224 protein-coding genes, 3 tRNA genes, 6 pseudogenes and 1 riboswitch (2 of these 234 cut by a window edge) are annotated in these 224,511 nt (G+C 69.1%); of the genes and pseudogenes, 130 read left to right on the top strand and 103 right to left on the bottom strand.

The genetic code is table 11. The features are described 5' to 3' along the window. On the top strand, positions 1-940 hold the 3' end of the coding sequence (locus NQK81_RS12435; RefSeq protein WP_257488291.1) for a ComEC/Rec2 family competence protein. It extends 1,466 nt beyond the left edge of the window; only the last 940 of its 2,406 coding nucleotides appear in the window; its start codon lies beyond the left edge, outside the window; its stop codon occupies positions 938-940. Between the two features lie 17 nt (positions 941-957). Here the strand turns inward: NQK81_RS12435 and thrC are convergent, their stop codons facing one another. After that, a complete protein-coding gene (gene thrC, locus NQK81_RS12430) occupies positions 958-2,223 on the bottom strand; it encodes a threonine synthase (protein WP_005158594.1) in 1,266 nt (421 codons plus the stop codon). 13 nt (positions 2,224-2,236) lie between these two features. Then, a riboswitch (SAM riboswitch) is annotated at positions 2,237-2,369 on the bottom strand. Positions 2,370-2,504: 135 nt separating this feature from the next. Between thrC and holA the strand changes: the two genes are divergently transcribed. Continuing rightward, positions 2,505-3,488, top strand: coding sequence for a DNA polymerase III subunit delta (gene holA / locus NQK81_RS12425; protein ID WP_126729571.1), 984 nt, complete (start codon positions 2,505-2,507; stop codon positions 3,486-3,488). Positions 3,489-3,540: 52 nt separating this feature from the next. On the opposite strand, the gene rpsT is transcribed toward holA, so the two are convergent. Continuing rightward, on the bottom strand, positions 3,541-3,801 hold the full coding sequence (gene rpsT, locus NQK81_RS12420; RefSeq protein WP_007034798.1) for a 30S ribosomal protein S20: 261 nt from the start codon (positions 3,799-3,801) through the stop codon (positions 3,541-3,543). Positions 3,802-4,132: 331 nt separating this feature from the next. On the opposite strand from rpsT, the gene NQK81_RS12415 reads away from it, so the two are divergent. Together NQK81_RS12415 and NQK81_RS12410 are read left to right on the top strand one after the other, a co-directional pair. Beyond that, the gene (locus tag NQK81_RS12415; protein ID WP_257488290.1) at positions 4,133-5,038 is read left to right on the top strand and encodes an EamA family transporter; all 906 of its coding nucleotides are present in this window, start codon (positions 4,133-4,135) and stop codon (positions 5,036-5,038) included. A 23-nt stretch (positions 5,039-5,061) separates the two neighbouring features. Next, positions 5,062-5,436 carry a VOC family protein gene (locus tag NQK81_RS12410; protein ID WP_007034800.1) on the top strand — a complete coding sequence of 125 codons (375 nt, stop codon included), beginning with the start codon at positions 5,062-5,064 and terminating at the stop codon, positions 5,434-5,436. Here NQK81_RS12410 and NQK81_RS12405 read toward each other — a convergent pair. Then, positions 5,433-6,020, bottom strand: a complete 588-nt coding sequence (locus NQK81_RS12405) for a class I SAM-dependent methyltransferase (protein ID WP_257488289.1) — start codon at positions 6,018-6,020, stop codon at positions 5,433-5,435. The two genes, NQK81_RS12410 and NQK81_RS12405, sit on opposite strands and share 4 nt — an antisense overlap. 113 nt (positions 6,021-6,133) lie before the next feature. Here NQK81_RS12405 and lepA point away from each other — a divergent pair, with 113 nt between their 5' ends. After that, positions 6,134-7,975 carry a translation elongation factor 4 gene (lepA, locus tag NQK81_RS12400; protein WP_126729564.1) on the top strand — a complete coding sequence of 614 codons (1,842 nt, stop codon included), beginning with the start codon at positions 6,134-6,136 and terminating at the stop codon, positions 7,973-7,975. A gap of 52 nt (positions 7,976-8,027) precedes the next feature. On the opposite strand, the gene NQK81_RS12395 is transcribed toward lepA, so the two are convergent. Then, complete coding sequence (locus NQK81_RS12395; RefSeq protein ID WP_126729562.1) at positions 8,028-8,474, bottom strand: pyridoxamine 5'-phosphate oxidase family protein; 447 nt, start codon at positions 8,472-8,474, stop codon at positions 8,028-8,030. Between the two features lie 56 nt (positions 8,475-8,530). Then, entirely contained in the window at positions 8,531-10,294 is a 1,764-nt protein-coding gene (locus NQK81_RS12390; RefSeq protein WP_257488288.1) for a beta-N-acetylhexosaminidase, read from the bottom strand. Positions 10,295-10,446: 152 nt separating this feature from the next. Between NQK81_RS12390 and NQK81_RS12385 the strand changes: the two genes are divergently transcribed. Beyond that, a complete protein-coding gene (locus NQK81_RS12385) occupies positions 10,447-11,496 on the top strand; it encodes a nitronate monooxygenase (protein ID WP_257488287.1) in 1,050 nt (349 codons plus the stop codon). Here NQK81_RS12385 and NQK81_RS12380 read toward each other — a convergent pair. From NQK81_RS12380 to NQK81_RS12370, 3 genes are all read right to left on the bottom strand, one after another. Further along, positions 11,471-12,946, bottom strand: coding sequence for an amino acid permease (locus tag NQK81_RS12380; RefSeq protein WP_257488286.1), 1,476 nt, complete (start codon positions 12,944-12,946; stop codon positions 11,471-11,473). The two genes, NQK81_RS12385 and NQK81_RS12380, sit on opposite strands and share 26 nt — an antisense overlap. Before the next feature lie 79 nt (positions 12,947-13,025). Beyond that, positions 13,026-14,069, bottom strand: a complete 1,044-nt coding sequence (locus tag NQK81_RS12375; RefSeq protein ID WP_257488285.1) for an alpha/beta hydrolase — start codon at positions 14,067-14,069, stop codon at positions 13,026-13,028. Between the two features lie 171 nt (positions 14,070-14,240). Then, the gene (locus NQK81_RS12370; protein WP_257488284.1) at positions 14,241-15,218 is read right to left on the bottom strand and encodes a zinc-binding dehydrogenase; all 978 of its coding nucleotides are present in this window, start codon (positions 15,216-15,218) and stop codon (positions 14,241-14,243) included. A gap of 59 nt (positions 15,219-15,277) precedes the next feature. Between NQK81_RS12370 and NQK81_RS12365 the strand changes: the two genes are divergently transcribed. From NQK81_RS12365 to NQK81_RS12355, 3 genes are read left to right on the top strand one after another with little or no spacing between them, the layout of a single operon-like run. Then, positions 15,278-15,481 carry a hypothetical protein gene (locus NQK81_RS12365; protein WP_126729554.1) on the top strand — a complete coding sequence of 68 codons (204 nt, stop codon included), beginning with the start codon at positions 15,278-15,280 and terminating at the stop codon, positions 15,479-15,481. Positions 15,482-15,492: 11 nt separating this feature from the next. After that, complete coding sequence (locus tag NQK81_RS12360) at positions 15,493-15,972, top strand: guanyl-specific ribonuclease (protein WP_257488283.1); 480 nt, start codon at positions 15,493-15,495, stop codon at positions 15,970-15,972. Next, on the top strand, positions 15,969-16,325 hold the full coding sequence (locus tag NQK81_RS12355) for a barstar family protein (protein WP_257488282.1): 357 nt from the start codon (positions 15,969-15,971) through the stop codon (positions 16,323-16,325). Before NQK81_RS12360 ends, NQK81_RS12355 begins: the two co-directional genes overlap by 4 nt. On the opposite strand, the gene NQK81_RS12350 is transcribed toward NQK81_RS12355, so the two are convergent. From NQK81_RS12350 to NQK81_RS12310, 10 genes are all read right to left on the bottom strand, one after another. Further along, entirely contained in the window at positions 16,322-17,095 is a 774-nt protein-coding gene (locus tag NQK81_RS12350) for an enoyl-CoA hydratase-related protein (RefSeq protein ID WP_257488281.1), read from the bottom strand. The genes NQK81_RS12355 and NQK81_RS12350 overlap by 4 nt on opposite strands. 77 nt (positions 17,096-17,172) lie before the next feature. Continuing rightward, positions 17,173-17,796 (bottom strand): cyclase, encoded by a 624-nt coding sequence (locus tag NQK81_RS12345; RefSeq protein WP_126729547.1) that lies wholly within the window; start codon positions 17,794-17,796, stop codon positions 17,173-17,175. 194 nt (positions 17,797-17,990) lie between these two features. After that, positions 17,991-18,728 (bottom strand): sirohydrochlorin chelatase, encoded by a 738-nt coding sequence (locus NQK81_RS12340; RefSeq protein WP_257488280.1) that lies wholly within the window; start codon positions 18,726-18,728, stop codon positions 17,991-17,993. Continuing rightward, positions 18,725-19,987 carry a sulfate adenylyltransferase subunit 1 gene (locus NQK81_RS12335; RefSeq protein ID WP_126729544.1) on the bottom strand — a complete coding sequence of 421 codons (1,263 nt, stop codon included), beginning with the start codon at positions 19,985-19,987 and terminating at the stop codon, positions 18,725-18,727. Before NQK81_RS12335 ends, NQK81_RS12340 begins: the two co-directional genes overlap by 4 nt. After that, the gene (gene cysD, locus NQK81_RS12330; RefSeq protein ID WP_034316337.1) at positions 19,987-20,907 is read right to left on the bottom strand and encodes a sulfate adenylyltransferase subunit CysD; all 921 of its coding nucleotides are present in this window, start codon (positions 20,905-20,907) and stop codon (positions 19,987-19,989) included. Before cysD ends, NQK81_RS12335 begins: the two co-directional genes overlap by 1 nt. Before the next feature lie 11 nt (positions 20,908-20,918). Next, positions 20,919-21,614 carry a phosphoadenylyl-sulfate reductase gene (locus NQK81_RS12325; protein WP_126729542.1) on the bottom strand — a complete coding sequence of 232 codons (696 nt, stop codon included), beginning with the start codon at positions 21,612-21,614 and terminating at the stop codon, positions 20,919-20,921. Continuing rightward, the gene (locus tag NQK81_RS12320; RefSeq protein WP_034316341.1) at positions 21,611-21,763 is read right to left on the bottom strand and encodes an eL43 family ribosomal protein; all 153 of its coding nucleotides are present in this window, start codon (positions 21,761-21,763) and stop codon (positions 21,611-21,613) included. Before NQK81_RS12320 ends, NQK81_RS12325 begins: the two co-directional genes overlap by 4 nt. Next, positions 21,760-23,454, bottom strand: a complete 1,695-nt coding sequence (locus NQK81_RS12315) for a nitrite/sulfite reductase (RefSeq protein WP_257488279.1) — start codon at positions 23,452-23,454, stop codon at positions 21,760-21,762. The genes NQK81_RS12320 and NQK81_RS12315 overlap by 4 nt, the downstream gene beginning before the upstream one ends. A 36-nt stretch (positions 23,455-23,490) precedes the next feature. Then, complete coding sequence (locus NQK81_RS45395; RefSeq protein ID WP_360907593.1) at positions 23,491-23,577, bottom strand: putative leader peptide; 87 nt, start codon at positions 23,575-23,577, stop codon at positions 23,491-23,493. A 153-nt stretch (positions 23,578-23,730) separates the two neighbouring features. Continuing rightward, complete coding sequence (locus NQK81_RS12310; protein WP_257488278.1) at positions 23,731-24,303, bottom strand: TetR/AcrR family transcriptional regulator; 573 nt, start codon at positions 24,301-24,303, stop codon at positions 23,731-23,733. 83 nt (positions 24,304-24,386) lie between these two features. Here NQK81_RS12310 and NQK81_RS12305 point away from each other — a divergent pair, with 83 nt between their 5' ends. The 3 genes from NQK81_RS12305 (at position 24,387) to hemW (ending at position 26,519) form a co-directional block, all read left to right on the top strand. Next, positions 24,387-24,800: a VOC family protein gene (locus NQK81_RS12305; RefSeq protein ID WP_257488277.1), complete on the top strand. Its 414-nt coding sequence runs from the start codon at positions 24,387-24,389 to the stop codon at positions 24,798-24,800. Positions 24,801-24,885: 85 nt separating this feature from the next. Continuing rightward, positions 24,886-25,242 (top strand): hypothetical protein, encoded by a 357-nt coding sequence (locus NQK81_RS12300; RefSeq protein ID WP_192745812.1) that lies wholly within the window; start codon positions 24,886-24,888, stop codon positions 25,240-25,242. Positions 25,243-25,304: 62 nt separating this feature from the next. Beyond that, entirely contained in the window at positions 25,305-26,519 is a 1,215-nt protein-coding gene (gene hemW, locus NQK81_RS12295) for a radical SAM family heme chaperone HemW (RefSeq protein WP_257488276.1), read from the top strand. Positions 26,520-26,683: 164 nt separating this feature from the next. Here hemW and NQK81_RS12290 read toward each other — a convergent pair whose 3' ends face one another. The 6 genes and pseudogenes from NQK81_RS12290 to NQK81_RS45380 form a co-directional block, all read right to left on the bottom strand. Next, positions 26,684-27,394 carry a hypothetical protein gene (locus tag NQK81_RS12290; protein ID WP_257488275.1) on the bottom strand — a complete coding sequence of 237 codons (711 nt, stop codon included), beginning with the start codon at positions 27,392-27,394 and terminating at the stop codon, positions 26,684-26,686. After that, the gene (locus NQK81_RS12285; RefSeq protein WP_257488274.1) at positions 27,391-29,193 is read right to left on the bottom strand and encodes a carbamoyltransferase family protein; all 1,803 of its coding nucleotides are present in this window, start codon (positions 29,191-29,193) and stop codon (positions 27,391-27,393) included. The genes NQK81_RS12290 and NQK81_RS12285 overlap by 4 nt, the downstream gene beginning before the upstream one ends. A gap of 20 nt (positions 29,194-29,213) precedes the next feature. Continuing rightward, positions 29,214-30,491, bottom strand: coding sequence for a hypothetical protein (locus tag NQK81_RS12280; RefSeq protein WP_257488273.1), 1,278 nt, complete (start codon positions 30,489-30,491; stop codon positions 29,214-29,216). After that, positions 30,488-30,880, bottom strand: a complete 393-nt coding sequence (locus tag NQK81_RS45390; protein WP_371878898.1) for a hypothetical protein — start codon at positions 30,878-30,880, stop codon at positions 30,488-30,490. The genes NQK81_RS12280 and NQK81_RS45390 overlap by 4 nt, the downstream gene beginning before the upstream one ends. Continuing rightward, positions 30,854-31,336, bottom strand: a pseudogene (locus tag NQK81_RS45385) (ATP-grasp domain-containing protein); the annotation flags it as partial. The pseudogene NQK81_RS45385 and the gene NQK81_RS45390, both read right to left, overlap by 27 nt. A gap of 435 nt (positions 31,337-31,771) precedes the next feature. Next, positions 31,772-32,722, bottom strand: a pseudogene (locus NQK81_RS45380) (glycosyltransferase family 2 protein); the annotation flags it as partial. Positions 32,723-33,042: 320 nt separating this feature from the next. Between NQK81_RS45380 and NQK81_RS12265 the strand changes: the two are divergent. Genes NQK81_RS12265 through NQK81_RS12250 form a run of 4 tightly spaced genes read left to right on the top strand, consistent with a single transcriptional unit; the run spans position 33,043 to position 36,924 of the window. Next, entirely contained in the window at positions 33,043-33,768 is a 726-nt protein-coding gene (locus tag NQK81_RS12265) for a hypothetical protein (protein WP_257489745.1), read from the top strand. Between the two features lie 11 nt (positions 33,769-33,779). Next, a complete protein-coding gene (locus NQK81_RS12260) occupies positions 33,780-34,868 on the top strand; it encodes a hypothetical protein (RefSeq protein WP_257488272.1) in 1,089 nt (362 codons plus the stop codon). Beyond that, positions 34,865-35,908 (top strand): GNAT family N-acetyltransferase, encoded by a 1,044-nt coding sequence (locus NQK81_RS12255; RefSeq protein WP_257488271.1) that lies wholly within the window; start codon positions 34,865-34,867, stop codon positions 35,906-35,908. The genes NQK81_RS12260 and NQK81_RS12255 overlap by 4 nt, the downstream gene beginning before the upstream one ends. Next, entirely contained in the window at positions 35,902-36,924 is a 1,023-nt protein-coding gene (locus tag NQK81_RS12250; RefSeq protein ID WP_257488270.1) for a GNAT family N-acetyltransferase, read from the top strand. Before NQK81_RS12255 ends, NQK81_RS12250 begins: the two co-directional genes overlap by 7 nt. Positions 36,925-37,058: 134 nt before the next feature. On the opposite strand, the gene NQK81_RS12245 is transcribed toward NQK81_RS12250, so the two are convergent. Continuing rightward, complete coding sequence (locus NQK81_RS12245) at positions 37,059-37,733, bottom strand: TetR/AcrR family transcriptional regulator (RefSeq protein WP_257488269.1); 675 nt, start codon at positions 37,731-37,733, stop codon at positions 37,059-37,061. 109 nt (positions 37,734-37,842) lie between these two features. Between NQK81_RS12245 and NQK81_RS12240 the strand changes: the two genes are divergently transcribed. Genes NQK81_RS12240 through NQK81_RS12220 form a run of 5 tightly spaced genes read left to right on the top strand, consistent with a single transcriptional unit; the run spans position 37,843 to position 41,909 of the window. Then, the gene (locus tag NQK81_RS12240) at positions 37,843-38,241 is read left to right on the top strand and encodes an SgcJ/EcaC family oxidoreductase (RefSeq protein ID WP_257488268.1); all 399 of its coding nucleotides are present in this window, start codon (positions 37,843-37,845) and stop codon (positions 38,239-38,241) included. Next, positions 38,238-38,594, top strand: a complete 357-nt coding sequence (locus tag NQK81_RS12235) for a hypothetical protein (RefSeq protein WP_257488267.1) — start codon at positions 38,238-38,240, stop codon at positions 38,592-38,594. The genes NQK81_RS12240 and NQK81_RS12235 overlap by 4 nt, the downstream gene beginning before the upstream one ends. A 29-nt stretch (positions 38,595-38,623) precedes the next feature. Next, on the top strand, positions 38,624-39,424 hold the full coding sequence (locus tag NQK81_RS12230; protein WP_257488266.1) for a siderophore-interacting protein: 801 nt from the start codon (positions 38,624-38,626) through the stop codon (positions 39,422-39,424). A 10-nt stretch (positions 39,425-39,434) separates the two neighbouring features. Next, complete coding sequence (locus NQK81_RS12225; RefSeq protein ID WP_257488265.1) at positions 39,435-40,670, top strand: serine hydrolase domain-containing protein; 1,236 nt, start codon at positions 39,435-39,437, stop codon at positions 40,668-40,670. Positions 40,671-40,679: 9 nt separating this feature from the next. Continuing rightward, a complete protein-coding gene (locus NQK81_RS12220) occupies positions 40,680-41,909 on the top strand; it encodes a styrene monooxygenase/indole monooxygenase family protein (protein ID WP_257488264.1) in 1,230 nt (409 codons plus the stop codon). Here NQK81_RS12220 and NQK81_RS12215 read toward each other — a convergent pair. Further along, positions 41,885-43,348: an alpha/beta hydrolase gene (locus tag NQK81_RS12215; RefSeq protein ID WP_257488263.1), complete on the bottom strand. Its 1,464-nt coding sequence runs from the start codon at positions 43,346-43,348 to the stop codon at positions 41,885-41,887. The genes NQK81_RS12220 and NQK81_RS12215 overlap by 25 nt on opposite strands. Positions 43,349-43,522: 174 nt before the next feature. Here NQK81_RS12215 and NQK81_RS12210 point away from each other — a divergent pair, with 174 nt between their 5' ends. Continuing rightward, complete coding sequence (locus NQK81_RS12210) at positions 43,523-45,013, top strand: FAD-dependent monooxygenase (RefSeq protein WP_257488262.1); 1,491 nt, start codon at positions 43,523-43,525, stop codon at positions 45,011-45,013. Between the two features lie 61 nt (positions 45,014-45,074). On the opposite strand, the gene NQK81_RS12205 is transcribed toward NQK81_RS12210, so the two are convergent. From NQK81_RS12205 to NQK81_RS12190, 4 genes are read right to left on the bottom strand one after another with little or no spacing between them, the layout of a single operon-like run. Further along, positions 45,075-46,064, bottom strand: coding sequence for a TIGR03842 family LLM class F420-dependent oxidoreductase (locus tag NQK81_RS12205; RefSeq protein ID WP_257488261.1), 990 nt, complete (start codon positions 46,062-46,064; stop codon positions 45,075-45,077). A gap of 10 nt (positions 46,065-46,074) precedes the next feature. Then, the gene (hydA, locus tag NQK81_RS12200) at positions 46,075-47,460 is read right to left on the bottom strand and encodes a dihydropyrimidinase (RefSeq protein ID WP_257488260.1); all 1,386 of its coding nucleotides are present in this window, start codon (positions 47,458-47,460) and stop codon (positions 46,075-46,077) included. Then, the gene (locus tag NQK81_RS12195) at positions 47,460-48,302 is read right to left on the bottom strand and encodes a nitrilase-related carbon-nitrogen hydrolase (RefSeq protein WP_073846488.1); all 843 of its coding nucleotides are present in this window, start codon (positions 48,300-48,302) and stop codon (positions 47,460-47,462) included. Before NQK81_RS12195 ends, hydA begins: the two co-directional genes overlap by 1 nt. Beyond that, positions 48,253-49,824, bottom strand: coding sequence for an NCS1 family nucleobase:cation symporter-1 (locus tag NQK81_RS12190; protein WP_257488259.1), 1,572 nt, complete (start codon positions 49,822-49,824; stop codon positions 48,253-48,255). The genes NQK81_RS12195 and NQK81_RS12190 overlap by 50 nt, the downstream gene beginning before the upstream one ends. 241 nt (positions 49,825-50,065) lie before the next feature. Between NQK81_RS12190 and NQK81_RS12185 the strand changes: the two genes are divergently transcribed. The 3 genes from NQK81_RS12185 to NQK81_RS12175 all read left to right on the top strand — a co-directional run bounded on the left by NQK81_RS12185 (position 50,066) and on the right by NQK81_RS12175 (position 53,407). Continuing rightward, positions 50,066-50,749 carry a response regulator transcription factor gene (locus NQK81_RS12185; protein WP_185926950.1) on the top strand — a complete coding sequence of 228 codons (684 nt, stop codon included), beginning with the start codon at positions 50,066-50,068 and terminating at the stop codon, positions 50,747-50,749. Further along, a complete protein-coding gene (locus tag NQK81_RS12180) occupies positions 50,746-51,783 on the top strand; it encodes a HAMP domain-containing sensor histidine kinase (protein ID WP_257488258.1) in 1,038 nt (345 codons plus the stop codon). The genes NQK81_RS12185 and NQK81_RS12180 overlap by 4 nt, the downstream gene beginning before the upstream one ends. A 70-nt stretch (positions 51,784-51,853) precedes the next feature. Beyond that, a complete protein-coding gene (locus tag NQK81_RS12175) occupies positions 51,854-53,407 on the top strand; it encodes a DUF4153 domain-containing protein (protein ID WP_257488257.1) in 1,554 nt (517 codons plus the stop codon). Positions 53,408-53,581: 174 nt separating this feature from the next. Here the strand turns inward: NQK81_RS12175 and NQK81_RS12170 are convergent, their stop codons facing one another. Then, a complete protein-coding gene (locus NQK81_RS12170; RefSeq protein ID WP_126729507.1) occupies positions 53,582-53,947 on the bottom strand; it encodes an SSI family serine proteinase inhibitor in 366 nt (121 codons plus the stop codon). Positions 53,948-54,006: 59 nt separating this feature from the next. Further along, entirely contained in the window at positions 54,007-55,629 is a 1,623-nt protein-coding gene (locus tag NQK81_RS12165) for a PucR family transcriptional regulator (protein WP_257488256.1), read from the bottom strand. A 144-nt stretch (positions 55,630-55,773) separates the two neighbouring features. On the opposite strand from NQK81_RS12165, the gene NQK81_RS12160 reads away from it, so the two are divergent. Then, positions 55,774-57,270, top strand: coding sequence for a CoA-acylating methylmalonate-semialdehyde dehydrogenase (locus NQK81_RS12160; RefSeq protein WP_126729505.1), 1,497 nt, complete (start codon positions 55,774-55,776; stop codon positions 57,268-57,270). Positions 57,271-57,566: 296 nt separating this feature from the next. Here NQK81_RS12160 and NQK81_RS12155 read toward each other — a convergent pair whose 3' ends face one another. Beyond that, entirely contained in the window at positions 57,567-58,757 is a 1,191-nt protein-coding gene (locus NQK81_RS12155; RefSeq protein WP_257488255.1) for a lipase family protein, read from the bottom strand. Between the two features lie 244 nt (positions 58,758-59,001). On the opposite strand from NQK81_RS12155, the gene NQK81_RS12150 reads away from it, so the two are divergent. From NQK81_RS12150 to NQK81_RS12090, 13 genes are all read left to right on the top strand, one after another. After that, positions 59,002-59,610: a DUF1707 SHOCT-like domain-containing protein gene (locus tag NQK81_RS12150; protein ID WP_257488254.1), complete on the top strand. Its 609-nt coding sequence runs from the start codon at positions 59,002-59,004 to the stop codon at positions 59,608-59,610. Positions 59,611-59,691: 81 nt separating this feature from the next. Beyond that, positions 59,692-60,717 carry a heat-inducible transcriptional repressor HrcA gene (gene hrcA / locus NQK81_RS12145; RefSeq protein WP_126729501.1) on the top strand — a complete coding sequence of 342 codons (1,026 nt, stop codon included), beginning with the start codon at positions 59,692-59,694 and terminating at the stop codon, positions 60,715-60,717. Between the two features lie 42 nt (positions 60,718-60,759). Then, complete coding sequence (gene dnaJ, locus NQK81_RS12140) at positions 60,760-61,923, top strand: molecular chaperone DnaJ (protein WP_125676153.1); 1,164 nt, start codon at positions 60,760-60,762, stop codon at positions 61,921-61,923. Between the two features lie 3 nt (positions 61,924-61,926). Then, positions 61,927-62,679: a 16S rRNA (uracil(1498)-N(3))-methyltransferase gene (locus NQK81_RS12135; RefSeq protein WP_257488253.1), complete on the top strand. Its 753-nt coding sequence runs from the start codon at positions 61,927-61,929 to the stop codon at positions 62,677-62,679. Between the two features lie 512 nt (positions 62,680-63,191). After that, positions 63,192-63,542, top strand: coding sequence for a histidine triad nucleotide-binding protein (locus NQK81_RS12130; protein WP_257488252.1), 351 nt, complete (start codon positions 63,192-63,194; stop codon positions 63,540-63,542). 114 nt (positions 63,543-63,656) lie between these two features. Beyond that, positions 63,657-64,757, top strand: a complete 1,101-nt coding sequence (locus NQK81_RS12125) for a PhoH family protein (protein ID WP_126729495.1) — start codon at positions 63,657-63,659, stop codon at positions 64,755-64,757. Then, positions 64,754-65,308, top strand: a complete 555-nt coding sequence (gene ybeY / locus NQK81_RS12120) for an rRNA maturation RNase YbeY (RefSeq protein ID WP_257488251.1) — start codon at positions 64,754-64,756, stop codon at positions 65,306-65,308. Before NQK81_RS12125 ends, ybeY begins: the two co-directional genes overlap by 4 nt. A gap of 11 nt (positions 65,309-65,319) precedes the next feature. Further along, positions 65,320-66,672 carry a hemolysin family protein gene (locus tag NQK81_RS12115; RefSeq protein WP_257488250.1) on the top strand — a complete coding sequence of 451 codons (1,353 nt, stop codon included), beginning with the start codon at positions 65,320-65,322 and terminating at the stop codon, positions 66,670-66,672. Then, positions 66,665-66,991, top strand: a complete 327-nt coding sequence (locus NQK81_RS12110) for a cytidine deaminase-like protein (RefSeq protein WP_192745782.1) — start codon at positions 66,665-66,667, stop codon at positions 66,989-66,991. Before NQK81_RS12115 ends, NQK81_RS12110 begins: the two co-directional genes overlap by 8 nt. Further along, positions 66,991-67,890: a GTPase Era gene (gene era, locus NQK81_RS12105; protein WP_016332464.1), complete on the top strand. Its 900-nt coding sequence runs from the start codon at positions 66,991-66,993 to the stop codon at positions 67,888-67,890. Before NQK81_RS12110 ends, era begins: the two co-directional genes overlap by 1 nt. Before the next feature lie 156 nt (positions 67,891-68,046). Next, positions 68,047-68,388: a CD225/dispanin family protein gene (locus tag NQK81_RS12100; RefSeq protein WP_126729489.1), complete on the top strand. Its 342-nt coding sequence runs from the start codon at positions 68,047-68,049 to the stop codon at positions 68,386-68,388. 25 nt (positions 68,389-68,413) lie between these two features. Then, on the top strand, positions 68,414-68,764 hold the full coding sequence (locus NQK81_RS12095) for a CD225/dispanin family protein (protein WP_126729487.1): 351 nt from the start codon (positions 68,414-68,416) through the stop codon (positions 68,762-68,764). Then, complete coding sequence (locus NQK81_RS12090) at positions 68,761-69,213, top strand: DUF2752 domain-containing protein (protein WP_126729486.1); 453 nt, start codon at positions 68,761-68,763, stop codon at positions 69,211-69,213. Before NQK81_RS12095 ends, NQK81_RS12090 begins: the two co-directional genes overlap by 4 nt. A gap of 204 nt (positions 69,214-69,417) precedes the next feature. On the opposite strand, the gene NQK81_RS12085 is transcribed toward NQK81_RS12090, so the two are convergent. Continuing rightward, complete coding sequence (locus tag NQK81_RS12085) at positions 69,418-69,867, bottom strand: hypothetical protein (protein ID WP_257488249.1); 450 nt, start codon at positions 69,865-69,867, stop codon at positions 69,418-69,420. A gap of 48 nt (positions 69,868-69,915) precedes the next feature. Here NQK81_RS12085 and NQK81_RS12080 point away from each other — a divergent pair, with 48 nt between their 5' ends. Genes NQK81_RS12080 through NQK81_RS12045 form a run of 8 tightly spaced genes read left to right on the top strand, consistent with a single transcriptional unit; the run spans position 69,916 to position 75,539 of the window. Continuing rightward, on the top strand, positions 69,916-70,665 hold the full coding sequence (locus NQK81_RS12080) for an RDD family protein (protein ID WP_257488248.1): 750 nt from the start codon (positions 69,916-69,918) through the stop codon (positions 70,663-70,665). 54 nt (positions 70,666-70,719) lie between these two features. Beyond that, complete coding sequence (locus NQK81_RS12075; RefSeq protein WP_185926925.1) at positions 70,720-71,190, top strand: CD225/dispanin family protein; 471 nt, start codon at positions 70,720-70,722, stop codon at positions 71,188-71,190. Positions 71,191-71,228: 38 nt separating this feature from the next. Then, positions 71,229-71,663, top strand: a complete 435-nt coding sequence (locus NQK81_RS12070) for a CD225/dispanin family protein (RefSeq protein ID WP_257488247.1) — start codon at positions 71,229-71,231, stop codon at positions 71,661-71,663. Between the two features lie 55 nt (positions 71,664-71,718). Continuing rightward, on the top strand, positions 71,719-72,480 hold the full coding sequence (gene recO / locus NQK81_RS12065; RefSeq protein WP_125676128.1) for a DNA repair protein RecO: 762 nt from the start codon (positions 71,719-71,721) through the stop codon (positions 72,478-72,480). A 39-nt stretch (positions 72,481-72,519) separates the two neighbouring features. Next, positions 72,520-73,341, top strand: a complete 822-nt coding sequence (locus NQK81_RS12060; protein ID WP_037342848.1) for an isoprenyl transferase — start codon at positions 72,520-72,522, stop codon at positions 73,339-73,341. Then, positions 73,338-73,760: a hypothetical protein gene (locus NQK81_RS12055; protein ID WP_005158775.1), complete on the top strand. Its 423-nt coding sequence runs from the start codon at positions 73,338-73,340 to the stop codon at positions 73,758-73,760. The genes NQK81_RS12060 and NQK81_RS12055 overlap by 4 nt, the downstream gene beginning before the upstream one ends. 37 nt (positions 73,761-73,797) lie before the next feature. Beyond that, positions 73,798-74,814, top strand: coding sequence for a permease (locus NQK81_RS12050; RefSeq protein ID WP_257488246.1), 1,017 nt, complete (start codon positions 73,798-73,800; stop codon positions 74,812-74,814). After that, complete coding sequence (locus NQK81_RS12045) at positions 74,811-75,539, top strand: TIGR03943 family putative permease subunit (protein WP_257488245.1); 729 nt, start codon at positions 74,811-74,813, stop codon at positions 75,537-75,539. The genes NQK81_RS12050 and NQK81_RS12045 overlap by 4 nt, the downstream gene beginning before the upstream one ends. Positions 75,540-75,730: 191 nt before the next feature. Here NQK81_RS12045 and NQK81_RS12040 read toward each other — a convergent pair whose 3' ends face one another. Together NQK81_RS12040 and NQK81_RS12035 are read right to left on the bottom strand one after the other, a co-directional pair. Beyond that, positions 75,731-76,144 carry a Fur family transcriptional regulator gene (locus tag NQK81_RS12040; protein ID WP_034316411.1) on the bottom strand — a complete coding sequence of 138 codons (414 nt, stop codon included), beginning with the start codon at positions 76,142-76,144 and terminating at the stop codon, positions 75,731-75,733. 2 nt (positions 76,145-76,146) lie between these two features. After that, the gene (locus NQK81_RS12035; RefSeq protein ID WP_126729475.1) at positions 76,147-76,530 is read right to left on the bottom strand and encodes an ArsR/SmtB family transcription factor; all 384 of its coding nucleotides are present in this window, start codon (positions 76,528-76,530) and stop codon (positions 76,147-76,149) included. 262 nt (positions 76,531-76,792) lie between these two features. Here NQK81_RS12035 and NQK81_RS12030 point away from each other — a divergent pair, with 262 nt between their 5' ends. The 12 genes from NQK81_RS12030 to NQK81_RS11975 all read left to right on the top strand — a co-directional run bounded on the left by NQK81_RS12030 (position 76,793) and on the right by NQK81_RS11975 (position 89,781). Further along, complete coding sequence (locus tag NQK81_RS12030) at positions 76,793-77,863, top strand: hypothetical protein (protein WP_257488244.1); 1,071 nt, start codon at positions 76,793-76,795, stop codon at positions 77,861-77,863. A gap of 6 nt (positions 77,864-77,869) precedes the next feature. Then, entirely contained in the window at positions 77,870-78,502 is a 633-nt protein-coding gene (locus tag NQK81_RS12025) for a class F sortase (RefSeq protein ID WP_257488243.1), read from the top strand. Between the two features lie 116 nt (positions 78,503-78,618). Continuing rightward, positions 78,619-79,281: a class F sortase gene (locus tag NQK81_RS12020; RefSeq protein ID WP_257488242.1), complete on the top strand. Its 663-nt coding sequence runs from the start codon at positions 78,619-78,621 to the stop codon at positions 79,279-79,281. Between the two features lie 91 nt (positions 79,282-79,372). Beyond that, entirely contained in the window at positions 79,373-80,761 is a 1,389-nt protein-coding gene (locus tag NQK81_RS12015) for a glycine--tRNA ligase (protein WP_034316415.1), read from the top strand. 406 nt (positions 80,762-81,167) lie between these two features. Then, positions 81,168-82,085: an ABC transporter ATP-binding protein gene (locus tag NQK81_RS12010; RefSeq protein WP_257488241.1), complete on the top strand. Its 918-nt coding sequence runs from the start codon at positions 81,168-81,170 to the stop codon at positions 82,083-82,085. Beyond that, positions 82,082-82,810: an ABC transporter permease gene (locus NQK81_RS12005; protein WP_257488240.1), complete on the top strand. Its 729-nt coding sequence runs from the start codon at positions 82,082-82,084 to the stop codon at positions 82,808-82,810. The genes NQK81_RS12010 and NQK81_RS12005 overlap by 4 nt, the downstream gene beginning before the upstream one ends. 15 nt (positions 82,811-82,825) lie before the next feature. Further along, positions 82,826-84,022 (top strand): sensor histidine kinase, encoded by a 1,197-nt coding sequence (locus tag NQK81_RS12000; protein WP_257488239.1) that lies wholly within the window; start codon positions 82,826-82,828, stop codon positions 84,020-84,022. Continuing rightward, entirely contained in the window at positions 84,019-84,624 is a 606-nt protein-coding gene (locus NQK81_RS11995; RefSeq protein ID WP_257488238.1) for a response regulator transcription factor, read from the top strand. The genes NQK81_RS12000 and NQK81_RS11995 overlap by 4 nt, the downstream gene beginning before the upstream one ends. Before the next feature lie 32 nt (positions 84,625-84,656). Then, entirely contained in the window at positions 84,657-85,310 is a 654-nt protein-coding gene (locus NQK81_RS11990; protein ID WP_257488237.1) for a YdcF family protein, read from the top strand. Positions 85,311-85,349: 39 nt separating this feature from the next. Further along, entirely contained in the window at positions 85,350-86,618 is a 1,269-nt protein-coding gene (locus NQK81_RS11985; RefSeq protein ID WP_306856036.1) for a deoxyguanosinetriphosphate triphosphohydrolase, read from the top strand. Positions 86,619-86,895: 277 nt separating this feature from the next. Then, positions 86,896-87,972 carry a serpin family protein gene (locus NQK81_RS11980; RefSeq protein WP_257488236.1) on the top strand — a complete coding sequence of 359 codons (1,077 nt, stop codon included), beginning with the start codon at positions 86,896-86,898 and terminating at the stop codon, positions 87,970-87,972. A 9-nt stretch (positions 87,973-87,981) separates the two neighbouring features. Further along, positions 87,982-89,781 carry a glycosyl transferase gene (locus NQK81_RS11975; protein WP_126729458.1) on the top strand — a complete coding sequence of 600 codons (1,800 nt, stop codon included), beginning with the start codon at positions 87,982-87,984 and terminating at the stop codon, positions 89,779-89,781. On the opposite strand, the gene NQK81_RS11970 is transcribed toward NQK81_RS11975, so the two are convergent. Further along, positions 89,771-91,006, bottom strand: coding sequence for an aldehyde dehydrogenase family protein (locus tag NQK81_RS11970; protein WP_257488235.1), 1,236 nt, complete (start codon positions 91,004-91,006; stop codon positions 89,771-89,773). The two genes, NQK81_RS11975 and NQK81_RS11970, sit on opposite strands and share 11 nt — an antisense overlap. Positions 91,007-91,201: 195 nt before the next feature. On the opposite strand from NQK81_RS11970, the gene NQK81_RS11965 reads away from it, so the two are divergent. Beyond that, positions 91,202-91,768 carry a carboxymuconolactone decarboxylase family protein gene (locus NQK81_RS11965; protein WP_016332491.1) on the top strand — a complete coding sequence of 189 codons (567 nt, stop codon included), beginning with the start codon at positions 91,202-91,204 and terminating at the stop codon, positions 91,766-91,768. Positions 91,769-91,827: 59 nt separating this feature from the next. On the opposite strand, the gene NQK81_RS11960 is transcribed toward NQK81_RS11965, so the two are convergent. Then, positions 91,828-92,766: a sigma-70 family RNA polymerase sigma factor gene (locus tag NQK81_RS11960; RefSeq protein ID WP_257488234.1), complete on the bottom strand. Its 939-nt coding sequence runs from the start codon at positions 92,764-92,766 to the stop codon at positions 91,828-91,830. A 51-nt stretch (positions 92,767-92,817) separates the two neighbouring features. Between NQK81_RS11960 and dnaG the strand changes: the two genes are divergently transcribed. From dnaG to NQK81_RS11945, 3 genes are read left to right on the top strand one after another with little or no spacing between them, the layout of a single operon-like run. Continuing rightward, positions 92,818-94,719: a DNA primase gene (gene dnaG / locus NQK81_RS11955; protein ID WP_503827234.1), complete on the top strand. Its 1,902-nt coding sequence runs from the start codon at positions 92,818-92,820 to the stop codon at positions 94,717-94,719. A gap of 2 nt (positions 94,720-94,721) precedes the next feature. Beyond that, the gene (locus tag NQK81_RS11950) at positions 94,722-95,222 is read left to right on the top strand and encodes a hypothetical protein (protein WP_126729451.1); all 501 of its coding nucleotides are present in this window, start codon (positions 94,722-94,724) and stop codon (positions 95,220-95,222) included. 38 nt (positions 95,223-95,260) lie between these two features. Then, on the top strand, positions 95,261-96,025 hold the full coding sequence (locus NQK81_RS11945; protein WP_257488232.1) for a trans-aconitate 2-methyltransferase: 765 nt from the start codon (positions 95,261-95,263) through the stop codon (positions 96,023-96,025). A 79-nt stretch (positions 96,026-96,104) separates the two neighbouring features. On the opposite strand, the gene NQK81_RS11940 is transcribed toward NQK81_RS11945, so the two are convergent. Further along, the gene (locus NQK81_RS11940) at positions 96,105-96,284 is read right to left on the bottom strand and encodes a hypothetical protein (protein ID WP_007031230.1); all 180 of its coding nucleotides are present in this window, start codon (positions 96,282-96,284) and stop codon (positions 96,105-96,107) included. Positions 96,285-96,447: 163 nt separating this feature from the next. On the opposite strand from NQK81_RS11940, the gene NQK81_RS11935 reads away from it, so the two are divergent. Together NQK81_RS11935 and NQK81_RS11930 are read left to right on the top strand one after the other, a co-directional pair. Then, positions 96,448-96,520, top strand: a tRNA-Asn gene (locus NQK81_RS11935). Between the two features lie 67 nt (positions 96,521-96,587). Further along, positions 96,588-97,580 carry a VOC family protein gene (locus tag NQK81_RS11930; RefSeq protein WP_257488231.1) on the top strand — a complete coding sequence of 331 codons (993 nt, stop codon included), beginning with the start codon at positions 96,588-96,590 and terminating at the stop codon, positions 97,578-97,580. Positions 97,581-97,611: 31 nt separating this feature from the next. Here the strand turns inward: NQK81_RS11930 and NQK81_RS11925 are convergent, their stop codons facing one another. Together NQK81_RS11925 and NQK81_RS11920 are read right to left on the bottom strand one after the other, a co-directional pair. Further along, positions 97,612-98,049, bottom strand: a complete 438-nt coding sequence (locus tag NQK81_RS11925) for a hypothetical protein (protein WP_257488230.1) — start codon at positions 98,047-98,049, stop codon at positions 97,612-97,614. 45 nt (positions 98,050-98,094) lie between these two features. Further along, positions 98,095-98,415: a hypothetical protein gene (locus NQK81_RS11920; RefSeq protein ID WP_257488229.1), complete on the bottom strand. Its 321-nt coding sequence runs from the start codon at positions 98,413-98,415 to the stop codon at positions 98,095-98,097. A 195-nt stretch (positions 98,416-98,610) separates the two neighbouring features. Here NQK81_RS11920 and NQK81_RS11915 point away from each other — a divergent pair, with 195 nt between their 5' ends. The 5 genes from NQK81_RS11915 (at position 98,611) to NQK81_RS11895 (ending at position 102,680) form a co-directional block, all read left to right on the top strand. Further along, on the top strand, positions 98,611-99,702 hold the full coding sequence (locus tag NQK81_RS11915) for a sensor histidine kinase (RefSeq protein WP_257488228.1): 1,092 nt from the start codon (positions 98,611-98,613) through the stop codon (positions 99,700-99,702). Continuing rightward, on the top strand, positions 99,699-100,805 hold the full coding sequence (locus NQK81_RS11910) for a hypothetical protein (RefSeq protein WP_257488227.1): 1,107 nt from the start codon (positions 99,699-99,701) through the stop codon (positions 100,803-100,805). The genes NQK81_RS11915 and NQK81_RS11910 overlap by 4 nt, the downstream gene beginning before the upstream one ends. Beyond that, the gene (locus tag NQK81_RS11905; RefSeq protein WP_126729442.1) at positions 100,784-101,458 is read left to right on the top strand and encodes a response regulator; all 675 of its coding nucleotides are present in this window, start codon (positions 100,784-100,786) and stop codon (positions 101,456-101,458) included. Before NQK81_RS11910 ends, NQK81_RS11905 begins: the two co-directional genes overlap by 22 nt. A gap of 131 nt (positions 101,459-101,589) precedes the next feature. After that, the gene (locus NQK81_RS11900; protein WP_257488226.1) at positions 101,590-102,276 is read left to right on the top strand and encodes a flagellar basal body-associated FliL family protein; all 687 of its coding nucleotides are present in this window, start codon (positions 101,590-101,592) and stop codon (positions 102,274-102,276) included. 86 nt (positions 102,277-102,362) lie between these two features. Next, a complete protein-coding gene (locus NQK81_RS11895; RefSeq protein ID WP_257488225.1) occupies positions 102,363-102,680 on the top strand; it encodes a hypothetical protein in 318 nt (105 codons plus the stop codon). Positions 102,681-102,687: 7 nt separating this feature from the next. Here the strand turns inward: NQK81_RS11895 and NQK81_RS11890 are convergent, their stop codons facing one another. The 4 genes and pseudogenes from NQK81_RS11890 to NQK81_RS45375 form a co-directional block, all read right to left on the bottom strand. Continuing rightward, a complete protein-coding gene (locus tag NQK81_RS11890) occupies positions 102,688-103,566 on the bottom strand; it encodes a phosphotransferase (protein WP_257488224.1) in 879 nt (292 codons plus the stop codon). Between the two features lie 25 nt (positions 103,567-103,591). Next, positions 103,592-103,858, bottom strand: a complete 267-nt coding sequence (locus tag NQK81_RS11885; protein WP_257488223.1) for a hypothetical protein — start codon at positions 103,856-103,858, stop codon at positions 103,592-103,594. 174 nt (positions 103,859-104,032) lie between these two features. Further along, positions 104,033-104,482, bottom strand: a complete 450-nt coding sequence (locus tag NQK81_RS11880) for an IclR family transcriptional regulator (protein WP_257488222.1) — start codon at positions 104,480-104,482, stop codon at positions 104,033-104,035. Between the two features lie 33 nt (positions 104,483-104,515). Further along, positions 104,516-104,632: pseudogene (locus NQK81_RS45375) on the bottom strand (hypothetical protein); the annotation flags it as partial. 151 nt (positions 104,633-104,783) lie between these two features. Here NQK81_RS45375 and NQK81_RS11875 point away from each other — a divergent pair. Both NQK81_RS11875 and NQK81_RS11870 read left to right on the top strand, forming a co-directional pair. Beyond that, on the top strand, positions 104,784-105,659 hold the full coding sequence (locus tag NQK81_RS11875; RefSeq protein WP_257488221.1) for an FG-GAP repeat domain-containing protein: 876 nt from the start codon (positions 104,784-104,786) through the stop codon (positions 105,657-105,659). A 186-nt stretch (positions 105,660-105,845) separates the two neighbouring features. Further along, positions 105,846-107,162 (top strand): outer membrane protein assembly factor BamB family protein, encoded by a 1,317-nt coding sequence (locus tag NQK81_RS11870; RefSeq protein WP_257488220.1) that lies wholly within the window; start codon positions 105,846-105,848, stop codon positions 107,160-107,162. On the opposite strand, the gene NQK81_RS11865 is transcribed toward NQK81_RS11870, so the two are convergent. After that, positions 107,152-109,848 carry an AAA family ATPase gene (locus NQK81_RS11865; protein WP_257488219.1) on the bottom strand — a complete coding sequence of 899 codons (2,697 nt, stop codon included), beginning with the start codon at positions 109,846-109,848 and terminating at the stop codon, positions 107,152-107,154. The genes NQK81_RS11870 and NQK81_RS11865 overlap by 11 nt on opposite strands. 76 nt (positions 109,849-109,924) lie before the next feature. Between NQK81_RS11865 and NQK81_RS11860 the strand changes: the two genes are divergently transcribed. The 4 genes from NQK81_RS11860 (at position 109,925) to NQK81_RS11835 (ending at position 115,136) form a co-directional block, all read left to right on the top strand. Continuing rightward, positions 109,925-111,289, top strand: a complete 1,365-nt coding sequence (locus tag NQK81_RS11860) for an MFS transporter (protein WP_257488218.1) — start codon at positions 109,925-109,927, stop codon at positions 111,287-111,289. A 26-nt stretch (positions 111,290-111,315) separates the two neighbouring features. Then, on the top strand, positions 111,316-112,155 hold the full coding sequence (locus NQK81_RS11855) for an SDR family oxidoreductase (protein ID WP_257488217.1): 840 nt from the start codon (positions 111,316-111,318) through the stop codon (positions 112,153-112,155). Positions 112,156-112,339: 184 nt separating this feature from the next. Further along, entirely contained in the window at positions 112,340-113,593 is a 1,254-nt protein-coding gene (locus NQK81_RS11850; protein WP_257488216.1) for an HNH endonuclease signature motif containing protein, read from the top strand. A gap of 595 nt (positions 113,594-114,188) precedes the next feature. After that, entirely contained in the window at positions 114,189-115,136 is a 948-nt protein-coding gene (locus NQK81_RS11835) for a cold-shock protein (RefSeq protein WP_443092894.1), read from the top strand. Between the two features lie 40 nt (positions 115,137-115,176). On the opposite strand, the pseudogene NQK81_RS11830 reads toward NQK81_RS11835, so the two are convergent. The 3 genes and pseudogenes from NQK81_RS11830 to NQK81_RS11820 all read right to left on the bottom strand — a co-directional run. Continuing rightward, positions 115,177-115,380 (bottom strand): annotated as a pseudogene (locus NQK81_RS11830) (transposase); the annotation flags it as partial. Positions 115,381-115,421: 41 nt separating this feature from the next. Next, entirely contained in the window at positions 115,422-117,809 is a 2,388-nt protein-coding gene (locus NQK81_RS11825; protein ID WP_257488215.1) for an ATP-binding protein, read from the bottom strand. A gap of 32 nt (positions 117,810-117,841) precedes the next feature. Then, positions 117,842-118,813 carry a helix-turn-helix transcriptional regulator gene (locus NQK81_RS11820; RefSeq protein ID WP_257488214.1) on the bottom strand — a complete coding sequence of 324 codons (972 nt, stop codon included), beginning with the start codon at positions 118,811-118,813 and terminating at the stop codon, positions 117,842-117,844. A gap of 77 nt (positions 118,814-118,890) precedes the next feature. Between NQK81_RS11820 and NQK81_RS11815 the strand changes: the two genes are divergently transcribed. After that, positions 118,891-119,229 (top strand): YybH family protein, encoded by a 339-nt coding sequence (locus tag NQK81_RS11815; protein ID WP_257489742.1) that lies wholly within the window; start codon positions 118,891-118,893, stop codon positions 119,227-119,229. A 54-nt stretch (positions 119,230-119,283) separates the two neighbouring features. On the opposite strand, the gene NQK81_RS11810 is transcribed toward NQK81_RS11815, so the two are convergent. The 4 genes from NQK81_RS11810 to NQK81_RS11795 form a co-directional block, all read right to left on the bottom strand. After that, positions 119,284-120,018: a hypothetical protein gene (locus NQK81_RS11810; protein WP_257488213.1), complete on the bottom strand. Its 735-nt coding sequence runs from the start codon at positions 120,016-120,018 to the stop codon at positions 119,284-119,286. 296 nt (positions 120,019-120,314) lie between these two features. Continuing rightward, a complete protein-coding gene (locus NQK81_RS11805; RefSeq protein WP_257488212.1) occupies positions 120,315-121,736 on the bottom strand; it encodes an amino acid permease in 1,422 nt (473 codons plus the stop codon). Between the two features lie 63 nt (positions 121,737-121,799). After that, positions 121,800-122,429, bottom strand: a complete 630-nt coding sequence (locus tag NQK81_RS11800; protein ID WP_257488211.1) for a DUF2238 domain-containing protein — start codon at positions 122,427-122,429, stop codon at positions 121,800-121,802. Between the two features lie 34 nt (positions 122,430-122,463). After that, positions 122,464-123,243, bottom strand: a complete 780-nt coding sequence (locus tag NQK81_RS11795) for an isocitrate lyase/PEP mutase family protein (protein ID WP_257488210.1) — start codon at positions 123,241-123,243, stop codon at positions 122,464-122,466. A gap of 97 nt (positions 123,244-123,340) precedes the next feature. Between NQK81_RS11795 and NQK81_RS11790 the strand changes: the two genes are divergently transcribed. After that, complete coding sequence (locus NQK81_RS11790) at positions 123,341-123,655, top strand: effector-associated constant component EACC1 (protein ID WP_257488209.1); 315 nt, start codon at positions 123,341-123,343, stop codon at positions 123,653-123,655. A 3-nt stretch (positions 123,656-123,658) separates the two neighbouring features. Here NQK81_RS11790 and NQK81_RS11785 read toward each other — a convergent pair whose 3' ends face one another. Further along, positions 123,659-124,903 carry a PucR family transcriptional regulator gene (locus NQK81_RS11785; RefSeq protein ID WP_257488208.1) on the bottom strand — a complete coding sequence of 415 codons (1,245 nt, stop codon included), beginning with the start codon at positions 124,901-124,903 and terminating at the stop codon, positions 123,659-123,661. An 89-nt stretch (positions 124,904-124,992) separates the two neighbouring features. On the opposite strand from NQK81_RS11785, the gene NQK81_RS11780 reads away from it, so the two are divergent. Genes NQK81_RS11780 through NQK81_RS11770 form a run of 3 tightly spaced genes read left to right on the top strand, consistent with a single transcriptional unit; the run spans position 124,993 to position 128,227 of the window. Beyond that, positions 124,993-126,486 carry a flavin-containing monooxygenase gene (locus NQK81_RS11780; RefSeq protein WP_257488207.1) on the top strand — a complete coding sequence of 498 codons (1,494 nt, stop codon included), beginning with the start codon at positions 124,993-124,995 and terminating at the stop codon, positions 126,484-126,486. Continuing rightward, entirely contained in the window at positions 126,483-127,382 is a 900-nt protein-coding gene (locus NQK81_RS11775; protein WP_257488206.1) for an alpha/beta fold hydrolase, read from the top strand. The genes NQK81_RS11780 and NQK81_RS11775 overlap by 4 nt, the downstream gene beginning before the upstream one ends. After that, the gene (locus tag NQK81_RS11770) at positions 127,379-128,227 is read left to right on the top strand and encodes an SDR family NAD(P)-dependent oxidoreductase (protein WP_257488205.1); all 849 of its coding nucleotides are present in this window, start codon (positions 127,379-127,381) and stop codon (positions 128,225-128,227) included. Before NQK81_RS11775 ends, NQK81_RS11770 begins: the two co-directional genes overlap by 4 nt. Positions 128,228-128,343: 116 nt before the next feature. On the opposite strand, the gene NQK81_RS11765 is transcribed toward NQK81_RS11770, so the two are convergent. The 3 genes from NQK81_RS11765 to NQK81_RS11755 all read right to left on the bottom strand — a co-directional run bounded on the left by NQK81_RS11765 (position 128,344) and on the right by NQK81_RS11755 (position 131,649). Beyond that, positions 128,344-128,988, bottom strand: coding sequence for a TetR/AcrR family transcriptional regulator (locus tag NQK81_RS11765; RefSeq protein ID WP_257488204.1), 645 nt, complete (start codon positions 128,986-128,988; stop codon positions 128,344-128,346). A gap of 87 nt (positions 128,989-129,075) precedes the next feature. Then, on the bottom strand, positions 129,076-130,386 hold the full coding sequence (locus NQK81_RS11760; RefSeq protein ID WP_257488203.1) for a lipase family protein: 1,311 nt from the start codon (positions 130,384-130,386) through the stop codon (positions 129,076-129,078). 87 nt (positions 130,387-130,473) lie between these two features. Next, positions 130,474-131,649, bottom strand: coding sequence for an MFS transporter (locus tag NQK81_RS11755; protein ID WP_257488202.1), 1,176 nt, complete (start codon positions 131,647-131,649; stop codon positions 130,474-130,476). 54 nt (positions 131,650-131,703) lie between these two features. On the opposite strand from NQK81_RS11755, the gene NQK81_RS11750 reads away from it, so the two are divergent. Continuing rightward, complete coding sequence (locus NQK81_RS11750; RefSeq protein WP_257488201.1) at positions 131,704-132,447, top strand: helix-turn-helix transcriptional regulator; 744 nt, start codon at positions 131,704-131,706, stop codon at positions 132,445-132,447. 53 nt (positions 132,448-132,500) lie between these two features. Here NQK81_RS11750 and NQK81_RS11745 read toward each other — a convergent pair whose 3' ends face one another. Then, on the bottom strand, positions 132,501-133,658 hold the full coding sequence (locus NQK81_RS11745) for a thioester domain-containing protein (protein WP_257488200.1): 1,158 nt from the start codon (positions 133,656-133,658) through the stop codon (positions 132,501-132,503). 810 nt (positions 133,659-134,468) lie between these two features. Here NQK81_RS11745 and NQK81_RS11740 point away from each other — a divergent pair. Beyond that, positions 134,469-136,559: a tetratricopeptide repeat protein gene (locus NQK81_RS11740; RefSeq protein ID WP_257488199.1), complete on the top strand. Its 2,091-nt coding sequence runs from the start codon at positions 134,469-134,471 to the stop codon at positions 136,557-136,559. Between the two features lie 299 nt (positions 136,560-136,858). Here the strand turns inward: NQK81_RS11740 and NQK81_RS11735 are convergent, their stop codons facing one another. Together NQK81_RS11735 and NQK81_RS11730 are read right to left on the bottom strand one after the other, a co-directional pair. Continuing rightward, on the bottom strand, positions 136,859-138,076 hold the full coding sequence (locus tag NQK81_RS11735; protein WP_257488198.1) for a CDP-glycerol glycerophosphotransferase family protein: 1,218 nt from the start codon (positions 138,074-138,076) through the stop codon (positions 136,859-136,861). Positions 138,077-138,427: 351 nt separating this feature from the next. After that, entirely contained in the window at positions 138,428-138,670 is a 243-nt protein-coding gene (locus tag NQK81_RS11730) for a hypothetical protein (RefSeq protein WP_257488197.1), read from the bottom strand. Here NQK81_RS11730 and NQK81_RS45370 point away from each other — a divergent pair. Next, a pseudogene (locus NQK81_RS45370) lies at positions 138,629-138,982 on the top strand (BTAD domain-containing putative transcriptional regulator); the annotation flags it as partial. The gene NQK81_RS11730 and the pseudogene NQK81_RS45370 sit on opposite strands and share 42 nt — an antisense overlap. Positions 138,983-139,036: 54 nt before the next feature. After that, entirely contained in the window at positions 139,037-141,319 is a 2,283-nt protein-coding gene (locus NQK81_RS11725; protein WP_257488196.1) for a tetratricopeptide repeat protein, read from the top strand. 612 nt (positions 141,320-141,931) lie between these two features. On the opposite strand, the gene NQK81_RS11720 is transcribed toward NQK81_RS11725, so the two are convergent. Next, on the bottom strand, positions 141,932-142,267 hold the full coding sequence (locus NQK81_RS11720) for a helix-turn-helix domain-containing protein (protein WP_257488195.1): 336 nt from the start codon (positions 142,265-142,267) through the stop codon (positions 141,932-141,934). 335 nt (positions 142,268-142,602) lie between these two features. On the opposite strand from NQK81_RS11720, the gene NQK81_RS11715 reads away from it, so the two are divergent. Together NQK81_RS11715 and NQK81_RS11710 are read left to right on the top strand one after the other, a co-directional pair. Then, positions 142,603-143,787 (top strand): PQQ-dependent sugar dehydrogenase, encoded by a 1,185-nt coding sequence (locus NQK81_RS11715; protein WP_257488194.1) that lies wholly within the window; start codon positions 142,603-142,605, stop codon positions 143,785-143,787. A gap of 118 nt (positions 143,788-143,905) precedes the next feature. Continuing rightward, positions 143,906-145,174 (top strand): SON protein, encoded by a 1,269-nt coding sequence (locus NQK81_RS11710; protein ID WP_257488193.1) that lies wholly within the window; start codon positions 143,906-143,908, stop codon positions 145,172-145,174. Positions 145,175-145,248: 74 nt separating this feature from the next. Here the strand turns inward: NQK81_RS11710 and argG are convergent, their stop codons facing one another. Beyond that, positions 145,249-146,697, bottom strand: a complete 1,449-nt coding sequence (gene argG / locus NQK81_RS11705) for an argininosuccinate synthase (RefSeq protein WP_126729391.1) — start codon at positions 146,695-146,697, stop codon at positions 145,249-145,251. Positions 146,698-147,009: 312 nt separating this feature from the next. Between argG and NQK81_RS11700 the strand changes: the two genes are divergently transcribed. Both NQK81_RS11700 and NQK81_RS11695 read left to right on the top strand, forming a co-directional pair. Next, entirely contained in the window at positions 147,010-148,566 is a 1,557-nt protein-coding gene (locus tag NQK81_RS11700; protein WP_257488192.1) for a molybdopterin-dependent oxidoreductase, read from the top strand. Between the two features lie 88 nt (positions 148,567-148,654). Next, on the top strand, positions 148,655-149,332 hold the full coding sequence (locus tag NQK81_RS11695) for a fasciclin domain-containing protein (protein WP_072028175.1): 678 nt from the start codon (positions 148,655-148,657) through the stop codon (positions 149,330-149,332). A gap of 59 nt (positions 149,333-149,391) precedes the next feature. Here the strand turns inward: NQK81_RS11695 and NQK81_RS11690 are convergent, their stop codons facing one another. The 6 genes from NQK81_RS11690 to NQK81_RS11665 all read right to left on the bottom strand — a co-directional run bounded on the left by NQK81_RS11690 (position 149,392) and on the right by NQK81_RS11665 (position 153,731). Continuing rightward, positions 149,392-149,697, bottom strand: a complete 306-nt coding sequence (locus NQK81_RS11690) for a hypothetical protein (RefSeq protein ID WP_126729389.1) — start codon at positions 149,695-149,697, stop codon at positions 149,392-149,394. After that, entirely contained in the window at positions 149,694-150,095 is a 402-nt protein-coding gene (locus NQK81_RS11685) for an Asp23/Gls24 family envelope stress response protein (RefSeq protein ID WP_126729388.1), read from the bottom strand. Before NQK81_RS11685 ends, NQK81_RS11690 begins: the two co-directional genes overlap by 4 nt. Next, entirely contained in the window at positions 150,085-150,651 is a 567-nt protein-coding gene (locus NQK81_RS11680) for an Asp23/Gls24 family envelope stress response protein (protein ID WP_257488191.1), read from the bottom strand. Before NQK81_RS11680 ends, NQK81_RS11685 begins: the two co-directional genes overlap by 11 nt. Next, positions 150,642-151,223, bottom strand: a complete 582-nt coding sequence (locus NQK81_RS11675; RefSeq protein WP_257488190.1) for an RNA polymerase sigma factor — start codon at positions 151,221-151,223, stop codon at positions 150,642-150,644. The genes NQK81_RS11680 and NQK81_RS11675 overlap by 10 nt, the downstream gene beginning before the upstream one ends. 140 nt (positions 151,224-151,363) lie before the next feature. Next, on the bottom strand, positions 151,364-152,527 hold the full coding sequence (locus NQK81_RS11670; protein WP_257488189.1) for an FAD-dependent monooxygenase: 1,164 nt from the start codon (positions 152,525-152,527) through the stop codon (positions 151,364-151,366). A 58-nt stretch (positions 152,528-152,585) separates the two neighbouring features. Next, a complete protein-coding gene (locus NQK81_RS11665; RefSeq protein WP_257488188.1) occupies positions 152,586-153,731 on the bottom strand; it encodes a CaiB/BaiF CoA transferase family protein in 1,146 nt (381 codons plus the stop codon). Positions 153,732-153,868: 137 nt separating this feature from the next. On the opposite strand from NQK81_RS11665, the gene NQK81_RS11660 reads away from it, so the two are divergent. Further along, positions 153,869-154,687, top strand: a complete 819-nt coding sequence (locus NQK81_RS11660; RefSeq protein ID WP_257488187.1) for an NAD(P)H-binding protein — start codon at positions 153,869-153,871, stop codon at positions 154,685-154,687. 10 nt (positions 154,688-154,697) lie between these two features. Here NQK81_RS11660 and NQK81_RS11655 read toward each other — a convergent pair whose 3' ends face one another. Next, a complete protein-coding gene (locus tag NQK81_RS11655; RefSeq protein ID WP_257488186.1) occupies positions 154,698-155,213 on the bottom strand; it encodes a DUF5994 family protein in 516 nt (171 codons plus the stop codon). A 74-nt stretch (positions 155,214-155,287) separates the two neighbouring features. On the opposite strand from NQK81_RS11655, the gene NQK81_RS11650 reads away from it, so the two are divergent. The 7 genes from NQK81_RS11650 to NQK81_RS11620 all read left to right on the top strand — a co-directional run bounded on the left by NQK81_RS11650 (position 155,288) and on the right by NQK81_RS11620 (position 160,813). Further along, the gene (locus NQK81_RS11650) at positions 155,288-156,436 is read left to right on the top strand and encodes a N(5)-(carboxyethyl)ornithine synthase (protein ID WP_257488185.1); all 1,149 of its coding nucleotides are present in this window, start codon (positions 155,288-155,290) and stop codon (positions 156,434-156,436) included. A 73-nt stretch (positions 156,437-156,509) separates the two neighbouring features. After that, positions 156,510-156,770 carry a hypothetical protein gene (locus tag NQK81_RS11645; protein ID WP_257488184.1) on the top strand — a complete coding sequence of 87 codons (261 nt, stop codon included), beginning with the start codon at positions 156,510-156,512 and terminating at the stop codon, positions 156,768-156,770. Positions 156,771-156,779: 9 nt separating this feature from the next. After that, entirely contained in the window at positions 156,780-158,171 is a 1,392-nt protein-coding gene (locus tag NQK81_RS11640) for a sensor histidine kinase (protein ID WP_257488183.1), read from the top strand. After that, complete coding sequence (locus NQK81_RS11635) at positions 158,168-158,830, top strand: response regulator transcription factor (RefSeq protein WP_257488182.1); 663 nt, start codon at positions 158,168-158,170, stop codon at positions 158,828-158,830. Before NQK81_RS11640 ends, NQK81_RS11635 begins: the two co-directional genes overlap by 4 nt. 60 nt (positions 158,831-158,890) lie before the next feature. Beyond that, entirely contained in the window at positions 158,891-159,475 is a 585-nt protein-coding gene (locus NQK81_RS11630) for a DUF4956 domain-containing protein (protein WP_257488181.1), read from the top strand. A gap of 29 nt (positions 159,476-159,504) precedes the next feature. Continuing rightward, positions 159,505-160,236: a polyphosphate polymerase domain-containing protein gene (locus NQK81_RS11625; protein ID WP_257488180.1), complete on the top strand. Its 732-nt coding sequence runs from the start codon at positions 159,505-159,507 to the stop codon at positions 160,234-160,236. Positions 160,237-160,291: 55 nt separating this feature from the next. Next, on the top strand, positions 160,292-160,813 hold the full coding sequence (locus tag NQK81_RS11620) for a hypothetical protein (RefSeq protein ID WP_257488179.1): 522 nt from the start codon (positions 160,292-160,294) through the stop codon (positions 160,811-160,813). A gap of 25 nt (positions 160,814-160,838) precedes the next feature. On the opposite strand, the gene NQK81_RS11615 is transcribed toward NQK81_RS11620, so the two are convergent. Beyond that, the gene (locus NQK81_RS11615) at positions 160,839-160,988 is read right to left on the bottom strand and encodes a hypothetical protein (RefSeq protein WP_257488178.1); all 150 of its coding nucleotides are present in this window, start codon (positions 160,986-160,988) and stop codon (positions 160,839-160,841) included. Positions 160,989-161,210: 222 nt separating this feature from the next. On the opposite strand from NQK81_RS11615, the gene NQK81_RS11610 reads away from it, so the two are divergent. The 4 genes and pseudogenes from NQK81_RS11610 to NQK81_RS45365 form a co-directional block, all read left to right on the top strand. After that, a tRNA-Ile gene (locus tag NQK81_RS11610) sits at positions 161,211-161,287 on the top strand. Positions 161,288-162,178: 891 nt separating this feature from the next. Next, a complete protein-coding gene (locus NQK81_RS11605; protein ID WP_257488177.1) occupies positions 162,179-162,646 on the top strand; it encodes a hypothetical protein in 468 nt (155 codons plus the stop codon). A 339-nt stretch (positions 162,647-162,985) separates the two neighbouring features. Further along, complete coding sequence (locus NQK81_RS11600; protein WP_257488176.1) at positions 162,986-163,588, top strand: SMI1/KNR4 family protein; 603 nt, start codon at positions 162,986-162,988, stop codon at positions 163,586-163,588. Positions 163,589-163,637: 49 nt separating this feature from the next. Continuing rightward, positions 163,638-163,982, top strand: a pseudogene (locus NQK81_RS45365) (SMI1/KNR4 family protein); the annotation flags it as partial. A 211-nt stretch (positions 163,983-164,193) separates the two neighbouring features. On the opposite strand, the gene NQK81_RS11595 reads toward NQK81_RS45365, so the two are convergent. The 4 genes from NQK81_RS11595 to NQK81_RS11580 are packed head-to-tail and all read right to left on the bottom strand — an operon-like array spanning position 164,194 to position 168,489. Beyond that, on the bottom strand, positions 164,194-165,555 hold the full coding sequence (locus tag NQK81_RS11595; RefSeq protein ID WP_257488175.1) for a flavin monoamine oxidase family protein: 1,362 nt from the start codon (positions 165,553-165,555) through the stop codon (positions 164,194-164,196). Beyond that, positions 165,552-166,595, bottom strand: coding sequence for an alpha/beta hydrolase (locus NQK81_RS11590; protein WP_257488174.1), 1,044 nt, complete (start codon positions 166,593-166,595; stop codon positions 165,552-165,554). The genes NQK81_RS11595 and NQK81_RS11590 overlap by 4 nt, the downstream gene beginning before the upstream one ends. Next, the gene (locus NQK81_RS11585; protein ID WP_257488173.1) at positions 166,592-168,112 is read right to left on the bottom strand and encodes a flavin-containing monooxygenase; all 1,521 of its coding nucleotides are present in this window, start codon (positions 168,110-168,112) and stop codon (positions 166,592-166,594) included. Before NQK81_RS11585 ends, NQK81_RS11590 begins: the two co-directional genes overlap by 4 nt. Further along, positions 168,109-168,489, bottom strand: coding sequence for a hotdog domain-containing protein (locus tag NQK81_RS11580; protein ID WP_192744892.1), 381 nt, complete (start codon positions 168,487-168,489; stop codon positions 168,109-168,111). The genes NQK81_RS11585 and NQK81_RS11580 overlap by 4 nt, the downstream gene beginning before the upstream one ends. Before the next feature lie 201 nt (positions 168,490-168,690). On the opposite strand from NQK81_RS11580, the gene NQK81_RS11575 reads away from it, so the two are divergent. Genes NQK81_RS11575 through NQK81_RS11550 form a run of 6 tightly spaced genes read left to right on the top strand, consistent with a single transcriptional unit; the run spans position 168,691 to position 176,332 of the window. Next, on the top strand, positions 168,691-169,350 hold the full coding sequence (locus NQK81_RS11575) for a hypothetical protein (RefSeq protein ID WP_257488172.1): 660 nt from the start codon (positions 168,691-168,693) through the stop codon (positions 169,348-169,350). Further along, positions 169,343-170,680, top strand: a complete 1,338-nt coding sequence (locus tag NQK81_RS11570) for a glutamine synthetase family protein (RefSeq protein ID WP_257488171.1) — start codon at positions 169,343-169,345, stop codon at positions 170,678-170,680. The genes NQK81_RS11575 and NQK81_RS11570 overlap by 8 nt, the downstream gene beginning before the upstream one ends. After that, entirely contained in the window at positions 170,677-171,438 is a 762-nt protein-coding gene (locus NQK81_RS11565; RefSeq protein WP_257488170.1) for a gamma-glutamyl-gamma-aminobutyrate hydrolase family protein, read from the top strand. Before NQK81_RS11570 ends, NQK81_RS11565 begins: the two co-directional genes overlap by 4 nt. Beyond that, entirely contained in the window at positions 171,435-173,762 is a 2,328-nt protein-coding gene (locus tag NQK81_RS11560) for an AMP-binding protein (protein ID WP_257488169.1), read from the top strand. The genes NQK81_RS11565 and NQK81_RS11560 overlap by 4 nt, the downstream gene beginning before the upstream one ends. Continuing rightward, positions 173,759-174,856, top strand: a complete 1,098-nt coding sequence (locus NQK81_RS11555) for a Zn-dependent alcohol dehydrogenase (protein ID WP_257488168.1) — start codon at positions 173,759-173,761, stop codon at positions 174,854-174,856. Before NQK81_RS11560 ends, NQK81_RS11555 begins: the two co-directional genes overlap by 4 nt. A 21-nt stretch (positions 174,857-174,877) precedes the next feature. Next, entirely contained in the window at positions 174,878-176,332 is a 1,455-nt protein-coding gene (locus NQK81_RS11550; protein ID WP_257488167.1) for an aldehyde dehydrogenase family protein, read from the top strand. Positions 176,333-176,334: 2 nt separating this feature from the next. On the opposite strand, the gene NQK81_RS11545 is transcribed toward NQK81_RS11550, so the two are convergent. Beyond that, positions 176,335-176,943, bottom strand: coding sequence for a TetR/AcrR family transcriptional regulator (locus NQK81_RS11545; protein ID WP_257488166.1), 609 nt, complete (start codon positions 176,941-176,943; stop codon positions 176,335-176,337). Between the two features lie 194 nt (positions 176,944-177,137). On the opposite strand from NQK81_RS11545, the gene NQK81_RS11540 reads away from it, so the two are divergent. Next, entirely contained in the window at positions 177,138-177,833 is a 696-nt protein-coding gene (locus NQK81_RS11540) for a transporter (protein ID WP_257488165.1), read from the top strand. Positions 177,834-177,885: 52 nt separating this feature from the next. After that, the gene (locus tag NQK81_RS11535; protein WP_257488164.1) at positions 177,886-179,199 is read left to right on the top strand and encodes an NAD(P)/FAD-dependent oxidoreductase; all 1,314 of its coding nucleotides are present in this window, start codon (positions 177,886-177,888) and stop codon (positions 179,197-179,199) included. A gap of 217 nt (positions 179,200-179,416) precedes the next feature. On the opposite strand, the gene NQK81_RS11530 is transcribed toward NQK81_RS11535, so the two are convergent. From NQK81_RS11530 to NQK81_RS11510, 5 genes are read right to left on the bottom strand one after another with little or no spacing between them, the layout of a single operon-like run. Next, a complete protein-coding gene (locus NQK81_RS11530) occupies positions 179,417-180,814 on the bottom strand; it encodes a tryptophanase (protein ID WP_257488163.1) in 1,398 nt (465 codons plus the stop codon). Further along, positions 180,807-181,976, bottom strand: a complete 1,170-nt coding sequence (locus NQK81_RS11525) for a cation:proton antiporter (protein ID WP_257488162.1) — start codon at positions 181,974-181,976, stop codon at positions 180,807-180,809. Before NQK81_RS11525 ends, NQK81_RS11530 begins: the two co-directional genes overlap by 8 nt. Then, the gene (locus tag NQK81_RS11520) at positions 181,969-183,333 is read right to left on the bottom strand and encodes a tryptophan 7-halogenase (protein WP_257488161.1); all 1,365 of its coding nucleotides are present in this window, start codon (positions 183,331-183,333) and stop codon (positions 181,969-181,971) included. Before NQK81_RS11520 ends, NQK81_RS11525 begins: the two co-directional genes overlap by 8 nt. Continuing rightward, positions 183,333-185,084: an amino acid adenylation domain-containing protein gene (locus NQK81_RS11515; RefSeq protein ID WP_257488160.1), complete on the bottom strand. Its 1,752-nt coding sequence runs from the start codon at positions 185,082-185,084 to the stop codon at positions 183,333-183,335. Before NQK81_RS11515 ends, NQK81_RS11520 begins: the two co-directional genes overlap by 1 nt. Continuing rightward, positions 185,077-185,838, bottom strand: coding sequence for a thioesterase II family protein (locus tag NQK81_RS11510; protein WP_257488159.1), 762 nt, complete (start codon positions 185,836-185,838; stop codon positions 185,077-185,079). Before NQK81_RS11510 ends, NQK81_RS11515 begins: the two co-directional genes overlap by 8 nt. A gap of 597 nt (positions 185,839-186,435) precedes the next feature. On the opposite strand from NQK81_RS11510, the gene NQK81_RS11505 reads away from it, so the two are divergent. The 3 genes from NQK81_RS11505 to NQK81_RS11495 all read left to right on the top strand — a co-directional run bounded on the left by NQK81_RS11505 (position 186,436) and on the right by NQK81_RS11495 (position 188,503). Next, on the top strand, positions 186,436-186,807 hold the full coding sequence (locus tag NQK81_RS11505; RefSeq protein WP_257488158.1) for a hypothetical protein: 372 nt from the start codon (positions 186,436-186,438) through the stop codon (positions 186,805-186,807). Between the two features lie 246 nt (positions 186,808-187,053). After that, positions 187,054-187,626, top strand: coding sequence for an RNA polymerase sigma factor (locus NQK81_RS11500; protein ID WP_257488157.1), 573 nt, complete (start codon positions 187,054-187,056; stop codon positions 187,624-187,626). Further along, entirely contained in the window at positions 187,619-188,503 is an 885-nt protein-coding gene (locus NQK81_RS11495) for a CU044_5270 family protein (RefSeq protein ID WP_257488156.1), read from the top strand. The genes NQK81_RS11500 and NQK81_RS11495 overlap by 8 nt, the downstream gene beginning before the upstream one ends. 120 nt (positions 188,504-188,623) lie before the next feature. Here the strand turns inward: NQK81_RS11495 and NQK81_RS11490 are convergent, their stop codons facing one another. Next, positions 188,624-189,028: a hypothetical protein gene (locus tag NQK81_RS11490; protein ID WP_257488155.1), complete on the bottom strand. Its 405-nt coding sequence runs from the start codon at positions 189,026-189,028 to the stop codon at positions 188,624-188,626. A gap of 143 nt (positions 189,029-189,171) precedes the next feature. Beyond that, entirely contained in the window at positions 189,172-189,603 is a 432-nt protein-coding gene (locus tag NQK81_RS11485; RefSeq protein ID WP_257488154.1) for a DUF6892 domain-containing protein, read from the bottom strand. A gap of 745 nt (positions 189,604-190,348) precedes the next feature. Between NQK81_RS11485 and NQK81_RS11480 the strand changes: the two genes are divergently transcribed. Then, the gene (locus NQK81_RS11480) at positions 190,349-190,840 is read left to right on the top strand and encodes a hypothetical protein (protein ID WP_257488153.1); all 492 of its coding nucleotides are present in this window, start codon (positions 190,349-190,351) and stop codon (positions 190,838-190,840) included. Positions 190,841-190,892: 52 nt separating this feature from the next. Here NQK81_RS11480 and NQK81_RS11475 read toward each other — a convergent pair whose 3' ends face one another. The 3 genes from NQK81_RS11475 to NQK81_RS11465 form a co-directional block, all read right to left on the bottom strand. Further along, positions 190,893-191,033: a winged helix-turn-helix domain-containing protein gene (locus NQK81_RS11475; RefSeq protein ID WP_371878896.1), complete on the bottom strand. Its 141-nt coding sequence runs from the start codon at positions 191,031-191,033 to the stop codon at positions 190,893-190,895. 180 nt (positions 191,034-191,213) lie between these two features. Beyond that, positions 191,214-192,131, bottom strand: a complete 918-nt coding sequence (locus NQK81_RS11470) for a peptidylprolyl isomerase (protein WP_257488152.1) — start codon at positions 192,129-192,131, stop codon at positions 191,214-191,216. A gap of 115 nt (positions 192,132-192,246) precedes the next feature. After that, complete coding sequence (locus tag NQK81_RS11465; RefSeq protein WP_257488151.1) at positions 192,247-192,789, bottom strand: GNAT family N-acetyltransferase; 543 nt, start codon at positions 192,787-192,789, stop codon at positions 192,247-192,249. A 260-nt stretch (positions 192,790-193,049) separates the two neighbouring features. On the opposite strand from NQK81_RS11465, the gene NQK81_RS11460 reads away from it, so the two are divergent. Further along, a complete protein-coding gene (locus tag NQK81_RS11460) occupies positions 193,050-193,181 on the top strand; it encodes a hypothetical protein (RefSeq protein ID WP_257488150.1) in 132 nt (43 codons plus the stop codon). 161 nt (positions 193,182-193,342) lie between these two features. Beyond that, entirely contained in the window at positions 193,343-194,047 is a 705-nt protein-coding gene (locus tag NQK81_RS11455; protein ID WP_257488149.1) for a DUF3558 family protein, read from the top strand. Between the two features lie 140 nt (positions 194,048-194,187). Here NQK81_RS11455 and NQK81_RS11450 read toward each other — a convergent pair whose 3' ends face one another. Continuing rightward, the gene (locus tag NQK81_RS11450) at positions 194,188-195,807 is read right to left on the bottom strand and encodes a TROVE domain-containing protein (RefSeq protein WP_257488148.1); all 1,620 of its coding nucleotides are present in this window, start codon (positions 195,805-195,807) and stop codon (positions 194,188-194,190) included. A gap of 260 nt (positions 195,808-196,067) precedes the next feature. Beyond that, positions 196,068-196,130, bottom strand: a tRNA-OTHER gene (locus NQK81_RS11445). Positions 196,131-196,285: 155 nt separating this feature from the next. On the opposite strand from NQK81_RS11445, the gene NQK81_RS11440 reads away from it, so the two are divergent. Further along, positions 196,286-196,855, top strand: a complete 570-nt coding sequence (locus NQK81_RS11440) for a hypothetical protein (protein ID WP_257488147.1) — start codon at positions 196,286-196,288, stop codon at positions 196,853-196,855. 7 nt (positions 196,856-196,862) lie between these two features. Here NQK81_RS11440 and NQK81_RS11435 read toward each other — a convergent pair whose 3' ends face one another. Beyond that, the gene (locus NQK81_RS11435) at positions 196,863-197,255 is read right to left on the bottom strand and encodes a MerR family transcriptional regulator (RefSeq protein WP_257488146.1); all 393 of its coding nucleotides are present in this window, start codon (positions 197,253-197,255) and stop codon (positions 196,863-196,865) included. A 58-nt stretch (positions 197,256-197,313) separates the two neighbouring features. On the opposite strand from NQK81_RS11435, the gene NQK81_RS11430 reads away from it, so the two are divergent. Next, a complete protein-coding gene (locus tag NQK81_RS11430; protein WP_257488145.1) occupies positions 197,314-198,687 on the top strand; it encodes an MFS transporter in 1,374 nt (457 codons plus the stop codon). 3 nt (positions 198,688-198,690) lie between these two features. Here NQK81_RS11430 and shbA read toward each other — a convergent pair whose 3' ends face one another. Next, positions 198,691-199,866 (bottom strand): RNA polymerase sigma factor ShbA, encoded by a 1,176-nt coding sequence (gene shbA, locus NQK81_RS45360; protein ID WP_371878895.1) that lies wholly within the window; start codon positions 199,864-199,866, stop codon positions 198,691-198,693. Positions 199,867-200,045: 179 nt separating this feature from the next. Between shbA and NQK81_RS11415 the strand changes: the two genes are divergently transcribed. Next, positions 200,046-200,297, top strand: coding sequence for a WhiB family transcriptional regulator (locus NQK81_RS11415; protein ID WP_126729318.1), 252 nt, complete (start codon positions 200,046-200,048; stop codon positions 200,295-200,297). 97 nt (positions 200,298-200,394) lie between these two features. Here the strand turns inward: NQK81_RS11415 and NQK81_RS11410 are convergent, their stop codons facing one another. Beyond that, positions 200,395-201,909, bottom strand: coding sequence for an MDR family MFS transporter (locus tag NQK81_RS11410; RefSeq protein WP_126729961.1), 1,515 nt, complete (start codon positions 201,907-201,909; stop codon positions 200,395-200,397). An 87-nt stretch (positions 201,910-201,996) separates the two neighbouring features. Further along, on the bottom strand, positions 201,997-202,623 hold the full coding sequence (locus NQK81_RS11405; protein ID WP_257488143.1) for a TetR/AcrR family transcriptional regulator: 627 nt from the start codon (positions 202,621-202,623) through the stop codon (positions 201,997-201,999). Positions 202,624-202,723: 100 nt separating this feature from the next. On the opposite strand from NQK81_RS11405, the gene dprE2 reads away from it, so the two are divergent. The 3 genes from dprE2 to NQK81_RS11390 all read left to right on the top strand — a co-directional run bounded on the left by dprE2 (position 202,724) and on the right by NQK81_RS11390 (position 206,343). After that, the gene (gene dprE2, locus NQK81_RS11400; protein WP_126729314.1) at positions 202,724-203,467 is read left to right on the top strand and encodes a decaprenylphospho-beta-D-erythro-pentofuranosid-2-ulose 2-reductase; all 744 of its coding nucleotides are present in this window, start codon (positions 202,724-202,726) and stop codon (positions 203,465-203,467) included. A gap of 174 nt (positions 203,468-203,641) precedes the next feature. Beyond that, the gene (locus NQK81_RS11395; protein WP_257488142.1) at positions 203,642-204,841 is read left to right on the top strand and encodes an LCP family protein; all 1,200 of its coding nucleotides are present in this window, start codon (positions 203,642-203,644) and stop codon (positions 204,839-204,841) included. Between the two features lie 122 nt (positions 204,842-204,963). Then, positions 204,964-206,343, top strand: a complete 1,380-nt coding sequence (locus tag NQK81_RS11390) for a neutral zinc metallopeptidase (RefSeq protein WP_257488141.1) — start codon at positions 204,964-204,966, stop codon at positions 206,341-206,343. 3 nt (positions 206,344-206,346) lie between these two features. Here the strand turns inward: NQK81_RS11390 and NQK81_RS11385 are convergent, their stop codons facing one another. The 10 genes from NQK81_RS11385 to NQK81_RS11340 all read right to left on the bottom strand — a co-directional run bounded on the left by NQK81_RS11385 (position 206,347) and on the right by NQK81_RS11340 (position 214,946). Beyond that, positions 206,347-207,516, bottom strand: a complete 1,170-nt coding sequence (locus tag NQK81_RS11385; protein ID WP_257488140.1) for an acyl-CoA dehydrogenase family protein — start codon at positions 207,514-207,516, stop codon at positions 206,347-206,349. Between the two features lies 1 nt (position 207,517). After that, positions 207,518-208,444: a 3-hydroxyacyl-CoA dehydrogenase NAD-binding domain-containing protein gene (locus NQK81_RS11380; RefSeq protein WP_257488139.1), complete on the bottom strand. Its 927-nt coding sequence runs from the start codon at positions 208,442-208,444 to the stop codon at positions 207,518-207,520. After that, positions 208,441-209,187, bottom strand: a complete 747-nt coding sequence (locus tag NQK81_RS11375; RefSeq protein WP_257489740.1) for an acetoacetate decarboxylase — start codon at positions 209,185-209,187, stop codon at positions 208,441-208,443. Before NQK81_RS11375 ends, NQK81_RS11380 begins: the two co-directional genes overlap by 4 nt. A gap of 1 nt (position 209,188) precedes the next feature. Next, on the bottom strand, positions 209,189-209,953 hold the full coding sequence (locus NQK81_RS11370) for a crotonase/enoyl-CoA hydratase family protein (protein ID WP_257488138.1): 765 nt from the start codon (positions 209,951-209,953) through the stop codon (positions 209,189-209,191). Positions 209,954-209,963: 10 nt separating this feature from the next. Then, positions 209,964-211,121: a CaiB/BaiF CoA transferase family protein gene (locus NQK81_RS11365; RefSeq protein ID WP_257488137.1), complete on the bottom strand. Its 1,158-nt coding sequence runs from the start codon at positions 211,119-211,121 to the stop codon at positions 209,964-209,966. A 334-nt stretch (positions 211,122-211,455) separates the two neighbouring features. Continuing rightward, positions 211,456-212,364, bottom strand: a complete 909-nt coding sequence (locus NQK81_RS11360; protein WP_257488136.1) for a LysR family transcriptional regulator — start codon at positions 212,362-212,364, stop codon at positions 211,456-211,458. Between the two features lie 4 nt (positions 212,365-212,368). Continuing rightward, positions 212,369-213,718 (bottom strand): HAMP domain-containing sensor histidine kinase, encoded by a 1,350-nt coding sequence (locus tag NQK81_RS11355; protein WP_257488135.1) that lies wholly within the window; start codon positions 213,716-213,718, stop codon positions 212,369-212,371. Further along, on the bottom strand, positions 213,715-214,404 hold the full coding sequence (locus NQK81_RS11350; protein ID WP_126729298.1) for a response regulator: 690 nt from the start codon (positions 214,402-214,404) through the stop codon (positions 213,715-213,717). The genes NQK81_RS11355 and NQK81_RS11350 overlap by 4 nt, the downstream gene beginning before the upstream one ends. 12 nt (positions 214,405-214,416) lie before the next feature. Continuing rightward, complete coding sequence (locus NQK81_RS11345; RefSeq protein WP_257488134.1) at positions 214,417-214,581, bottom strand: hypothetical protein; 165 nt, start codon at positions 214,579-214,581, stop codon at positions 214,417-214,419. After that, entirely contained in the window at positions 214,578-214,946 is a 369-nt protein-coding gene (locus NQK81_RS11340) for a hypothetical protein (RefSeq protein WP_126729296.1), read from the bottom strand. Before NQK81_RS11340 ends, NQK81_RS11345 begins: the two co-directional genes overlap by 4 nt. A 73-nt stretch (positions 214,947-215,019) precedes the next feature. On the opposite strand from NQK81_RS11340, the gene NQK81_RS11335 reads away from it, so the two are divergent. Genes NQK81_RS11335 through NQK81_RS11320 form a run of 4 tightly spaced genes read left to right on the top strand, consistent with a single transcriptional unit; the run spans position 215,020 to position 218,309 of the window. Beyond that, complete coding sequence (locus NQK81_RS11335) at positions 215,020-216,810, top strand: CocE/NonD family hydrolase (RefSeq protein ID WP_257488133.1); 1,791 nt, start codon at positions 215,020-215,022, stop codon at positions 216,808-216,810. A 30-nt stretch (positions 216,811-216,840) separates the two neighbouring features. Then, positions 216,841-217,278: an SRPBCC family protein gene (locus NQK81_RS11330; protein WP_257488132.1), complete on the top strand. Its 438-nt coding sequence runs from the start codon at positions 216,841-216,843 to the stop codon at positions 217,276-217,278. A gap of 51 nt (positions 217,279-217,329) precedes the next feature. Beyond that, positions 217,330-217,911, top strand: coding sequence for a TetR/AcrR family transcriptional regulator (locus tag NQK81_RS11325; protein WP_126729949.1), 582 nt, complete (start codon positions 217,330-217,332; stop codon positions 217,909-217,911). A gap of 35 nt (positions 217,912-217,946) precedes the next feature. Then, on the top strand, positions 217,947-218,309 hold the full coding sequence (locus NQK81_RS11320; protein ID WP_126729291.1) for a winged helix-turn-helix transcriptional regulator: 363 nt from the start codon (positions 217,947-217,949) through the stop codon (positions 218,307-218,309). On the opposite strand, the gene NQK81_RS11315 is transcribed toward NQK81_RS11320, so the two are convergent. Further along, positions 218,294-218,911 (bottom strand): TetR/AcrR family transcriptional regulator, encoded by a 618-nt coding sequence (locus tag NQK81_RS11315; protein WP_192745675.1) that lies wholly within the window; start codon positions 218,909-218,911, stop codon positions 218,294-218,296. The two genes, NQK81_RS11320 and NQK81_RS11315, sit on opposite strands and share 16 nt — an antisense overlap. A 55-nt stretch (positions 218,912-218,966) precedes the next feature. Here NQK81_RS11315 and NQK81_RS11310 point away from each other — a divergent pair, with 55 nt between their 5' ends. The 5 genes from NQK81_RS11310 to NQK81_RS11290 all read left to right on the top strand — a co-directional run bounded on the left by NQK81_RS11310 (position 218,967) and on the right by NQK81_RS11290 (position 223,812). Beyond that, on the top strand, positions 218,967-219,509 hold the full coding sequence (locus NQK81_RS11310; protein WP_257488130.1) for a PH domain-containing protein: 543 nt from the start codon (positions 218,967-218,969) through the stop codon (positions 219,507-219,509). Further along, the gene (locus NQK81_RS11305; protein ID WP_257488129.1) at positions 219,506-221,011 is read left to right on the top strand and encodes a PH domain-containing protein; all 1,506 of its coding nucleotides are present in this window, start codon (positions 219,506-219,508) and stop codon (positions 221,009-221,011) included. The genes NQK81_RS11310 and NQK81_RS11305 overlap by 4 nt, the downstream gene beginning before the upstream one ends. A gap of 300 nt (positions 221,012-221,311) precedes the next feature. Beyond that, entirely contained in the window at positions 221,312-222,073 is a 762-nt protein-coding gene (locus tag NQK81_RS11300) for an isocitrate lyase/PEP mutase family protein (RefSeq protein ID WP_257488128.1), read from the top strand. 10 nt (positions 222,074-222,083) lie between these two features. Continuing rightward, the gene (locus NQK81_RS11295; RefSeq protein WP_257488127.1) at positions 222,084-223,103 is read left to right on the top strand and encodes an aminotransferase class V-fold PLP-dependent enzyme; all 1,020 of its coding nucleotides are present in this window, start codon (positions 222,084-222,086) and stop codon (positions 223,101-223,103) included. Positions 223,104-223,191: 88 nt separating this feature from the next. Then, the gene (locus tag NQK81_RS11290; RefSeq protein ID WP_192745670.1) at positions 223,192-223,812 is read left to right on the top strand and encodes a hypothetical protein; all 621 of its coding nucleotides are present in this window, start codon (positions 223,192-223,194) and stop codon (positions 223,810-223,812) included. An 81-nt stretch (positions 223,813-223,893) separates the two neighbouring features. On the opposite strand, the gene NQK81_RS11285 is transcribed toward NQK81_RS11290, so the two are convergent. Then, positions 223,894-224,511: the 3' portion of a ferritin-like domain-containing protein gene (locus NQK81_RS11285; protein WP_257488126.1), read on the bottom strand. It continues 312 nt past the right edge of the window; the window shows 618 of its 930 coding nt (coding positions 313-930); its start codon lies beyond the right edge, outside the window; it ends in the stop codon at positions 223,894-223,896.

Below are 224,511 nucleotides of genomic sequence, written 5' to 3'. Positions count from 1 at the left end.
GTTACTGGCGGCCGGATTGCTCGTCGTCCTGCTCGTCGCCATCCGGCTGCGGCACGCCAGGATCCTCCTGGCGGTCGCGTTGGCCGTCGGACTGCTCGTCTTCGTGCCGGTGCGAGTGCTTGCTCCGGCATGGCCGCCGGCGTCGTGGAGTGCCGTCGCCTGCGACGTCGGGCAGGGTGATGCCGTCGCCCTCGCCACAGGTGAGCAAGGGCGGGCGGTCCTGGTCGACACCGGGCCGGAGCCGGGGCCGGTCGACGAATGCCTGAGCAGGCTCGGCGTCGACCGGGTGCCGTTGATCGTGCTGAGTCATCTGCACGCCGACCACATCGGCGGTCTCGAATCCGTCTTCGAGGGCAGGTCGGTCGGGGCGGTCGCCGTCGGCCCCGGCCGGGCTCCCGCCTGGGCGTGGCAGCAGGTCGCGGACGAGACCGCGCGCCGCGGGATTCCCTTGCTGGAGCTGGAGATCGGGCAACGGCTGGACTGGCCGGGGCTGTCACTGGACGTACTGGGGCCGCGGTACGTCACCAGTCGATCGGTCCGCGAACAGGACGGCACGGTGATCAACAACGGCTCGGTCGTCCTGCGCGCCGGGACCCCGGCGGGCCGGGTGCTGCTGACGGGCGACATCGAGCTCGCGGCGCAGACCGACCTGATGGCCGAGGGCGCCGAACTGGGTGCCGAGATCCTGAAGGTCCCGCACCACGGAAGCCGTTACACGGCACCGGATTTCCTCAACGCCGTCGCGCCGCGGGCGGCGTTGGTGAGCGTCGGCGCCGGAAACACCTACGGACATCCGAACAAGTCCACTTTGGACAATCTGGTGGCCATCGGCGCGTCGGTCGCCAGGACGGACACGGACGGCGACACCGCTGTCGTCGCCGACGCGCGAGGCCTCGCCCTGGTGCGCCGGGGCGAGCCCCGCGGCCCGCCTCGTTCTTGAGGCGGGCCGTCGGGAACTCAGATGCCCAGAGCCTCGCGGACCGCGTCGGCCGAGGCGCTGACGGTGGCCTTCGGGCCGATCTTGTCCTCGACGGCGTCGAGGGTCTTGAGCCCGTCACCGGTGATCAGCAGGACGATCTCCTCGTCCGGGTTGAGCTTGCCGGTTTCGATGAGCTTCTTGGCCGTCGCGACGGTGACGCCGCCGGCGGTCTCGGTGAAGATGCCTTCGGTGCGGGCGAGCAGCCGGATGCCCTCGACGACCTCTTCGTCGGTGACGTCTTCGATCGCACCGCCGGTGCGGTTGACCACGTCGAGGACGTAGGGGCCGTCGGCCGGGTTCCCGATCGCCAGCGACCGGGCGATCGTGTCCGGCTTGACCGGCTGGACGACGTCGTGCCCGGCACGGAAGGCCGCCGAGACGGGGGAGCAGCCGGTGGCCTGCGCGCCGAACACCTTGTACGGCGTCTCGTCGACGAGGCCGAGCTGTCCGAACTCGCGGAAACCCTTGTCCACCTTGGTGAGCTGGGAACCGGAGGCGATCGGCACCACGATCTGGGAGGGAAGCCGCCAGCCGAGCTGTTCGGCGACCTCGAAGGCCAGCGTCTTGGAGCCTTCCGAGTAGTAGGGCCGGACGTTCACGTTGACGAACGCCCAGCTCTCCTGCTCGGCGGCGAGCTGGGTGGCGAGCCGGTTCACGTCGTCGTAGTTGCCGTCGACCGCGATCAGGTCACCGTCGTACACGGCGGTGGTGAGGATCTTGGCGCGTTCCAGGGTCTTCGGGATCAGCACGACCGACCGCCAGCCGGCGCGGGCCGCCGCGGCGGCGACGGCGTTGGCCAGGTTGCCGGTCGAGGGACAGGCGAGCACGTCGAACCCGAACTCGCGCGCGGCCGCCAGAGCAACGGCGACCACGCGGTCCTTGAACGAGTGAGTGGGGTTGCCGGTGTCGTCCTTGACCCAGACCTTCTTGACGCCCAAGGCTTTCGCGAGCCTGTCGGCCTGGATGAGCCGGGTGGCGCCGGGTTCGGTGTTGGGGATCTCTTCGACGTTCGAGGGAACGGGAAGGAGTTTCTTGTAGCGCCAGATGTTCTTCGGTCCGGCTTCGATGTCCTCGCGGCGCACGCGGCCGAAGTCGTAGGCGACTTCGAGCGGCGAGAAGTCCTCGGCGGAAACGAATTCGGGGGCGAGCGGCTGCCGGTGTCCCTCTTCCTTCGACACCAGTTCGACGGCCGGTCCGAGATCCGGGGTCTTGGTGGTGGAGGTCGTGCCGAGGGTTGCGGTCATCGCGAGGTTCCTTTCCTCATCTGCCCCGCCATGGCGGGCCGGAATTGGCACCGTGTTCGTCAGCTATCCCGCGATCGCGGAATGACAGGCTGACGCCGGTTGCCGGGGCTTCATCGGGCCGTTCCCTCTGCCCCTCTGGATGAGCGGTATTCGATTGTCGGCACGCGTGTGATCGCGTCGCCTCGCCAACACCGTACGACATGAGGCTCAGGTGGGGCCACCGTGCCCGCAACACATCACCGGACAAAGCACACGAGAGGAGGAGTGGCAGGATCGTCACCGTGACGACGCAAGCTTCCGCCCCATCGCCGCTGGTCCTGGTTCTCGGTGAGGAAGAGCTGCTGATCGAACGCGCGGTCCGCAGCGCTTCGGACGCGGCCAAAGCGGCCGATCCGACGGCGGATCTCACCCGGATCCGGGTGTCGGACCTCACAGTCCCGGCACTCGCGGAGATGGTCAGCCCCTCTCTATTCGCCGAAGGGAGGGTGATCGTCCTCGAATCCGCGCACGACATCTCGCAGGAGCTCGCCGACGGGGTGATGGCCTACGTCAAGGCCCCCGCCGACGGCATCGTGCTCGTCGTCGTGCACAGCGGAGGTGGCCGGAGCAAGGCCGCGAAGGGGCTCCCCACCGCCTTGAAGAAGGCCGGTGCGGAGGTCGTCGAGTGCCCGAAACTGACCAAGCCCGCCGAGCGGGAATCCTTTGTCCGCAACGAGGTCCGCCGGGTCGGCGGGAAGATCGACGGTGCGGCCGTGCTCGCGTTGATCGACGCGGTCGGTTCGGATCTGCGTGAACTGTCGTCGGCCGCGACCCAGCTGGTCGCGGACGCCGGCGGAGCGGTCGACGAGCAGGCGGTCCGGCGCTATCACCGGGGTCGCGCGGACGTGAACGGGTTCGCCGTGGCGGAGAAGGCCGTCGCCGGGGACAAGGCGGCGGCGCTGGAGTCGCTGCGCTGGGCGATGCAGCTGGGCGTGCCGCACGTGCTGGTCGCGGACGCCCTCGCCGACGCCGTCCGGACGATCGCGCGGGTGTCCGGTGCCGGTCGCGGCAACCCGAACCAGATGGCGGGTGAGCTGGGCATGCCGCCGTGGAAGGTGCGCAAGGCGCAGGGACAGGCCCGCGGCTGGGGCCAGGACGGGCTCGCCACCGCGATGCGGGTGGTCGCCCGGCTCAACGCCGAGGTCAAGGGAGTCGCGGCCAACCCGGAGTACGCGCTGGAGCGTGCCGTCCTGGAGGTCGTCGACGCCCACGGTACAAGCCGCTGAACACGGCGAAGGGCCCCGGCGACTCGCGTCGCCGGGGCCCTTCGAAAGCCGATCAGAGAGAGTTCGCGCGCTTCGCCAGCGCGGACTTCTTGTTGGCGGCCTGGTTGGCGTGGAGAACGCCCTTGGTCACGGCCTTGTCCAGCTTCTTGGCCGCGTCCTTCTGCAGTTCCAGGGCCTTGGCCTTGTCGCCGGCGTCGGCGGCCTCACGGAACTTGCGGATCGCGGTCTTCACCGAGGACCGGATCGCCTGGTTGCGCTGACGCGCCTTCTCGTTGGTGGTGATGCGCTTGATCTGCGACTTGATGTTGGCCACGGGGGCGCTCCTCTTGAATCTCTCGGTGGTTTCACCGTCGCGCTGTGACCGGCCCTGCGTACTCGTGAGAGCGCGCGGGTTTCCTCCATGACGGAATGCCACACGACGGTGAAAGGCAAGCTTAACAGCCGTCCAGGGGTGGCTCGCGGCCACCTCGGGACGAGGGCTTGAGGTACGGTGCGGAGCGTAGTGCCTAGGGTTCCGCCGCCTGCCCGCTCGGGAAACACACAATCAGGGCAGACGGGACAGGTCCGAGCGGCACCATCGGCGGGGCCGGAAGCGCCGCCGTTCATCTGACGGGACAAAAGCCTGGAGGACCGGTGTTTTCCGCATGCGCGGAAAACGTGAAAGGTCCGTCGTGAACGCCACCGCCCTGTCCTTCGTCGTCATCGCCGCCGTCATCCACGCGGGCTGGAATCTCGCGGCCAAGCGGATCCGTCGTGGTGGAGCCCGGTTCGTCTGGGCTTACTACAGCCTGTCGGCTGTCCTGCTCGTCCCCGTCATGGTCGTCTCGCTGGCCGTGGAGCCGCAACGTCCACAGTGGACCTGGTTGTTCGCCGCGGTGGTCACCGCGGTGTTCCACGTCACCTACGGGGTCGTCCTCCAGCGGGGCTACGCCGTCGGCGACCTCTCCGTCGTCTATCCCGTCGCCCGCGGTACCGGACCGCTGATCTCGGTGCTCGCGGCCGTCGTCCTGCTCGGCGAGCGACCGGGGGTGCTCGGCCTGGTGGGCGCGTTCCTCGTGGTCGCCGGGGTGCTGGTGATCGGGACCGGGCGGGCGCCGGCGCATGCCGACGCCGCCGATCGTGTCGCCCGCCGCAAAGGCCTGATCTACGGACTGCTGACCGGTCTCACGATCGCCGCTTACACCCTGTGGGACGCGCATTCGGTCACGGGTCTCGGGGTCCCGCCGATCGTTTACTTCGGAACCGGCGCGATCGTGCAGAGCGTCCTCATGACGCCGTACGCGCTGAAGGACCGCGAAGAGGTCTCGTGGCTCTGGCGCGAACACAAGCGTGAGGTGCTCGTCGTCGGCGTGTTGTCGCCGGTCGCCTACCTGCTGGTGCTTTACGCCCTCCAGATCGCTCCGGTGAGCCTCGTCGCACCGGCGAGGGAGCTGAGCATCGTCCTGGGTGGCCTTGCCGCCTGGCTGGTCCTGGGGGAGGCGAACGCCGTCCGCAGGCTGGCCGGGTCGGTGGTGGTGCTGGCGGGGATCACCGCGATTGCGATGGCCTGAACCCATCCGGTAGGGATTGAGCCATGGACGTGCTGAGCAGCAGGGTGCTGATCCACCCGAAGGACCTCGACGTGTCGACGGCGTTCTATCGGGACACCCTGGGCCTGGCCATCGACAAGGAGTTCCCCGGCGGGACGGTGTTCTTCGCCGGGAACGGGTCGATCGAGATCGTCGGTACCGGGAAGACCGGTCCGACCCCTGACGTCGCCTTGTGGCTCCAGGTCCGGGACCTGCCGGCGGCGCTCGAGGAACTCGCGGAGAAGGGATTGGAGCCTGTCCGCGGGGCGCGACGTGAACCCTGGGGGCTGGACGAAGCGTGGATCGCCGACCCGGACGGCACCAGGATCGTGCTGGTCGAGGTGCCGCGTGAGCACCCGTTGCGCACTGACCCGCGTTAGTTCAGCGGCTTGATCGCGCGCAGCTGAGCGGCGAGCGAGGCACCGAGGCCCGGCGGTTCCCAGGTCCAGGTCTGCAGGTCGGTGAAGCCGGCGGCGGCCACTTCGTCGGCCAGCTCGTGGCGGGAGACCGGCAGCCACTTCTCGTGCGACGACAGCAGCAGCCGCCCGCCGGGCCGCAACACACGGAACAGTTCGGCGAATCCGGCCGCCCGGTCCTCCCACAATTGCACGTTGTTGACGCTCAGGACCACGTCGACGCTTTCGTCCGGCTGGCCGGTCGAGGCCGCGGTGCCGGGCCGCAGCTCCACCTCGTCGCCGCAGCGACGGCGCGAGAGGGCGAGCATCTCCGGGGAGGGATCGACACCGATCGCGCGGCCCGCGCGTCCGGCCGTGGCCTCGAGACCGACGCCCGGGCCCGGGCCTACGACCAGGGCGGTTTCGCCGGACTCGATCGACGCCAGCTCGACGATGCGAAGCTCAGTGGCGGCGTTGCCGTGGGCCATCGCCCGGCCACCGAACCGGCCGAGCAGTCCCCGGGGACGGCCGAACGTTCGGTCGAGTATCTGGGACAGTGAAGTGCTCATACTTCGAGGGCACCACAGCTCACCACGGGCCGCATCGGGGATGACCCCCACTCGCACCCGGAGCGGCATGGGAGCATAGAGGTGGCACACCCCGACCTTCGCGAGGAAACCCGTTGACGACGTTCGCCGACACGACCTTCACGCCCCCGGAGCTCATCCGGAACTTCTGCATCATCGCGCACATCGACCACGGCAAGTCGACCCTGGCCGACCGGATGCTGCAGCTCACCGGCGTGGTCGAGGAGCGGGCCATGCGCGCTCAGTACCTCGACCGCATGGACATCGAACGGGAACGCGGGATCACCATCAAGGCGCAGAACGTGCGCCTGCCCTGGAAGGTCGACGGCCAGGATCATGTCCTGCACCTGATCGACACTCCCGGCCACGTGGACTTCACCTACGAGGTTTCCCGGGCACTGGAGGCCTGCGAAGGGGCGATTCTGCTGGTCGACGCGGCTCAGGGGATCGAGGCGCAGACGCTGGCGAACCTCTACCTGGCGCTCGAGAAGAACCTGCACATCATCCCGGTGCTGAACAAGATCGACCTGCCGTCGGCCGATCCGGACAAGTACGCGGCCGAGCTGGCGCACATCATCGGCTGCGAGCCCTCGGACGTGCTCCGCGTGTCGGCGAAGACCGGTATGGGCGTGACCGAACTGCTCGACGAGTGCGTGAAGCAGGTCCCGCCGCCGGTCGGCGACGCGGACGCGCCCGCCCGGGCGATGATCTTCGACTCGGTCTACGACACCTACCGGGGTGTCGTGACCTACATCAGGGTCGTCGACGGGAAGATCACGCCGCGCGAGCGGATCAAGATGATGTCGACCGGTGCCACCCACGAACTCCTCGAGGTCGGGATCATCTCTCCGGAGCCCAAGGCCAGCAAGGGGCTCGGGGTCGGCGAGGTGGGCTACCTCATCACCGGGGTGAAGGACGTCCGTCAGTCGAAGGTCGGTGACACCGTCACCTCCGAGCGCAAGGGTGCCGAGGAGCCGCTCGCTGGCTACCGCGAGCCGAAGCCGATGGTCTACTCGGGTCTGTACCCGGTCGACGGGTCGGACTACCCCGAACTGCGTGAAGCACTGGACAAGCTCCAGCTCAACGACGCCGCGCTCGCCTATGAGCCGGAAACCTCAGTGGCGCTCGGGTTCGGATTCCGCTGTGGCTTCCTCGGCCTGCTGCACCTGGAGATCACCCGGGACCGGCTCGAGCGCGAATTCGGCCTCGACCTGATTTCGACCGCGCCGAACGTCATCTACAACGTCGTGCTCGAGGACAAGAGCGAGGTCGTGGTGACGAACCCCTCGGACTGGCCGTCCGGGATGAAGATCTCCGAGGTCCACGAGCCGGTCTCCAAGGTGAGCATCCTGGCGCCGTCGGAGTTCGTCGGCACGATCATGGAGCTGTGCCAGGCCAAGCGCGGCACGCTGCTGGGGATGGACTACCTCTCCGAGGACCGCGTCGAGCTGCGCTACAACATCCCGCTCGCGGAGATCATCTTCGACTTCTTCGACACGCTGAAGTCGCGTACGCGTGGTTACGCGTCCCTCGACTACGAAGAGGGCGGCGACCAGGTCGCCGATCTGGTCAAGGTCGACATCCTGCTCCAGGGCGAGACCGTCGACGCGTTCTCGGCGATCGTGCACAAGGACGCCGCTTACGGTTACGGCAACCGGATGGCGACGCGGCTGCGTGAGCTGATCCCGCGGCAGCAGTTCGAGGTCCCGATCCAGGCGGCCGTCGGGTCGCGGATCATCGCCCGCGAGACCATCCGCGCGATCCGCAAGGACGTGCTCGCGAAGTGTTACGGCGGTGACATCTCGCGTAAGCGCAAACTGCTGGAAAAGCAGAAGGAAGGCAAGAAGCGGATGAAGACCGTCGGCCGGGTCGAGGTCCCGCAGGAGGCCTTCGTCGCCGCACTGTCCACTGAGGACGCCGGTAGCAAGAAGAAGTAGGCCACACTCGCGAAAGGGCCGCCCGGAGCACGATCCGGGCGGCCCTTTCGCGTCAGCGATTCCCGCTGATGCGGTTCGCCGTGACGAAGACGGCGACCCTGCGTTCGGCGGCCATCACACGGTCGTACTCGTCCCAGTCGTCGTGGGTCCCCGTCGCCGCCATGAAGACCTCACGCAGCAACCGGGGAAGGCCGGCCGGGTCGAAGTCCGGGTCCGGGTCGTCCGGCCCGATGAGGTGCGTGCTTCCCTGGACCGCCGCCCATTCCCAGCCGCGCCTGAAGGTGACCGTGGCGTGGCCCGCCCGGCGGAACAGGTCGAGTTTCTTCACCCCGCCCATCGCCACGAAGGCGACCCCTGGTGCCTTGGTGACCGGGTCTTCGAAGACGCCGGCGTTGACCACCGAAGAGTGGACGGTGCCGTCGGCGCGGACCGTCGAGACGGTCGCGAGTCCGTTTTCGCGCAAGGAAAGTGTGCGGACGAGTTCGAGGTCTGCGGCCATGTGACCACCGTAGCCCGCTCGGCCCGGTGAAGGGGCCGAGCGGACTACTGGACGGGTCAGCAGGTGCCGTTGTCCCGCCAGACACCCCATTGGCCGGTCGTCCCGGGCTCTTCGCCTTGCGTCCACCACTGCGCTGTCCACTTGTGGCCGTTGTGGGAGACGCTCGCTCCGCCGGTGTAGACCGAAGCACGGTCCCACGCGGGGAGCGAGCAGGTGCCCGGGTTACCGGATCCGGTTTCCCAGGGCACCTGGCCCGACTTGTAGTAGTCGAGGCCCTGGGCCTGCCACCGCGGGGCTTGGGCGCCGAGGCGTACCCGGAAGGTGTTCCAATCGTGGGTCGACCACGGCGACCAGCCGAGCTCGGCGTGCGCGGGGAGCCGGGGGAACGCGAGGTAGTCGATGTTCGCCGGGGTGACCACGGTTTCGGTCCACAGCGGGGATTCGACGCCGCGGACGGCGGATTCGGGAACGCCGGAGAGGTAGGCGCCCGGGTTCCAGTTGTAGGCGTCCTGGACCTCGATGTAGCCGGCCCAAGAGAGCCCGATCGGGGTACTGGAGTTGTACTTCATGTCCAGGTAGGCCTTGTTGGCAGGCGACAGGATCACCTTGCTGCCGCGGGCGACGGCGTTCGAGACCTCCGTGCTGGACGTCGTCGTGCCCCAGAACTGCGGGGTCGCCGTGGCGGGCAGGGTGGCCTTGCCGATCTCGTGCCAGCCGACGACCTGCTTGCCCGCGGCGGCCACCATCGGCAGCACCCGGTTCATGAACGTGCGGTAGTCCGCGTCGCTGGTGGCCTGAGCCTCGTCGCCGCCGAGGTGGAAGTACGGGCCGGGCGTCAGCGCGGCGACCTCGCGGATGACGTCGTTGACGAAGGTGTAGGTGATCTCCTTCGAGATGCAGAGCGAGCTGTAGCCGACGGCGGTGTCGGTGCGCAGCGGGGGAGCGGTGTTGTTGCAGTTCAGCTCGGCGTACGAGGCCAGGGCGGCGTTGGTGTGCCCGGGCATGTCGATCTCCGGGATGACCGTGATGAATCGCGAGGCCGCGTAGTTCACGATCTCCGTGTACTGCGCCTTGGTGTAGTAGCCGCCGGCGCCTCCGCCGACCTGGGTGCTGCCGCCGTAGGTGGTCAGTCGCGGCCAGCTGTCGATCTGGATGCGCCAGCCCTGGTCGTCGGCGAGGTGCAGGTGCAGGTTGTTGATCTTGTACTGCGCCAGCTGGTCGATGTACCGCTTGACGGTGGCGACCGGATGGAAATGCCGGGCGACGTCGAGCATCGCGCCTCGGTAGCCGAATCGCGGATAGTCCAGGATGTCGGCACCCGGGATCGTCCAGGGCCCCTGCTGGGCAGTGGAGCTTTCGATCTTGCCCGGCAGCAGCTGCCGCAGTGTCTGAACGCCGCCGAAGAGACCTTGCGCGGTCGTCGCGCGCAGGACGACCGATGCGGATGTCGAGTTGAGCTGATAGCCCTGGTCGCCGACACGGGAGTCGGCTCCGGACAGCAGGAGTGAGATCCCGTCGGCCGGGGTGCCCGGTGGCGCGTCGGAGACGGGCAGTGGGAAGCCGGTGGACGCGCGGAAGATCCCGGCGAGGTAGTCACCGACGGCCTTGGCCTGTGCCGAACCGGCCTGGGTGTAGATCTTGGTGTTCGCGGTCAGGGTGTGGTCGGAACCGGTGACCGCGCGGACCGAGACCGGGACCGGGACGATCGCCTGCAGTGGCGGGGTGGCCGCGTCGGCGACGGGGGCGGCTGCGGTGGTGACGCCGGCGAGCAGCGCCACCCCGACGAAGGCGCGGCCCAGCCGCGCTTTCAAAGTCTTCACCGGGTGCCTCCAGGGGACAGGGGCGTGACGCGCGTCACGCGCTGTTCGATGGTCGCACTTCCGGCGTTAAAGGTCTAGACCACCATGGCCGAACCTTGGAGTGACTCGAACGTCACATTCCGTGTCACGGCGAGAGGGCTATCGTCGGAAACGTGTTCGAAGATCTGCGTTTTCCCGTGATCGCGGCCCCGATGGCCGGTGGGCCGACCACTCCCGAGCTCGTGGCCGCGGTGACCGCGGCGGGCGGGTTCGGCTTCCTGGCCGGGGGCTATCTGAGTGCCGACGCCCTCTCGGACCGGATCGCGAAGACGGCCGGGCTGACCGGTGAGCCGTTCGGCGTGAACCTCTTCGTCCCGGGCGGCGCCGCCGAGGCGGACCTCGGCGCGCATGTCGAGCGCTGGCGCGCGGAGGCCGAACGCCATGGTGTCGAGCCCGGCGAGCCGCGCTGGGACGACGACGCCTATGCCGCGAAGCTCGAGGTCGTCCTCGAGCGGAAGGTGCCGGTCGTTTCGTTCACCTTCGGCACCCCTTCGCCCGAGGACGTCGAACGCCTGCACGCCAACGGGAGCAAGGTGGCCGTCACCGTCACCAGCCCGGCGGAGACCGATCAGGCCGTGGCTGTCGGCGCGGACGCCCTCGTGGTCCAGGGATTCGAGGCCGGAGCGCATCGAGGACTCTTCGCTGACGAGCCCGGAGCCGAAGGCGGGGGCGCGCAGTACGGCGTCCTCAGCCTGCTCCGCCTGGTTTCGGCGCGGACGAATCTGCCGCTCGTCGCGACGGGTGGGCTGGTGCACGGCGCCGATATCGCGGCGGTGCTGGCGGCGGGGGCCGTCGCGGCACAGCTGGGCACCGCTTTCCTGCGGGCGGACGAGGCGGGGACGCAGCCCGCGCACCGGCAGGCGCTCGCGGACGGAGGAAGGCCGACGGCGTTCACCAGGGCTTTCAGCGGGCGTCCCGCCCGGTCGCTGGTCAACCGTGTGGTCGCGGACTTCTCGGCCACGGCGCCGTCGGCGTATCCGGAGGTCAACAACCTGACCAAACCGATCCGCGCGGCGGCGGGCAAGGCGGGTGACCCCGAGATCATGTCCCTCTACGCGGGGCAGACCTACGAGCTCGCGGGCTCCGGCCCGGCGGCGTCGATCGTCGAACGCCTCCAGGCCGAAGCCCGCGATGCGGCTACGCGTTTGAGTCGTCTCCGCTGACCTGCTTCGCGTCGCCGTTGTTCGCGTTCATCGCGGAGTGACGGCGGCTGTAGGCGAAGTAGATGATCAGGCCGACGCCGAACCAGGCCGCGAACCGCAGCCAGGTCTCCGGGTTCAGGAACGTGATCAGCCAGATCGAGAAGACGACGCCGATGATCGGCACGATCGGCATACCCGGCGTCTTGAACGTGCGGGGCAGGTCGGGCCGCTTGTAGCGCAGGACGATCACCGCGATGCAGACGACGACGAACGCGAGCAGGATGCCGATGTTCGTCAGTTCCGCGGCCTCGCCGATGGGCAGCAGCCCGGCGATGACCGCCGACGCGATACCGAGCACCCAGGTCATCCGGCTCGGCACCTTGCGGACCGGGTGGGTCTTGCTGAACCACTTGGGCAGCAGACCGTCGCGGCTCATCGAGTAGCCGACCCGGCTCGCGCCCATGAGGAAGGTGAACAGCACCGTGGTGATACCGATGATCGCGCCGACGGCGATGATCAGGCCGAGCCACTTCATGCCGAGCCCGGCGAAGGCGCTGGAGAAGGCGGCCTCGCTGTCGATGTCCTTGTAGTTGACCATCCCGGTCAGGACCAGGCAGGCCAGCACGTAGAGCACCATCGAGATGGCGAGCGAGTAGATGATCGCCTTCGGCATGTGCTTCTGGGAGTCGGTCGACTCCTCGGCCGCGGTGGACATGGCGTCGTAACCGAAGACCGCGAAGAACACCGTCGCCGCGCCGGTGAACGCGCCGCTGAGGCCGAACGGGAAGAAGTTCGAGTAGTTGTCGGTGTTGATGTGGAAGACACCGACGACGATGACCAGCAGGACCAGGCCGACCTTCAGGTAGACCAGCAGCGTTTCGAACCGGGCCGCGTTCTTCATGCCCTGGTTGAGGATGAAGGCGATCAGCAGGCACAGCAGCACGGCGAACAGGTTGATCTTGTAGGACCCCGGCGCGACATCGCCCGTTTCGGTGCCCGGAGCGCCCAGCATCCAGGTCGGGAGCTCGATGTTGAGATAGCCCAGCAGTTCGTTGAAGTAGCCGGAGATGCCGATCGCGACCACCGCCACGATCGCGGTGTACTCCAGCAGCAGGTCCCAGCCGATGAACCAGCCGACGATCTCGCCCAGCACGGTGTAGCCGTAGGTGTAGGCGGACCCGGCGCGGGGGATCAGCCCGGCGAACTCGGCGTAGGAGAACGCGGCGGCGGCGCTGGCGATACCCGCGATGAGGAACGAGATGAGCACGGCGGGCCCGGCCGTCTTGTTCGCGACCGCGCCGGCCAGGGAGAAGATCCCCGCGCCGATGATGCCCCCGACGCCGATCGCGGTCAGCTGCCGCAGGCCGAGCGTGCGTTGGAGCCCTCCGCCCCCACTGAGTTCTTGGATCTGATCGATCGGTTTACGGCGGAAAATCCCGGATCCCGAGCCCAGGCTGCGCGGTGCGGACATCGTCGTCTCCCAACAGGTTGTGCCCTTCGGACTGGGTCACAGTCCGAAGGGCACCGTAGCGGGAGTCGGGACTTCGCACCTATCCGGCGACGGTGTCCTCGCTCACTTCGGCGGCCACGCGAGCGGCGATCTTCGACGGCCTGGACGCGCCGGCGGAGAAGTAGGTCAGCAGCTCGGAGATCTCGACGGGGTCGTCCAGCTGCGGGCAATGGCCCCAGTCCTCGCGCACCATCAGCCTGCTGTGCGGGACCAGCGCGTGCAGCTGACGCCCGGAGGCGGCGCTGACCAGCTTGTCCTTGCCACAGACGACCACCAGGAGCGGGATGCGGACTTCCTCGAGCCGGTACGCGTTCGCCAGCTCTTCGACGAGCTGCCTCGCCTGTTCGAGCCTGGTGGTGGTGGACCGGTAGTCCGGGAACAGCGACGTGAAGCGGCGGACCTGGGCGGCGTCCGCGACGGAGGAGTCGGCGTACAGCAGCCGGGGCACGACCTGCTCGGCGACGGCGCGCACGAGGAAACCGGGGATCGGCAGCGGCAGGGCCGAGTACATCCGGAGCGGCAGCGGATACCGGGCCACGGTGCGGATGAGCCAGCTGTCCACGAAACCGGGCGCGGCGATCGACACCACACCCGCGACCGGCAGCCGGTGGTTCTCTGCGGCCCGGAGGCTCATGGTGCCGCCGAGCGAGTTGCCGGCGAGCACCACCGTGCCGAGTACGGCCTGCTCCTTGACCACAGCCGCGGTGAACGCGTCCAGCTGCGGGAGCATCGGGCCCGGCCGCAGTGGCTGCGCGTCACCGAATCCGGGCAGATCGACCGCGACCGCCGGAACACCGGCGGCCGCGAGCAGCTCCAGAACCGGGCGCCAGGTGTCGGCGCTGTCGCAATAGCCGTGCAGCAGCACCAGCCTCGGCGCCGTCGGTTTGACCTGTCCGCGTGTGGGGGCCCGCTTGCCGAGCATCCGCCGGGGCGCGCGGTCGGTGGATTCCACCGGCTGCGGCCCGACTTCGAGCACTCTGGTGCGGACACCGGCGTAGCGCCGGAACGAGACGCGGATCGGGTCGGCGTCGGTGCTGGTCCGGCCCCCGGGGTCCGCCGGTTCGGGCCGCTGCGATGCGGTCATTCTTCAAGGCTAACCGCGAGAGGTCGGATTTTGGTCGAACTTTGGTCGTGAAAAGCTCCCTGAGTCATAACGTTCTTGACACTTGACAAGACCGCGAAATGACTGTTTGACCTGCGCGGAACGCGCGGACGTGCGCCTGTGTGCGCGCTTCATCGCGCCAAGGGGGAGAGCTCACCCCTCCGATGAATGTGTGAAGACCACCTTGCCTGAGGTTTCCCCGTCGAGCATGTTCTTAAACCCGGTTTCGGCTTCGGCGAACGGCAGCTCGGCGCCGATCTGCGGACGGACCCCGGTGAGCTCGAGGTAGGCGAGGAGGTCGTTCAGTTCGTCCCTGGTCCCCATGGTCGAACCCGCGATACGCAGTTGCAGAAAGAACACGCGCTGCAACTCCGCGTGAGCGTCCGGGCCGCTGGTCGAGCCCGAGACGACGATGATCCCGCCCGGTTTGAGCGACTTCACCGAGTGCGACCAGGTCGCCTTGCCGACGGTTTCGAAGACGGCGTCGACCCGCTCCGGCAGCCGAGCGCCGGACTCAAAGGTCTGATGTGCACCCAGACTTTCGGCCAGCGCACGCTTTTCCTCGCTGCGTCCGGTCACCCAGACCCGGAACCCGGCCGCGCGCCCGAGCTGGACGAGGGCGGTCGACACGCCGCCGGAGGCGCCCTGCACGAGCATCGTCTGTCCCGGCCGCAGCCCGGACTTCACGAACAGCATCCGGTACGCGGTCAGCCACGCCGTGCCCATGGTCGCGGCTTCGGCGAAGGTCAGGCTCGACGGCTTCGGCACGACGTTGCGCGCGGGGACCACGACCTGCTCGGCGAAGGTGCCTTGGTACTTCTCGGTGAGCAGGGTGCGCTTCGGGTCGAGCGTGTCGTCGCCCTGCCAGCCAGGGGCGTTGATCACCGAGTGGACGACGACCTCGGTGCCGTCGTCGAGGGTGCCCGCGCCGTCGCAGCCCAGGATCATCGGGAACTGCTCGGGTTTGATGCCGACGCCGCGCAACGTCCACAGGTCGTGCATGTTGAGGCTGGCGGCCTTGACGTTGACCCGCACCCAGCCTTCGGGCACGTCGGGCTCGGGTCGCTCGCCGATCACGAGCGAGTCCAGCGGCTTTTCGGCGTTGGGTTCGGAAGCGTAAACGGCGAACATGTCAGCAACCTACATGGCCTGACCGGTGGTGGCAGCGGGCGCGAGCGTAGGCTCACAGCGTGTTCAACGGGCTTGCAGACTGGTGGGACGGCGTCGAGCTGTGGCTCGCGCAGGCCCCGTTCCCCGTCCAGTTCGTGCTGGTCATGGCGGTCGTGGTGCCGCTGTGCCTGGTCGCGGCCTTGGTGCTCGACACGGTGTTCGGCAAGCTCGCCCGGTTCTTCGGCACGGCCCGCGATGCGAACGACTCCGACCGGCCGTCCTAAGCTGGCACACCATGTTCAACCGTAGGCGGATCACCGCCGCCCTGATCGGCCTGATCGTGCTGGTGCTCGCAGGCTGGTTCGTCAAGGACGGCATCAGCGGTGACGACACGAAGAGCGCTCCGGCGAGTTCGTCCGCTTCGGCCGCGCCGTCGGGCGACGCCGCGGCGAGCGGCGCGAAGGGCAAGGTCGCGGGCGCGGAGTCCGGGCTCCCGGTCAAACCGCTCACCGGACTTCCCCCGCAGGCGTCCGACACCTGGAAGCTCATCCAGGCGGGCGGGCCGTACCCGTATCCGCGCAACGACGACGTCACCTTCCAGAACCGGGAGAAGGTCCTGCCGGCCAAGAGTTCGGGCTACTACCGGGAATACACGGTCAAGACGCCGGGCAGCCCCGATCGCGGGGCGAGGCGGCTGGTGACCGGTGGCGGCAAGGAGCTGTACTACACCGAGGACCACTACAAGTCCTTCGTCGTCGTGGATCCCAGCCGATGAGCGCGGGCAAGGAAGCCGCGGACAAGGCGTTCGCCCGCGGCGCGTATCCGCATCTGATCGACGGCACGCGGACGGTCGACAAGGACACGACGCTCGACGCGATCGCGGAGGCGCTGTCGTTCCCCGATTACTTCGGGAAGAACCTCGACGCGCTCTACGACTGCCTCACCGACCTGTCGTGGCTCCCGGCCGGCGAGCACGTGCTGATCTGGTCCGGTTCCTCGGGCCTCAGGGAGCGCGATCCCAAGGCGTACCTGGCCGTCCGCAGCGTGCTGTCCGACGCGCAGCGGGCGCTGGGGCCCTCCGGTGACCGGAAGGACTCCCGGCGCCTCACTGTCGTCTTGCCGGATTAGGCCTCTGGGACCCAGTTCGGCTTGCGCTTCTGCGCGAACGCCGTGATGCCCTCTTGGCCTTCTTCGCTCGCGAAGAATCCGGCGGACAGCTTGTTCATGGCCTCGAAGCCTTCGGACGGCGTCGCCGGGCGAGGCTTGCTGAGCAGTTCCTTCGTCGCCGCGAGCGCCTTCGGCCCGCCGAGGGCGAGCGCCTTGACATAGCGGGCGACCTCGCCGTCGAGTTCGTCGGCGGTGACGGCGGAGTTCAGCAGGCCGATCTCGACGGCGCGCTTCGCGTCGAAGGTGTCACCGGTCAGGAAGAGCTCGTGCGCGGCGCGGGCGTTGAGCCGCGGCAGCACGGTGAGCGAGATGACGGCGGGGACGACGCCGATCCGCACCTCGGAGAAGGCGAAGGTCGCTTCGTGGACGGCCACGGCGATGTCGGTCGCGGCCACCATGCCGATCCCGCCCGCCCGCGCGGGGCCCGCCAGCTTCGCCACGACCGGTTTGGGGCTGGTCCACAGCTGCTCGAGGATCTTCGGGAACTCGTTGACGCCCTGGGCGCCCGCACCGGCGCCGCGGGCCTCCTTGAGATCCATGCCCGCGCAGAACACCGGACCGGTGTGGGTGAGCACGATGACCCGTACCGCGTAGTCCGCCTTCGCCTTGTCCAGCGATTCGCTCAGTTCACGCCGCAGCTGGGCGGAGAGCGCGTTGCGGTTGTGCGGGGAGTCCAGGGTGATCGTGGCGGTGCCGCCCACCACGTCGTAGTGCACCAGTTCGTCAGCCATGCCCCACCTTCGCACGGGCGAAGTCGGGCCGGGCAGTGGCCTGCGCCACCATCGGATGACGGTGGCGCAGGCACGGGTCAGCCGATCGTCGTCGTGGTGAAGGTCGGGCTCGGGTTCGGGAAACAGGCGGTCGGGGCGGAGACGTCGAAACCGGCGCTGACCACGGCGGTGAACGTCAGGCCCGGGTCGCTGTAGCTGGTCCCGCCCAGTTTCGTCTCGATGGTGCCGGACGAGCCCGCGGTCAGATGCGCGGTCACGGTCGGCAGTTCGAACGTCGAGCCACCCGCGATCGGGCCGGGGAAGCTCAGCGTCGCGACGCTGCCGGAGACGGTGATCTTCGGCGGGGTCGAGCCGATGCCGGAGCCGCCGGCGAGGTCGGCGCCCACCCAGGTCGAGTTCGCCGGGATCGGGATCTTCAGGGCGAAGTCCTTGATGTTCTTGACCTGGTAGCCGCTGACCTCGGCCGGGACGGTGTTCGGCGCCGGGTCGATGACGACGTCGAGGGCGGCGCCGGGAGCGACCGTGGCCGGAGCGGTGACGTCGGCGTCCTGGTTCAGCTTGAGGTACTTGTTGCCGACGAGCGGCGGCTTCGCCTCGCAGTCGAAGACGACGGTGGTCGCCGCGGAAGCCGGTGCGGCGAGCCCGGCGAACGGGACGAGCACGGCCGAGGCGCAGACCAGGGCACGGATGGCAGCCTTCATGTTCCACCTACCTGGGGGTTCGATGGGGAGAGAGGGAGCTGCGCAGCGTTTAGAGAGTTACCGGCAAGTTAAGTAACTCGTCAAGAAATCTCCGTTCCCATACGCGGGGCGTCACGGAAATGGGAACGGAACCCACCGAAGATCGGTATCAAGGGTCCGAACGGGACGAAACGTTCTACTGAGCCGATGAACGATCAGGCGGCGAGCCGGGCGGCGGCGTCGTCGTAGCGGTCCAGGACGAGCCCGGCGATCCGCGGATCCGGGCCCAGCGGCCCGGCGACGATCACCGACGGGTCGGCTTCGCGGGCCAGGCGCGCGATCCGGTCCGGCAGGAGCCCCGGAGCGAGGAACCAGCCCGCCACCGCGAGCCGCTGCGCGCCGTTGAGCCGCAGCCGCGCGATGGCGGCAGGCACGTCCGGCTGCGCGGCGCTGGCGAAGGCCGGCGTGGCGAGCAATCCGCGACGCAGCTGCCAGCGGGTGGTGATCCCGGCGACCGCGTCGTTCGCCGCGACGTTCGACGAACCGACACCGGCCAGCAGGACGCCCAGGCCGGGGTCGTCCAGGTCCGCTCCCGCTTCGGCGAGCCGGTCCAGCGCGACCGTCTCGATGAGCGGGTCGATGCCCAGCACCCCGGAAACCCGCACGTCGAGGCCCGGGCAGTCCGCGGTCGCCTCGGCGACGAGCGCGGGCAGGTCGACCCGGGCGTGGTAGGCCACACCCAGCAGCAGGGGCACCACGACGACCTCGCGATGTCCCTCGGCGTACAAACCGCGCAGGGCGTCGGTGAGCAACGGCTCCGAGAGATCCAAAAAGGACTCACGGATGTCGAGTTCCGGCGCCAGCCCACGGGTGGCGCCGAGCAGGGCGCGGATGGTCGCGGCGGACCGCGGATCGCGGCTGCCGTGGGCGACGGCGAGGAGCGGTGGGGTCATGCGAACCTTTCGCCGACGAGTCCGGCCGCCAGTGTATCGCCGTCCTTCGGGTCGATGACCAGGAAAGCGCCCGTCCGCGGGCTGACGCCGTAGTCGTCGACGCCGATCTCCTCGGCCAGCCGGAGCGTGACCCGGCCGATGTCGTTGAGCTCCAACGTGCCCGGATCGTCCACACTGGACAACGTCTGCTCGTCGAACCGCGCGTGGAGTTCGCCGACGAGAGCCTGCACCGTCCGCGTCCCGTGCTTCACCAGCACCCGCGCGCCCGGTTTGAGCGCCTTGGCCGAGAGCCAGCACAGGGTCGCGGTGATCTCGTCGGTCACCGTCGGCTGCCGGTCCGCGGCGGCGATCAGGTCGCCCCGCGAGATGTCGACGTCGTCGGTGAGCAACAGCGTCACCGAAGTGCCGGCGCCGGCTTCGGCGAGCGGCCCGTCGGCGGTGTCGATGGCTTCCACCCGGCTGCGGATCCCTTGCGGCAGCACGACGATCTCGTCGCCCGGCCGGACGGTGCCCGCCGCGATCTGCCCCGCGTAGCCGCGGTAGTCGGGGTGGTCGGCCGTGCGCGGCCGGATCACGTACTGCACCGGGAACCGGAACGCCGAATCGTGCGGATCCGGCGCCACGGGCACCGTTTCCAGGTGCTCCAGCAGCGTCGGGCCGGAATACCAGGGAGTCTTGTCCGACTTCTCCGCCACGTTGTCGCCCACCAGCGCCGAAACCGGCACCGCGAGCACGGAACCTCGCTCGTAACCCAGCGACGCGGCGTGCTCGGCGAACTCCTCGGCGATCACGGTGAACGTCGCTTCGTCGTAGCCGACGAGGTCGATCTTGTTCACCGCCAGCACCAGGTTCGGGACGCCCAGCAGCGCGAGCACCGCGGCGTGACGGCGGGTCTGCTCGATGACGCCCTTGCGCGCGTCGACCAGCAGCACGGCCAGCTGCGCGGTGGACGCCCCGGTGACCGTGTTCCGCGTGTACTGCACGTGGCCAGGTGTGTCCGCGAGCACGAAACTCCGCTTCGGAGTCGCGAAGTACCGGTACGCCACGTCGATCGTGATGCCCTGCTCGCGTTCCGAGCGCAGGCCGTCCACGAGCAGGGAGAGGTCCGGAGTGGACAGTCCTTTGTCGACACTGGCGCGGGTGACCGCGTCCAGCTGGTCGGCGAGGACGGATTTGGTGTCGTACAGGAGCCGCCCGACCAGGGTCGACTTCCCGTCGTCCACACTGCCCGCGGTCGCGAGCCTGAGGAGGCTGGACATCAGAAGTACCCTTCCCGCTTGCGGTCTTCCATCGCCGCCTCCGACATCCGGTCGTCGGCGCGGGTGGCGCCGCGTTCGGTGAGCCGGGAGGCCGAGACCTCGGCGATGACCTCGTCCACCGTGGCGGCGGTCGATTCGATGGCGCCCGTGCACGAACCGTCGCCGACGGTCCGGTAGCGCACGGTCAGTTCCTTGACGACCTCGTCCGGCCGCGGGCCGCCCCACGGGCCTTCGGCCAGCCACATGCCGTCGCGCTGGTATACCTCGCGCCGGTGCGCGTAGTAGATCGACGGCAGCTCCACCTTCTCCCGCGCGATGTAGTTCCAGACGTCGGCCTCGGTCCAGTTGGACAGCGGGAAGACGCGGACCTGCTCGCCGGGGCGGTGCCTGCCGTTGTAGAGGTTCCACAGCTCGGGACGCTGCCGTCGCGGTTCCCACTGGCCGAAAGCGTTGCGCAGACTGAAGATCCGCTCCTTGGCGCGAGCGCGCTCCTCGTCGCGGCGTCCGCCGCCGAAGACCGCGTCGAACTTGTTTTCGGCGATCGTGTCGAGCAGCGGCGTGGTCTGCAGCGGGTTGCGCATGCCGTCGGCGCGCTCTTCGAGCCTGCCGTCGTCGATCCAATCCTGGACCTTCGCCACGACCAGCCGCAGCCCGTGCTGCTCGACGACGCGGTCGCGGAAGTCGATGACCTCGTCGAAGTTGTGCCCGGTGTCCACGTGCAGCAACGGGAACGGCACCGGAGCGGGCCAGAACGCCTTGATCGCCAGGTGCAGCAGGAGCGTCGAGTCCTTGCCACCGGAGAACAGGATCACCGGCCGGTCGAACTCGCCCGCCACCTCGCGGAAGATGTGGATGGCCTCGGATTCCAAGGCCGCCAGGTTGTCCTGTGCCGCGGCGGCGACTGGTTCGAGCGTGGTCATGTCGTCCCTTCTCACCCGTGCAAACCGCACTCGGTCTTGCCCTGCCCGGCCCACCGGCCGCTGCGCGGGTCCTGGCCCGGAGCGACCTTTGCCGTGCACGGCGCGCAGCCGATCGACAGATAACCGATGGACACCAACGGGTTCTCGAGGATCCCGTGCTCGTCGATGTAGGCCCGGAACTCGTCGTCGGACCACGGCGCGATCGGGTTGATCTTCACCAGCCCGTTGCGGTCGTCCCAGGTGACGATGGGGGTGTTCGCGCGGGTCGGCGCGTCGACGCGGCGGACGCCGGTCACCCACGCCGAGTACTTCGCGAGCGTGTTACGCAGCGGCACGACCTTGCGCAGGTGACAGCACTGGTTCGGGTCGCGTTCGTGCAGCTTCGGGCCGTACTCGGCGTCCTGTTCGGCGACGCTCTGTTCGGCCTCGGCGTTGACGATCCGCACCCCGGGGTACACCGCCTGCACCGCGTCACGGGTGCCGATGGTCTCCGGGAAGTGGTAGCCCGTCTGCAGGAACAGCACGTCGACGTCGGGTTTGACCTGGGTGGCCAGATCGATGAGGACGGCGTCCTGCATGTTCGACGCGACGATGAAGTCGTCGCCGAAGGTCTCCGCGGTCCAGCGCAGGGCTTCGGTCGCGGTCGCTTCCGCGAGCTCCTTCGAGGCCCGTTCGGCGAGGGTCTTGTAGTCGGCAGTGGCGGTCATCCTTGCGACACCTCCGGAAAGGAAAGTCCGAGGAACTTCACGGTGAAGACCCGGCGGCAGCCCGAGCACAGCCACGAGCCGCCCTCTTCCGGCCGCAGGTCTTCATCGCCACAGAAAGGGCAGTAGTACGGGGTCGCGCGCTCCGTCATTGCAAGACGCCCTCGTCGGCCCGCAGGACCCACTGGGCGAACCGCTCGCCGGGTTCGCGGCCGGCGACGTACGCCCGCACGACCCGCTCGACGTACGCGGTCAGCTCGGACGCGGTCACCTTGTGCCCGCGCAGTTTCCGGCCGAACCCGGCGTCCAGGCCGAGCCCGCCGCCGAGGTGCACCTGGAAGCCCTCGACCTGCTTGCCGTCCTCGTCGGTGACGATCTGGCCCTTGAGTCCGATGTCGGCGGTCTGGACGCGGGCGCAGGAGTTGGGGCAGCCGTTGAGGTGCACGGTCACCGGGTTCTCGATCTCGGCCTGGATGTCGGCGAGACGCTTTTCCAGTTCGGTGACCAGTTCGATCGCGCGGGCCTTGGTCTCGACGATGGCGAGTTTGCAGAACTCCAGGCCGGTGCAGGCCATGATTCCGCGGCGCCACGGCGAAGGCTCGGTCTCCAAGCCGAGTTCGGACAGCTCGCTCTTCAGCCCGTTCACCTCGGCCTCGGGGACGTCGAGGACCACGAGCTTCTGGTGCGGGGTCAGGCGGACGCGGTTCGACCCGGCCCGCTCGGCGGCCTTGGCGACCGCCAGCAGGGTGGACCCGGAGACCCGGCCCGCGACCGGCGCGGCACCGACGTAGAACTTCCCGTCGATCTGCGGGTGCACGCCGACGTGGTCGATCTGGCCGGCGGGCACCTCGGGCGCCGGGCCGTCGGTCAGCTTGCGCTTGAGGTACTCGTCTTCCAGCACCTGGCGGAACTTCGCGGCGCCCCAGTCCTTGACCAGGAACTTGATCCGGGCGCGGGCGCGGAGCCGCCGGTAGCCGTAGTCGCGGAAGACGCTGATCACGCCTTCCCACACGTCGGGGACCTCGTCGAGGGAGACCCAGGCGCCCAGCCGCTGCCCGATCATCGGGTTGGTGGACAGGCCGCCGCCGACCCAGACGTCGAAGCCGGGGCCGTGTTCGGGGTGGTTCACACCGACGAAGGCGACGTCGTTGATCTCGTGCGCGACGTCCTGCTGCCCGGAGACCGCGGTCTTGAACTTGCGCGGCAGGTTCGAGTAGCGCGGGTCGCCGATGTAGCGGCGTTTGATCTCGTCGATCGCGGGGGTGCCGTCGATGATCTCGTCGGCGGCGATACCCGCGACGGGGGAGCCGAGGATGACGCGCGGGCTGTCGCCGCACGCCTCCAGCGTGGTCATCCCGGCCTTTTCGAGCTTGGCCCAGATCGTCGGGACGTCCTCGATCTGGATCCAGTGGTACTGGATGTTCTGACGGTCGGTGATGTCGGCGGTGTCGCGCGCGTGGGTCTGCGAGATCTCGGCGAGCACGGCCAGCTGGCCGGTGGTCAGCGCGCCGCCGTCGATCCGCACCCGCAGCATGAAGTAGCGGTCGTCGAGCTCTTCGGGTTCCAGCGTCGCGGTGCGGCCGCCGTCGATCCCCGGCTTGCGCTGGGTGTAGAGACCGAACCAGCGGAACCGGCCGCGGAGGTCGCCAGGGTCGATCGAGTCGAAGCCGCCGCGGGCGTAGATGTTCTCGATCCGCGCACGGACGTTGAGCGGGTTGTCGTCCTTTTTGGACCGCTCGTTGGGGTTCAGGGGTTCGCGATACCCCAGCGCCCACTGTCCCTCGCCCCGTTTCTGTTTCACCCGGGGCGTGCGGGCAGGGGTCTCGCGCGTGGGCGACGACATGGGAGTCCTCCGGCAGATCGTGGTGGTGGCGGGGAGTCAGCGGTTCGTCGCACAGAGCGCGCTCGCCACACGACGGAGGTCCACGTGGCGGCGTGCCACGAGGGTGATTCCGGCGCGGGTCATTGATTCAGCGTGCCACGCGCCCACTATGTGGTCCAGGCCGGTCCGAATACTGGGAACACCGTCCGGATTCGGCTGTTTTGGCTGGTCAAAGGCATGACTGGAAGGTCAAGTCCGGGTTCGCCGCCGGGCATTGTGACGCAGAACGCGCGCTCCTCACGACGGCAGGACGCGGTCCACGATGATCCGGATGACCTCTTCGTCGGTGACGTCCGCGAGCACCTCCGGCAGGGTGAGCCGCTCGACGGTGAGCCCGGTCAGCGCGAGGTACATCAGCAGTACTTCGGCGCGCCCGCCCGGCATCCCCGCCGCGATGTGCCAGTCGACGCTCATGTCGATGCCCTCGCGGATGGTCTTGGTCAGCGCGGCCGAGAGGTCCGGGCGGCGGGTCGCTTCGAGCCGGAGTTCGAGCAGGGCGAGGTAGGGCTCGCGGTGGGCGGTCAGGCGCCCCATGAGCTCGCCGAGCAGGACGCCGACCCGGTCGTGGGACGGCGATTCCGCCTGCGGGTTCGCCATCACCTCGGCCGGGGCCGACAGCCGTTCCTGCACGCGGACACCCACCTCGCCGAGCAGCTGGTCCCGGTTGCGGAAGTAGTTCGACGTCGTTCCCGGTGGGACGTCCGCTTCGACGTCCACGGCGCGGTAGGTGAGCCCGCGGGCGCCCTCACGGGCGAGGACGGTGATCGCGGCGTCGGTGAGCGCGGTTCGGCGCTCCGGGTTCTGTCGCATCGGAACATTCTCCTTGCCTCGGTCAAACCACTATGCCTATAGTACTACGCATCAAGTGGTTAAGGACTGGGAGGAAACACCAGATGCAACTCAGCGGTTTCGGTGCCTGTGTGCTCGTCGACGACATCGCCGAGACCACCGCCTGGTGGAAGCGGCACATGCAGCTGACGGTGACGATCGAGCTCGACTGGTTCTCCAGCCTCAACGTCGGCGTGCCCGGCTATGAGATGAGCTTCGCCAAGCGTGGTCACAAGGCCACGCCGGAGCCGTGGCGGGCGCAGGAAGCGGCCGGTTCCATGGTCGGCTTCATGGTCGACGACGCGGTGGCCGAGTACGAGCGGCTGCGCGAAGAGGGGGTCAAGATCGTCACCGAACTCGTGGACGAGGAGTTCGGCCAGCGGCACTTCTACATCGAGGACCTGAACGGCTTCCTGATCGACATCATCGAGGTGATCCCGCCGTCGCCGGAATGGCTGGCCGCGAACGGGTTGGCCTAGTACCGCTTCGGGTGAGTGAGGCCGCGCGGGGCCGCCGACGGCGCTAGCTTCGATCTCCGATCCACAGAGGACGGAGGAGTTGCGCATGCGCCGATGGGTGGTCGCCGCGATGGTGCTGGCGTCCCTGCTGATCCCGGGTACCGCTTCCGGGGCGCAGCAGGGGTGCAGGCTGATCTCGCCCGACGAGGGGGCTGTGCTGCACAAGGGCGACTCGTACCGGTTCGAGGCGGTCGGCTGTTCGCCGGGTGTCCGGGGGCATGTGGCCCATACGGTGCTGGTCGAGGTCGCGATGAGCCGCGACGCCGTCACGGACCGCTACGGCGACTGGTCGGTCGACCACGTGGTCAACGACTACTCGCTGAGCATGGAGACCCTCGTCTGGGTGCGGTTCGAGGACGGCACCCGCTCCACGTCGGTCAAGGTGCGCATCGCCGACCGATGACGTTCCGTGAAGGCCTCTTTCCCCGGGGAAGGAGGCCTTCACGGCGTGGGGGACACTGGGGTGTGCCCGCGTTGCTGCCCGAAACCACCACGCCCGTCGAGTCCGCGCTCCCCGAGAGCGCGCTGGAAGGGCTCGGCACGCGACCGTTCGGTGTCTACGTGCACGTCCCCTTCTGCGCGACCCGCTGCGGCTACTGCGACTTCAACACCTACACCGCCGGCGAACTGGACAGCGGTTCGTCGCCGCAGTCCTGGCTCGAAGGCCTCAAGCGCGAGTTCGACCTCGCCGCGCGTGTGCTGGGGAAGCCGCCCGCGGTCGACACCGTCTTCGTCGGCGGCGGCACCCCGTCCCTGCTCGGCGCGGACGGGCTCCGAAGCGTTCTCGACGCCGTTCGTGACACCTTCGGTCTCGCGCCGGACGCCGAGGTGACGACCGAGTCCAACCCGGAGTCCACCTCGCCCGAGTTCTTCGCGGGTATCCGCGACGCCGGATTCAACCGGATCTCGCTCGGGATGCAGTCGGCCGCGCAGCACGTGCTGAAGATCCTCGACCGCGTGCACACTCCGGGCCGTCCGGTCGCGGCCGCCGAAGAAGCCCGCGCCGCGGGGTTCGAACACGTCAACCTCGACGTCATCTACGGCACGCCGGGGGAGCGGACCGAAGACCTCCAGGCTTCGCTGGACGCGGTGCTCGCCGCGGGTGTCGACCACGTCTCGGCGTACGCGCTGATCGTCGAAGAGGGCACCGCGCTCGCCCGCCGCATCCGCCGCGGCGAACTGCCCGCGCCGGACGACGACGTGCTGGCCGCCGACTACGAGATGATCGACCGCGTCCTCGCCTCGGCGGGGCTGCGCTGGTACGAGGTGTCCAACTGGGCGACCTCGGAGGAAGCCCGCTGCCGGCACAACATCGGCTACTGGCGCGGCGGCGACTGGTGGGGCGCCGGTCCTGGTGCGCACAGCCACGTCGGCGGCGTCCGGTGGTGGAACGTGAAGCACCCTGCTCGCTACGCCGCGTCCCTCGCCGCCGGAGAGTCACCGGCCGCGGGCCGTGAACTGCTGACCGACGAGGACCGGCATCTGGAACGCGTGATGCTGGAACTCCGGCTGTCCGAAGGGCTTCCGCTCGACGCGCTCGACGACGACGGCCGGGCCGAAGCCCGCGCCGCCGCCGCCGAAGGACTGCTGGATCAGTCCGCTTTGGACGGTCAGGGCCGGGCGGTGCTGACCGACCGGGGGCGGTTGCTGGCCGACGGCCTGGTGCGCCGGCTCACGTGAACGGAGGTGTTGCGAAAGCCACTTTCGCAACTTCCTCGGCCGACATGGCGGCCCGGGTGGACGAAGGCGTCGCGAAAGCCACTTTCGAGACATCCAACGTCCCGAAAGTGGCTTTCGCGACATGCGCCGGCATAACGGGGCCGACGGGCCAAGCCACGACCGACCTATGCCTCGCGCGAGGTCGAAGCGAATCCCAGTGCCCGGTCGACCCACCGGCCCACCGGCAGCGCGACCACGACCGCCGCCAGCACCAGGTGCACCAGCATGAACATCACCGCGACCGGAACGCTCGGCGGCCCGCCGAGGAACACGATCATATGTGAAGCCCACTTCAGCTCGGTCGGCTTCGTCCCGGCCGCCCAGACGTCGTTGAGCGCCCAGAACGTCAGGTCGTTCGCGCCCGAGATCACCACGAGGATCGCCGCGACCCCGGTCTTGAGCACGTTCGCCGTCCGGCCGCCGCCCAGCCGGTACGCCATCAGCCCGAACAGGACGATGAACGTCACGATGAACAGTTCGAACTGATACACCGGCTGGAAGGCGTTCTCGTCGGTGGCGGCGTTCCTGGCGAACGCCTGGATCCGCATGATCAGCTCGGTGTCCAAATAGGACATGTAGACGAACACCGCGAGCACGATCAGCGCCGGACCCCATTTGCTTCGCGGGAAGAGCGCCACCGTGGCGACCGCGAACACGAACGGGCACAGCTTGAACGCCCAGTCGACGACGTTGTCCAGCGTCTGGTCCGGCGGCAGGATCACCATGATCAGCAGCGTGGTCACCACGGCCGGGACGGCGGGCACCAGCCACAACCATTTCCGCCGCCGGTAGAGCGCGGGAACCCAGCCGTCGGTCTCGGGCAGTGTCGCGGTCACAGGTCGTCCTTCTCTGCCCAGAACGGCCCGAGGGCGAGGGCGTCGACGTCGGTCTTCAGGTAGCAGGCCACCGCGTCGGCCGGGCTGGCGACGATCGGTTCGTTGTTGTCGTTGAACGAGGTGTTGACCACCATCGGCACGCCGGTGATCTTCTCGAACTCGCTGATCATCCGGTAGTACAGCGGGTTGTCGGATTCGGTCACCGTCTGCACGCGGGCGGTGCCGTCGACGTGCGTGATGGCCGGGACCTCGTCGCGTTTGTCCGGCAGGACGTCGAACACCAGCAGCATGACCGGCGACGGGTAGTCGCTGACGAACCAGTCGCCCGCGCGTTCCGCCAGGCACGACGGCGCGAACGGCCGGAAGGCCTCGCGGTGCTTGACCTTCTCGTTCATCCGCGTCTTCGAGTCGGGGTCGCGCGGGTCGGCCACCAGGGAGCGGTTGCCGAGCGCGCGCGGCCCGCATTCCATCCGGCCCTGCACCCAGCCGATGATCTTGCCTTCGGAGATCTTCTTCGCGGTGTGCGCGGCGATGTCGTCGACCTTGGTGTAGCGGACCCCGGCGTCCTGCAGCGCCAGTTCCATCTCCGCCTCGGTGTAGTCGGGGCCGGTGTAGGTGTAGCCGTCGCGGGGACGCGGCTTGCCGTACCTGCCGACCGACACCTCCAGCGCCGAGCCGAGCGCGCAGCCGTCGTCGGCGGCGGCGGGCTGGGCGAAGAAGTCCTCGAACGGGGTCTCCAGCAGGATCCGCCCGTTCATCACGCTGTTCAGCGCGACACCGCCGGCGACGCACAGCCGCCGCGATCCGGTTTCCCGCTGCAGCCAGCGCGCGATGTGCAGCCCGGCTTCCTCCAGGGTGACCTGCAACGCGTAGGCGACGTCGCAGTAGTGCTGCGGCACCGGGTTCTCCGCGGTGACCCTGGTCTTGGGCCGTGCCGGGCCGAACAGGTCGGTGAACTTCTTCGACATCACGTGCTTGCCGGTGCGGTGGTGGCCGAAGAAGCTCAGGTCGAGCTCGTAACCGCCGTCGTCGTCGAGGTGGATCAGCTGCTTGAACGCGTCGACGTAGGTGTCGTTGCCCAGCGGCGCCAGGCCCATGATCTTGCCTTCGTCACGGGTGGGGTAGAAGCCCAGATAGCCGGTGACGCCGGCGTACATCGCGCCCAGCGAGTGCGGGAACTTGATCCGCCGGATGTCGATGATCCGGTTTCCCTTGCCGTGGCCCAGATAGGTCGCGGTGCCGTCGCTGCCGATCCCGTCGAAGGTGAGCACCGCCGACTCTTCCCACGGCGAGATGAAGTACCCGCTGGCGGCGTGCGCCTTGTGGTGGTCGACCAGATGCGTCTTGAACTTCGTCGGGCCGGTCCAGCCCACGGCCTCCTTCACGTCGCGTTCGAGGGTGAAGGACCGCTTGATGTGGGCGAGAACCGCGCCGCCGACGTGGTAGTCGTCGACGCCTTTGCCGCCACCGGTCTTGAACGTCTCGACCATTCCCGCCGAGGAGCCGCCCTCGTCGCCGTTCTGGTTTCGGAAGACCTCCAGCGTCCCCGGGAAGTACTTCGCGAACACCTTCGCCGCGTGGATGCCTTCGCGCCAGCGCTGCCAGTAATAGGCGACGTGGTCGACGTCGGCGAGGGTGATCCCGCCGCGCTCCAGGCAGAACTTGATCGCCTCCGCGGGGAAGTCCCCGTCGTGCTTCTTCCGGGTGAAGCGTTCTTCTTCGGCGAACGCGATGATCTCACCGTCGCGCACGAGCGCGGCCGCCGAGTCGTGGACCCTGCTGATTCCCAGTACGTACATTTCCTTCTCCAGTGCGACGTTCAGAGTTCGGGGTGGTGGCGGCGCAGCAGCCGCCGGAGGACGATCGCCCGCGCGCCGATCGCGAAGACGAGTGCGGCGAACCCGCCGACCGGCCCCATCGCCGGGACGAGCGCGACGGCGGCCAGTGGGGTGGCGACCAGACCGGCGATCGACGCCGACGCGGTGAGCGTGAGGACCTTGCTGTTGGTGTTCTCGATCAAGAAGCCCGCGTAGAGCTGGATGGCGAACAACACCGTCTCGACCAGGACGAAGACACCCAGGACCACGTACGCGCCGACGGTGTCTTCAGCGGTCAGCACCGCGCGGGCCGCCGGGACCACGAGGGCGATGCCCACGAGGAGGAGAAACGCGAGCGAGCCCCGCTCGACCAGCTTCAGCAGGTCGACCGCGCGGGCCCTCCCCGCCGCCGCACCGCTTCCTCGCAGTCGCGCGGAAATCGACGGCTGGTGCACCCGGAGCTGGTAGAACAGCAGCGAGCAGAACGCGCTGCTCGCCAGCAGGGCGACGTAGAACGGTCCACTGTCGACGGTCCGGCCCGCCAGCGCCAGCACCCCGAACACCGTCGACGTCGCGAGGACGTCCAGCACCTCGGTCATCCCGAGCAGCACGGTGGTCCGGCCGAACGCGGGCAGGAGCCGATGTCCCGCGATCCTCTGGACGCGCAGCCACTTCCTCGGCAGCAGTGCCGCGGAGAAGCCGAGGATGAGCAGGATCCCGCCGAGCAGCAGACCGAGGTGCGTCAACGGCGGCCAGCGGACGAACCAGGTGCCCACCGTCACGGCGCCGACCACCAGGGCGCCCGCGGTGAACGCCAGAGCATCCAAAGTGGACCTGCCGGTGAAGCGGTGCAGGCCGGAGACCGTCATCAGCAGGCCGCCGGAGATCGACCAGCCCGCGGACGTCAGGTACAGCGCGGCGTCCGAGTCCGGCGCGACGATCAGCGCGACCGCCATCGCCGCCAGGACCACCAGTACCGGGACGACGGCGACGCGAACGGCCAGCGCCGCGACCGCGTCCCGCGTCATCCGCAGCCTTGGCAGGCATTTCAACGCCGACTTCTCCGCCGCGGACGGCACGAAGTTGAGCCAGGTCATTAGCCCGAGCGCGGTGGCGAACCGGCCGTAGTCGTGCGCGCCCCACGCGGTGATCAGCACCAGGCCCATCGCCTGGATGGCCAGCCGGAAGACACCGCGCCCGGCGAGGAGCCGAAGCACCATCGACGGCTTCGGCGCCGCGATCGACGCGGTGCCGGCACCGGTGAGCGAGGTTCCGGTCAAGGGAGCGGTACCGCCATCCCCTGCTCGTCGAGCAGGAACTTCAGCGTGCCGCGCAACTCGTCCTCCGCCGCGAGCACTTCGGGCACGGTCGGCGCTGAAAGCACCGCGTAGCCCATCTTGTAGCCGGCCTGCTCGTACGGTTTGACGTAGGAGTCCTGTTCCGCGAACAGTTCCAGGTTGTGCACCGCGGGCATCGCGCGGACCTCGTCGGCGCCTTCGATGCGCACGATCCTGCCCCCGCGGTCGGAGGCGAGGATGTGGATGAGCGTCGGTCGCGGGTCGCGCGGCGAGAGCACGACCTCGTCGCCGGTCGCGGCGGCGATCCCCGCGGCGATCAGGTCGACGCCGGTGCTGTGCTCGATCGCCTCGGCGAGGCCGTTCCCGCCCATCCGGGCGCCCATCTCGATCAGGTAGAACTTCCCGTCACGGCCCAATACCGCGTCGAGCGTGAGCGGCCCGGTGCGGTAGCCGAGTTCGGCGCACAACGCGGCCAGCATCACCGGCAGCGCGCGGTCCACCACCGGCGGCAGCCCGGCGGGCAGCAGATGGGACGCCGTCACGAAGAACGGCGGCGGGGTCAGCGTCCGGCGGGTGACCGCGTGGAACACGATCCGGCCGTCGACCACGAGCGCTTCGATCGTGTAGTGCGAGCCGTCGAGGTGTTCCTCCACGACGAGCTTGCCCGACGGTGAGAACGCGAGAGAGTCGGCGAAAGCGGTGGTCAGGCCGCCGGGGCTGGCGCACGAGACGACACCGCGGCTCCCGGAGGAGTCGACCGGTTTCACCAGCGTGGGAAACCGCAGCTGCTGCGCGGCGAGCGCGAGATCCGGTCCCGGCTTCCCGCCGACACTGCGGTAGGTCGGCAGGCGCAGCCGGTCACAGAGTTCCCGGAAGACCGACTTGTCGACCGAAGCGGCGACGGCGGCCTCGGGCAGCGGGTCCGGCAGACCCCAGTGCCGGGTGAGCCAGGCGAGCGTGGGCAGCCCGACGTCACTGGCGGGGCAGAGCACCCCGGCGATGTCGTCCCGTCCCTCGAGTGCCGCCGCGATCTGCTCCGGCGCGCGGACGCTGACCTGGACGAACTCGTCGGCCAGCGCCACGGCGGGCGCGCTCGCGCGGACGTCCACGCAGATCGTGCGGAAACCGAGTTCCCGCGCCCGGTGGTACGTGCTGACCGAACCGTCGGCACCGCCCAGGATCACCAGGCTCCGCGCGGCCGCCGTGTCTTCGGTTTTCTTCACTCCCGCTTGCCTTTCCCCAGGATGGATCTCGGCCATGGCCGAGGCGTAGAGCCGGTCGTCCTCGTCGACCGGGAAGTTGGCTTCCCTGATGTAGAACTGCCGTGGCCGCGGCTGTCCCGCGCCGACCACGACCAGGTAGCGGACGGTCAGCGCGAGCACCGCGAGCAGCACGGAGAACAGGACGAACGTCAGCGCCGAAGCGGCGGTCAAGCCGAGCAGCCCGGTGGCGGCGGCGATCCCGGCGAGTACCGAGATCCCGGCGGTCAGCATCGCCGTGCTCGAAGCCACCGTCGTCAGCCGCCGGGTGAAGCCGACGAACAGCTCGATGGCGTGCGAGGAAAGGAAACCGAAGCCCACCTTGGACTCGCCGCGTTCACGGGCCCGGTGAGCCACCTGGACCGTGGTGTAGCGGCTGGTCAGCCTCGGCACGGTGGCGAGGAAGTACGGGGTACCCAGCCGGAGATCGACGATCTTGCGCGCGAGTTCCGTGCGCACCAGGCGGAACGCCGTCGCGCCGGGCGGGATCTCGATGCGCAGCACACGACGGCCGAGGAAATGGAAGGCGGCGGTTCCCCACCGTCTTGGTAAGGGATCTTGCCTATTGGTGCGGACACCGAAAACGGCGTCGTGGCCCTCTTCGGCCGCGTTGATCAATTTCCCCGCTTCGGAGGCCGGGAACTGCTGGTCGGCGTCGATGTGCAGTAGCCACGGTTTTCCCGCGTACCGATAACCGGCGGAAAAAGCCGCCTCGAAGCCGAAGTTCCTGGTGAAGGACACGTACCGCACCCGGGGGTCGGTGTGCGCGAGCGCCCGGATGACGTCCAGTGTCCCGTCGGTGCTCCCATCGTCCACATAGAGCAGTTCGAGTGGGAGATTTCCCAACTCGGCGACGATCTCCCGGTAGGAGGGCTCGACGTTGTCGACTTCGTTGAAGCACGGGACGACCACGGTGAGTCCACTCCGCGTGGGTCCGGGTATCGACCAGCTCATCTGGCGAATCCCCGCGGTGTGTGCGCTATCGTGTTCGTGGCGTCACTCGTCGTGATTTCACGGTTCATGAGTCCCCTTGCCCCAGGTGCCGGCAGGTCGTGCCGGTTCGAAAGTTCCCGTGTTATAGGCAGACTTGCTTTGTTCCCGCCAGCACATACCGAAAGTTCGTCCTTTCAGCTCAGTCGAAAAGATGGGAAGTCGGGCGAAAACCGGATGAACCTGGCGCGGGGTATTCCCAAACCGGCATCGATGACGCAAGCTTGCGCGCCATGTGGACAGTGGGGGTGAGTGCCGCCTGGCGTGCCGCCTACCGGCGGTCCGTGCGGTCGGCCTTCGCGACGGTGCCGTTCTACCGGGAGCGCTGGGCACTCGACGGCAGAACGGATCCCGTGCTGGTGCCCGGGCGCACCGGGACGGACGGCGGCGCGGCGCCGCTGGCCGAGGCGGTGCACAAGATCGTCGACCTGGTACCGCTCGCCGGTGGCACACAACGGATCGACCCGAGCCGAGGCCTGGGGCCCGTGCTGCGTAAGGCACGTTCGGTGACGGGGGACGCACTGGTCGTCGTGCTCGGTGGGGACGAGGTGCGGGCGCCGGTGGACCTGCCGCGGGGAGTTCGTTGCTGCGTGGTGGATCCCGACGTACCGGCGCCGAGTGTCCTGGCGGAACTGTCGGCCGAGCTCCGCCGTGGTCGCCGCGTGCTCGCGATCGGTGACGACAAGCAGCTCGCCGTGTTCGCGGCGGCACTGCCCGAGGACCGTGCGTACCGGGTCGAATCCGTACCGCGACGAGAACTGGACACAATGGACTCCGGACCGTACGGGGTGCTCCACGATCCGGCCCTGGGCTACCTGGGCGCGATCGAGGCATGCGGCCGGTGGCACCTGGACTGGCCTCGCGTCTACGCGCGCCCGACGACGGGCGGTCTCGCCTTCACGCTGCTGCGTCAGGATTCCCCGCGGTTCGTGGACGTGCTCCCGGCGGGTGGTGTCCGTGGTGAGATCTCGCCTTGCCCGCGACACGGGACACCGGTCGTGCACACGTGACGGGAACGAAGATGGCGGCACGGAGCACCACGTTCGACGTCGAGGTGCTCGATCCGAGAAGCGCGGCCGAACCCGAAGGCTGGAGTGGTTTCCTGCGGCGGGCGCGGTTGTGGCCGGTGTGGGAGTACGACGTCCTGCGCCGGGAAGCCTGGATGGCGAAGAACCCCGCGGTGCTCGCGGTGCTCCGCCGGAACGGGACGATCGTCGGCGCGTTCACCGTGATGGTGTGCCGGAGCTGGCGGGCGGGCGACTTCGCGCCGCTGTCCGTACTGGGTGGCAGGTTCCGCCCGCGCTGGGCGGAGGCCTACCTCTGGCAGCTCAGCGGGTATCCCGCCGGGGTGCTAGACGAACGGCTGGACGACACAGAGCGGCGGGAAGTGGTGCGCCGGTTCGAGCGGGCACTGTGCGCCCACCTCGGCCCGGGGCTGCTGGGCTTGATCTATCGCGCCATGAACCCGGAACTCCTCCCGGCGCTGGACGGCCGCGGCCGGATGTCCCGCGAGATCGATCCGGCCGCCGTCCTGACCAACGAGTACTCCACTGTGGACGAATGGGAACGGTCGCTCGACGACGAGATCCGGAAGACGCTGTACGACCTGCGTGAGCACGGGGACCTGCGCACCGAGGCGGCGACGGCCCGCCGGGACCTGGACTGCCACGAACTCGCCGTGCTGCTGAACGCCCACCGGTCCCGGCAGGACGACCGCGCCTGGGCCGGCGGCCAGCGCTCGCGGTTCGGCGGGCTGCACATGGACACCCGGAGCCCGATCGCACCGTCCTATCTGGACGCGCTCGTCCGCCGTCCGGACGTCGTCACCCGCACCTACCGCGACGGATCCGGGCGGCTGCTGGGATTCGGCACGGTGTTCGACGCCGAGGACGGCTGCGCGCTGCACCAGTGGGCCGCGCTGCCGAGCGCGGGCGGCGGACGGAAAGGGCTCTATGTCGACTTCTACGCCAGGGCGGTGGAGCACATGATCGCGCATCGGCGCCCCGAACTGACCGCCGGCCGGGCGATGCTGGAGAACAAGACCGCGCTCGGCTTCGGCACCAGGCCCCTGGTGTCGGTCGCCGTGCCGAGACCGGTGCTGGGCCGATGACCTGGGAAGTGCGGGTGCTCGACCCGCGAACCGATCCGGAACCCGATGGCTGGCCGGGATTCCTCGCCGCGCAGCAGGCCCCGGTTCCGTGGGACTACCAGCTGCTGCGGGTGGAGTCGCGTTTTTCCCGCAGCCCGAACGTGCTCACCGTGATCACCGACGGGGGCGAGATCGTCGCCGCGGTACTGGCGATGCTGTGCGCCCCGGTCTCGCCGGACCGCCCCGGTGCCGTGCGCGGCGTGGCGCGACTCGGGCCGCGCTGGGTCGAGGTGCAGCACGCGTGGCTTTCCGGATACCCGCCGTGGCTGTTCGTCGACGGTGTCGAAGCCGCCGACCGGCGGGAGATCATGCGCCGGTTCGAGCGGGCTGTGTGCCGCTTCACCGGGCCTGGTTGTCTGGGCGTCCTTTACCGGACCGTCGAGCCGGAAGCCCTCGACATGCTGACAGGACGGGGCAGGCCAGTACGCGACACTATGCCGACGTCGGTACTGGAGAACAGGTTCGTCGATGTCGACGGGTGGCTGGCGTCCCTGCGCCGGAGCAGGCGGCTGAGCCTGCGCGGCCAGTCGAAGAAGATCGCCGCCGACCCGGACGTGATCGTCCGCACCGAGGCGGGCCGCACCGACCTCGACGCGCTGGAGCTGGCCACCATGCTGCGGGAGCACCGGGAACGGATGGGGCCGGTGAAATTCGACCGGCGCGGCCCGGTCACCGCCGAATATCTCGGCGAGCTCGTGCGCAGGCCGGACGTGATCACCTCGACGTATCACGACGGCGAGGGCAGGCTGCTCGCGTTCACCAACGTGCTCGACCATCCCGTCGCGCCGCTGCATCAGCATTGGGCGGCGCTGGCCCCGGAAGAGGGACGGCCGAAGCACCTCTACTTCGAGGCCGTCGTCCGGAATGTGCGCTACATGATCGAAGGCAACCGGAAGTCGCTGTCGATGGGCCGGGGGCTGACCGACCTCAAGGCGACGCTCGGTTTCCAGCCGGTCCCGCTGCTCGGGGTCATCGTGCCGAGACCGGTGACGCGATGGTGATCGAAGTCCTGGACCCGCGCCGCGATCCGGAGCCCGCGTACTGGAAAGCGTTGCGGACCAAGGCGGGACTGCGCGCGGACTGGAGCTGGGAGGTGCTCACCACCCAGGCGTGGGCGGCGCGTACCGAGCAACCGGTCACGGTCCTGCTCGAAGGCGGGGAACCGCGGGGCGTGGTCAGCTCCGCCTGGGTCACCGGACTCACTCGGCGGCATCGGTTCGCCCGCCCCGCCGGACGCGGACGGTTCGGCGGTCTCGACGTCCGCTCGCCCGGGTCGGGAGCGATGCCGGGCTGGTGGTTCGACGGCGCGGGCGAGGATGGCGGTGTCGGCATGCTGCTGGACTCGTTCGTCCCGGCCATGCGCGCGGAACTCGGTTTCGGCCTGCGCGCACTGCTGGTGCGGCAGGTCGGCGAGTCCGGAGTGGACAGTGTCCGCGGCCGATTGAAGATGGTGCGCCGGACCGAGGACGTCGCCGTCCTCGACGTCACGCCGTTCTCGAGCCGGGACGACTGGATGCACTCGCTGGCCAGGAAACGCAAGCAGAACCTGCGCAAGATCTTCCGGACCTTCGACGCCGACCCGTCGGTCGACGTGCGTGTGCGTCCCGGTGCCGAGGTCGATCCGGTCGAGATCGCGGAACTGTTGCGGCACAACGAGACCAAGCACCACGACGTGCCGATCGTGCCGCTTCCGGCGTTCGTGGGCTACGTGAGCGCGCTGCTGCGGCAACCGGATGTGCACGTCATCGAGTACCGCGAGACGGCCACGGGCCGCGCGGTCGCCGTCGCGACCCTTCTCGACCACCCGGCTTTGCCGATCGCCCGGCACTGGGCGGCGCTGCCGCCAGAACTCGGCGGGCGGCCCAATCTGTACTTCCACTTCTACGGTGAAACGGTGCGGTGGGCGGTGGAAAGCGGGCGGCCGCGGGTGGTGTTCGGGAAGAAGATGTCGGAGATGAAGGCTTCGCTGGGGGCGCAGCTGGTGCCGCAGTACGCGGCCGCGGTGGCGCTGCTCTGAGCTCGGCCGGACGCCACGTGTGTCTGGACGGACGACGCGCTCGCCCCGGCCATGCGTCCCGAGAGGTTGCGAAAGCCACTTTCGCAACCTTCAACGTTGCGAAAGTGGCTTTCGCAACACGTCGCCAAGTCGGATCACGAGGCGGCGGAGGCCAACCCGCGCAAGAAGAGATCGATGGCGAACTCGAAGCGTTCCTGCGCGGTCTCCGCGGTGAAGTACTCACCTGAAGCCAGCAGGTTCGGGAAGGCGCCGGGCGGGAACGACGTCATGTACTCGACCATCCGCTTGCCGCGTTCCTCCTGTTCGGCCAGATCGATGTCGCCGTGCTGCCAGCCCGCGCCTTCGTACGCGAAAGCCTTGGCGTAGAGCCATAACGCGTCCGCGGCGAACAGGGCACGCTTGAGGTCGAGGCCGCCCGCGCGCAGCACCGCGAGCATCGCTTCGGCCTGTTGCAAGGCGTTCGCGCCGACCGGCACGGGGATGGCCCACGCGATCTTGGCGATCCCCGGGACCGACGTCAGCGCGCGCACGTTGTCGCGCAGCAGCTCTTTCGCCTGCTCGACCCAGCGTTCCGGATCCGGCTCCGGGAACGGGCCGAAGGCGAGGACGTGGTCGACCATCAGCTCGTGGAGCTCTTCCTTGTTCGCCACGTGGGCGTAGAGCGACGCCGGACCGGTCTCCAGCGCCTGGGCCACGCGCCGCATGCTCACCGCCTCCAGTCCCTCGGCGGCGAGGAGGTCCAGTGCCGTCTTCACCACGAGCTCCTGGGACAGCACGGGTTTCTCGGCGCGACGCCGGGGCCTGCTCACTTCGTTCGCCTCCTGGTCCGGGGGTTCGCCGGGAACTCTACTTGACGCGAACATCGTTCGTCTGTAGAACGGTGTTCGTCAAACGAACAGCGTTCGTCCAGGAGGAATCATGACCGATCGACAGACCGAAGTCCTCGCCGTGCTGGGCAGACTCGCCGACGCGTGGAACGACGGCGACGCGGCCGCGTACGCGTCGCTCTTCACCGAAGACGCCGACTACGTGACCTTCTTCGGGATGAACATGCCCGGGCGGGCGATGATCGAAAGCGCGCACCGGTCGCTGTTCGAGGGGCCGCTCAAGGGATCGAAACTCAGGGCGGGCGGCGAGGTGAAGGTGCGGTTCGTCCGGCCGGACGTCGCGATCGTCGTGTCCGGTGGTGGGTCGTCGCTGTCGGACGGCAAGCCGGAGCCGGGCCGCGAGTCGACGCTGACGTACGTCCTCGTGGAGGAGTCCGATGGCTGGCGCGTCGCGTCGTTCCAGAACACCCGGGTGAGCGATCCTTCGTGAAGCTCCTGGTCGAGGTGTCCGGCGTGGTCCCCGCGCCGGCAGCGGAAGTCTTCACCCGGCTTGCGGAGACGCTGCGGGCCCAGCCGTACAACCCCGGTTTCGAGCTGGACGCCGAGCGTCGTTTCCTCGCCCAGCAGGGTGGCTGGTGGTATCGCGGCGAGTACACCGTCGAGGAGGATCCGGCCGGTGCCCGGGTGACCCACCGGGTGTACAACGTCGCCACCTGGAGCCGGTGGGCGGTACCCCTGGCGAACCGGTTCTTCGCCGGATTCGCCGAAAGTGTCGGCGAGAGCTTTGATCGGATGATGGGAGACCTCGCCCGGCCCGACGGCGAAAGGCGTACGCTTGGTTAGGTTCACCTAACCAAGGAAAGGAAGTGTGCATGGCCGAGGCGCGGAGAGCGGTGTCGGGGATCCGGCTGCGGGTGCTGCGCACCGAGCGGATCACCCCGCACATGGTCCGGATCGTCGCCGGGGGCGAAGAGATCTCTTCGTTCCGGCCCAACGAATTCACCGACGCCTACGTCAAGGTGCACTTCCGGGTGCCGGGTGTCACCTATCCCGAACCGTTCGACCTGGCCCGCGTCCGCGAAGAGCTGCCGCGCGAGCAGTGGCCGCGGATGCGCTCGTACACCGTCCGGGCCTTCGACGCGAACCTCGGCGAGCTGGTGCTCGACTTCGTCCACCACGGTGACGAGGGCGTCGCCGGGCCGTGGGCCGCCGCCGCGAAGCCCGGCGACGAGCTGCTCGTCTCCGGTCCTGGCGGGGCGTACGCGCCGGGTGAGGAGGCCGACTGGCATCTGCTCGCCGGTGACGAGAGCGCTCTGCCCGCCATCGCCGCGTCACTGGAAGCGATGCCGGCGGGTGTTACCGTGCACGCGTTCATCCTGGTGGAGGACGCGGCCGAAGAGCAGTCGCTGACCACCAAGGGCGACGCGCGGATCACCTGGCTGCACCGGAGCCGGGGCGACGACCTCGCGGCCGCCGTCCGCGCGCTCGACTGGCGCGAAGGTGTCGTGCAGGCGTTCGTCCACGGCGAGGCCGGCTTCGTCCGGGACCTCCGGCGCCATCTGCTGGACGACCGGGGTATGCGGCGCGACCTGCTGTCGATCTCCGGATACTGGCGGATCGGGAAGACCGACGAGGCGTGGCGACTGGAGAAACAGGCCGAGCGGAACGCGTAGCCTCGGGCGCATGATCGAGCTGAAGGTGGACGTCGACCCGGCCGAGGTGGGTTTCGACGCGGAGCGGCTGCGCCGGATCGACAAGCACTTCGACGGGTATCTGGAGCGAAAGCGGCTCCCCGGGTATCTGGCCGTGGTGGCCAGGAACGGGAAGGTCGCGCATCTCGCGTCGAACGGGTTGCGCGACATCGAGGCCGGGCTGCCGGTGGAGACCGACACGATCTGGCGTGTCTACTCGATGACCAAGCCGGTCACCTCGGTCGCCGCGATGATGCTCGTCGAAGACGGCCTCATCGACCTCAAGGATCCGATCTCCCGCTGGCTGCCGGAGTTCGCGGAACCGCGGGTCTTCGCCGGGGGCTCGTCGCTGAAGCAGGCGACCGTGCCCGCGGCCGAACCGATCCGCCTCTGGCATCTGCTCACCCACACCGCGGGGCTCACCTACGGGTTCCACCGCACGCATCCGGTCGACGCGGTCTACCGCGAGGCGGGGTTCGACTTCGGCACCGCGCCGGGGCTCGATCTGGCGGGCGTGTCCGAGGCGATCGCGCGGCTGCCGCTGCTGTTCGAGCCGGGTACGGAATGGAACTATTCGGTCGCGACGGACATCCTCGGCAGGCTCGTCGAGGTCGTTTCCGGTCAGTCGCTCGACGTCTTCTTCGCCGAGCGGATCTTCACCCCACTCGGCATGCACGAGACGGGATTCCAGGCCGCCGCCGGCGATCTCGACCGGCTGGCCGCGCTCTACGTGCCCCATCCCGCCACCAAGGAGCCGTTCCGTCACGACGAGCTCGGTGCGCTCGGCCGTGTGAAGCCCTCGTGCTTCTCCGGCGGCGGCGGGCTGGTCTCCACGGCCGGTGACTTCCACCGTTTCGCCCAGATGCTGGTACGCGGCGGCGAACTCGACGGCGTCCGGCTGCTCGGACCGCGCACGGTGCGGCTCATGGCGACCAACCACCTGCCCGGCGGCGTGGACCTGGAGACCTGCGGGCGGACCGGGTTCTCCGAGGCGCCCTACGACGGTTTCGGCTTCGGGCTGGGCTTTTCCGTGCTCGACGATCCGGTGAAGGCCAAGACCCTCGCCAGCGCAGGGGAGTTCGCGTGGGGTGGCGCGGCGAGCACCGCGTTCTGGGTCGACCCGGACGAGGACGTCACGGTCCTGTTCTTCACCCAGTTGCTGCCCTCTTCCACCTACCCGATCCGCGTCGAATTGAGGAACCTGGTGTACCAAGCCTTGCTCGACTGAGGGGGAGCCATGCGCCGGATCGTGGTGGTCGGGGCCGGTCAAGCCGGACTGGTCCTGGCCTTGGGCCTGCAGCGGCACGGATACGCCGTCACCGTGGTCACCGACCGCGACGCCGAAACGATCAGGGACGGCAGGCTCATCTCGAACCAGTGCGTGTTCCATCCCGCGCTGACCAGGGAACGCGCGCTGGGCATCAACTTCTGGGACGGGCGGGCACCCGAGATCCTCGGCGCGTCGTTCGGGCTCGCCGGCGATTCCCCGGAGCCCGCGGTCTCGTGGCAGGCCCGGTTCGACCAGCCCGCGCAGTCGGTCGATCAGCGGGTCAAGGTGTCCGCCTGGCTGACCGCCTTCGCCGACCGGGGCGGCGAGGTGCGGATCGGCAAGGTGACTCCGGCCGGGTTGGAGGAGTACGCCCGAGAGTTCGAACTAGTGCTCGTCGCGGCCGGGCGCGGCCCGCAGTTCGACGTCCTCTTCCCGCGTGACGACGCGCGTTCCCCGTATCGTGAGCCGCAGCGGACCATCGGGATCCTGTATCTCGTCTCCGGCAGGGAAGAACCGCTTCCGGTTTATCCGGGCCTGACGTTCGGACTCTCCCAGGCCGGTGAGCTGTTCGGGCTGCCGATCCAGTCCGTGCGCGGACCCGTCTTCGGCCTCGGGTTCTTCGGCGTACCCGGCGGCCCGATGGACGTCTGGGACGGCGTCACCGGCGTCGACGAGCACTTCGAGATCGCGATGACGTTGCTGCGCAAGCAGTTCCCGTGGGTCGAGGAGTCACTCGCCGGCGCCATCCCCAGCGGCCCGCTGGACGTCTTGCGCGGCCGGGTCCTGCCGATCGTCCGCGACCCGGTCGGGACGCTGCCGTCGGGGGCGAAGGTCCTGGCGATGGGCGACGCCGCGGTGACGAACGACCCGATCGCCGGACAGGGCGCGAACATGGCGGCGCACGCGGCCGCGGTCTACGAACGGCGCGTCCTCGACCACGGCGACCGTCCGTTCGACGAAGCGTTCCTGCGTGGCACCTTCGCCGAATACTGGGAAAAGGCGCAGCACGCGACCCGGCTGAGCAACGATCTGCTCGGACCGCCGCCGGATCACGTGCTGGCCACCTTGGAAGCCGCGCAGACGGCGCCCGAGGTGGCACGCCGGTTCGCGAACATCTTCGCCGACCCCGTCGACTACGCCGGTTGGCTCACCGACGCGGACACCGCGCGCGCCTACCTGGCGTCGAACGGCGCGTGATCCGGGGCGCACACGGTGCCGCGCGCCGGAAGGCGTCCGTGGGACAGATAGGCGTCGACAGCCGCGTCGATGCAGGCACTGCGGTTCAACGCGCCGTGCCCCCAGGCGTCCAGCGTCAGCAGCCGCGCGTTGCCGAGGATGCGTTCGGCCCGCGTCGCCCCGGCGTACGGCGTTTCGGGATCGCCCTTGCCGTTGGCCAGCAACAGGATCGGCGCGGTCGGCCGGTTCCACGGTCCCGTGTATCGCGCCGGATCGGAGGCGGGCCAGAAGGCGCACGGCAGGGAGAGATACGCGTCGTAGGAACCGAAACCGCGGCCTTCCCGGTCGGCCGCGCGGGCGGCACGGGGCCAGGCGGCCGGATCACGCGGGTTCGTGGTGTCGGCGCAGATCGTCCCGCCGCCACCCATCGCGGAATCGAAAGGCGTCGCGATGGCCTTCCTCGCGACCGGATTCGCCACGGACTGAAGGAATTGCGCAAGCGCGGGCGAATTGGCCTCGTCGGTCAGCGCGTGGTGGGTACGCCGGATGACCTCCTGATAGGTGACCGGCCCAGGCGTGGCTTGCAGCCGGTCGAGGAGCGCGTCGTACTTGGCCCGTAAGTCCGTCCCCGGCTCGCGGAACGCGCACCGGGTGTCGGCCGCGCACGCGTCGAGGAACGCTTGCAGTGCGCGGTCCGCGTCCCGGAAGCCGCCGAGCCTGATGCTGAACGGGACGTTCGCGTCCTCCGGGCGGTGCCCGGTGGACCAGGCGATCGGATCGTTGACCGCGTCCAGCGCCAAGGCGCCGACGCGATGGGGGAAGAGGTTGGCGTACACCTCGCCGACATAGGTGCCGTAGGAAAGCCCGTAATAGCGCAGGCGGCGTTCGCCGACGGCTTCGCGCATCCTGTCGAGGTCCCTGGCGACGTTCGCGGTGGACAGGTGGCCGAGCAGCGGCCCGGCGTTGCGGCCGCAGGAAGCGGTGACCTCGCGGGCGTCGGCGAGATGCCGGGTCTCCTGCTCCGCGGTGATCGGGAAGTTGCCCAGGATCCGTTTGAGCGGCTCGGTTTCGGCGTCGCTGGTGAAACAGCGGACCGGCGTGCTGGCGCCGACGCCGCGCGGGTCGAAGCCGACGATGTCGAACTGCCGGTGCAGGGACGGGGTCTGGAACCTGCTGAAGCGGCCGTTGTTCCCGGGGCCGCCGGGGTTGGTGAACAGGGTGCCGCGTTTGTGCTTCTGGTCCGTCGCGGGGAGGCGGCCGAGCGCGATGGTGATCCGAGGTCCGCCGGGGTCCTGATAGGACAGCGGGACCTCGATCTCGGCGCAGTCGTAGCCCGGTGGCGAGCCGGACGGGCAGGGACCCCAGAGGAGACCCTTCGGCGCGGCCGAAACCGCGGGCGTGAGCGTGACGGCGGCGAGTGCGGTGAGAGTGAGCGCAGCAGCGATGCGGATTCTTGTCACCGGCCCAGCGTCCCGCCTCGCGGACGGGCGATCCCTGGTGCTCGTACCCGGAAAGATGGTGGGGCGTGCCCCTCCATGTTCAACATATAGCGCACCGGGGGGCTTGCGGCAAGACCCCGGTGGTGCCGCAGAATCCTCGGCCGTAGCCAGAACAGGCCGAACAGGAGTGAAGATTTGACGGACGTCGACGTGATCATCGTGGGTGCCGGGCCGACCGGTCTGATGCTGGCCGCCGAGCTGCGGCTGGCCGGTGCGCGCCCGCTGATCCTGGAACGGCGGCCGGAACAGGGGAAGACTCCGAAGGCCCATGGCCTCAGCGGGCAGATCCTGGACCTGCTGCACTATCGCGGCCTGCTGGAGCGGGTGCGGGGGCTCGTCACCGACCCCGTCCCGCCGCATCGTTTCCCGTTCGGTGGGGTGCATGTGGACCTCACCCGGTTCGAGGAGCCGCCGCTGAAGGCGCTCTCGGTCCGTCAGCAGTCGCTGGAGCGGCTGCTGGAGGAGCACGCCATCGAGCTCGGCGCGGAAGTGCGTCGCGGGCACGAAGTCGTCGGGCTGCGCCAGGACGACGAGTCGGTGACCGCCGAGGTGCGCGGTCCCGAGGGGACGTACGAGGTCACCGCCCCGTACCTGGTGGGTTGCGACGGTGGACGCAGCCCCGTGCGGTCGATGGCCGGGATCGGTTTCCCCGGCACGACCTATCCCGAGGTCAACCGGATCGGGCAGGTCAAGATCCCCGACGGGCTGACCGTCCACGACAACGGCGACATCGAGACGCCGGAACTCGGCCTGATCAAGGCGGGCTTCACCCGCACCGACACCGGTGTGTTCGCGCTCGGCTCGCTGACGCCGGGGATCCTGTTCATCCAGACCACGGAGGACGACCCCGGCGAGATCGACGACGACGTGCCGATGACGCTGACCGAACTCGGGGACAGCATCCGCCGCGTGCTCGGCGGCGACGTCCCGCTGGGCGACCCGGTCCGGCTCTCGCGCTACCAGTTCTCCGCCCGCCAGGCGGAGCGCTACCGCGAAGGCCGGATCCTGCTGGCGGGCGACGCGGCCCACCTGCTGCCGTCCACCGGCACGGCGATCAACGTCGGCATGTCCGACTCGGTCAACCTGGCGTGGAAACTGGCCGCCGAGATCCAGGGACGGGCGCCGGAAGGGCTGCTGGACACCTATCACGCGGAACGGCACGCCGCCGGTGCGCGGGCGCTCCTGCAGTCCCGGGCGCAGGTCGCGTTGCGGCGCGGGCACGACGAAGCCGCCGAAGCGCTCCGCGCGGTCTTCCAGGAACTGCTGGACGACGAACAGGCCGCGCGGCGGCTGGCTTCGCACGTCGCCGGGACCGACACGCGCTACCCGATGCCGGGCGCCGGGCACGTGCTCGCCGGCACGTTCGTCCCGGATCTCGCGCTGGAGACCGACGAGGGCGCGACCAGCGTCGCCGAGTTGCTGCGTCCGGCGCGTCCGGTCCTGCTGGATCTCGCCGGGCGACCGGAACTCCGCGAACTCGCACAGGGGCGCGTGGACGTCCACATCGCGAAGGCCGAGGACCGGCCCGCCGACGCCCTCCTGATCCGCCCGGACGGCTACGTCGCCTGGGCCGGGGACGACGCCGACGGCCTGCGGGAGTCCCTCGCCGCCTGGTTCGGCGCCTGACCCCCACGCATTTCGTCCTCTGAATGCGGTAGAACGCATTCAGAGGACGAAATGCGGGTCGTCAGCGGTTGATGACCTCCGAGCCGTAGCGCTTCAGGGTTTCTTCGCGCTGGTCGTGCATGAGGTACAGCGAGAACTGGTCGACCCCGAGTGAAGCCAGCTCCTCCAGGCGTTCCACATGCGCCGAAGACGGTCCGAGCAGGCAGAACCGGTCCACGATCTCGTCCGGGACGAAATCGGTCGACGGATTGCCCGCCCGCCCGTGGTGCGAGTAGTCGTAGCCCTGCCGCTCGCGGATGTAGTCGGTCAGTTCGTGCGGCACCGGACCGGAATCGCCGTACCGCGCCACGAGATCCGCGACGTGGTTGCCGACCATCCCGCCGAACCAGCGCAACTGTTCCCGCTGATGCGCCAGATCGTCGCCGACGTACGCCGGGGCCGCGAGACAGATCGTGATCCCGGCCGGATCCCGCCCCGCCGCGCGCGCGGCCTCGCGGACCGAGCCGATGGTCCACCGGGCGATCGCGGGATCCGCGCACTGCAGGATGAAGCCATCGGCGTGCTCGCCGACCGTCTTCAGTGCCTTCGGCCCGTATCCCGCCATCCACATCTCGAGCCTGCCGTTGCGGATCCACGGGATCTGCACCGGCTTGTCCCGCAACAGGACTTCACGCCCTTCGGCCAGTTCCTTCACCACGTGCATGCAGTCGCGCACGGTGGCCAAAGTGGACGGTGGCATGCCGACCACGCGGTGCGCGGAGTCGCCGCGGCCGATCCCGCAGACCGTCCGGTTGCCGTACATGTCGTTCAGCGTGGCGAAGGTCGACGCCATCACCGACCAGTCCCGGGTGGCCGGGCTGGTCACCATCGGCCCCACGATCATCGAGGCCGTCGCCGCCAGGATCTGCGAGTAGATGACGAACGGCTCCTGCCACAGCACGCACGAGTCGAACGTCCAGCCGTAGCGGAAACCCTGGTCCTCGGCGGCCTTCATCAGCCGCACCAGGTCGCGTGCGGGCGGATCGGTCTGGAGAACAATTCCGAAGTCCACGGCCACCGCCTCAGTTCAGGTACTGGTTCAGATCGCGCGAGAGGAATTTCCCGTGCGTCGTACTGCCCGAGAAGCCGGACGGCGACACCACCACACGGCCGCGGGAAAGCACCGTTTCGACCTTTCCGGTGATCTCCATGCCCTCGTAGGCCGAGTAGTCGACGTTCATGTGGTGCGTCTCGACCGACAAGGTCTGCTTCGCCGCCGGGTCGTAGACGACGATGTCCGCGTCCGAACCCGCCGCGATGACCCCCTTGCGCGGGTACAGCCCGAACATCCGCGCCGGCGTGGTCGAGCAGGTCTCGACCCAGCGGCCGAGGGTGAGCTCGCCCGCCACGACACCCTGGTGCAGGAGGTCCATCCGGTGCTCGACGCCGGGGATCCCGTTCGGGATCGCGCGGAAGTCGCCTCGGCCGAGTTCCTTTTGGTCCTTGAAACAGAACGGACAGTGATCCGTCGACACCACCGAGAGGTCGTTGGTGCGCAGACCTCGCCACAGATCCGCCTGATGCGACTTCTCCCGCAGCGGGGGAGAGGCGACGTACTTCGAACCCTCGAAATCCGGTTTGGCCAAGTCCTCGATGGACAGATACAGATACTGAGGACACGTCTCCGCGAAGACGTTCTGCCCGTTGTCACGCGCTTCCGCGACAGCGGCCAGCGCCTGTGACGCCGAGAGGTGCACGATGTACAGCGGCGCCCCGGTCACCTTGGCCAGCTGGATCGCGCGCGAGGTCGCCTCGCCCTCCAGCTCCGGCGGCCGGGTGAGCCCGTGCTGCACCGGGTCGATCTTCCCGGCCGCGAACGCCTGCGCGGCCAGCTGGTCGATCGCGATGCCGTTCTCCGCGTGCATCATGATCGTCGCGCCGATCTCGCGCGCCTTCTGCATGGCCAGCAGGATCTCGCCGTCCGTGGAGTAGAACACCCCCGGATACGCCATGAACATCTTGAAGCTGCCGACCCCGCCGTCGACGCAGGCCTGCATCTCCTTCAACGACGAGTCGTTGACGTCGGAGACGATCATGTGGAAGCCGTAGTCGATGGCGCAGTTCCCGTCGGCCTTCTCGTGCCATTTGTCCATAGTGGACAGCAGGGAGGTGCCCTTGGCCTGGACGGCGAAGTCGATGATCGTGGTCGTGCCGCCCCACGCCGCCGCCGTCGTCCCGGTGCCGAAGGTGTCGACGGAATGCGTCCCGCCGAACGGCATCTCCATATGGGTGTGCGCGTCGATCCCGCCGGGCAGGACGTACTTCCCGGTGGCGTCGATGACCGAGTCGGCGGGCCCGAGCGTGCCGGGCGCGCCGACGGCCGAGATCGTCTCGCCGTCGACGAGGACGTCCGCCGCCGAAGCGCCCATCGTGGACAGCACCTGCCCGCCGCTGATGAGGGTGGTCATCACGCCTCCGCGAGGGGTCCGTAGCTGTCGGGACGCCGGTCCCGGTAGAAGGCCCACAGGTCCCGGACCTCGGCGAGCTTGCCCATGTCGAGGTCGCGGACGACGATCTCCTCCTCGGTGTCGGACGCGGCTTCGCCGACGAGCTGGCCGCGCGGGTCCGCGAAATACGACTGACCGTAGAAGTCGTTGTCGCCCAAGGGTTCCACGCCGACGCGGTTGATCGTGCCGACGTAGTACTCGTTCGCGACGGCGGCCGCCGGCTGCTCCAGCCGCCACAGGTACTCCGAAAGTCCCCGGCTGGTCGCCGACGGGTTGAACACGATCTTCGCGCCCGCCAGGCCCAGCGCGCGCCAGCCTTCCGGGAAATGCCGCTCGTAACAGATGTAGACGCCGATCCGGCCGACGGCGGTGTCGAACACCGGGTAGCCCATGTTCCCGGGCCGGAAGTAGAACTTCTCCCAGAAGCCCTTCACCTGCGGGATGTGGTTCTTGCGGTGCTTGCCGAGGTACGTGCCGTCGGCGTCGATCACCGCGGCGGTGTTGTAGTACACGCCGGGCTGCTCGACCTCGTACATCGGGACGACCAGCACGACGCCGTGGCGTTCGGCGACCTCCTGCATGAGCTTCGTCGTCGGCCCGTCGGGGATGCCTTCGGTGTAGGAGTAGTAGTCGGTGTCCTGCACCTGGCAGAAATACGGGCCGTAGAACAACTCCTGCAGGCAGACGACCTGCGCGCCCTGCGAAGCGGCCTTGCCGATGGCATCGACCGCGTTCGCGATCATGGACTCCTTGTCACCCGTCCACCGCTGCTGGATCAATCCGGCTCGGACCACGTCGCTCACTTGCATCCTCCTCTGTTTCGGTGGTGCGCTTGCGTTCGGGCAGGGACAGCAGCAGGTAGACGACGAAAGCGCCCACCAGGCCGACGACCCAGTTGTAGTCGTAGAGCGGTTTCAACAGCGGGATCAGCCCGTCGGCGGGGAACGGCCCGCCGTACGCGCCGCCGACCGCGAGGACGGCGCCGACCAGCGTCGCGACCAGCGCCCGCCAGTTCCAGCCGCCGTTGAACCAGTAGATGCCGCGTTCGGTGTAGAGATCCCGCAGGTTGAGGCGCGTGCGGTTGATCACCCAGTAGCCGGCGACGAGCACCCCGGCGACGGCGCCGAGCAGGCCACCGTAGAAGCCGAGCCACGCGAAGATGTAGATGTTCGGATCGGAGTAGAGCCGCCACGGCTGGATGAGGATGCCGATGATGCCGGTGATCAGCCCGCCGACGGCGAAGGTGATCTTCTTCGGGAACGCGTTGGAGAAGTCGTAGGACGGGCTGACCACGTTCGCCGCGAGGTTCGCGGACACGGTCGCCAGCACCAGCGCGATCAGGGCGACCACCACGACGATCGGGGAGTCGAACCGGTCGGCCAGTTTCGCCGGGTCCCAGATCTGCTCGCCGTAGAGGACGCTGCCGCCGGAGGTGGTCAGGATGGCGACGATCGCGATGAACGTCATCGTGGTCGGGAGGCCGAGGATCTGGCCGCGGACCTGTTTGCCCTGGCTGCCGCCGAACCGGGTGAAGTCCGGCATGTTCAGCGAAAGCGTCGACCAGAACGCGATCATCGCCATCAGCGCCGGGGCGAACACCTTCCAGAAGTCCGGCCCCCAGCCGAGTTTGCCGGGTTCGGCCAGGATCGGCCCGAGCCCGCCCGCCTTGATCAGCACGTAGCCCAGCAGGATCAGGAAGCCGACCGAGACCAGCGGCGCCGTCCAGTTCTCGAACTTCCGGACCGCCTCCATCCCGCGCCAGATGATGAGCATCTGGATCACCCAGAACACCCCGAACGACAGCCACAGCGTCCAGTGCTGGCCGAGCACGACGGTGGAGTTCTTCCAGCCGGATCCGGCCAGCCGCCCGACGATGATGTAGATCGCCTCGCCGCCGACCCAGGTCTGGATGCCGAACCAGCCGCACGCGATGAACGCCCGCAGCAGCGCCGCCAGGTTCGCGCCGCGCATCCCGAAGAAGGCGCGGGCGAACACCGGGAAGGGGATGCCGTACTTCGTCCCGGCGTGGCTGTTGAGCAGCATCGGGATCAGCACGATCAGGTTGCCGATGGTGATCGTGAGCAGTGCCTGTACCCAGTTCATCCCGAGCGCGATCAATGACGCGGCGAGCGCGTAGGACGGGATGTTGTGCGCCATGCCCATCCATAGCGCGAAGTAGGTGTAGGTGGTCCAGGTCCGCTTTTCGACCGGGACCGGGGCGAGTTCTTCGTTGTAGAAGCGGCTGTCCTTCAAGGACTCGACCTCGCCGAGTTCCACCCGGCCATCAGGATGCACGTGCTGCGTACCGCGTGCCGTCGGCTCCATTGCGGAATCGTGCTCGCCCGCGCCGCGCGGGTGGGACTGGCAGACTGTTCACTGTTGATGGCGTCGGAGCGCAGACTGTCGATTGCGTTCGCGGGCTCCTGGTGCATGACCTGCGTCACACACACGGACGTAGTAATCCGGCAAACCGGCCGAAACATCTCCACAGGATCTCCACAGCTCACCCGGATGGTCTCCACGGCCGGTGCTTACAGTCATCCCCATGGAACTGGGAGGACGCCGGGTGCTGGTCGTCGAGGACGACGTGACCATCGCGGAGAGCATCGCCGCGCGGCTGCGGGCCGAGGGATTCACCGTGGACCTGGCGCACGACGGCCCGTCCGGCGTCGAGACCGACGCCGAACGCGAGCCGGACCTGGTGGTGCTCGACGTGATGCTGCCGGGCTTCGACGGGCTCGAGGTCTGCCGCCGGATCCAGGCCCGCCGCCCGGTCCCGGTGCTGATGCTGACCGCCCGGTCGGACGAGACGGACATGCTGATCGGCCTCGGCGTCGGCGCGGACGACTACCTCACCAAACCGTTCTCCATGCGGGTGCTCTCGGCGCGGGTGCACGCGCTGCTGCGCCGGGTCGAACGATCGGCCAGGACCGACGTGAGCGACGCCGGCACGAAGATCGTCCTCGGCGACCTCGAAATCGACGTCGAGCAGCGGCGGGTCACGCGCGCGGGCAACCAGGCCCAGCTGACGCCGATCGAGTTCGACCTCCTCGTCCACTTCGCGAAGCGCCCGAGGGCGGTGCAGCCGAGGGAACGCCTGCTGAGCGAGGTCTGGGACTGGGATGTCGCCGGCACCGGCTCGGGCACCCGCGCGGTCGACAGCCACATCAAGGCGCTGCGCCGCAAACTGGGCGCGGACCTCATCCGCACCGTGCACGGCGTCGGCTACGCACTGGAGGTGGGATCGTGAAGCTCCGCCCGCTGCTCGGCCGCGTCGTCGACGCGCTCCCGAGACCACTCGACCCGGTCCGCTCCATCAAGCTCAAGCTCGCGATCCTGCTGGTGTCCTCGGGCGGTATCGCGTTCGCCTTCTTCAACTGGCAGATCGGCTGGCTGCCGCCGCGGACCACGATCGCCGCGATGGTGCTCGCCGTGGTGACCTCGCAGATCCTGGCGCACGGGATGACCAGGCCGCTGCGCGAGATGACCGCCGCCGCCCGTGCGATGGCCAAGGGCGACTACACCCGGCGGGTCCGGGCGACCGCCCGCGACGAGGTCGGGGAGCTGTCGCACGCCTTCAACCAGATGGCCGCCGACCTGGACGCCTCGGATCAGCGGCGCCGCGAGCTGATCGCGAACGTCTCCCACGAACTCCGCACGCCGATCACCGCGCTGAACGGGGTGCTGGAGAACCTCGTCGACGGCGTCGCCGAACCCGATCCGGCGACGTTGAAGACCGCGCTGCAGCAGACCGAGCGACTCGGCAGGCTGGTCTCGGAACTGCTCGATCTCTCGCGGATCGACGCGGGCGCGTTCCCCTTGCAGCTGGAGGAGTTCGATCTCGAACTGCTGCTGGAGGAGGTTGCCGCCGAAGCCGGGGTGACCGCCGCCGCGACCGGTCGCGGCGTGCGCTTCTCCGTCGACGTCCAGCCGCCCGGCGCGACGGCGGTCGCCGACCGCGGCCGGCTTTACCAGGTCGTGGTCAACCTGCTCGACAACGCCGTCCGGCACGGGCCTGCCGGGGGCGAGGTCCGGGTGCGGGCGGAGGCCCGCGAGGCCGACGTCGTCATCGAGGTCGAAGACGAAGGCCCCGGGATCCCGCCGGGGGAGCGGGACAGCGTGTTCGAGCGGTTCACCCGCGGCGAGCGGGCGGGCGGCGGGGGCACCGGGCTCGGTCTCGCGATCGCGCGGTGGGTGGTCGACCTCCACGACGGCAGCATCGCGGTCGTCACGCCCGAGCACCGGCCGGGCTGTGTCATCCGCGTCGTGATCCCCCTTCCGTAGTTCCTTGCCGCGCGTTTCGAGCGGCTCCGCACACGCCGCGAAATGTGCTTTCGCAAACTGGAGGAGTGAAATGAGCGAAGACCAGGAAGACCGGCAGGCGCACGCGTCGCCGCCCTCGGCGACCGCCACGTTGCCGCCCGCGCCGCCGATCCCGGTGCTGATGCGGCCCCGCGTACCGCCGAAATCGGCGATCGTCCCGTTGCCCGGCTCCGTCCTGCCCGCGGCGGCCGCGGCCGGGCTGATCGCCGCCGTCGCCATGCCGGACGAGCCAGGAGCCGGCTGGTTCGTGGCCGGGCTCGCCTTCGCGGTGGCCGTCTATTTCGCCGACAAGCGCGCCCGCGGCGACGCCGAACCGCATTTCCGCCTGGTCAACGCGGTCTGGGCGGCGGCCGCGCTCGGCTTGCTCGCCGTCGGCATGTTCCGTGCGTCGGTGTGGCTGAACGTGTTGTGCGTGCTGGCCGCCCTCGTCGCCGGATCCCTCGCCGTGGTCGGGAAACGTACCGTGAACACGATCGTCTACGACGTCTTCGCGGTGCCGATCGAAGCGCTGCTTTCGATCCCGTGGATCGGGCGCGGGCTCGCGAAGCTCGGCAATAAACAGGAAGGCCGTGCGCGGCCGAGGTTCTTGGTGCCGGTGCTGGCCAGCGCCTTGCTGCTGCTGGTGTTCGTGCCGCTGCTGCGCGGCGCGGACGCCGCGTTCGCGAACGTCGTCGACGCGGTGATCCCCGAACTGAACCCGGGGACCTTCGTGCGCTGGGGATTCCTGTTCGTGATCGCCGCGATCGCCGTCACCGGGGCGTGCTACCTGCTGGCGGCGCCTCCGCTGCCCGCCGCCGACGACGCGCCGCGTAAACGGCTCAAGCACCGGCTCGAATGGACGTTGCCGCTCGGTGTGCTGGTGGCGCTGTTCACGAGCTTCGTCGTGGTCCGCCTGGTCGTGTTGTTCGGCGGCACCGAATACGTCCTGGCCACGAGCGGGCTGACCGCGGCCGAGTACGCCAGGAGCGGGTTCTGGCAGCTCTCCGCCAGCACCGTGCTGACACTGCTGCTGGTCGCCGCCGCGCTGCGGTGGGCGCCGAAGTCGTCGGCGGCCGACCGCGCCTGGCAGCGCGGGCTGCTCGGCGCGTTGAGCGTGCTCAGCCTGGTGCTGGTCGCTTCGGCGTTGAGTCGCATGTGGACATACCAGCAGGCGTACGGGTTCACCGTGCTGCGGCTGCTGGTCGAGGTCTGCGAACTCTGGATCGGCCTGATCTTCGTGCTGGTGCTGGTATCCCTGATCCCGCTGCGGTCGGCCTGGCTGCCGCGCGCGGCCATCGGGGCCGCCGTCGCGGCGCTGCTCGGACTGGCCGCGCTCGATCCGGAGCGGTTCATCGCCGACCGCAACATCGACCGGCTCGCGCACGGCAAGACGCTCGACACCCGTTACCTGTCCCGGTTTTCCGCCGACGTCGTGCCCTCGGCGGACCGGCTCCCGGAGCCGTTGCGGTCCTGTGTGCTCAGGCGGGTCGTGCGGGGAATTCCGGAAGATGATTGGCGCGATTGGAACCTGAGCCGGTCCCTCGCGCGTCAGACCCCTGTCGCCGCGGAGGACGGGGCCAGGTGCCGGTACCCGGCCCGTCCTTGAGTCGTGACACCACGGCCTTGATCGCCCTCGTGGGGGTGAGGGCGATCAAGGCCGCGGTGAACGGTGCCGCCGGGCCACCGAGGGGGAGGCCCGGCGCGGCTGTGTTGCGAAAGCCACTTTCGCAACCTTCAACGTTGCGAAAGTGGCTTTCGCAACTCCCGCCGGGGCTTCCGGTCAGAAGGTGAAGACGCCGGCCGACTCCGCGTCGGCGACGCAGCGGTTGGCGTACGAGGTCCGGTAGGTGACCGGTTCACCCCGCCATTTGCCGACCGCGGAGACGTCCACCGGGGCGTACTCGAGGGTGCAGGCCCGCGGTTCCGGGCGGAGCCTGTCGAACTCTCCATCCACTTCGGACAGTTTGGCGCAGGCGTTCCCGCGCCCGGGGTGGGAGCCCCCGGTGGGCCCGCAGGTGAGCGAGACGGTGCCGACCCGGCCCCTGGTGTCGTGGCTGGTCAGCTGGAACGTGGATTCGGCGGGGGGCGCCGGGGCCATACAGGCCAGCGCGAGCACGCAGGCGCCGATCGGTTCGAAGAAAGCCATATCAACCCTATCGGCTGACGTGACCCGGTCACTGTGTTCCACGCTCGGGTGAGATTTGCTCACTCGGACGTGTGGTCGTCGGCTTTTCGAATGTCGTGCGCGAGCAAAGCGACATAAAGCGAGAGCATCGACTCCGGATCTTCGAGCCGCACCCCGAGTACCTGCTCGATCCTGGCCAGCTGCTGGTAGTAGGCGGTGCGGGAGGTGTGCGCGGCGGCGGCCGCCGCGGACTTGTTGCCGCCGTGCTCGCAGTAATGCCTCAACGCCTGGACGAGTCTGCTGCCCTGCGCGGCGTCCCGGCTCAGCAGCGGGCCGAGCTCCCGCGCGGCGAACGCGGTGATCCGTTCGTCGCCCGCGAGCAGGTGCAGCAGCCCGCGCAACCGGACGTCGTCGAGCCGGTGGACCACCCGTTCGACGTTCTCGGCGAGCGCCGCGGCGGCCACCTGCGCGGCTTCGACGAGCGTCCGGCGCGCGTCGGCGGGCCCGCCGCCCGTGGTCCCGACCGCGACCACGGCGGGCGCGCCGGCGCGGGCCTCGTGGACGTCGTTCGCCAGCCGCTTCAGTACCGCGTCGACCCCGGCCTCGGGCGAGAGCGCGATCAGCGCGCGCACCTGGGTGTCGTCGGTGGCCACCAGCGCGGACACCTTGGCGTGCCGGGCGGCGAGCACGGTCGCCTCGGCGAGTTCCCGCAGCAGCACCGGAGTGGACTGCGCGGTCTTGGCGGTCACGGTGATCCGGGGCCGCACGGAGACCCCGACGAGCAGCCGTCCCGTCAGCGGGACACCCAGCGCGGAGGCCCGCGCGGTCAGTTCGGCGGGCGGTACCGGATTCGCCAGCAGTTCGGTCAGGATCGCGCGGTGCGCCTGGCGTTCGAGGGAGTCGGTGTCCTTGGCGACCAGGCGGTGCACCGCGAGCGCGGACGCCGCGCGTTCGGCGACCACGACGTGCCGGTGCGGCGGCGGCTCCCCGCAGACGACGACCAGCCGCCCCCAGTCGTGCCCGCGCGCGCCGACCACGGTGATCAGCCAGCCCGCGCCCGGGTGGTAGCCGGTCCGCTCGCCGACCTGCACCGGCCGTGACCGGGACGGCCAGCCCGGCAGCAGTTCGCCGGGGTCGGTTCCCGCCGTGTCGTAGGCGAGGACCTCGTGCGACAGCGTCTCCAGCACGACCGGATGTTCGGTGAGCCGGGCGACCTCGCGCAGGATGTCCCCAGGCTCGGCGCCGGCGACTGTCAGCGCGGTGAAGGTCTCGTGGACCCGTTCCGCGGCGCGGAGTTCGTCGACCTGGGCGTCGACGATCAGCCCGTTCACCGCCTCGGTGACCGACACGAACCGCGTCTCGCGCGAAAGGGTGATCAGCGGGACACCGTGCCGGTCCGCGGCGTCGACCAGCTCGGGCGGCAGCTTCTCGCTCCAGTGGCGGACCAGTTCGACCACGACCCCGGCGACCCCGACACCCGCCAGATCCGCGACGTACCGGGCGAGCGCGGCGCCGTCGTCGGGCAGCGCGACCCCGGTGGTGAGCACGAGTTCCCCGCCACGCAGCAACGGGGCGATGTCCGCGACCTCGGCGACGTGCGCCCAGCGGACCGGCGCGTCCAGCCCCGCCGCCCCCGCCACCACATGGGGCCTGCCCTGACGCAGCACCGGCAGCGCGAGCACCTCGGCGACGGTCGGGTACATCGGCCTCCCACCCGGTTCGGCAACGCTGGAGACAGACTGTACGGCCGGGACCGGGAGTCCGTACACGTTGCCGATGGCGTCGGTGTGGCGCGCGCGCCCAGACTCGACCGGGAGCAGGCATCGGCGATCAGGAGGGCGGAACCCGTGACCGACCGCATCACCCATTGGATAGACGGCAAACCGTGCGAAGGCGTGAGCGAACGATCCGGGGACGTGTTCGATCCGGCCACCGGCCGGGTGCGGGCGAAGGTCGCCTTCGCGGCGCAGGACGACGTCGACGCCGCCGTCGCGGCCGCGTCCCGGGCGCTGCCGGGCTGGCGCGGGACGTCGCTGGCCGGGCGGACGCGGGTGCTGTTCGCCTTCCGTGAGCTGCTTTCGGCGCGGCGGCACGAGCTGGCGAAGATCGTCACCAGCGAACACGGCAAGGTCGAATCCGACGCGGCGGGCGAAGTCGCGCGCGCGATCGAGAACGTCGAGTACGCCTGCGGTGCCGCGCAACTGCTCAAGGGCGGGTTCAGCGAGAACGCCTCCACCGGGGTCGACGTCTACTCGATCTCGCAGCCGCTGGGCGTGGTCGGCGTGATCTCGCCGTTCAACTTCCCGGCGATGGTCCCGCTGTGGTTCGTCCCGAACGCGCTCGCCTGCGGCAACACCGTCGTGCTCAAGCCGAGCGAGAAGGATCCGTCCGCGGCCGTGTTCATCGCGGAACTGTTCGCCGAGGCCGGCCTGCCCGACGGCGTCCTCAACGTCCTGCACGGCGACAAGGTGGCCGTCGACGGGTTGCTGGAACACCGCGACGTCAAGGCGATCTCGTTCGTCGGCTCGACGCCGATCGCGAAGTACGTCTACGAAACCGGGACCAGGCACGGGAAACGCGTGCAGGCGCTCGGCGGAGCGAAGAACCACATGGTCGTCCTCCCGGACGCGGACCTCGACCTCGCCGCCGACGCGGCCGTCTCGGCGGGCTTCGGCTCGGCGGGGGAGCGGTGCATGGCGGTGTCGGTCGTGGTCGCGGTCGACCCGGTCGGCGACGAACTGGTCGCGAAGATCGCCGAGCGGATCAAGCGGCTCCGCGTCGGCGATGGCATGCGGCCGACCTCGGAGATGGGCCCGCTCGTCACCGCCGCCCACCACGAACGCGTCGAGTCCTACGTCGGGGCGGGGGTCGACGCGGGCGCCCGGCTCGTCGTCGACGGCCGCGGCGTCGAGGTGGACGGCGAGGACGGCGGGTTCTGGCTCGGCCCGACGCTGTTCGACCACGTCACGCCGGAGATGTCGATCTACACCGACGAGATCTTCGGGCCGGTGCTGGCGGTCGCGCGGGCCGAGGGGTACGACGCGGCGCTGGAGCTGATCAACGGCAACCCCTACGGCAACGGCACCGCGATCTTCACCAACGACGGCCGGGCCGCGCGGCGGTTCCAGAACGAGGTCGAGGTCGGGATGGTCGGCGTGAACGTGCCGATCCCGGTACCGGTCGGCTACTACTCGTTCGGCGGCTGGAAGGACTCGCTGTTCGGGGACAGCCACGCCTACGGGCCGGAAGGGTTCCATTTCTTCACGCGGACGAAGGTCGTCACCTCGCGGTGGCCGGACCCGTCGCAGGGCGGGGTGAACCTCGGGTTCCCGCGCAACAGCTGACGCTCGGGACCGCCGGGTGCGGGGGCTTGGCCGGGGGTTGCGAAAGCCACTTTCGCAACCTTCAACGTTGCGAAAGTGGCTTTCGCAACGTCGGCCGTGGCCAGGCCTGGTGATCATGTCGCGAAAGCCACTTTCGAGACGTCTGACGTCCCGAAAGTGGCTTTCGCGACACCGGCTCCAGCCCCCAGTCTCCCGCAGACCCACAGGCCGGGCCCGGGATCAACGGCGGCCGGAAGCCAGATAGGTACCCAAGACACCCTCGGCTGGAACCGTCCTCGCCACTCACGAGGGTGTGATCAGAACCGGCCGCAGTTGCCGCTACCGGCCTGTCCGTTGAACGCGCTCTTCAGCCACTCGGTGGCATCGGTGGACGCGGTCGTCATGCCCAGCGCGTGGGACAGGAACGGCGTGAAGGTCGTCAAGTCCTTCCACTGGACGTTGGCGCCCTTGCCGCACCAGTCCTTCGCCATCTGCTTGCCGACGGCGGCCGGGATGACGTCGTCCAGCGGGCTGTGTTCGACCATGACCGGCATGGCGGGTTTGATCGTGCCGATCCGGTTCTCCGCCACGATCGCGTCGAACGGCGGCTGGGAAAGGTAGGCGGAGACCGGCTTGCCCTCCTTCGTCAGCGAGCTGGTCTGCTTGTACATGAACTGGAGGACCGCGTTCAGGGTGCAGGTCTGCCGGGCGTTGAGGAACAGCTCGGCCCCGGCCGGGTTGGCCAGGTCCATCAACCTGGCCTCGGGGTAGGCCTGGTTGATGCCGATCAGCGCGTAGCCGAGGAACCCGGCGTACATCCCGCCGTCGAGCGACTTCGACAGCACCGCCTTGTCCGCGGGCGGCGCGCCGGAGTAGACGCCCTTGATGTCCAGTTCGGGCGCGTAGGTGGCGGCCAGTTCGGCGGCGGCCGCGGCGGCACTGCCGCCCTCGGAGTAGCCGGCGATACCGACCGGGCCGCCGGCGGGCAGCCCCGTTCCCGGCAGCCGCTGCGCGGCGCGGACGACGTCGAGCACGGTGTGCGCCTCGGACAGCCGGACGACGTACGGATGGTCGCCGCTGCCCTCCACCCACGGTCCGATGTAGTCGGTCTGCGCCACGGCGAACCCGGCGCCCAGCAACGCGTTGACGAATCCGCCCTGGAAACCGGAGATCAGGTCCGAGGAGCCCTCGCCCGCGAGGGTTTTCGAGGGAGCGCAGTCCGGACCCATGCCGAAGGTGAAGGGCGCGTAGGCCACGATCGGCCGTTCGCCGGGACCGGTCCACGGCTTGTCCGGCACCAGAACGGTGCCGCTCACCGCGACTTGCTTGTTCTTGTTGTCCCGGGACAGATATTGAATCCGGGTCGCCTTCGCGCCGTTGTAGTTCGAGGGCTGCGACTTGACCACGTCACCGTTTTCGCCGGCGGGAAGTGGTGAAGAGGAGGTGTACACCGAATTCGTGTCCGCGCCCGCGACCGTCGTTCCCGCGGCGACCAAGGTCGCGGTCATGACGGCGATGAAAGCATGGCGAAGGAAGGAAGTCATCACTGCGCTCCACGCTGGGTCGGAATGTGCTGCCGGTGGAAGAACGCCTAGATGGAAGCGGTTCCGTTCCCGCGCGGTCAATCGCGGAAAATGGTTTTGTCATGGCAGGCAGGACGGCGGAACCGAATTCACTCATGGCGGTCATGGCTTTCCAGCAGATCGCCGGGAATCGCCGGAGCGAGCGCCGATTCCGGTTAGCATCGCCGTCATGTCGGAACCGAAGCGGTCGGCGATGCGGGTGGCCGATTCCGATCGCGAAAACGTCGCGCGGCTGCTGTGTGAGGCGATGGGCGCGGGACGGATCACCGCCGGTGAACTGGAAACGAGACTGGACGCCGTCTACGCGGCCAGGACTTTCGCGGAATTCGAACCCGTCGTCGCGGATCTGGCCCCCGGCGGCACGCTCGGCCTGTCCCACGCCGGCGACGAGGAGCAAGGCGGACGGCGGTCGTTCGCTGTCATGTCGGGCACCACGCGGAGGTTCGCCGGACCACTGCCGTCGAACCACGTCACCCGCGCGTTCTGGGGCAGCGTGCGCCTCGATCTGCGGCGGGCCCGGATCGACGGCGGATCCTGCACGATCAGGGCGGTGGCGGTCATGGGCGGCGTCAAGATCGTCGTTCCGGAGGACTTCGCCCTCGACGTCCGGGGCCTCGGCCTGATGGGCGGGTTCGGCACCGGCCGCAGGACGGGGCGACGGCGGTCGGCGACGGGCGCGCCGGTGCTTCGCGTCACGGGTTTCGCCTGGTGGGGGTCGGTGAAGGTGATCCGAAGGCCTGTGGAGTCGCCGCGGCGTTCCCCTCGGAGGCGCGGCTGACGGCCCTGGAGACGTCCGGTGACGCCCCGGGCACTTCGCCTTCCGTAAACTCGTTGTGAGGACGAGCCGAGGGAGGTGCGGGTGGCCAACGCCGAAGAACGCCGATTCGAAGTGCTGCGCGCGATCGTCGCCGATTACGTCTCCAACCAGGAGCCCGTCGGGTCCAAGGCGATCGTCGACAGACACAACCTCGGGGTGTCCAGCGCCACGGTGCGCAACGACATGGCGGCGCTCGAAGAAGAGGGCTACATCACACAGCCCCACACCAGCGCGGGCCGGATCCCCACCGACAAGGGATACCGCCTGTTCGTCGACCGGATCGCCGAGGTCAAACCGCTCAGCGCGGCCGAACGCCGGGCCATCACGGCCTTCCTCGACAGCGGCACCGACGTCGACGACGTCCTGCGCCGCTCCGTCCGGCTGCTCGCGCAGCTGACCAGGCAGGTCGCGGTCATCCAGTACCCGATGATGACCAACTCCACCGTCCGCCACCTCGAAGTGGTGCCGCTCACCCCCGCGCGGCTGATGCTCGTGCTGATCACCGATTCCGGCCGCGTCGACCAGCGCACCGTCGACCTCGGGGACGTCATCACCGAGGAGAACGTCGCCAGGCTGCGCACGGTGCTCAACGGGGCACTGGCTGGCCGTCGGCTCGCCGACGCCGCGGCGTCGGTCGCCGAACTGCCCGAGAAGTCGCCGGGCGAGCTGCGCGACAGCCTCACCCGCGTCTGTACCGTGCTGGTGGAATCGCTGGTCGAACACCCCGAAGAGCGGCTGGTGCTCGGCGGCACGGCCAACCTCACCCGCAACGTCTCGGACTTCCCCGGATCGCTGCGGCAGGTGCTGGAGGCGCTCGAGGAGCAGGTCATCGTGCTCAAGCTGCTGGCGGCCGCGCGCAACCCCGGTGCGATCAGCGTGCGCATCGGTGAGGAAAATGAGGACGAGCAGATGCGCAGCACCTCGGTGGTGTCCATCGGCTACGGGATGGACGACATGCTGCTGGGCGGCATGGGCGTCGTCGGGCCGACCAGGATGGACTACCCGAACACCATCGCCGCGGTGCGCGCGGTGGCGAACTACGTGGGGCAGATCCTCTCCGGCCGCTGAACGCGGCGTTGAGGTCGAAGTCAGAAGGAGAAGGCGGAGACGGTGGCGAGGGACTATTACGGCATTCTCGGGGTTGCGAAGAACGCGACGGATCAGGAGATCAAGCGCGCGTACCGCAAACTGGCCCGTGAACTGCACCCCGACGTCAACCCGTCGGAAGACGCTCAGCACCGCTTCGGCGAGGTGACCACCGCGTACGAGGTGCTGTCCGACCCGCAGAAGCGCAAGGTCGTCGACCTCGGCGGCGACCCGATGGACGGCGGCGCCCGCGGTGGCGGCGGAGACCCGTTCTCCGGCTTCGGCGGCCTCGGCGACATCATGGACGCCTTCTTCGGCGCCGCCGGAGGTGGCGGCGGCCGCGGCCGTGGCCCGCGCAGCCGCGTGCAGCCCGGCTCCGACGCGCTCATCCGCCTCGGCCTCACCCTCGAGGAATGCGCCACCGGTGTCGACCGCGAGATCACCGTCGACACCGCCATCGTCTGCGACCTGTGCCGCGGTGCCGGCGCGGCCGAAGGCACCGGCACCAAGACCTGCGACACCTGCGGCGGCGCGGGCGAGGTCCAGTCCGTGCAGCGGTCCTTCCTCGGCCAGGTCGTCACGGCCCGTCCCTGCCCGGTCTGCCGCGGCTTCGGCGAGGTCATCCCCGACCCCTGCCGCCAGTGCGGCGGCGACGGCCGGGTCCGCGCGCGCCGCAACGTCACCGCCAAGATCCCGCCGGGCGTCGGCGACGGTATGCGCATCCGCCTCTCCGGCCAGGGCGAGGTCGGCCCCGGCGGCGGCCCCGCGGGCGACCTGTACGTCGAGATCGACGAGGCCCCGCACGAGGTGTTCGTCCGGCAGGGCAACGACCTGCACTGCAACTTCCGCATCCCGATGACCACCGCCGCGCTCGGCGCCACGGTGCCCATCGAGACGCTCATCGACGGCGATTACGAGCTGGACATCGAGCCGGGCACCCAGCCCGCCACCGAACTCGTGCTCACCGCCAAGGGCATGCCGCGGCTGCGGTCCTCCGGCCGCGTCGACGGCCGCGGCGACCTGCACGTCCACATCGACGTCGTCGTGCCGACCAAACTCGACGACGCCCAGCGCGACCTCCTCGTCGAACTCGCCCAGCAGCGCGGCGAGGATGTGCCTTCGCTCGCCTCGAACGGCTCCAAGCCCGGCGGGCTGTTCTCCAAGCTGCGCACCAAGAACCACCGGTAGCCCGTGCCCGAGACGACACTGCCGGTCTTCCTCACCGCCGCGCTGCCCGGCTCCGGGCGCACCACGCTCGACGGTGAGGAAGCCCGGCACGCCGCCACCGTCCGGCGCCTGCGCGTCGGGGAACGTCTCGTGCTTTCGGACGGCGAAGGCGGCATGGCGCGCTGCGTCGTCGAAGCCGTCCAGGCGGGCCGCGACGCGGCGCTCACCCTCGCCATCGAGGAACACTGGACCGAGGAACCGCCCGCACTGCGCGTCATCGTCGCCCAGGCGCTTGCGAAGGGTGACCGCGGCGAACTCGCCGTCGAGCTCGCCACCGAAGCCGGCGCCGACGCCATCGTCCCCTGGCGTGCCGCGCGCAGCGTCGCCCGCTGGGAAGAAGGAACCCGCGGCGACAAAGCCCTCACCCGCTGGCGCACCACCGCCCGCGCCGCCGCCAAACAGGCCCGCCGCGCCCACGTCCCCGAAGTCGCCGAAGCCGTCACCACCCGGGAACTCGCCGAACTCGCCCAGACCGTTTCCCGCGCACTCGTCCTCGAATCCGGCATCACCACCCGCCTCACCGAGATCGAACTCCCGGCACAAGGCGACATCCTCCTCGTCGTCGGCCCCGAAGGCGGCATCACCGACGAAGAACTGAGCACCCTCACCGACGCCGGCGCGACCGCCATTCGGTTGGGCCCCACCGTTTTGCGCACCTCCACCGCCGCCGCCGTGGCACTCGGGGCGCTAGGGGTTCTCACAGAACGCTGGAAGTGAAAAAACACCCCACCAATTTGCGGCGAGTTATGGCGCGATCACGCAAACAGCCGTTACTCTCGTTAACTGACGCGCAACACACGGTTTCGGCGCGCCACTGGGGATGAAGCCCGGTCGCGCGCGTGAATCCCCGCCGGGCACCTCCCCCCTCGGTCCGGCGGAGCCGCGGCGGCGGTGGGCCGACCCCCAGGGCCCACCGCGCCGCGGCATCTTCATTTCAGGCCCTCGTTCCTTGCCGCACCCCGGAATCCGCGCCGTGGGTGTTGGTCCGGGGGTGAGCCCCCTGGCCCCCACGGCGCGATCGGCGGGGGTCGGCGGTCGGCGGTCGGCGCAGTAGAGCAAAGCGTGCGTGGTCTTCGGTACCGGCGTCGGGCCCGGCTCCTTCCCGGGTCGTGAGTGGCGTTTCGGGTTCTAACCCGAAACGCCACTCACGACCACTCGGACCGAGGCGGCACTTTCGCGTGTGGCGAAGCGTGTCGGGTGCGGCGCGGGGGTGGGGATAGGGTGGGGGGATGAGTGACGCGGAGACGTTGTTCGAGCGGATCATCGCGGGTGAGATCCCGTCCGAGAAGGTGTACGAGGACGAGACGACGTATGCGTTCCGGGACATAGCGCCGCAGGCCCGGGTGCATGTGCTCGTGGTGCCGAAGAAGCGGTACCGCAATCTGGCCGAGCTGGCCGCGGGTGACCCGCAACTCCTCGCCGACGTGGCCTCGACGGCCCGGAAGGTCGCGGAGATCGAGGGCATCGCCGAGTCCGGGTACCGGGTGGTGTTCAACACCGACGGTGACGCCGGGCAGACCGTGTTCCACGTGCACGCGCACGTGCTCGGCGGCGAGCAGCTGGGGCATTTCGGCCGCTGAGGCGCGCGCCCTCCGGAAACCGGACTGCGTGCCGACACCCGCAACCAGTAACATCGAACTTGTCACTGTCGTTGAAAATCGCAGCGTAAGCGCAGGAAGTAGGCCCGAGGCCACGTGGCCGGAACCGTACCGGGTGAAGCCGCCCGACCCGACGTTCCCGCGGACGTCATCCCGACGAAGACCGACGAGGCCGCGATCACCGAGGCGGCCCAGTCCCGATTCCCCATCCCCGACGCCGCCGCGCTCAGCCTGCTCGGCTCCAGGGACGAAAACCTCCGCGTCGCCGAGGAACTCCTCGCCGCCGACGTCCACGTCCGGGGCAACGAGGTCACCCTGACCGGCGCCCCCGCCGACGTCGCCTTCGCGGAGCGTGTCTTCGCCGAACTCGTGACGCTCGCCGGCCGCGGCCAGCAGGTCGACCCGGCCACCGTCCGCCGCACCGTCGGCATGCTCTCCACCGGTGACCACGAGTCACCGGCCGAAGTGCTGAGCATGAACATCATCTCCCGGCGCGGCAAGACGATCCGGCCCAAGACGCTCAACCAGAAGCGCTACGTCGACGCCATCGACAAGCACACGATCGTCTTCGGCATCGGCCCCGCCGGTACCGGCAAGACGTATCTCGCCATGGCGAAAGCCGTCCAGGCGCTGCAGGCCAAGCAGGTCACGCGCATCGTGCTGACCCGCCCGGCGGTCGAAGCCGGTGAGCGCCTCGGCTACCTGCCGGGCACGCTCAACGAGAAGATCGACCCGTACCTGCGCCCGCTCTACGACGCGCTGCACGACATGGTCGAGCCCGAGTCGATCCCGCGGCTGATGCAGGCGGGCACCATCGAGATCGCGCCGCTGGCGTACATGCGCGGCCGCACCCTCAACGACGCCTTCATCATCCTCGACGAGGCGCAGAACACCACGCCGGAACAGATGAAGATGTTCCTCACCCGGCTCGGGTTCGGCGCCAAGATCGTCGTCACCGGCGACGTCACGCAGGTCGACCTCCCCAACGGCCAGAAGAGCGGCCTGCGGGTGGTCCGCGACATCCTCGAAGGTGTCGAGGACCTGCACTTCGCCCAGCTCACCAGCCAGGACGTGGTGCGGCACAAGCTCGTCGGCGACATCGTCGACGCGTACGAGAAGTGGCAGGCGCTGCAGGACAGCCAGGACCAGGGCAACCGGGGCCAGGGCAGCGGTTGGAAAGGGCAACGCCGTTCATGAGCATCGAGATCGCCAACGAATCGGGCGTGAACGTCGACGAGACCTCCATCGTGTCGGCCGCCCGGTTCGCGCTCGACAAGATGGAGGTCAGCCCGCTCGCCGAGCTGTCCATCCTGCTCGTCACCATCGAGGTGATGGAGGACCTGCACGAGCGGTGGATGGACCTGCCCGGTCCCACCGACGTGATGGCCTTCCCGATGGACGAGCTCGACTCGTCACGCCGCCCCGACGCGCCGGACGCCTCGCCCGCGCTGCTCGGTGACATCGTGCTGTGCCCGGCGTTCGCGAAGGACCAGGCCAAGACGGCGGGCCATTCGCTGATGGACGAGCTGCATCTGCTCACCACGCACGGCGTGCTGCACCTGCTCGGCTACGACCACGCCGAACCGGCCGAGGAACGCGAGATGTTCGGCCTGCAGAAGCGGATCCTCGGCGAGTTCCAGGCGGCCGTGGCCGCGCTCAACAAGCGTGACGCACAGCGCTCCGCGGACGACAGGCTCCTCGGCACCGCCGGCCTCGACGCCGTGCCCGCCGACGAACCCCCGGCCTAGGCGGCGCCGGAATGGGTAGTCCCGCGGCTCTGCTGATCATCGCCATCGCGCTGATCCTGCTCGCCGGGGTGTTCGCGGCCGCCGACGCGGCGGTCAGCACGGTCTCCAAGGCCCGCGCCGACGGTCTCGTCCGGCTCGGCAGGCCCGGCGCGCGCCAGCTTTCCCTGGTCATCGCCGAGCGCCGCCGCCACATCAACCTGATCCTGTTGCTGCGGATGACCTGCGAGCTGACCGCCACCGTGCTGGTCACCGTCGACGTCCTCGGCTGGGTCGAGCCGCTGTGGCTCGCCGTCGTCGTCGCCGCGGGTGTGATGGTCGTGGTCAGCTACGTGATCATCGGGGTCGGTCCGCGCACCCTCGGCCGCCAGCACCCGTACCGGATCGGCCTGGTCGTCGCGGGTCCCGTCCGCGTCCTCGGGTCGATCCTCGGCCCGCTCAGCAGGCTGCTGATCGTCCTCGGTAACGCCATCACCCCGGGCCGCGGTTTCCGAGAAGGCCCGTTCACCTCCGAAGTCGAACTGCGGGAGCTGGTCGACCTCGCCCAGGAGCGCGGCGTCGTCGAGGAATCCGAACGCGAGATGATCCACTCGGTGTTCGAGCTCGGCGACACCGTCGCCCGCGAGGTCATGGTGCCGCGCACGGAGATCGTCTGGATCGAGCACGACAAGACCGTGCGCCAGGCGCTAGCGCTGGCCCTGCGGACCGGGTTCACCCGGCTGCCGGTGATCGGCGACTCCGTCGACGACGTGGTGGGCGTGGTCAACATCAAGGACCTCATGCCCGCGTACATGGCCGAGGGCGGCTCGCAGCGCCAGGTCCAGGAGCTGATGAACCCGGCGAGCTTCGTGCCGGACTCCAAGCGGCTCGACGACCTTCTGAAGGAGATGCAGGTCTCCCACAACCACATGGCGATCGCCGTCGACGAGTACGGCGGCACCGCCGGCCTGCTCACCATCGAGGACATCCTCGAAGAGATCGTCGGCGAGATCACCGACGAATCCGACACCGACGAACGCCCCGAGGTCGAAGAACTCGAAAACGGCGCGGTCCGCGTGTCGTCCCGGCTTTCGATCGACGACCTGGGCGAACTGTTCGGGATCGACCTCGAAGACCACGACGTGGAGACCGTGGGCGGGCTGCTCGCCGAGCGACTGGGTAGGGTCCCGCTGCCGGGGGCCGAAGCCGAGGTCGCCGGACTTCGGCTGTTCGCCGAAGGCGGTAAGGACCGGCGCGGGCGGATGCGGATCACCACGGTGGTCGTCCACCCCGCCGACGCGGACGCGGTGACCGACCCTGCCCAGGGCAGGCGCCGGACCCGGGTCCCGCAGCCCGATGAACGTGACAGGAGTGTCGAACATGCCTGAGCTGGACGCCGAGGACCAGAAGCTGGTGACCCTGGCCAGGTCCGCGCGAGCCCGCACCCAGGCCGCCGAAGGCGCCGCGCTCCGGGACACCGACGGCCGCACCTACGCGGCGAGCACGGTCGACCAGCCGTCGTTCAAGCTGACCGCGTTGCAGGCCGCCGTCGCCGCCGCCGTTTCGAGTGGAGCCGAAGGAATCGAGGCCGCCGTCGTGGTCAGCGGTGACGCGCTCCTGAACGGCGCTTCGCTCCAGGCGGTGCGGGACATCGCCGAAGACGCCCCGGTCTATCTCGCGGATCCCAGTGGCAAGGTGCTGAGCTGATGGCCGAGCCGCATCGTTCCGGTTTCGCCTGTTTCGTCGGACGGCCCAACGCCGGCAAGTCGACGCTGACCAACGCGCTCGTCGGCAGCAAGGTGGCGATCACCTCCAGCAAACCGCAGACCACCCGCCACGCCATCCGCGGCATCGTCCACCGCGACGACGCCCAGCTGGTGATCATCGACACACCGGGGCTGCACCGCCCGCGGACCCTGCTCGGCGAGCGGCTCAACGACATCGTCCACTCGACATGGTCCGAAGTGGACGTTGTCGGGCTTTGCGTTCCCGCCAACGAAAAAGTCGGTCCCGGTGACCGGTTCATCGCCGCCGAACTCAAGAAGATCGCCAAGCGCACCCCGGTGATCGGCGTCGTCACCAAAACGGATCTCGTGAAACCCGAGCAGGTCGCCGAGCAGCTGCTCGCCCTGCAGGAGGTCATGGAGTTCGCCGAGCTGATCCCGGTGTCCGCTGTGGACGGTTTCCAGGTCGGCGCGCTCTCGGACCTGCTGGTGCGGCACCTTCCCGAGGGGCCGCAGCTGTACCCGGGCGGCGAACTCACCGACGAACCCGAGCAGACCCTGGTCGCCGAGCTGATCCGCGAGGCGGCGCTGGAGGGTGTGCGCGACGAGCTCCCGCATTCGATCGCGGTCACCGTCGAGGAAATGCTGCCCCACGAGGGCAGGGACGACATGATCGACGTACACGCGTTCCTCTATGTGGAACGACCGAGCCAGAAGGGCATCATCCTCGGGCACAAGGGTGAGCGCCTCAAGGACGTCGGCGCCCGCGCCCGGCAGCAGATCGAGGGGCTCCTCGGCTCGAAGGTCTACCTCGACCTGCACATCAAGGTCGCCAAAGAGTGGCAGCGCGACCCCCGTCAGTTGCGACGGCTGGGCTTCTGACTGAACGGAATGTCTCGATTCGGTCGCGGAGACCGGTTGATGATGTGGAACCGGACGGGTGACCTTAGAGTCTCAACCCTTGACTCCGGTGATCGCTGATCGGGCGGCGCGCCCGGGTCGTAGTTCTGCATATCATTCGTGAAGGGAAAGCGGTAAATGACCGACAACCAGGGCCTGCCCAACTACTCCGGCGACCCTCAGGGCGGTGGAGGCTTCAACAACCCCGGCCCGCCGCCCAACAACAACCTGGTGTGGGCGATCCTCACCACGATCCTGTGCTGCCTGCCCTTCGGTATCGTCGCCATCGTCAAGGCGAACCAGGTGAACACCCTCTGGGCGCAGGGGCAGCCCGCCGCGGCGCAGGAAGCGGCCGACGCGGCCAAGAAGTGGTCGATCATCGCGGCCATCGTCGGTGCCGTGATCGCCGTTCTGTACGTCATCCTCGTCGTCGTGCTCGGTGTCTTCGCGACCTCGGTCGACGTGAACACCTACCGCTGATCGAGGCGATCGAGGGGGAGACCTCATGACCGACCAATACCCGAACTACCCGCCCCCGGGCGGGCCACCGCCGCAGCAGCCGTACTACGGCGGCGTGCCGAACTACGGCCCGCCGCCGGACAACAACCTGGTGTGGGCCATTCTCTGCACGGTGTTGTGCTGCTTGCCGCTGGGTATCGTGGCGATCGTGAAGTCGAGCCAGGTGCAGACGTTGTGGTCGCAGGGCTTCCACGCCGAAGCCCAGAAGGCCGCCGACGACGCGAAGAAGTGGGCCATGTGGGGAGCGATCTCCACCGGCGTGCTCTTCCTGCTGTACATCATCTTCATCGTGGTGATGGTCATCATCGGCGCGTCGGCGGGAAGCTTCACGCCGTGACGTCGTCCGTCTACACGGGATTCCCGGCGCGCGGGTTCAAGGCGAAGGCCCGCGCGCTGGGGCCACCCCTGGCCATCGCGGCCGGCGCGGGGCTCGGCTGCGTCGTCCTCTGGCTGGGTGATCCCACCACTCCGGGCGGGCCGCTTCCGGTCTGTCCCACCAAGACCCTGCTGGGCATCGCCTGTCCGGGCTGTGGCGGCATGCGCATGGTCTACAGCGCGCTGCACGGGGACATCCCCGCCGCGCTGCACTACAACGCGGTGTCCTTTGTGGTCCTTCTGCTGCTGGTCTGGAGCACCGTCGCCTGGGCGGTCGGAAGACTTCGGGGCCGCGCGGTGAACAGCTGGCTGCACTGGCGCTGGACGCCGCTCGCGTTCGGTGTCGTGTTCGTCGTCTGGTTCGTCATCCGTAACCTGCCTTTCGCCCCGTTCACCTCGCTCTACGTGTGAGTGCCGGGCCGAGGCCCGGATCGTCGGTGGTACCGAGTACGCTCCCGCGCACCGGTCTGCTCGGTGTGTACCCATGCCGTACATTCAGCCCGGGTCGCCGCAACCAGCGAGGGGATTTCGATGACCACTCCCTACGGCCAGCAGCCGCCGGGACAGCAGCCGCCGCCCGGATCCGGGCCCCCGCCGGGGGACGGGCAGCCGCAGTCACCGCAGGCGCAGCAGCCGTTCGGACAGCCGTCGGGAGAGCAGCACTCGCCGTTCGGGCAGCAGGCGCCGGGCGAGCAGGCTTCGCCTTTCGGGCAGCAGCCGCCGCACCAGGGTGGCCAGTCTTCGCCGTTTGGGCAGCAGGCTCCGGGCGAGCAGTCTTCGCCCTTCGGGCAGCAGCAGAGTGACCAGGCTTCGCCGTTTGGGCAGCAGCCGCAGCAGAGTGGCCAGTCTTCGCCGTTCGGTCAGCAGGCGCCGGGCGAGCAGCCTTCGCCCTTCGGGCAACAGCAGCAGTCCCCGTTCGGCCAGCAGCCGAACCAGCCGTTCGGCGCGCAGCCGCAGTCGCCGTTCGGCCAGCAGCCGGGCCAGCCGTCCCCGTTCGGTCAGCAGGGCCAGCCCTCGCCGTTCGGCCAGGCCGCCCAGTTCGGCCCGCAGACCGACTACGCCCACTGGGGCCTGCGCGCGGCCGGGTCGCTGATCGACTTCGCGCCGATCTTCGTGCTCCCGATCATCGGCGCCATAATCGCCACGAACGCGAACTCGCTCATCGGCGGCATCATCTCCGCTGTCGGCTACCTCGCAGGCTTCGCTTGGACCGTCTACAACCGGTGGATCAGGATGGGCACCACCGGCCAGTCGCTCGGCAAGAAGATCCTGAAGATCAAGCTCGTCCGCGAGAGCGATGGGCAGCCGATCGGCCCGTTGATGGCCTTCGTCCGGGACCTGTGCCACAACCTCGACGGCTGGGTCTGCGGTCTCGGCTACCTCTGGCCGCTGTGGGACGAGAAGAACCAGACGTTCGCCGACAAGATCCTCAGCACCGTCGTCGTGCCGGGCGAGGCCGACGGCGCGCCCGCGTCGGCGCCGTTCGGCCAGTCGCCGGGATTCCCCGCGCCGCCGCAGCCGGCTTCGTCGTCGTTCCCCGCGCCGCCCTCGCCGTTCGGCCAGCAACCGCAGCAGCAACAGCCGGTCGGCGCGCCCCAGCAGCCACAGGCGTTCGGGCAGCAGCCGTCCCAGCCGTTCGGGCAGCAGCCGTCGGGAACCGCGGCGCCGTCCGCGGAGTCCGAGCCTGGACCGGCCCTGGGCGAGGCCGAGCCGACGCAGGTCCTCCGCCCGGGACAGCAACCTCAGCAGGCGCCGTCCGGGTTCGACGAAGCCGAGCCGACGCAGAAGATCACCCCGGAGCAGCTGAGGCAGCAGTTGCCCGGAGCGGATGGGCCGAACGGGCCCGGAATACCGCAGAAGTAAGGAACGACCGGCGGGATCTACCCGTCGGGAAGCACGACACAAGTGGGGAACCCGATGACGAACCCGTACGGCCAGCAGCCCGGCCCCGGCCAGCAGCCCTATGGCCAGCAGCCTCAGCCCGGATACGGACCCCCGTCCGGCGCCACGCCCGCGCCGTACGGCCAGCCTTCCGGCCCGAACCCGATGCCGTACGGCCAGCCGGCGCCGTATGGCCAGCCCGCGCCGTACGGTCAGCCCGCGCCCTACGGCGCCCCGGGCGGGATGCCCGGTGGCGGCGGTGACATCAACTCGATCCCGGACTACAAGGGCTGGGCGATCGGGTGCATCTTCCTCTGCTGGATCATCGCGATCTTCGCGATCATGAAGTCCAACGAGGTCAACACCTACAAGATGCAGGGCAACTACGCCGCCGCCATGGACGCGTCGAAGTCGACGAAGACCATGTGCATGATCGCCTCGATCATCGGCGGGGTCGGCTGCCTGTTCTCCATTCTCTGGATCGTCCTGGTCGCCGCGAGCATCTAGCCCGACCCGAAGCCGAAAGAACAACGAGGACCACTTTCATGACCAACCCCTACGGCCAGCAGCAGCCCTATGGACAGCAGCAGCCTGGCTATGGGCCGCCTTCCGGTGGCATGCCCGCTCCCTACGGGCAGCCCGCTCCGTACGGCCAGCCCGCTCCTTACGGCGCTCCGGGCGGTATGCCCGGCGGTGACATCAACGCCATCAAGGACTACAAGGGCTGGGCGATCGGCTGCATCTTCCTCTTCTGGATCATCGCGATCTTCGCGATCATGAAGTCCAACGAGGTCAACACCTACAAGATGCAGGGCAACTACGCCGCCGCCATGGACGCGTCGAAGTCGACGAAGACGCTCTGCCTGATCGCCACCATCATCGGTGGCGTCGGCTGCCTGCTTTCGATCGTGTGGATCATCTTCGCCGTCGTCCTGGCGACGAGCGCGTCGACCTACAGCTGCTACGGCAGCTACTGCTGATTTCGTTTCCGGGGCGCACCACCCCGATGTCGGTCCCAGGTGGGACGATGTCGGGGTGGTGAACCTCTATCGCGACACCGGAGTGGTGTTGCGGACGCACAAGCTGGGTGAGGCCGACCGGATCGTCACCCTGCTCACGCGGCGGCACGGCAAGGTCCGTGCGGTCGCGAAAGGCGTGCGTCGGACGTCATCGCGCTTCGGGGCGCGGCTGGAGCCGTTCGGCCACGTCGACGTCCAGTTCTACACCGGCCGCTCGCTCGACGTGATCACCCAGGTCGAGACGGTCGACGCCTTCGCGCTGCCGCTGGTGGCCGACTACCAGCGCTACACCGCCGCGAGCGCCATCGCCGAGACGGCGGACCGGTTGTCCGCCGAAGAGGGCGAGCCGGTGCTCAAGCTCTACATGCTCGTCGTCGGCGCCCTTCGCGCGCTCGCGGGCGGGGAGCGGGACAGTTCCCTCATCCTCGACGCCTTCTTCCTGCGCGCCATGGCCTACGCCGGCTGGGCGCCCGCGATCACCGAATGCGCCCGCTGCGGCCTGCCCGGGCCGCACAAGGCGTTCAGCGTGTCCGCCGGCGGCTCGATGTGCCCGGATTGCCGGGTCCCCGGCTGCGTCCACCCCTCCCCGGAGGTGCTGACGCTGCTCGCGGCGCTCCTGCACGGCGAGTGGCCGGTGGCCGAGGCTTCGCAGCCGGTGCCGCGGCGGGACGCGTCCGGCCTGGTCGCGGCCCATCTGCAGTGGCATCTGGAGCGCCAGTTGCGGTCGCTGCCGCTGGTGGAGAGGCGTGCGCGGGAGACCAGCACGCAGGCGCAGTAGGGTCGCAGGCACAGGTTCGCTCGATCAGGAGGCTCGAAGGTGCTGCGCAGGGGACGCGAGAACAAGGCGTCACAATTCGAACTTCGCGCGCCGGAGCCGCATCCGTCCGGTGCCCGGCCGCCGGAGATCCCCAAGGAACTCCTCCCGAAGCATGTGGCGCTGGTGATGGACGGCAACGGCCGCTGGGCCAACCAGCGGGGACTGCCGCGGATCGAAGGCCACAAACGCGGTGAAGCGGTGATGATCGACGTCGCCAGCGGTGCCGTGGAGCTGGGCGTCAAATGGCTGTCGGTGTACGCGTTCTCCACCGAGAACTGGAAGCGGAGCCCGGAGGAGGTCCGCTTCCTGATGGGCTTCAACCGCGACACCATCCGCCGCCAGGTCGACTACCTCGGTTCGATCGGCGTCCGCATCCGCTGGGCGGGCCGCCGTCCCAAGCTGTGGGCGAGCGTCATCAAGGAACTGCAGGTCGCCGAGGAGAAGACCAAGCACAACACGGCGCTGAACATGACCATGTGCGTCAACTACGGCGGCCGCGCCGAGCTGGGCGACGCCATGCGCCGGATCGCGCAGGACGTCGCCGACGGCAAGCTGAACCCGGACAAGGTCACCGAGAAGACCATCGGTAAGTACCTGTACCAGCCCGACATGCCGGACGTGGACCTGTTCCTGCGGCCGTCGGGGGAGCAGCGCACGTCGAACTTCCTGCTCTGGCAGTCGGCCTACGCCGAGATGGTCTACCAGGACACGCTCTTCCCGGACTTCGACCGCACCCACCTGTGGCGGGCCTGCCTCGAGTTCGCGAAACGGGACCGCCGCTTCGGCGGGGCCGTCGACAAGGCTTCGGAAGGAACCTCATGACCACCGAGGCGGCGGACACGGCGGCCCTGCTCACCTCCGCGCGGGAAGCCCTCGAGCGCTATCTCGAAGTCCACGTCGACGACGACGGCGCGCTGACCTTCTCGCACGCGGACGTCCCGTGCGTCATCCAGGCGACCCGGCTGGCCGAAGGGCTGACCGTGCTGAGCCTGACCTGCGTCGTCGCCTGGGATCTGCCGGACGACCCGGCGATCGCGGCCTCGGCGGCGGAACGCGCCGGACAGGGCCTGTTCGGGACGCTCGGTGTCGTGCGTTCGGAGAAGGGCATCGACATCACGCTGAGGTACGCGTTCCCGGCCGAGGGCATGGATCCCTCGCCGCTCGGAACGCTGCTCATGCTGGTCGTGTCGACGGCGTCGCAGCTGCGTTCGGACCTCCTGGGGACCGCTCCCGGGGAGTGACCGCCGGAACGCTGGGTCACCTGGCATCATCGCGCGCATGGAAACCATTTCCAGAAGCGCCCCGGAGCGGAAGCCGGCCCGGCGGTTCAAGATCACCTCGATCGAGGTGCTCTGCGCGATCCTGCTGATCGCGATCCTCGGGCAGAGCTGGCTCCAGCAGGTGTTCGACGTGCCCGCGCTGCGGACCGGCTCGACGGTGTTCGTCGCGGTCTGCGTGCAGGCGCTGCCGTTCCTGGTGCTCGGGGTGCTGATCAGCGGCGCGATCGCGGCGTTCGTGCCCGCGCGGGTGCTGGAGAAGGTGCTTCCCCGCCGGGCCGGTGCGGCGGTCGGTGTCGCGGGGCTGGCCGGGGTCGCCCTGCCGGGTTGTGAATGCGCGTCGGTGCCGGTCGCGCGGCGGCTGATCGGGCAGGGTGTCGCGCCCGCGGCCGCGCTGACGTTCCTGCTGGCCGCGCCCGCGGTCAACCCGGTGGTGCTGGTCGCGACCGCGGTGGCGTTCCCGGGGAACCCGGAGATGGTGTTCGCCCGGTTCGCCGGTTCGCTCGCCACGGCGATGGTGATGGGCTGGCTGTGGGCGAAGTGGGGCAAGCTCGACTGGATCGCGGAGCGCGCCTTGCGGCGTCTCCCCGAGGTCCAGCACGGCTCGCGCTGGAAGACCTTCGCCGAGACCGCGCGGGCGGACCTGGTCGAGGCGGGCGGGTTCCTGGTGCTCGGCGCGATGATCGCCGCCGCGATGAACGTCCTGGTACCCGCGAAGTGGTTCGGGGTGCTGGGGGAGCAGATCGTGCTCGGCGTGCTGGTGATGGCCGTACTCGCCGTCGTGCTGGCGCTGTGCAGTGAGGCGGACGCCTTCGTCGCCGCGTCGCTGACCGCGATGCCGCTGCTGCCGAAGCTGGTGTTCCTGGTGGTCGGGCCCGCGATCGACGTGAAGCTGTTCGCGCTGCAGACCGGTACCTTCGGCAAGTCGTTCGCGCTGCGGTTCGCGCCCGTGACGTTCGTGGTCGCGCTGTCCTGCGCGGTGGTCTCGGGTGTGCTGATCCTCGGAGGTGGCGCGTGAAACGCGAGACCCAGAACATCCTGCTGATCCTGCTCGGCGGGGCGCTGCTCAAGATCACGATCAACGGCGACTACCTGCGCTACGTCAAACCCGCGCAGCAGCCGTGGATCATCGCCGGCGGCGCGGTGATGGTCGCGCTGGGCGCGGTCGCGATCGTCCGTGACCTGCTGGCCGCCCGCGCGACCGCCGCCGCCGTGTCCGGGGACGTCCACGCGCACGAGCACAACACCCGGTCGGCCTGGTTGCTGATGGTGCCGGTGCTGGCCGTGTTCCTGGTCGCGCCGCCCGCGCTGGGCGCCGATTCGGTGACCCGCACGGAGGCCAGGGCGCCGCAAAGCGCTTCGGCGAGCAACGCGGCCGCCTTCCCGCCGCTGCCCGCCGGGGACGTGGTCCCGTTGGAGGTCAACGAATTCGTCAGCCGGGCGGGCTGGGATTCCAGTGGCTCGCTGAACGGGCGGACGGTGCGGCTGTCCGGGTTCGTGGTGCACAACGAGGGCAACACGATGCTGGCCAGGATGGTGATCGGCTGCTGTGCCGCCGACGCGTACCCGATCACCGTGCGGATGCTGGGCGAGGGCGCGTCGGGGTTCGGGGACGACACCTGGCTGGAGGTCACCGGGACGGTCGTGCCGGGAACCGCGGTGCGGGAGAACAGCTACATGCCGGACTTGACGCTCACGTCGGTGCGGCAGGTGCCGGCACCGAAGGACCCATACGAGTACTGACGCCCGGACCGGGTCGGTACTCGGGGTCCTGCTGGGCGATGTGCCCCGCCGGGGCTGCGAAAGCCACTTGCGAAACCGTCGGCCGCGGCGCCGCCCTGGCGATCATGTCGCGAAAGCCACTTTCGAGACGTCTGGTGTCCCGAAAGTGGCTTTCGCGACACCACCTCAAGAACCAGGCCCGGTGACGCCCGTCAGTGGTTCGAGCAGGTCCCGACGATCTCCACGGTGTGACTGATGTCGGAGAACCCGTGTTCCGAGGCGATCTTCTCGGCCCACCGCTCCACGGCCGGGCCCTCGACCTCGACGGTGCTGCCGCAGATCCGGCACACCAGGTGATGGTGGTGGTGCGACGAGCAGCGCCGGTAGATGGCCTCGCCGGTGTCGGTGCGCAGGACGTCGATCTCGCCGGCCTCCGAGAGCGACTGCAGCGTCCGGTACACCGTGGTGAGCCCGATACCGTCGCCGCGTTTGCGCAGCTCGTCGTGCAGTTCCTGGGCGGAACGGAAGTCGTCGATCTCCTTGAGCAGCTCCACCACGGCGGCCCGCTGTTTCGTCGACCGGCGTCCCGGCACCGGCGCGGAACTGTTGGCCGTCGTCGGACTCATGCTCACTTCCCCTCCTGAACGTGGGCTACGGCGTCCACCACGATATGCGCAAGGTGATCGTCGACCAGCCGGTACACCACCTCACGGCCGCGTCGCTCACCCTGTACGACCCCCGCGGTCTTCAGTACCCGCAGGTGCTGGCTGATCAGCGGCTGCGCGACATCGAGCGTGTCCACCAGTTCGTGGACGCACCGGTCCGCGTTACGCAGCTGCAGCACGATGGCGATGCGCACGGGGGCGGCGAGGGCCCGGAGCAGGTCACCCGCGTCCGCGAGCACGGCGGGCGAGGCCGACACGGCGGGTTCGGCGGGGGGACGGGCGGACGAATGCGGTCCGGGGTCCTCCGCGAGGCCCGCGGCGGCCGAATCCGGGGTCACCGTAGCCATCGCGGCCTCCAAGTCCATCATGATTTCCGAAGTCATTGCCAGTAACAGTCCAGTCCATCTTAGTGTTCCCGTCCCCGCTGGTCTGTTCGCCGACCGGGCGACCACTTGGCGGCGACGTTACTGCTCCATTCGGGTGACTTCGCGAAGAAATGACCATTCCGCTTCGCATGTCGTCGCCAACGGTGCAAGGTTGTCGCGGAGCGTTTCGTCGCTTCACACTGACGACCGCGCTCAGAGTGCCCGGAGAAGGCAGTGGGGAGACATGACTCGTTTCGTGACGAAGCTGGCCGCCGCGACGGCGGCCGTCGCTTTGGCCTCGGTTCCGGGGCTCGCCTCGGCGCAGACGACGAAGGCCGTCGATGAGAAGACCGGCCCCGTGTCGTTCGCGAACGTGGCGTCGGTGCGGATCGGGAACCCGGGATCGCTGATCACCGAGACCCAGCGTTCGCCGTTGACGCCCGGCCAGTCGAAACTCTCCCCGGACCGCACTGTCGTCCCGCGTGACGCCGGCGAGCAGGGCACCCTCGGTGACAAATGGGCCATCAACCTGGGCCGCTACGGCGCGCAGAGCCCGTTCCCGGCCGGGATCGCCAGCCGTGATCACAACGTGGTCGCCGCGCTGCAGCAGACCACGGTCCCGACGGCGGTCGCGGAAAGCAACTACGCCCTGATCGACAACGGGCGCGGCGGCGCGAAGCCGCTCGACAACACCGTGCTGGTGCTCGAAGGCGCGAAGAGCTCGGTCGACTGTGCCGCGCCGGGCAAGGCGACGTCGTCGACGAGCGTGGGCAAGATCTGGGTACGGGACCAGAACGGCGACCTCAAGCCGTCCGGTGCTTCGGGTGTCGACGTCAAGGGGCTCAAGCTCGGCCCGCCGTCGATGATCAAGAACGAGAGCCTCAGCAAGGACAAGACCACCTCCGACCTGACCGTCACGCGCGTGACCGCCTTCGACCAGCTCATCCGCCAGGACGGCTGGCGCGCCGGCGACGTGACCGCAGTCGCGGGCTGGAAGGTGGACATCGTCACGCACGTGCGCGACGAGACGGGCAAGGATCTGCGTGAGGCCCGCACGACGGTCGTGCTCGGTGGCGTGAGCTGCGCGATCCCGAGGAACTTCGTGGCGAAGCCCGCCGGCGGTACGGGACCGGGCGCGGCGCCCGAGCAGCCCGCGGTGCCGGGGACGGTGCCCGCGGGCGGTATCCCGCCGCAGGCCGACGACTCGACGCGGACCGTGGTCGGGCTCGGGCTGCTGGGCGGCGGCATCCTCGTCGGCGCCGCGGCCATGCTGATGCTTCGCCGTCGCAAGCCCGTGCCGGTGCGGGAGAAGTAGCGGCCCGTGCGGCCCTGGCTGGCGGGACTGTCCGCCGTGGTCACCGCGATCGCGATCTCGGCGGGCGTGGTCGTGCTGACCTGGATCCCGCCGGAATCGCCGGCGGTCTCGTTCGCCGAACCCGCGGTCATGCCGGGTGAGGACGGCGCTCCCTTGGCGCTGCCCGCCGACAGTTCGAAACGGGGGCAGCGCCCCGGCACGATCCGCCTGCCCGAAGGCGGGTCGGCGAGACTCGTCCGCTCCGAGGTCACCGCTCAGGGTGTCCTCCCGATCCCGCGCGGTCTCGGCGACGCGGCGTGGTGGGGTGTGCGGCTCGGCGCGGAAGCGGGTACGTCGCTGATCTCCGGGCACGTCAACTGGGGTGGCGTCAAAGGGCCGTTCGACGAGCTGTGGCGGATGCGCGAGGGCCAGGAGGTGGCCGTCAGCGACGCGGCGGGCGGTATCTGGGTCTATCGCGTGCGCGAGGTCGTCACCGTGCACAAGGACGACCTGCCCGCGCAGGCGGCGAAGCTGTTCGCGCAGAGCGGGCCGCACCGGCTGGTGCTGGTCACCTGCGGCGGCGACTACCTCGGGGGTACGGACGGCTACCGGGACAACCGGGTCGTCGTCGCGACTCCCGTTTCCGGGCCGCCCGCCTGATTCCCGCATTCAGAGGACGAAATGCGGGAAGTCGGTGCAACCACTCGCGGCTCGCGTCGCGTGTCTAGCCACACCGGCCGCTCCGGCGGCTTGACGCGAGCAAGGAGTAATACCCGATGGTGGGACAGATCGACGACGGCACGGCGAGCGAGGAGCGGCCGAAAAAGCGCTCCAGCCTGGGGTTGATCCTCATCGGCGCCGCGATCTTCGTGGTGGCGGCCGTGGTCGCGGTGCTGGTGTTCACCGGAAAGAGTGATTCTGTCGTCGCGGCCGCCCCCGGTCAGGCGGACACGTCGGCGGGGCAGCAGGCGCAGGCCCCGGCCGACACGGGACAGGCGCCCGGCACGGTCAGGCTCCCCGGTGGCGGCACGGCGAAACTGATCCGCAAGGAACTGACCGCGGACGGGACCCTCCCCATCCCCGAGGGTCTCGACGAAGCCACTTGGTGGGGCGCGAAACTGGGCGCCGACCAGGGCGCTTCCCTGCTTTCCGGGCATGTGAACTGGAAGGGGAAGAAGGGCCCGTTCGACGAACTGTGGCGGCTCAAGACCGGCCAGCAGGTCGACGTCGTCGACACCGACGGCGGCAAGTGGGTCTACAAGATCGGCGAGGTCGTCACCGTGCACAAGACGAAGCTCGCCGAACAGTCGGAAAAGCTGTTCGGACCGGACGGGCCGCATCGGCTGGTGCTGGTCACCTGTGGTGGCGAGTACGTCGGCGGGACCGACGGTTACGAGGACAACCGCATCGTCACCGCCTCGTTGGTCAGCAGGCCCTGAGCGGTCCGACCTCGCCGGAGGTCGTGCGGGGACGGGCGGTTAGTCTTGTCCTTCTAGTCCATACCCGTCCCCGCATGCTTCGGAGCGTGGAGTGCCCGCCAACACCATTGAGACCGTCGTCAGCCTGTGCAAGCGTCGAGGCTTCGTTTTCCCGTGTGGAGAGATCTACGGCGGTACCAAGTCGGCGTGGGACTACGGGCCCCTCGGTGTCGAACTCAAGGACAACATCAAGCGCCAGTGGTGGAAGACCGTCGTGCAGAGCCGCGACGACGTCGTCGGCCTCGACTCCTCGGTCATCCTGCCGCGCCAGGTGTGGGTCGCGTCGGGTCACCTCGACGTCTTCACCGACCCGCTGATCGAATGTCTGTCCTGCCACAAGCGTTTCCGCGCCGACCAGCTGGCCGAGGACTTCTCCGCCCGCTCGGGCAAGGAGGTGTCCGAGGACGACCTGTCCGAGGTGCCGTGCCCGAACTGCGGCACCCGCGGGCAGTACACCGCGCCGCGTGACTTCAACATGATGCTCAAGACCTACCTCGGCCCGGTCGAGTCCGAGGAAGGCGTGCACTACCTCCGCCCGGAGACCGCGCAGGGCATCTTCATCAACTTCCTCAACGTGCAGACCGCCGCGCGCAAGAAGCCGCCGTTCGGCATCGGCCAGATCGGCAAGTCGTTCCGGAACGAGATCACGCCGGGCAACTTCATCTTCCGCACGCGCGAGTTCGAGCAGATGGAGATGGAGTTCTTCGTCGAGCCGGGCGAGGACGAGACCTGGCACCAGTACTGGATCGACGCGCGCACCGAGTGGTACAAGGACCTCGGGATCAAGGCGGACAACCTCCGTCTTTACGAGCACCCGAAGGAAAAGCTCTCCCACTACTCGAAGCGCACCGTCGACATCGAGTACCGCTTCGCGTTCAACGCGGGCCAGGAATGGGGCGAGCTCGAAGGCATCGCGAACCGCACCGACTTCGACCTCACCACGCACTCGAACCACTCCGGCGTCGACCTGTCGTTCTTCGACCAGGCCACGAAGCAGCGGTTCCGCCCGTTCGTCATCGAGCCCGCGGCCGGTGTCGGCCGGTCGATGATGGCGTTCCTCGTCGACGCCTACCACGAGGAAGAGGTGCCGAACGCCAAGGGCAGCACCGACACCCGCGCGGTGCTCAAGCTGGACTACCGGCTCGCGCCGTTCAAGGTCGCCGTGCTCCCGTTGTCGCGCAACGCCGACCTCACGCCGAAGGCGCGCGACGTCGCCGCGGCGCTGCGCAAGCACTGGAACGTCGACTTCGACGACGCGGGCGCGATCGGCCGCCGCTACCGGCGCCAGGACGAGATCGGGACGCCGTACTGCGTCACCGTCGACTTCGATTCGCTCAACGACCACGCGGTGACCGTGCGGGAGCGCGACACCATGGCGCAGGAGCGGGTCGCGATCGACAAGCTGGAGTCCTACCTGGCGGGGCGTCTGATCGGCGCCTGAGTTCCGGCTGGGAAGTACGTGAAGGCCCCCTTCATTGCGTTAGGCGCAGTGAAGGGGGACTTCACGTACTTGCCTTCGCGTGTCTGGATGGACGGCACGCGTGCTTAGGCGGACGACACGCGTGATTGGACGGACGACACGCTCGCGACCGGGCTCCGGCGCGTGTCGTCCGTCTGGACACGTGTGCCGTCCGTCCAATCACGCGTGTCGTCCCTTCGATCACGCCGAACCGCTTGCCCAGGCTTCGCCGGCGTTGCGAAAGCCACTTTCGCAACGTTGAAGGTTGCGAAAGTGGTTTTCGCAACGTCGCCCCACCGGCGCCGACCCCCCACCCCTGACAACTGTCACCCTCAGGTCGTGACGCGTGGCCCAAGGCCGGGGCACGCCCGAGCGACAAGCTTCAAACATGCGAGAACAAGACATCACCGCGGGGGCGGCGGTCCGGCTTTCCGGGCTGCGTAAGCACTATGGGGACGTCCACGCCGTCGACGGCGTGGACCTGACGATCGCGCCGGGCGAGGTGGTCGCCCTCCTCGGCCCCAACGGCGCGGGCAAATCCACCACGGTCGACATGATCCTGGGACTCTCGAAACCCGATGCCGGCACCGTGACCGTCTTCGGGCGGGAGCCGGGTGACGCGGTCGGCGACGGGATGATCGGCGCGATGCTGCAGGGCGGCGCGCTCGTCGAGGATCTCACGGTCGCGGAGACCGTCGGCATGGTCGCGGCGCTGCACCGCGAGCCGATGCCCGTGCGCGAGGCGTTGCGCCGTGCCGGGATCGAGGACATCGCGAACCGGCGCTCCACCAAGCTTTCCGGTGGGCAGAAGCAGCGCGTGCGGTTCGCCGTCGCGCTGGTGAGCGACCCCGATCTGCTGATTCTCGACGAGCCGACCGCCGCGATGGACGTCGGTACGCGCCGCGAGTTCTGGAAGTCCATGTACGAGTACACGAACTCAGGTCGCACGGTCCTGTTCGCGACCCACTATCTCGAAGAGGCCGAAGAGTTCGCCGACCGTGTCGTGCTGATGCGGTCGGGCCGGATCGTCGCGGACGGTTCGGTCGCGCAGGTCCGTGCGCTGGCCGGGGGACGCACGATCCGCGCGGTGGTGCCCGCGGCGGCGGAGCCGGTGATCGCGGCGCTGCCCGCGGTCACCGGTCACGAACTCCGCGCCGGCCGCGTGGCGATCTCCAGTTCCGATTCCGACGCGACGCTGCGGGCGTTGCTGAGCCAGGTGCCCGAAGCGCACGACATCGAGATCAGCGCCGTCGGCCTCGAAGGCGCGTTCCTGTCCCTGACCACCAGCGAGGAAGCCGTCCGATGAACCCGACCTACCTCAAGACCGAGATCGTCCGTACCTTCCGTTCGACCAGGTTCGTGCTCTTCGCGGTCGCCTTCCCGGTGCTGATGTTCCTGTTGCAGGCCAACGTCTTCGCCGCGGGCGAAGTGAACATCGCGGGCGTGATCATGGTCAACATGATGGCCTTCGGGGCCTTCTCCGCCGCGATGACGAGCGGCGCGAAACTCGCCATCGAGCGGTCCACCGGTTGGCAGCGCCAGCTGCGGCTGACGCCGTTGACCGGCGCCGGTTACCTCGGCGGCAAGGCGCTCTCGGCGATGCTCGTCGCCCTGCCGGCGCTGCTCGTCGTCCCGCTGGTCGGTGTCCTCTTCCAAGGTGTCCACCTCGACGCCGTCGGCTGGCTGCGGCTCGTGGCGGGTATCTGGCTCGGCGCGATCCCGCTGGTGCTGCTCGGTCTGCTGCTCGGCCAGTTCGGCACGCCGGAGTCGATGCAGCCGCTGAACATGATCGTCATGATGGGCATGGGGTTCCTCGGCGGCCTGTGGATCCCGATCGACGGGATGCCGTCGTGGATGGCCGACGTCGCCAAGGTGACGCCCACGTATTGGCTGATCCAGCTGGTCCGCCCGGTCGTCACCGACCATCTCACGGTGAGTCTCCCGGCCGCGCTCGGTGTGCTGGCGGCGTGGACCGCGGTCCTCGGGACGCTCGTGATCAGGCGTTACCGTAAGGACAGTGCGCGGGTCTGAGAAATGGGTGAACCGGTGAGTGACTACCCGGGCAGGGTCGAGACGGGCTTGAACAGCCGGGAGAACTGGTGGGCGGATATGCCGCCGCGAACCGGCCGGGGACCTCGGCCGAGGCGGTGGGTGTTCTTCGGCCTCGCCTTCATCGTGCCCGGCTTCGCCCCCGCCGTGGTCGATCTGGCCACCGACGGTGCGACCGCGAAAGAGCTGGTGATCGCCGTTCTCCTGCTCTTCTACGGCTCCTGCTACGTGCTGTTCCCGCTCAGCCTGCGGCCTTCCCGGCGGAAGACGACCTACGTCTTCTCGGTGCTGATGCTGCTCATCGGTCTCGCCCTCGTGTTCCTGCACGACAACAACCCGTACGTCCTGATCTACGCGACGGCGGTGCTGGCCTTCACGCTGCCGCCGGCGTGGGCGGTGATCCTGGACGGCGGCGCCCTGCTGCTGGTGCTGGCCGTCCACCTGGTCCTCGGGAAGGACGACTTCGGCGATCTCATCGCGGTCACCTCGATCACGGCGGCGATGTTCTTCATGGCGAACCTGGTCCGCGCGGTGCGGAAACTGGAGGCGGCGAACCAGGAGATCGCGACGCTCGCGGTGGCGGGCGAACGCGAACGCCTGGCGCGGGATCTGCACGACATCCTCGGCCACAGCCTCACCACCATCACGGTCAAGGCCGGGCTCGCCCGCCGGATCCTGGAGAGCGGCAAGGACGACCCCCGCGCGCTACAGGAGATCCGCGAGGTCGAGGGCCTGACCCGCAGCGCGCTCTCGGACATCCGGGCCACGGTGTCGGAGTATCGCGAGGTGTCGCTGTCGGCGGAGGTCGCCGGGGCGCGGGCGGCGTTGCGGGCGGCCGAGATCGACGCGGATCTGCCGCACGCGGTGGACAACGTCGATCCCGCCCTGCAGCGCACTTTCGGTTACGTGCTGCGGGAAGCGGTCACCAACGTGATCCGGCATTCCGGGGCGAAACGGGTGAAAGTCCGCTTCGGCAAGACCTGGCTGGAAGTCGAGGACGACGGTGAAGGCGGCGACGCGACGGCGGGCAACGGCCTGCGCGGGCTCACCGAACGGTTGGACGCGGTCGGCGGGACCTTGACCGCCACCACGCCACCTGGGGGAGGATGGCTCGTCCGGGCGGAGGTACCCGAGTCCGCCTTCCGGAGCGGCGCGCCCGCGCCACTCTCCGATCCCACGGGAGGCTGCGCGTGATCCGGGTCCTGCTCGCCGACGACCAGGCGATGGTGCGCGGGGCGCTGGCCACCGTGCTCGGCCTCGAAGCCGACATCGAGGTGGTCGCCCAGGTCGGCTCGGGAGACGAAGTGCTCCAGCGGGCGAAGGAGACGGCCCCGGACGTCGCGCTGCTCGACGTCCAGATGCCCGGCAAGGACGGTCTCGAAGCCGCCGCCGAGCTGCACGGCGCGCTTCCGCTGTGCCGGATCATCATCTGCACCACCTTCGGCAGGCCCGGGTATCTCTCGCGGGCGATGGCCGCGGGCGCCGCGGGGTTCGTGGTCAAGGACGCTCCGCCGGAGCAGCTCGTGGACGCCGTCCGGCGGGTCCACGGCGGGCTCCGGGTGGTCGATCCCGCGCTCGCCGCGGAATCGCTCGCCACCGGCGCGAGCCCGCTCACCGGACGCGAACACGACGTCCTCAGTGCCGCCAAGGACGGCCGCACGGTGGCCGACATCGCCCGTGCCCTGCACCTTTCCGAAGGCACCGTGCGCAACCATCTTTCGGCCGCGATGGGCAAGACCGGGGCGAGGACCCGGGCCGAGGCGGTGCGGCTCGCGGAAGAGCACGGCTGGCTCTGAGATCGACTCCCCGCTCTGCGAGAATCACCCACGTGAGTACCGCCGAACGGACGAAACCGACTCGCGCGAACTGGGTTCGCCGGATAGTGGCGGGATTCCTGCTGGTCGTCGTCGCGGTGATCGGCGGAACGGCGTTCCGGGTCTGGCAGGTCGCGCGTGAGGACGTGCGCGACCGGGCCGACGTCATCGTGGTGCTCGGCGCGGCCCAGTACAACGGCAGGCCGTCGGAGATCTTCCAGGCCCGGCTGGCGAAGGCGAAGACGCTGTACGACCAGGGCGTGGCGAAGGTGATCGTCACCGCGGGCGGCAAGAAGGCGGACGACAACTACACCGAGGCGCACGCGGGCGCGCAGTGGCTGCGCAAACGCGGCGTGCCCACGGCGGCGACGCTGCCGGTCGGCGAGGGCAGCGACACGCTGCGGAGCCTCCGCGCGGTCGCCGAGCAGGTGCAGAAACGGGGCTGGAAGACCGCTGTGCTGGTCAGCGACCCGTGGCACTCCTTCCGCGCACGGGTGATGGCCGACGACCTCGGGCTCGAGACCTGGACGTCGCCCACCCATCGCGGCCCGATCGTGCAGACCCGCGAGACGCAGGCGCGCTACATCGTCCGCGAGACCGGCGCGCTGCTGTACTACCGCCTCACGAAGTCGCCGGCGGACAGTCTGTTCGGTACCGGCGAGGTCTGACGCCCGATAAGTGTCGGTGAGCACGTTTAGTCTGGTCGGGTGGACACCTACACCGAGGCCGACAGGGCGCGCCTGCTGCCCGAGCGGCCCAAGGGCGCGGCGTTGGAAGGCGCCGCGGACGGGCGGAGCGCCTTCGCCCGTGATCGTGCCCGAGTGCTGCACTCGGCCGCTCTGCGCCGGCTGGCGGGCAAGACCCAGGTGGTCGGCCCGGGGGAAGGGGCCGAGGTCAGCGGTGTGCCCCGCACGCGGCTGACGCATTCGCTGGAGGTCGCGCAGATCGGCAGGGGTATCGCGGACGAGCTGGGCGCGGATCCGGATCTGGTGGACACGGCGGGCCTCGCGCACGACATCGGGCATCCGCCGTTCGGGCACAACGGCGAGCGCGCGCTGAACGAGGTCGCCCAGCCGTGCGGTGGTTTCGAGGGCAACGCGCAGACGTTGCGGATCCTGACCAGGCTGGAGCCCAAGGTCCTGCTCGAAGGCGGGCTCGTCGGCGGGCTGAACCTCACCCGCGCCTGTCTCGACGCCTCGATGAAGTACCCGTGGCAACGTGAAGAAGGCAATGCGAAGTACGGCGTCTACGCCGACGACGCCGAGGTGTTCGGGTGGGTCCGGGAAGGGGCGCCGGAGCGCCGCACCTGCCTCGAAGCGCAGATCATGGACTGGTCCGACGACGTCGCCTATTCCGTGCACGACGTCGAAGACGGAGTACTGGCCGGGCGGATCTCGTTGCGGGTGCTGGCCGACCCGGAGGAACGCGCGGCGGTGGCCGAGGCGGCGCGGCGGTTTTCGCACCGGTCGCAGTCCACTTTGGAGGGTGCGGCGAAGGAACTGCTCGACCTGCCGGTGGTCGCCGAGCTCAGCGAACCGGGGCTCGACGGGTCGCTCAAGGCGCAGGTCGCGTTGAAACGGCTGACGAGCGAGCTGGTCGGCCGGTTCGCGACGGCGGTCGTCGGCGCGACACGGCAGGTGTACGGCGAAGGACCGTTGAGCCGCTACGCCGCGCGGCTGGTCATCCCGGAGCAGGTCGCGGCCGAGGTCGCGTTGCTCAAGGCGCTCGCGCTGCGGTACGTGATGAGCGACAAGCGGCGTCTCGCGATGCAGGACGGCCAGCGTCAGATGCTCGCCGAGCTGGTCGTCGCGCTGTGCCGCCGCGCGCCCGATTCACTGGACGGCCTGTTCCTGCCCGCGTGGGAGGCCGCCTCGGACGACGCGGCCCGGCTGCGCGTGGTCGTCGACCAGGTGGCGTCGCTCACGGACGCGCAGGCGTACGCGTGGCACGCCTGGCATACGGGCCGCCACGGCTGAGAAGGCCGAGCCGCCCGCTCACCCTGCCCCGGCCGACGTTGCGAAAGCCACTTTCGCAACCTTCAACGTTGCGAAAGTGGCTTTCGCAACGTCGGCGGGGGCGGGGAGGAGTCGGTGACCGGCCCCGGGACCGCCGAACAGGTCGCGAAAGCCACTTTCGCGACGTCTGGTGTCCCGAAAGTGGCTTTCGTGACATGCCGGCTCGGCGCCGCCCCTCGGACAAGGCGGAACTTTCGGACAGGAGACGGGCGGCCCCGTCCACGGTACGGTCTGCGGCATGGGCGCTGTCGAAAGCCACCTCCGGTTTGGTCTGGACCTCTATCGGGTGCTGGCGAGCCGCGCGGAGAACGCGTGCTTCTCGCCGTACTCGATCGCGAGCGCGCTCGGCCTGGTGACCCAGGCCGCCAAGGGCAAGACCAGAGAAGAGCTGATCGCGCTGCTCGGCGACCCGGACGAGCTGGCCGACCTGCTGGGCAAGGCCTCGTCGCTGCTCGACGACGGTCCCGAACTCGCGGTCGCGAACACGCTCTGGGCCTGGGACGGGCTCCCGCTCGAAGACTCCTTCCGCGAGGAGCTCGCCACCTGGCCGGGCGGGAAGGTCGAAAGCGCCCCGTTCGGCGACGATCCGGAGGCCGCCCGGCGGCTGATCAACGCCGACGTCGCCGAGGCCACCCGCGAACTGATCCCCGAACTGCTGAAGCCGGGGACCGTCGCACGGGACACCGTCGCCGCGATCGTCAACGCCCTGTATCTCAAAACCGCCTGGACCAACCCGTTCTCGAGTGACAACACCGCGCCCGCGGACTTCCACGCGCCGTCCGGCACCCGTACGGTGCCGACGATGTGGCTCGAAAAGCAGCTCGACCACACCCACGAGGACGGCTGGCAGGTCGTCCGCCTCGGTGCCGAGGGCGGGGTGGAGGCGATCGTCCTGCTGCCGGACGGCGATCTCGACGACGCCGAGCTGGACGCGGGCAAGCTGGCGCGGCTGCTGGAGAACACGCGGTCCAAGACCATCGCCCTGTCGCTGCCGAAACTCGACCTCGACGTCGACAGCCCGCTGACGGCGAAACTCCAGGAACTCGGTGTGCGGACGATGTTCACCGCCGACGCCGACCTCACCGGGCTCGCCGACGACGACCGGCTCGAAGTGTCCGAGGTCGTCCACCAGTCCGTGCTCCGCATCGACGAACAAGGCCTCGAAGGCGCCGCCGCCACGGCGGTGCTGATGCGGCTGACGTCGCTCATCGTCGACGAACCGCTCGAAGTCGCCGTCGATCGCCCCTTCCTTCTGCTCGTCAGGCATGCCTCGACGGGTGTGATCTACTTTCTCGCCCGCGTAGTCGAGCCGTGAGGACGGTCCGTGAGTCTTTTCCAGGCTGAGGCGGAGGTGGAGGCCGAGAAGACTCCCACGAGACCCCGCCGGTTCGCCGCCGCCGACGCCGCCATCATGGGCGGCTTCCTGCTGTTCGCCTTCCTGCTCTACAACGGGCTCTGGCTCGACCTCGAGGAGGGCTATCTCTGGAACAGCGCGTCGGACCAGAACCTGTGGGAGTGGTTCTTCTCCGTCACCGCGGACAACGTGCTGCACCTGAGGAATCCGCTCAGCACGCATTTCCAGAACCATCCGCTCGGCGTGAACCTGATGGCCAACACGGCCATGCTCGGCATCGGCATCCCGCTCTCGCCGGTCACGCTCACCTTCGGCCCGACGGTCACCTGGGCCATCGCGCTCACCGGCGGTCTCGCCGGCACCGCGGCCGCCTGGTACTGGGTGTTCTCGCGGCATCTGGTCACCCACCGGGTCGGCGCGGCCATCGGCGGCGCCTTCGTCGGCTTCGCCCCGCCGATGATCTCGCACGGCAACGCGCATCCGAACTTCGTCGCGTGGTTCGTCCTGCCGTTCATCGCGCTGCTGGTCTTCAAGATCGCCCGCGGCGAACGCCCCGTCCGCAACGGGATCTTCCTCGGCCTGCTGGCGGCGTACCAGATCTTCCTCGGCGAGGAACCGCTGCTGATCTTCGCGATGGCGTTCGCGATCTTCGCCATCGCCTACTTCGCGACGAACCACCGCGAGTTCCCGCCGATGGCGAAACCACTGGGGATCGGCGTCGGCATTGGGGTCCTCGTGGCCCTCGTGCTGTGCGCTTTCCCGCTGTGGTGGCAGTTCTTCGGCCCGCAGAGCTATCAGGCGATCGAGCACGGCCCGGTCGGGAACGACACGGCCGCGTTCACCCGGTTCGCGACGCAGTCGGTCGCCGGGCAGCCGCAGGCCGCCGCGGACGTGTCGATGAACCGCACCGAGGAGAACGCCTTCTTCGGCTGGCCGTTGATCGTGCTGATGGTCGTCATCACCGTCTGGCTGTGGCGCGAGGTCTTCGCGCGGGCGCTGGCGATCTCCATGTTCGTGATGGCTTGGCTCTCGCTCGGCGTGCAGATCATCGTGGTGCACGAGGAAACCGGCATCCCGGGACCGTGGAAGCTCTTCTCGGAGCTGCCGCTGTTCGAGTCGCTGCTGGAATCGCGGCTCGCGATGGGCTGCATCCCGCTGATCGGCGCGCTGCTGGCGTTGGCCACCGAGCGCGTCTACGCGGTCGCGTCGAAACTCCCCGAAGTGCCGGGGGAACGGCGATTCCCGTTGCGGCTGCTGTGGATCGGCGTCGTCATCGCGGTCCTGCTGCCGATCGCGCCGACCCAGCTGATCGTGAAGGAACGGCCGCCGACACCGCGGTTCCTCGCCGACGGCACCTGGCGGAGCTACGTCGCGCCCGGCGGGACCGTGGTACCCGTGCCGTTGCCGAGTTCCGGCGAATCCGAACCGCTGCACTGGCAGATCGACGCCGGACTCGGCTATTCGATGCCGGAGGGGTACTTCGTCGGGCCGAGCGGCCCGGACGACAAACGCGGCCGCTACGGCGCCGTCCAGCGGCCGACCTCGGTCATCTTCGACCAGATCAAGCAGACCGGCGTACCGGCGACGATCACCGAATCGCAGCGGGTGCAGGCACTGGAGGATCTGCGGTACTGGAACGCCGACGTGCTCGTGCTGATCCCGCGCGAACACCAGGACGCCTTCCGGACCACTGTGGACCTGCTGCTGCGGAAACCCGCCGAGTTCGTCGACGGCGTCTGGGTGTGGGACGTCCGGACGATCACCCCCTGAGGCCGGCGCGGCTCGCGGACCACCGCGAGCCCACCGGCATCGCGAGGTGCGCGTTGACCCGGACCGTCCCGCTGCCGAGCCGAGCCGCGACCTCGGCGGCGTACTCCTCGTCCGTGCCCCACACCGAACCGCACAGGCCGGGCGCCGTGGCGTTCGCCAGCCCGACCGCTTCGTCCACTGTGGAGCATCGGACGACCGGCAGCACCGGGCCGAACTGTTCCTCGGTCACGACTCGCATCCCGTCGTGCGCCTCGGCGAGGATCGCCGGGGCGAAGAAGTACCCGGGTCCGTCGAGCGGCCCGCCGGTCACGATCCGCGCGCCGTCCGCGCGTGCCTCGTCGGTGAGTCGGGTGACGCGGTCGTACCGCGGCCGGTTGTTCACCGGACCGAGTTGTGTCCCGGGGGCGCGTCCGTCGCCGACCACCACTCGCGCCGCCACGGCCGCGAGCGCCTCGACGACGCCGTCGTAGGCGGGCCCGACGGCGTAGACCCGCTCGACCGCCACGCCGATCTGACCGCAGTTTGCGAACGCGCTCCAGAACAGCCGTTCCGCGATCGCGGCCGGATCCGTGCCGGGGAGGACGATCGCGGGATCGTTGCCGCCCAGTTCCAGTGTCAGCCGCCGCCATTCCGGCGCGGCCGCCATCCGTTTCCCGGTGTCGGCCGAGCCGGTGAAGTCGACCTGCCGGATCCCGGGATGGGCGAGCAGCCGCTCGCCGAGGGGGTCCCGTCCGGTGAGCACGGTCAGCACGCCCGGCGGCAGCACCTGCGCCAGCATCCGGCCGAGGTGCAGCGTGGTGAGCGGGGTGCGCGGCGACGGCTTGAGCACCACCGTGTTCCCGGCGGCGAACGCCGGCGCGAGTTTCGCGACGGCCGACTGCACGGGGAAGTTCCACGGCGTGATCGCGGCGACCGGTCCGCCGCCGTCGGCCCGCGGCTCCGGCCGCAGCCCGGCGAAGTACCGGAACCGCGACGCCGCCTCGGCGAACTCGGCTTCGGCCTCGTGAAGCGGTTTCCCCTGCTCTTCGGAGAGCACGGGGGCCAGCACGGGCGCGGCCTCCTCGACGACGACCGCGCACGACGTCAGCGCCGCGTGCCGGTCCGAGACGTGCCAAGCGGGCCATGCCCCGGCGGCGGCGCGGACCGCTTTGTCGACCTCGGCGGGCCCGCAGTCGGGGACGGCCGTGATCCGTTGTCCGGTGGCGGGGTCCTCGACGGCGAGCATCGTTCCTCCTGGGGGAGGGGAAAGGGCCGACTCGCCAGCCTACCGTCGATGATCGACTGGGGGTTCCGGCGAAAAGGCGAAATCGAGGCCCCGACCGGCCGCGTGGCGCGCGTCACCGGCGTCACCGGCGTCACTGTCACGTCCGTACGGGCCGTCTCGTCCATTCGGTGACCGCAACCGCACGAGGAGGACACCATGCCGCGTATTCCCGCCGTGAAGACCGCCGAGGCCGGCTTCCTGCTGAAGCTGTTCTACAAGTTCGCCGGCAAGCGCTTCGGCGCCGTGCCCGAGCCGATGGCCGTCTACGCGCACCACCCGGCGCTGCTCCGGGCGAACGGCATGCACGAAATGATGGCGGAGAAGGCCAGCAAGACGCTGCCGTCGAACGTGCGCGAGCTGGCCGTGTACCGCGTCGCGACCCAGCTCGGCTGCTCGTGGTGCATCGACTTCGGGACCATGCTGCAACTGCACGAGGGCCTCGACATCGAACGGCTGAAGAACATCGACGACTACGCGAAGTCGCCCGCCTTCACCCACCAGGAACGGCTCGCGCTCGCGTACGCCGACGCGATGACCGCGAGCCCGGTGACCGCCACCGACGAGCAGGTCGCCGAGCTGGAACGCGAGTTCGGCCGCAAGGGCGTCATCGAGCTGACCTACCAGATCGGCCTGGAGAACATGCGTGCCCGGATGAACAGCGCGCTCGACATCACCGCGCAGGGCTTCACCTCGGGCGACGCCTGCAAGATCCCGCTTCCCTGAAAGACTCCCGCGTTTAGTCCTCTGAATGCGCCCGGGCGCATTCAGAGGACTAAACGCGGTCAGGGGCCGACGCGGGTCCGCGCGGTGGTGAGCTTGTCCGGATTCGCCATGTCGTAGATCGCGACGATCTTCCCGTCGCGGATGACGAACGCGTCGACGTGCTCGTCGAGCGCCCGGTATCCCTCGGAGGCGGCCTGCGGCGGGATGTAGAGCCCGAGATCGCCGTTGACCAGCGCGGGCCTCGCCTGCTCCATCCCGGCCGGGTCGTACATCCGCATGAGGCCCTGGAACAGCCGGGTGACCTTGTCGAACCCGGCGACCGTGCGCACCGCCGTGCGCGCCTTGCCGCCGCCGTCGCCGACCAGGACGACGTCGGGATGCAGCACCTCGGCCACCGCCTGGATGTCGCCGGTGAGCATCGCGGTCATGAACTTCTCGATGATCTGCTGCTGCTCGGCGAGCGCCGTCCGGGGCGGCGGATCGGCGTCGGCGACCGCGCGGCGACCGCGGGAACCGTGCTGGCGCGCGGTTTCCGGCGTGCAGCCCAGGATCTCGGCGATCTCCCCGAACGGCACAGAGAACGCGTCGTGCAGGACGAACGCGACGCGTTGCTCCGGCGTCAGCCGGTCGAGGACCACCATCGCCGCCATGCGCATGCCGTCGTCGCGGACGGCGACGGTCAGCGGATCCTCCGACGACGGCGTCCCCAGCGGGCCGAGGACCGGTTCGGGCAGCCATTCGCCGACGTACCGCTCGCGGCGCACCACCGCGGACCGCAGCCGGTCGAGGCAGATGCGGCTGACGACGGTGGTCAGCCAGCCCTTCTGGTCTTCGATGGCCGAGCGGCGCTGGTCGTCCAGGCCGCTCAGGCGCAGCCACGACTCTTGGACCGCGTCCTCGGCGTCGGACAGCGTGCCGGTCAGCCGGTAGGCGACCGAGACCAGATGGGGGCGCAACGCGGCGAAGTTCCCGGCGAGTTCGTCCAGGGCGGTGCTCATTCCCCGAGTGTGCCGCACAGTGCTCCGGACGCGGGAACTAGAGTGATGAGCGTGGCAGGACGGATTCGGGAAAGCGACATCGCGGAGGTGCGCGAGCGTAACCGGATCGACGAGGTCATCGGTGACTACGTGGCCCTCCGCAACGCCGGCGGCGGCAGCCTGAAAGGGCTTTGCCCGTTCCACAACGAGAAGACCCCGTCGTTCAATGTGCGCCCCACCCACGGCACCTTCCACTGCTTCGGCTGCGGCGAAGGCGGTGACGTGATCAAGTTCATCCAGAAGATGGACCTGATCTCGTTCGTGGAAGCCGTCGAGCGCCTCGCGGATCGCGTGGGGTTCCGGCTGACCTACGAAGGCGGTGGCGGAAGCGTCCAGCGTGATCGCGGCACCCGCGCCCGGCTGATCGAGGCGCACCGCGCGGCGCAGGAGTTCTACGCCGAGCAGCTGCTCACCCCGGACGCGCGGGCGGCGCGGGACTTCCTGTCCGAACGGGGTTTCGACGCGGCCGCCGCGCAGACGTTCGGCTGCGGCTACGCGCCGGCGGGCTGGGACAAGCTCACGAAGCATCTGCTCAACCGCGGGTTCGAGGTCAAGGAACTGCTCACGGCCGGGCTGGCCAAGGAGGGGCAGCGCGGGCCGATGGACCGGTTCAACCGGCGGCTGCTCTGGCCCATCCGCGACGTCGGCAACGAGGTGGTCGGGTTCGGCGCGCGGCGCCTGTACGACGACGACCGCGTCTCGGCGAAGTACCTGAACACGGCGGAATCGCCGATCTACAGGAAGTCGCAGGTGATGTTCGGCCTCGACCTGGCCAAACGCGAGATCGCGAAACGGCACCAGGTCGTCGTCGTCGAGGGCTACACCGACGTGATGGCGATGCACGCCGCGGGCGTCCCGACGGCCGTCGCGTCCTCGGGCACCGCGTTCGGCGAGGACCACATGAAGGTCCTCCGGCGGCTGATGATGGACGACGACGCCTTCCGCGGCGAAGTGATCTTCACCTTCGACGGTGACGAAGCGGGCCAGAAGGCGGCGCTGAAGGCGTTCGAGGGTGACCAGACCTTCGCGGGGCAGACCTACATCGCGGTCGCCCCCGACGGCATGGACCCGTGCGAACTCCGGCTCGCCAAGGGCGACGCCGCGGTGCGCGACCTGGTCGCGCGGCGGATCCCGCTGTTCGAGTTCGCGATCAAGAGCATGCTCAAGGCGTTCGACCTCGACTCCGTCGACGGTCAGGTGGCGGCGCTGCAGAAGACCGTCCCGATGGTCGCGGGGATCAGGGACCGCGCCAGCCGCGACGGTTACGCGTCGAAACTCGCGTGGTGGGTCGGCTGGCAGGACGCGGCGCAGGTGGTGAACCGGGTGCGCGGCAGCGCGGGGGCGGCGGCGAAACGTTCCGCCACCATCGAGGTCCGGCGGCCCGCTCCTTCCTCGGCGGCGGCCGCGGCCGAGGAGGACCTGCCCCGGCCCGCGCCCGGCGACCCGCGGTTCATCGCGCAGCGTGAGGCGCTCAAGGCGGCGCTGCAGCAGCCGATGCTCGCCGGGGCCGAGTACGACGCGCTCCCCGAGGACGCTTTCACCCATCCGGTTTACGTCGCCATCCACAAGGCGCTGCTGTCCGCCGGGGGAGCGGGTTCCGGGCTGACCGGGCCCGCCCTGCTCGACGCCGCCGCCCCGCACTGTCCGCAGGGGACGGTGCGGCGCGTGCTCAGTGAGCTTTCGGTGGAACCGTTGCGCGCCAAGGGCGAGGTCGATTCGCGCTACATCTCCGCGCAGCTCGCGGCGGTGCAGGAGAGCCTCGTCGGCCGCCAGATCAACGAGATCAAGTCGAAGCTCCAGCGGCTTTCCCCGGTCGAGGCGCCGGACGACTACCGCGCCCTGTTCGGCGACCTCGTCGCGCTCGAGCAGTACCGGAAGGCGCTGAAGGAACAGGCCATCGGCGGATTGGACTGAGCATGGGCTGGCTGCGTCACCTGCTGGGTGACCGTGTCCCGGCGGATTTCGACGGCACGCTGGACGACGGCGAGCACGTCGTCGGGAGCGCGGCGGTCGAGGGCGGCGGATATCTGCTGGTCACCGCGCTGGGGCTGTGGATCCCGGGGCCGCGCCGGGTCGGCTGGCATCTGGTCGGCAAGGCCGCGTGGTCCGACGGGGTACTGACGCTGACCGAGTCCGAGGAGACCGGGACGGCGGGGAACGCCGTCCTGCTGGCCGACAAGACCCCGGTCCGGTTCCGGCTGCCCAAACCCGGCAAGGTCCCGATCCTGGTGCGGCAGCGGGTCGACGGCTCGGTCCGGGCACGGCACCGCAAGGACCTCGAAACCGGCGGAGCGTGGTTCGTCGAGCGCAAGGTCCCCGGTCAGGACGGCACGGTGCTGCAGGTGCGGCCCGATCCGGGCACCGACGCCGACGTCGTCAAGGCGATCGCCGAAGAAGCGGCAAGGAAGCTGGCCTAGCCTAGCAGTACACTCGTACTGTATCGCTGGGAGGCGCCATGTGGGATCCGGTCAAGTACCTCGACTACGCCGACCTGCGGGCCAGGCCGTTCCACGACCTCATGGCACGGATACCGGCCGACAATCCCCGCCGCGTCGCCGACCTCGGCTGCGGTCCTGGAAACCTGACCGCCGGTCTGGCGGAACGCTGGCCCGGCGCGGTCATCGAGGCGAGCGACAGCTCACCCGAAATGGTCGAAGCGGCTCGCTCACGGGGCGTCGACGCACGAGTGCTCGACGTCAACGACTGGGTGCCCGAGCCGGACACCGACGTGGTCATCTCGAACGCCGTGCTCCAGTGGGTCCCGGAGCACCGTCGCCTGCTCCGCCGCTGGGTGGATCTCTTGCCGTCCGGGGCGACGCTCGCGTTCCAGGTCCCCGGCAACTTCGATGCGCCGTCGCACGCCCTGGTCCGCGCCCTCGCGCGCACCGAGGAATGGGCTCCGCGCCTCGCCGACGTCGTCCTGCGGGAGAACGAGGCCGTCGACAGCCCGCTCGGCTACGGGAACCTGCTGGCCGACGCGGGATGCGCCGTCGACGCCTGGGAGACGACGTACCTGCAGCGGCTGACCGGGGAGGACGCCGTACTCGAATGGATCACCGGCACCTCGCTGCGGCCGGTCAAGGAGGCGCTGCCGGGGGAGGACTGGGACCACTTCCGCGCCCAGATCGCCCGGAAGCTGGACGAGGCCTACCCGCCGCGTCCCGACGGGACCACCTGGTTCGAGTTCCGGCGCGTCTTCGTGGTCGCCGTCGTGGGCTGAAGGGGCCATTCCCCTCGTCAGATGTAGTGAAAGGGCCCTTCGCCGCGTCGCATGCGGCGAAGGGCCCTTTCGGCTCAGGTCAGCGCTGAGGCCGCCCGAACCGCTCACCGACCTTGGCGCGAGCGACCCCGGCGGCGCCCTGCACCATGGGGTGGTCAGCGATCTTGCGGTAGGTCCGCACGATCTGCTCGTACCGCCCCCGGCCGGCCTTCGCGCCCAGCACGTAGCCCGCGGCCGCGCCCAGCAGGAACATCTTCATCCGAGTCCACGCCTCCGTTCGATCTTGCTCCAGCTGTCATTGTCCCTCAAAACGCGAGCTTGACGAGGTGCTCCCCAAAGTGGGGGGTGGGTGCGCGCCCGCCGGAGGGCATGGGCTAAAGTTCCCTCATCGGTCGGAGCGATCCGGCCGGTACGGAGCACAATCCCCTGTAGCTCAACTGGCAGAGCATTCGGCTGTTAACCGGAGGGTTCTTGGTTCGAGTCCAAGCGGGGGAGCTTAAGCCCAGGCCTGGTGGCCTGGGCTTCTTCGTGTCCGCGGTGACCATCTCTTAGAGTTGCCGCCATGGCCCACGAAATCACGCGGCTCCACCATGTGGGTCACGTCGTCCAGGACATGCCTGCCGCGCTCGACCTCTACCGGCGGCTGGGCTTCAGCGTGCCGGCGCCCAGTTACCCCGCGATGGCACCGCGGGAAGGGGGCGAGCCCGAGCCGTTCGGCGCGGCCAACACGCATGCCGACTTCCCGTGCGATTTCCTCGAACTGGCCACCGTCGTCGATCCCGGTGGCCATGTCCCGGCAGACGCGCGGCTCGTTCCGCTGCAAGCCCCGCCCGAGGTGCTGCCGACACTGGTGGAGCGGATCAACGCCACCAGTGCGAATCTGGCGGATTGCCTGGAACGCTTCGAAGGCCTGCACATCCTGATGTTCTCGTCGTCCGACATCGATGTCTCCGCAGCACGGCTGACCACCGCCGGGGTGCGGCATGGCGGCGTGAACACGGTGCGACGCCCGGCAGGCACCGAGGTCGAGACCGTCCGCTACCTGGAGATCGACGGAGTCCGGCCGGGTGTGGAGGCGGAAGGCAGGATCGGCGTCGTCGCGGACCTGGACCCGCGAATCCAGGCCACCCGGCTGGCCGATCACCCCAACGGTGCTGTCGGCCTCGTCGACGCCACGCTCTGCACCGCCGACGCCGATCTGGACGCCGTCCAGGAACGATATGAGCGCTATCTCGGCCGGGTACCGCGAAAAGAAGGGGTCTCCCGGGTCTTCGACCTTGACGGGGCCACGCTCACCGTCGTGCCCGCCTCCGGGCTGAGCGTGCTGCTACCCGGCGAGCACGCCCCAGCGTTACCCGCCCTCGTCGCGTGCACGGTCGCCGTCCAAGACCTGGCCGCGACGAAGCACTTGTTGCGGGAGAACGAGATTCCGCTGCTCCGGACGCCATCGGACGATGTCTTCGTCCCGGCCACCGCCGCACTCGGTGCCGCCATCGCCTTCCGTCAAGCAGTCGAACCTCGCCACCAGGACGGTCGTCAACAGGGCATCGTCTAAACGCGGAGCAGGGGGTGAACGTTCGTGGCGGTCAGTGCCCTGTCACGGGCAAGAGGGCGAGCGACTGGATGCGAGACCTCGCGAAGTCGCTGCCACAGCTGGGACATCCGTTGACAAGCCGGTGCGCGGACAATTGGCTACCGAAGTGCGGGATGCCGCCGTCAGGGTAGACGCCGTGGAACCGTGCCGCGCAGCACTGGCAGGTCAGGTCGTGCACCTCCGCGAGGACGACGCCCTCCAGTTGGTTCTCGGCCGGTACCAAGCCTGTGGGCCACACCGCCGCCAAAGGAATGCGGGTCGGCGATCGGTGGTAGCTGAGCAAGGCCGGACGGAAGCGGCCGTCCAAGCGGGCGAGGACGGCGGCCGTGGGGCGCAGCACCGCTGGAATGGTGTCGCCGTCGGCGAACACCTCGAGCGTGCCCCAGGCCAGGGCGAACCTCCATCGCGCTCCTGGCACGTCGTCCGGCACAGTGCCATTCTCGCATCTGCTCTCAGCGGCCGGACGGGATCGCGATCAGATCCGCGTCATGGTGGAGGTGTAGCCGCCCCCGTCGGGGTAAACCCAATCTCCGGTGAGAGAAGTGCCCTCGGCGTCGAACGTGCCCTGGAAGTAGGCGGGGCTGCCTTTCGCGCCGGCCCGGATGGTCAGGGTGTCGCCGGTGAGTTCGTAGGTGTAGTCGAGGGTGTTCCCGGTCGAGTCGTAGAACCGGGAGACCACGTCCTTGCCCGGCGGCTCGCCGAAGGGGCGCAGGTCGCCGATGACCTCCATACCGGTGATCGACTCGCCGGACTCGGTGAGATCGACGCGCTGCAGCAGGAAGAATCCGCCTGGCATCCATTCGTACCGCACGGTGCCTTCGGCCCTGCCCGGGGCCGGATGGAGATCGCCGATCCGTGGCGCGGTGGCGGCGGAAATTCACCGAGGAGGAGTCAAAGGCCCGGTCCCCCGGAATCGGCACTACCCGACGTCAGCGGCCGGTATCGTCACCCACGCGAGGTATGCCGGGTTCGACGGTTGGCGAGGTAGCGGGTGGCGGGGGAGGCCAGGCGGCTGCTGACCGGCTTCGGACGCCGGTACGCCGTCGCCGTGCGGGTCACGACCTTGCCGCCCATCGCGGCGATCGGCCTGCTCCGAAGCTCACCCGACGAGTTCGCGGCCACGGCCGTGGTGGTCGCCGTCGCCGTGGTCTGGACCTGCGCGCAGGGATGGTGGCCGCGGCGGGTCCCGGTCGCCGTGGACGTGGCGGTGCTGCTGGGCTTGTGTCTCACCGTCTTCTGGACCGACGCCGAGGCGGACGGCAACACGGGCTGGCTCCGGCTTCTGGTCGTCTTCGCGTGTGTGACCTGGCAATGGCACACCCCGCCACTGACCGGCGGCCCCGCGGCGCTGATCGCCGGTGGCGGGATGCTCGTCGTCTTCGACGCCGCCGGGCTCCACCTGACCGCGTCGCAGCTCTGGGTGCCGGCGATGGCGGCGATGTCCAGGGTGGCCTGGGTGCTCGTCACCCGCGCCGCCGAACGTGCCGATCGCACGGCGGCCGAGGCCGAGCAGGTGCGCAGGGAGGCCGCCGTGGCGGCAGCCGTCCGTGCCGACGAACGGGAGCTCGTGAACTCGCTGCACGACACTGCGGCCACCACTCTGCTGATGGTCGGCCTCGGGCAGGTGCCCCCGGACGCCGATTGGCTGGCCCCGCAGGCACGCCGGGACCTGGCCCGGTTGCGGTCCCTCGACGATGGGCGAACCTCGCCGGAGGCCGACCTCGTCGAGTTGCTCCGCGCGGACCTCGACAACGGCCACCTGACCGTCGAGCTCGACGTACCGCCGCGGCTTTCGCTGCCGTCCGAGGTGGCGGGTGCGATCGCCGGAGCCGTCCGGGAGGCGCTCAACAACGTGCGCCGCCATGCCGGGACGGACCGGGCAGGAGTCCGGTTGAGCGGCGACGCGCAGGCGCTCTCGGTCGAGATTTCCGACGAGGGCAAGGGATTCGCCGCTGACCAGGGGACGGCGCGACGCGGGCTGCGGGAATCCGTGCACGGCCGGATGAACCGGGTCGGTGGCACGGCGACGATCACCTCCGCCGAAGGGGCCGGCACGGTGGTCCGGTTGAAGTGGCCGGTATGAACGGCGGCGAAGCGACCCACGACCAGCTGAGGCGCGGGCTGCGGATCGCCGTGCTGCTCGTCGCGATCCTGACCGTCGACGTGCTCGGGACGAGCAATCTGGTGCGGGGCCTGAAATCCCACGACCTTCCCGCCGCTCAGTTCGCCGCGCTGGCCGCGCTGAACGCGGTGCTGGCCGTGGAAGTGGTGCTGGTCGTACGGCGGCGGCCGTGGGGCGCGGCGCGGTGGCCCGCCGTCGCCCTCGTGCTGTCCGCGTCCGCGCTGGCGTACCTGACGTTGCCGGACGGCAAGACGGCGACCACGGTGGACTGGTTGTTCGGCGCGGCCAACTGGGCGGGCATCGTCGTCCTGCTCGACCGTCCTTTGCGGACGATGCTGGCCTTCCTGCTGGCGCACGGGTCGCTCGCCTTGGCGAACCTGCTGCTGTTCCACGACGTGAGCCGGGGCGTGCTGGCCCGGTTCGTGACCGGCTCGGTGACGGTGATCGGCCTTCCGCTGTGCGTCGCCGTGGTCGCGGCCGTGCTGGGCCGCATCGGCGCGCGGGCGGCCGAGGCCACCCGGGAGCTGGAACGATTGCGCACCGCGGAGGCCGTCGCGGCCGGCGCGCACAATCGCCGCAAGCAGCGGCTCACCGAGCTCGCCGACACGGCCGTCCCGTTGCTGACGGGGCTCGCGGACGGTTCGCTCGCCCCATCGGATCCCTTGGTACAGCGAGAATGCGCGATCGAAGCGGCCCGGATGCGGCGGCTGTTCGCCGAAACCGACGCGGTGGAGAACCCGCTGCTGCACGAGCTGCGGCATTGCGCGGACATCGCCGACCGCAAAGGCGTCGAGGTCGATCTGGACGTTCGCGGCCAGTGGCCCGTGCCACCCGTGGCCGTCCGGCGCGACCTCACCGACGCCGCGCTCACCGCGCTGGCGACGGCCGGATCCTGGGCGCGGGTCACCGTGGTCGGCAGCCCCGGGCTGGTGTCGGTCAACGTGGTCGCGGACTGCGCCGAACCGATCGCGTCGACGCCGGGCACACCGGACGTACGGATCGAGATCTTCGACGGAGACGGAACAGTCTGGATGGAGGCCCAATGGCAGCCGGCGGAGAACTGATCACGGCGGTGATCGTGGACGATCACGCCGCGATCGCGGCGGGTGTGCGGTACTGGTGTGAGCAGGCCGATCCGCCGATCGGTCTCATCGACGCCGGAGACCGCCTCGGCGACGTGTGGGCCGGCCCCGGCGCGGACGCCGACGTGGTGATCTTCGATCTCGAACTGGTGCCGGGCAAACCGGACTTCGGCGAACTCCGCCGCCTGGTCGAGAGCGGCCGCCGCGTGGTCGTGTACTCCCAGCACGCGGACAACGCCACCGCGATCAAGTGCATCGATCTCGGAGCGCTCGCGTACCTGACCAAACGGGAGGGACCGGGACATCTCGTACCCGCGATCAGGGCCGTCGCCGCCGGGCAGCCGTACACAGCGCCGTCGCTGTCCGGTGCGCTCGCCGCGGACGACTCCCCGGGCAGGCCACGTTTGTCCCCACGGGAGATCGAGGTGCTGCGGGCATGGTTCGCCGCCTCCTCCAAAGAACTCGTCGCCGCGAAACTCCACATCACCGTCAAGACCGTCGACACGCATATCGCCCGGGTGCGCGTGAAGTACTCGAACGTCGGACGCGAAGCCCGCACCAAGAGCCAGCTCGTCACCCGGGCACTCGACGACGGCGTCATCACGCTAGCCGAGCTCAACGAGGCTTCGATGTAGGGCGTTCACCGGACATCCCGGGGGTCGGGATCGGTCTAGCGTCACCGGAGCAGGGGGCGTCGCGGGCATTCGGCGTCGAGGGGACCGGATGCCCGCGGCACCGCGCCGAGGAAGACGCCCGAGGGAGTTCGATGAGCCAGCCCGGTCCGCCAGGGGCCTATCCCGTGCCGCCACCGGGGTGGCAGTACCACCGGCAGCCGCCTCGCAAGAAGAAGACCGGGCTGCTGATCGTGCTGCTGGCACTGGGCACGGTCATGGTGCTGGGGCTGGCTTTCGGCGGGTACTGGATCTTCCTCAGGGAGGGCGACTCCGACGCGCCACCGCCCGTGGACGTTTCACAGGACGTGGCGAAGGCGCCGATCGGTTGTGCCGTCTTCGACAAGAGCGAGGTGGCCCGCTACATCCCCGGCCGGACGGATTTCGAGGCGGGATCGGCCAATTCGTCCTCGGACTCCTTGGAACAGGGGCAGTGCGCCTGGAACAACACCGACACCTTCATCAAGGACAAGGTCCGGGCGGCGCACGTGATCGTCACCAGCTACGTCTACCGCGCCACACGCACGAAGTCCGGGGTGGACGCCGCGAAGGAACACCTGAAACGCCGGGTCCGGAACGGGGTCTCGGTGAACGTGAAGGACGCCGACGAGGCTTTGCTCGTCGAGCACGGGAAACGCGGCCACTCGGTGGCGGTGACCGCCCGGTACCGCAACATCGTGTACCACGTCGACTACACCAACCAGACCGACGGAGCGCCCGTCAAGGACGGGGTGACCGCGCTGGCCACCGCCGCCATCGGCAAGGTGGCGCCGAAGCACTGAGCTCGTGTGGTGCGTTCGACCGGCAGTGCGCGGACGCGTCCGCGGATATCTTGTGGCCGATACCCCGGCACATCCTGAGGAGCACCATGACGACCACCCGGCGCGCTTTCGCGGTTCTTGCCACCGCGGGCCTGGTCATCTCGGTCCTCGGCGCGGGCTCCGCCTCCGCCGCGACCAAGGGCAAGATCATCATCTACAACACCTGCGGCAGCGCGGTCTCCACCACGATCCACCGCACCGACGGCTCGATGATCGCGGGCACCGGCGCGGCCCCGGCGGGCAGCTACTTCGGCTACCCGGTCTACCCCGGCACCTACCAGGTCCGCGTGCCCGCCGGTAACCGGAACGTGCGGGTCCTCGACCTCGGAAGCAAGGCGCACGCGGTCGTCGTCAAGGCCTGCTGATCTCCTTTCAGGCGTTCGCGCGGTGCAGGCGTTCGGTCACCTGCGCGCGGACGGCGTCATGCGAACCCGGGGGAGTGCCGTGCAGCGTTTCCCAGCGGACGTCGTGGGCCGCCGGCCACAGGCTCGCCGCCCACGCGACCTCCTGCTCCTCCGTGGTGAACCGGCGGCCCCGGATGTCCTGATAGGTGGCCAAGAACGCCTCGGAGCTTTCGATCGGCGGCAGCAAGGCGGGCCCGGTCTTGGGAAAGACCGCGCTCGCCGCTCCCGCCAGTGCCGCCTCCGGCTGCCACGCGAGGCTGTCCCAGTCGTGCACGGCCCAGATGTGGCCGTCCCGCCAGCGGAGGTTCTGCGCTTCGAAGTCGGCGTGACCGAGTACGCGGGGCAGGTCCGCGGCGAGCAGTCGTTCGCGGAGCCGCCCGGCCGTCTCGACGACGTACGCGGGCACGGCGTGCTGATCCCGCCGGTCGAGGTCCTCGATGGACGGCCACAACCCGGGATCCGTGTGGTCCCAGCGGATCCAGCGGGGATTCGGCAGTGGCGGCGAGACGGCCACGCCGGCCAGCCCGTCCATCAGCCGCGCGAACACCGCCGCGTAGCGGGCGGCGACGTCCGGTGAGTCACCGCGCAGCAATTCACCGCCGGGCCTGGATTCCTCGGCGTGCACGGCCAGCGCCCCCACGCCCGTCGCGGGTGTGATCGGCCGGGCGCACGGGAACCCCCGGTCGGCCAGCAGGGCCTGCGCGGCGACACACGACGCGGCGCGGCCGTCGTCTTCCCGCGCCTTCACCACGACGTCGCGCCCGGTGGCCAGCAGCAGCCCGAACACCGCCGATATCGACCGCGCCTCGAACAGCACGGCGACCGGCTCGGCTCCCAGGTGTTCCACGCACCACCCGGACAGCCAGTCCGGCCTACGGGCGACATTCACGGTCGTACTCGTCGAAGGCCTCCGCCGCGTCGCCGTCCAAGATCATCGACAGCGCATAGGAAATGGTCCAGATCCACTCCTCGAGGCGCGCCGCGTCCTCGTCGCCGATCAGGCCGTTCCCGCGGAGCATGCCGTCGGGCGCGACGCCCCAGGCCCGCGCGAAGTGACAGATTCCGACCACGGCGGAAACGACTTCACGCGGCACCGAGTCGGCCTGCAGCTGTTCGGTGAGGGCCCGCAACGCGGCCATCACCTCATGGTAGTTCTCTTCGCGTAAGCCACTGAAGGGTCGCAAAGACCCGAGAAACCCCTTCTGCCACCGCGGATCGTCCACATCCGCGTGCGCGCCGGAGTGGAACAGGAGGGCTTCGCGGGCTTCGGCCGGAGTCACGAGAGGACCGTAGCGCGAGATCTCGCACGTCGCTCAGCCCGCCAGCGCCGCGCCGAGGGTGCGGGCTGCGCGGGCGACGGTGTCGGTCATCGTGACGGGGGTCCGGGGCACCGTGAGCACGGTCGCGATCGAACCGATCGTCCGGCCGGTCGGCAGCCGGACGGACGCTTCGACGGCGACGAGCTCGTGTTCGGCCTGCCAGGTGGGGCAGAACCGGCCGGTGCGCTGGGGCACGGTCGATCCTGGCCGGAGCAGGACGCCGTCTTCGGGCCGGGTGAGGCTGGCGGCGGCGATCAGGATGCGGCCGTCGCAGGGGACGGCGAGTACCGAACTGGCCCGGGTGGCCGCGGCCAGGCGCCGGAGTTCGCCGCGCGCGAGTTCCAGCAGGCGCGGATACGGTTGCCACGATTGGCCGAGCCGGAATGCCTGCGCACCGACGCGATAGCGGTTTTCGCTGCGCTGGACAACCTCCAGTGCGGTCAATTGCTCGAGCAATCGATATGCCGTCGATTTCGGTATCGAACAGGAATTGGCCAGCTGGGTCAATCCTGCTTCACCTTGATGTCGTACCAAGGCATCCAATAGGGTGAAGGCGCCTTCGAGGACGCTTCTGGGTCTTCTCTTGGTCTCCATTGAAATCCCCTCGCGCGGTCCGTTGGACGGAATCCTTGCTGACAAGGTCACGCCGCCGGTGTCAGGCTGGAACTGCCCCGGTCCGTATCTTCGGTCAAAAAGCGCGGGCTGGGAAGAGTGCGTCCACCGAACGGAAAGAGGTTCCGGCAAAATGCGAAGATCCATTCGGCTGGGTACGGCGTTGGCGGGTCTGCTCGCGGGCCTGCTGGCGATACCGGCGGCCGCGAGCGCGGACGACATCGGTATCGCCGCCTCGCCGCCGTCTCAGAAGACAGCCGCGGATTTCGACGGCGACGGCTTCGCCGACAAGGCGGTTTGGCGTCCTGGCAACGGTTTCTGGTACGTGATCCGCAGTAGCAACGGCAGTGTCGTGACCCAGCAGTGGGGTGTCTCCGGCGACGTGCCGGTGGCCGCGGACTACGACGGCGATCGTCGGGCCGACTTCGCCGTGTGGCGGCCGAGCAACGGTATTTGGTACATCATCCAGAGCAGCACCGGCGCGGTGGTGACCCAGCAGTGGGGCGTGTCCGGCGACGTTCCGCTGACCGGCGATTTCAACGGTGACGGCCGTTCCGATTTCGCGGTGTGGCGGCCGAGTAATGGCACGTGGTACGTGCTCGGTATCGCCACGGTGCAATGGGGTGTCGCCGGTGACGTTCCGGTCGCCGGAGATTTCAACGCCGACGGGCGCGCCGACTTCACGGTTTGGCGGCCGAGCGACGGCGTCTGGTACGTGCGGGGAATCGCGACCCAGCAATGGGGCGTCTCGGGCGATATTCCGGTCGCCGGTGATTTCAATGCCGACGGGCGTGCCGATTTCGCCGTCTGGCGTCCGGGCAACGGAGTCTGGTACGTGCTCGGGATCGCGACCCAGCAATGGGGTGTGGCCGGTGACGTGCCCATGGCGGGCAATTTCGGCGGCGATCCGCGAGCGGACTTCGTGGTGTGGCGGCCGTCGAACGGGACCTGGTACGGCCTCGGCCTGTTCACTACCCAGTGGGGGACGGCAGGCGACATCCCGGTCTGAGTCGTGAACGGGAACCTCCGTCTTCCGCGTGCGGAGGACGGAGGTGTCCGGATGTGGATCAACGTCAGCCCCTTGACCAGCCAGTAGTGACACTTTAGGTGAAAGTGCCACACAGTGGGTGCGAGTTCGGCTAACGTCCTGCCGTGGCTCCGACCGGAGCGGAGAACGAGCAGGGAAGGTGCGCAAATGCGGCGATTTCTGGTCTTCGTGGCCTGCCTGGGGGCCGCGCTCACGGCGTCGGGCTGCGGAACCGACGACCCGGCCCCGGCCCCGGTGCCGAGCGGCTCGGCGGCCGCCGGGCAGCCACCCACGTCCGCGACACCGGAGGCGAAGACCGCCGACCCGCCCCGGTCGTTCGACAAGAGCGCGCCCGTCGGGCTCCCAGCGGGCGCGGTCCGGTCCAACGCGGCGGGCCACGTCACCTCGCTGTTCATGACGCTGCGCGATCGCACCGGCTACATCGTCACCCCCACCGCGTTGAACGTGGTGGATGTGCTGACGGGACAACAGAAATGGACCGTCCCGTTCGAGCGCACGCCCGGTGACCCGTACAACCAGAGCGGGCCGTTCGTCAACACCACGGGGCCGCGTCCGCCCGCGGTCGGCGACAAGCTCGTCGTCGCCGCGGTCCCGGTCGTCATCCCGGAAAAGGGCACCACGCCCGGCTACGTCGCGCTGTCGGTGATCGCGGCGGATCGGGAGAAGGGCACCAAGGTCTGGCAGTCCGAGACCAAGGTCTCCGACGACCAGTACGCCGACGCTAGCAACGCCGTCACCGAGGTCGTCGCCGTCACGGACAAGGCCGTCATCGCCCGCTACGGCCGCTCGGACGACCACGTCACGGTCGCGCTCGACCCTGCGAGCGGGAAAACCCTGTGGGAGCGCAAGGATTACGAGGCCGGCAGCGTGCACGGCGACGTCGTCGTCGGCGCCGACTTCAACGTCGCCGAGAACTCCTCGATGGTCCAGGCGACCGCGCTCGACCTGGCCACCGGCGGGCAGAAATGGACCGGCGCCGCGCGATCGTCCGCGGTCGTCCTGGTCCGCGCGGATCCGGCCCTGGTCGTGCTCACCAGGACCGACTACGGCAGCGGTGATTCGTCGCTCCTGTTCCTCGACCCGGCCACCGGCGCGGAAAAGAGCAAGGTCGACGGCGAGGACCAGTTCGGCCCCAGCTCGTACGGAACCTGCCGCCACGACGAACGATCGGTGCTCGTCTGCGACGCGGGCGGCGTGCTCACCGGCTACGACGCCGCCACCGCGGCCCCGCTCTGGACCCTGCCGGACAAGGCGGCCAACCGGGTGGCTCCCAGCGTCACGTTCGCCTGGCACGGCGCCGTCTACGGCAAGACCGGCGGCGGTCAGCCGATCGTGCTGGACGCCAGGACGGGCAAGGATCTGGCCACCGACGACGTCGGGCTCGTCCCGGCGCTCGTGAGCGAGTACGCCGGCATCGCCGCGGGCGAAAACGGTGAGTCGCTGGCGTATCCGGTCAAGAGCTGAACTCCGCGTCGCGGAGATCGGGCATGTCCCTCAGCTGCCTGCGCGAGGTGATGCCGAGCTTGCGGAAGATGTTGCGGAGGTGGGCGTCCACCGTGCGGGGGCTGAGGAACAGGCGGGTGGCCACTTCTTTCGACGTGGCGCCCGCCGCGACCTGCCGCGCGATATGCGTCTCCTGCATGGTCAGGTGGTCGTAGGAATGCCCGGAGCGGCTGCGGGCGACCTCCCCGGTCGCCCGCAGTTCGTCGGCGGCCCGCCGGGTGAACGCCTCCAGCCCGATCTCCGACAGCTGTTCGTGCGCGGTGCGCAGGTGTTCACGCGCTTCACGACGCCGTCCCTCGCGGCGGAGCCACTCGCCGTAACGCAGCCGCGCCCGCGCGAGGTGCACCGAGAGCGGGCCGTCCGCCAGGTACCGGAGCGCTTCCAGATGGTCGGGTTCCGCGTCGCTGACCATGGCCCGCGCGCTCGCCGTGATCCCGAGGGCGAAGGCGGTGCCCGCGGGTTCCGTGCGGGCGGTCAAGGAGTCCAGCGCCGACTGGGCGACGGACTCCTTCCCGCAGCGCACCGCGGCTTCCACGAGTTCGGGCAGGGCGATGCCGGTGAGAAAGAGTTCGCCGCTCGCCACGGCCCTGGTCGCCGCGTCCAGCGCGGCCGGATACTCGGCGAGGCCGTTGTACAGCACGGCCGTCGCCCAATACGCGTTCGCGGTCAGCTGCCCGCTGCCGCGGGTCGTCGCTTCGGCGAAGAGATCCAGCACTTCCCGGCGGCGTCCGCGCATCGCCGCCAGATGCACGCGCGGGTAGAGCTGCGGCGGATCGCCGGCGGCGTCCGCGATCGCCTCCTCTTCGGCGATCGCGGCCATCGCCCGCCCGAAGTTCCCGGTGAGCACCGCGTGCAGCGCCACCTGGGACAGGCCGAGCCGGATGGTCATCGGCGATCCGGTGTCCCGTCCGGTCCGCACCAGCCAGTCGACGATCGTCGCGTGCAGGTCGATGTCCCACAGTTCGCCCGCGAGCACGGTGGCCAGTGCCGGTGTCCTGGTCCACCTGGCGTCGTCGCCGGTGAGAACCCGGCGAAGCGCCGGCACTCCGGCGTGGTGACCTTCAGTGGTCAACAGCACGAGCGCGTCGAGGAGGTCCGGCGGTCCCGACGCCGGAGGCGCCGAGCGGGCCGCTTCGAGAACCCGGTCCAGCACTCCCGCGGCCCGTCCGACCACGAGTCCCATTTCCAGCGCAGCGACGAAGAACTCGCGTGACCGCACCGGATCGACGGCGGAGAGCCGCTCCGCCGCCCGCAGGATGAGTTCCGGCCCGCGGACTGCGCCCTCCGCGCCTTGGACGAAGGCGATCCGCCCGCGCAGCAGATCGACCGAGGCGTGCTGGGGGACGTCCAAGGTCGCGGTGTCGACGCTGGCCAGCAGATCCGCCGCCGCGTCCGTCGCGCCCGCCTCCAGTGTGGTCCGCGCGGCCGCGAGGGTGCGCGCGGTTTGCTTGGCCGGGTCGAGGGAAAGCGCCGCCGCACGTTCGAGGAACGCGGCCGCGGCCGCCACCCCTCCGCGGGCCTGCGCCCGCGACGCCGACAATTCCAGCTCCGCCGCGACCTGTTCGTCCGGCCCGGTGGTGGCCTGGGCCCGATGCCAGGCCCGCCGGTCTCCGGCGGTCTCCGGATCGGTGACTTCGGCCAGCACTCGATGGGCGGCCTGGCGCTGCTCCGGTTCGGCCGCGCGATACGCCGCGGAGCGTGCCAGGGGATGGCAGAAGCGCGCCCGCGTGTCGAACCGGATCAGCCCGGACGCCTCGGCCGCGGCGCTCGCGGCGGGCACGTCGATGTCCAGCCACCGCGCCGCCGCCCACAGCAGACCGGGATCGCCGGTGGGATCGGCGCTCGCGAGGGTCAGCAGCCGTCGCGCGTCCACCGGCAGTTCCGCCATCCTGTCCCGGAAACTGCGCTCGATCCGGCCCGCGATCGGCGACGGCGCCGGCGGCGCGAAACCGCCCGCCTTCGGCAGCTCGATGAGCGCGAGCGGGTTGCCGCGGGCCTCGGCGAGCAGGCGATCGCGCACGCGCTCGTCCAGCGTCACGGTCTTTTCTTCGGCCAGCAAGGCACGCGCGTGCGTATCGCTCAGGCCGCCGACCGTCAGTCCCGGCAACTCGTCCAGCCCGCGCACCGGATCCTGGTCACGGGCGGCGAACACCATCGCGATCGGCTCGGCCGCGATCCGCCTCGCCAGGAACGTCAACGCCCTCGCCGACGCCGTGTCCAGCCAGTGCGCGTCGTCGACCACGCACAGCATCGGGCGCGTCCCCGCGGCGGTCGCCAGCAGTTCGAGCGCGGCGAGACCGACGCGGAACGGGTCCGGCGCGCCGTCGGCCAGCCCGAAGGCGACGAGAAGGGATTCGCGGTAGGGAGCCGACAACGTGTCGAGATGCGCCAGCACCGGAACACACAGCTGATGCAGTGCCGCGAACGGCAGCTCACCCTCGAATTCCGACCCGGACGCGCGGATGACCTGAAACTCCTCCGCCGTCGCTCGTTCGACGTGGTCCAGGAGCGCGCTCTTGCCGATACCCGGCTCGCCGCGGAGCACGAGCACCCCGCCCTCGCCCCGGCCCGCCGCGTGGACCAGGGCGAGCAGGCGATCGATCTCGTCTCGTCTGCCGACGAGCGGACGAGGGGACGTCGTGGGCATGGTCCGAACCCTAGCGAGGCGAAGTAGGCGATTGTCACCGACGCGAGCGGACCGGTGCCCGCGCGATCGTGGCGGCATGACAGTACGAGCGACGAAACGGATCTCGCGCGGGGTGGCGATGCTCGGCCTCGCGAGCGCCATGTTCCTGGTCATCCTCGACGCCGCGATGGTGAACCTCGCCGGGTCCACGATCCGGCAGGGCCTGGCGCTCACCGCCGCCGAACTCACGGTGGTCGTGGACAGCTACCTGGTGACGTTCGCCGGCCTGCTGCTGCTCGGCGGCCGTCTCGCCGACGTGCTCGAGGCCAGGAAGGTGTTCCTCACCGGAATGGCCGTCTACCTCGCGGCGTCCGCCTTCTGCGCGCTCGCCACCACCGGCGGGCTGCTGATCGCCGGGCGGATCGGGCAGGGGATCGGGGCGGCGGTCCTGATGCCCGCCGCGCTCTCGCTCGTACTCGGCCTCTACTCGTCGCCCGCGGAGCGCACCCGCGCGATGGGGATCTGGGGCGCGGTCGCCGGAGCGGGCAGTCTCGTCGGCGTCTTCCTCGGCGGCACGCTGACCGAACTGCTCGGCTGGCAGTCGGTGTTCGTGACCCCGGTGCCGTTCGGTGCCGTCGGGGCGATCGTCGTGTGGCGCGCCGTGCCGCCGGTGCCCGGCAGGCCTGGCCGGTTCGACGCGCTGGGCGCGGTCACGATCACCGTCGGGATCTCCGGGCTCGCGCTGGGCATGGTCTCCGCCTCCGACGCCGGGTGGACCGCGCCCGGCACGATCGCCGGTCTCGTGGCCGGGCTCGTTTCCCTGGTGGCGTTCGTGTTCGTCGAACGGCGTTCTGCGCGTCCGCTGGTGCCGCTGGGCGTGTTCCGCCGGAAGCCGGTGGTCACCGCGAACGTGGTGATGGTGCTGATCGGCGGAACCCTGACCAGCCTGTTCTTCTTCCTGCCCCAATATCAGCAGGACGTACTCGGGATGAGCCCGCTGGCGACCGGCATGGCCCAGCTCCCGCTCGCCGTCATGATCATCGTGGGCAGCGTTCTCGCGCCCATGCTGGCGAAACGGATCGGGCTCGCCCGGGCGCTGCCGGCCGCCCTCGTCGTACTGCTCGCGGGATTCCTTTGGCTGGCAGGGGATCCCACGACCAGCGGCTTCTCGATCAGCCTGCTGGGCGCTTTCCTGCTGATCGGCGCCGGGCTCGGGCTGGGTGCCGTCAACGCCACCGCGATGGCGGTACGCGACAGCGCGGACGGTGAATCGGGCCTGCTCAGTGGACTGGTGAACGCCGCGCAGCAACTGGGCGGCGCGGTCGGGCTCGCCGCGCTCGCCGGAATCGCCATCGGCGCCGCGGGGACGCACGGCGACATCTCGTTCACGACCGCGTTCCTCGGTGAAGCCGTGCTCGTCGTCATCGCCCTCGCGGTGTCGCTCTTCTCCACCCGTCGTTGACCTCTGTCGAGAAAGGACATTCCACAATGGACACCATCCTGGTGACCGGCGCGACCGGAACCATCGGATCCGCCCTGATTCCCTCCCTGTTGACCCGCGGGGTCGCCGTCCGCGCGATGACCCGGGACCCCGGGCGGACCATCCCCGGCGCCGAAACCGTCGTCGCCGACCTGCGTGATCCCGACGCGGTCGGCGCGGCGCTGAAAGGCGTCGACGCGGTCTTCCTCAACAGCCCTTCCGCACCCGACGCCGCCTCGCTCCAGACCCGGTTCGCCGACCTCGCCCGGGACGCCGGGGTGAACCGGCTCGTGCTGCTCTCGCAGTACGCGGCGCGCGCCGACTCGCCGGTGCGGTTCCTGCGCTGGCACGCCGAAGTCGAGGCGCACGTCCGAGCACTCGGGATCGAGTACACCGTGCTGCGTCCCAACCTGTATTTGCAGGCGCTGCTCGCCTTCTCCGGCACCATCGAACAGGGTTTCCTCGCCGCCCCCATTGGCGACGCCGCTGTCAGCGCCATCGACACCAGGGACATCGCGGACGCCGCCGCGGCCGTGCTGACCGGAACGGGGCACGCCGGCCGGACCTACACGCTGACCGGACCGCGTGCGGTGACCCACGCCCAGATCGCCCACGCGCTTTCGGAAGCCATGGGGCGGACCGTCGCGTTCCACGACACCTCCGCCGATCAGTTCGCCGCGGCACTGGCCGGTTTGCTCCCGCCGTGGCAGATCGACGGCCTCATCGAGGACTACGCGCACTACGCCAGGGGAGAAGCCGCCGAAGTGCACACGGCCGTCGCCGAGCTGACCGGGAAACCCGCACGCGACGTCACCGAATTCGCCCGCGACCACTTTTCCGTGCAGTGATCTATCACTGCATTCGGTTCACGCTCAAGGGTGGGCCTCTCCGCAATTAGTCGACTAATTGCGGAGGGGTTGCTCAGGGTGAATCGGCGCTGGTGGCCGGTTCACCCTTCGGTGTTGTTTGCATGTTTCGCTTGTTGCTTAAAATTACGAACATCTGTTCGATTTTGCCGGGTATTATGGAGGTGTGTCCGAGACCTTCCTTCCCGAGTTGCCGCAGGAGTTGTGGCGTGCCGGCAAGCTGGAGCTTGCCCATGGTGTGCAGCAGTCGTTGCAGGTGATTCGGATGGCTACCGCGGGTTTGGGGCGGTTTCTGGCGGAGGTCGAGTCTCGGGGCGCCAAGGATTTGTTCGGGCATGGGACTACGGCGAGTTGGTTCGCGGAGATGGCGGGGTTGTCGCGGGCCGAGGCGGGTGCGGTGGTGAAGCGGGCGGTCGCTTTGAATCCGACGCGGAACCTGGATGGCACCGAAGCCCCGGCCGTGGCGCCCGAGACGGCGGCGTTCGCTGCCAAGGGGTTGGTCGGGGATGAGCGGATCGATCAGATTCTGGAGATCTTGAAGAGACTCCCCGCCGACACCTCCGCCGAAGATAAGGCGGTCGCGGAGAAGATCCTCGCCGAGTTGGCCCCGACCGCCGGCCCGCAGCAGCTCGCCAAGGCCGAAGCGAACCTCCTGGGCTGGCTGGATCCCGACGGCAACGAACCCCAAGACCCCGAACCCAAAGAACCACGCCGGGAAATCACCCTGGAACGCCGCAAAGACGGGTTCTGGAAACTCACCGGCCTGCTGGACGACGAGACCGGTGCCCGCACCGCCGCCGCGCTGGAGGCCTACGCCCAACCACGGCCAGTCGACGAGTTCGGTCAGGCGGATCTGCGGATGAAGTGCGAACGCCTGGGAGACGCCTGGGCCGACCTCCTCGACCTCGCGATCGCGTGCCCGGACCAGCCCGGAACCAGCGGCTACCGCACCCTCGTGAACGTCACCATCGGACTCGAGGAACTGAAGTCCGGTCTCGGAACCGCGTGCCTGGACTTCGTCGGCACGATGACCGCGAGGGAAGCCCGGCTGGCGGCCTGCGACTGTCTGATGCTGCCGGTCGTGATGAGCGCTGCTGGAGAACCCCTCGATGTGGGACGGCTACGACGGTTCGTCACGCCCGGTCAGAGACGGGCGCTGAACATCCGTGACGGTGGCTGCGCGTTCCCGGGCTGTCATCGGAAACCGAAGAACTGTCACGCCCATCATATTGAGCACTGGGCAGACGGCGGACCGACGGATCTTCGGAATCTGGTGCTGCTGTGCGGTTTTCATCACCGGTTGATTCATCACGGTGACTGGGAAGTCCGGATGGCGGCCGATGGGTTACCGGAGTTCATCCCACCCCAATACCGGGATCCGCTCCGACAACCCCGCCGCAACACCCTGCATCACCGCTGAACACCGAGGAGCCCGCCAGCCGCACCGGCGACGGGCCCTTCGGCATGCCTTCAGCGGGGAGCGCCTCGGTCGTCGATGAAGGATTCGGGACGTTGAGGGTCCCGAACCCTTCATCAACGACCGAGGCAGGCATCGTGGATCCGATGCCTGCCCACAGTCTCAACCAGCGTCTCGCCCCGGCCGGAAACACCGTCCAACCCCGAGGCAAGCGGCTTGCGGGAGCGAAAGACGCAACCGGCAGAAATCACCGGCCCGTTCTGCCGGGAGCCTGCCTGGACCCGGACGTCGCCCCGGCTCAGGTTCGTGCCAGTTGTCCAGCGGCGACGTGGCCTCGGACACAGCCAACGCGCTACGAACCGGAACCACCCCGGGCGAACCTGTCCTGGACAACGAGCCCCAGGCTGAAGGCGTCGGCCGCCGGACCCGCGCCTGGACCATCGCCCTGAGATCTGGTCTCAAAACTCGGCGTGTCGCTAGGTGGACCAACGGCCCGCCCCTGGCTTCGCACCGCCCGACTGTGGGCCCGGCCCGACGGCCCGGAGGCCTGTCAGAGAGACTGGGGGCCAGTGCCCGCCCTCTCGATCTGGAGCCTTTTATGCCGCAAGGGACCGTCCGTTGGTTCGACGCCGAACGGGGTTTCGGCTTCCTCGCGCCCGAGGACGGCTCGCCGGACGTGTTCGTGCACGCCTCCGAGATCGTCGGGGACGGCGGCGCGAAAGTGCTCCGCGAGGGTCAGGCCGTCGTGTTCGAGGTCGGCGAGAACGACCGCGGGCCCCAGGCGCTGCGCGTTCGCGTCACCGCCGATGCGTCCACCGGCAGCGCCGTGGGCCTGCTCGGCACCGTCAATTGGTACGAGCCGAGCAAGGGGTACGGCTTCGCGTCGCCGGACGGCGGCGGCGCCGACGTCTTCGTGCACAGCTCCGCCATCGTGACCGGCGGCGTGGTCACCGAGGGGCAGCGGGTGGCCTTCCTGATCGTCGAAGGCGAGCGCGGCCCGCAGGCCGGGCACGTGATCCCGCTGGGAGCAGGGGCCGGCTCACCCCCTGCGGCTGGTATCGCGGACGGTGCCGACGGCACGGTGGCCTGGTACGACGAGGACAAAGGCTTCGGCTTCATCAACCCCGACTCCGGCGCCGGGGACGTCTTCGTTCACGCCCGGGCCCTGGCCGAGGGGCTGACGTGGCTCGCGGAGGGCGACCGCGTCGCCTACGAGGTGGCTAGTGGAGACAAGGGCCCGCAGGCCCGCGACGTGCACCTGGTCCGGGGCGCCGAGCCCCAGACGGCGCCGCAGCGGCCGGCACCTGCCGAGGCCGCGGGGCCGGCGGCGCGGGACGTGCCCGTACGAGGCGGCGAGGGCGTCGTCGCGCGCTACGACGACGACCGCGGCTTCGGCTTCATCACCCCGGACGCGGGCGGCGACGATCTCTTCGCCCACGCGTCCGTGATCATGGGGTCGGAGCCGCTGCAGAAGGGTGACCGGGTCCGGTACACGGTGCGTCAGAGCGACCGGGGCCCGCAGGCCGACCGCATCGAACGCCTCTGAAGAGGCGGCCCCGCCGATGGTGCCGTCAGCAACGCGGCTGCCCGGACCCGCATCCGAGCTGCTCGGGTAGGTCTCGCCGGCGGCAGCCGGTGTCGAGCACGAACAAGATCCCCTCCAGCGCGGCACGGTCATCGATCCGGGGCCGCCCACCCGGACCGCGCGGCGCTGGCCGGGACGGGATCAGGGGTTCGATCAGCTCCCAGAGCCGGTCTTCGACCCGTCGATGCTGCGTCGTCTTCGCCACGACTGCCCACGATCGACACACCTTGAGTTTTGAGACCAGGTCTAAGAACCGGAACCGTACGTCGGCCGCTCCGCATCGGAACGACCGAGCCGGTCACGGAGACCCCAAGCACGCTCCCGGTCCGCGCGCGCCGACGCCGGGTCGCCCATCTCCTCGGACAGTGCCGCCCGCTCGCCGAGCGTGTCGATCCGCGCCTGCGTCAGCCCGATACGTTCGTAGAGTTCCTCGGCCACGGACAACCGGCGGCGCGCGTTCGCGTGGTCGCCCTGGCGCCACAGGAACCGTCCGGTCTCCTGCAGCGCGCGGGCCTGGCCCATGGCCGCACCGTGACGACGGAACAGGCCGAGTGCCGTCTCGCACTGGGTGAGAGCACGGTCGGCCGAGTCGAGCGCGGCCAGATTCCGGGCCGAACGCAGCAGCACGTACGCGTAGTTGGTGTCGTCCACCGGAGTCCGCGGGCCGCCGTGGTCCGGCGCGAAGTAGCGGACGCAGGCGTCGAACTCTTCGGCGGCCTCTGCGTACCGGCCCTCCCGGTACCGGTGCGAGGCCCGCATCGTCCGCGCCACATGGACGCCGAGCGGATAGTCCGCCTCCGCGAACAGGCGCACTGCTTCGTCGAAGAGCTCGGGCGACGTTTCGCGGCCACGGGCGCTCGTCAGGTACACCCGTGCCCAGCCCTGTTCGCGCCGGTCGCCCGCCTTCTCCGCGGCGTCCCAGGCCAGCTCGGCCATCCGGACGGCCTCGTCCGCCTGATCGCACAGCGAAGCCTGCACCCAGGACAGATAGTTCCGGTGGACCGCCTCGTCCCGGTCGCTGCCGAGCGCGATGGCGGCGTTCACGGCGAGTTCGAACACGTCGTACCAGGTGCTCGCGGTCCCGCCGATCTCCGAATACCAATGCATGGACTCGGCCAGGTCGAGCACCGTCCGGTGGTCACCGCGCGCGGCGACGCTCTTGACCGCGGCGTGCCAGTTCCTCAGCTCGACTTCGAGCCACCTGCCCGCCCCGCAGTGGTCGCCGAACGACGGCGTCGCGACCGGGAGCGGGCTGACGCCGTCGCTCGGGTGGAAGTAGCGGCCCGCCGCCGTCGCGGTGCTCACCAGCCAGCAGGCCAGCCGGTTTTCCGCCGCTTCGACGACGTCAGGGGTTTCCTCGCGGGCCAGCCGTTCGGTCGCGAAGACCCGGAGGAGGTCGTGGAACTGGTACCGCCCGTTCTCCTGCGACGTCTGCAGCAGACTCGCGTCGGTCAGTTCCTCCAGGTAGACGGCGGCGTCTTCCTCGTCGGCCGCTTCGATGAGCGTCCTCGCGGCGCCCGCCGAGAAGTCCGCCGCCGGGACGAGCGACAGCCGCCGGAAAACGACGGCGGCGTTCGGGCTGAGCTGCCGGTACGACAGTTCGAAGACGCTGCGCACGTCGAGATCGCCGGCGGTCAGTGTGGTCAGGCGACGGCCGCGGTCCCGGAGCTGATCCACCAGCCGCGACAACGGCCAGGTCGGGCGGCTCGCCAGCCGGTTGCCCGCGATCCGCAGCGCCAGCGGCAGCCGCCCGCACAGTTCGACCAGTTCGAGCGCCTCCCGCCGCTCCCGCTCGACCCTGTCCGCCCCGACGATGGTCGACAGCAACGCGACCGCGTCGCCCTCGCCGAACACGTCGAGGGCGAGCCTGCTCGCGCCTTCCAGCCCCACCAGCATCTGGCGGCCGGTGATCAGGGTGAGACACCGCGGCCCGCCGACCAGCAGCGGGCGCACCTGGGCTTCGTCGGCCGCGTCGTCCAGGACGATCAGGGTGGCCCGGTCCTGCAGGAGGGACCGGCACAGGCTCACCCGGTCCTCCTGATCTGCCGGGATGCGGACGGCTTCGAGACCCAGCGAGCGCAGGATCAGGTGCAGCACGTCCGCCGGGTTCGCCGGCTCGGCCGACATCCCGCGCAGCTTCAGGAAAAGCCTGCCGTCGGGGAACTCCTCGACGAGGTTGTGCGCCACGCGGACCGCGAGGGTGGTCTTGCCGGTCCCGGGAGGTCCGCTCAGGATCGCGACCCGCCCAGACCTGCGGCGCCCGGCGACCGGATCCGCGGAAAGGGCGCGCAACGCGTCGAGATCGCTTTCGCGGCCGGTGAGGTCGTCGACGTCCGCCGGCAGGATGCCGATCAGGTGCGCGCCGTGGCTTTCGGGCGCGGGGGCGCGGCCCTGGCGCGCGGCCTTCTGCAGACCGGTCAGCTCGTCGTCGGACAACGACAGCGGCGCGGCGAGTGCTTCGATCGTCCGGCGTTGCGGGCTCTTGGCGATCCCGCGTTCCATGTCGCTGATGGCGCGGACGCTCACCCCGGACCCCTCGGCGAGTTCCTCCTGCGTGAGGCCGGCCCGGACGCGGTATTCCTTCAGCAGCACCTTGAAAGTCTTGGCTGCCCTTGCCAGGGCGGCGTTCGTCATGGCCGGATTATCCCGCCCCGCCGCGTTCGGCTTCACCCTTCGCCATAGCGGCCGCTGATCGCGACGGCCCGATCCCGCAGGGAAGCGCGCAACCAAGGCGGGCCGACGGCCTCGGCGTCCGTGGCGAGTTGCCACAACGCCCATTCGGCGTGCCGCGCGTCCTGGAAGGTCACCTCCATGCGCAGTCGTCCGTCCTCGGCCGTTTCCTCCGTGAGCACGGCCAGCGCGGTGCCCACCAGTTCGCCCCGCCGCGCCGGATCCACCAGCACCGACACGGCGACCTGGTCGCCGCCGCTCCGGAACCGCGTGCCGCGTTCCTGCCAGGTCCGGTCCAGGTCCACCCGGTCCGGGCGTTGGGCGGGTTCGGGGAGTTCCTCGGCGGCCCGCAGCCGGGACAGCCGGTAGGTCCGGTCCTCGCCGGACCTCGTGGCCAGCAGATAGCCCCGGTCCCGGACGGTGACCAGGCCGATCGGATCCACCGTGCGCCACTGCGGTGCCCGGCCCTCGGCCGCGTAGTGGATGCGCAGCTTGTGTCCCGCGAAGACCGCGCGCCGGACCTCGGAGACGACGGCGTCCGGCACCTCTTCGGCGGCCACCCGGCGCGAAAGCAGGTCGGTCTCCGGGTCGATGAGCAGGCGCCGGGCCGCGCCCGCCGCGGTGTCCCGCTGGCCTTCCGGTAGCGCGTCGACCACCTTGAGCATGGCCGACGCGAGCGCCGAGCCGAGACCGAAAGCCTGCGCTCCGCGCCGTGAACCGGCGATCAGCAACGCGAGCGCCTCGTCATGGTTCAGCCCGGTGAGTTCGGTCCGGAAACCCGGCAGCAACCCGAAACCGCCGTGCCTGCCGCGTTCGGCGTACACCGGGACACCCGCCGCCGACAGCGCCTCGATGTCGCGCAACACGGTGCGGGTGGAGACCTCCAGCTCGCGCGCGAGCGTGGTCGCGGACAGGCGGCCGCGGTGCCGCAACAGCAGCACCAGTGAGACCAGCCGGTCGGCGCGCATGGCCGGAACTCTAGCGGAATACACGACACAGGATGTCGTGATTCGCTGCGAGGCTCATTCCCATGACAAGCAGGACTGTGGCCACCGAGCCGAACGATCTGGGCAGATTCTTCATCGAGCGAGGCAACGCGGGCGATGTCGACGGACTGGTGGCGTTGTACGAACCGGACGCCGTGCTGGCGTTCCCGCCGGGCAACATCGCGAAAGGGCACGCGGAGATCCGCAAGGTCTACGAGGAGTTCGCCGCGGCCGCGCCGGAACTCCTGCCGGGCAGGCAGCATCCGGCGCTGGTGGGCGACGACCTCGCGCTCACGGCGTCCACGCTGACCACCGGTGAGGCGACCATCGAGGTCGCCCGCCGTCAGCCGGACGGATCCTGGCTCTGGGTGCTGGACCAGCCGGTCTTCGTGCCGTGACGGGACAGCTCGCCGTCGGCGGACCCGGGTCCGCCGACGGCGAGCCGCGCGGCGTCAGAGCGTGCAGTTCCTGGCCGAACCGGTGTTCACCTTGGCGCCGGTGAACTCCTCGATGATCGCGACGTTCTCCGGCGCGTAGTTCTTGGCGACGATCTTGGCCACGTCCGCGCTGCCGAGTTTGGCGGCGTGGGGCGCGGATTGATCCAGCCAGTAGGCGGTCCGGAGGAATTCGACGAGCACGAATTCACGCAATTCCGGCTGTGCCTTGATCTTGGCCCAGTAATCGGGATGCTTGGTCTTGGCGACACGCAGGTACAGCTGAAGGTAACGCATGTTCGTGGCCGCGATGTCGCGCGAATTGCTCGCGCCGACACCCTGGATGTACTCGGCGACGACGCTCGCCGCGGGCAATCCCATGAGCCCGGCGTTGAGTTCCGCGATGACCCCCTGCATCCGATACGAACCCTGTTGCTGGTCCCGCAGGTAGATGTCGTCCATCGAACGTGTGAGATCGTCCGTGATCAGCGGCAGGATCTCGCGGCGGGGGAATCCGCCGTGGATCGGGACCTTCATCGCCTTGCGGGAAGCGTCGATCCACGCCGAGACGTACACGTCCCACGACGTTCTCGAAGGATCCAGGTCCCACATGTGGGTCTCTTCGTGGATCGCCACCATCAGGGACTCGGCGAGCGCGTTGAAGCTGGTCTTGTTCACGAACTGGCTGAAGTACTTGTCCTTGGCCTGGGCGATCGCGAGGGCTTCGCCGCTGGGCCAGCGCCGCTTGTACACGGCTTGGATCGTCTGCAACCACTTCGTGGATTGAAAACCGGCCTTTATGTCACTGACATCGGCTTTCGGTTGTACGGGTTCCTCATAACAGAAGGGAGCCGCCGCCGTCTCTTGCGCGGTAGCGGAGACGGGGAATGCGGTGAGGGACAGGGCGAGGCACGCGGTCAGCACGGTAATGCCATATCGGCGCATGGGGACCTCGGTTCACGGTAGGGGTTTTCCGTGGGGGCGGACGGAAGTGTCCCCTACCGATCACCGTCACTTCAATGATCCGGCTCGTACTAGGGCTGGACAGGCTAGGAATTATGGCGGCGAACGGGCGAATCCGTGGCCAGCCGGGATCGGCGCATGCTGTAACCGAAGTAGATGCCCAGGCCGAGCGCCATCCAGCCGGCGAAGACGATCCAGGTCTCGCCGTCGAGGCTGAGCATCATGTAGCCGCAGCACAGCACCCCGAGGATCGGCGTGACGGGGGAGAAGGGCACCCGGAACGAGCGCGGTGCCTCCGGTTGCCGCTTTCGCAGCAGCAGGACGGCGATGTTCACCAGCCCGAAGGCGAACAGCGTGCCGATGCTGGTGGCGTCGGCCAGCTTCCCGAGCGGGACGAACGCGGCCAGCGTCGCGACGAAGCCCGAGACCACCAGGGTGTTGATCCGGGGCGTTCCCGTTTTGGGGTCCACTTTGGACAGCGAGGCGGGGACCAGCCCGTCGCGGGACATCGAGAACAGGATGCGCGTCTGTCCGTAGAGGACGGTCAGCACGACGCTGGAGATGGCCACGATCGCGCCGACGGCCAGCAATCCGGCCCACAGCGGGTTGTCGGACACGGCACCGAGCACGTGCGCGAGCGCGGCCTCCTGGCCGTCGAAGTCCTGCCACGGCAGGGCGCCGACCGCGGCCACGGCGACAAGGCAGTACAGCACGGTGACGATGGCGAGCGAGAGCAGGATGGCCCTCGGCAGGTCCCGCTGAGGGTTCTTGGCCTCCTCGCCCGCGGTGGAGGCCGCGTCGAAACCGATGTAGGAGAAGAAGAGTTTCGCGGCACCGGCGCTCAGCCCGGCCAGTCCGAGTGGGAAGAACGGGGCGAAGTTCGCCGCCCGCACCGCCGAGAACGCGATCGCGCAGAACAGCACCAGCGTGCCGACCTTGATCACGACCATGATCGCGTTGGCCCGCGCGCTCTCCTTCGCGCCGGACAGCAACAGGAACATGGCGAGCAGCACGACGACGATGGCCGGGACGTTGACGATCCCGCCCGAGCCCGGCGGCTGGCTGAGCGCGTCGGGGATGGCGAACCCGAACGCCAGCCGCAGCAGTTCGTTGAGGTACTGCCCCCAGCCGACGGCCACCGACGCCACCGAGACGCCGTATTCGAGCACCAGGCACCAGCCGCAGACCCAGGCGACCAGCTCACCGAGCGTCGCGTAGGCGTAGGAGTAGGACGAACCGGACACCGGGATCATGCCGGCGAGCTCGGCGTAGGACAGCGCCGAGAACAGCGCGGTGACACCGGCGAGCACGAACGACAGCACGACCGCGGGGCCCGCCACGGGGACCGCTTCGCCGAGCACGACGAAGATCCCGCTGCCCAGCGTCGCGCCGATGCTGAGCATCGTCAGCTGCCCGAGGCCGAGTGATCGCTTCAGCGTGCCGTGATCACTGTCGGCGATCAGATCGGCGACCGGTTTCCGCCGCACCGCCGCGGCTCGCAGAGTCATGCCGAGGACCGTATCTGCCGCGTTGAACACGCAGGACAGGAGATCGTTGCTTGGTTACCTGCATTACAGGCTGTTCGCCGGAATCCCCCGGAGTTGCCGATCGTGCGTCCTGCGCCAGATCAGCAGGGAGAGCACCGCGCCGCACAGGCAGAGGAACATGTCCCACTGCGTGTCCCAGACGTCTCCCTGGGTGCCGAGGAAATCGTCCGCGCCCGCGCCGGCGATCATCGCGCTGAGCCATTCCACGAACTCGAAACCGGCGGCGATCGTCACGCAGACGCAGACGGTCAGGAACGCGACCCAGGCACCGGGGCGCAGCGGGGTCCGGCGCAGCAGCACCTCGCGCACGGCGATCGCCGGGACGAAACCCTGGACCACGTGGGCGAACCGGTCGTAGTTGTTCCGCTGGGTGCCCATCAGCTCCTGCACCCATTCCCCGGCAGGGGTCTCCGCGTAGGTGTACTGCCCGCCGTAACACAGGACGATCGCGTGCAGCACCAGCAGCCAGCACAGCAAGCGGGTCAGGGGAAAACGTTTGCGCAGGGCCACCACCAGCGGCAGCCCGATCAGCACCCAGACCACTTCCAGCAGCCAGGTTCCGGGCGACCTGGCGAGGACACCGGTCACCACGAGCACGGCGACCACGAAGCCGGCCAGCAGGATGCCTTCCGTCCGGCCGACTCCGCGCACCATGCGTGGGACCCTACTGTGACGGGCCCCGGCTCGCTCAGTTCAGCTTGCGCATGTCGGCGGGCAGGCCGCCGCCGGCGTAGACGTCCTCGGCGAGCTTCGCCAGCGCGGTCAGCGCGACGTTCTGGCTGAACGGCCCGTAGGACACCCGGGACACACCGAGCTTCTGCGCGGTGGCCAGCGGGATCGAGCCCGGGACGCCGATCAGGTTCACCTTGCGCTCGCCCAGCGCCTCGACCAGCTTGGCGACCTGGGTCTCGTCGAGTTTGCCGGGCACGAAGACGTTCGACGCGCCGGCGTCCAGGTACGCGCGGCCGCGGGTGATGGCGTCGGCCAGCACCTCCTCGGGGTCACGGTCGCCCGCCCGGAGGAAGGCGTCGGTGCGGGCGTTGAGCACGAAGTCGATACCGGCGGACTGGGCGGCGGCGACCGCTGCCTCGACGGCCTTGACGGACTCGTCCAGCGGTTTCATCTGGTCTTCGAGGTTGCAGCCGACCGCGCCGGCCTCGATCGCGCGGGCGACCGTGCCGCCCGGGTCGCCGTAACCGGCCTCCAGGTCCGCGGTGACCGGCAGATCGCCCGCCACCCGGACGATCAGGGCGACCTCGGCGATCATCTCGTCGCGGGGGATCACCTCGCCGTCGGGATAGCCGCGGGCGGCGGCGATACCGTGGCTCGGAGTGGCGAGCGCCTGCGTACCAGGGGTTTCGGCGACGACCTTCGCGGTGATCGCGTCCCACACGTTGACGACGAGCAGCAGTTCGGGGGCGGCGTGCAATTCCTGCAGCCGCGTGGCCTTCTCGGCGATGGAAACCATGCCGTCAATCTAGAGGTTTTCGCCCGGCGAAGCCGATTCCTGTTACGCGCCGGGCCGGGGTGGCGACTGGTAGGGACAGCACTTCGAGGGAGGTCCCATGGAGCTGACGATCAACGCCGCCGGCGACGAACAAGCGCTGACCGAGTTCTACAGCTGGCTCCGCGACGACGCCGACGTGACGCGGTCCGCGACCATCAGCCTCGCGGGTTCGCGGAGCACGGAGGAGCTGGGCGTCTTCGAGGTCATCTGCATGTCCATCGGCTCACTGACCGGGCTGGCGAATCTGGGCATCGCCTGGAGCAACTTCCTCCGCTCCCGCGAGGAGACGCCCCCGTTCACCATCACGGTCGAGGGTGAGCTGACCGCCGAACAACGCGCCATGCTCCGGAACCTGGACCTGCCGCTTTCGTGACCGTCACGCGCCGCTTCCCAGCCACCGCAGCGTTTCCAGCGCGACGGCCACGTCGACCGCGTTCTCCGCCAGCGGCCGGGGGAGCAGTTCGCCGGCCCGCGACAGCCGCCGGACGACGGTGTTCCGATGGGTGTAGAGCCGTTCCGCGGTCCGTGTCGTGTTGCCGAGTTCGTGCACGTAGGCCCGCACGGTCTCCCGGGTCTCGGCGTCGGCGTGCCGGAGTTCGCCGAGTGTGTCGGCGATGAATTCGCCCGCCTGCGCCGGATCGCCGGTGAGCAGCGCGAGCAGCTGGATGTCCTGGTACCGCGCGATCTGCTGCGGCGAGGTGAGCCGGGCGAGCATCCGCTGGGTGGCGGCGGCGTCCAGATGGCTGCGGCGGAACCCGTCGATCCCGCTGCCGGGCCGCCCCAGCGCGACCCGGACGTCGGGATGCGGCGCGAGGTCTTCGGCGAGCCTTTCCGCGCGCGGCTGGGTCCGGCCGGGCAGCCAGACCCACAGGGCGGCGGCGCTGGCGACGACGGTCAGCCGGTGCGAAGCGCCACTCGCCCGCATGAGCGTCTCCGCGGCGGTTTCGAGCTGCTGGGACGACGGGGTCACCGAGCCGCTCCAGACGATCGCGGCCGTATGCGGCCCGGCGAGCGGGTAGCCGAGCTGGGCTTCGGCGCGCGAACGGCTGATGGGCGCGCCTTCCAGCAGCAGGGTGACCGTGGCCCGCCGTTCGGCGTGGGCGCCGCGGGTCAGTTCCGTGCGTTCGGCGGCCATCCGTTCGGACACGGCGGCGACGGTGTCCTCGATGAACGTGGTGATCGACAACGACGAGACGTCCAGCAGCTCGCGGAGCAGGACCGGGTCCGAAGTGAGGTCGAAACAGATCTCGATCCACCGGCGCCAGGCCACCCCCTGGGCCCGCCGGTAGGCGTCGAGGCCGCCGGAGTCGAAGCCGCGGCGCACCATGTCGCGAGCGCCGTCCAGCACTTCCTGGTTCAGGTTGGCGGCGACCCGTTCACCGGGGCGCTGCACGTTGGCGGCCGCCCAGTGCAGCAGATTCGCCAGATTGGCGCGTTTGGTGCCCTCGGTGAGCACGGGGTCCTCGGCGACCGCGCGCATACTGTCCCCGCCGAGCGAGGCCTCGTGCAGCTCCTCGATCCATTCGGCGCGGGGATGCAGCACGATCTCCGCGCCCCGCCGGAAGAGCTCACGCGCCTCAGGCGACAGCGTCGGCCACGGCGATGCGGCACTTTGCACCATCCATACATCATGATGGTGCAGATAGCGCTAGCGCAATTCCCCGCCCGACCCGCATCGTGGAGGGAACCGAGACGAGGCTGGAGTACCGCATGACGACGAGCACCCCCGTCGAGCACCTCGACGTGGTCATCATCGGTGCCGGGATTTCCGGGATCGGGGCCGCGCGCTACCTGAAGACCGAGAACCCGGGCAAGACGTTCGCCATCCTGGAGGCGCGCGGCACGTCCGGCGGCACCTGGGACCTGTTCCGCTACCCGGGCATCCGGTCGGACTCCGATCTCCACACCTTCGGCTACGAGTTCAAACCGTGGCGGGACAAGCAGTCCATCGCCGACGCGCCCCGGATCCTGTCGTACCTGCGCGAGACGGTCGCCGAGAACGGCCTCGAACCCAGCATCCGGTACCACCAGAAGCTGCTCTCGGCCGCCTGGTCGAGCGACGAGGCCCGCTGGCTGCTCGAGATCGAGCGGACCGACACCGGCGAGCGCACCAGCCTCAGCGCGGGCTGGCTGTTCAACGCCGGCGGCTACTACCGCTACGACGAGGGCTTCACCCCGCATTTCGAGGGCAGGGACCGGTTCACCGGCACGATCGTGCATCCGCAGCACTGGCCCGAGGACCTCGACTACGCGGGCAAACGGGTCGTCGTGATCGGCAGCGGCGCCACCGCGGTCACCCTGATCCCCGCCATGGCGGGCACCGCGGCGCACGTGACGATGCTGCAGCGCACCCCGACCTACGTCATGCCGGTGCCGCGCGAGGACAAGATCGCCAACGGCCTGCGCAAGATCCTCGGCGAGGAGCGGGCCTACGCGCTCACCCGCCGCAAGAACATCCGCAAGGGACTGGCGGTCTGGCAGTTCTGCCAGAAGTTCCCGAAGACCGCCCGCGGCCTCATCCGTTACGTCAACAAGAAGCAGCTTCCCAAGGGCTATCCGGTCGACGAGCACTTCAACCCGCCGTACGACCCGTGGGACCAGCGGCTGTGCGCCGTACCCGGCGGCGATCTGTTCGCCGCCATCCGCAAGGGCAAGGCCGACGTCGTCACCGACAAGATCGCGACCTTCACCGAGAAGGGGATCCTGCTCGAATCCGGGCGTGAGCTGGAGGCGGACATCATCGTCACCGCCACCGGATTGAACCTCCAGGTGTTCGGCGGGGCGAAGCTCAGCGTCGACGGGAAACCGGTGATCCTGCCGGAAACCGTCGCGTACAAGGGAATGATGCTTTCGGACGTGCCGAACGCCGCGTTCGCGATCGGTTACACGAACTCGTCGTGGACGCTCAAGATCGGCCTGCTGTGCGAGCACTTCTGCCGTCTGCTGGCGCATATGGACGTCCACGGCTACGACGTCTGCCGTCCCGTCCTCGCCGATCCGGACATGCCGACGAAACCGTTCCTGGACTTCGCCGCCGGATACGTCCAGCGCGCGCTCGACCAGCTCCCGCGCCAGGGTGACCGCATGCCGTGGCTGACGTCGATGAGTTACCACTCCGACATCAAGTTGCTGCGCGCGGACGACATCACCGATCCGGAGCTGCACTTCTCCCGCGTCGAGGTGCGGGAAGCGGTGAACTCGTGACCGACGGCTTCGCCGACCTGCCCGGCGGCCCCCGGATCTGTTACCGCGAGGACGGCCCGTCCGACGGGGTGCCGCTCGTGCTGATCGCCGGGCTCGGCCTGGATCTCACTTCGTGGCCGCGGCCGATGATCGAGGGGTTCACCGGCCGCGGTTTCCGCGTCATCCGGTTCGACAACCGGGACGCGGGCTGCTCGGACCGGATCAAGGCGCCGAATCCCGGCAAGCTCCGGCAACTGCTGGCCCGGCCGCTGCCGGACGCCTACGACCTTGGCGACATGGCGGCGGACACCGTCGGCCTGCTGGACCACCTCGGCGTCGGGAAGGCGCATCTGGTCGGCATGTCGATGGGCGGCATGATCGCGCAGACCGTCGCCGCCCGGAACCCCGGCCGGGTCCTGTCGCTGACGTCGATCTTCTCCACGACCGGGCACCGCCGGGTCGGGCAGCCGGCGCGGTCGACGCTGCTGCGCATGGCGCGGCGGCCCGCGCGGACCGTCGAGGAATCGGTGGCCGGGCATCTGGCGATGATGGGGCACCTCGGCTCGGCCACGTTCCCGCTGGACAAGGACGTCGAAACGGCCTGGGCCGAGGAACTGTGGGAACGGGCCGGAGGGCGCCGCGCCCGCAGCGGTATCGCCCGTCAGATCGGCGCGATCCAGGCCAGCGGCGACCGCACCGCCGAACTCGCCCGCATCACCTGCCCGACGGTCGTGGTCCACGGCGACACCGACCGCATGGTCCACCACAGCGGCGGGCGGGCGACCGCCAAGGCCATCAGGGGCGCCCGCTACGTCGAAATCCCCGGAATGGGCCACCACATCGCCCCGGATCTGGTCGAGCGGCTCGTCGAGCTGACCGCCGAACTGGCCCTCGACCCGGCAGGAGAAACCCGATGAGCGGTGTTCGCGGCAAGGTCGCCGTCGTCACCGGTGCCGGTTCCGGCATCGGCCGTCAGCTGGCCCTCGAACTCGCGCGGCGCGGAGCCCGGCTCGCGGTGTCCGATGTGGACGAAACCGGGCTGGCAGAAACCGTCGCCCAGGTCAAGGCCCTGGGCGCGGAAGTGCAGGGCGCCGCGCTCGACGTCAGCGACCGGGCGGCCGTGCTGGAGTACGCGACCGCCGTCGCCGCGCAGTTCGGTGTGGTGCACCAGATCTACAACAACGCCGGGGTCGCGGGCGGCGGGCAGACCGTGCTCGACGCCGAATGGGAGCTGTACGACCGCACGCTGGCGGTCAACCTCTTCGGCGTCATCAACGGCACCAAGGCCTTCCTGCCGCATCTGATCGATTCCGGCGACGGCCAGGTCGTGAACATCTCCAGCCTCAACGGTTTCATGGCCCAGCCGACGCTCAGCGCCTACTGCGCCAGCAAGTTCGGCGTCCGCGGGTTCACCGAGGCGCTGCGCACCGAGATGATCGCGGGCGGGCATCCGGTGCGGGTGACCGTCGTCCATCCCGGCGGGGTCAAGACCGGTATCGCCTCGGCGGCGTTGAAGGAAGCCGAGGCGCGCGGTATCGAGCCCACCGCCGAACAGCGGGAACGCGTCCGGGTGTACAACGAAAAGCTGCTGAAGATGCCGGCCGATCAGGCCGCGCGCATCATCCTCGACGGGGTCGAGGCGGGGAAACCGCGCGTGCTCGTCGGGAACGACGCGAAACTGGTCGATCGGCTCGTCCGGCTGCTCCCGCGGCGGTATCCGAAGCTGATCGTCGACTTCGAGCGGCGGCGTCTCGCCCGCTAGGCGTGGTCCCGCTCGAAGCCGGCTCCCCGGTGCACATGTCGCGAAAGCCACTTTCGGGACATCAGACGTCCCGAAAGTGGCTTTCGCGACGCACCCACCCTCCCTATGAAGCACGCCTAGGCGTCGACGCTCCGGTGCCCGAACAAGCCGAGCAACCACGTGTAGCGGACGGCTTCGCGTGCCTGGCCGTACGCGTCCTCGGTGCCGATCCAGATGGCCTGGGTGATCAGTTCGATGGTGGCGGCGACGACCGTGCGCGCGGTGAACGGCGGCGGTGACGGCAGCGCTGGGTCGGTGGCCCGAAGCCATTCCGCCGTCCGATCGAAGACGGCTTCACCGGCGCGCAAGGTGTTCTCCCGCGCTTCGAGCCCCGCGTCGCCGAGAGCGTAGATCTCCAGCAACGCGGCGCGGACGGCCGTCGGGCGCCGGTGCACGTAGTCGACGAGGAAGTCGCAGCAGGCGGCGACGGCGTCCAGCGGGGTCGCGGCCTCGGCGCCCACGGCGACGCCCTGGGTGATGAACTCGGTGGTGATCTCGCGATAGGCGGCGAGGAAGGCGTCCTGTTTGCCGGTGAACTGTTCGTAGAACGAGGTCCGGGACACGCCCGCCGTCGCGGTGATGTGGCCGACGGTCGTGGCGACGTAGCCGCGTTCGCCGGTGTTCTCCAGTACCGCGTCGATCAGCCGGGCGCGCTGGGTTTCGGCGACCTCGTCGCGGCTGAGGTTGTGCGGCCCCTTCGGCAGCTTGCGGTGCTCGGTCACGTGCGGCACCGTACCGGCTTGGAGATCCGTGAAGGCCTCCTTCCCTACTGTCAGGGTAGGGAAGGAGGCCTTCACGGACCTGTGCGGTCAGCCGACCGGCACCTCCGGGGCAAGGGAGTTGCCGGGCGCGATCTTCCCGCAGCTGGTCGGGGCCGTCTTGCCCGCGAACCGGTCGTTGAGCCAGCCGATGGCCAGCGGCGCCCAGGCGACGGCCGCCCCGACGTGGCTCAGCGTGTTGTACTGGTCGTACTTGATCGACTTGTTGCCGGTGTCGCAGTACTGCCGCGCGAGCGAGCGCACGTCACCGGCGACCATCACCCCGTCGCCGGTCCCGATCCCCGGCGGATTGCCGAAAGTGCCTTCCAGGACACCGTTGTTGCCCTGCGCGATGTAGCCGGGCACGGTCGGCGTCGGCGCGGAACCGAGGTTGATCTTGTTCACGGCCTCGACGTACGGCAGCACCTTGTTCGGGTTGACGTACTCGGGCTTGACGAATTTCTCCCACGTCAGCCCGGGATACCGGCCGAGCGCGTCGACGATCGACGCCTTTTCCATGTCCTTGAGCACCTGAAGGCCGTAAGAATTCGCGTACGGCTTGAGATCGATGCCGAAGGAACGCGAGACGCCGATGAGCGCCATCGGAATGACGCCGGTCCACGCGACGCTGCCGTTGACGTACTTGAGATTGTGCGACGGCTTGACGAGCACTCCGCCTTCGGTGAAACCGACGAGGTTCTTGTTGACCTCGGGTGCGTAATCCGGTGCGAGCGCTGCGGCCCAGCCCGTCGCGATGGCGCCGCCGGAATAGCCGATGAGCCCGAACCGGGTCTTGTCGTTCATCCCCGTTGCGGGAGACCGCGTCGCGGCGCGGATGGAATCCAGGGTGTTCGTCCCGTATTCGGGCCCGGCGGCGAAGTTCGCCTTCTGGCCCTCGGTGTCGGGAATGACGACGTTGTAGCCCAGCAACAGGGCGGGCGCGATGAACAGCGTCTCCGCGTTGGCGATCAGGCCGCCGAGCGAGACGTCACCGGCGATCGCCCTGGACGGGCCGTGCTCGGGGTTGAGCGAATCGTAGAACGATTGGTACGAAACGGCTTTCGTGCTGTCGCCGGTGAGGCTCCGCAGCACCGAAGTGACGTTGGCGGACGGCTTCCCCCGCGCGTCGGTGGACCGGTACAGCAACTGGGTCACCTTGAGCGGCGTGGAAATGCCGATGACGTGGTAATTGAGCGTCCGGGTCTTCAACACGGTCCCGGGGCTGTACGACGACAGCGGTTCGCTGCCGTCGTAGCTGTAGAACGGATCGGTCGCGGGGGCGGCGGAGGCGGCGGGCGCGGCGGCGAAACCGACGATGAGGGCGATCGCGACGGCCAGCAGACGAGCGGGCTTTCGGGTCATGACTCCCCTTTGAATCATGAAGTGGATCACGTTTGGATGCCCGGAACCTACCAGCCGGTAACCGATGGTGTACAGAGGCGTACATCATTAATCGCGCGATTTCGACGATTCTTTTACTCGCGTTGGGACGGAGCACGGCTCGGAAAGGGTGCGGGTTGTGATCCAGCACAAAAACGGCAGCGCGATCAACGGCACCAAGGCCGTCCGCAAGGAAGTGTGGTCGGCGACCGTTCCGATGACCGGGCTCGCGAGACCGCCGATGCTGACCGTCAGCCCGAGGGTGACGCCACTGGCGGTGCCGACGCGCGTGGGGAGGTAGTCCTGTGCGAGCGTGATCTGCAGGGAGAACGGGATGTACAGGCCCACCGCGGCCAGCAGGACGAACGGGAAGAAGGCCGGGCCCGGCACGAAAACGACGCCCGTGACCGCGACGACGGTGGCCAGATAGGACCGGCGCACCACGATGACGCGGTCCCGGCGCCCGGCCAGCCTGCTGCCGAGCAAAGTGCCGGCGGCGCCGCCGAGGTAGAGCAGGAACAGCGCGGCGCTGCCCGTCGCCGTGCCGCCTCCGGCCCGTTGCTGCGCGTAGAGCGAGACGAAGGTGCTCAGGCCGACGAACACGATCGAGCGGAAGACGACGGCCGCCGACAGCTTCGTGAACGACCTCCAGTCGTCGACCCCTGTCGCCTCCGCCGGCGAGCCGCCGGTGCGGCTGGTCCTGGCGAGGGCACGCAGCACGGGCAGGCACAGCACGGAACCGGCCAGTGCCGGTACGACGAGCAACGACGACATCCGCAGTCCGCCGAGTCCCATGACGGCGGCGACGAGTACGGGAGCGGCCGCGAAACCGATGTTCCCGCCGAGGGAGAACCAGCCCATGGCCGTATGGCTGCCACCGCCGGCGATCCTCGCGACCCGTGCGGCCTCGGGGTGGTAGGCGGCCACCCCGATTCCCGACACGGCGACGAAAGCCAGCGTCAGCGGGTAGGAGCCGGCCAGTCCGCCGAGGGCGATGCCGAGCCCGCCGAGGAGCGTGGCGGACGGCAGTAACCACGGCATCGCCCATCGGTCGGTCAGCGCACCGAACAACGGCTGCGCCACCGACGACAGCAACGAAGCGGCGAGCACGATGCCGGACACCGCCGCGTAACCGTAGGCGCGTTCGGCCGCGAAGAACGGCACCAGCGCGGCGACCGAACCTTGGTACACGTCCACACACGCGTGCCCGGCCGACAGCAGGGCGATCGCTTTGTTCTTCGGCACGTCGCCATGCTCGTCGCGGATCGCGGTGTCGCGCTTCCGATAAAATGACAAACGATGACGGAAATCCGCCACATGCCCGCGGCACCGACCCAGGTCCGCTCCCTGGCCTCCGGCACGACGATCGAGGCGCACTGCCACGACGATCACCAGGTCGCCTACGCCGCTCGCGGCGTACTGGCCATCACCACCGACAGGGGTTCCTGGGTCGCGCCCGCCACGAGGGCCATCTGGGTGCCCGCCGGGACCGTGCACGCCCATCAGGCGCACGGCGACCTCGAACTCCGTCTCGTCGGCCTGCCCGCCACCGTGAACCCGTTGCGGCTGAACGAACCGAGCGTGCTCGCCGTCGGACCGCTCCTGCGCGAACTCATCCGCGCGTACACCGATCCGCCGCACGACGACTCACCTGAACGACGGCGGCTGCGCGCGGTACTGCTCGATCAGCTTCGCGCCTCGCCGCAGCAACCCCTGCACCTGCCGACGCCTTCCGACCCGCGGCTACGCGCACTATGCGAGATCCTCAGCGCGGATCCGGCCGACGGCCGGACGTTGGCGGCTCTCGGCGCGCGGGTCGGGGCGAGCGACCGCACCCTCGCGCGGCTCTTCAAAGCCGACCTCGGCATGACCTTCCCACAGTGGCGCACGCAGCTGCGGCTCCATCGCGCTTTGGTCCTCTTGGCCGAGGACACCCCGGTGACCGCGGTGGCGCATGCCTGCGGCTGGTCGTCCACCAGCGCGTTCATCGACGTCTTCCGCCGCGCCTTCGGGCATACGCCGGGCCGGTACTACGACCGCTGAACGCGAAAACGGGGCCGGTCCACAAAGGACCGGCCCCGTTCTTCGTTCGGTTCTTACGCCTCGCTACGGCGACGGCGCACCAGCAGCACCATCAGCACACCCGCGCCGAGGAGCGCGCCGCCGATGATCAGCGGCATGGTCGCGGAAGCACCGGTGTTGGCCAGCTCGTCGCCGCCACCCGATTCGGCGCCACCGGGGGTGGTGGGGGCCGGGGTCTCGGTGACGGGCGCGCCGCCCTGCTTCCAGCTCGCGGTCGCGTTCGCGGCGACCGAGGTCTTCTCGGACTGCGCGACGATCAGCGACTGGGCGGGCACCTTGTCGTAGTTCTCGCCCACGAAGAGGCGGCCGGTGTCGAGGTGGCCGCTGACCTTCAGCGAGAAGGTGCCGGAGCCGTCCTTGGCGTCCTTGGGGACGTCGACGTAGACCTTGGTGCCGTCCTTGATGTCGGCGGCCTTGATCGCCTTGCCGTCGGCGTCGGTGACCTTGACGCCCTCGGGCAGCTTGCTCGTCAGCTCGGTGATGTCACCGCTGGTGGCGATGCTGAACGGGCCGATCCGGGTGCCGGTGGCGCCCGAGGCCTTGGCCGGGCCGATGTCGAGGGTCGGCTTCGGCTGCTGGCCGATGCCGACGTTGTCCTTGCCCACGAGGTAGTCGTAGACCGCCAGCACGTCGGCGGAGTCTTCCGCGGCACCGCCCGAAATCGGGTTGGCGCGCTTCAGGTCCTTGCCGTCACTGAAGTGCCAGACCGCGGCCTGCGTCGCGGTGATGGCCTCCTTGACGGAGAGGCCGCCGTTGAGCTTGACGTCGCTCTTGCCGAGCGTGCCCTCGAGCGCCTTGACCGACGCCGCCGGGTAGCCGTGGTGCAGCACCCAGTTGAGCTTCGAGCTGTTCTTGTTGAACGGCGACTTGGTGTCCGGGTACTTGTTCCACGGACGCTCGATCATGTCCTGATCGGTGCGCATGCCGACCTCGACCTGCACGCAGTACATCTTGAGCTTGCTGCCGTCCGACAGCTTCAGCGTGAACAGCACCGTGTCGGCGGGCTTGCCGTTCTCGAAGTTGACGCCGAACCCGCCGTTGCCCTCTTGCTGGACGACCCGGCCCCGCGCCGCGCCGTCGTCGGCGAGGGCGGCCGGAGCGGCCATCGTCAGCGCGACGGCCGCGGAGGCCACCGCGATCCCGCCGCGAACCAGAACTGACCTGCCGTGCATGTGTCTCCCATCCGGATACGGACCACGAATGCCAGTGCCGTGTGCGACCACAGGCCCCGACCGCAACGGCTCGCCCGAGTGGGGGATGAATCATCCCATCGAGCGAGAGCGGAGCATACAGAGGTCATACACACGGCTACTCAGGGGTATGGCTCATGTCCGAATTGTCGACTGAGAAGGGTGAACGACAAGAAAACGATCTTGGGCGAGTGGGTGTCTGCCGCGGGTGGGCTCCGCGGTCGCGGCTCGACGCCCCGTCTCGGGTCCGACGCGTGGGCGATCGGCGGGGAATTGCGCGAACGGAAATCGCCTCGAATGGCATGGCGTGAATCGTCGGACCGATTCCGGTACCATTTTGCTTTACTTGTGGATCATTTTAGTCCTGGCCGCTCCTTTGCTTGCGCGTAAGCGTGGAAGTGGTCTCCGGAGGATGGAGTGTCGGATATCACAGTATGTGGCGATGGGCCTCGAAGCTCCTGCGTTCAGGTGTATCACGGGTTCGTGCCGGGTCGTCGCCTTGGTTCTTTCGGGTAGATGTACCGGCCTTGCCGGGAGCGATCCTGCTCGGCGAGGTAGACAGGGAGGTTCGGGGATTTGGCAAGAGTTCCCGGGCGGACGTGGCAGTGCGGCACGACGAGATCCGTGCCCGGTTATTGCGCGGATAAAAGAATATGGCCGTGTGGGGAGACACGAGCATGCGATCTTTGACGCGTGAACCACGACTTTTTTCGTCGTGGGTTTCTGTTCTCGAAGGTGGAAAATCGCGCCTGCGCAATTCATGCTCGAATTGCCGCCGGTCGAGGTGCGGTCATGAGAGATGACGGTGCTTCGGTGACCGTCGCGCGGCCGCCCTCCGGTACGCCGGTTCCCCGGCAGTTGCCGCCTGTCCCCGCCCATTTCACCAGTAGGACCGCTGAACTCGAAGCGCTCGACTCCGCGGCGGCGGGCCGGGAGGACGACTCGGTCGACCGGTCGCCGGCGGTGACGGTGGTGGTCGGGCCAGGCGGGGTGGGCAAGACCGCACTCGCGGTCACCTGGGCCGTCCGGAACGCCGGGCGCTTCCCGTCGGGGCAGCTGTATGCGGATCTGCGGGGGTTCTCCCCGGAGACGGCCGTGCCGCCCGAAGACGCGCTCGGAGCGTTCTTGCGTGCACTCGGGGTTCCTCCGGAGCGGGTGCCGGTCGAACTGGCCGAACAAGCGGCGTTGTTCCGGACCACCACCGCGGGGATGCGACTGCTGCTGGTGGTGGACAACGCGATCTCGGCCGCTCAGGTGCGGCCGCTGATCCCGGCTTCGTCGGGCTGTGTCGTGGTGGTCACCAGCAGGCTGAGGCTGGACGGTCTGCACGCGGAGGGGGCTCGGTTCGTCGACATGGCGCCCCTGCCGGAGGCGCACGCCGTCGAGCTGCTGACGCGCTCGGTGGGGAAGTCGAGGGTCGCCGGCGAACTTCCGGCCGTGACGACACTGGCTGCCCTGTGCGGTCGCTTGCCGATCGCGCTCCGCGTGGCCGGCGCGCGGTTGGCGTCGCGGCCGAAATGGCCGGTGGCCAGGATGGTGGCGGAGCTCCGTGATGAACGGATGCGGCTGACGAAGCTGTCGCCGGTCGGTGAAGCATCGTTGACGGCTACGTTCGATTCGTCGTATTCGGCGTTGTCGCCCCACGCGGCCAGGCTCTACCGGCTGGTCAGCGAGCACCCGGGGCTGACGGTCGAAGTGGGAGCGGCGGCCGCGGCGGCACGGATTTCGGAGAACGAAGCCGTGGACGGCCTTCAAGAACTGGCGGACGCCAGCCTTCTCGAGGAGGTCGGCGAGGACGGCTACCGTTTCCACGATCTGGTGCGGTTGCACGCACGGGCGTTACCCGACGACGAACGGCTCGAAGTCGTGCCGCGTATCGCGGACTGGTACCTGCACCGGATGACGCGGGCGAACATGGTGGTCATCCCGATGCGCTGGAGGATCAGTACCGTGCACACCCGGTACGAGGATTCACCGGCGTTGTTCGCCACTGGGGCCGAAGCCCTTGCCTGGCTGGACGAACGCCTCGCGGACATCGTCGAGCTGGTCGACGAGACCTCGGCTCTGCGGCACGACGAACTCACGTGGCAACTTTGCGAAGCCCTGTGGGAGCTCTTTCTCTACCGCAAGCACTATCAGCTTTGGATCAGGACGCATGAAGTCGGCATCGCCGCGGCGCACCGGTGCGCGGACGCGGTCGCCGAGGCTCGGTTGCGTTGCCAACTCGGTCGTGCCTATCTGGATCTGGGCCGGTTCGAAGCCGCTGAGCTCGAATGCTCACGGGCCGTGGAACTGGCAAGGGGAGCCGGGAGCCGGCACAACGAGTCCGTGGCCTTGGACCAGCTGGGCGTGGCGGCGCAAGGTCGCGGCGACTTCGAGCGAGCGGTCGGGTTTTTCGGCGAAAGTCTCGTGATCGAAGGGGAACTCGGGATCGACCGCGGCGTCGCCCAGCGGCACCGGCGGATCGGCGAGGCCTTGTTGCAGGCAGGCAGGCTCGCCGACGCCGCCCGGCAGCTGCGCCTCGCTCAAAAGATGTTCGGCGAAATCGGCGATGGTAAGGCCGAGGCCTTGACCACCCTGTCGCTCGCGCGGATCGACGCGCGGGCCGGCGAGATCACCGCGGCGAAACGCGAACTCGAACGCGCCGCCGCGGTGCTCGACGAGTCAGGTTCGGCCGTCTATCAGTCCGATGTGCTGGTGGCGTTCGCCGAGGTCGCTGAGCTCGAGGGTGATCTCGGCGCCGCTCGTGGCCATCTGATCAAGGCGCTGGACCTGTGCGGCCCGATCGGCGGGCTGCGGGTCGAACGGGCCCGTGCTCGGTTGGACGCCTTGGACACCCGGCGCGATCAGCCGCAGCAGGCCGAGCCGGCGTCCGGCGAGTGACCACAGATAGGCCCCCGCGCCCGCCAGTTCGGCGGACTCGCACGGGATGACGACCATGTCTCCCGTGCGGTCGCCGACAAGGCACCGCCCGGCGGAACACGCGACGGCGACGATCGTGAGACCAGGCAGCCGGTCGAAGTCGCTCGCGATCAAGCGACGGGCGTCCGCGGGCAGGTGCGGCCCTGAATGGACGAGCACGTCGGCGAGGGAGGTCCGGGTTCCGTCGTTCGCGCCGGACAGAAGGAACGAGGTTCCTGCGGCGTCGATACGACGGCTCCCGGCCGTGGCGCGCAACCGCGCTACGAAGGCCAGCACGGGAGCACCTCCGCCATCGGGACCGGCGAGGCCGGGACCGCTCGGGTGGGTTCGGGCAAACCGAGAAGCCGGTACATCTCGGTGCGCAGGATCGCGCCGGCGCGGCCCGGCCGCGACGACATCAGGCTTCGGACGCGCTCGGCTATGCCGGCGGACTCCGCTTCGCGCAGCAGGGGGAGAAGAGTGCTGCCGGGTATCCAGCGGGGCGCGTGTTCTGCGACGACCGCGCTGGGCGTGCCCGGCAGCAGCGGCTCGGTGCCGTCCACGGCCAAGAGCACCGGTTTGCCGATGGCCGCCGCGTAACCGGTCACGGAGCCGTAGTCGCCGATGACGTGATCGGCGGCGATCAAGGCGGCCCGCCAGCTCCCGTCGGGACGCAAAAGCTCGAGCCCGGACCGCAGACTGTCGGCCAGCCAGCTGCGAACCTGCCAAAGGCTGTGGTGCGACCAGATCTGCGGGTGAAGGACCCCGAGCACCCGGAAGTGTTCGGGAGGAAGCTCCCTGAGCACCCGTTCGAACAGATCGTGGTGACGTCCGAATGCCGACCGGTCGGACCAGGTCGAGGTGACGACCACCAGGCGCCGGTCATCGGCCACGCCGATACCTCTCCGGTAGTGATCGCGGAAAGGAAGGCTGGCGACGAGCCGATCCAGCGCGATGTCACCCGCGACCACAGCGGCGGGGATCGCGCCGGGGCAGGTCTCGGCGAGGATGTCCATCTCGCGGTCGTGGACGAGCACGATCGAGTCGGCGCGCACCCGTCCTTCCCGCATCAGCTGGCTCGCATCGAGCCCGACCTGGGGCCTCCAGCCGGGCCCGGCGTCCGGGGGCCGCCACGGCCGGTACTGGCCGAATCCGCCGCCGTGCGGGACGAGCAATACCGGCCCCGCGACCTCGTCGATGCCGCGCTGGCTGGCGGCGAGCACGAGGTCGTATTCACCGCGCTTGGCCTGCGCCCAGGGCAGGACTATTCCCCCTTGGTCCTCCACGAAGTCGTGAGTGGCGCGCCAGGATTCCCACTCCGGGACGGTGAAGGTCGACTGGACACGGTGGTCGGCCTCGAAGAGCGGGAGCAGGTCGAGGAGCCGGTTTCCGGCTACGATGTGCGGGATCATCACCAGCACGGATTTGACCCCTTTACGTGTCGCCCAGTGCTGGTCGGAGCCATTCACCGGGCTGTGGACCCACGATAACTCGGTCATGAAATTCCCCTCGCTCGAACTCCGGTATCCGCAGTCAGCATGGGAGTGATGGTGGAGAAATCGGCTTCGGCAGGTTGTCAGTTCATTGACAGATGATCAACGGTGATCGCCGAAGTTTGACAATTAAGCCGATGACCTGGCCTTATGCGCGGACTGGTGGAAAAATGATCCGGCGGGACAGGGGTGGCGAACCCGGGTTCGCCATGGGGAAGGGGCGCACTCGTGGAAATCGCCTTCGGAATTCTCGGGCAGACGGCCATGCTAATGCACGGGAATGTGGATGTGAACTGGGCTGGTCCTCGGCCGAGACAGGTGCTGACCGCGTTGCTGACGGCGCCGAACCGTCGATTGTCACTGGACGCCGTCGTGGACTGGGTATGGGAAGAACACGAGAGGGCGCCACAGGACGCCCACTCGACGCTTCATCAGAACGCGACCAAGCTGCGACGGGCGTTCCACGAAAAATCCGTGCCCGCGAACGTGAGTGTGGGTAAAGCGGGTTGCCTGCTGGAGATCGAGCCGACGCTGATCGATCACTTCGCCTTCCAGGCCATGATGGACAAGGCCCGCCGGTTCCGTGAACTCGGTCAGCACGACCGCGCGCTGGTCGAAGCGCTTTCGGCTGTCCGATTGTGCCGTGACGAAGCCTTAGCCGATCTCCGGACCGAGCGTGCCGACGGATGGCGTGCCTTATGGGAGCGTAGTGAGTGGATCCCCGCCAACGCGTTCGTCGTGGCGGAGCACTTGGCGACCGGGCAAGCCGACGCCGCGGTGCGTAAACTGGTGGAACTCGAACAGGCTCATCCGAGGGAACTGAGCTTCGAGAAATTGCGAATACGGGCGCTGGCCGAAGCCGATCAGCCCGCCGAAGCCGCCGACTTCTTTCGGGTGACGTATGCCCGTTACCGTGAGGCAGGGGAGACAAGGGCTGCGGAAGAACTGCGGGCGGTCAACGACAAGGTGCTGATCCGGCCGGATCGGGTGATTTCTCGGCGCAAACCGGCCCCGCTCGATTCCACCGGGCAAAACGAGCACGTGATCCGCCATTTGCCGCCAGACATCGACGACGTCGCGGGAAGAGCCGATCTGATCGCCCTGCTCGACGCTTACACGACCGATTCCGCGGGCGCGCCTAAACGTGCCGCGGTGGTGGTGACCGGAGGGCCCGGTGTCGGGAAGACGACCTTGGCGGCCAAGTGGGCCCATCGTGCGGAACGACGGTACCGGCATGGCGCGGTCATGCTGGATCTTCGCGGGGATAGCCAAGCGGCGAAGGCCGACGCCGGCGAAATAGTCGACACACTCTTGTCGTTGCTGGATTTTCCGGTCGACCAAGTGGTCAATCCGATCGCCCGCGCCGCGAAACTGTCGGCGTTGCTCGCTCGGCGCTCGATGCTCGTGATCCTCGACAACGTGCGCAGTTCCGATCAGGTCGCGCCACTGCTGGGTGTCCTGTCGTCGTGCACGGTGCTGATCGTTTCGCGGTGGCGGCTGAAGTCCTTGTCGGCGAAGCTGACCCCGCCTGTGATCACGGTCTTTCCGCTCGGCGACCGGTATTCCTCCGCCCTGTTGACCCGGCGAATCGGTCACCGCGCGCGAGATGACGCGGAGGGGGTCGAAGAACTGGTGCGGCTGTGCCGGGGCAATCCGTTGGCGCTGACGCTGGTGGCCGAACGCGCCATCTCCCGGGCAGGCACACGGATGCGGACCTTGGCCACCCAATTGCGTGACGCCGACCTGTTGCTGGACCTCGGCGACGAGGGTGACTGGCCGGGGATGAGCCTGAGATCCGCCTTCGCCCTTTCGTATCACGACCTCGAGCCCGCCGAGCGGCGCGTGTTCGCCCTGATCGGCCTGCATCCGAGCGCCGAGATGACGACCGCGGTGATCGCCGCGGCGGACGGGCGTCCGGTACCGGAGGTGCGGCGTTCGCTGGACGTGCTGGTCGCCGCGCACTTGATCGAGCACCCCGCCGACCTCGATCGCTATCGTGTGCACGACCTTCTGCATTTGTACGCCGCGTCCCTGGCCGCCAAATTGTCCGATGTGGACCTCGCGCGCAGGAGGATGTTCGAGTTCTACCTGCGCGTGGTCATCGACGCGTATCGCTTGCAGTTCCCGCACAAGGAGCTGCTGAACCTGCCTCCGATGGTGCGGGCGGCGCCCACGCCCGGGTTCCGGAACGTCGCCGAAGCGCGGCAGTGGGTGTTGCGGGAACGAACGTCGATCATGGCGATCAGCGCGGCGTCGGAAGGTGTTCTCAACGGTATTTCTTACCTCCTGCCCGCGATGGCATCGGAATTCTTCATATTGCAGGGGATATACCCCGACGCGATCGAGGGGCTGACCATCGCCGTCCGCGCCGCGACGGCGCAAGGCGACGTGGGCTCACTGGCTTCGTGCCTGAACGATCTGGCGGTCGTGCACATGCTCATCGGCGCCGACGACGCCGCCGAGAAGTGCTTGTTGCGCGCGCTTGAACTGGTCGACGCCCATGGGATCGCGGTCGGCGTAGCGACGGTCAGGCTGAACCTGGCCCGTGTGCATTTCCATGCCGGCCGGGCGGCCGAAGCGGTCGAAAGGTACCGGAAGGTACTTCCGTCCGTTCGTGAACTGGGCGAGCCGATGCTGTGCGCAAGTGCGGAACATCGCTTCGCCGACGCGCTGGTCGAGATGGGCGGCCACGACGAGGAGGCGCTCGCGCTGTATCGCGAGGCGGTGCGGCATCGGCGCGAAGCCGGTGATGCCACTGAGCTGATGCGGGCGCACGCCGCTCTCGGGGCATTGCTGGTCCGCCTCGGCAGGCTTGCCGAAGCGTCGCTTGAATGCAGCGCCGGCGAAGCGTTGATCGAAGCCAGCCAGGACCTCCCGACGATCATGAAGCTCAACACGGTGCTCGCTCAACTTCGGCACGCGGAAGGTGACGCCCGGGCGGCGCTGCGGCATGCGCATCTGGCGGTTGCTTTGGCGAACAGGACCCGGCACGCGACAGGGCGGGCACGGGCGCTTTCCGCGCTGGCCGCCGTCCTCTGGGAGCACGGGGATCCCGAGGACGCGCGGGAGCTGTGGCAGGAGGCCGCGGAGCTCTACCGCGGGCGGGCTCGGCTGGCGAAGGCGGACGCGATCGAGGCGCTGCTGGCCGAACTGCACGGACCGCTCATCCCGGCTGCTCGCAAAGGTGACGAAGACACCGTGGCGATGCCCTCCCCGCATCTCCGGATCACCCGCGGCCGCCGTTCATGACTACTCACCGTCGTACTGGCGAGTAGCCACTGGAACGAGTGAATGGCTCGTCGGTCATACCACTCAGAGTTGATTGAGGGCGGCCTGCGCACTCGTTCGAGCTGAAGAAGTTTCGCGAATCCGGCCGAGCCCCCGGCTACTCTGGAGTAGTTTAGAACCGCGGGTTATCGCCGGATGGGATGGTGCTTGCTCGCCGATCGCTTCGGCGACATTTGGCGCTTGCCGACTTGCGTCGTCGCAGAGAGAAACCGCAGTTCAGGCGTTCGTGTGACGTGTCGTTACCGGCAGCTGCGTGGAAGTGTGATGGGGCGCTTTCACGTCTATTCTCGGCATCGGTACTCTTCCTCCAGTCGCCCTGTGGGAGACGTCGGCCGAAACCCGCTCAGAATGTGAAAGAGTGCCTAGCGAGCTTAGAGATTCGACCTCATACGGCTGACCCTATACCCGTTTTTCAGATGAGAGGAACCGTCGACCGGTGATCGAGCGTTACATTTGGATCGTGTACTCTGCGTGACCCCTGGGGTCGTGTGCAGTGAGCAGGGCCCCTGGTTCTCCGGGTGCGGCGACGCCGCCAGGAGAACCAGGGCTCCGGTAGGCGTCCGGCGCCTGTGACTACTGGCGTCCTCGCGGACGAAGGACGACGCCTTCCGCGAGCAGGATTCGGCGGGTTTGGTTGTAGCTCATGCCGTGGATGGCCGCGAGTTGCCGGATGCTCCGCCCCGCCAGGTATGCGTTGACGAGCCCTGGCGGTGTTGGCGGGAGCGGGATCTTCGGCGGCCGGAGCGTGGTGCCGGCGGCCAGTAGGATGGTTCGAACTCTTCGATAGCTCAGCGCGTGGCGTTCCGCCAGGCTTTCGATCGTCTCACCGCCGTTGTAGCGCCGGACGAGTTCGGCGTCCAGCGAATCGGCGTCGGAATGTTCCCCGGCGCTGTCGTCTTCCCCGGTCATCAGATCATCGCCGCCCCGCACAGCTCGATCGTCATCCGACGCGAGAACCCTTGTGGTCCAAGCTTCATTCCGACCTTCCAGCCAAGGGCACGAACGCCTGATCCCACACCGCCGACCGAGTAATTCCACCCGGACGTGGGGTGCTGTGTCGGCGTGTCGCGGGCAACTCGCGGGCGCATGATGTCCATTCCGGGCTTGCTTCGGCAAAATTCGAGTGCTTCGGCATAGTCGCTTCGGGGGAAAGAAACCGACGAAAAGCTCGCAGATGGAGGTACCGCCGCTCCTCCGATCGCTGTTGAATTGGACCAGACCATTCACTGGCGATTGGAGTCCTCATGACGCGACGGCACCTCCGCCGGGGGTTGTCCCTGGTGGCCGGGCTCGCCTTGGCCGGGGCGCTGCTCCCGGCCGCGAGCAGCGCGGAACCCGTGGAAGCGCGAGGAGTTCCGCTCGGCGAGCTGACCGCCACGGCGACCAAGGTCGCGTCCGGGCTGGTCAACCCGACCGCGATCACGGCGATGAACGACGGCAGCGGCCGGATCCTCATCGTGGAGAAGCGGGGCGTCGTCCGGGCCTACCATCCCCGGACCGGCCTCGCCGCGAAGCCGGTCCTCGACATCAGCGCCAAGGTGAACGGCGCGGACGTCGAGCGCGGATTGCTCGGGCTGGCGATCGCCAAGGACAGGCGGGTCTACGTCGCGTACACCCGCAAGTCCGACAGCGCGGTGACGCTGTCCCGGGTCCGGCTGGACACCGGCGAGCTCACCGAGCTGATCACCCAGCCGCATTCCGAATTCCCCAACCACAACGGCGGCCAGCTCGCGTTCGGCCCGGACGGGTACCTGTACTGGGGGATCGGCGACGGCGGTGGCGGGGGCGATCCGCTGGCCACCGGGCAGCGGCTGGACACGGTGCTGGGCAAGATCCTGCGCATCGACGTCAACCGCGCGTGTCATCCGCTGAAATACTGCGTCCCGGCCGGCAATCCGTTCGCCGGCGTGGCGGGCGCGCGTCCGGAGATCTGGTCGTACGGGCTGCGCAATCCGTGGCGGTTCTCCTTCGACCCGGCCGACGGTTCGCTGTGGATCGGCGACGTCGGCCAGGGCCGGTTCGAGGAGGTCGACCACCTCGCCAGGGGCAAGGGCGGCGCGAACTTCGGCTGGTCCTGCAAAGAGGGGCCGGTCGTCTTCGACGAGACACGCTGTGAGGACGGCGTGACCTACACCGATCCGGTCTTCCACTACATCTCCGGCGCGGAGGGCTGCGCGGTGATCGGCGGGCACGTCTACCGCGGCAGGAAGTACGCGGCACTGGCCGGCGGGACCTACCTCGCCACCGACTTCTGCCAGGGAACGGCCTGGGCCGTCCGCAAGAAGACCGACGGCACCTACGAAAGCGCCCGGATCGGCGAGTTCCCGCTCGACGCCACCACCTTCGGCACCGACCAGAACGGCGAGCTGTACCTCGCCGACGAGACCCCTGGCGGACTGCACCGGATCTCGTTCGCGCGCAAGGGATAGATGCCCGCCCCGGCCGCGTCCGCCCGGCGCGGCCGGGGCACCCGATCGCGTTTCATCAAGTTTTCATCATCGCTCCCTAGCGTGAGGTCGTCCGGTGAAAACAGTGATGGAGGGCGACGTGGAGCAAACATTCCCACCCGGAGGCGCGCAGTGGCCGCCGCCGCAGGGCTGGGTCCCGCAACCGGTACCGGGGCCGCCCGCCCGGAAACCCCGGTGGCTGCTGTTCGGCGGGATCGCCGGACTGGTGCTGGTGCTCCTCGCGGGTCTGACGACCTGGCTCCTGTGGCCGTCGAAAGGGGACCGCGAACCCTTCGAGCAGGCGCTCGCCGGGCTTGCCTCGGCGCCCGCCGTCCGGAACAGCACCTCCGGGGTCGGCGGGATGATCAAGACCGACGTCAAGACCACCGCGCACGGCGAGACGTCCGGCACGATGTCCTTCCGGGGCAAGAAGATCGACATCCTGGTCGTCGGCGGCAAGGTCTACTTCAAGGCGCCGGACGGCATGCTGCCCGGGTCGATGGCGGACACGGGCGGGACCGACGAGCTCAAGGACCGGTGGATCACCGGCGAGGACGCGCTGTTCGGCCCGGCTGTGCAGCAGTTCGAATCCCCGGAGAAACTCGCCGCCCGGCTGCGCGCGGCGCTGGACAGGGCGGACGAGATCCCCGCGGATCAGAACGAGACCGTCCGGGACGTTCCGGCGCTCAAGGCGAGCACGCCGGCGGGTGACCTGTACGTCTCGAAGGAGGCGCCGCACCGCCTTCTCCGCTACTCCCTGAAAATGCCCGGCGGGATACCGTCCATGCCCGGCTCGGAGTCACAGCCGCCGATGCCGTCCGGCGCCGGCCTCGGTGAGTCCGATGTGGACGCCTTGTCCCCGCAGGAGACCGACGCCGTCTACGAAGACCTGACGACGAACACCAAGAAGCTGTCCGGTGCCGTCGACACCAGTGTGCGGTTCGACATGAACGGCGCGGCCACGGTCGCGTGCAGCTCGTCGGGCTGCACGGTGACGGCGAACGTGTCCAACTCCGCCTCGGCCAGCAGCGGCGGGAAGGTCAGCGGCCAGGTCAACGCCACGATGACCGCGAACGTGACCATCGGTGGCCGCCCGGCGGGCAGTTGCCGGGAAACCGCCAGCCTGCCGTTGAACGGCTCGGCTTCGATCACCTGTGTCAACGGCGGGGCCGGGAGTGTCTTCTCGTCCGTCGAAGCGGAGAAGAAGGCGGATGCCGAAGCGCGGTCGCGTGCCTCCGGCGGCGTTCCGGTCCAGTACCGGATCGAGAGCATCGCGTCGGTCGCCGTGCTGGCCGAAGCGATCGGGCAGGTCGAGATCACCCGTCTGGTCGACGAGCTGACGGAACGGCGGTCGAAGCTCGGCGGCTGACCGGATACAGAACAGCGCCGGGCGAACGGCTTCGATGCCGCGCGCCCGGCGCTTTCGCGTCCCGTTCGTCCGGGTCAGTCCGTGCCGGATTCGATCGCGGCGTGGTCCAGCAGTTCGTCCTCGGCCGAAGCCTTGCCGCGCGAGGCGATCGCCTGCGCGCCGCCCGCGTCCATGGCCCCGATCAGACCGGTCGACGCGGCCTGCGCGGCGCCGATCAGCGTCGGGTGCCCGCCGCCGACCATGCCGAGCCCGGCGTACTGCTCCAGCTTGGCGCGCGAGTCCGCGATGTCGAGGTTCCGCATGGTGAGCTGGCCGATCCGGTCCACCGGGCCGAACGCCGAGTCCTCGGTGCGCTCCATGGACAGCTTGTCCGGGTGGTAGCTGAAGAACGGACCGGTGGTGTCGAGGATCGAGTAGTCCTCGCCGCGCCGCAGCCGCAGGGTGACCTCGCCGGTGACGGCCGCGCCGACCCACCGCTGCAGCGATTCGCGCAGCATCATCGCCTGCGGGTCCAGCCAGCGGCCTTCGTACATGAGCCTGCCGAGGCGGCGGCCTTCGTTGTGGTAGCTGGCGAGGGTGTCCTCGTTGTGGATCGCGTTGACGAGCCGCTCGTACGCCGCGTGCAGCAGCGCCATCCCCGGCGCCTCGTAGATACCGCGGCTCTTGGCCTCGATGATCCGGTTCTCGATCTGGTCGGACATGCCGAGCCCGTGCCGTCCGCCGATGGCGTTGGCCTCCAGGACCAGGTCGACCGCGGTGGCGAACTCCTTGCCGTTGATCGTCACCGGGCGGCCCTGCTCGAAGCCGATCGTGACGTCCTCCGGCGCGATCTCGACCTCGGGGTCCCAGAACCGGACGCCCATGATCGGGTTCACGATCTCGATACCGGTGTCGAGGTGCTCCAGCGACTTGGCCTCGTGCGTCGCGCCCCAGATGTTCGCGTCGGTGGAGTAGGCCTTCTCGGTGCTGTCCCGGTACGGCAGGTCGTGGGCCTGCAGCCACTCGGACATCTCCTTGCGACCGCCGAGTTCGCTGACGAACGCGGCGTCCAGCCACGGCTTGTAGATCCGCAGGGACGGGTTCGCGAGCAGGCCGTAGCGGTAGAACCGCTCGATGTCGTTGCCCTTGAAGGTGGACCCGTCGCCCCAGATCTGGACGTCGTCCTCGAGCATCGCGCGCACCAGCAGGGTGCCGGTGACCGCGCGGCCGAGCGGGGTCGTGTTGAAGTAGGTGCGGCCGCCGTTGCGGATGTGGAAGGCGCCGCAGGCCAGCGCGGCGAGACCTTCCTCGACCAGCGCGGCCTTGCAGTCGACGGCGCGCGCGATCTCGGCGCCGTAGGCCTTCGCCCGGCCCGGGACCGACGCGATGTCGGGTTCGTCGTATTGGCCGATGTCAGCGGTGTAGGTGCACGGCACCGCACCCTTCTCGCGCATCCACGCGACCGCTACGGAGGTGTCGAGGCCGCCGGAGAAGGCGATCCCGACGCGTTCGCCGACAGGCAGAGAGGTGAGTACCTTGGACATGATGGAAGTATATGCATAGGTGTGTATGACCATGCAAGCCGGGGTGAGCAGGGCAACTCGGGTGGGTGGCGTAACTCGCGTGATTGCCGGCGTAACTCGCGTGATCAGAGGCGTAACTCGCGAGTTACGGCTTCAAGCACGCGAGTGACGTCCCTGATCACGCGAGTTACGCGTTCGGGGCCGTGTCCCTTTCGTGACCTGTCCGCGAAGGGATCCGCCACGAATACTGGGCGAGGCCCTGTGTGAAACCGTCCTTTTCCTTGCGGTAAAAGGAAAACCAGTCCGCAGGCCGGGCGGCGTCGAATACCTGGCATGAAGACTTCGCGGACCGACCGGGAACCACGCCTCCCGCTCTTCGGGGCGGCGCTGATCGGTGTCGTGGCCCTCGCCGCGGCGCTGGCGGCCGGTCATCTGGTGGCCGGGTTCATCAGCGCCAACGCCTCGCCGTACCTCGCGGTCGGCAACGGGGCGATCGATCTGACGCCGGTGGAGCTGAAGGATTTCGCGGTCCGGACGTTCGGCGTCTACGACAAGCTCGTGCTGCTCGGCGGGATGGCCGTCGTGATGGTGCTGGCCGCGGCCGTGGCGGGTATCGCCTCGCGCCGGTCACCCGTTCCGGGGGTCGTGCTGATCGCCGCCTTCGGGCTGCTGGGCGGGCTCGCCGTGTCGCAGCGCCCCGACCTTACGACCGTCGCGCTGCTCGCCCCGCTGGCCAGCCTGATCACCGGGGTCGGCGTGTTCCTCTGGTTGCATCGCCTGGCCTCGGTCAAGCCCCAGGTCGAAGCCTCGGGCGCCGCGCCGTCACGCAGGTCGGTGCTGCTGGCCGGAGCCGGTGCCGTCGTCGCCGCGGGTGCGGCGGGGGCCGGAGGACAACTTCTCGCCGGCACTCGGGACGCGGAGTCTTCCCGGATCGCTATCGGACGGCTCGTTCCCGCCAAACCGGCGCCACCGGTCCCGGCCGACGCGGATTTCGCCAAACTGGGCACGCCGACGTTCCTCACCTCGAACCGCGACTTCTACCGCGTCGACACGGCGCTGTCGGTACCGCAGGTTCGGGCCGAGGACTGGAGCCTGCGTCTGCACGGCATGGTGCGCAACGAAAAGCGGTACACCTACGACGACATCCGCAACCGTCCGCTGATCGAGCGCACCATCACCATGACCTGCGTGTCCAACGAGGTGGGCGGCACCTATGTGTCCACGGCGAACTTCATCGGCGTCGACCTCGGAGATCTGCTGCGGGAGGCCGAAGTCCTGCCCGGTGCCGAGCAGATCTTCTCGACCAGCACCGACGGCTGGACGGCGGGCAGCCCGGTCGTCGCCGCGCTCGACCCGGAACGCGGTGCGATGCTGGCGATCGGGATGAACGGCGAACCGCTCCCGGTCGAACACGGCTTTCCCGCGCGAATGGTGATCCCCGGTCTCTACGGCTACGTTTCGGCGACGAAATGGGTCAAGGACCTGGAGATCACCACCTGGAAAGCGCGCCGCGCGTACTGGCTCGACCGCGGCTGGGGTGAACAGGCCCCGATCAAAACGCAGTCCAGGATCGACAGTCCGAAAGGGTTCGAAACGGTACCCGCGGGCAAGGTCCGGATCTCGGGCGTGGCGTGGGCACAGCACACCGGCGTCGAGCGGGTCGAAGTCCGCCTCGGCGGGAGCGGGAACTGGCAGCCCGCAATGCTTTCCCGAGAGGTCAACGTCGACACCTGGCGGATGTGGTGGACCGAATTCGACGTCCCGCCCGGCAGCCACCAGGTCACCGTCCGGGCTGTCGACAAATCCGGCTACATCCAGACCGACGCCCGCGCCGGAACCGTTCCGGACGGTGCGACGGGCTGGCATGTCATCAGTTTCACCGCACGGTGATCGGCGTCACTCGAAAGAGTGGCAATCCGATTTCGCAGTAGATCCGAATACCCGGCAAGAGTCCGAAAAACAAATGGAGTGATTTTCCGTGAGCAAGCTTCGCGTCGCAGGAATCGGTTTCACCGCGGTCACCGCGCTGGCACTGGCCGCCTGCAGCAGCAATGACAGCGCTTCGTCCGGCAGCTCCAGCAGCGCCCCCGCGCCCGCCCCGTCCTCGTCGATGTCGGCCCCGATGTCCAGCGCCGCTTCCGGTGACGGGGTCACCACCAACGCCGACGTGTTCGGTCCGGCCTGTTCGCAGCTGCCGCAGGGCAGTGCTCCCGGTTCGCTCGACTCGATGGGCCCGCAGCCGGTGGCCAGCGCCGCGTCGACCAACCCGCTGCTGACCAAGCTGGTCGCCGCGGTGAAGGCCACCAACCTGGTCGACACCCTCAACAGCCAGCAGGCCATCACCGTGTTCGCCCCGGCGGACCCGGCCTTCCAGGCCCTGGGTGACGCCAAGTTCAACGAACTCGCCGGCAAGCCCGACCAGCTGGCCCCGATCCTGCAGTACCACGTCGTCGGCAAGCGTTACGACGCCAAGGGCCTGGAGTCCGCCAAGTCCGTGGAGAGCCTGAACACCGCGGGCGGACCGGTCAAGATCGAGGGTTCCGGCGAGAACATGACCGTCAACGGCGCCAAGGTCCTGTGCGGCAACATCCCCACCAAGAACGCCACCGTCTTCGTCATCGACAAGGTGCTGACGCCGGGCACCAACAAGAACTAGGTCCCCACACCATGATCGCGGTGGCCACGCTCCCGGGCGTGGCCACCGCGATCTTCGTGTCAGGGAACGAGCGCGGCGGCGTCGACGTCGGTCACGACGATCCGCAGGCTCGCGTTCTCCCACGGGGTTCCGGTGAGCACCGCGCGCAAGGCGGCCCCGGCGACCTCCGTGAGCGGCGGGATCGGCACCTCAAGCGCGACCACGCGGATCTCGACGACGTTCTCGGAGATGTCGACGGCCATCACGTCGAGGTCCCACGGCACCGCCGAGGCGGCGGCGGTGGTCGACGGTGTGGCCGCGCGCAGCCCCGGCACCTCGCGCAGCGTGCTCAGCAGGGACGCGGTCAGTTCGGATCGTGCGGTCACAACAGTCCTCCACGGATTTCGATGTCCAAAATGGACACCGAGACGGCCGACGGGGTGAGCCCGGTCGCCTCGGTGACCGCCTTGCCGACGGCACGCTGCACCGCCTGTGCCGTCGCCGCGGCCTGGTCCAGCCCGGAGAGGGAGAGGTCGATCTCCACCCGGACGTCCGGCGGATCGTGCTCGACGAACGCGCGGACCCCTTCCGTCGGCGCCGGTTCGAGGCCTTTGATCCGCTGCCGGGCGATCCGGGTCAGCGAACCGGCCAGGCCGCGCAGCCCGGGTTCCAGGCGGACCACGCCGGGGACCCGGGCCGCGGCGTGCGCGGCGACGGCCGCGATCACCGGCGGGGAGATCACCGTTTCGGTCAGTGGCCTGGCCGGGGCCTGCTCACGCGTCATAGATGTCCTCCACCGTCAGATCCAGCCGGGCCAGCCGGAGACCCACCCTGGCGCCGGCCGCCGCCGTGACCCGTTCACGGACCAGTTCCAGCGAGTCGCCGTGGAAATCATGCGCGATCGCCAGGCTCAGCTCCACGTCCACGGCCAGCGCGTCGGTGTCTTCGCCCGACCGGTGGACCCGGCAGCGCCGCGCGCGGACACCGTCGACGGAGTCCGCGGCGAACCGCAGCACCGCCGCGACCGCCTGATCGCTCACCTGCACGTCGCCCGGTTCCGGGCTGGACAGCGGCACCAGGTCCCGGCGCCGCACCTCGGCGCGGATCGCGGACATGATCCGGCTGGTGAGATCCGGCGACGGCTCGGCGTCGTCTTCGGCCAGTTCCCTGGTCAGCCCGCGCAGCACCCGGAGGCTTTCGCGGGTCGCCCGGCAGTGCGGGCAGTCGAGTTCGTGCTGGTCCGCCCGGCCGGCGTCGACCTCGTCGAGCCGGTCCCAGATCTGTTCCACATCACGGCCGCACGGCAGCAGGTAGTCCCGGGTCGCGTGGTTCATCGCCATGGCGCCATCACCTCCGCCAACTGTGCTCGTGCTCGCGCGATGCGTCCGCGCACCGCGGTGGTGGTCGCCCCGATCGCCTTCGCGATCTCCTCGTAGGAGCGCCCGTGGACCTCGCGCAACAGCCAGCAGGCCCGTTGCTCGGCGGTCAGCTCGTCCAGCGCCCCGGTCAGCGCCGTCATCTGCGCGCTCGTCTCCGCCGCGCGCTCCGGCCGCCCCGCCGAACCGGCGGACTCCTGCTGGTCCAGCTCGACGTCGGCCACCGGCTTCCTAGCGCGGATCACGTTCAGGCACCGGTTGGTCGTCATCCGGTAGAGCCAGCCGACGAACGCCGCGTCCTCCTGCAACTGGCCGAGCCGCCGCCAGGCGACGAGGAACACCTCCTGGACGACGTCCTCGGCGTCCCCTTTGTTCCCGAGCATCCGCAGCGCCAGCCGGTACATCGGCCCCTGGAACCGCAGGACGAGCTGCTCGTACGCACGGATCTCGCCGTCGCGGGCGCGCGCGACCAACGTCGCGTCGTCCAGCACGGTCTCGCCGGCGGCGAGCGGTTCGGTTCTCGCCGAAGTCGTCATCGAGCGCACCTGTGCAGCGCCGTCATGCCGAAGCTCCCTTCACCTCACCAGCTAAGACACGGCTTCCCCGGAAACGTCACGCGGGAAACTTCGTCCAGCCGACCACGGCACCGCGGATGGCGCACGCCGAGACCGTGTGATCAGTCCAGCCGGGCGAGGGCGGGGTACTCGTCGAGGGTGATGTCGGTGGCCAGCCTGTCGGTCATCCACAGCATCGAGCGCAGCAGGAGCCGCCGCCGGAACATCTGGTCGCGCAGCTTGATCCGCAGGTTCGTCGGCGGCGCGAGGAACGGGCCGGCGTTGGCGTTGCGGGTCACCTTGGCGTAGCGGAGGAACTTCTCGTCGTACCGGCGGAAGGCGAGTCCGTGGTCGCCGTTGGCCGCGGCCAGCTCGCCCGCGATGACGTACGCCGCCACGACGGCGAGCCCGCTGCCGAAGCCGGCCAGGGTGTTGCCGTACGCCGCGTCGCCGAGGAGAGCGACACGTCCGGTGGAGTAGCCGTCCATCGTGACCCGGGCGATCGCGTCCAGGTAGACGTCGTCCGAACGCTTCACCATCTCCATCAGTTCGGGCAGCCGCCAGCCGCCGCCGTCGAACGCGGTGGTCAAGATCTCCTTCTGCTGCTCGAGGTCGTACCGGTCGTAGCGGAGCTCGGGGGAGGCGAACACGAAGAACGCGTTCGCCTTGGGCCCGCCGGTGGCCGCCATACGGCCGGGCTCGTTGTACATCACCGCGGGGCCGCCGTCGGTCTCGCCGGTCTCGACCAGCGCGTAGTAGTGGCCGAGGTGCTTCACGTAGCCGGCTTCCGGGCCGAACGCCAGCCGTCGCACGGTGGAGTGGATGCCGTCCGCGCCGAACACGAGGTCGAAGCGCCTCGGGGCACCGCGTTCGAAGGTGACGTCGACGCCGTCGGCCGACTCGGTCAGCGAAGCGATGGAATCGCCGAAGACGTACTCGCAGTCCCGTTCGGTCCGTTCATAGAGGATCCGGGCCAGGTCACCGCGCCGGATCTCGACGTCGCCGCCGGTGAACTCGCCGGGAAGGACGGCGAGCGGCCGTCCCTCGGCGTCGACGATGGTCTGGTCGAGCCCGCCGGTCTGGTGACGGCGGATCTCGTCGAGGACGCCCATCCGCTCCAGCACGAAGCGGTGGGTGGCGCCCTTGAAGTCGACCGCCTGGCCGCCGGCGCGGAGTTCCGGCGACCGCTCGACGACGGTGACCGCGTAACCCTGACGGGAGAGCCAGAAGGCGAGGGCGGGCCCGGCGATGCTGGCGCCGGAGATGAGGACTGTCCTGTTCGTCATGCCCGGAGCTTCGCGGCCGGGGTTGACGAAGCACTGACAGCCCGCTGACGGTTCCCCGTCAGCTCCAGCCGGGCAAAGGAAGGGTGAGTTGGCCGGGGACGTCCGGCGGCGCGGTCTCGTAGCGCGGCGGCGTCGCCGACAACCCGATCGGGTTGCGGGTCAGCCGCACCGAGGTGCCGTCGGGCCGCGGGAGATCGACCGTCGGGCTCAGCCCCAGCCGCTCGGCCAGCGCGAACGCGCCCGCGACGTCGTTGACCTCCCCGGCGGGCACCCCGGCCGCGCTCAGCTCCGCCGCCCATTCGGCCGCCGGACGCTTGCCGAAGTGGTCTTCGAGCAGCGCGCGGAGTTCGGCCCGGTGCGCGACGCGCGCCGGATTGGTCGCGAACCTGGTGTCGTCCGCGAGCTCCGGCAGCCCGATGACCTCGCACAACGCCGCGAACTGCCGGTCGTTGCCGACCGCGAGCGCGAGTTCGTGATCGGCGCAGGGCACGAGTTCGTAGGGCGCGATACTGGGATGCCGGTTCCCCATCCGCGCCGGGACGGTCCCGCCGGAGGTGTAGGCGCTGCCCTGGTTGACCAGCGCCGCGAGCAGGCTCGACAGCAGGTCGATCTCGACCCGCTGTCCCTCCCCGGTCCGGTCGCGATGGCGCAGGGCGGCGAGGATGCCGACGCTCGCGAACAGCCCGGCCAGGACGTCGACGAGCGCGACGCCCACCTTCTGCGGCTCGCCCGCCGGGTCGCCGGTGATGCTCATCAGCCCGCCGACGGCCTGGATGAGCAGGTCGTAACCGGGCAGCGCGGCGCCGCCGCCGGAGCCGAAACCCGTGATGGAGCAAAGGACGAGACCGGGATTCGCCGCCAGCAGGACCTCCGGGCCGAGCCCGAGCCGCTCCATCACGCCGGGCCGGAAGTTCTCGACCACGACGTCGGCCTCCAGGGCGAGCGCGCGGGCCTGGGCGAGGTGGTCCGGATCGCCGAGGTCCAGCGCCACACTCGTCTTGTTCCGGTTCACCGACTGGAAGTACGTCGCCTGACCGGCGGCGTCGTAGGGCGGACCCCAGCTGCGGGTGTCGTCGCCGGTGCCCGGCCGCTCGACCTTGATCACCGTGGCGCCGAGGTCGGCCAGCAGCATCGTGGCGAACGGGCCGGCGAGCACCCGCGAGAAGTCGAGGACGCGTAGCGGGCCGAGTGCGGTTTCGGGCATGGGCCCGACCCTAAGCGGACGCTCCCGCCCGCGAAGTTGTGATCGCGCTCACGAACCCATTACTTTCCTCTAGGTACCTACTATCTCCAGGAAGGTAGCTTCGGTTGCGTCAACGAAACGCGAACCGAGGAGTGATCATGATCGTGGTGACCGGAGCGACCGGGAACGTCGGACGGCTGCTGGTGGAAAACCTTGTCGCCGCGGGAGAAGAAGTGACGGCGGTGTCGCGCCGGATCTCGCCGTCGGACGTGCCGGACGGCGTGCGGACCGTGCAGGCCGATCTCGCCCGGACCGAAGGACTGAAGGAGGTCTTCGCCGGAGCGGACCGGGTTTTCCTTCTGACGTCGGGAGAATTCATGGCCGCGGGCGGCGATGTCGCGGAGGTCGTCGCGGCCGCCGGTGACGCCGGGATCGTGCTCCTGTCGTCCCAGGGGGTCGGGACCGGGCGGCACGCGCCCGCGTTCGAGGAGGCGGTCAAGGCGGCGAGTCCGAAGTGGACAGTGCTGCGGCCGGGCGGCTTCGCGTCGAACGCCTTCCAGTGGGTGCAGGCGATCCGGGCCGATCGGGTCGTCGCCGCGCCGTTCGGCGACGTCGCGCTGCCCGTCATCGACCCGGCGGACATCGCCGACGTCGCGGCGGCCGTGCTGACCGAACCCGGCCACCACGGCCGGACCTACGTGCTCACCGGACCCGAGCCCATCTCGCCCCGGCGGCAGGCGGCGGATCTCGGCGACGCGCTCGGCGAGCCGCTGCGGTTCACCGAACTGAGCGAAGACGAGGCGCGCGCCGCGATGTCGGAGTTCATGCCGCCGGTGGTCGTGGAGGCCACGCTTTCGATCCTCGGCAAGCCGACCGAAGACGAAGCGCGGGTGAGCCCCGACGTCGAGAAGGTGCTCGGGCGGCCGGGGCGCACCTTCGCCGACTGGGCGGCGCGGAACGCGGCGGCGTTCAAATGACGCTTTGCCGTCATTCGCCGGTGAGCAGCGCCTCGATGTCGTCGACGTTGTCCCGGTGCGCCGCGGTCATCAACAGGTGGTGCGCGAGGCCCGGCTCGGTCTCCGGCGGCACGACCAGCAGCGTCAGCCGCCGCCTGCCCGCGGTGCCGATCACCGTCACGGTGTCGGCGTGCTGCGAGTGGAACCCTTCGAGCCGGACCTTCCCGCTCTCGACGACGAGCCGGCGGGGAGCGGACGGCCAGGCCGTGAGGTTGTAGGTCACGCGCTCGACGTGTTCCAGCTGGACGGCCAGCACCACCAGCAGGAACGGTAGTTCCGCGGCGAGATCACGGGAGGCGGGCCACCACGCGCCGTCGACGTGACCGGTGGCGGCCGCTTTGGGCTTCAGGCGCAGGCGGGCGACATGTTTCGGAGGGGCAACGGTGTTCCTGTGCGAGACCGCGAGACCGTCGTCATGGCGGTGCTCCGTCCCGGGCCGAGCGGCCGGATGGGGCCGAGGACGACGCTGGCTCGAACGCCTGCGCACGAGATGCTCTCGGACACCCCGAGTCTACGCCTGGACCCTGAGTTTAGACTGAAGGTCTATTTAAGGGGCCCCAAGTGGACCAGCTCACTCTCGGCGTCATTTCCCGCTCGCGCAAAGAAAACGAGTGGCGGCTTCCGATCCACCCAAGACATGTCGAGCGGATCGAAGCCGGACTGCGGAAGAACATCTTTCTCGAAACCGGCTACGGCGAACGCTTCGGCGTCCCGGACGAGGAACTCGCACCTCTCGTCGGCGGGATGCGTTCCCGTGAGCGGCTGATCGCGGACTGCGACGTCGTTCTCCTCGCCAAACCGCTCGCGGAAGACCTGGCCGAACTCCGGCCGGGGCAGGTCCTGTGGGGCTGGCCGCACTGCGTCCAGGACGACAAGCTCACCCAGCTGGCCATCGACCGGAAGCTGACCCTCATCGCTTTCGAAGCGATGAACCATTGGCGCGGCGACGGTTCCTTCGGTCTGCACGTCTTCCACAAGAACAACGAACTGGCGGGCTATTGCTCGGTGCTGCACGCGCTTCAGCTGATCGGCTCGACGGGCGACTACGGCCGTCGTCTCCGCGCGGTCGTGATCGGCTTCGGCGCGACCGCGCGCGGTTCGGTGACGGCGTTGAACGCGCACGGGATCCACGACGTGCACGTCCTCACCCATCGCGGCGTCACCGCGGTCGGTTCGCCGATCCATTCGGCGAACATCGTGCATCTCGACCACGAAGTGCACAGCACGGGCGATCTCCGCCGCAGTCACGCGATCACCGAGCACGGCCGCGTCCCGGTGGCCGAATTCCTCGCCGGGCACGACATCGTCGTCAACTGCGTACTGCAGGACACCAACGCCCCGTTGACGTTCCTCGTCGAGGAAGACCTCGCCGCGTTCAAGCCGGGAAGCCTGATCGTGGACGTTTCGTGCGACGAGGAGATGGGGTTCAGCTGGGCGAAGCCGACGACCTTCACCGAGCCGACCTTCCCGGTCGACGGAATCACCTACTACGCCGTCGACCACAGCCCGTCCTATCTGTGGGATTCGGCGACCTGGGAGATCAGCGGCGCCCTGCTGCCGCATCTGAAGCAGGTCCTCGGAGGGCCGTCCGCCTGGGCCGCCGACGAAACCCTCGATCGGGCGATCGAGATCAGCGAAGGCACGATCCGGAACCCCGACATCCTGGCCTTCCAGCACCGCGCGCCGGAGTATCCGCACGCGCACCGGTGAGGCGCGGGCTCGATGAGAAAGTTCTCATCGAGCCCTCATCGGTGACTCACCCGCGCCGGGCAGCCTGGGTGGTATGCGAGTCCGAATCATCGTCCTGGCCGGGGTCGCCGCCGTCGTGGTGGCGGCCGCCGGCACGTTCGCCGTCGTCGCGGCCACCGCGGCCTCGCCACCCGACCTCGGCCCGGCGGTGGTCGCCCCGGCAGGGAAGGCCGTCACCGGCCCGGGTGAAGCGGGGGCGCCGCCCGCCGTCGTCCCGCCCCGGCTGGCCGGGCACGACGACGACGTCGATGATGACCCTGATGACGCCGATGACCACTTCGACCTCGACGACTGAGCGGGCCAGGTGAGCGCCCGCGCCCGGATCCTCGCGTGGGTCCTGCTGGTCGTGCTGCTCGCGCTCGCCGGATCGCTGCTGGCCACCCGCACCGTCCTGCACAACCAGCTGGACCAGCGCCTCGACAACGAGATCGCCCACGAGACCGGCAAGCTCAGGGCCTTCCTCGCGTCGCCCGACGCCCGCCCGGCCGGGCAGCCCGCCACCGTCGAGGCGGTCCTCGGCCGTCACCTGGAACGGAACCTGCCCGAGAAGTACGAGACGTTCTTCTCGATCAGCGACGGTGCCGCGTCGAGGCGGAGCGCGATCGAGCCGCCGGTCCGGCTCGACACCGACCCGAAGTTCGTCGCCGAGCTGTCGCGGGCGACGAGCCCGGCGTACGGCACGGTCACCACCGCGGTCGGATCCGCGCGGTACGGCGTCGTCCCGGTGACCATCGAGGGCTCGCCGGGCCGCGGCGCGCTGGTGATCGTCGAGTTCGTCGACCACGCCGCAGGCGAGATCAACGACGTCGTCGGCGTGATGGCCGCGATGTCCGGGGCCGCGCTCGTGCTGGCCGGGCTGATCGGCTGGCTGGTCGCCGGCCGCATCCTCGCCCCGGTGCGGGAGGTCCGCCTGGCTGCCGAGCAGATCGGCGAGACCGATCTTTCGCGCCGGATCGAGGTCCGCGGCTCGGACGACGTAGCCGCGCTCGGGCGCACCTTCAACACGATGCTGGACCGGCTCGAAAGCGCCTTCGCCGGGCAACGCGAGTTCATCGACGACGCCGGGCACGAACTGCGCACGCCGATCACCATCGTCCGCGGCCATATCGAGCTGATGGGCGACGACCCCGGCGAGAACGCCGCCACCCGGCATCTGGTCCTCGACGAACTCGGGCGTATGCAACGGATCGTGGACGACCTGCTGGTCCTCGCGAAGTCCGGCAACCCGGATTTCCTCACCCCCGGTGAGACCGACCTCGCCGATCTCACCGTCGAAACCCTCGCCAAATCGCGGCCGCTGGCCGACCGCGTCTGGCGGCTCGACGCGGTCGCCGAGGTGAAGGTCCGCGCGGACGGCCAGCGGCTCGCGCAGGCGTTGCTGCAACTGGTCTCCAACGCCGTCCGGCACACCGCGCCCGGCCAGGAGATCGCCCTCGGCTCCGAGGTGACCGCGACGACGGCCCGGCTCTGGGTCCGCGACACCGGCGAGGGAGTCCCGCCGGATTCGAGAAGCCGGATCTTCGAACGGTTCAAACGCGGCAGCAACTCGAGCGGCGACGACGGCGCCGGGCTCGGCCTGGCGATCGTCGCCGCGATCGCCGAAGCGCACGGCGGTCGTGTCCTGCTCGACACCGCGCCCGGCGAAGGCGCGCGGTTCACCATCGAGATCCCCGTCGCGGAAGGTGCGGACCGGTGACCAGTGTGCTGGTGGTGGAGGATTCCGCCCGGATCGGCGCGTTCGTGGAGAAGGGCCTGCGGGCACAGGGTTTCGCGACCCGCTGGGTCAAGACCGGCTCCGAAGGGCTGACCGAGGCGCTGACCGGCGCGCACGACCTGGTCGTCCTCGACCTCGGCCTGCCGGATCTCGACGGCTCGGATCTGCTGCGGGCCCTGCGGGCGGCGGGCCGGACGGTGCCGGTGATCATCCTGACCGCGCGGGACAGCGTCGTCGACCGGGTCGCCGGGCTGTCCGGCGGCGCCGACGACTATCTGGCCAAACCGTTCGCTTTCGAGGAACTGCTGGCCCGGATCCGGTTGCGGCTGAGGGGAAATCCCGAAGCCGAGCCGGCGGTGCTGCGTGCCGGGGAACTCTCGCTCGACCTGCGAACGAGGAAGGTTTCGGTGGCGGGGGAGGAGAAGGACCTCACCGCTCGCGAGTTCGCGCTGCTGGAGACGTTGCTGCGCAACCGTGGCCAGGTGCTGTCACGGGAGCAGCTGCTCGGCGGCGTCTGGGGCTTCGACTTCGACCCCGGGTCGAACGTGGTGGACGTCTACATCCGGTACCTGCGCGGGAAGATCGGCGCCGAGCGGATCGAAACCGTGCGGGGCATGGGGTACCGGCTCGGTGAGTCCTGATGAGACGGTTCTCATCCGGCTCTCACGGCGGTCTCTTCTTGTGCCGTCACAGTGGTTTTCATGACCACGACACTGCTTCATCTCGCCGTCGACCTCGTCGCCGCCGTGATCCTCGCCTACGGTATCTACGCTCGTCGCCACCACCGCGGTGACCTCGCCTGCGCCTACCTCGCGCTGAACGTCGGCGTCTGTGTTTCGGTCGCGGTGCTGCTTTCCGTGTCGACCGCGAGCGCGCTGGGGCTGGGTCTCTTCGGCGTGCTGTCGATCATCCGGCTGCGGTCCGATTCGATCAGCCAGCAGGAGGTCGCGTACTATTTCGTCGCGCTGGTGCTGGGGCTGGTGAACGGCCTGCCGTCCGCGGACTGGCGGATCGTCGCGGTCTTCAACGTCCTGCTGCTCGGCGTCATGTACGTCGCGGACCACCCGTCGCGCACCCGCGGCCCGCAGCGGCGCACGGTCGTGCTCGACACCGTGTATCCCGACGAACAGACGATGCTGATGGAACTGCGCGCGCGGCTCGGTGGCACGGTCGTGCGGCACAGTGTGTCCGAAGTGGACTATGTCCGCGAGGTGACCGTCGTGGACGTCCGGTTCCGCCCGGACGCCGCCGCGGTCGTCCACGGCGCCCCGGCAGGGCACCGGTGAGCGGGCGCGGGACGGCCACCGTCGCGGCGGTGGCGAAAGGACTTCCATCGCTGTCGCTGGCCGAAGTCGTCGCCACGAGCGGGCTGATGAGCCGAACGGACCGCAAGTACGTCCTGCCGCTCAACGACTTCCTGTCCGTCGCCGAGGTGCTGTCGCCGCGCTGCCTGGAGATCGACGGGCAACGCGTGTTCGGCTACTCGTCGACGTATTTCGACACGCCGGATCTCGCGATCTACCGGGCGCACCGGCAGGACCGGCGGCGCCGGTTCAAGATCCGCACCCGGACCTACACCGACTCGGCCGACACCTACTGCGAGCTCAAGGTCAGCGGGAAGCGCGACGAGACGGTCAAGGTGCGCCGCCCGCACCCGGCCGAGGCGGCGGACGGCCTGACCGCGCCCGCCCTGACGTTCCTCGACGACGCGCTCACCGCCGCCTACGGCCGCCCGGCACCACGGCCGCTGACTCCCGTGCTGGTCACCGACTATCGGCGGACCACCCTCGTCACCGCCGACGCGCGGATCACCTGCGACACGTCGCTGGTGTGGCGTTCGGGCTCGCGGAGCCTTGCCGCCGGAGGCGATCTGGTGCTGATGGAGGTGAAGTCGGCTTCCGAGCGCAACAGCGTCACCGAGGCGCTGGCGAAACTGCGGATCCGGGAGCAGTCGGTGAGCAAATACTGCGCGGGCCTGGTGGCGCTGGGGCTGGCCAGCGGTGGAAACCGGTGGCGGCCGGCGCTGCGGCGGCTCGGCGTGGCGTAACGATCGCGGCACGGGCGCCGACCCTTGCTTTCGGGTTCCGAGCGAGGGAGAACGAATGAGGATCAGGGAGAAGGCCGCGCTCGCCGCGGCGGGGCTGGCCGTCGCCGCGGCCGGGGGCACCGTGTTCGCCGGGACTTCCGGCGCTGTGGGCCCGTCGCCGTCGCCGAGCGTGCAGGCCGCGGAGACGTCGTGCGTGACCGACGGCGCCGGGACGTGCACCGTGCAGCACGCGCTGGGCGCGGTCCCGGCGGTGGTGGTGGTCTCGGCGAACACGCCGGGACAGTTCAACGCGTACATGCTGAACACGGTGCAGGGTTCGTACACGGCGACCACGTTCCAGGTGCGGGCGATGTTCGACCAGACCACGCCGAAGGCGGGCGGGGCGATCTGGTTCAGCTTCGCGGCTTATGGCGGCGCGCCGGTGGGGACTCCGACGCCTACGCCGACCTCGCCGAAGCCGCCATTGACGACACCGACCACGACTCCAACACGGCCGACCAGCGCGACACCAACACCGACCACGACGCTTCCTGAGACCACCACCACGCCGGGTGGCGGCTCGGGCCTGGGCGGCTGACCGTCCACAAAGGACCAGTTATTGGCTATCGCGGCGGCCGGTCGCCCAGCTCGTCGGCGAGGATCGCGTCGACACGGACACCGGCTCGCCGCAGTACCCGGATGCTCGCCCTCAGTGACACGACGGCGCCAAGGACGGCCATGACACCGAGCCCGATGGCGACCGGATTCGCCACGAGCGCCTCCCTGCCCGCCGGGCCCGGGCGGCGCGCCGCCCGGCGTTGGTCCCTGAAACCTAGACGAGACGGCCTGGCCCGGCGCCGGAAAGCAGCTGATCGGCCTAGGCGATCGTGGCAGGTGAGCGCTGTGATAACTTGGAGCGAACTGGGACTTCTGTGCGTTCGCAAACCCGCTGATCGGGCTGGGACGGCTCCCGCGGAGGTGTCAGGGCACCGTTGGGGCCGGTAGCTCAGTTGGTTAGAGCAGGGGACTCATAATCCCTTGGCCGTCGGTTCGAGCCCGACCCGGCCCACCACATCGATATCGCTGCCGACCTGCGGGGATGTTGGCCTTTCGGCGGCAATTTCGCCTCGGCGTTAATCGCGATTGGGCTCCGTTATGTCTCCGTTTGTTCCGGTGTGCTCATAGGGGGAGCGCTCTGCAGAGCCAATTGGTGGCGTAGCAGTATTTCTGCTTCCTCGTCATCAGCTGCTGGCAAGAAGCCGCCACCCTCGGCGACGACTTCGGCCACGCCACAGGCCGCCGAGGTCCGGCAGCGCTTGCGCAAGCTCAGACAGCCCTCTGAACCGGACTACCTGCGACCTGAGCCCACATGACACACGAACTTCCGCAGGATGCGACCCGATGGCAGCGCCCATGTCGGCAACCCGCTGGTTAAGAGTCGGCACCTGGTCGTGTCGGATGGTGTCGAGTGATGCCGAACAAGACCTTTTCGTCTGGTCGCTGCACAGCGGCAGTTGTCGGGGTATGTCGCCTGGCGCCAGGCTGTTTCAGACCTCTCGGGCTCTTTCGGGCTCGCAGATGCCGGGTTCTGTCGCCTGGTCCAGCAGCTTTAGCCGCCTGCTTTGACGGGTGTGGACGATGACGGTGAGGGATCGCCGCGATCCGGTTGCGTCGGCCGTGAACACGACGGTTGGGACCGTAGTCGGCCTGGCATTCCTCTTCGGCTTCGGCAATGTGTTCGCCCTCGTCCTGCGAGCGCGGCAAGTCGAGCGAACAAGATCCTCCGCAAGGTCAAGATCGGTGGACAAGGCATCGGGTACAAGAGGCACCGGATCGCTCTGCACGCTCCTCACGCCGTGAACAGGCGGTATTCCAAGCGCACCAAGCCGCATGTGGGACGATGGCACATCCACACGGGTAAGAAGCGGACGGCCAGGCGGGTGTTCCGGGTCTGGAGGAAAATATGAGTGACCCGGTCGAGGTGATCGTTTTCCGCGACGAACTCGGCGAGTTCGCCGACATGGCACCAGATTTCGTCGCCCGGGTCGGTGTGCCTCCGACTTTCGAGTCGCTGACGTTGCAGTGGCCGGAAGCCGCTGGCATCGAGCAGAAGCGAAGGCTGCTGAGGTTCGTGGCCACCGCGACCGGCGAAGGCCGGTCGCGGGTGGCCAGGTCTCTGGGGAAGCTCGATGCGGACGGCGAAGCTGACGGGCTGACGTCGTTCTTAAGGGCGGTCGATGGCGATTCGTGGTGGCTCGGGGACGTGGCCATCAAATTCGACGCGGGGGACTCGACCGAGATGATCTGGTTTCCCGGCAGCGACGGTGTGTTCCTGTACATCGGGGCGGCAGCGAGCCTATTGGACTTCACCGTCGTCCCGGCAATCCATGAGATTGCCATCGTCCTCGACTGGCAGCTCACAGTGCAGTGACCGATCTGGCCCGGCTTAAGAAATCCTCTGGTGAGGCCGCCGCGTGTGCGTGGTGCCCTCACCAGAGGAGAACCCTTGACGGTCGGCCTGCCGATCACGGCCGGCGGCACGAACCGGCCGCGGGCTGCCACATCACCTCGCTGCTGCTCTGGACCATGGTCACCAATGGCGACTACCGCGCAGCCTCCCTGTTCACCGACGGCACCGGGCTGGCCACCGGCAGGCCCAGCTCGCCGCATGGCTACTCGTCGGCACCCTCGTCTCCATCCTCATCACCGACCGCCGCCGCTACCTTTCCTCCAAGAGCGTCCGGCTCCGCCGCACCCGCCCCTTGACAGCTTGACGGCAGATTCCGGCGTCCCGCTTGACGATATTGTGAAGGAGTTCGCCTTGCCTATCGCCGACCATCGCCGTGAAGTGGACAGAATCGCCGCCGCACTTGGTTGGGTCGGCTCCGTGGCTCCCGAAGTGGGCTGGGACGTCGTCGAGCGCCGCCTGAAAACGCCTCTCCCGGCTGATTACAGAGAATTCATGAACAGGTTCCCGTCGGGAATGTTCCGTCAAGTAATCAGGCTCATCAATCCGATGCAGAGTAACGACCATTTAGGGTCCTTTCAAGCTGACTTCGATCAGGCTCTGGCCAATGTGAAGACAGCCTGGGAGTACGAATACGAAACGTATCCACCGTTTCCGAAACCCGGCGGAGTCGTACCGTTCGCCTCCGACGACACAGGTGGCGCGTTCTTCTGGCTCCCCTGGACTCCCGACCCCGACAAATGGCACGTGGTGTACCTGAGTCGGCACAGTCCGGACTCATGGACGCGAACGAAGCGGACGATGACGGCAGTGATGCTCGAGCTCGCGAAGAGTAAAGGTGAGCGAAACATCCTTGGCTGGGACATGTCCCGGCATGAGCACTCATTCAACCCGTTGACCTTATAGGCTTGTGCGTTTCTGGACAGTTAGCGACCGCTCACGAACCAGGGGAACGATGGTCCGCGACGAAATCTCCTCGCGTGTCGACGAGATCGCCACGTTACTGGGCTGGCAGCGGCCGTTCATTCCCGAAAGGTCCTGGGCACTCGTCGAGCAGGATCTGGGCACAGCGCTGCCGTCGGACTACAAGATGCTGCTGACCCGGTTTCCAGGCGAGGTGTTCAGACGGATAGAGATCGACAGCCCGGTCGCTAACGAGAGAGCCTGGGCGAACTACAAGCACGCCCTCGAGGATTTCGAGTACCTCGACAAAGTCGACTACGCCCTGTATCCCGAACCTGGGGGCCTACTTCCGTGGGGATCCGACGGCCAAGGTGGAACCTTCTGCTGGATCACCGATTCCGGCGACCCCGACGGATGGAGGATCACGTACCACGACCAGAGTGCGGACGAACGGCGTGAGCATCCCGGGCCGGTCACCCAGCTCCTCTACGAGATCCTTACCGGCAGAGGAAAGGCCCGCTCGCGTACTTCGCGGGGGACAGGAGGTCGTGGTAGAGCCGGTCCACCTGACGGGCGGGAGTCTATGGGGAGGGCATGGGTTCCTTTCGTCAGTGTGCTGGGCGGGACAGGCTTGCGAGAACCTGCTTGGCGGCCCGTTCACCTGATGAGGCCGCGTCGGCGAGTGAAGGCATGTCGAGCTGGTAGTCACCTGCCAGGTAGATGGGGCCGAGGTGTTCGCGCAGGGTCGGCAAGGAGGCGCGTCCGCCTGGTGCCCAGAACGGCACGACACGGTGGTGGCGCCGGACGATCCCCTCGCCGAGCTTCCCCTCGAGTTCGGGGTAGAGCGAGAGAAGGTCCGCGGTGAACCGGGTGACGATCTCCTCGTCGGTGAGCTTGAAGAGGTCGTCGGCCACGGCGCCCCCGGCGAAGCAGGCGAGCGCACCGCCCGGCTTGCGTGGACCAGGACCGCGCAGGGCCGCGGCATGGTTGAACATCGCCTGGAACGACAGCTGGGGCGTCGACACGGCGATGTAGTCGTCCCACTGCTGCGGGCCTTCCTCACTGGTGAAGAAGCCCACCACCACGTACCGGCCGTAGTGGATGTCGTCGAACGCCGTCCGGTACTCGGCCGGGAGGCCTGGCAGGATCTTGATCGCGACATCGCTGGGAACGGCCACGATCGCGCGGCGGGCTCGGATACGCGCGGGTCCGTTCTCGTCGTGGTAGTCCACGACGACTCCGTCTTCTGTTCGCTCCACCGAATTCACCGGGGAGTTCAGCCGTAGCCGATCCCCGAGGTCGTCGGCCAGGATGTCGGTGAGGGTCTGGTTTCCCCCTTCCGGCAGGGAGAAATTGGGCACCTTCGCCGGGTCGGTCAGGAGGATGCCCATCGAGATGACGAACTGGGTCGCGGCGGTTTCCTCGGGTTCGCAGCCCATCCATTGCCCGGACCAGGACCGGACCATGTCCCGCGCGACGTCGGACTTGATCCCTCGGAGCACGTATGACGCGGAGAGGGCGTCGAGCTTCGCCCGCACTCGCTTCGCCAGGCGGTTGTCCGGGTTCAGCTGCAGGAAGGGTGCCGCCGCGAGGATGCGCGCGCCGACGGCCGCCAGAGCGACCCGGTCCCGCAAGGTCATCCGGGACCGGAACATCAGGGCGAACGGATTCGAGGTGTCGACCTGTTTTCCGTGGAGCGCGAGGGCCACCTTCTTGCCCGCCAACGTCCCCATGTGGACCCGGTGGCGTTCGAGGGCTTCGATCAGCGGGCCGGTGCCTTCGGTGAACTGGGTGCCGAGGTTGATCCAGTAGTCGCCCTGGCGGACCGACTCCACGCGTCCTCCGGCCCGGCCGCCGGCTTCGAGCACGACGACGTCCCGATCGGACAGTGTGGTCGCCGCCATCAACCCGGCGATACCGGCACCGACCACGACGACGTCCGCCGTGTGCTCGTGGCGGGATTCGGTCATGAGGTGCTCCGTTCAGGTGTCGACGTCAGCGCCGAGGAGATGGCCTGTACCAGCCGTCTCGTGGCCCTTTTGCTGCTCGGGCTGATCGCGGTGAAGGCGATGTAGCCGTGCACGAGTTCGGGTTCGTGGATCACCTCCGCCGGTACGCCGCTTTCCGCCAACGCGGCCGCGTAAGCGAGTCCGTCGTCGCGGAGCGGGTCGAATCCGGCGACGGCGACGATGGCACGGGGGAGACCCGCCAGGTCTCCGGCGAGCAAAGGGGAAACCCGAGGGTCGAGATGGTCGGTCCCATCGGGGAGGTAATGGTTCATGAACCAGGCGATCTGCTTGGCCGACAACGCGGGGGACCCCGCGAACTCGTGCTGGGAGGGCCGTCGTTCCGAGATGTCGGTGACCGGCTGGATGAGCGCCTGCATCATCGGCTGGACAGGAAGGCCGCGAAGCCGCTGGCAGAGCACGGCGGCGATGTTGCCTCCGGCGCTTTCACCGGCGACGACGATCCGGTGCGGGTCGGCTCCCCAGTCGGCGGCATGGTCGACGGCGTACCGCCACGCGGCGAGCGCGTCGTCGTGCGCCGCCGGGAACGAGTGCTCGGGCGCGAGCCGGTACTCGACGGACAGGACGTCGGCGCCCGTTCCCTTGGCGAGCATCCGCGCCGGCGCGGCGTAACTCGCGCGGCTCCCCAGCACGAATCCGCCGCCGTGGAAGAAAAGGAGCAAACCTCGGTTCGGGGTTCCGCAGCTGTAGCGGGTCGCCCGCAGCCCGTCGCCGAGATCCACGTCCTGCTCGACGGGACAAGGCGCGATCCGGTCGGCGAACAGCGCCGCGTCACGTTCGGTGACGTCCCGGGCGGCGGCCACCGGCAGGTCGCTGTAGTCGCCACCGGCTTCCGTGAGCTTCATCAGCAGGGCGATGTCGGGCGCCATCCGATCGCCGGCGCTGTTGACCGGTGGGCGTGCCAGCAGTTTGAGGAGCAGGGGAGGAGTGCGGCTCAGTGCGATGACGAGGGCCCGCTGGAGACGCCGGCGTGCCGCGGTCATGAGTCGGCCGCCGCGCCCGTGAGGTCGGCGGCGGGTGCCCGGACGGAGAACCGGATGTTCTCGTCGACGAGCCGCCCCTTGAAGAGCCGGTTGTCCTTGACGAAGGTCGTGTGCATTCGCCACGGCAATTCGGTGCCCTGGCGGGGAAGTTCGGGTTTGGCCCGTTGCATGTAGCCCGCGGTGAGGTCGAGGAGGTCCGCGGTGGCGAGTCCGTCCGGGACGACCGGGACCGCGATGTCGTACCCGTTCGCGTCCATGCGGCGGAGCACGTCGCCGACCAGGCGGCACACGTTGCTCAGCCGGAGCGTCCACGACGCCTTCGTGTAACCGAGCATCATGGCCCAGTTCGGTATGCCGGAGAAGAGGGCGCCACGATAAAGGAGGGTGTCGGACATCTTCACCGGGACACCGTCCACTGTGGGCTGGATACCGCCCAGCATCTGCATGACGAGGCCGGTCGCGGTGACGATGACGTCGGCCTCCAGTTCCTGGCCCGATTTCAGCAGGATGCCGTTCTCGGTGAAGCGGTCGATCCGGTCGGTGACCACGTCGGCGCCGCCCGCACGGAGTGCCTTGAAGAACTCTCCGTCCGGGGTGACGCAGAGACGCTCGTCCCACGGCGCGTACGGCGGGTTGAAATGCGTGTCCACGTCGATGTGCGGCGGAAGCTCCTTGAGCGTCCACTTGCGAAGCGCTTTCCGGCCGAAGTCGGGGAATTTGCGCAGCGTGGAGACGAGCAGGAAGTCGATCCAGATGTTCTTCAGCCGTGTGGCCGCGTAGCCGCGCTTGGCCCCGAGCAGCTTGGTGAGCTTGACGGCGATGTTGTCGAACCGCGGCTGGGAGGCGATGTAGCTGGGGGTGCGCTGCAGCATCGTCACGTGTGCCGCGGCGCCCTCGCCGGTCAGCATGGCCGGGAGCATGGTCACGGCGGTAGCGCCACTCCCGATGATCACGACGCGTTTGCCGCGGTGGTCGTAGTCCTCGGGCCAATGCTGGGGATGCAGGATGTCGCCCCGGAAATCTTCACGACCCTCGAAGTGGGGCGTGTATCCCTCGTCGTATCGGTAGTACCCGGTGGCGCTGAAGACGAAGCGGGTCTTGATCGTCTTCGTGCGTTCGGTTCCGGCGTCGTCGGTCGCGGTCACTTGAAGCGTCCAGCGCGCCTCGGCGCTCGACCAGTCCGCGGAGGTGACCCGGTGCCTGAGCCGCAGGAGGTCGTCGAGGCCGAACTCGCTCACCGTCTCGGCGAGGTATTCGCGGATCAGCGGCGCTTCGGCGATCGCGCTCCGATGCCGCCACGGCTTGAACTCGTAGGCGTAGGTGTGCAGGTCGGAGTCGGACCGGACACCCGGATAGCGGAACAGATCCCAGGTGCCGCCGATCGAGTCGCGGGACTCCAGCACGATGATCTTCTTGCCGGGGAAGTCGGTCCTCAGGTGCTGGGCCGCGCCGATACCCGAGATGCCGGCGCCGATGACGACGATGTCGGCCGCTTCCGGCACGTCTGGGTCCTTCATGCTGCACTTCCTTCTCGGTTGGCGGGGACGACGCCGGTCCCGCGGGCGCGGGTGGCGACGATGGGTTCGGCGAGGATTTCCGCTGCGCCCGTGCCGTCGACGGACCGGGCGATGACGCGCAGCTCGAAGTCGATCGTCCGGCTCCTGGTGCCTTTCGCCGCGAGCCGTGCCTCGACCTCGATGACGTCGCCGCCGCGCACCGGCGCCAGGAATTCCACGGACGAGTAGCCCGCGAAGAGACCCTCGTGGCCGTCCGTGACGATCGCGAGATGAGTTCCGGCGTCGCCGAACAGCGCCAGGCCGTACGCGCCGTCGACGAGATTTCCGGCGTAGTGAGCCTCGGAGTAGGCGACGTAGCGCTGGTGGATGACGTGCATCAGAACTCCTAGTAGGTCATCCGATTAAGTCAGGTGATCGAGTGTGTGACAACTTCGACCCCTCGTCAAGGGGCGGTTCCGGGCGCTCGCCCGAAAGGGGCTGTTGACAAAGGCGCGGCAGGGCACCCATCATCTTCGTCAATTGATCGAGTCATTTGACTAACTCTGGCGCGATCGTCGCCACGATCGAAAGGGCCGCCGATGGCCGAGATCATGACGTTTCCCGAGGCGCCCGTGATGGAGGGTTCGACCCTTCCCGTCACCATCGACGACGACGCGAGTCCGGTCGTCCGGCTGATCGGGCGTACTTTGCGTGACTCGTCGCGGATCGGTCACGCGCAAGAGGTCTTGGGCCGGTCCGCCGGCACCGTGGTGGTCCGTTCTCACGACACGCCGCAGACCGCGACGATTTCCTTTGACAGCAAGGCGATCACGGTGACCGGCGGAGTGGTGATCGAGCCCGCCGCGACGGTCGTCGTCGATCTGCTGGCGCGCTTCGCCGCTGTGGAGGAGCCCGCCGGTGATGTCGTCCTGGCCGCCGGCATCCTGCGCGCGCTGACGCCGCCGCTGCCGCACTGGCGCCAGGCCGCCCAAGATTTCTGGTCGGTGACAAGGGAAATCCCCGGCATTCCCGACGTGCTGATCGTCGACGCCGATGGCCCCGGCGGCCCGGAGCGGCAACGGTTCGGCGACGGGCCGTCCGAATACCTGATCGCGGGGCAACCCGACGTGCTCGCCGGTGTCCTCAGTGGAGCGGACGACTTCGCCGCTTCCTTGGCGGCCGGCCTTCAGGTGAAGGGCACGCTGTCGCAACTGTCGGTCATGACGGCCGCTTCCTGGAGGGTTCGTTTCGATGTCTGATCTCAAGAACCGCGCCGTGCGCCTCGAAGCGACGAACCACGACGGAAGCCTTCTCGGCAAGACCGTGTCGAGCACGAAGTTCGCTTCAGGTAAGAACAGCGGCTTCGCCTTCGCCGACATCCTGTTCGCGATCGACCTCGGCAACGAGATCGTCCTCGGTGACGCCTTCCCGGACTGGCGCGGCAACCTCTACGACATCCAGATGGTCCCCGACATGTCGACCCTCGTCGAATGGAAGCCGGGCCTGGATTCGGTCATCGGCGACTACTGGCTGCAGGACGGCACACCTGTGCCGATCTGCCCGCGGAACCTCGTGCGGAAGCTGGTGGCCCGGCTCGCCGTTCTCGGGTACACCGCGACCGTCGCCGTGGAGATCGAAGCGACCCTGTTCGAGGAATCCGTTCAGGAGGCGCGAAAACGCGGGTACCGGGACCTGACGCCCTTGGGCGGCGGCACGGGAGCCACGTATCACTTGGCGAGGTCCAAGGACTGGGTCGACTACATGGAAGCGGTCGTCGGCCGCCTCGATCGGCTCGGTATCGCTTGGGAGGCCTGGACCGACGAGGCCGCCGCCGGGCAGACGGAGCTGAACCTGCCGCCGGCGGACCCGATCACGCTGGCCGACTCCTGGGCACGGACCCGGCAGGTCATGCGCGAGGTCGCGTTCGAGCGGGACCACACGGTGACCTTCATGGCCAAACCGACGGCGGGTTACGGCCAGGGCGCCCACCTCAACCTGTCGCTCCAGAGCGACGGAGTGAACCGGTTCTTCGCCGAAGACGGCCCCTCCCCGCTGATGCGGCACGCGGTCGGCGGGCTACTGGCCACGATGGCGGGCAACACCTCGCTCGCGTTGCCGCAGATAACGTCCTACCGGCGGCTGGTCGACTTCACCGGACCGCCCACCGTCGTCAGCTGGGGCGAAAACAACAAAACGGCCGCGGTGCGCGCCATCACCGGCCACCCGAAGTACTCGCGCCTCGAGTACCGGCTTCCCGGTGCCGACGTGAACCCCTATCTCGCGCTGGCGGGAGTGCTCGCCGGGGTGCTGGCCGGTGTGGAGCGGGAGATCGAACCACCGGAGCAGGTCACGGACATGGCCTGGTGCCTGCCCGACAGCGCCGGCGTGCCCCGGATCCCCGACACGATGTCGAAGGCCGCCGCCGCCCTGGATGCCGATCCGCTTCTGCGCGAGTACCTCGGTGACGAGTTCGTGGACTTCTGGATCGCGTCGCGGCGCTGGGAGTGGATGGAGTTCCACACCAAAGGCGGCGATCCGTTCGCCGAACTCTCCCAGTGGGAGTCCACTCGCTACTTCGAGTTCCCGTGAGCGCGCGTCCGCTGATCGGCATCACCGGCAGGCGATTCCGGCTGGAGCTGATCAAGGGAGCCGACGAGCGATACGGAGACCGCTGCCTCGACAGCTACATGGCGGACTTCGCGAGCCGGATCGCGCAGGCCGGTGGGCTTCCGGTGCATCTCTCCTACGACACCGACGCGACGGAGATCTGCCGCCGGCTCTCCGGGGTGGTGATCACCGGCGGGCAGGACGTTCACCCGGCGTTCTGGGGTGGCGACCCGGGGGTGGTCCGCGACGTCGATCCGCGGACCGACCCGATGGTCCACGACAGGGCACGGGACGAGTACGAGCTCGGGCTCGCCCGGGCCGCGCTGGAGGCGGGGATTCCCATCCTGGGCGTGTGCCGCGGCATGCAGGTGCTCAACGTCGCGCTCGGCGGCACCCTCGTCGCCGACCTGCCTGCCGGGCCCGTGAGCCATCTGTCGGCGGAGACCGCGCCGACCGACGGCACCGCCGATCATCTCGTGTCCTTCGAAAAAGGCTCGATCGCCGCCGGCCTGTTCGGCGAGCACGCGATGACCAACTCGTGGCACCACCAGGCCGTCGACCGCTGCGGCACCGGCCTGGTCGTGACCGGACGGACGAGCGATGGCGTGATCGAAGCGGTCGAGCTCCCGGGCGCACCGGTGCTCGGCGTCCAGTGGCATCCGGAGTGGATGAAGAGCGAGGACCCGGCGATGACGTGGATCGTCCAGGCCGCGGCCAGAAGGCGAAGGAGCTTGCCATGACCGCGAAAGTGGCGCCCGGACAGGCGGGCGACGACCCCGCCACCCCGACCCTGACGGAACTGCTGTCGCGACGCGCGAAGGACTCGCCGGATCGTGAGTTCCTGCGTTTCGGGGAGTGGTCGTGGAGCTTCGCCGAGATCGACGGCTGGACCTCCAGGCTGGCGCACCGGCTGATCGAGGTCGACGGTGTCCGGCCGGGCGAGCGTGTCGCGATCATGCTGCCGAACGTCGTGCACTGGCCCGTCGTCTGGCTCGCCACGCTGAAAGCGGGCGCGGTCGCCGTACCGATCAACAGCTCTTACCAGCGTGCCGACCTCGACTTCGTGCTGCGGGACTCCGGGGCACGCGTCGTGTTCACCGACGCCGACCGCTCGGATCTGATCGCGGGGGTCGTCGCCGGTGCGGACGTCCGCGTCGTCGACGTCGCCGACGACGGGTCGGAGCCGTTTCCGGCGACGCCTCCAGCCGCACCGATCGAAGGTGGGGCGCTGGCGAACCTGCAGTACACGTCGGGTACGACCGGTTTTCCCAAGGCGTGCATGCTCACCCACGACTACTGGGTCCGGTTGGGCTGGATCTGCGCGTCGGTGACCGGACTCGGGCCCGAGGACGTTCTCCTGACGGCCCAACCGTTTTCCTACATGGATCCACAGTGGAACACCGCGCTCGCCCTCACCGCCGGCGCTCCGCTGGTCGTGCTGCCCCGGTTCTCGGCGTCGACGTTCATAGCGGACGTCCGGCGGCATCGTGCGACCTTCTTCTACGTCCTCGGGTCCATGCCGACGTTGTTGTTCAAGCAACCGCCGACGCCCGAAGACCGCGACAACGACCTCCGCCTCGTCTTCTGCTCGGGAATTCCGGCCGGACTCCACGCCCGGCTGGAGGAACGATGGGGCGCTCCGTGGCGCGAGGTCTACGGAATGACCGAATCCGGGATCGACCTGTTCAGCCCCTTCGACGACGTCGGCGCGGTGGGAAGCGGGAGCCTGGGGCGGCCCGTACCGACGAAACAGATCCGCGTCGTCGATCCCGGCGGCTCCGACGTGCCCGACGGCGAGACCGGTGAGCTGATCATCGCCGGCACACCGATGATGAACGGCTACTGGAACCGCCCTGAAGACACCGCCCGCGTGCTGCGGGACGGCTGGCTCCACACCGGCGACCTCGTCGTCCGCCGCCCGGACGACGGCGTCCGGCTGGTCGGCCGGATCAAGGACATGGTGCGGCGCGGTGGCGAGAACGTCGCGAGCGTCGAAGTCGAAGCCGCCCTGGAGCGTGACGACCTGGTGGTCTCGGCCGCCGTCGTCGCCGAACCCGACGAGACGCTCGGCGAGGAGGTCAAGGCGTTCGTCCAGCTGGCGGCCGGTGTCCCCGCCGAGCCGGCGACGGCCGAGCGGATCGTCGAGCGGGCGGGCAAGGAACTCGCGCGGTTCAAAGTGCCGCGCTACCTGGAGTTCGTCGAAGACTTCCCCCGCACGCCGTCCGAACGCATCGCCAAACCGGCGCTCAAGGCCCGGGCCGCGGCCGACCCCGGCGTGACCTACGACCTCGGCGCACGACGGGGATTCCTCGGCATCGAAGTCGTCCGGGACGTCGCGGTGCTGACCCTCCGGCGCCCCGAGAAGCTCAACGCCATGGACGTCGCCACCCGGCGCCGTCTGGCGAGCGTCATCCGCGAATTCGGTACCGGTGAGACCGTGCGTGGGATCGTGCTCACCGGTGCGGGCCGGGCCTTCTCCGCGGGAGAGGATCTCCACAGCGCACCGTCGACGGAAGCCGGGATGCGTGAGGCGTTCGCGAGTTTCCACGACATCACCAGGGCGATCCTCGAGACACGGATACCCGTGGTCGCGGCCGTCAACGGCATCGCGGTCGGCGGAGCCTCGGAGATCACCCTGAGCTGCGACACCCGCATCGGAACCCCGGAAACCGTGTACTACCAACCGGAAAACGGCCGGGGCATCACGATCTCGAACGCGTCCAGCGTGCTGCTGAGGCGGCTCGTCGGGAACCACGCGATGCGAGTGGTGCTCGGATCCCCTCGGATCCGGGCCGACGAAGCGCTGCGGATCGGTCTGCTCGACGAGATCGTCGAGCCCGGCGCCCTGATCGGCCGTGCCATCGACACCGTCGTCGAGTGGACGCCGGAGGGCAACACGACGGCCCTCCACCTCGCGCTCCTGCGCCCGACGGCAGAGGACGTCGAAGCGGCCTTCGCCAGGGAAGACCTCGCCGCGGCCCAGGCATGGGAGAGCGGAGCTCTGGCCGCGGGCATCCGAGCCTTTCTGTCCACAAAGGACACCGAAAAGGAGACTTCGACATGATCGACACCCAGGCCGCGGTGCTGACCGCAGTCGGCGAACCGCTCGCGCTGACCGTCATCCGGGTGGACGACCCGGAACCGCACGAGGTGCGGGTCGCGGTCACCAACGTGGGGCTGTGCCACAGCGACCTGCACTACATGACCGGAACGGTCCCGACCGAGCTGCCGGTCGTGGTCGGCCACGAGGTGGCCGGAGTGGTCGAGGCGGTCGGCTCGCAGGTGTCCGGGCTGCGTCCCGGGGACCGGGTGGTCGGCGCGCTGACGCCGTCCTGCGGCCGCTGTGCGAACTGTGAGGCGGGGCGCTCGACCCAGTGCCGGCGGCTTGGCGAGATCCGTCACCGCCCCCGGCCCGCGTTCCAGACCACCGCAGGCGAGCCGATCGAGCGGCTGGGCGACATCGGGGCGTTCTCCCGGCACGTTCTCATGCGCGAGAACTCGCTGGTGAGGCTCCCCGACGACGTTCCACCGCACGTCGGCTGTCTCCTGGCCTGTTGCGTCATCACCGGTGTCGGCGCCGTCTTCCGCGGCGCCCGGGTGCGACCGGGCAGCACGGTCGCGGTCATCGGCTGCGGCGGCGTCGGATCGGCCATCATCCAAGGCGCGAGGCTCGCCGGAGCGTCGGCCATCGTCGCGATCGACCTGGACGACGACCGGCTCAAGGCCGCGCGCGGCTACGGCGCCACCCACGTCGTCAACGGCGGGGACGAAGACCTGGTCGCGCAAGTTCACCGCCTGCTCGGGGACGGAGTGGACTACGCCTTCGAGGCGGTCGGCTCGGCCCGCACCGCCGCGACGGCCCTGGCACTGGTGCGCCCGACGGGGACCGCGTGCCTGGTCGGAATCGCACCAGGAGGCACCGAACTCAGCGTTCCGGCATCGGACTTCTTCTTCGAGGAGAAGCGGCTGATCGGCTCCTACATGGGCTCGGGTCAAGCGCGACAGGACATCCTCCAGCTCGCCCGCCTCTACCAGCAAGGACGTCTCCTGCTCGACGAGATGGTCACGCGCGTCATTCCCTTCGGCGAGATCAACGAAGGCTTCGAGGCGATGAAGTCCGGCGACGTCACCCGCATCGTCGTCGATCTCCAGTCCTGACCAACCGAAGGAACCTTGAAGATGAGCAACGAGATTCCCCGGCCGGTGAACTACATCGCCGATGCCTGGCGCGAAGCCGAGACGATCCCCGGCACGTGGAACGTCGACCCCAACACGCGAGAACCCGTCCACCGCTCCGTCACGACGTCACCCGACGACGTCGAGCGGGCCCTGCGGCACGCGGAGCGCGTGTACGACATCGGCCGCTGGGACGAGGACGCCCGGCGTGAGCGCGCCGCGATGCTCGAACGAGTGGCGGCCATCGTCGAGACCCGGGCCGAGGACATCGCCCGGACGGACTCGCTGACCAGCGGCACGCCGATCAGCGTCACGCGGAAGGTCGCGGCCTTCCTGCCCATGAGGATCCGGGCTTCGGCGGCGGACCTGGTGAACATCCCGCGCGTCACCGCGCTGGCGGCAGGCGGCCGCGACGTCCGCCTCCACAAGGTGCCGTGGGGTCCCGCCGCGATCCTCACGCCGTGGAACGGCCCGAGTTTCATCCCGGCGGCCAAGCTCGCCAGCGCCGTGGCCGCGGGCTGCCCGGTCATCCTCAAACCTTCGGAGCACGCGCCCGGCAGCGCACAGCTCATCGTCGAGTGCTTCGTCGAGGCGGGCCTGCCCAGTGGCACGCTGCAGCTCGTGCACGGCGCCGGCGACGTCGGCGCCCGGCTGACCACCGACCACCGCGTCAAGATCGTCTCGTTCACCGGCGGGCCCGCCGCCGGGCGCGCCATCGCGCGGGCGGCCGCGGAAGACTTCAAGGTCCTGCAGCTGGAGCTCGGCGGGAACAATCCGGTGCTCGTGCTCGACGACGCCGATCTCGACGTCACCGCGGACGGCATCCTCGACGGGATGACCAAACTCAACGGTCAATGGTGTGAGGGACCGGGCAAGATCCTCGCGCACCGCGGCCTGATCGACCCCCTCCTCGAAGCACTGACCGAGCGGATCTCCAAGCTCGTCGTCGGCCACTCCCTCGACGAGGACGTCCAGATCGGCCCGATCTCCAATGCCCCGCATTTCGGGACCCTCCAGAGCAGGATCGACGGGTTGCGCGACTTGGGGGCGAGTATCCGGCAGCCCGCCCGCCTGCCCGAGCTCGACGGCTTCTTCCTGTCGCCGACCGTCGCGGTCGGCGCCGACCCGGCTCAGGCCACCGCCGAGCTGTTCGGCCCGGTCGTCTCCCTGCACGCCGTGGATTCCGACGAGCAGGCGCTGCGCGTCGCCAATGCCCATCCGTCAGGGCTCGACGCGTACGTGTTCGGCGCCGACACGGACCGGGCGATCGACGTCGGCTCCCGCGTCCTGGCCGGCGAAGTGCGCGTCAACGGCGCGAAAGTCGCCGACCTCGGTGACGACTCGGCGCAGAGCTTCTGGGGCCCGGCGGGTATCGGTGGCCACGGTCCGGCGGAGTCGGTGCGGGTCTTCTGCGGCGACCGGGTCGTCGGTGTCGATTCGCCCGAGTTGCCGCTGTGACGTCATCGCCCGACGGGGGCGGCTCCGAGCCGGGCCGCGAGCCAGCTGTCGAGGACCGACGTGGCGATCTCCATCTGCCCCAGCGCGGCGGCCCGATCCCCGTAGGTCAACCAGTTCGCGGCGAAGCCGTCGGCCAAGGTGGCGAGGACGAAGGCGATCTCGTCGACGACTTCCGGTTCGATCGGATGGTCCGGCTCGGCGGCGCGAAGTGCGGCGCGCACCGTCTCGAGAGCCTTGTCGTACACCGCGATACCGCGGTCTCCGTGCTGGCGTCGTGCCCAGCTGATGAGTTCCACCGTCGCCGCGGTGAAGCTGGCCGACTCGAGGTAGCACTCCATGACCCCGCGCAGGAGCCGTCGAGCCGTCTCTCGCACGTCACCGGGGGAGTCGTCGCCCTCGAGCGCGTCGCGGTACCGGCCGGCCACGAACTCGTAGACATCGGCGAAGAGGTCCTCTTTGGAGTCGTAGCAGTAGTGCAGCATCGCCAGATTCGCCTGCGCCTGCTCGGCGATGCGCCGGGTCGTCGCGCCCTCGATGCCGTAGGTGGCGATGACCTCCACCGCGGCCTTGATGAAGTCGCTACGCCGCTGGGCGGCGGGGATCCGTGGCACGAAGTCCTCCCGGTGCACGTAGTTGGACGCTTGATTAAGTCACGGCCAGCCTAGCAGCGAGAATACTTGGGCAAATGACTTGATCAGATGACTAAGACCGGCGTAGTCTATGAGCCGGATCACAAGTCGGCTCGCTATCCGAACGCACCGCCTTCGACGCAGAGGCGAAGGCGCGACTCGAAGGAATCAAGGACATGAAGGACCTGCTCTTCATGCTGGCCGATCTCTGGATGATCTTCGCCGGCTTCTACTTCGGCTGGAAGTTCATCCGGCGCTACGACAACTACCTGCTCGGCCTGGAATGGATGATCGTCGCCACCTCGGGCTCGAACTTTCTTCTCTGGGCACTTCTGGGCGGAGACGAGGGCAGCCCGCTGTACAGCGTCGCCTACTTCTTCGACGCCTTCTCCCGATCAGTCGGCATCACGCTCATTCTCGTCATGGGCCTGATGCGCGTGACGCACCGCTACAAGCCCTCGGTCGCGGTCGACGTCGGTGTGTTCGCGCTCGCCGCCGTCGCGGGGCTGTACCTCCAGCAATTCCGCGCCGATCAGCTCCACGTCGGCCCGGCGACGTTCTACGTCGTGGTCAACGTGGTCACCACGGTCTTCCTCGCCTACTTCGTATGGCGGCTCTGGCGCATCGGCGCCACAGTCACGGCCGTGGGCGCGGGGGTGGTCACCCTCGCGGGAGCCGCCATCGCGATCACGTACGACTTCTTTCCCATTCCGGGCGACGACGCGCACCGAACGCTCTTCTACAGCGCGGCGCTGGCCACCTGGGGATTCCAGATGTTCGTGTACTACCTCGCCTATCGCGCCCTGCACGACCACAACGTGAAGACCGGTGCCGAACCCACGTCGGGCGAACACAGCGTTGCCCGGGCCTGAATCGAATCGAACAACGACAGCCCTGTCTCGGGGCAAGAGAAGAGGAGTGACCATGCGGGCGACGGAGTCCGACGGTGTGACCTGTTCGGCGTTCTCCGGATGGTGCGATCGGCCCACGAATTTCGCACCGGCGCTCGAAGAGGAAATCCAGTGTGATGTCGCTGTCGTCGGTGGTGGCCTGGTCGGTATGGCCTCGGCACTCCGGCTGGCCGAGCGCGGCGCCGATGTCGTCCTGCTCGAAGCCGGATACTGCGGCTGGGGCGGGGCGTCGCGCAACGCGGGCTATTTGTCGAACGAACTGGCCGGGGACCCGCAGATGCTGCGCTTCCTGTACCGGCGCCGACTGCGAAACCTCATTCACTACGCGGAGGCCTCGGCACAGTTCACCGAGGAATGGATCGCACGGCTCGGCATCGACTGCGACTACGAACCCACCGGCGGCGTCAACGCCGCGGTCTCCGCCGGACAGCTGCGACGGTTGGAGAAGGGGGCGCGCATCCTCGGCGACGCCGGCGCCGACGTCGAATTCGTCGACGGCCGGGACTTCGGCATGCCCGACACCTTCCTGGGCGGCATCCACTTGCGCGGTGGGGGTCTGCTGAACCCGGGAAAACTCGCCTCCGGACTTCGTGACGCGCTTCTGGCGTCGGGTGTCAGGGTGTTCGAGCGTTCTGCTGTACAAAAGGTCGAGTCCGATGGCGCGACGGTCGTGCTCAGCGTTCCCGGCGGCCGCGTCCGCGCCGAGCGCGCCGTGCTCGCCACCAACGCCGGCTCCCGCGACCTCGCGATCGCCCCACGCGGAATCCAGCCCGTGTGGACCAATGTCGTCGAAACGGAACCGATCGACCCCGACCGGCTGGAGGCGATCGGCTGGACGACGCGCGCCGGCATCGTCACCGCGCACACGATTCTCGAGAACTACCGGCGCACTGAGCGCGGGACCCTCTTGTTCGGTACCCGCCAGCTCGAGGCCGCGCCGAGGGCACTCGGGGCCCGCGAACCCAGCCGGGAGGTCGTGGCAGACCTCGTCCGCGGCTTCCACGAGCGCTTCCCGTCGCTGCGCTACGTCGCGCCGCAACGGGCGTGGGGCGGGTGGGTCGCGGTCACGTCGTTCCTCCCGGTCGCGGGAGAGGTGGCGAAGAACGTCTTCTATGCCGTCAGCTGCAACGGCCACGGCCTCGCCCAATCGCCCTACGTCGGCACACTGCTGGCCGACCGCCTGGCCGGAGACGAACCGCACGAAGACCTGCGCGCGGTGTGGCGACCGCGGCCGCCGCGCCTGCCCTCGTTCGCTCTCAGCGCGCCATCCTTGAAGGCCGCGTGGGCGCTCGACCGGATCTCCGACCGCTTCAGCCGGCGGCACTGACGAATTCGGATTCCCTGGAAGCGCCCCTCGGGGTCTGAACCTTGGAACGAAGGGTCAGACCCCAGAGAAGTGAAGATCCGCGACCCCAGGTCGCGCAACCTGCTGCGACGTTGGTTCAGGGGCCGATGGATGAGGCGTGGGCGGCGACAGCCACCGAAGGCACAGACTCCTCTGCCCCCGGTGGCACAGGCAACCGACGTGACGTGAGGCGGTCGGTTCAGGTGGTGTGGATGCTCGTGCCTGCCGTGGGGGCGAAGCGGGCTTGGAAGAAGCGGAGGTGGGGTGGTTCGTGGGTGAAGGCGAGTCCGTGGGTGATGTGGTGCCGGTCTTTGTGGACGCGGACGAGTGTGTCGGCGACGTGGTCGATGTGGCTTTGGGTGTAGACGCGGCGGGGGATGGCGAGCCGGAGGAATTCCAGGGGCGGGTAACGGTTTTCGCCGGTGGCCGGGTCGCGTCCGGCTGAGACGGTTCCGCGTTCGACGCCACGGACGCCGCCTTCGAGGTAGACGGCGGCGGCGAGGGTCTGGCCGGGGAGCTCGGTGCGGGGGAGGTGGCCGAGGACGGCGGTGGCGTCGACGCAGACGCAGTGGCCTCCGATGGGCCGGACGATCGGGACGCCCGCGGTGTGGAGCCGGTGGCCGAGGTATTCGATCTGGGCGACGCGGGCGCGGATGTGGTCTTCGTCGACGGATTCGGTGATGCCCTGGGCGATGGCTTCCATGTCGCGGCCTGCCATGCCGCCGTAGGTGTGGAGGCCTTCGTAGAGCAGGACGAGACCGCGCGCTTGTTCGGCGAGATCGGGGTCGCGAAGCGCGATCCAGCCGCCGATGTTGGCGAGGCAGTCCTTTTTGGCCGACATGACGGCGCCGTCGGTGGGGGAGCAGAGGGCGAGCAGGATGTCCGCGATCGAGCGGTGTGCCCAGCCGGGCTCGCGTTGTTTGACGAACCAGGCGTTTTCCACGGCGCGGGCGGTGTCGAGGAAGACCGGGATGCCATGGGAGTGGGCGAGCTCGCAGGCGGCGGTGAGGTTGGCGACGCTGATGGGCTGGCCACCCGCCATGTTCACGGTCGCGGCGAGTGAGACGTAGGGGATGCCGGCGCCGTGTTCGGCGATGACGGCCTGCAGCTTGCCGAGGTCGACGTTGCCTTTGAACGGATGTTCGCGGGCTGGGTCGTGTGCTTCGTCGATGATGACGTCGTGGAAGGTGGCGCCGTTGAGTTCCTGGTGGGCGCGGGTGCTCGGGAAGTACATGTTGCCGGGGACATGGGTACCCGGGCGGATGAGGCAGCGGGAGAGGATGTTCTCGCCACCGCGGCCTTGGTGGACGGGGATGACGTGTTCGTAGCCGTAGTGGGCGCGAACGGCTTGTTCGAAGAGGTAGAAGCTGCGGGCGCCGGCGTAGGCTTCGTCGCCGCGCATGAGGGCCGCCCATTGCCGGTCGGACATGGCGTTGGTGCCGGAGTCGGTGAAGAGGTCGATGTAGACGTCTTCGGAGCGGAGCAGGCAGGGATTCCAGCCCGCGGCCCGGAGCGCTCGTTCGCGGTGTTCGCGGGTGGTGGCGCGGATCGGTTCGACCATCTTGATCCGCCAGGGTTCGGCTGGGTGGTCAGGCATCTCGGGTCACCTTGTTCCGTTCGAGGTGGTTGAGGAGCGGGCCGGTCATGGCGGTCGTGACGAGGGCCATGGCGACCATCGCGGTGTAGAAGGCGCTGTCGATGACGCCGAGGCCGAGCCCGATGCCGAGGAAGACGAGTTCGGTCACGCCGCGGGTGTTCATCAGGGCCGCGAACACCGCGGCCGGATGCGGAGGCTGTCCGGCGAGGCGGGCACCGAGGTACGCGCCGCCGCCTTTGGCGAGGACGGCGACCGCGATGATCGCGAGGGTTTCGGTCACCAGGGCGGTGTCGAGCTCACCGAGGTCGACCTTCCGTCCGATGAGGACGAAGTACAGCGGCACCAGCAGGGACGCCAGGGGCGTGATCAGCGCGACGGGGTCGTGCCGGGACGCGGGCCGTCCGACGGCCACGCCGACCAGGAACGCGCCGATCGCGGCGTGCAGGCCGATGGCGTCCGTCATCGCGGCCCCCGAGCAGGCGAGGGCGACCATGGTCGCGACCGCGGTCGGCCCGGACAGGCGATCCATCGTCCGGCCGGACCACGGCCGGGCGAGCAGGAGCAGGCCCAGCAGGAACGGGAAGGCCGCCAGCAGCGTCCAGACCTGTGCTCCACTGTGGACGGACGCGACGACGGCGAGCGCCGCCCACGCGGTGGCGTCGGTGAGCGCCGCGGCGGTGAGCGCGCAGCGGCCGCGGTCGTCGTCCAGCATCCGCCGTTCGGCCAGAATCCTTGCCAGCACGGGAAAGGCGGTCACCGCCATGGCCGCGGCGGCGAACAGGACGAACGGGACGGCCCCGGCCGGAGCATGGCGGGTGGCCAGCCAAAGAGCCAGCAGCGCACCGAGGGCGGCCGGGACGACGGTCGCACCCAGGGCGGGCACGAACGCCGCCGTGATCCGTGCCGCGGTCATCGACGGCGCGAGGCGGGCGCCGACCCCGAACAGGAACAGGATCAGGCCGAGTTGGGCGAGCGCGTCCAGCGTCGTGTCGACGCCACCGGGGAGGCCCGGGCCGGCCTGCAGGGCGAGGCCGACGACGAGCCCGCAGGTGATCTCCCCGAGGACGGCGGGCTGCCCGGCCCGGGTGAACGCCCAGCCGAAGCAGCGGGCCATGGCCAGCAGGACGGCGAGCGCGGCGAGCAGAACGGCGAGATCAGGCATCGGGCACCCGCCACCGCCTGCCGTCCGCGGTGGGGACGAGCCCGCCGGGGAACATCGGCGGTTCGTCGCCCGCGGCTTCGCCGAGCAGGCCGCGTAACTGCAGTTGCACACCTTCGGCGAGCACGTCGCCGAACATCGCGCGGGAGAAGTCCTGTGAGGACACTCCACCGACGAGACCGGCGAAAGCCGCGTCGGCGGTCCCGTGGTGGCCGGTCAGCCGTCGCGCCTGCCGGAAGTAGTCGTCTTCGTCGGAGTCCAATCGGTAGAAGGTGATGAGGAAATCCCGGAACAGCCCGAATTCCCGGCGGTAGCGGGCTTCGAACTCGGCGAAGCATCGCTTCTCGTCCGAGAAACCCGCGAGGGTGCTGTTGATCGACCTGGCGGCCAGCAACGCGCTGTAGGTGGCCAGGTGCACCCCCGAGGAGAACACCGGGTCGATGAAGCAGGCGGCGTCTCCGACGAGCACCATGCCCGGGGACCACAGGACGGTCCGGTCGTAGGAGTAGTCCTTCCGCACCCGGAGGCGGTCGTAGGGTGGCTCGGTCGCGCGGTGCGCGTCGCGGAGGTACTCGTCGATGAGCGGGCAATCCTCGATCAGCGCCGTGTAGGCCACGTCCGGATCGCCCTGGACGCGGTCCGCCGATTCGTGTTTGACGACAGCCCCCACGCTGGTCAAGCCGTCCGACAGCGGGATGTACCAGAACCAGCCGCCGGGGAACGAGACGCACAGGATGTTCCCGGTGTCGGGCGCGGGCATCCGGCGGCCGCCCTCGAAGTACCCGAACAGCGCCAGGTTCCGGAAGTGCGGCGAGTACTCGCGGATGCCGCCGACGTCGTGGTGGAGCCTGCTGCCGTGGCCCGACGCGTCGACCACGAACCTGGCCGTCGCCTGCCGTTCGTGCCCGGTGTCGTCGAGATAGCGGACGCCGCCGATCCGCTCGCCCACCTGGATGGTGCCGAGTACTCGATGTCCTTGCCGGACTTCGGCGCCGAGCCGGCGGGCCCCGTCGAGCAGCAGCGCGTCGAACCGGGTGCGCTCGACCTGATAGGCGTACGACGTGGGCCCGGCCATGCGGTCGGAAGCGGCGAAGGAGAACGTCCACGGTTCGGCACCGGTGCCCCATTTGAAGGTGCCGCCTCGTTTGCGGACGAATCCGGCCCGTTCGATCTCGTCGCGGACCCCGAGCATCGCGCAGATCCCGTGGATCGTGGCGGGCAGCAGGGATTCCCCGATCTGGTAGCGCGGGAAGTGGTCCTTGTCCAGCAGCAGCACCCGGTGACCTTCCGCGGCGGTGAGGCCGGCGGCGGTGGATCCGCCCGGTCCGCCACCCACGACTATCACGTCGTAGTCGTCCATCACGGCGTCACTCCTTTCTCTGTGGTGGGAACGAGTTCGGCGAGCCGGGCCACCGTGCGGCGCAGCAGGACGTCCCGCAGCGAACACGGCACACCCAGTGCCCGTAGCCGCGCGGCGAGCGCCGCGGCGGAGAGGCTGTGCCCGCCGAGGTCGAAGAAGTCGCTGTCCGCGTCGACCGCCGGAATCTCCAGCTGGACCCGGAACGCGGCGGCGACGAGCTTCTGGGTGGAGGTCAGCACGACCGTCCGCTGTACCGGGAGGGGTGCGGCGAGGGCGGCCCGGTCGATCTTCCCGGTCGGCCCGAGTGGCATGGCCTCGAGCGGGATCACGGTGGAGGGCAGCAGATATGGCGGTAGCGTCGCTCGCAGCCGTTCCCGCACCTGGGTGACGGTGGCGGTGCCGAGCACGACGTAGGCGACCAGCCGGGGCTCGGCGCCTTCGGCGCGGACGGCGGCCTGCCGGACCCCGGGCGAGGCGAGCAGTGCGCGCTCCACCTCGCCCGGCTCGACCCGATGGCCCCGGATCTTGACCTGGTCGTCCAGCCTGCCCAGCCATTCGAGGTGACCGTCGGCCGCGAGACGGCACCGGTCGCCGGTCCGGTATCGGCGTTCTCCCGCGGTGACGAACCGGTCCGCGGTCAGCTCCGGCCGCCCGAAGTAGCCCAGCGCGAGGCAGGAGCCGCCGATCAGGAGTTCGCCGGGTTCCCCGACCGGTACCGGCCGCAGCTCGTCGTCGACGACCTGGGCGGTCGTGTTGCCGATGGGCCGCCCGATCGACGGCGTCGTGCGTTCGCCGAGATCGCAGGACGTGGTGAACACCGTGCACTCGGTCGGACCGTAGAGATTCACCGCGGTGACGCCCACTGCTCCACGTAGTCGTGACCAGAGTTCCTGCCCGATGGCCTCGCCGCCCATCAGCAGCGTCCGCGGGCGGATGCGGCCATCGAGCAGCCCGGCCTGGAGCAGCGCCGACATCTGCGCGGGCACCGCCTCCACGACCGACAACCGGTGCTCCCGCACGAAGTCCACATAGGACCCCGGATCCGCGCGAACCGAATCGGGGACCAGATGTAGTTCGTGCCCGCCCGCCATCCACGACAGCGGATTCCACGACGCGTCGAAGACCAGCGGCAAACCGTGCGCTACCCGCTGAGGGCCACGGCCGGCCGGGAAGAACCGTGCCGTCAGTTCGCCGTACAGGTTGACCAGGCTCCGATGGCCGACCACCACTCCTTTGGGCAGGCCCGTCGAACCGGAGGTGTAGATGACGTACGCCGCGCCCTCGCCGGTCCGCGGCAACCGCCGCACGTCTCGCCCGGAGAGTTCGCCCTGCCAGTCCTCTTCGGACAGCAGCAGATCCGCCCGGCCCGCGAGACCCACGGCATCGGTCAACACCACGGACGGACGAGCGTCGGCGAGGGTCGCGTCGACCCGTGCGCGTGGCAGGGACGGATCGATCGGCAGATGCACCGCACCCGCCTTCGCCGTGGCGAGGACGGCCAGCACCGCCCGCACGGACCTCGTCATCGCGCAGGCCACCACCGTTCCCGGTGACGCGCCGGCGTCCCGGAGGGCGTGGGCGAGCCGGTCGCCCCAGCGGTCGAGTTCGTCGAACGTCCAGGCGACCTCGCCGGCGACCAGGCAGGTGCCGTCCGGAGTTCGCCGAGCCTGGTACTCGAACAGGTCGCACCAGGTGAGCCGGGGGAGTCGCCGTCGCGTGCCGTTCACAATGGACGGTGCCGGGTCACTCATCGCCAGGCTCCCCAGCGGATCGGGCCTGCCGGACCAGGCCCCAGAAGTTGGCTTCCTTGCCCGGTGCGAGCACGCCGAGGTGGCCCCCTGGCACGACACGATCGGTGAACCAGCCGGATGTCCAGACGCGCCACGCCCGGAGCGAGTCGGCACCGGTCGCGAACGCCGGGTCGTCCTCGCCCCGGATCGCGATGATCGGACACGACAGCGTCACCTTCGCGGGGCCGGAGTAGGCGCTGGTCAACCGAAGATCGCCGAGGAACAGCTCCAGCGCGTACTCCCGGAGCTCGGGGGAGTGGTCACCGATCCCATCGAGGACTCCGACGGCGTCGATCCAGGCGGCCTTCACGTACTTCCCGGGTGTCCGGAGCTGCGGGGCGCACACGCCGACGACGATCAAGGCCGCCGGTGCCGTTCGTCCACGGATCTGAAGGCGTTGAGCCACTTCGAGTGCGACGAACGCGCCCATACTGAACCCGATCAGCGTGATCCGCGAAAGTCCTTCGGCTTCGAAGTGGCCGAGGGCGTCCAGCGCGATCTCCTCGGCGATGTCCTCGAGGGACTCGGCGGCAGGCTCCACGAGACGTTCACCGTGCGCGGGATACTCCACCCCCCACACCTCGACCCCGGGCACCGCGCGAGCGAGCCCTTGCAAGCCGAGAACCGTTCCTCCCGCGGGCGGAAAACACAGGTACCGCTGAGCGAATCCGGCACCTGTGTCTGGTGTGGACAGTGTTCTGAGGGCAGCATTCATCGCCACGTTCTCCCGGACCGGTCCGTCGACGGAATGACTTCGGCCGTCGAAGACGAAGCTGGCGGGCGCGGCACAACCCCGGTGACAGGACCGGAAAGCGCCACGCGCCTCCATGTCCACATCGGACCGTCAGATGTCGATCGCCTTGCCCGGCAAGCGAAATTTTCATGATGTCGCGCCGTCCCGGTGAACCTCCGGGCCTTGCGCCGATGACGCGCCTTGGCGAGAGCCGATCTCGCCTTGCTCGCACCTTCAGGTGGTTCCGCGACCGCGCCGACCGCGGGAAAGGTACGAGACTCCCTTTACTGGCCTCTTCCGTTAGGTGTCAACCGTCAGAGTTGTTGGTCCGAAAGATACGACGCCGTTAGCCCGACCGGGGTAACGGTTTGATGGCGAGATCAAAATGCCTGCAAGCGGCGACGCGGTCCCCCGTTCGCTCCCTCACACGGGCTACCTCAGGCCTTGGCCATCACGTGCGAGTTGCGGTCTGTGATGAAGGCCGGCTTCACTCCACAGCCCAGGCCCTTGGCAAGGCGGACGTGGCAGACTCGACGCCCATGGATCACGCACGTCCGGGCCATCCTGGAAAGAGTTCTCATGGCTGACCACACGAGCGGACAACTGGAGTTCCTGGTGCTCGGCCACTCGCCCGAAGGCGCCACCGGCTGGCCGCACCCGGTGACGATCAGCGTCCACCCGCGCGGCAAGACGACACTGCTCAACTTTTCGATGGGGCCGCACATCGTCAACGTCGGCGGGCAGCGCTCCGTCACGCAGGTGATCCTCGATGGCGAGTTGGACGAGACGTACGCCGAGGAGTTCGACGCCTGCGAGGCCCGGTGGCTGGTGCCACACCTGGCACGGCTTGCGGCGGGCGAAAAGGTCACCGGCCGTGCCCTCATCAAGGCGTATGAGTCGAAGTTCGGTCACAGGCCGAGGACTGAGAGGTCCGCCGACTACACCGTCTGAGCAGTGGCTGCTCTGGGGCGCCGTCATCGGCTCTGTCGTGTGGACCGTCGCCCGCTCGTGCCGCTGTTACGTGCGAAATCCGACGACGGCCATGCCACGTCCCCGGGGGTCGATGTCGGCGACCACCAGGTTCGACGAGGGTGATCGAGCAGGCCGAACCGGGTGGGAAGAAGAAACCGGCCGGCGGCGAAGTGGTGGTGAAAGCTGACTGTCGACGGGAAGGACCCACATGTCAGAGGTGGGCATATGACAGCGGGAACGGGCGAGCAGGTGACCGATGCCGACCTGGCCGCCCGGTTGCCGCAGGACCCGGGCCTGTTCACCGAAGTGCACGATCGCTACTTCGCGGCCATCTACCGGTATGTGGCCGGGCGGCTGGACGCGCAGACCGCGGAGGACATCGCCGCCGAGACGTTCCTCGTCGCGTTCGACCGCCGCGGCACGTTCGATCCCGAACGCGGTGAAGTGCGGGTCTGGCTGTTCGGCATCGCCACGAATCTGGTGGCCAGGCACCGCCGCCGGGAGGCTCGCCACTATCGGGCGCTGGCACGGGTGAACGCCGCACCGGTGGTCGAGGGGCACGAGAACAGGGTGGTCGCGTCGGTGGCGGCCCGGCGGCGGCTTCCTCAGCTCGCGAACGCGTTGTCGCGGCTGTCCGCCGGGGAACGGGACGTGCTGCTGCTCGTGGCGCTCGGCCAGCTCGGGTACGAGGAAGTGGCCGCGGCGCTCGGTATCTCCTCCGGCACGGTCGGTTCCCGGCTCAACCGTGCACGAAAGAAGCTCAACTTCGTCCTCACCCCGGAGGTACTCGATGAATGACCTGCAGACGCTGCGCGCCGCGCTGGCACCGGACGAGCCGTCCCAGGACGTGGTCGACCGCAGCCGCCACCGCCTCCAGAACCGGATACAGGGTGGGCGGACTGCCCGGCGGCGGACCGGATGGCTGGCCGCGGGAGCCGGACTCGCGGCGGCCGCCGCTGCCGTCGTGGCGATCGCGGCCATCCCGGCCGCACCGGTCGACGGTCCGCCGGTGCGGACGGTCAGTGGGCAGGAGATCCTGCTCGCGGCCGCCACCGCCGCCGAGCGTTCCCCCGACGGGGCCGGCAGCTACTGGCACGTGAAGGTGGCCGAGGCGGACGGCGGCGCTGCTTCGAACGGGTACGAGTACTGGATCAAGCCGGACGGTCGGTCGTGGATGCGGGGAGCGAAAACGGGAGGCAAGGTCGCGCCGTTGAAGGCGCGTTCGGCCACCCCGTTCTCGCTGGTCGCCGTCGATCTGACCCTCGAGCAGTTGCGTGCCTTGCCGACGGCCCCGGATGCGTTGAAGGCCTGGATCGCCGACGCCCTCGAGCGCAGTGACGCCAGGACCAGCGCGGGCGAACTCACCGCGAGCGACCGGGAACAAGCCGCTTTCCAGTCGTTGATCTCACTGGTGTCCACCCTGCCGGCCACGCCCGAGGTCCGGGCCACGGCCTTCCGCCTGATCGCCGACCAGCCAGGTGTCCAAAACCTCGGCGCGGTGCCGGGCGGACATGGCCTGTTGCTGCCCACGGGCGAGCGGCTCGTCGTCGATCCGGAGACCGGACGGGTGAACGGCACTTCGGTCTTCGTCACCAGGGACGGGGCGGTGGTCAAGGTGGCCAACCCCGCCGGCGTAAGGATCGACGCAGAGTGGACCAACACCCTGCCCGAGTAGCGGATCGGTGGCCGGGGGCTTATCCCGCTTCCCGGCCACTCCCGCGCCCCACATGCGAATGGGTCGCCGCCTACAGTGTCGCGCAGGATCTCGGCCATCGACCGCACCGGAACGGAAGCTTCACTTGTCGGTGCTGCTGTCCCAGAGCGCGTAGAACGTGGACCGGGAAACAGGCGTGAGGCCGGGGTCGGCGAGGTCGAGTGGCTGGTCGGTGAGTCCGCCGGCGTCATCCTCGATATTCCGCCACCAGTAGCGGTGAACGGCCCCGGACGAATCCTGCTCGATCTGCTTGACGGCCACTGTCTCGTGGTCGACCACGATCGCTTCCCACAGCCAGCGGGCTCCTTCGTCGACCAGGCCTTCATGATCCACGTACTCGTAGTACTGGCGAAGCTCGGAGCCCTCGTCCAACGCCCGATACCAGGCGACGCTTGCCCGGAACGCGGATACGGTCTCCGGCGGCCAGTGCCGTTGTGCTGCCAGACGCCGGTAGCGCGTCTCCACGTCCGCCGGAAGATCGGTCACTACCAGAGTATGCCGGTGGTATCGAGCTTTCGCACGAAGCGGATTCCAGCGGTGGCGAGATCGCCAGGAAGAAGATCAACAAGGGTGCGGGAATCACCCGGCCGCCACGCCACACGCCCTCACCTGTAACGCGGGCAGAAGGGTCATTCCACGGTGATTCCGCGGGTCTTGAGAATGTCCTCGGCGCCGGGGACGGCCGTGATGGTCTCGGCGATGTCGTGGATCACGCGGAGGTTGGGTAGCAGGGCGAGGTCGTCCAGTGAGGTGATGTCGAAGAGGTCGTCCTCGCCGTCCCAGAACGGCGAGCACTGGTGGTAGATGTCCAAGCCGCCGTCAGTGATCAGTTCGTCCACGGTGGCCAGTTGGTCGAGGGTGATCTCCAAGTCGGTGAAGTACTGGCGGGCTTCCTCGAGGACGGTGTTCAGCAGGTCCTGTTCGTACAGGTACTCCCACAGGTCGCCGGTGGCGCCCTTGGCGTGGAGGACGTCGGCGATTTGGAAACGGGGCTGGATGAGCTTGTCCTGGTACATGAGCTTGTCGATGACCAGCAGCTTGAAGTTGAAGTCGCGGAACATGCCCCATGATCTACCAGACCGGTCCGACAATCCGGGCAGTCGACACACACGTTCTGATGGACGAATCGTGCACACTGCGCACTCTCGTCTGCGCCACTACGACCCGAGCGCATCCACGCCGATACCGAGCCGGCACCACACAAGCGCCGCGCCCGGCCTGGACCTACAGCCTGCGTTGTCCACCACACGGCCAGCGGCCGTCTCGCCAGTGACACTGCCCCTCCGGGCGTTACCGGGTCAAGCTCGCGCACTCGGAGCTGTGCCTGTCCGAGGGCCCGGCCGACGACATCAACCGCGGCAGTGAGGAGGATTTCCTTGCTGTCCATAAGGTTCGCTCAGCACAGGACGGCGCGATCCGGAGTTACGTTCTCGCCGGGTCGACCGGCCCGGCTATCGCTGCCGCCACGGCCACTCCAGCGGCCAACCCGCCATCGGACGCCCAAGACGATCTACCTTCGTGAAGACCAGTTGATCGGCCGCACCGCCGCGCACTTCGGCGATCTGGACGAGCCCGATGCCCGGGGTCACGCGCGCCCGTGTTGTCGCCGCGGAAGTCCGGGCTACCGGGGCGACAGCGGGGGCGTGACTTCTCGTCGTACCGTGCGGGGCTTCTAAGACAAACGGCTCGCTCAAGTGATCTTGAGCGAGCCGTTGGGTAGTGATGAAGGCGCATCCATCTTCCGTCCTCCGCCATTGCTGTCGGGTGTTCACCTGACAGAAAGCGGTACTCGACATCGATAATCTGATGATCAAGCGCGGCCCGTTCTCCCGGCCGGCAGATCACGAGGGGATTGTCATGAGAGTTCGTTCGAGGCTTGTCGCATGTCTTGTGTCGGCGTTCATGGTGCTCGCGATGGCGTTCGTCGGCGCGGGATCCGCGGCGGCGGACCAGTCGAAATCCATCTCGGGGAAGTCGCCCGACGGCGGCGCGAGCTTCAGCGGGACGCTGACGTGGACCGCCCGGGGCAGCTTCAAAGCCGACATCACGTTGAAGGACGCGAAGTGCGACGGCAACCCCGTCTACTTCTACTTCATCATCAACAAGGGGTGGACGAGCGAGTGGCAGGGCAAGCGGCGCGACAACAACGAGGGCTGCAACAAGACGATTACCTGGAAGGGCATCGCGGGATCTGACACCAACGGCATCTACGGTCCCACGCTGCGGGTGTGCACGGACATCCGGCCGGGGGTGGACTCTTGCAAGGAGTACGGTTACGACAACCCGTACTTCCCGTAACCGGCCTCAGCCGCCGATCGGCTCGGTCTCCCGGGCCGATCGGCTCGGCGGGCTACGGGTCGAACCGGTATCCCATTCCCTGAGCGGTGATGAGATGCCGAGGCTGTGTGGGGTCGGCTTCGAGTTTGTGGCGAAGCTGTGCCAGGTACAGCGCAGGCCCCCGAACTGCGTGAAGCAGATCCTTGTGGCGCACCAGCTTTCCGCTGTCGCGCACGAGAATCGGCGTATCAGGTGACCGCGATCAACGGGGTGCCATCGATCCCCGCGTCTTCACCGGCTCTGATGCGGCCGTGAGCGCCTCCGTCGATCGCGCCGGGTTCCCGGTGTCGGCCGCCGTGTCGTCGGGATGGTCATCCACGTGTGATTCCTCGCTTCAGCTCACGGTGACCGACTGGAACGTCACCGGGATGGTCGGCGGCCCTGTCCCGTCGCCCGGTCCTTGGGTGCTGTCGGCGCCTCCGCGTGCGACCGTGTCCAGTACCCGCAGGCCGGAGTCGGAGACACGTCCGAAGACCGTGTAGTGTGGCGGCAACGGCGAGTCTCCGAAGATCATGAAGAATTGGCTGCCGCCCGTGCCGGGCGCGATGTCCATCAACATGGCGAGGGTCCCTCGGCCGTACTTGAGCTCGGGGAAGGTCTCGTTCGGGGTGATGTATCCGGGCCCGCCGACGCCGGCCCTGTCCGGGGCGCCGCATTGGAGCATCCGCAGTGTCGTGACGCTGAGCCGGTGGCACGATGTGCCGTCGTAGAAACCTTGTTGTGCCAGCGAAAGGAAGCTGGCCACCGTGCACGGCGCGAGCGCGCGGTCCAGGGAGAGTCCGATGTCCCCGGCGGACGATTTGATCGTGACCGTCACGGTGCCGTTCGCCGGAATGTAACCGGGCGGGGGTGGGGGCGTCTTCTTGCTCGCTTCATCGGCGATAGCGGGAAAGCTGCATGTTGTCGGGTCGGGCAGCGGCGTCGGTCGTTTCTGCTGCGGGGTCTGTTGCGCGGGAACGCTCGAAGGGGCGAGCGGTTCCGGCGAGCCGGTCGTTTTTCCCTGGTCGCCGGCGAGGAAGAAGCCCGGGGTGACGAATCCGGTGAACGTCACCGCGGTGACCGCCAGGACGAGTCCGAGTGCCCCGAGCCCGATCCACAGAGCCGTCCTGGGCCGTGGCGCCGGCTGGTAGGACAGTTGCTGCGGATGGGCCTGCTGCCAGCCGGGAGTAGGCGCGGGGCTGCCTTGCCCCGTGGGGTAGCCCGGTTGGTGCGGCTGGGACATCGTGCTCCTGTCGTCTACGTGGGCGTTCATGGACAGTCTTCCGTGTCGCGACCGCCGGAGTGGCGTGGTGGCAGGTTGAGGTCATCACGCCAGGCACTGCCGAAACAATTCATTGACTACGAGTATGAACAGGTCGGGAGAGCGCTCATGGCGCTTCGGGACGATGCTCCGAGCGGAGCAGACCGTAGACGAGCACATCGACATACTCGCCGTGTTGGAAGGACCTGCCGCGCATGACCCCTTCCCGGCGGAACCCCAGGCGTTCGAGGGCTTTCTGCTCGCCGAGGTTACCGCCGTTGGTGAGGGCTTCGATTCTGTTCGCGGTCGTGCGGCCGAACAGGTAGTCCACGAGCAGCCTCTGCGCCGCCGTGCCCACCCCCTGTCCACGATGCTCGGGTAGCACGCCCACGCCGATCTCGTAGGTGACACCCGAGGGGGAGCCGCGGGGCTTCCAGGTGGCGATGCCGACAACCGTGTCGTCGGCCCGCGCGATCGCGACCGCCGCGGACTCGGCGGAGATGTACCCGTCGATCTCCCATCGCTTGCGGCGTGCCCTCGGATCACCGAATCCGGGCCACTCGAACTCGCCGAGCGCATCGGGATCCGTGCAGAGGCGGTCGAGAAAGGTGAGGTCGGCCTCGGTGAAGGCCCTCAAGTGGACTTCGTCCGGGCGGTTCGCTGGAGTCATGAAGGCCAGTATCGCGCCCGGAACGTCACCCGTCAGGCAGTGAGCGCTTCCCAACCTTGTTGCGACAGGCCGGAGTTCGCCGGTCCCCAGGTGTTGAATGTGGCGAAGTTCCTGATCGAGGAGTTCACGACCAAGGTCACTCGCTCGACCAGGAGCTTCGCCATACTTGTCCGCCCATCCGCGATCGACCTGTCCAGCTGCGGCCGATACCGGGCTGGGTGATCGCGGTCGGTGCCGTGTGGCTAGTGCTCTGCATCGGCGTGGACGGTACGAAGCTGGAGGTGATCCGCGCCGGCGGCACCCTCGGCGTTGGTCTCGGCGGCGTGCTCGTGCTCTGGCTGGGTATCCGGCGCCAGCGCTCGACCGAACTCGACCTTCTGGCCAAAACGTAGCGACGGCCGACACCCGGCACGACGCAACTGAGCGCCGGATCACCGAGCTCGACACCAAGGCTGCCGACGCACTCGGCTCGGACGAGGCCGCGCTCCCAGCCTGGTCGCAACTGCAGTCCTGGTAGCCTCTGTTCACTTTGCCTGGGGGAGATGAGCGCAAGATGCCAAACGTGGAGTGCCTCGGCTATCTGAGAGCCGGTCGAATCGCAGTGTTCGTCGCCGCGTCGGCAATGCTATGGCTAGTCGGGTGTTCGTCGGACAAGTCTGGTTCGGCATCACAAGGCAAGGTCGCCGAGGGCGTGGCCCCGTCGTCCGCTGACTCGGCTACCAAGACGTCCACTCCGGACGCTTTGTGTGAACTTCTCACCCCGGCTGAGCTGTCGTCGCTTACCGGAGAGGTGTCCGATCCGAAGTCTTTGGCTGTCGGCGGATTGCCCGCGTGTCACTGGGAGACGCCTGCCGGGGGTCGCGTCCAGGTGATCGGTACGCCGGCGGAAAAGTGGGCAACGCAATTACCTGCAGCAATAGAGCAGGTGAAGAGGTCGGGACTGCTCGACGATCCGGAGACGGCTCGCAAACTGGAAGCGGCTCGTGACCTGATCGCCTCTGGCAAGGAGATCGCGCCGGATCGTGCCTGTGAGCTGTTTTCCACGCTGCTGGAGATTCAAGGGCAACCGGCCGGTAGCTCCCGCGTCGTGAATCTGGTTCCCACGCGGGAGAACCCCAAAGCCATCAACGGACAAGCCTGCAGTGGAGGAAGATTTACGTCCGTCCAGCTCGTCGCGCCGAACCTGAGCGGCTCCGACGACGAGGTCTCGAGACTGTCGAGCGTGCTGGCCAGTGCGCACGAACGAAACCGCGGCTGAATACCATCCAGCAGAGGTTGCGTGCGACATGGCGGCGCGTTTCGATTTTATCGAGAACAGGGTGTCGGTGCCCGAGGTGATCGCGGCGAGCTGGCGGCCACCGAGCAGGACCGTCCGATGAGGACGGTCCCGCCCGGCGGTCAGAACGGCCAGTCGGCGCTCCGGCCCGCTTCGAGGAGCGGAATCATCCGGAAGGCCTGGTCGGTCAGGCCGCCGAAGGTGTGCCGGTTCCCGTGGCCGGACGTCGAATGGCCGTGCTGGTAGCCCGCGAGGTTCCACGTGTACAGCGCCGTGTCCCTCGGCACCGCCTCGTCGACGTTGCCCGCCGAGTGCTGCTCGTCGGTCAGGATCACGAGCCGGTCGTGCTCCGGACGCAGGTGCCGCTGGACAGCGCCGACGGTGTCGGTGCCGGCGCCGATGAAGTAGCCGCCGTTCTTCCACCGGTCGAGCGCACGCAGCAGCGACTCGCCACCGCGGACTTCGAAGTCCTTCGAACCGGTGCCGCCGTAGTAGCCGTTCGAGAACGACACGACATCCGCCGTCTCGCAGCGGGCCCCGAGTGCGATCCCGAAGATCGCGGCCGCGTCCCAGCGCATCAGCGTGCCGTCCTTGCTGAACCCGGCGTTCATCGACCCCGAGGTGTCGACGAGGATCAGCGTCCGCCCGGGGAGGCGGGGCACGTTCGACAGCGACTCGGAGATCGCCTTTTCCAGCGCGTACGACCAGCGAAGCGACGGCGCCGCCCGATACGCGGAGAGGAACCTCATCGGGAACTGCCGTGACTTCGCCACCTGCTCCGGATCGGCCAGGCGCGCCGCGACCCGCTCGGCGACCTCGTCGGACACGCCCGCCTGGTCGAAGTTCCGGAGGTTCCGCAGGAGTGCCATGTAGCCCATGGCCGGGATCACGGCTTCCCACGCCCGCGCGTCCATGGGGCCCTGGAGCCAGCCTGCCAGCGACTCCCACGTCATACCCGCCCGCCGGAGAACCGACCGCGCGGTGTCGAGTTCGGGGCCGCGGAACAGGTCGCGTCGCTTCTCCTCGTCCCACGCCATGAGCTCCGCGCGGGCGCCGAGGACCGGCAATTCGGCGGGGATCTTCCGGCCGGGGTTGAACCGGACGTCGACGATGTGCTTGAACAGGGCGTCCTGCGCCGCGTCCTCCGGGTCCGGGTGGGCCAGGCCGAGGACGTCGGCGAACCGGAAGGCGCGCGCGTCGGAATCCCACTTGAGGAACGACTTTTCGTGGAAGAGCCGGACGGCCGCGTCGGCGACGCCACGCTTGACCGGCTTCGGGATATTCCTGCCGTACATCGAGGTCCAGTACGCGAGGAGCTCGCCCGGCTCGTCGGCGCGTTGGAGCACGGAGTCGACGACGGCGCGGTTCGCGGTGGTGGCGGCGTACGACCGGTCGTCCGTCGCGGCGGTGAGCCGGGCGCGGACGTATTCGGCGGCGCCGACGATCGCGGCGGTACGCATGTTCGCTTCCGCGCGGAGCCAGCGCAGGAACCGCGCCGTCCACTCGGGATCGGCGAGTGCGGCCTTCCGGACGAGGGCGGCGTAACGCGTGTCGCGTTCGTCGCCCGTCTCGTAGAAGGTGTTCTCGCCGACCATGTTGGTGACGGCGAGCAGGAACAGCTCGGACCTGGTGTCCCGCCGGTAGCCGTTCCCGCCTTCGTGGGTGACGCCGCCGGGGCTCCGCTCACCGGCGATCGGTGAGCTTGTCGCCGGGCGTGCGCCCGCGGTGTTGAACTTCGACACCTCGACCCTCGTTTCGTTCGAGGGGAGCTTCGGCTCCGGATGTGGCCCGAGAAAAAGTCGGTGACGGTGCTTGTCCAATGCTCTACCGATTGAGCTACCGGCAGGCTGCCTGCCGGGCGGGGCTCGAACCCGCGACCCTTGGAATACGGTGAAGTAGCCGTCGCCTGCGCACCGGGCACATCTGAAGTTGTGGGCTCCCGAGAAATAGTCGGTGACGGTGACGAAAGTGACCTGGGCCGCTGGTCGACGCGGGCCGGAGCCCGCGGCGGGATTCGAACCCGCGTCTCTCCTGTGAAAGAGGAAGTAACCGTTACCTGCGCACCGGGAGTGCTCGCCCAAGCTAACAGAGCGCTCGCGTCCACGTCGCCGGAATTACCGGTCCTCTCGTTCTGCGTCAGATGACGCAGACGGCGGGCGCGCCGCCGTGTCACCGTCCTCGCACCGGCGGGAACAGCAGCCGGGGGAGAGGGGAACGGACATGTGTGCTGCCCACAAGACATCGGTCGCCGCGGGGATCGTCCTGGTCGCGGCGGTGCTGGCCGGTTGCTCGCCGGATCCGGCACCGGCCGCCCGGCAGGCGGCGCCTTCGCCGTCCGTCGCGGATCCGGCCGCGGCGGTGGCCTGGATGAACGGCTTCTGCGGCGCGGTCAAGGATTTCGTCGAGGGCAACAACACGATGCCGTCGGCGAGCGGGGAAACCGTCGAGGCGATCAAGAAGAGCACCAGCGCGCAACTCGGGCACTACGCGGGGATCCTGGCCAAGACGGTCGACGGTCTCAGCGCGCTGCCCGCCGCGCCGGTTCCCGCCGGAGACACGGCGAAGCGGGACTTCCTCGCGAAGTACACCTCGGCGCGCGACAAGACCGTGAAAGCGAAGGCGGACCTGGACGCGGCGGGGAAGGACGACACCGCCGCGCAAGGCCGGGCGGTCGACGGGCTCATGGCCGCCCAGAAGGACACGCACGGCGCGCTCGACCCGGTCGCGGCCATCCTGGGGGCTCCCGAGCTGAAGACGGCGGCGGCGACCGCGGAACGCTGCCGCCCGTGAGCCCGTCCTAGCCGAGGCCGCCCAGCCGGGCGGCCTCGTGCTCGACGGCGGGCGGCGCGGTGGCGATCACCTGGTCGAGGGTGCGGCGGGCGGTGGTCAGTTCGGCGATCGCGGAACTGAGCCTGGCGCGTTCCCGATGCAGGTCCAGCAGCAGCTCCGGGCAGTCGGCGATGAGCCTGCCGCCGTCGGAACCCATACAGGGCAGCAGATCGGCGATCGTGGTGGTGGACAGCCCCGCGGCGAGGAGGTTGCGGATGTGCTCCACGGTGGTGACGTCGGCTTCGGCGTACACGCGATAGCCGCTCGGGAGACGTTCGGGCCGCAGCAGCCCTTGTTCCTCGTAATACCGCAGAAGACGCTGGCTGACACCGGTCCTGCGTTCCAGTTCGCTGATGCGCACGGCCCCTCCGCGACTCGCCCTTGACTCTCACATTTATGTGAGACTTTAGCGTCGAGGCATGTCCGACCGACAACTCGAAATCTCCGCGGGGCCACGGGAATGGCTCGGCCTCGCCGTGCTCGTCCTGCCGACCGCGTTGCTGTCCATGGACGCCACGGTGCTCTACCTGGCGCTTCCCAGTCTTTCCGCCGAGCTGGCCCCGAGCCCGGGGCAGCTGCTGTGGATCTCCGACGCCTACGGCTTCCTGGTGGCCGGTTTCCTCGTCACCATGGGCACGCTGGGCGACCGCATCGGCAGGCGACGGCTGCTGCTGATCGGCGCGGCGGCCTTCCTGGTCGTTTCGGTACTGGCGGCCTACGCGCCGTCGGCCGAACTGCTGATCGTCGCCCGCGGGTTGCTCGGCATCGCCGGTGCCACCCTCATGCCGTCCACCCTCGCCCTGATCGGGAACATGTTCGGTGATCCTCGTCAGCGCGGTGTCGCGATCGGACTGTGGTCCGCGGGCCTGTCCGGCGGAGTGGCGCTCGGCCCGGTGGCGGGCGGGCTGCTGCTCGAGTGGTTCTGGTGGGGTTCGGTGTTCCTGCTCGCCGTCCCGGTGATGCTCCTGCTGCTGATCGCCGGTCCGTTCCTGCTCCCGGAGCACCGCGACCCCGAGCCCGGCAAGCTGGACCTCGCGAGCGTGGGCCTGTCCCTGGCGACCGTGCTGCCGATCGTCTACGGCATCAAGCATCTCGCGGAAGGCGGGTCGATGGCGGCGGGCGGGGCCGCGCTGCTGCTCGGCGGCGGCGCCGGAATCGTGTTCCTGCGGCGGCAGCGGCGGTTGAGCGTGCCTTTGATCGACCTCCGGTTGTTCGCGGCGCGCCCGTTCCGGAACGCGCTGCTGGTCCTTCTCGCCGCGCTCGCCTGCGTCGCCGGGATCTACCTGTTCGCCGCGCTCTACCTTCAGCAGGAAGCCGATCTGTCTCCGATCGCGGCCGGGATGTGGCTGGTGCCTTCCGCGGTCGCGATGGTCTTCACGTCGGTCGCGGCCCCGGCGCTGGCTCGCTGGATCCCGGTCCACCGCCTGTTCGCGTCGTCCTTGGTCGTATCGGCGCTCGGCTTCGGTGTGCTGGCCTTGACGCCGGCCGAGGAGGGGATCGCGCCGCTGGTCGCCGGTCTCGTGCTGATCTACCTCGGCCTGGGGCCGGTGATGGCGCTGAGCACGGAGATCGTGATCGGCGCGGCACCACCGGGCCGGGCGGGGGCGGCGTCGGCGTTGTCGGAGACCAGCGTGGAGTTCGGGCTGGCACTCGGGGTCGCCGTCCTCGGCAGCGTCGGCACCTTCGTCCAGCGCGGGCACGGTTTCACCACCGGACTCGCCGTGGTCGCGGCGATCGGTGTGGTGGTGCTGTGCGGGCTGGCCGTGCTCGCGGGCAGGCGACCGGAAGCCTGACGATCAGGTATCCGTGAGGATTTTCCGCAATCGCGTCAAAGCCCTGTGCTGCGCCACCCGCACGGCCCCCGCCGTCGAGCCGACCACACCGGCGGTCTCCTCGGCGGACAGGCCGACGACGATCCGCAACACGACGATCTCCCGCTGTTTGTCCGGCAGGATCCGCAGCAGTTCGCCCATACGGTCGCTCAGTTCGTTGTGCAGCGCTTGCTGTTCGGGGCCGGCGGATTCCGAGATCCCGTCGGGCACTTCGGCGACGGGTTCCGTGCGGTTGCGGGCGGCGGCGCGGCGGGCGTCGGCGACCTTGTGGTGGGCGATGCCGTAGACGAAGGCGAGGAACGGCCGTCCTCGTTCACGGTAGGTCGGCAGCGCGCGGAGGATCGCCACGCAGACCTCCTGCGCGACGTCGTCCGCCGAGGCGTAGGTCCGTTCCTGCCTGCCGATCCGCGCCCGGCAGTACCGGATCACGAGCGGGCGGATGGTGGTCAGCAGCTGGTTCAGGGCGCGCCGGTCACCTCGTCCGGCGGCCGCGACGGGTTCGTCGAGGGTGTACCAGCGCGACGGCGTCACCTGTTCGGGTTCCGACTCCGCCGGGGCGCCGGGCGCCACCAGCGCGAGTTCCCTGATCATCGCGCGGTTCTTGATCCGGGACAGGGTGTCGTCGACGTCGAGTCCCGTCCTCAGCGCGTCGATGAAGGCGCTGTTGGCGCTGTCCAGGTTGTCGACGAAGGCGGGGTCGTGCTCCGCCAGACGGTCGCGCGCGTGGCGGAGGGTCGCGCCGACCGCGTCGTCCGCGATGCCGAGCACCCCGGCGATCTCCCGCGACGAGTACCCGTCCAGTGCCCACGCCATGCCGAGTTGCTGGCGTTTCGGCAGCCTGCCCAGCATCGTCAGGACGGCCGACGCCTCGTCGGCGAGGGCGCTGAGCTTGTCCTCCCGGCCGGTGTCGTCGAAGACCCAATCGGCCCTGGTCGCCGTCTGTTCCTTCGCCCGCCGATGCCCGACTCGGCGGACCCACGCCTTCGGCTGCGTGATGCCCGGCCAGCCCTCGTAGGCGTTCAGCATCGCCTCCGCGGCGGCGTCCCGCGCCGGATCCAGCGCGAAGCCCGCCTTGCACAGAAAGCCGGTGAGCAGCGGAAATTCGGCGTGGAAGAACTCGTCGAACCCGTCGTGGCCCATCACCCGCACTCACCGCTCTCCGCCGCCTGACGCGAATGCCCTCACAAGGACAGGTGCAGTGAGCGGGCCGCTGAGTGTAACGATTCGGTCAAGGTGATGTTTGCGTGGCGTACGAGGCCGGATACCCGGAAGTCGTTTGACGGGGAAGGGAAAATCGAGAAAAAGGAGGTGATAGGAAAATGGAAATGAGGATGGCGGGTGACCTGAGCGAGGCCGCTTGCCGCGGTGAGGATCCCGAACTGTTCTTCCCGGTCACCGAAACCGGCCCCGGCGCCCGGCAGGCTGCCAGGGCGAAGGCCGTCTGCGCCCGGTGCCCGGTCACTTCGGCCTGCCTGGCCTACGCCGTGGAAAACGGGTTGGCCCATGGAGTTTTCGGCGGGCTGACCGGTAGCGAGCGACGCCACGTGATTCGCGTCGGCAGTGCCGCCTGAAAGCATTCGATCGTGTTGCCGAATTTCCGTCGTGTTCTTCGTGCGCGCGAAAAAAGAGGGGCCCGGTTCCGTGAACCGGGCCCCTCTGTCACGACGGTCAGGCGGCGGCGGTCTCCTCGGCCAGCCGCTCGTTGCCCGACTGGGTCTTGAGCGGCTTGTGCTTGAGGAACGCGACGGCGACGACGACCAGCAGCGCGATCGGCGCGCTGATCAGGAACAGCTCGCTGGTCGCCTCCCCGTAGGCCTCGCGGACGACGTTCGCGACGGGTTCGGGCAGCGTGGCGATGTTCGGCACCGCGCCGCCTTCGCCGCCGCCGGGCAGCGGCCCGAGCTTCTCGCTCATCAGCGCGAGGACCCGGTTCGCGAGCACCGCGCCGAGTGCGCTCACCCCGATGGAACCGCCGAGGCTGCGGAAGAACGACAGCGTGGAGGTCGCCGTGCCGAGGTCGTGCGCGTCGACGTCGTTCTGGGACACCAGGACCAGGTTCTGCATCAGCATGCCGACACCCACGCCCAGCAGCACCATGTACGCGCCGAGGACGACGAGGTTCGTCTTCGCGTCGATGGTGCCCAGCAGGCCGAGGCCCGCGGTCATCAGCGCGGCGCCGAGCAGCAGGTGGCTCTTCCACTTGCCGGTGCGGCTGATCAGCTGGCCGGAGACCGTGGAGGACACGAGGATGCCGAAGATCATCGGCAGGCTCAGCAGCCCGGCCACCGTCGGCGACTTGCCGAGCGAGAGCTGGAAGTACTGCGACAGGAACACCGTGCCGCCGAACATGGCGACACCGACCAGGAAACTCGCCAGGGTGGTCAGGGCGACCGTGTGGTTGCGGAACAGGCCCAGCGGCAGGATCGGCTCGGCCACCTTCGACTCGACGTAGACGGCGAGGGCGAGGATGACCACGCCGGCGCTCACCAGGCCGACCGTCCACCAGGAGCCCCAGGCGAACTGGTGCCCGGCCAGCGACGACCAGACCAGCAGCGTCGAGACACCGGCCATGATCAGGAACGCGCCGAGGTAGTCGACCTTCACGTCACGTTTGATCGTCGGCAGGTTCAAGGTGCGCTGCAGCAGCAGGATCGCCGCGACCGCGAACGGGACACCGAGGAAGAAGCACCAGCGCCAGCCGAGCCACGAGGTGTCCACCATGACGCCGCCGATCAGCGGGCCGGCGATGGTCCCGACGGCGAACACGGCACCGAAGATGCCCGAGTACTTCCCGAGCTCCCGCGGGGAGACGATGGCGGCCATGATCACCTGCGCGAGCGCGGTGAGCCCGCCCGCGCCGACGCCCTGCGCGACCCGGCTGCCGATCAGGAGCTCGATGTTGCCCGCGAACCCGGCGACCAGCGAGCCGACCACGAACAGGCCGAGCGAGAGCTGGATCAGGAGTTTCTTGTTGTACAGGTCGGAAAGCTTGCCCCAGAGCGGAACCGTCGCGGTCATCGCGAGCAGTTCGGTGGTGACCACCCAGGTGTAGGAGGCCTGGGAGCCGCCGAGTTCGGAGACGATCCGCGGCAGCGCGTTCGCGACCACGGTCGAGGCGAGGATGGCGACGAACATGCCCATCATCAGCCCCGACATCGCTTCGAGGACCTGTCTGCGGTCCATCGAGCCCGCCGGGGCCTCCGGTTCACGTGGTTCGGTCGTGGATACGGACATGGGCGTCCCCCTTCGTGTTCTGTGGTGCCGGGCGCGTCAGCGCGCGCGGCCGCCGGGCTCCGGGAACCCGGCGAGAAGTGTTTCGACGGCGTCGTCCAGCAGGTCGAGCGCGGACACCCGCCCGTCGCGCTGGTACCAGAGCATGAGCACGGCGTTCACCGCGCCGCCGAGCGTGGACAGCAGCAGCGCCGGGTACAGCTCGGCTTTGGGATCCACGCCGGTGCGGCGCGCGATCGCCTCGATCAGCGGCGCGATGGTGTCGTGGTTCATGGCCACCGCGCGCGAATGCAGGGTGGCGTTCTCCTGAATGGCCTTCATCCGGCCGAGCCACTCTTCGCGGTTCTCGTCGACCTGGGCGAAGTCTTCCTTCAACGCGTCGACGAAAGCGCGTGGAGTGCTGACTTCCTTCGGCGTGGCAAGGAACCTGTCGATGGTGCGCTGCGTCCGCTCGGCCGTGTCGGCGTGCGCGATGACGACGGCGTCCTCTTTGGAGGCGAAGTAGTTGAAGAAGGTGCGCGGTGAAACCCCCGCCGCCGCGCTGATGTCCTCGACCGTCACGTGGTCCAGACCGCGTTCGGCGACGAGTCGGACGGCGGTGGTCGCCAGCGCGCGGTGGGTTTCCAGCCGTTTGCGCTCGCGGAGACCTTTGACGGGTTCGGGCATGAGCACCACGATACGCCCAAAGATGCAGATACTGCAAAATTGCAGTCTGTGAAACGTGCCACTGGCGAACGGCGCCGGGCCGCCTGGCAGACTGCGGCGGGTGAGCGGAACGGTGCTGGTACTGGGCGGACGGAGCGAGATCGGCCTCGCGGTCGCGGAACGGCTCGCCAAGGGCGGGGCGCGCCGGATCGTGCTGGCCGCGCGACGGAGCGCGGACCTCGGCGCGGAGTCCCGGCGACTGCTGGCCGCGGGGGCGGAAGCGGTCGAAGCCGTCGAGTTCGACGCCGACGACCTCGCCGGGCACGGCCCGTTCCTGGAGAAGGTCGTCTCGGACCACGGGCCGCTCGACGTCGTCGTCACTGCTTTCGGGATCCTCGGTGACCAGGCACGCGCCGAAGCGGACGCCGCGCACGCCGTCGCGATCGTCCACACGGACTATGTGGCTCATGTGAGTGTGCTGACGCATGTGGCGAATGTGCTTCGTGAGCAAGGAAACGGAAGCCTGGTGGTCTTCTCGTCGGTCGCCGGGGTGCGGGTCCGGCGGGCGAACTACGTCTACGGATCGGCGAAAGCCGGCCTCGACGGTTTCGCGAGCGGCCTGGCCGACGCCCTGCACGGCACCGGCGTGCACCTCCTGCTCGTCCGGCCCGGATTCGTGATCGGGCGGATGACCGAGGGAATGTCGCCCGCCCCGTTCTCGAGTACTCCGGATCAGGTCGCCGACGCGACGGTCGCCGCGCTGCGGAAACGGCGGGGAACCGTGTGGGTGCCGGGACTTCTGAGGCTGGTGTTCTCCGTGATGCGCGTGGTGCCGCGCGCGATCTGGCGCCGGATGCCCCGGTAGGGGAGCGCTGCGCGGTCGGTCCGGTACTCGGTGTCGCGGCCGGCTGTCTGCTTGATCACTCCGGCTGGTCCGAACGGGCTTTAAGACCCGGTTATGACACGTTTCTCAGGTAATTCCCAGCTAACGCGGTGATCCTCGAATGCGGGGGATCATTCACGGAAGCGGGGAGAAGTCGTGCTGCTCACGTCGCGAGGACGGCGGATCGGCGGCCGCGTCGCACTGGGCCTGGTGTCGACGGCCGTACTGGGTGTCACGGGTTTCGCGTGGACCCAGCTGAGCCGTTTGGACCAAGCGATCGTCACGGCCGACGTCATCGCGCCCTCCGCCCAGATGCCCCAGGGCCCGGCGGGGGAACCGCTGAAGGTGGCGCAGAACATCCTGCTCGTCGGCATCGACTCCCGCACCGACGCGAACGGGAACCCGTTGCCGCAGAACGTCCTCGACGCGTTGCACGCCGGGGACAGTGACGACGGCGGTGACACCACCGACACGATGATCATCGTCCACATCCCGGCGGGCGGCGCGGCCGCGACGGCCATCTCGATCCCGCGTGATTCCTATGTGGACATCGCGGGCGGGCTCGGCAAGCACAAGATCAATTCGGCGTACAGCCGCGGCAAGAACGCCGCGATGAACTCGCTGCGCGCGCAGGGCCTCTCCGGTCCGGAGCTCGAGGTCAAGGCCAACGAGGCGGGCGCCAAACTCACGATCCAGACGATCGAGCGGTTCACCGGGCTGTCGATCAACCACTACGCGGCGGTCAACCTCGCCGGGTTCTCCGCGCTGAGCGAAGCCGTCGGCGGCGTCGAGGTCTGCCTCAACGAACCGGTGCGGGACAAGTTCTCCGGGGCGTCGTTCCCGGCGGGGAAACAGCTGCTCTCCGGGCCGCAGGCGCTCGCCTTCGTGCGGCAGCGGCACGGGCTGCCCAGCGACCTCGACCGCATCGCCCGGCAGCAGGCGTTCCTGTCGAGTATGGCCAAGACCGTCCTGGACGCCGGGACCTTCACCGATCCCACCAGGCTGAGCGCGCTGGTCGGCGCGGTCCAGGGTTCGGTCGTGCTCGACCGCGGCTGGGACGTGCTCAGCTTCGCGCAGCAGTTGCGGGGCATGAGTTCCGGGGCGCTGAAGTTCCAGACGATCCCGGTCCAGAGTCTCTCCCTGCCGACGCCGTCGGACGGCGACGCGGTGAAGGTGGATCCGGCCGAGGTGCAGGCGTTCGTGAAGGCCGCGCTGAACTCGACGAGCGTCGCCGCGGTGGGGGAGCCGACCGGCGGGATCGGGATCAAGCCGGTCGCGGCGACTTCTTCGATCGCCGCGCCGCCTTCGCCTTCCACTGCTTCCACGCCGCCCGCGATGGCCGGCTGCGTGAACTGAGGCAATCAGCCGGGTGATTGCGCCGGTCGCCCCCGTGAGCGCCCCAAGATTCTTTTGAACCGCGCCGCGCCGCCGTCCGTGTCCCTGGAGTCAGGGGTGGCCACGGCGACGGGGATGGTGTGATGAAGCGCTGGACGATCCTGGTGAGTCTCGCCCTCTGCCTCGCCGGGTGTGCCGCGACCGTGGGCGGAGTGGCACAACCGGTGGATCCCACCAGGGTCGCCGGGCTCGAGGTCACCGACGGTCCCAGCGGTCTCAAACCCGGCGTCCTGGACGACGGGCTCCCGGTCGACGGTGGCGACGGCGGCGAGATCGACAGGCTCGCGGCCAACGCCGTCGCCGACGTCCAGGGGTACTGGCGCGAGCATCTGCCCGCGACCTTCGAACGCGAGTTCCGGCCGCTGAGCACTCTCGTCTCCTACGATTCGGCGGGCCGCGGCCGCGTGATCTGCGGTGCCTCGACGGCGGGTCTGGTGAACGCCTTCTACTGCTCGGGGCCGGACGTCGTCGCCTGGGATCGCGGGGAGTTGCTGCCGTCGCTCAACGATTCCCTCGGCCCGGCGGCGGTCATGGCGGTACTCGCCCACGAGATCGGCCACGCCGTCCAGTTCCGGCTGGGGCTGCCCGCCGCGAGCCCGTCGATCGTCAAGGAGCAGCAGGCCGACTGCTACACCGGGGCGTACTTCCGCTGGGTGGCCGAGGGCCGGTCGCCGATGTTCCAGGTGTCCACCGGCCGCGGGCTCAACGAAGTGCTCACGGCGTTGTTCCGGATCCGGGACTCCGCGGGGGTGGCCTTCGACGACGACGGCGCGCACGGCAACGCGTTCGATCGGGTGTCCGCGTTCCAGTTCGGCTTCACCGACGGGCCCGCCCGGTGCGCGAAGATCGACGAGCGCGAGATCGAGGGCCGGAGCACCCAGGCCGGATCCGGTTCGGCGGCGGAGAACGTCCGCCTCGACGACCGTCGGGCACTCGCCGACCTCACCACCAGCCTGCGGCAGGCCTTCCGGCTCGCGGCCACCCCGCCGACGCTCACCACCGGAGCCGCCTGCGGCGTGACGGCGGAGGCCGCGCTCGCGTCGTATTGCTCGGAGTCCAACCAGATCAACCTCGACCTCGACGGCCTGGTCCGCATCGGCACCCCGCCGCGCAGGGGACGACAGGGCGGCATCGGTGACTTCGCCGCGTTCGCCGAGGTCGCGTCGCGCTACACGCTCGCGGTCCAGCAGGAGGGCGGGTTCCGGCTCGACGGACCGGTGGCCGCGCAGCGCACCGCCTGCCTGACCGGGTTCTGGGCGTCGACCCTCGCGGACGGCGGGGCCCTCGCGTTGTCACCGGGCGACCTCGACGAGGCGATCGCCGAGATGCTGACGCGGAACAGCCTGATCGCGGCGGATGTCCGGGGCCGGACACTCCCGGCCGGGTTCGCCAGGGTCGCCGCCTTCCGTGACGGCTTCTCCTCCGGCAGCCAGGAGACGTGCGGCGAGAAGTATCGCGCGTGAAGGTCACACGAAGGCGCTCTGGCCGGTGATCGCCTTCCCGACGATCAGCGTGTTCATCTCCCGGGTGCCTTCGAACGAGTAGATGGCCTCGGCGTCGGTGAAGAACCGCATGATGTCGTTGTCCAGCACGATCCCGTTGCCGCCGAAGATCTCGCGGCCCCAGGCGACGACCTCCCGCATGCGCGACGTCACGAAGGCCTTCGCCAGCGACGAGTGTTCGTCCTTGAAGATCCCGGCGTCCTGCAGCCTGGCCAGCTGCACCAGCATGCCCCACGACGCGGTGATGTTGCCGAGGCTCTTCACCAGCAGATCCTGCACCAGCTGGAACCGCGCGATCGGACGGCCGAACTGCTCGCGTTCCTTGGCGTAGTCCAACGCCAGCTCGTAGGCGCCGATCATCACGCCCAGCGCCTGCCACGCCACGCCGCCGCGGGTCGCGCGCAGGATCTCGGCGACGTCGCGGAACGAATCGATGCCCTGTAGCCGGTTCGCCTCCGGCACCCGCACGTCGGTCAGCGTGATCTCGGCGTTCTCCACGATCCGGAACGCGAACTTGTTCTCGATCTTGACCGGGACGAATCCCGGTGAGTCCTTCTCGACCACGAAACCCTTGACATGGTTGTCCGCCTCGTCGCGGGCCCACACGATGACGAGGTCCGCGAAGGTCGCGTTGCCGATCCATTTCTTGGCGCCGTTGAGGATCCAGGTGTCGCCCTCGCGACGGGCCGTCGTCCGCATGCCGCCCGCGACGTCGGAACCGCCGAGCGGCTCGGTCATCGCGAAGGCGCCGATCTTGTCCATCGCCGCCATCGACGGGAGCCAGCGGTCGCGCTGTTCCTGGTCGCCGCCCGAGTAGATGCTGTACATCGCGAGTCCGTTGTGGACACCGAAGAACGTCGCCACCGACGGGTCCGTGCGGGTCATCTCCATCGCCATCATGCCGCTGAGCAGGTGGCTGGTGGCCGGAAGGTGCTCGCCGTAGCCCTCGTAGGGCAGCCCGGCGAGGCCGAGTTCGCGGAACTTGCCGACGAGTTCGTGCGGGAACTCGCCCTTGGCCCAGTACTCGTTCACCAGCGGCTTGACCTCGGTGCGCATGAAGTCACGCGTCTTGAGCAGCAGCTTGCGCTCCTCCTCGGGCAGCAGGTCCTCGTAGGCGTAGAAGTCGGCGGTCATTTCAGTTCTCCTCCCTGGCACTGTCCAAAGCGGACAGCACCGCGAGCTGCTTGCGGTCGCGCGTCTCGGCGAGTTCCGAGTACGTGGAGGAGCCGTAAGCGGATTCCACGGCTTCGATGAGCCGTTCCTGTTCTTCGGGGTCCTGCGAGGGCGTGCCGAGGCCCGCCCACATCTGCTTCATCGATTTGCCGATGTGCTCGGCCATGTGCCGGTAGCCGCCGGGACCGCCGCCCAGATGCGAGCCGAGGAACGGCCCGACGGTCGACCAGCGGATGCCGAGCGAATTCGTCATCACCGCGTCCAATTCGGACGGTGACACGACACCCTGTTCCACCAGGTAGATCGCCTCGCGGCTCAGCGCGTTCTGCAGCCGGTTGCCGACGAAGCCGGGGATCTCCTTGCGTTCCACCACCGGCGTGCGGCCGGCGAACCGGTAGAACTCGACGGCCCGCTCGACCGACTCGGAGCTGGTGCGTTCACCGGGAACGACCTCGACCAGCGGGATCAGGTGCGGCGGGTTGAACGGGTGCCCGATCAGGACCCGCGACGCGTCGTCCAGCTCCGAGGCGAACGCGGTCGAAGGAATCGCCGAAGACGAACTGAGCAGCAGCGCGTGCGACGGCGCCTCGCGGACCAGGGTCGCGAACAGGTCCTTTTTGAACTCGACGTTCTCGGGCCCGTTCTCCTGCACGACATCCGCGTCACGGACGGCTTCGGAGACGTCCGCGGCGAGGTGGACGCGAGGGGCGAGCTCCGCGGCGGTCCGGCCGAGATGCGGGGCGAACGTCTCCAGCGCGCCGGCGACGGCGTCGGCGAGATCCGGCCGCGGATCCGAGACCCGGACCTCCATGCCGTGCGCGGCGAACAACGCCGTCCACGACAGGCCGATGGTGCCCGCGCCGATCACCGCGGCGGTGCGAAAAGTCATGACCGAACTCCCTTCAAGTAGTCGAAGACCGGCTTGACCGGGGCGAGTGTCAGGTCGGTGAGGATGTGGCTCGCGGAAACGACCTCAAGCACCGGGAGGTCGGCGAGCGGGGCCAGCACGTGCTGGAACAGTTGCAGCCGCGCCGGCCCGGTCCACGCTTCCTTGACCACCACGTCGGTGATCTCGGTGCGGACCAGTTCGAAGACCCGGGGCGAACCGTCGTAGTCCGGGATGGTCTTGAGCATGAACGTCGGCACGGTGATCTGCGTTTCGGCCTCGGCCGCGTCCAGCCGGTGGTGCTTGTAGCCCATGGTCGCGGTCGCGACGCGCTGGCTGCCGTAGTCGAGCGTCCCGACGAGCGCGCCGTTCTCGGCGAACAACCTCGGCGAGCCGATGGTCTTCGGGTAGGCGCTGATCTCGCGGCCGGACGCGGTGGCCGGGAAGTTGTCGAGGTACATCGCGTGCAGGTACTCGCCACGTTCGCCCTCGAAGCTCACCGGAATCGCCTGCCCGGACTCGGTGTAGGGCCCGTAACCGCTGACGTCGCCCATCTTCATCACCTCGAACCGCACCAGCGGCTCGTCGATCTCCAGCGGCTCCGGCACGACGGCGCGCAGGGCGCCGGCGTCGGTGCGGTAGACGATGTTCAGGTACTCGCGGTTCGTGAACCGGGGCACCACCGGCGCGTACGCCGGGTTCGTGAGCGGCGTGGTCACATGCCGGAGAACGTCCTGCTGGTTCATCTCACTCACCTGTCCACTGTGGAGCGCGGCGCTCGGCGAAGGCCCGCATGCCCTCACGGACGTCGGCCGACTTCATCAGCGCCGGAAGCTCCGAACGCTGGGTGGCAAACGCTTGCGCGTCGGGCACGCCGTCCGCCGCGCGGACGATCTTCTTGACCAGGGCGAGCGCCAGGGGAGCGTTGGCGGCGATCTGCTCGGCCAGTTGCAGCGCGACCGCGGCGGCCTCCCCGCTCGGGACGACCCGGTTCACCAGACCGAGGCTTCCGGCGCGTTCGGCGCCGATCGGCTCGCCGGTGAGCAGGAACTCCATCGCCAGGTGATGCGGGATCCGCTTCGGCAGCCGGATCACGCCACCCCCGGCGGCGATCAGCCCGCGTTTCACCTCGGGCAGCCCGAACTTCGCGTCTTCGGCGGCGACGATCAAGTCGCAGCCCAGCGCCAGCTCGAAGCCACCGCCCATCGCCCAGCCTTCGACGGCCGCGATCAGCGGCTTCGACAGCTCGGCCTCGGTCAGGCCGCCGAACCCGCGCCCGGGGATCTCGGGAGACTCGCCCTTCAGCGCCGCCTTGAGATCCATCCCGGCGCTGAACGAACCGTCGGCGCCGGTCAGGACCCCGGCCCGCAGCGCGGGATCGGTCTCCAGGAGGTCGAGTGCTTCGGCCAGGCCCGCCGCGACGGCGGCGTTCACCGCGTTGCGGGCCGACGGCCGGTCGATCGTGATCAGCAGCGTGCCGCCGACCCGTTCCGTCCGTACTTCCGTGCTCATGATTTCTTCCTCAGCGAGTGGTGGCGAGTTCGCGCAGGACCTCTTCGGTGTCCTGACCCGGCAGGGGTGCCAGGCGCCGGACGGAACCGGGGGTCGCGGAGAACTTGACGGGGATGCCGATGGTGCGGATCGAGCCCTCGCTCGGGTGCTCGACGACGTCGAGCAGGTGACCGTCGCGGACGTACTCGTCGTCCTGCGCCTTGTCGAGTTCGAGGACGGGGGCCATCGGGATGCTGTGCTTCGCGCAGACCTCGGTCCATTCTTCGGTGGTCAGCGCCGGGGCGCATTCGGCGATCATCTCGGCCAGCGCCTCGTGGTCGGCGCCGTCGATCGCGTCGCCGTTGACCCGCGGGTCCTCGGCCAGTTCCGGTCGCCCCGCGGCGTGGAAGAAGTCGCGGAAGTTCTGCGGGTTGTAGGGGATCACGCAGGCCATCCCGCCCTTGGTGTGCACCGCCTGGTGGCCGGGGTTCAGCGACGGGCCGAACCCGGTCGGGCCCTCCGCGGGCTCGAAGACGTGCCCGGCGAGATGCTCGACGAGGTTGAACGCGATCAGGGTGTCCGTCATCGGGATCTCGACCCGCTGGCCCTCGCCGGTCCGGTCGCGGTGCACCAGCGCGGCGAGCACGGTGTAGGCGATGGTCAGGGAGGAGACCTTGTCGCCGATGATCGTCGGCAGGTAGACCGGCTTGCCCAGGGCGCGGTTCGCGACGTCGACCAGCCCGGACGACGCCTGCACGGTCTCGTCGTAGGCGGCGTGCCCGGCGCGGTCGGAGTCGCCGCGGAATCCTTGCGCGTGGGCGTAGACCAGGCCGGGGTTGCGCGCGGCGAGGTCGGCGTAGTCCATGCCGAGCCTGCTCAGCGCGCCGGGGCGCATGTTGGTGATCAGCACGTCCGCGGTGTCGATCAGCTCGAGCGCCTGCTCGCGCTCCTCTTCGTCCTTGAGGTTGAGGGCGACGCTGCGCTTGTTGCGGTTCACGTTCAGGTTGAGCGGAGTCATGCCCGGCGTCGTGCGGAACCTGCCCACCCGCACGGTGTCGGCGGGGGACTCGATCTTGATCACGTCGGCGCCGAGGTCGCCGAGGATCTGCGCGGCGTACGGGCCCATGACGACCGTCGAGAGGTCGATCACGCGAACGCCGTCCAGCGGGCCGGTGGCGGTTTGAGTCATTTGCTTTCCCTTCGCCGTTGTTCGCTCCACAACCGAAATTAGGCGCGAATTGCGGGAAAGGGAATGATCAAGAAACGAAGAATGGTATGACCACGGTGGTCATACCATTCTTGGGTTGGGGATCGTGGTCGCGAGTGGGCGCCGTTTCGTTCTGTCCTGGCCGTCCGCGTGCCGGTCTCGGGTGTCGCGAAAGCCACTTTCGGGACGTCGGATGTCCTGAAAGTGGCTTTCGCGACATCGGGGATCCCGTGTGGTGCGTCTGGCGTCGCCGGAAGCGTTGCGAAAGTGGCTTTCGCAACACCGTCTCCCCGTCAAGCTGCCGCGGGGGTCTCGGTCAGGTCGAAAGCGGTTCGGCGAAGATCTCCCGCACCCCGGCCACCAGTTCGGCGAGGTCGCCCTCCTCGGCCCGGTCCCGTCGCCAGACCAAGGCGGTCTCCAGCCGGGGCCGGAAATCCGAGAACGGGAGGATGGTGGCGCCGTCGACGAGGAACAGATGCATCGGGCTGGCCGGATCCAGCATCGTGATCGAGAACGACGAACCGTTCGCCACCAGTTCGGAAATACCCGAATATTCGGTTCCGCCGACTTTGAGCCTTTTCTTGATGCCCGCCTTCGACAGCGTGTGGTCCATATCGTCCGAATAGGCCGGAATGCTTTCCGAGGCGGACGGGATATAGGACAGATCGCTCAATTCGGCGATGGTGACGGTCTCCCGTCCGGCGAACCGATCGGCCGGGACGACGGCGCCGAGCCGCTCCACCTGCACCGGGACGATCTCCAGCGCGGGATCGGTGACCGGCAACCGGACCAGCGACAACGCCAGTTTGCCCTGGTGCACCGCGGCGACCAGATCGGGTGTCGTGCCCGGCCAGCGCTTGAGTTCGAAGCGGTCGCGGCAGCGTTCTTCCAGACGTTTGACCCGTTCCCGCAGGGCCGGGTGCACGCCGGCGGGGATGCCGATGAACACGGTGCTCCGCCGGGGTTTCACCGCCTCCTGCAACCGCCAGGGGATCGCGTTGACCTGTTCGAGGACGTCCCGCGCGATCGGCAGCAGCGCGGTGCCCGCCGCGGTGAGCGTGACGTGATGCGTGCTGCGGTCGAACAGCCGGTGACCCAGTTCGTGTTCGAGATCCTTGATGCGCTGGCTCAGCGGGGAGGCGGCCATATGCAGTCTGCGGGCCGCCTGGGAGAAGTTCAGTTCCTCGGCGACGGCCACGAAATACCGCAGGTGCAACATCTCCACGCGTTCACCCTAACCGCAGAGTCACCGTGAACGCGGCCCCGCCTTCGGGCGCCGGGCCCGCCGTCAGCGTCCCGCCCATGCGCGTGACCAGCCCGTGCGCCAGCGCGAGCCCGATACCCGAACCGACCGGACGGCTGTCGCGATACCGCCGGTTCAGCACCCCGCGCTCGAACGCGACCGGGTAGTCCTCCGGCGCCAGCCCGGGCCCGCCGTCCCGCACCGCCAACCGGGCCTGCCCATCGGCCGTCACCAGGGAGAACACGATCGGCGCGCCCGCCGGCGTCACGCGCAGGGCGTTCTCGGCCAGTCCGTCGACGACCTGGCGGAGCCGCCGCGGATCGGCGACGACCGGCACCTCGCCTGCCGGCCGCTCCACCAGCAGCGTGACGTCCTGCCGCGCGCAGCGCAGCCGCCAGACGTCCGCGCATTCGTCGACCAGCGCCGCGAGATCGAGGTGCGCCGGGTCGAGGCGGAACTCGTCCGCACCGAGCCGTGCCAGCTCCAGCAGGTCGCTGACCAGGCGTTCCAGCCGTTCCGCCTCGCGATGGATGGTCTGCCCGGCGCGGCGCGCGTCCTCGCCTTCGGCCACGCCGTCACCGATCGCCTCGGCGAACCCGGTGACGGCGGTCAGTGGCGTCCGCAGTTCGTGCGACACCGAAAGCAGGAACTCGCGCTGCCGCGCCTCGCTGTACCGCAGGGCGTCGGCCAGTTCGTTGACCGATTTCGCCACGTCCGCGACCTCGGACGGCCCTTCGACCGGAACACGCAGGTCACGGCGCCCGGCCCGCATCCCGTTCGCCACCGACGCGGCCCGGCGCAGCGGCCGCGACAGCACCCGGCTCAGCAGCAGCCCCGCGATCGCGGCGACCGCCAGCCCGGCGCCGAGTGCGAGCACCGTGTTGCGCACCAGCGTCCTGCCGCGCGCCTCGCCGATCTCCGTCGACTGGACCAGTGCGAACGCGGCACCTCTCTCGCCCACCGCCCGGACTTCGACGAGGTATTGCCGTCCTTCGACGACCACCGTGCCCGAGCGCGAGAATCCCGTTTTGGTGGCGGCGATGGCGGCGACCGTCCCATCACCGTCGATCGTCCCGTTCGGACGGCGGACGACGACGTCGATCCCTTGCCCTCGAACGACTTCCGCGGCCTTCCCGACGCGGAGCCGGTTGCCGATGCCGGTCTCGTCGAGCTGGCTCGCGACCACGTCGGCCTGCGCGGAAAGCGACTGCCGGAGCACGTCGCTGCCGGTGGTGCGGATGAGCCGGGCCGCGACCAGCCCGGCGACCACCACCGCGACCGCGGCGACCGCGAGGCACACCACGGTGATCCGCAGCGCTAGCGAGGTCCGGTTCATCCGGCGTCCGCCGCGTAGCCGATCCCGCGGACCGTCCTGATCGGACTGTGCTCGCCCAGTTTCCCGCGCAGCTGGGCGATGTGGACGTCGACGGTCCGCGTGCCCGCCGACGCCGCGTAGCCCCAGACGGAGCTGAGCAGCTGCTCGCGGCTGAACACCTGACCGGGCCGCCGCACCAGATGGGTGAGCAGCTCGAACTCGGTCGACGTCAGCGCGATCTCGGTGTCCTCGGCCCAGACGCGGCGCTGGGTGACGTCGACGCGGACGCCGCCCGCCGTGTAGGTCTCGGCGGGCGAAGGCGTTCCGGCGGCGCGGCGCAGCACGGTCCGGACCCTCGCCGAGAGTTCACGCGGGCTGAACGGTTTCGTCAGGTAGTCGTCGGCGCCGATCTCCAGGCCCAGCAAGCGGTCCAGTTCGTCGTCGCGCGCGGTCACGAACAGCACCGGCGTCCAGTCACCGTCCGCGCGCAGGGCCCGGCAGATCTCGATACCGTCCATTCCGGACAGTCCGATGTCGAGCACGATCGCGACCGGGCGCAGCCGCCGGATCGTCGCCAGTGCCGCGCCGCCGTCCGCCTCCACGTGCACGCCGAACCCGTCCCGCCGCAGGTACAGCGAAGCGAGTTCGGCGATCGCGGGGTCGTCCTCGACGACCAGTACCAGCCCGCGTCCCGGTTGCGTCGTCACCGGCCGATCCTGTCACGGGGCGGGGTCGCCTGCCATGTCCTGCTCGATCGAGTCGAGGGTCCGCTGGACGTCGCTCAGCTGTCCCGGCGCCGGGCTCGAAGCGGGTTCTTCGTCGGAACACCCGGCCGCGCCGAACAGCGCGAGCGCGGTCAAACCGGCGGCCACGAGCCGTTTCACTTGCCCGCCTTGCAGTGCGCGTTCGCGAACGCGTCGAGCTTCTGCTTCGCCGTGGTGAGCTCGGGCAGCCTGGCGTTGCGCTTGTCGGCGCGCTTCTGCAGCCTGTCGGCGGCGTCGTTGTGGCCCTTCTTGCGCTGGCCCTCGGCCCTGGCCTTGAGGTTCGCCACCGAACCGCGGACCTCGGGCCCGCCGTTGATGCGTTCGGTGAGGTTGGTGGTGCGCTGGGTGAGCTTCGGCAGCCATTCGGCGCACAGCGTCTGGGATTCTTCGGGGCTCAGGGTGATCGGTGCCTGGGCCGAGGCGGCGGGGGCGAGAGCGACGAGTCCGGCCGCGACGAGCCCGGCGGCGATGGTGTGTTTCAGCATGCGAAGAGCGTCGCGCGGCCGGATACGAGGAATGTCGGGGAAATGTTCGGGTTTTGTAAGCGATACTCGGACGATGGGGCTCAAGACCTTGACCGCCACCGTGGTGGCGACACTGCTGCTGACCGCCGCACCCGCCGTCGCGTCACCCGCGTTCGTCCTGCGCGGCGGCGTCAGCCAGCCGGTGTTCTCCTACGACAAGGCCATCCGGGAGACCGCCTGGGTGGAGACCGGCCAGGACCTCGACCGCGACGGGCGGACCGACCGGGTCGCCGCCGACATCATCCGCCCGGCGGAACCGGCCGCGCGCGGGCAGCGCGTTCCGGTGATCATGGACGTCAGCCCGTACTTCGAGAAGGTCGGGCGCGGCAACGAACGCCAGCCGAAGACGTACCTCCCCGACGGCACGCCGTCGCAGTTCCCGCTCTTCTACGACAACTACTTCGTCCCGCGCGGGTACGCGGTGGTGCTGGTCGACGTCGGGGGCACCAATCGCTCGTCCGGGTGCTTCGACGACGTCGCGTCCGGCAACGGCGTCGTGAACTGGCTCAACGGGCGCGCGCGGGCCTTCCGCACGCCGTTCGGGCCCGAGCGTGTGCGGGCGGAGTGGGCGACCGGATCGGTCGGCGCGATCGGGAAGTCGCAGGACGGGGCGACGGCGATCGGGATGGCCGCGTCCGGGATCGAAGGCCTGAAGACCATCGTGCCGATCGCCGGGGTCAGCTCGTACTACGAGGTCCACAACTCGCACGGCGCCTACTTCGGCTGGGCCGGCGGCCCGGGTTTTTACAACGAGCGAGCCGAGAAGCTGTGCCGTCCATTCGAAGAGGACAACGCGCGGCGCGCGGGGACGGACGGGAATTTCAACGACTACTGGCGCGGGCTCGACTACGTCGCGAAGACCGGCAAGATGCGTGCGAGCGTTTTCGCGTCGATGGGTTTCCACGATCTCAACGTCAACCCGATCCAGTTCGGACCGTGGTGGGAGGCGCTGAACTCCCACGGCGTGCCGCGCAAGGCGTGGCTGCACCAGGCGGCGCACGTCGACCCGTTCGACCTCGACCGGTCGCTGTTCGTGAAGACCCTGCACCGCTGGTTCGACCGCTGGCTGCTCGGCGTCCGCAACGGCGTCGAGACCGAACCCGCGATCCGGATCGAGCACACCCCGGATCGCTGGACCGACGAACGCCGCTGGCCGCCCGCCACCCGGCAGCGCGTGTTGTGGCCCACGGAGAACGGACTGAGGGATCGCCCGTCGCCAGGCACGGCCTCGGTGACCGACGATCCGGCGCGCGGGGCGTCGCAGTGGGTGGAGAACCCGTCGGAGACCAGCTCGGACCGGCTCGTTTTCGTAGGTGAACCCGTGCGGGCGGACACCCGTGTCGCCGGGACCGCCACCGTCACGGTGACCGCGCGCTCGGACAAACCCGCCGCGCGGATCGGCGCGGTGCTGGTCGACTACGGCCCCGCGACCGTGCGGAACACGAAGTTCCCCGCGCTGGGCACCAAGGACCTGACGACCCGCTCCTGCTGGGGCGCGGGCACCGCCGCGGACACCGGCTGCTTCCTCGACACCGTCGCCGATCTGACCACTGTGGACAAACGGATCGTGGCGACCGGCTGGGCGGATCTCGGCCACCATCGCTCGCTGTGGCGCGGCGAACCGCTCGTGCCCGGCAAGGCGTACACGATGACGTTCCGGCTGAGCAGCCTCGACCACGTCGTCCCGGCGGGGCACCGGCTGGCGCTCGTCCTCGGCGGGACCGACGGTGACATGTTCGACCCGGCGCTGCCCGCTCTCGGCTCCCGGGTGACGTTCGAGCTGGACGGGACTTCGCTCTCGGTCCCCGTCGTCGGCCGCGTTTAGTCCTCTGAATGCGAGAGAGAAGGAGCACGTATGGCGAAGGTCCAGCGCATTTCCGTCCACGGCCACACGAGCGCGAGCCCCGAAACCGTCTACGCGCTCCTCGTGGACCGCGAGCGTTGGCCCGACTGGTCACCCATGGGCTCGTTCCGCTTGCTCCAGAAGGGGGACGAGAACGGTCTCGGCGCCATCGGCGTCTTCAGCACCAACGGCGTCCACAGCTGCGAAGAGGTCATCGCGCTCCAACCCGGCAAGCGCTTCGGCTACGCCCTGAAGAAGGGGCTCCCGCTACGCGACTACCGCGCCTACGTCGATCTCACCCCCGTGCGGAACGGCACCGAGATCCACTGGCATTCCACGTTCACCGCCAAGATCCCGGGCACCGGCTGGTTCCATCGCCGGTTCCTCGGCCACTTCATCGGGCGCATGGTCGAGAGCCTCGTGGCGCGTGCCTCGCGCGGCGCACCATAAAGTAGGCGCATGGCAGCCCCACGACGCACCCAGGAGGAACGCAGCGCCGCGATGCGCGTCAGGCTGCTCGACGCCACGATCGACTGTCTCGTCGAATACGGCTACGCGGGCACCACGACCACCCGCGTCGCGGATCGCGCCGGGGTGACCCGCGGCGCGCAGGTGCACCATTTCCCGACCAAGACCGACCTCGTCACCTCCGCGATCCGGCATCTCGCGGCCAAACGCACCGAGGTCGCGATGGCGGAGATCGACCGGCTCAAGGCGTCGGCCGATCCGGTCGGGGACGCGTTGCAGCTGCTGTGGGAGATGCACCAGGGCCCGGTCTTCTCGGCGACCGTCGAGCTGTGGGTGGCGTCGCGGACCGACGCGGAACTGCGCGCCCAGATGGCCGTGGTCGAGCCGATCGCGACGAGCAGCCTGGTCGAGTTCGGCAAGGCGCTGCTGCCGGACCATTCGGCGCATCCGGAGTTCCTGCACGCGGTGTACACGGCGATGGACGTCGTCCGCGGCATCCTCATCGCCAGCTGGGCGACCCGCGACCAGACCGAGCTGGAGGCGCGCTGGGAACGCGGCCGCCGTCACCTGATCCTGCTGTTCGAGGCGCTGATGCAGCCCACCCCCTCTCGCTAGGCGTGTTACTCTCCCGGGGAGAGTGAGGAGGTCACGTGCTCGGAGATCCGTACGACCCCGACTGCCCCACCCGCGCGCTGCTCGACCGCATCGGCGATCAGTGGACCGTGCTGATCGTCGGCGTGCTCGGCGACGGCCCGCTCCGGTTCACCGAGATCGGCAAACGCGTGCGCGGCATCTCGCAGAAGGTCCTCACCCAGACGCTGCGCAGCCTCGTCCGGGACGGCATCCTGACGCGCACCGCCTACCCGGAGATCCCGCCGCACGTCGAGTACGAGCTGACCGCGCTCGGCCGCAACCTCGCCGAACCGCTCGAGATGCTCGACAAATGGGCTCGCGTCCACATGGGCGAGGTCCTCGACGCCCGCAAGAACTACGACGGTCAGCTCACCGCCTGACCGAACAGCCGGTCGAGGTGGTAGTCCACAGTGGACAGGGCCTCGTCCGGCGTGCGGTGCTTCATCACGATGTTGGTGCCCTGCGAATCGGCGACCGCCCAGAGGATCGCGGATTCGTGCATCGGGTCGGCCGACTTGTCGACATCGCCCGCTTCCTGGCCCTGCCGGATCAGGAGGGCGAACAGCTCGAACAGCTGGGGGACGCCGTCGGTGAACGCGGCCGCGAACGACGGATCCGAGATCGCGCGGATGAAGAACGCGACCCCCATCAGCCAATCGCCGCGGCGCCGTTCGTCGAGCGGCAGGATCTCGACCATGATCGCGCGGATGATCGCCTTCGGCGTCGACGGCAGTTCGCCGGCCTCCAGCTGGGCCTTGATGCGCTCTTCATAGACCTGCGAGCGGCGTTCGACGGCGAACAGCAGCATCTCGTCCTTGGTCTTGAAGTAGTGCTGCACCAAGCCCATCGACATACCCGCTTCGGCGGCGACGTGCCGGAGGCTGACTCCTTCGAGGCCCCGCTTGGCCGTCAGCCTCGTCAGCGCCTCGGCGATCTCCGCGCGTCGCGCCGCGTGATCCACCTGCTTCGGCACCCTCACCATCCGTTCCGTTGTTTGCCATGCGATCGCATTGCCACTACTGTCCGACGCTATTACGATGCGATCGCATTGTAAACATTCGTCGGGGGTGATTTCGGTGGAAGCCGAACGGGGGAAGGTGCGGCTGAGGCCGCCGCGGAACGCGCTGGATCAGCGGGTCGTGGGCTGGTGGCGGCTGCAGGGAACGCTCGTCTGGGGCGCGCCGGTGCTGGTACTGGTGGTGCTCGGGCTGCTCATCGCGCCCGCGCGGTTCTGGCTGCTGACACCGGCGGCGGTGTTCGCGGCGCTGGGCCTGGTGTGGGTGATCGCGATGCCGCTGTGGTGGTTCAAGGTGCATCGCTGGGAGGTCACGGAGACGGCGGTCTACGCGCGTTCCGGGTTCTTCTGGCAGGAGTGGCGCGTCGCGCCGATGTCGCGGATCCAGACCGTGGACACCCTGCGCGGTCCGCTGCAGCAGGTGTTCAAGCTCGCGACCGTCACGGTCACCACGGCGTCGGCGCGGGGCGCGGTCAAGATCCGAGGGCTCGACCACGAACTGGCCGCGAGCCTGGCGGAGCAGCTCACCGAGACGACGCAGGCGACGCCGGGGGACGCGACATGACCTCGGGCGAGTTCGAGGGCTGGAGCACACTCGACAAACGGACGCTCGCCGTCACCGCGGTGATGATGACCGGCGCGGCCGTCGGTGCCGCGATCCCGACCACGGCCGCGATCGTGGGCGGCGGCGCGAGGTTCTGGGTCGCGCTCGCCTGGGTCGTCGCCGGCGCGGTGGTGCTCGTCGGCGGCGGCGTGCTGGCGGAACTGTTCTACTGGAAGGGTGTGCGGTACCGGGTCACGCCGGACCGGCTGGAGACGGCGTTCACGCTGGTGTTCCGGTCGCGGAAATCCCTGCAGCGCGAACGGATCCGCAACGTCGACCTGACGGCCAACCCGCTGCACCGGCTGTTCGGCGTCGCGGTGGTGACCATCGGCACCGGGTCGCACGAATCGGGCGGGCAGGGCCGGATCAAGCTCAACCCCGTCTCGCGCGCCGAGGCCGAGCGGCTGCGCGCGGACCTGTTGCGCCGCGCGGAAATCGCGGAGACCGACGACGACGCGCCGCTCGCCGAACTCGACCGGAGCTGGATCCGCTACGCGCCGATGTCTTTCCTGACACCGACACTGGGCCTCGCGGCCGGCGGTGGCCTCATGCAGATCTCCGAATGGGCGGGCCTGCAGAAAGGCCTGATCGACTGGGTGATCGGCCTGTTCCGCGGGATCCCGCTGGTGGTGGCGATCCTGATCCTGCTGGCGATCGCGATGCTCGTCGGCCTGGTGGGCGCGCTGGGCCTGTGGATCGAGATGTGGTGGAACTACCGGCTCGACCGCGAATCCGGCGGCACGCTGCGGGTGCGCCGCGGGCTGTTCACCACGCGCTCGATCTCGATCGAGGAACGCCGGATGCGGGGCGTCGACCTCGTCGAGCCGCTCGGGAACCGGATCTCCGGCGCGGCGCGGGTCGACGCGATCGCCACCGGCATGCGGCAGAGCGACGACAAGGACAAGACCGACTACCACACGCTTCTGCCCGCCGCGCCCGTCGCGACGGCCAACCGGATCGCCGCCGCGGTCCTGCGCGAACCCGTTTCGCCGACCGAAGCCGTCCGGCTCACCGGGCACCCCCGCGCCGCGCGGGGACGGCTGCTGCGCTGGTGGGTCGGTTCGGTGGTCGTCCTGCTGGCGATCTTCGCGCTCCTCGGGTTCCTGCTGACCGAGGTCCTGCTGGTGATCGGCGCCGCGCTCGGTGTCGTGCTGCTGCCGGTGTCGGTGCTGCTGGCGCTGGACGCCTATCGCAACCTCGGGCACGGGATCACCGGGCGGTACCTCGTCGGACGGCACGGGACCGTGCGGCGGAGCACGTTCGCGCTGGAACGCGAAGGCGTGATCGGCTGGACGGTGAAACAGTCGATCTTCCAGCGGCGCAAGGGATTGCTGACCGTCGTCGCGACCACGGCCGCCGGTGCCGGGGCGTACTCGGTGTACGACGCGGGGGAGGAGCAGGGGCTGCTGTTCGCGGAGGAGTCCGTGCCGGAGCTGCTGACGCCCTTTTTGGAACAGGGCTGACGCTTCGGGCGGGCGACCGACGTTGCGAAAGGTCCCGTCGCTGTGTCTGATGCGGCGAAGGGGCCCTTCATCCACACGCGTCCGGTGACCCGTCGAGTTGCGAAAGCCACTTTCGCAACCTTCAACGTTGCGAAAGTGGCTTTCGCAACGTCGGCGGGGCGGGCGGCCGGCCAGGTGGTGCCCGGCGTCGCGAAAGCCACTTCCGGGACATCTGGTGTCCCGAAAGTGGCTTTCGCGACATGCGGCCCCGGCACCGACGCTTCGGCCGTCACCGAAGCGTCCACTCGCTACCGTCGTGACATGACCGCATTCGCCGCCCTGCACGTCCCCGGTTCCCCACTGCTCCTGCCGAACGTCTGGGACTTCGGCGCCGCCGCCTTCCTTGCCGCACAAGGTTTCCCGGCGCTCGGCACGACCAGCCTCGGGGTCTCGGCCGCCGAGGGCGAGCCGGACGGCGCCCCGTCCTCGAAGGACGCCACCGTCCGGCTGGCACGGCGCCTCACCGGGCTGGACACGCTGATCAGCGTCGACCTCGCCGACGGGTTCAGCGAAGACCCGGGCGAGGTCGGCGCGCTGGCGGCGGAGCTGGCCGAAGCCGGTGTCGCGGGCATCAACCTCGAAGACGCGCTCGGCGACCCCGTGCGGCACGCGGCCAAGATCGCGGCGGCGAAGGAGCGCGCTCCCGGGCTCTTCGTCAACGCGCGGACGGACACGCATTGGCTGGGGGAGCCCGACATCGGCACCGCGATCGGCCGCTGTCTGTCCTATGTGGACGCGGGTGCCGACGGGGTGTTCGTACCGGGGCTCGCCGCGCCCGCGGACGTCGAGCGGCTGGTGGAGGCGGTCGGGGCGCCGGTGAACCTGCTGTTCCTGCCCGGCAAGGTCACCGTCGACGGACTGGCCGGGCTCGGCGTCGCGCGGGTCAGCCTCGGTTCGCTGCCGTACCGGATGGCGCTGGCCGCCACGCTGCGCACGGTGGAGGCCGTTCGCGACGGCGGCGAGCTCCCGCTGACCCCGCCGTCGTACGCCGACGTCGCCTCCCTGCTCCCGGAATCTCATTAACCTCGGGAGCATGCAGACCTTCGGAGCCGAATTCGCCGTCCCGCCCGGTTATCTGAACACGCCCAGTATCGGCATCCCGCCGTCGCACGTGGCCGATGCCGTGGCTGACGCGGTCGACCGGTGGCGCCGCGGTGAAGCCCGCCCGGCGGACTTCGACGAGCCCGTCGCGCGGACCAGGGCGGGATTCGGCGCCTTGATCGGGGTCCCGGCGGAGCGGGTCGCGGTCGGGGCGTCGGTCTCGCAGCTGATCGCGAACGTGGCCGCCGGCCTGCCCGACGGCGCCAGCGTGCTCGCCGCCGCGAACGATTTCACGAGCGTCACCTTCCCGTTCGCGGCTCAGGCGCACCGCGGGGTGAAGGTCACCGAAGCCCCGCTGGCCGAGCTGGCCGCCCGCGTCGAGGGGCACGACCTCGTCGCGGTCAGCGTCGTCCAGTCGGCCGACGGCGCCCAGGTCGACCTCGGCGCGCTCCGGGCCGCGGCCGAGGCGGCGGGTGCCGCGGTCCTGCTCGACGCCACCCAGGCCGCCGGCTGGCAGCCGCTGGACCTCGGCTGGGCCGACTGGGTGGTCGCCGCCGGCTACAAATGGCTGCTCGCGCCGCGTGGGGCGGCGTGGCTGGCCGCGCATCCGCGGGTGCTGGAGCGGGCCGTGCCGGTCGCCGCGAACTGGTACGCGGGGGAGGACCGCTGGCAGACCGTCTACGGCCTCCCGCTGCGGCTCGCCGAGGGCGCCCGCTCGCTCGACCTCTCCCCGGCCTGGCTCGCGTTCGTCGGCGCCGCGGCGTCGCTGGACTACCTCGCGTCGCTGGACCTCGCCGCCGTCCGCGCGCACTGCGTGGGGCTCGCCGACTCACTCCTCGAAGCGCTCGGTTCACCCGGCCAGGGGAGTGCGATCGTCTCGCTCGACGCCGACGCCCACCGGGTGCGGGAAGCGGGCATCGTGGCCGGTACCCGGGCCGGACGGCAGCGATTCGGCTTCCATCTCTACAACACGGCCGACGACGTGGAACGAGTGATAAGCACGTTCAGGTGAACCGCCGGAGCGGCGTGAACTACCGTATGTTCCCGTGGTTGGTGCGCAATTTACCCCGGGACCGACGGAAACGGCCCGGCTTCAGCCGGTGCGACCGGCAGGGCCGGGCGGGCCGCCGTCCGCGCCGAATCCGCCGAGGGACACCAAGGGCCTGGCGCTGAAGGGCGCCGGACTGGTCGCCATCGCGGTCGTGTCCGCCCTGCTCTGGTGGCTCATCCGGCACGAGCCGGAGGTGACCCCGGTCGCGGACCCGCCGTCCAAGAGCGGCCAGTTCCAGTACACGCTGGTCGAAGGACCGCAGGTCACCACCGACTGCGCGAGCAAGGCCTACGGCGACACCAAGAAGTTCTTCGCCGACACGCCGTGCACCCGCCTTTCGCGAGCGCTGTACACGACCGAGACCGGCGGGAAGAAGGCACTGGTCTCGGTCGTCCTGGTCACCATGCCCGGCGAGGTCACCGCGACCCAGCTCAAGGCGCTGACCGACAAGGACGGCACGGGCAACGTGTCCGACCTGGTGCGCGACGGGACCTTCAAGGACCAGGGCGCCCCGAAGATCTCCGGGCAGGACGCGGCCTACGACTCCCACGTCACCGGGCCGGAAGTGGCCATCGTGCTGGCCGGCTTCTACAACAAGCAGACCGACAAGCCGCTGATCGAGCGGATCGCGACCGACGCTCTGCGGCTTTCGGGTGACCTGCGCCGCTGACCCCGTGAGCCGAAAGGGGCCCTTCACCGCATCTCACGCGGTGAAGGGCCCTTTTCGTCGCATCAGATGCGACGAAGCGTCCTACGCCGACTGGCCCGGCATCGCGATCGCCACCGGCTTCGCGCCGAACTCCGCCCGCCACGCCGTGCCCCGCCGCGCCGACCCGATCAGGGCGTTCAGCGCCGTCGTCCGCAGGGCCGCGTCGTCCGTCCGGTCGATCACGCCGAGCCAGGCCGAGGTCGCGTCGGCCTCGGCCGTCGCCACCAGTTCCATCGCCGAGTTCGCCTCGGTCACGGGCCTCGGCGGCACGTACGCGGCTTCCGGGCCGGTGGGGGTCTGACCCGCCGCGGAAAGCATCCGTTCGCAGACGTCCCGTCGCTTGACGTGCTCGGCCGTGCCCCGGGACACCGCGCCGGTGAACGCCGCGGGCAGGTACGCGCTGACCAGCCCGTACACCCAGATCGCCGCGTGTTCGGCGGCGAGCGCCTGCTGGACGGCTTCCGCGCTCTCCCCGGCGAGCTGGACCCCGGCGGGCACCTCCACCGGTCCGGCGTCGTCGCCGCGGCCGAGCTTCTCCGAACTCTGCTGCAGTGCCGCGCAGCCCGCGGCGATCGAGGCGACCATCCCGGCGCGGTAGCGGGGCAGCGAGGGCACGAGGCCTTCGGCCTGCTTGCGGGCCGTGGCGAGCCGCTCCTTGAG

Source organism: Amycolatopsis roodepoortensis (genome assembly GCF_024628825.1).
GTDB lineage: Bacteria > Actinomycetota > Actinomycetes > Mycobacteriales > Pseudonocardiaceae > Amycolatopsis > Amycolatopsis roodepoortensis.
This window is presented reverse-complemented; position numbering and strand designations above follow the sequence as displayed.

Bases quoted from the DNA above. Each gene is read 5' to 3' on its own strand.
- NQK81_RS11440 (WP_257488147.1), top strand. From the start codon at position 196,286: ATGTGTGCTGCCCACAAGACATCGGTCGCCGCGGGGATCGTCCTGGTC.
- NQK81_RS12230 (WP_257488266.1), top strand. From the start codon at position 38,624: ATGGCCGAGGCGCGGAGAGCGGTGTCGGGGATCCGGCTGCGGGTGCTG.
- NQK81_RS12285 (WP_257488274.1), bottom strand. From the start codon at position 29,193: ATGTACGTACTGGGAATCAGCAGGGTCCACGACTCGGCGGCCGCGCTC.
- NQK81_RS11940 (WP_007031230.1), bottom strand. From the start codon at position 96,284: ATGAAGATGTTCCTGCTGGGCGCGGCCGCGGGCTACGTGCTGGGCGCG.
- NQK81_RS11470 (WP_257488152.1), bottom strand. From the start codon at position 192,131: ATGAACGCCCACGTAGACGACAGGAGCACGATGTCCCAGCCGCACCAA.
- NQK81_RS12040 (WP_034316411.1), bottom strand. From the start codon at position 76,144: ATGAGTCCGACGACGGCCAACAGTTCCGCGCCGGTGCCGGGACGCCGG.
- NQK81_RS11455 (WP_257488149.1), top strand. From the start codon at position 193,343: ATGCCAAACGTGGAGTGCCTCGGCTATCTGAGAGCCGGTCGAATCGCA.
- NQK81_RS11865 (WP_257488219.1), bottom strand. From the start codon at position 109,848: ATGCCCACGACGTCCCCTCGTCCGCTCGTCGGCAGACGAGACGAGATC.
- ybeY (WP_257488251.1), top strand. From the start codon at position 64,754: ATGAGCATCGAGATCGCCAACGAATCGGGCGTGAACGTCGACGAGACC.
- NQK81_RS11960 (WP_257488234.1), bottom strand. From the start codon at position 92,766: ATGAGCACCGCCCTGGACGAACTCGCCGGGAACTTCGCCGCGTTGCGC.
- NQK81_RS11465 (WP_257488151.1), bottom strand. From the start codon at position 192,789: ATGACTCCAGCGAACCGCCCGGACGAAGTCCACTTGAGGGCCTTCACC.
- NQK81_RS12395 (WP_126729562.1), bottom strand. From the start codon at position 8,474: ATGGCCGCAGACCTCGAACTCGTCCGCACACTTTCCTTGCGCGAAAAC.
- NQK81_RS12130 (WP_257488252.1), top strand. From the start codon at position 63,192: ATGAGTGACGCGGAGACGTTGTTCGAGCGGATCATCGCGGGTGAGATC.
- NQK81_RS11860 (WP_257488218.1), top strand. From the start codon at position 109,925: ATGACAGTACGAGCGACGAAACGGATCTCGCGCGGGGTGGCGATGCTC.
- NQK81_RS11760 (WP_257488203.1), bottom strand. From the start codon at position 130,386: ATGACCCGAAAGCCCGCTCGTCTGCTGGCCGTCGCGATCGCCCTCATC.
- NQK81_RS11500 (WP_257488157.1), top strand. From the start codon at position 187,054: ATGACAGCGGGAACGGGCGAGCAGGTGACCGATGCCGACCTGGCCGCC.
- NQK81_RS12155 (WP_257488255.1), bottom strand. From the start codon at position 58,757: ATGACCGCGACCTTGGTCGCCGCGGGAACGACGGTCGCGGGCGCGGAC.
- NQK81_RS11780 (WP_257488207.1), top strand. From the start codon at position 124,993: ATGACGACGAGCACCCCCGTCGAGCACCTCGACGTGGTCATCATCGGT.
- NQK81_RS11930 (WP_257488231.1), top strand. From the start codon at position 96,588: ATGGCCCACGAAATCACGCGGCTCCACCATGTGGGTCACGTCGTCCAG.
- NQK81_RS11575 (WP_257488172.1), top strand. From the start codon at position 168,691: ATGGCCGAGATCATGACGTTTCCCGAGGCGCCCGTGATGGAGGGTTCG.
- NQK81_RS12335 (WP_126729544.1), bottom strand. From the start codon at position 19,987: ATGTCCAGCCTCCTCAGGCTCGCGACCGCGGGCAGTGTGGACGACGGG.
- NQK81_RS11480 (WP_257488153.1), top strand. From the start codon at position 190,349: ATGATCAAGCGCGGCCCGTTCTCCCGGCCGGCAGATCACGAGGGGATT.
- NQK81_RS11720 (WP_257488195.1), bottom strand. From the start codon at position 142,267: ATGACCGGGGAAGACGACAGCGCCGGGGAACATTCCGACGCCGATTCG.
- NQK81_RS11585 (WP_257488173.1), bottom strand. From the start codon at position 168,112: ATGAAGGACCCAGACGTGCCGGAAGCGGCCGACATCGTCGTCATCGGC.
- NQK81_RS11715 (WP_257488194.1), top strand. From the start codon at position 142,603: ATGACGCGACGGCACCTCCGCCGGGGGTTGTCCCTGGTGGCCGGGCTC.
- NQK81_RS11510 (WP_257488159.1), bottom strand. From the start codon at position 185,838: ATGAATGCTGCCCTCAGAACACTGTCCACACCAGACACAGGTGCCGGA.
- NQK81_RS11965 (WP_016332491.1), top strand. From the start codon at position 91,202: ATGCCGCGTATTCCCGCCGTGAAGACCGCCGAGGCCGGCTTCCTGCTG.
- NQK81_RS12055 (WP_005158775.1), top strand. From the start codon at position 73,338: ATGACCACCGAGGCGGCGGACACGGCGGCCCTGCTCACCTCCGCGCGG.
- NQK81_RS12305 (WP_257488277.1), top strand. From the start codon at position 24,387: ATGCAACTCAGCGGTTTCGGTGCCTGTGTGCTCGTCGACGACATCGCC.
- NQK81_RS12260 (WP_257488272.1), top strand. From the start codon at position 33,780: ATGGCGGCACGGAGCACCACGTTCGACGTCGAGGTGCTCGATCCGAGA.
- NQK81_RS12370 (WP_257488284.1), bottom strand. From the start codon at position 15,218: ATGTTCGCCGTTTACGCTTCCGAACCCAACGCCGAAAAGCCGCTGGAC.
- NQK81_RS11570 (WP_257488171.1), top strand. From the start codon at position 169,343: ATGTCTGATCTCAAGAACCGCGCCGTGCGCCTCGAAGCGACGAACCAC.
- NQK81_RS12415 (WP_257488290.1), top strand. From the start codon at position 4,133: ATGCGCGGAAAACGTGAAAGGTCCGTCGTGAACGCCACCGCCCTGTCC.
- NQK81_RS11875 (WP_257488221.1), top strand. From the start codon at position 104,784: ATGCGAAGATCCATTCGGCTGGGTACGGCGTTGGCGGGTCTGCTCGCG.
- NQK81_RS11560 (WP_257488169.1), top strand. From the start codon at position 171,435: ATGACCGCGAAAGTGGCGCCCGGACAGGCGGGCGACGACCCCGCCACC.
- NQK81_RS11905 (WP_126729442.1), top strand. From the start codon at position 100,784: ATGGCAGCCGGCGGAGAACTGATCACGGCGGTGATCGTGGACGATCAC.
- thrC (WP_005158594.1), bottom strand. From the start codon at position 2,223: ATGACCGCAACCCTCGGCACGACCTCCACCACCAAGACCCCGGATCTC.
- NQK81_RS12250 (WP_257488270.1), top strand. From the start codon at position 35,902: ATGGTGATCGAAGTCCTGGACCCGCGCCGCGATCCGGAGCCCGCGTAC.
- NQK81_RS12360 (WP_257488283.1), top strand. From the start codon at position 15,493: ATGTTCAACCGTAGGCGGATCACCGCCGCCCTGATCGGCCTGATCGTG.
- NQK81_RS12375 (WP_257488285.1), bottom strand. From the start codon at position 14,069: ATGACCGCATCGCAGCGGCCCGAACCGGCGGACCCCGGGGGCCGGACC.
- NQK81_RS11375 (WP_257489740.1), bottom strand. From the start codon at position 209,187: ATGAACCAGCAGGACGTTCTCCGGCATGTGACCACGCCGCTCACGAAC.
- NQK81_RS45390 (WP_371878898.1), bottom strand. From the start codon at position 30,880: ATGGGCGGGAACGGCCTCGCCGAGGCGATCGAGCACAGCACCGGCGTC.
- NQK81_RS11325 (WP_126729949.1), top strand. From the start codon at position 217,330: ATGCGCGTCAGGCTGCTCGACGCCACGATCGACTGTCTCGTCGAATAC.
- hydA (WP_257488260.1), bottom strand. From the start codon at position 47,460: ATGACCACCCTCATCAGCGGCGGGCAGGTGCTGTCCACGATGGGCGCT.
- NQK81_RS12350 (WP_257488281.1), bottom strand. From the start codon at position 17,095: ATGGCTGACGAACTGGTGCACTACGACGTGGTGGGCGGCACCGCCACG.
- NQK81_RS11910 (WP_257488227.1), top strand. From the start codon at position 99,699: ATGAACGGCGGCGAAGCGACCCACGACCAGCTGAGGCGCGGGCTGCGG.
- era (WP_016332464.1), top strand. From the start codon at position 66,991: ATGGCCGAGCCGCATCGTTCCGGTTTCGCCTGTTTCGTCGGACGGCCC.
- NQK81_RS12095 (WP_126729487.1), top strand. From the start codon at position 68,414: ATGACCGACCAATACCCGAACTACCCGCCCCCGGGCGGGCCACCGCCG.
- NQK81_RS11370 (WP_257488138.1), bottom strand. From the start codon at position 209,953: ATGAGCACGGAAGTACGGACGGAACGGGTCGGCGGCACGCTGCTGATC.
- NQK81_RS11315 (WP_192745675.1), bottom strand. From the start codon at position 218,911: ATGGTGAGGGTGCCGAAGCAGGTGGATCACGCGGCGCGACGCGCGGAG.
- NQK81_RS11770 (WP_257488205.1), top strand. From the start codon at position 127,379: ATGAGCGGTGTTCGCGGCAAGGTCGCCGTCGTCACCGGTGCCGGTTCC.
- NQK81_RS12345 (WP_126729547.1), bottom strand. From the start codon at position 17,796: ATGAAGGCTGCCATCCGTGCCCTGGTCTGCGCCTCGGCCGTGCTCGTC.
- NQK81_RS11980 (WP_257488236.1), top strand. From the start codon at position 86,896: ATGGGCGCTGTCGAAAGCCACCTCCGGTTTGGTCTGGACCTCTATCGG.
- NQK81_RS12220 (WP_257488264.1), top strand. From the start codon at position 40,680: ATGCGCCGGATCGTGGTGGTCGGGGCCGGTCAAGCCGGACTGGTCCTG.
- NQK81_RS11300 (WP_257488128.1), top strand. From the start codon at position 221,312: ATGACCGCATTCGCCGCCCTGCACGTCCCCGGTTCCCCACTGCTCCTG.
- NQK81_RS11525 (WP_257488162.1), bottom strand. From the start codon at position 181,976: ATGCCTGATCTCGCCGTTCTGCTCGCCGCGCTCGCCGTCCTGCTGGCC.
- NQK81_RS11645 (WP_257488184.1), top strand. From the start codon at position 156,510: ATGCGAGTCCGAATCATCGTCCTGGCCGGGGTCGCCGCCGTCGTGGTG.
- NQK81_RS11550 (WP_257488167.1), top strand. From the start codon at position 174,878: ATGAGCAACGAGATTCCCCGGCCGGTGAACTACATCGCCGATGCCTGG.
- NQK81_RS11805 (WP_257488212.1), bottom strand. From the start codon at position 121,736: ATGACTCTGCGAGCCGCGGCGGTGCGGCGGAAACCGGTCGCCGATCTG.
- NQK81_RS11415 (WP_126729318.1), top strand. From the start codon at position 200,046: ATGGAAATGAGGATGGCGGGTGACCTGAGCGAGGCCGCTTGCCGCGGT.
- NQK81_RS12050 (WP_257488246.1), top strand. From the start codon at position 73,798: ATGGAAACCATTTCCAGAAGCGCCCCGGAGCGGAAGCCGGCCCGGCGG.
- NQK81_RS12100 (WP_126729489.1), top strand. From the start codon at position 68,047: ATGACCGACAACCAGGGCCTGCCCAACTACTCCGGCGACCCTCAGGGC.
- NQK81_RS11410 (WP_126729961.1), bottom strand. From the start codon at position 201,909: ATGGACCGCAGACAGGTCCTCGAAGCGATGTCGGGGCTGATGATGGGC.
- NQK81_RS12380 (WP_257488286.1), bottom strand. From the start codon at position 12,946: ATGTCCGCACCGCGCAGCCTGGGCTCGGGATCCGGGATTTTCCGCCGT.
- NQK81_RS11590 (WP_257488174.1), bottom strand. From the start codon at position 166,595: ATGACCGCGGCACGCCGGCGTCTCCAGCGGGCCCTCGTCATCGCACTG.
- NQK81_RS11750 (WP_257488201.1), top strand. From the start codon at position 131,704: ATGACGGAAATCCGCCACATGCCCGCGGCACCGACCCAGGTCCGCTCC.
- NQK81_RS11540 (WP_257488165.1), top strand. From the start codon at position 177,138: ATGAAGGACCTGCTCTTCATGCTGGCCGATCTCTGGATGATCTTCGCC.
- NQK81_RS11355 (WP_257488135.1), bottom strand. From the start codon at position 213,718: ATGAACCGGACCTCGCTAGCGCTGCGGATCACCGTGGTGTGCCTCGCG.
- NQK81_RS12070 (WP_257488247.1), top strand. From the start codon at position 71,229: ATGACCAACCCCTACGGCCAGCAGCAGCCCTATGGACAGCAGCAGCCT.
- NQK81_RS12170 (WP_126729507.1), bottom strand. From the start codon at position 53,947: ATGGCTTTCTTCGAACCGATCGGCGCCTGCGTGCTCGCGCTGGCCTGT.
- NQK81_RS12240 (WP_257488268.1), top strand. From the start codon at position 37,843: ATGACCGATCGACAGACCGAAGTCCTCGCCGTGCTGGGCAGACTCGCC.
- NQK81_RS11620 (WP_257488179.1), top strand. From the start codon at position 160,292: ATGAGGATCAGGGAGAAGGCCGCGCTCGCCGCGGCGGGGCTGGCCGTC.
- NQK81_RS12110 (WP_192745782.1), top strand. From the start codon at position 66,665: ATGCCTGAGCTGGACGCCGAGGACCAGAAGCTGGTGACCCTGGCCAGG.
- NQK81_RS11795 (WP_257488210.1), bottom strand. From the start codon at position 123,243: ATGGTTTCCATCGCCGAGAAGGCCACGCGGCTGCAGGAATTGCACGCC.
- NQK81_RS11895 (WP_257488225.1), top strand. From the start codon at position 102,363: ATGACGACCACCCGGCGCGCTTTCGCGGTTCTTGCCACCGCGGGCCTG.
- NQK81_RS11630 (WP_257488181.1), top strand. From the start codon at position 158,891: ATGACCACGACACTGCTTCATCTCGCCGTCGACCTCGTCGCCGCCGTG.
- NQK81_RS11825 (WP_257488215.1), bottom strand. From the start codon at position 117,809: ATGACGAACGCCGCCCTGGCAAGGGCAGCCAAGACTTTCAAGGTGCTG.
- NQK81_RS11305 (WP_257488129.1), top strand. From the start codon at position 219,506: ATGACCTCGGGCGAGTTCGAGGGCTGGAGCACACTCGACAAACGGACG.
- NQK81_RS11505 (WP_257488158.1), top strand. From the start codon at position 186,436: ATGGCTGACCACACGAGCGGACAACTGGAGTTCCTGGTGCTCGGCCAC.
- NQK81_RS11330 (WP_257488132.1), top strand. From the start codon at position 216,841: ATGGCGAAGGTCCAGCGCATTTCCGTCCACGGCCACACGAGCGCGAGC.
- NQK81_RS12405 (WP_257488289.1), bottom strand. From the start codon at position 6,020: ATGAGCACTTCACTGTCCCAGATACTCGACCGAACGTTCGGCCGTCCC.
- NQK81_RS11685 (WP_126729388.1), bottom strand. From the start codon at position 150,095: ATGACGCGTGAGCAGGCCCCGGCCAGGCCACTGACCGAAACGGTGATC.
- NQK81_RS11870 (WP_257488220.1), top strand. From the start codon at position 105,846: ATGCGGCGATTTCTGGTCTTCGTGGCCTGCCTGGGGGCCGCGCTCACG.
- NQK81_RS12320 (WP_034316341.1), bottom strand. From the start codon at position 21,763: ATGACGGAGCGCGCGACCCCGTACTACTGCCCTTTCTGTGGCGATGAA.
- NQK81_RS12255 (WP_257488271.1), top strand. From the start codon at position 34,865: ATGACCTGGGAAGTGCGGGTGCTCGACCCGCGAACCGATCCGGAACCC.
- NQK81_RS11785 (WP_257488208.1), bottom strand. From the start codon at position 124,903: ATGGTGCAAAGTGCCGCATCGCCGTGGCCGACGCTGTCGCCTGAGGCG.
- NQK81_RS11660 (WP_257488187.1), top strand. From the start codon at position 153,869: ATGATCGTGGTGACCGGAGCGACCGGGAACGTCGGACGGCTGCTGGTG.
- NQK81_RS11900 (WP_257488226.1), top strand. From the start codon at position 101,590: ATGAGCCAGCCCGGTCCGCCAGGGGCCTATCCCGTGCCGCCACCGGGG.
- NQK81_RS11605 (WP_257488177.1), top strand. From the start codon at position 162,179: ATGAGTGACCCGGTCGAGGTGATCGTTTTCCGCGACGAACTCGGCGAG.
- NQK81_RS11735 (WP_257488198.1), bottom strand. From the start codon at position 138,076: ATGACCGAGTTATCGTGGGTCCACAGCCCGGTGAATGGCTCCGACCAG.
- NQK81_RS11970 (WP_257488235.1), bottom strand. From the start codon at position 91,006: ATGCTCGCCGTCGAGGACCCCGCCACCGGACAACGGATCACGGCCGTC.
- NQK81_RS12355 (WP_257488282.1), top strand. From the start codon at position 15,969: ATGAGCGCGGGCAAGGAAGCCGCGGACAAGGCGTTCGCCCGCGGCGCG.
- NQK81_RS12030 (WP_257488244.1), top strand. From the start codon at position 76,793: ATGACTCGTTTCGTGACGAAGCTGGCCGCCGCGACGGCGGCCGTCGCT.
- NQK81_RS11390 (WP_257488141.1), top strand. From the start codon at position 204,964: ATGAAGCGCTGGACGATCCTGGTGAGTCTCGCCCTCTGCCTCGCCGGG.
- NQK81_RS12010 (WP_257488241.1), top strand. From the start codon at position 81,168: ATGCGAGAACAAGACATCACCGCGGGGGCGGCGGTCCGGCTTTCCGGG.
- NQK81_RS11295 (WP_257488127.1), top strand. From the start codon at position 222,084: ATGCAGACCTTCGGAGCCGAATTCGCCGTCCCGCCCGGTTATCTGAAC.
- NQK81_RS11920 (WP_257488229.1), bottom strand. From the start codon at position 98,415: ATGCCAGGCGGATTCTTCCTGCTGCAGCGCGTCGATCTCACCGAGTCC.
- NQK81_RS12165 (WP_257488256.1), bottom strand. From the start codon at position 55,629: ATGTACCCGACCGTCGCCGAGGTGCTCGCGCTGCCGGTGCTGCGTCAG.
- NQK81_RS11520 (WP_257488161.1), bottom strand. From the start codon at position 183,333: ATGGACGACTACGACGTGATAGTCGTGGGTGGCGGACCGGGCGGATCC.
- NQK81_RS11675 (WP_257488190.1), bottom strand. From the start codon at position 151,223: ATGACGACTTCGGCGAGAACCGAACCGCTCGCCGCCGGCGAGACCGTG.
- NQK81_RS12315 (WP_257488279.1), bottom strand. From the start codon at position 23,454: ATGTCGTCGCCCACGCGCGAGACCCCTGCCCGCACGCCCCGGGTGAAA.
- NQK81_RS11380 (WP_257488139.1), bottom strand. From the start codon at position 208,444: ATGACTTTTCGCACCGCCGCGGTGATCGGCGCGGGCACCATCGGCCTG.
- NQK81_RS11595 (WP_257488175.1), bottom strand. From the start codon at position 165,555: ATGACCGAATCCCGCCACGAGCACACGGCGGACGTCGTCGTGGTCGGT.
- NQK81_RS12150 (WP_257488254.1), top strand. From the start codon at position 59,002: ATGTCGGAACCGAAGCGGTCGGCGATGCGGGTGGCCGATTCCGATCGC.
- NQK81_RS12325 (WP_126729542.1), bottom strand. From the start codon at position 21,614: ATGACCGCCACTGCCGACTACAAGACCCTCGCCGAACGGGCCTCGAAG.
- NQK81_RS12035 (WP_126729475.1), bottom strand. From the start codon at position 76,530: ATGGCTACGGTGACCCCGGATTCGGCCGCCGCGGGCCTCGCGGAGGAC.
- NQK81_RS11385 (WP_257488140.1), bottom strand. From the start codon at position 207,516: ATGACCGCCGACTTCTACGCCTACGAGGACCTGCTGCCCGAGGAGGAG.
- NQK81_RS11310 (WP_257488130.1), top strand. From the start codon at position 218,967: ATGCGATCGCATTGTAAACATTCGTCGGGGGTGATTTCGGTGGAAGCC.
- NQK81_RS11515 (WP_257488160.1), bottom strand. From the start codon at position 185,084: ATGAGTGACCCGGCACCGTCCATTGTGAACGGCACGCGACGGCGACTC.
- NQK81_RS12075 (WP_185926925.1), top strand. From the start codon at position 70,720: ATGACGAACCCGTACGGCCAGCAGCCCGGCCCCGGCCAGCAGCCCTAT.
- NQK81_RS11485 (WP_257488154.1), bottom strand. From the start codon at position 189,603: ATGTTCCGCGACTTCAACTTCAAGCTGCTGGTCATCGACAAGCTCATG.
- NQK81_RS11340 (WP_126729296.1), bottom strand. From the start codon at position 214,946: ATGCTGAAACACACCATCGCCGCCGGGCTCGTCGCGGCCGGACTCGTC.
- NQK81_RS11670 (WP_257488189.1), bottom strand. From the start codon at position 152,527: ATGACGAACAGGACAGTCCTCATCTCCGGCGCCAGCATCGCCGGGCCC.
- NQK81_RS11405 (WP_257488143.1), bottom strand. From the start codon at position 202,623: ATGCCCGAACCCGTCAAAGGTCTCCGCGAGCGCAAACGGCTGGAAACC.
- NQK81_RS12175 (WP_257488257.1), top strand. From the start codon at position 51,854: ATGAGCGAAGACCAGGAAGACCGGCAGGCGCACGCGTCGCCGCCCTCG.
- NQK81_RS11800 (WP_257488211.1), bottom strand. From the start codon at position 122,429: ATGGTGCGCGGAGTCGGCCGGACGGAAGGCATCCTGCTGGCCGGCTTC.
- cysD (WP_034316337.1), bottom strand. From the start codon at position 20,907: ATGACCACGCTCGAACCAGTCGCCGCCGCGGCACAGGACAACCTGGCG.
- NQK81_RS11495 (WP_257488156.1), top strand. From the start codon at position 187,619: ATGAATGACCTGCAGACGCTGCGCGCCGCGCTGGCACCGGACGAGCCG.
- NQK81_RS11790 (WP_257488209.1), top strand. From the start codon at position 123,341: ATGGAGCTGACGATCAACGCCGCCGGCGACGAACAAGCGCTGACCGAG.
- NQK81_RS12020 (WP_257488242.1), top strand. From the start codon at position 78,619: ATGGTGGGACAGATCGACGACGGCACGGCGAGCGAGGAGCGGCCGAAA.
- NQK81_RS12005 (WP_257488240.1), top strand. From the start codon at position 82,082: ATGAACCCGACCTACCTCAAGACCGAGATCGTCCGTACCTTCCGTTCG.
- NQK81_RS11580 (WP_192744892.1), bottom strand. From the start codon at position 168,489: ATGCACGTCATCCACCAGCGCTACGTCGCCTACTCCGAGGCTCACTAC.
- NQK81_RS11855 (WP_257488217.1), top strand. From the start codon at position 111,316: ATGGACACCATCCTGGTGACCGGCGCGACCGGAACCATCGGATCCGCC.
- NQK81_RS11680 (WP_257488191.1), bottom strand. From the start codon at position 150,651: ATGGCGATGAACCACGCGACCCGGGACTACCTGCTGCCGTGCGGCCGT.
- NQK81_RS11950 (WP_126729451.1), top strand. From the start codon at position 94,722: ATGGGCTGGCTGCGTCACCTGCTGGGTGACCGTGTCCCGGCGGATTTC.
- NQK81_RS12410 (WP_007034800.1), top strand. From the start codon at position 5,062: ATGGACGTGCTGAGCAGCAGGGTGCTGATCCACCCGAAGGACCTCGAC.
- NQK81_RS12190 (WP_257488259.1), bottom strand. From the start codon at position 49,824: ATGGAGCCGACGGCACGCGGTACGCAGCACGTGCATCCTGATGGCCGG.
- NQK81_RS11335 (WP_257488133.1), top strand. From the start codon at position 215,020: ATGGGGCTCAAGACCTTGACCGCCACCGTGGTGGCGACACTGCTGCTG.
- NQK81_RS11530 (WP_257488163.1), bottom strand. From the start codon at position 180,814: ATGCCTGACCACCCAGCCGAACCCTGGCGGATCAAGATGGTCGAACCG.
- NQK81_RS11745 (WP_257488200.1), bottom strand. From the start codon at position 133,658: ATGCACGGCAGGTCAGTTCTGGTTCGCGGCGGGATCGCGGTGGCCTCC.
- NQK81_RS12340 (WP_257488280.1), bottom strand. From the start codon at position 18,728: ATGACCCCACCGCTCCTCGCCGTCGCCCACGGCAGCCGCGATCCGCGG.
- NQK81_RS11820 (WP_257488214.1), bottom strand. From the start codon at position 118,813: ATGCGCGCCGACCGGCTGGTCTCACTGGTGCTGCTGTTGCGGCACCGC.
- NQK81_RS11945 (WP_257488232.1), top strand. From the start codon at position 95,261: ATGTGGGATCCGGTCAAGTACCTCGACTACGCCGACCTGCGGGCCAGG.
- NQK81_RS11365 (WP_257488137.1), bottom strand. From the start codon at position 211,121: ATGACTCAAACCGCCACCGGCCCGCTGGACGGCGTTCGCGTGATCGAC.
- NQK81_RS12225 (WP_257488265.1), top strand. From the start codon at position 39,435: ATGATCGAGCTGAAGGTGGACGTCGACCCGGCCGAGGTGGGTTTCGAC.
- NQK81_RS11740 (WP_257488199.1), top strand. From the start codon at position 134,469: ATGAGAGATGACGGTGCTTCGGTGACCGTCGCGCGGCCGCCCTCCGGT.
- NQK81_RS11835 (WP_443092894.1), top strand. From the start codon at position 114,189: ATGCCGCAAGGGACCGTCCGTTGGTTCGACGCCGAACGGGGTTTCGGC.
- NQK81_RS12300 (WP_192745812.1), top strand. From the start codon at position 24,886: ATGCGCCGATGGGTGGTCGCCGCGATGGTGCTGGCGTCCCTGCTGATC.
- argG (WP_126729391.1), bottom strand. From the start codon at position 146,697: ATGTCCAAGGTACTCACCTCTCTGCCTGTCGGCGAACGCGTCGGGATC.
- NQK81_RS11535 (WP_257488164.1), top strand. From the start codon at position 177,886: ATGCGGGCGACGGAGTCCGACGGTGTGACCTGTTCGGCGTTCTCCGGA.
- NQK81_RS45395 (WP_360907593.1), bottom strand. From the start codon at position 23,577: ATGACCCGCGCCGGAATCACCCTCGTGGCACGCCGCCACGTGGACCTC.
- NQK81_RS11885 (WP_257488223.1), bottom strand. From the start codon at position 103,858: ATGGCCGCGTTGCGGGCCCTCACCGAACAGCTGCAGGCCGACTCGGTG.
- NQK81_RS11665 (WP_257488188.1), bottom strand. From the start codon at position 153,731: ATGCCCGAAACCGCACTCGGCCCGCTACGCGTCCTCGACTTCTCGCGG.
- NQK81_RS12310 (WP_257488278.1), bottom strand. From the start codon at position 24,303: ATGCGACAGAACCCGGAGCGCCGAACCGCGCTCACCGACGCCGCGATC.
- NQK81_RS11430 (WP_257488145.1), top strand. From the start codon at position 197,314: ATGTCCGACCGACAACTCGAAATCTCCGCGGGGCCACGGGAATGGCTC.
- NQK81_RS12115 (WP_257488250.1), top strand. From the start codon at position 65,320: ATGGGTAGTCCCGCGGCTCTGCTGATCATCGCCATCGCGCTGATCCTG.
- NQK81_RS11700 (WP_257488192.1), top strand. From the start codon at position 147,010: ATGAAGACTTCGCGGACCGACCGGGAACCACGCCTCCCGCTCTTCGGG.
- shbA (WP_371878895.1), bottom strand. From the start codon at position 199,866: ATGGGCCACGACGGGTTCGACGAGTTCTTCCACGCCGAATTTCCGCTG.
- NQK81_RS11555 (WP_257488168.1), top strand. From the start codon at position 173,759: ATGATCGACACCCAGGCCGCGGTGCTGACCGCAGTCGGCGAACCGCTC.